The 230,686-nt window shown below is 69.6% G+C and carries 165 protein-coding genes and 1 tRNA gene (1 of these 166 cut by a window edge); 104 read left to right on the top strand and 62 right to left on the bottom strand.

Annotated elements, in window-relative coordinates; all coding sequences use genetic code 11:
* The 3 genes in view from ACIO52_RS07225 to ACIO52_RS07215 are tightly spaced (at most 6 nt apart) and all read left to right on the top strand, a layout consistent with a single transcriptional unit that may run on beyond the window.
* On the top strand, nucleotides 1–550 hold the 3' portion of the coding sequence (locus tag ACIO52_RS07225) for a helix-turn-helix domain-containing protein (protein WP_316573495.1). Its footprint begins 122 nt before the window's first position; the window shows 550 of its 672 coding nt (coding positions 123–672); the start codon falls outside the window, past its left edge; the stop codon is at nucleotides 548–550.
* Between the two features lie 6 nt (nucleotides 551–556).
* Complete coding sequence (locus tag ACIO52_RS07220) at nucleotides 557–1,558, top strand: SDR family NAD(P)-dependent oxidoreductase (protein WP_402642413.1); 1,002 nt, start codon at nucleotides 557–559, stop codon at nucleotides 1,556–1,558.
* Nucleotides 1,548–3,200 carry an AMP-binding protein gene (locus ACIO52_RS07215; RefSeq protein ID WP_402642410.1) on the top strand — a complete coding sequence of 551 codons (1,653 nt, stop codon included), beginning with the start codon at nucleotides 1,548–1,550 and terminating at the stop codon, nucleotides 3,198–3,200. Before ACIO52_RS07220 ends, ACIO52_RS07215 begins: the two co-directional genes overlap by 11 nt.
* A gap of 242 nt (nucleotides 3,201–3,442) precedes the next feature.
* On the opposite strand, the gene ACIO52_RS07210 is transcribed toward ACIO52_RS07215, so the two are convergent.
* Nucleotides 3,443–3,515, bottom strand: a tRNA-Arg gene (locus ACIO52_RS07210).
* A 342-nt stretch (nucleotides 3,516–3,857) separates the two neighbouring features.
* On the opposite strand from ACIO52_RS07210, the gene ACIO52_RS07205 reads away from it, so the two are divergent.
* Both ACIO52_RS07205 and ACIO52_RS07200 read left to right on the top strand, forming a co-directional pair.
* Nucleotides 3,858–4,487, top strand: a complete 630-nt coding sequence (locus ACIO52_RS07205; RefSeq protein ID WP_402642407.1) for a hypothetical protein — start codon at nucleotides 3,858–3,860, stop codon at nucleotides 4,485–4,487.
* A 60-nt stretch (nucleotides 4,488–4,547) separates the two neighbouring features.
* A complete protein-coding gene (locus ACIO52_RS07200; RefSeq protein ID WP_402642404.1) occupies nucleotides 4,548–5,672 on the top strand; it encodes a hypothetical protein in 1,125 nt (374 codons plus the stop codon).
* On the opposite strand, the gene ACIO52_RS07195 is transcribed toward ACIO52_RS07200, so the two are convergent.
* Nucleotides 5,586–6,371 carry a DUF1542 domain-containing protein gene (locus ACIO52_RS07195; RefSeq protein WP_255588411.1) on the bottom strand — a complete coding sequence of 262 codons (786 nt, stop codon included), beginning with the start codon at nucleotides 6,369–6,371 and terminating at the stop codon, nucleotides 5,586–5,588. The genes ACIO52_RS07200 and ACIO52_RS07195 overlap by 87 nt on opposite strands.
* A 99-nt stretch (nucleotides 6,372–6,470) precedes the next feature.
* Nucleotides 6,471–7,610, bottom strand: a complete 1,140-nt coding sequence (locus ACIO52_RS07190) for an acyl-CoA dehydrogenase family protein (RefSeq protein WP_218720754.1) — start codon at nucleotides 7,608–7,610, stop codon at nucleotides 6,471–6,473.
* A 72-nt stretch (nucleotides 7,611–7,682) separates the two neighbouring features.
* Between ACIO52_RS07190 and ACIO52_RS07185 the strand changes: the two genes are divergently transcribed.
* The 3 genes from ACIO52_RS07185 (at nucleotide 7,683) to ACIO52_RS07175 (ending at nucleotide 10,443) form a co-directional block, all read left to right on the top strand.
* Nucleotides 7,683–8,282, top strand: a complete 600-nt coding sequence (locus ACIO52_RS07185; protein WP_402642401.1) for a TetR/AcrR family transcriptional regulator — start codon at nucleotides 7,683–7,685, stop codon at nucleotides 8,280–8,282.
* Between the two features lie 23 nt (nucleotides 8,283–8,305).
* Entirely contained in the window at nucleotides 8,306–8,689 is a 384-nt protein-coding gene (locus ACIO52_RS07180; RefSeq protein WP_218720752.1) for a metalloregulator ArsR/SmtB family transcription factor, read from the top strand.
* Between the two features lie 119 nt (nucleotides 8,690–8,808).
* Nucleotides 8,809–10,443 carry a long-chain fatty acid--CoA ligase gene (locus tag ACIO52_RS07175; protein WP_218720751.1) on the top strand — a complete coding sequence of 545 codons (1,635 nt, stop codon included), beginning with the start codon at nucleotides 8,809–8,811 and terminating at the stop codon, nucleotides 10,441–10,443.
* A gap of 377 nt (nucleotides 10,444–10,820) precedes the next feature.
* Here the strand turns inward: ACIO52_RS07175 and ACIO52_RS07170 are convergent, their stop codons facing one another.
* Both ACIO52_RS07170 and ACIO52_RS07165 read right to left on the bottom strand, forming a co-directional pair.
* On the bottom strand, nucleotides 10,821–11,213 hold the full coding sequence (locus ACIO52_RS07170) for an SCO5389 family protein (protein ID WP_218720750.1): 393 nt from the start codon (nucleotides 11,211–11,213) through the stop codon (nucleotides 10,821–10,823).
* Nucleotides 11,214–11,298: 85 nt separating this feature from the next.
* The gene (locus ACIO52_RS07165; protein ID WP_402642395.1) at nucleotides 11,299–12,330 is read right to left on the bottom strand and encodes a nitronate monooxygenase; all 1,032 of its coding nucleotides are present in this window, start codon (nucleotides 12,328–12,330) and stop codon (nucleotides 11,299–11,301) included.
* A gap of 265 nt (nucleotides 12,331–12,595) precedes the next feature.
* On the opposite strand from ACIO52_RS07165, the gene ACIO52_RS07160 reads away from it, so the two are divergent.
* From ACIO52_RS07160 to ACIO52_RS07130, 7 genes are all read left to right on the top strand, one after another.
* A complete protein-coding gene (locus ACIO52_RS07160; protein ID WP_402642392.1) occupies nucleotides 12,596–13,462 on the top strand; it encodes a M23 family metallopeptidase in 867 nt (288 codons plus the stop codon).
* Between the two features lie 255 nt (nucleotides 13,463–13,717).
* Complete coding sequence (locus tag ACIO52_RS07155; RefSeq protein ID WP_402642389.1) at nucleotides 13,718–21,070, top strand: amino acid adenylation domain-containing protein; 7,353 nt, start codon at nucleotides 13,718–13,720, stop codon at nucleotides 21,068–21,070.
* An 83-nt stretch (nucleotides 21,071–21,153) separates the two neighbouring features.
* Nucleotides 21,154–27,207: an amino acid adenylation domain-containing protein gene (locus ACIO52_RS07150; RefSeq protein ID WP_402643528.1), complete on the top strand. Its 6,054-nt coding sequence runs from the start codon at nucleotides 21,154–21,156 to the stop codon at nucleotides 27,205–27,207.
* A gap of 140 nt (nucleotides 27,208–27,347) precedes the next feature.
* Nucleotides 27,348–34,742, top strand: coding sequence for an amino acid adenylation domain-containing protein (locus ACIO52_RS07145; protein WP_402642386.1), 7,395 nt, complete (start codon nucleotides 27,348–27,350; stop codon nucleotides 34,740–34,742).
* A gap of 50 nt (nucleotides 34,743–34,792) precedes the next feature.
* On the top strand, nucleotides 34,793–51,574 hold the full coding sequence (locus tag ACIO52_RS07140) for an amino acid adenylation domain-containing protein (RefSeq protein WP_402642383.1): 16,782 nt from the start codon (nucleotides 34,793–34,795) through the stop codon (nucleotides 51,572–51,574).
* Between the two features lie 172 nt (nucleotides 51,575–51,746).
* Complete coding sequence (locus ACIO52_RS07135; protein ID WP_218719445.1) at nucleotides 51,747–52,769, top strand: alpha/beta hydrolase family protein; 1,023 nt, start codon at nucleotides 51,747–51,749, stop codon at nucleotides 52,767–52,769.
* Nucleotides 52,770–52,940: 171 nt separating this feature from the next.
* Nucleotides 52,941–54,188, top strand: coding sequence for a TetR/AcrR family transcriptional regulator (locus ACIO52_RS07130; protein ID WP_218719388.1), 1,248 nt, complete (start codon nucleotides 52,941–52,943; stop codon nucleotides 54,186–54,188).
* On the opposite strand, the gene ACIO52_RS07125 is transcribed toward ACIO52_RS07130, so the two are convergent.
* Entirely contained in the window at nucleotides 54,185–55,699 is a 1,515-nt protein-coding gene (locus ACIO52_RS07125) for an aldehyde dehydrogenase family protein (RefSeq protein WP_402642379.1), read from the bottom strand. The two genes, ACIO52_RS07130 and ACIO52_RS07125, sit on opposite strands and share 4 nt — an antisense overlap.
* A gap of 296 nt (nucleotides 55,700–55,995) precedes the next feature.
* On the opposite strand from ACIO52_RS07125, the gene ACIO52_RS07120 reads away from it, so the two are divergent.
* From ACIO52_RS07120 to ACIO52_RS07110, 3 genes are read left to right on the top strand one after another with little or no spacing between them, the layout of a single operon-like run.
* Nucleotides 55,996–56,997 carry an ATP-binding cassette domain-containing protein gene (locus tag ACIO52_RS07120; RefSeq protein ID WP_218719390.1) on the top strand — a complete coding sequence of 334 codons (1,002 nt, stop codon included), beginning with the start codon at nucleotides 55,996–55,998 and terminating at the stop codon, nucleotides 56,995–56,997.
* Nucleotides 56,998–57,002: 5 nt separating this feature from the next.
* Entirely contained in the window at nucleotides 57,003–57,806 is an 804-nt protein-coding gene (locus ACIO52_RS07115; protein ID WP_218719391.1) for an ABC transporter permease, read from the top strand.
* 5 nt (nucleotides 57,807–57,811) lie between these two features.
* Nucleotides 57,812–58,669, top strand: coding sequence for an ABC transporter permease (locus ACIO52_RS07110; RefSeq protein WP_316573508.1), 858 nt, complete (start codon nucleotides 57,812–57,814; stop codon nucleotides 58,667–58,669).
* A 28-nt stretch (nucleotides 58,670–58,697) separates the two neighbouring features.
* Here ACIO52_RS07110 and ACIO52_RS07105 read toward each other — a convergent pair whose 3' ends face one another.
* From ACIO52_RS07105 to ACIO52_RS07090, 4 genes are all read right to left on the bottom strand, one after another.
* Nucleotides 58,698–59,882: a lycopene cyclase family protein gene (locus ACIO52_RS07105; protein ID WP_402642374.1), complete on the bottom strand. Its 1,185-nt coding sequence runs from the start codon at nucleotides 59,880–59,882 to the stop codon at nucleotides 58,698–58,700.
* Between the two features lie 51 nt (nucleotides 59,883–59,933).
* The gene (locus ACIO52_RS07100) at nucleotides 59,934–61,115 is read right to left on the bottom strand and encodes an ABC transporter permease (protein ID WP_402642371.1); all 1,182 of its coding nucleotides are present in this window, start codon (nucleotides 61,113–61,115) and stop codon (nucleotides 59,934–59,936) included.
* Nucleotides 61,112–61,990 (bottom strand): ABC transporter ATP-binding protein, encoded by an 879-nt coding sequence (locus tag ACIO52_RS07095; protein WP_218719394.1) that lies wholly within the window; start codon nucleotides 61,988–61,990, stop codon nucleotides 61,112–61,114. Before ACIO52_RS07095 ends, ACIO52_RS07100 begins: the two co-directional genes overlap by 4 nt.
* Nucleotides 61,991–62,061: 71 nt before the next feature.
* The gene (locus tag ACIO52_RS07090; protein ID WP_218719395.1) at nucleotides 62,062–62,538 is read right to left on the bottom strand and encodes a hotdog fold domain-containing protein; all 477 of its coding nucleotides are present in this window, start codon (nucleotides 62,536–62,538) and stop codon (nucleotides 62,062–62,064) included.
* 529 nt (nucleotides 62,539–63,067) lie between these two features.
* Between ACIO52_RS07090 and rpsJ the strand changes: the two genes are divergently transcribed.
* From rpsJ to ACIO52_RS07025, 13 genes are all read left to right on the top strand, one after another.
* Complete coding sequence (rpsJ, locus tag ACIO52_RS07085) at nucleotides 63,068–63,373, top strand: 30S ribosomal protein S10 (RefSeq protein ID WP_003938093.1); 306 nt, start codon at nucleotides 63,068–63,070, stop codon at nucleotides 63,371–63,373.
* Nucleotides 63,374–63,387: 14 nt separating this feature from the next.
* Nucleotides 63,388–64,053, top strand: coding sequence for a 50S ribosomal protein L3 (rplC, locus tag ACIO52_RS07080; RefSeq protein WP_019045016.1), 666 nt, complete (start codon nucleotides 63,388–63,390; stop codon nucleotides 64,051–64,053).
* On the top strand, nucleotides 64,050–64,724 hold the full coding sequence (gene rplD, locus ACIO52_RS07075) for a 50S ribosomal protein L4 (RefSeq protein ID WP_019045017.1): 675 nt from the start codon (nucleotides 64,050–64,052) through the stop codon (nucleotides 64,722–64,724). Before rplC ends, rplD begins: the two co-directional genes overlap by 4 nt.
* A complete protein-coding gene (rplW, locus tag ACIO52_RS07070; RefSeq protein ID WP_019045018.1) occupies nucleotides 64,721–65,026 on the top strand; it encodes a 50S ribosomal protein L23 in 306 nt (101 codons plus the stop codon). The genes rplD and rplW overlap by 4 nt, the downstream gene beginning before the upstream one ends.
* Before the next feature lie 33 nt (nucleotides 65,027–65,059).
* Nucleotides 65,060–65,896: a 50S ribosomal protein L2 gene (gene rplB / locus ACIO52_RS07065; RefSeq protein ID WP_019045019.1), complete on the top strand. Its 837-nt coding sequence runs from the start codon at nucleotides 65,060–65,062 to the stop codon at nucleotides 65,894–65,896.
* 14 nt (nucleotides 65,897–65,910) lie between these two features.
* Entirely contained in the window at nucleotides 65,911–66,192 is a 282-nt protein-coding gene (gene rpsS, locus ACIO52_RS07060; protein WP_019045020.1) for a 30S ribosomal protein S19, read from the top strand.
* Nucleotides 66,189–66,599 carry a 50S ribosomal protein L22 gene (gene rplV, locus ACIO52_RS07055; protein WP_189030373.1) on the top strand — a complete coding sequence of 137 codons (411 nt, stop codon included), beginning with the start codon at nucleotides 66,189–66,191 and terminating at the stop codon, nucleotides 66,597–66,599. The genes rpsS and rplV overlap by 4 nt, the downstream gene beginning before the upstream one ends.
* Nucleotides 66,600–67,394: a 30S ribosomal protein S3 gene (gene rpsC / locus ACIO52_RS07050; RefSeq protein ID WP_067982377.1), complete on the top strand. Its 795-nt coding sequence runs from the start codon at nucleotides 66,600–66,602 to the stop codon at nucleotides 67,392–67,394.
* A 3-nt stretch (nucleotides 67,395–67,397) separates the two neighbouring features.
* The gene (rplP, locus tag ACIO52_RS07045) at nucleotides 67,398–67,814 is read left to right on the top strand and encodes a 50S ribosomal protein L16 (protein WP_019045023.1); all 417 of its coding nucleotides are present in this window, start codon (nucleotides 67,398–67,400) and stop codon (nucleotides 67,812–67,814) included.
* The gene (gene rpmC / locus ACIO52_RS07040; RefSeq protein WP_019045024.1) at nucleotides 67,814–68,053 is read left to right on the top strand and encodes a 50S ribosomal protein L29; all 240 of its coding nucleotides are present in this window, start codon (nucleotides 67,814–67,816) and stop codon (nucleotides 68,051–68,053) included. The genes rplP and rpmC overlap by 1 nt, the downstream gene beginning before the upstream one ends.
* Entirely contained in the window at nucleotides 68,050–68,319 is a 270-nt protein-coding gene (gene rpsQ / locus ACIO52_RS07035) for a 30S ribosomal protein S17 (RefSeq protein ID WP_110037226.1), read from the top strand. The genes rpmC and rpsQ overlap by 4 nt, the downstream gene beginning before the upstream one ends.
* 118 nt (nucleotides 68,320–68,437) lie before the next feature.
* Entirely contained in the window at nucleotides 68,438–68,662 is a 225-nt protein-coding gene (locus ACIO52_RS07030; protein ID WP_218719396.1) for a ribbon-helix-helix domain-containing protein, read from the top strand.
* On the top strand, nucleotides 68,659–69,096 hold the full coding sequence (locus ACIO52_RS07025) for a type II toxin-antitoxin system VapC family toxin (RefSeq protein ID WP_218719397.1): 438 nt from the start codon (nucleotides 68,659–68,661) through the stop codon (nucleotides 69,094–69,096). Before ACIO52_RS07030 ends, ACIO52_RS07025 begins: the two co-directional genes overlap by 4 nt.
* A gap of 319 nt (nucleotides 69,097–69,415) precedes the next feature.
* On the opposite strand, the gene ACIO52_RS07020 is transcribed toward ACIO52_RS07025, so the two are convergent.
* Together ACIO52_RS07020 and ACIO52_RS07015 are read right to left on the bottom strand one after the other, a co-directional pair.
* Nucleotides 69,416–71,851, bottom strand: a complete 2,436-nt coding sequence (locus tag ACIO52_RS07020; protein WP_402642357.1) for a hypothetical protein — start codon at nucleotides 71,849–71,851, stop codon at nucleotides 69,416–69,418.
* Nucleotides 71,852–71,964: 113 nt separating this feature from the next.
* The gene (locus ACIO52_RS07015; RefSeq protein ID WP_218719399.1) at nucleotides 71,965–72,786 is read right to left on the bottom strand and encodes an SDR family oxidoreductase; all 822 of its coding nucleotides are present in this window, start codon (nucleotides 72,784–72,786) and stop codon (nucleotides 71,965–71,967) included.
* A gap of 102 nt (nucleotides 72,787–72,888) precedes the next feature.
* Between ACIO52_RS07015 and ACIO52_RS07010 the strand changes: the two genes are divergently transcribed.
* The gene (locus tag ACIO52_RS07010; protein WP_218719400.1) at nucleotides 72,889–73,545 is read left to right on the top strand and encodes a TetR/AcrR family transcriptional regulator; all 657 of its coding nucleotides are present in this window, start codon (nucleotides 72,889–72,891) and stop codon (nucleotides 73,543–73,545) included.
* Between the two features lies 1 nt (nucleotide 73,546).
* Here the strand turns inward: ACIO52_RS07010 and ACIO52_RS07005 are convergent, their stop codons facing one another.
* The 3 genes from ACIO52_RS07005 to ACIO52_RS06995 all read right to left on the bottom strand — a co-directional run bounded on the left by ACIO52_RS07005 (nucleotide 73,547) and on the right by ACIO52_RS06995 (nucleotide 75,938).
* Nucleotides 73,547–74,284, bottom strand: a complete 738-nt coding sequence (locus ACIO52_RS07005; RefSeq protein WP_316573513.1) for a CPBP family intramembrane glutamic endopeptidase — start codon at nucleotides 74,282–74,284, stop codon at nucleotides 73,547–73,549.
* Between the two features lie 137 nt (nucleotides 74,285–74,421).
* Entirely contained in the window at nucleotides 74,422–75,363 is a 942-nt protein-coding gene (locus ACIO52_RS07000) for an RluA family pseudouridine synthase (RefSeq protein WP_402642352.1), read from the bottom strand.
* A 20-nt stretch (nucleotides 75,364–75,383) separates the two neighbouring features.
* Nucleotides 75,384–75,938 carry a putative glycolipid-binding domain-containing protein gene (locus tag ACIO52_RS06995; protein WP_402642348.1) on the bottom strand — a complete coding sequence of 185 codons (555 nt, stop codon included), beginning with the start codon at nucleotides 75,936–75,938 and terminating at the stop codon, nucleotides 75,384–75,386.
* A gap of 429 nt (nucleotides 75,939–76,367) precedes the next feature.
* Here ACIO52_RS06995 and ACIO52_RS06990 point away from each other — a divergent pair, with 429 nt between their 5' ends.
* Both ACIO52_RS06990 and ACIO52_RS06985 read left to right on the top strand, forming a co-directional pair.
* Nucleotides 76,368–78,209 carry an ABC transporter ATP-binding protein gene (locus ACIO52_RS06990; RefSeq protein WP_402642345.1) on the top strand — a complete coding sequence of 614 codons (1,842 nt, stop codon included), beginning with the start codon at nucleotides 76,368–76,370 and terminating at the stop codon, nucleotides 78,207–78,209.
* Nucleotides 78,206–79,942 carry an ABC transporter ATP-binding protein gene (locus tag ACIO52_RS06985; RefSeq protein WP_402642343.1) on the top strand — a complete coding sequence of 579 codons (1,737 nt, stop codon included), beginning with the start codon at nucleotides 78,206–78,208 and terminating at the stop codon, nucleotides 79,940–79,942. The genes ACIO52_RS06990 and ACIO52_RS06985 overlap by 4 nt, the downstream gene beginning before the upstream one ends.
* 49 nt (nucleotides 79,943–79,991) lie before the next feature.
* On the opposite strand, the gene ACIO52_RS06980 is transcribed toward ACIO52_RS06985, so the two are convergent.
* The 3 genes from ACIO52_RS06980 to ACIO52_RS06970 all read right to left on the bottom strand — a co-directional run bounded on the left by ACIO52_RS06980 (nucleotide 79,992) and on the right by ACIO52_RS06970 (nucleotide 82,677).
* Complete coding sequence (locus ACIO52_RS06980; RefSeq protein ID WP_308248550.1) at nucleotides 79,992–80,411, bottom strand: TIGR03667 family PPOX class F420-dependent oxidoreductase; 420 nt, start codon at nucleotides 80,409–80,411, stop codon at nucleotides 79,992–79,994.
* A gap of 85 nt (nucleotides 80,412–80,496) precedes the next feature.
* Nucleotides 80,497–81,855 (bottom strand): alpha/beta hydrolase family protein, encoded by a 1,359-nt coding sequence (locus tag ACIO52_RS06975; RefSeq protein ID WP_402642338.1) that lies wholly within the window; start codon nucleotides 81,853–81,855, stop codon nucleotides 80,497–80,499.
* 114 nt (nucleotides 81,856–81,969) lie between these two features.
* Entirely contained in the window at nucleotides 81,970–82,677 is a 708-nt protein-coding gene (locus ACIO52_RS06970; RefSeq protein ID WP_218719407.1) for a siderophore-interacting protein, read from the bottom strand.
* Nucleotides 82,678–82,833: 156 nt separating this feature from the next.
* Here ACIO52_RS06970 and ACIO52_RS06965 point away from each other — a divergent pair, with 156 nt between their 5' ends.
* On the top strand, nucleotides 82,834–84,123 hold the full coding sequence (locus ACIO52_RS06965; RefSeq protein ID WP_402643525.1) for a SidA/IucD/PvdA family monooxygenase: 1,290 nt from the start codon (nucleotides 82,834–82,836) through the stop codon (nucleotides 84,121–84,123).
* A gap of 236 nt (nucleotides 84,124–84,359) precedes the next feature.
* Here ACIO52_RS06965 and ACIO52_RS06960 read toward each other — a convergent pair whose 3' ends face one another.
* Nucleotides 84,360–85,025 (bottom strand): GNAT family N-acetyltransferase, encoded by a 666-nt coding sequence (locus ACIO52_RS06960; RefSeq protein WP_402643523.1) that lies wholly within the window; start codon nucleotides 85,023–85,025, stop codon nucleotides 84,360–84,362.
* 255 nt (nucleotides 85,026–85,280) lie between these two features.
* On the opposite strand from ACIO52_RS06960, the gene ACIO52_RS06955 reads away from it, so the two are divergent.
* The 6 genes from ACIO52_RS06955 to ACIO52_RS06930 all read left to right on the top strand — a co-directional run bounded on the left by ACIO52_RS06955 (nucleotide 85,281) and on the right by ACIO52_RS06930 (nucleotide 100,747).
* On the top strand, nucleotides 85,281–86,033 hold the full coding sequence (locus ACIO52_RS06955) for an alpha/beta fold hydrolase (RefSeq protein WP_342800226.1): 753 nt from the start codon (nucleotides 85,281–85,283) through the stop codon (nucleotides 86,031–86,033).
* Nucleotides 86,030–87,355, top strand: a complete 1,326-nt coding sequence (locus tag ACIO52_RS06950) for a polyketide synthase (protein ID WP_402642334.1) — start codon at nucleotides 86,030–86,032, stop codon at nucleotides 87,353–87,355. Before ACIO52_RS06955 ends, ACIO52_RS06950 begins: the two co-directional genes overlap by 4 nt.
* Entirely contained in the window at nucleotides 87,348–90,500 is a 3,153-nt protein-coding gene (gene nbtC, locus ACIO52_RS06945) for a nocobactin polyketide synthase NbtC (RefSeq protein ID WP_402642332.1), read from the top strand. Before ACIO52_RS06950 ends, nbtC begins: the two co-directional genes overlap by 8 nt.
* A 14-nt stretch (nucleotides 90,501–90,514) precedes the next feature.
* The gene (locus ACIO52_RS06940) at nucleotides 90,515–95,569 is read left to right on the top strand and encodes an amino acid adenylation domain-containing protein (protein WP_402642329.1); all 5,055 of its coding nucleotides are present in this window, start codon (nucleotides 90,515–90,517) and stop codon (nucleotides 95,567–95,569) included.
* A 28-nt stretch (nucleotides 95,570–95,597) separates the two neighbouring features.
* Nucleotides 95,598–100,298: an amino acid adenylation domain-containing protein gene (locus ACIO52_RS06935; protein ID WP_402642326.1), complete on the top strand. Its 4,701-nt coding sequence runs from the start codon at nucleotides 95,598–95,600 to the stop codon at nucleotides 100,296–100,298.
* 116 nt (nucleotides 100,299–100,414) lie between these two features.
* Nucleotides 100,415–100,747, top strand: a complete 333-nt coding sequence (locus ACIO52_RS06930; protein WP_218719414.1) for a VOC family protein — start codon at nucleotides 100,415–100,417, stop codon at nucleotides 100,745–100,747.
* Nucleotides 100,748–100,844: 97 nt separating this feature from the next.
* Here ACIO52_RS06930 and ACIO52_RS06925 read toward each other — a convergent pair whose 3' ends face one another.
* From ACIO52_RS06925 to ACIO52_RS06855, 15 genes are all read right to left on the bottom strand, one after another.
* Nucleotides 100,845–101,078, bottom strand: coding sequence for a hypothetical protein (locus ACIO52_RS06925; RefSeq protein WP_402642321.1), 234 nt, complete (start codon nucleotides 101,076–101,078; stop codon nucleotides 100,845–100,847).
* Nucleotides 101,079–101,080: 2 nt separating this feature from the next.
* Nucleotides 101,081–101,896: an ESX secretion-associated protein EspG gene (locus ACIO52_RS06920; RefSeq protein ID WP_342800220.1), complete on the bottom strand. Its 816-nt coding sequence runs from the start codon at nucleotides 101,894–101,896 to the stop codon at nucleotides 101,081–101,083.
* Entirely contained in the window at nucleotides 101,893–103,242 is a 1,350-nt protein-coding gene (locus ACIO52_RS06915; protein ID WP_402642318.1) for a hypothetical protein, read from the bottom strand. Before ACIO52_RS06915 ends, ACIO52_RS06920 begins: the two co-directional genes overlap by 4 nt.
* Nucleotides 103,242–103,583, bottom strand: a complete 342-nt coding sequence (locus tag ACIO52_RS06910) for a hypothetical protein (RefSeq protein ID WP_316573528.1) — start codon at nucleotides 103,581–103,583, stop codon at nucleotides 103,242–103,244. Before ACIO52_RS06910 ends, ACIO52_RS06915 begins: the two co-directional genes overlap by 1 nt.
* A gap of 52 nt (nucleotides 103,584–103,635) precedes the next feature.
* Nucleotides 103,636–104,163, bottom strand: coding sequence for a DUF3558 domain-containing protein (locus tag ACIO52_RS06905; RefSeq protein ID WP_316573709.1), 528 nt, complete (start codon nucleotides 104,161–104,163; stop codon nucleotides 103,636–103,638).
* A 265-nt stretch (nucleotides 104,164–104,428) separates the two neighbouring features.
* A complete protein-coding gene (locus tag ACIO52_RS06900) occupies nucleotides 104,429–104,809 on the bottom strand; it encodes a hypothetical protein (RefSeq protein ID WP_402642315.1) in 381 nt (126 codons plus the stop codon).
* Nucleotides 104,810–105,044: 235 nt separating this feature from the next.
* Nucleotides 105,045–106,148, bottom strand: coding sequence for a hypothetical protein (locus tag ACIO52_RS06895; protein ID WP_402642312.1), 1,104 nt, complete (start codon nucleotides 106,146–106,148; stop codon nucleotides 105,045–105,047).
* A gap of 49 nt (nucleotides 106,149–106,197) precedes the next feature.
* Nucleotides 106,198–107,289, bottom strand: a complete 1,092-nt coding sequence (locus ACIO52_RS06890; protein WP_402642309.1) for a hypothetical protein — start codon at nucleotides 107,287–107,289, stop codon at nucleotides 106,198–106,200.
* 14 nt (nucleotides 107,290–107,303) lie between these two features.
* Nucleotides 107,304–112,919 carry a toxin glutamine deamidase domain-containing protein gene (locus ACIO52_RS06885; RefSeq protein WP_402642306.1) on the bottom strand — a complete coding sequence of 1,872 codons (5,616 nt, stop codon included), beginning with the start codon at nucleotides 112,917–112,919 and terminating at the stop codon, nucleotides 107,304–107,306.
* Nucleotides 112,920–113,237 (bottom strand): type VII secretion target, encoded by a 318-nt coding sequence (locus ACIO52_RS06880; RefSeq protein ID WP_402642303.1) that lies wholly within the window; start codon nucleotides 113,235–113,237, stop codon nucleotides 112,920–112,922.
* Complete coding sequence (locus tag ACIO52_RS06875) at nucleotides 113,234–113,740, bottom strand: YbaB/EbfC family nucleoid-associated protein (protein WP_342800214.1); 507 nt, start codon at nucleotides 113,738–113,740, stop codon at nucleotides 113,234–113,236. Before ACIO52_RS06875 ends, ACIO52_RS06880 begins: the two co-directional genes overlap by 4 nt.
* A 93-nt stretch (nucleotides 113,741–113,833) precedes the next feature.
* On the bottom strand, nucleotides 113,834–115,183 hold the full coding sequence (locus tag ACIO52_RS06870; RefSeq protein ID WP_402642299.1) for a SagB family peptide dehydrogenase: 1,350 nt from the start codon (nucleotides 115,181–115,183) through the stop codon (nucleotides 113,834–113,836).
* A 40-nt stretch (nucleotides 115,184–115,223) separates the two neighbouring features.
* Nucleotides 115,224–116,201 (bottom strand): ABC transporter substrate-binding protein, encoded by a 978-nt coding sequence (locus tag ACIO52_RS06865; RefSeq protein WP_316573533.1) that lies wholly within the window; start codon nucleotides 116,199–116,201, stop codon nucleotides 115,224–115,226.
* Between the two features lie 108 nt (nucleotides 116,202–116,309).
* Nucleotides 116,310–118,292: a M13 family metallopeptidase gene (locus ACIO52_RS06860; protein ID WP_316573710.1), complete on the bottom strand. Its 1,983-nt coding sequence runs from the start codon at nucleotides 118,290–118,292 to the stop codon at nucleotides 116,310–116,312.
* 186 nt (nucleotides 118,293–118,478) lie between these two features.
* Nucleotides 118,479–118,925: a hypothetical protein gene (locus tag ACIO52_RS06855; protein ID WP_316573534.1), complete on the bottom strand. Its 447-nt coding sequence runs from the start codon at nucleotides 118,923–118,925 to the stop codon at nucleotides 118,479–118,481.
* A 303-nt stretch (nucleotides 118,926–119,228) separates the two neighbouring features.
* On the opposite strand from ACIO52_RS06855, the gene rplN reads away from it, so the two are divergent.
* The 4 genes from rplN to ACIO52_RS06835 are packed head-to-tail and all read left to right on the top strand — an operon-like array spanning nucleotide 119,229 to nucleotide 120,672.
* Nucleotides 119,229–119,597 carry a 50S ribosomal protein L14 gene (gene rplN / locus ACIO52_RS06850; RefSeq protein ID WP_043647623.1) on the top strand — a complete coding sequence of 123 codons (369 nt, stop codon included), beginning with the start codon at nucleotides 119,229–119,231 and terminating at the stop codon, nucleotides 119,595–119,597.
* Nucleotides 119,598–119,599: 2 nt separating this feature from the next.
* Complete coding sequence (gene rplX / locus ACIO52_RS06845; protein WP_019045061.1) at nucleotides 119,600–119,917, top strand: 50S ribosomal protein L24; 318 nt, start codon at nucleotides 119,600–119,602, stop codon at nucleotides 119,915–119,917.
* Between the two features lies 1 nt (nucleotide 119,918).
* A complete protein-coding gene (gene rplE / locus ACIO52_RS06840) occupies nucleotides 119,919–120,482 on the top strand; it encodes a 50S ribosomal protein L5 (protein ID WP_019045062.1) in 564 nt (187 codons plus the stop codon).
* Between the two features lie 4 nt (nucleotides 120,483–120,486).
* Entirely contained in the window at nucleotides 120,487–120,672 is a 186-nt protein-coding gene (locus ACIO52_RS06835) for a type Z 30S ribosomal protein S14 (RefSeq protein WP_014981705.1), read from the top strand.
* Nucleotides 120,673–120,769: 97 nt separating this feature from the next.
* On the opposite strand, the gene ACIO52_RS06830 is transcribed toward ACIO52_RS06835, so the two are convergent.
* On the bottom strand, nucleotides 120,770–121,204 hold the full coding sequence (locus tag ACIO52_RS06830; protein WP_402642292.1) for a hypothetical protein: 435 nt from the start codon (nucleotides 121,202–121,204) through the stop codon (nucleotides 120,770–120,772).
* 141 nt (nucleotides 121,205–121,345) lie between these two features.
* Between ACIO52_RS06830 and ACIO52_RS06825 the strand changes: the two genes are divergently transcribed.
* On the top strand, nucleotides 121,346–121,600 hold the full coding sequence (locus ACIO52_RS06825; RefSeq protein WP_316573535.1) for a hypothetical protein: 255 nt from the start codon (nucleotides 121,346–121,348) through the stop codon (nucleotides 121,598–121,600).
* Between the two features lie 67 nt (nucleotides 121,601–121,667).
* Nucleotides 121,668–121,880, top strand: coding sequence for a hypothetical protein (locus ACIO52_RS06820; protein ID WP_218719429.1), 213 nt, complete (start codon nucleotides 121,668–121,670; stop codon nucleotides 121,878–121,880).
* An 18-nt stretch (nucleotides 121,881–121,898) separates the two neighbouring features.
* Here ACIO52_RS06820 and ACIO52_RS06815 read toward each other — a convergent pair whose 3' ends face one another.
* Nucleotides 121,899–123,473 (bottom strand): alpha/beta hydrolase, encoded by a 1,575-nt coding sequence (locus tag ACIO52_RS06815; RefSeq protein ID WP_402642289.1) that lies wholly within the window; start codon nucleotides 123,471–123,473, stop codon nucleotides 121,899–121,901.
* 401 nt (nucleotides 123,474–123,874) lie between these two features.
* Here ACIO52_RS06815 and ACIO52_RS06810 point away from each other — a divergent pair, with 401 nt between their 5' ends.
* The 10 genes from ACIO52_RS06810 (at nucleotide 123,875) to map (ending at nucleotide 130,309) form a co-directional block, all read left to right on the top strand.
* Nucleotides 123,875–124,522 (top strand): YoaK family protein, encoded by a 648-nt coding sequence (locus ACIO52_RS06810; RefSeq protein WP_374104883.1) that lies wholly within the window; start codon nucleotides 123,875–123,877, stop codon nucleotides 124,520–124,522.
* Between the two features lie 271 nt (nucleotides 124,523–124,793).
* Nucleotides 124,794–125,192, top strand: coding sequence for a 30S ribosomal protein S8 (rpsH, locus tag ACIO52_RS06805; protein WP_067491077.1), 399 nt, complete (start codon nucleotides 124,794–124,796; stop codon nucleotides 125,190–125,192).
* 15 nt (nucleotides 125,193–125,207) lie between these two features.
* Complete coding sequence (rplF, locus tag ACIO52_RS06800) at nucleotides 125,208–125,747, top strand: 50S ribosomal protein L6 (protein ID WP_019045067.1); 540 nt, start codon at nucleotides 125,208–125,210, stop codon at nucleotides 125,745–125,747.
* 2 nt (nucleotides 125,748–125,749) lie between these two features.
* Nucleotides 125,750–126,157 (top strand): 50S ribosomal protein L18, encoded by a 408-nt coding sequence (gene rplR, locus ACIO52_RS06795; RefSeq protein ID WP_218719431.1) that lies wholly within the window; start codon nucleotides 125,750–125,752, stop codon nucleotides 126,155–126,157.
* A gap of 31 nt (nucleotides 126,158–126,188) precedes the next feature.
* Nucleotides 126,189–126,839 carry a 30S ribosomal protein S5 gene (gene rpsE, locus ACIO52_RS06790; RefSeq protein ID WP_218719432.1) on the top strand — a complete coding sequence of 217 codons (651 nt, stop codon included), beginning with the start codon at nucleotides 126,189–126,191 and terminating at the stop codon, nucleotides 126,837–126,839.
* A 2-nt stretch (nucleotides 126,840–126,841) separates the two neighbouring features.
* Nucleotides 126,842–127,021, top strand: a complete 180-nt coding sequence (gene rpmD, locus ACIO52_RS06785; protein ID WP_019045070.1) for a 50S ribosomal protein L30 — start codon at nucleotides 126,842–126,844, stop codon at nucleotides 127,019–127,021.
* 1 nt (nucleotide 127,022) lies between these two features.
* Nucleotides 127,023–127,466, top strand: a complete 444-nt coding sequence (rplO, locus tag ACIO52_RS06780; RefSeq protein WP_019045071.1) for a 50S ribosomal protein L15 — start codon at nucleotides 127,023–127,025, stop codon at nucleotides 127,464–127,466.
* 155 nt (nucleotides 127,467–127,621) lie between these two features.
* Nucleotides 127,622–128,944, top strand: coding sequence for a preprotein translocase subunit SecY (gene secY / locus ACIO52_RS06775; RefSeq protein ID WP_218719433.1), 1,323 nt, complete (start codon nucleotides 127,622–127,624; stop codon nucleotides 128,942–128,944).
* Nucleotides 128,941–129,486: an adenylate kinase gene (locus tag ACIO52_RS06770; RefSeq protein WP_218719434.1), complete on the top strand. Its 546-nt coding sequence runs from the start codon at nucleotides 128,941–128,943 to the stop codon at nucleotides 129,484–129,486. The genes secY and ACIO52_RS06770 overlap by 4 nt, the downstream gene beginning before the upstream one ends.
* Nucleotides 129,487–129,511: 25 nt before the next feature.
* Nucleotides 129,512–130,309 (top strand): type I methionyl aminopeptidase, encoded by a 798-nt coding sequence (gene map / locus ACIO52_RS06765; RefSeq protein WP_218719435.1) that lies wholly within the window; start codon nucleotides 129,512–129,514, stop codon nucleotides 130,307–130,309.
* Between the two features lie 33 nt (nucleotides 130,310–130,342).
* Here map and dtd read toward each other — a convergent pair whose 3' ends face one another.
* Both dtd and ACIO52_RS06755 read right to left on the bottom strand, forming a co-directional pair.
* On the bottom strand, nucleotides 130,343–130,786 hold the full coding sequence (gene dtd / locus ACIO52_RS06760; RefSeq protein ID WP_218719452.1) for a D-aminoacyl-tRNA deacylase: 444 nt from the start codon (nucleotides 130,784–130,786) through the stop codon (nucleotides 130,343–130,345).
* A gap of 32 nt (nucleotides 130,787–130,818) precedes the next feature.
* On the bottom strand, nucleotides 130,819–132,318 hold the full coding sequence (locus ACIO52_RS06755; RefSeq protein WP_255588051.1) for a hypothetical protein: 1,500 nt from the start codon (nucleotides 132,316–132,318) through the stop codon (nucleotides 130,819–130,821).
* Between the two features lie 257 nt (nucleotides 132,319–132,575).
* Between ACIO52_RS06755 and ACIO52_RS06750 the strand changes: the two genes are divergently transcribed.
* The 3 genes from ACIO52_RS06750 (at nucleotide 132,576) to ACIO52_RS06740 (ending at nucleotide 135,793) form a co-directional block, all read left to right on the top strand.
* Nucleotides 132,576–134,570: a hypothetical protein gene (locus ACIO52_RS06750; RefSeq protein WP_402642278.1), complete on the top strand. Its 1,995-nt coding sequence runs from the start codon at nucleotides 132,576–132,578 to the stop codon at nucleotides 134,568–134,570.
* The gene (locus ACIO52_RS06745; protein ID WP_218719438.1) at nucleotides 134,567–135,361 is read left to right on the top strand and encodes an ESX secretion-associated protein EspG; all 795 of its coding nucleotides are present in this window, start codon (nucleotides 134,567–134,569) and stop codon (nucleotides 135,359–135,361) included. The genes ACIO52_RS06750 and ACIO52_RS06745 overlap by 4 nt, the downstream gene beginning before the upstream one ends.
* Before the next feature lie 114 nt (nucleotides 135,362–135,475).
* A complete protein-coding gene (locus ACIO52_RS06740) occupies nucleotides 135,476–135,793 on the top strand; it encodes a hypothetical protein (RefSeq protein WP_218719439.1) in 318 nt (105 codons plus the stop codon).
* Between the two features lie 30 nt (nucleotides 135,794–135,823).
* Here the strand turns inward: ACIO52_RS06740 and ACIO52_RS06735 are convergent, their stop codons facing one another.
* From ACIO52_RS06735 to ACIO52_RS06725, 3 genes are read right to left on the bottom strand one after another with little or no spacing between them, the layout of a single operon-like run.
* Nucleotides 135,824–136,276, bottom strand: coding sequence for a TY-Chap domain-containing protein (locus ACIO52_RS06735; protein ID WP_218719440.1), 453 nt, complete (start codon nucleotides 136,274–136,276; stop codon nucleotides 135,824–135,826).
* Entirely contained in the window at nucleotides 136,273–136,770 is a 498-nt protein-coding gene (locus ACIO52_RS06730; protein ID WP_402642274.1) for a DUF6301 family protein, read from the bottom strand. Before ACIO52_RS06730 ends, ACIO52_RS06735 begins: the two co-directional genes overlap by 4 nt.
* A gap of 41 nt (nucleotides 136,771–136,811) precedes the next feature.
* Nucleotides 136,812–137,195, bottom strand: a complete 384-nt coding sequence (locus ACIO52_RS06725; protein WP_316573542.1) for a hypothetical protein — start codon at nucleotides 137,193–137,195, stop codon at nucleotides 136,812–136,814.
* Nucleotides 137,196–137,533: 338 nt separating this feature from the next.
* Here ACIO52_RS06725 and ACIO52_RS06720 point away from each other — a divergent pair, with 338 nt between their 5' ends.
* The 15 genes from ACIO52_RS06720 to ACIO52_RS06650 all read left to right on the top strand — a co-directional run bounded on the left by ACIO52_RS06720 (nucleotide 137,534) and on the right by ACIO52_RS06650 (nucleotide 167,005).
* Nucleotides 137,534–156,460, top strand: coding sequence for a hypothetical protein (locus ACIO52_RS06720; RefSeq protein WP_402642271.1), 18,927 nt, complete (start codon nucleotides 137,534–137,536; stop codon nucleotides 156,458–156,460).
* 22 nt (nucleotides 156,461–156,482) lie between these two features.
* Nucleotides 156,483–157,232, top strand: coding sequence for a toxin-antitoxin system YwqK family antitoxin (locus ACIO52_RS06715; protein ID WP_218717545.1), 750 nt, complete (start codon nucleotides 156,483–156,485; stop codon nucleotides 157,230–157,232).
* Between the two features lie 15 nt (nucleotides 157,233–157,247).
* The gene (locus ACIO52_RS06710; RefSeq protein WP_218717546.1) at nucleotides 157,248–158,447 is read left to right on the top strand and encodes a hypothetical protein; all 1,200 of its coding nucleotides are present in this window, start codon (nucleotides 157,248–157,250) and stop codon (nucleotides 158,445–158,447) included.
* A 97-nt stretch (nucleotides 158,448–158,544) separates the two neighbouring features.
* The gene (locus ACIO52_RS06705; RefSeq protein WP_218717547.1) at nucleotides 158,545–159,021 is read left to right on the top strand and encodes a YbaB/EbfC family nucleoid-associated protein; all 477 of its coding nucleotides are present in this window, start codon (nucleotides 158,545–158,547) and stop codon (nucleotides 159,019–159,021) included.
* A 175-nt stretch (nucleotides 159,022–159,196) separates the two neighbouring features.
* Entirely contained in the window at nucleotides 159,197–160,945 is a 1,749-nt protein-coding gene (locus ACIO52_RS06700) for a hypothetical protein (protein ID WP_402642267.1), read from the top strand.
* Nucleotides 160,942–161,724, top strand: coding sequence for an ESX secretion-associated protein EspG (locus ACIO52_RS06695; protein WP_218717549.1), 783 nt, complete (start codon nucleotides 160,942–160,944; stop codon nucleotides 161,722–161,724). The genes ACIO52_RS06700 and ACIO52_RS06695 overlap by 4 nt, the downstream gene beginning before the upstream one ends.
* Before the next feature lie 20 nt (nucleotides 161,725–161,744).
* Complete coding sequence (locus tag ACIO52_RS06690) at nucleotides 161,745–162,077, top strand: hypothetical protein (protein ID WP_218717550.1); 333 nt, start codon at nucleotides 161,745–161,747, stop codon at nucleotides 162,075–162,077.
* A gap of 24 nt (nucleotides 162,078–162,101) precedes the next feature.
* Nucleotides 162,102–162,398 carry a YbaB/EbfC family nucleoid-associated protein gene (locus tag ACIO52_RS06685; protein WP_218717551.1) on the top strand — a complete coding sequence of 99 codons (297 nt, stop codon included), beginning with the start codon at nucleotides 162,102–162,104 and terminating at the stop codon, nucleotides 162,396–162,398.
* A gap of 100 nt (nucleotides 162,399–162,498) precedes the next feature.
* Entirely contained in the window at nucleotides 162,499–162,810 is a 312-nt protein-coding gene (locus tag ACIO52_RS06680; protein ID WP_218717552.1) for a type VII secretion target, read from the top strand.
* A 2-nt stretch (nucleotides 162,811–162,812) separates the two neighbouring features.
* Nucleotides 162,813–164,174 (top strand): hypothetical protein, encoded by a 1,362-nt coding sequence (locus tag ACIO52_RS06675; protein WP_316573546.1) that lies wholly within the window; start codon nucleotides 162,813–162,815, stop codon nucleotides 164,172–164,174.
* A 28-nt stretch (nucleotides 164,175–164,202) separates the two neighbouring features.
* A complete protein-coding gene (locus tag ACIO52_RS06670; RefSeq protein ID WP_218717554.1) occupies nucleotides 164,203–164,514 on the top strand; it encodes a PE family protein in 312 nt (103 codons plus the stop codon).
* 15 nt (nucleotides 164,515–164,529) lie between these two features.
* Nucleotides 164,530–165,519 carry a PPE domain-containing protein gene (locus ACIO52_RS06665; RefSeq protein WP_316573547.1) on the top strand — a complete coding sequence of 330 codons (990 nt, stop codon included), beginning with the start codon at nucleotides 164,530–164,532 and terminating at the stop codon, nucleotides 165,517–165,519.
* Nucleotides 165,516–166,307, top strand: a complete 792-nt coding sequence (locus ACIO52_RS06660; RefSeq protein WP_316573548.1) for an ESX secretion-associated protein EspG — start codon at nucleotides 165,516–165,518, stop codon at nucleotides 166,305–166,307. The genes ACIO52_RS06665 and ACIO52_RS06660 overlap by 4 nt, the downstream gene beginning before the upstream one ends.
* 42 nt (nucleotides 166,308–166,349) lie before the next feature.
* Nucleotides 166,350–166,679: a WXG100 family type VII secretion target gene (locus ACIO52_RS06655; protein WP_218717557.1), complete on the top strand. Its 330-nt coding sequence runs from the start codon at nucleotides 166,350–166,352 to the stop codon at nucleotides 166,677–166,679.
* Between the two features lie 32 nt (nucleotides 166,680–166,711).
* Nucleotides 166,712–167,005 (top strand): WXG100 family type VII secretion target, encoded by a 294-nt coding sequence (locus ACIO52_RS06650; RefSeq protein WP_255587458.1) that lies wholly within the window; start codon nucleotides 166,712–166,714, stop codon nucleotides 167,003–167,005.
* 103 nt (nucleotides 167,006–167,108) lie between these two features.
* Here the strand turns inward: ACIO52_RS06650 and eccE (ACIO52_RS06645) are convergent, their stop codons facing one another.
* Nucleotides 167,109–168,848 (bottom strand): type VII secretion protein EccE, encoded by a 1,740-nt coding sequence (gene eccE / locus ACIO52_RS06645; protein ID WP_402642258.1) that lies wholly within the window; start codon nucleotides 168,846–168,848, stop codon nucleotides 167,109–167,111.
* A 117-nt stretch (nucleotides 168,849–168,965) separates the two neighbouring features.
* On the opposite strand from eccE (ACIO52_RS06645), the gene eccB (ACIO52_RS06640) reads away from it, so the two are divergent.
* Nucleotides 168,966–170,474, top strand: coding sequence for a type VII secretion protein EccB (eccB, locus tag ACIO52_RS06640; RefSeq protein WP_316573550.1), 1,509 nt, complete (start codon nucleotides 168,966–168,968; stop codon nucleotides 170,472–170,474).
* 54 nt (nucleotides 170,475–170,528) lie between these two features.
* Here the strand turns inward: eccB (ACIO52_RS06640) and eccA are convergent, their stop codons facing one another.
* Nucleotides 170,529–172,370, bottom strand: coding sequence for a type VII secretion AAA-ATPase EccA (gene eccA, locus ACIO52_RS06635; RefSeq protein ID WP_218717560.1), 1,842 nt, complete (start codon nucleotides 172,368–172,370; stop codon nucleotides 170,529–170,531).
* Nucleotides 172,371–172,527: 157 nt separating this feature from the next.
* Here eccA and eccD (ACIO52_RS06630) point away from each other — a divergent pair, with 157 nt between their 5' ends.
* The 3 genes from eccD (ACIO52_RS06630) to eccCa (ACIO52_RS06620) are packed head-to-tail and all read left to right on the top strand — an operon-like array spanning nucleotide 172,528 to nucleotide 179,473.
* Nucleotides 172,528–173,988 (top strand): type VII secretion integral membrane protein EccD, encoded by a 1,461-nt coding sequence (gene eccD / locus ACIO52_RS06630; protein WP_308248426.1) that lies wholly within the window; start codon nucleotides 172,528–172,530, stop codon nucleotides 173,986–173,988.
* The gene (mycP, locus tag ACIO52_RS06625; protein ID WP_218717561.1) at nucleotides 173,985–175,391 is read left to right on the top strand and encodes a type VII secretion-associated serine protease mycosin; all 1,407 of its coding nucleotides are present in this window, start codon (nucleotides 173,985–173,987) and stop codon (nucleotides 175,389–175,391) included. The genes eccD (ACIO52_RS06630) and mycP (ACIO52_RS06625) overlap by 4 nt, the downstream gene beginning before the upstream one ends.
* Before the next feature lie 11 nt (nucleotides 175,392–175,402).
* Nucleotides 175,403–179,473, top strand: a complete 4,071-nt coding sequence (gene eccCa / locus ACIO52_RS06620; RefSeq protein WP_218717562.1) for a type VII secretion protein EccCa — start codon at nucleotides 175,403–175,405, stop codon at nucleotides 179,471–179,473.
* Between the two features lie 4 nt (nucleotides 179,474–179,477).
* Here the strand turns inward: eccCa (ACIO52_RS06620) and ACIO52_RS06615 are convergent, their stop codons facing one another.
* Together ACIO52_RS06615 and ACIO52_RS06610 are read right to left on the bottom strand one after the other, a co-directional pair.
* On the bottom strand, nucleotides 179,478–180,077 hold the full coding sequence (locus ACIO52_RS06615; RefSeq protein WP_402642252.1) for a GNAT family N-acetyltransferase: 600 nt from the start codon (nucleotides 180,075–180,077) through the stop codon (nucleotides 179,478–179,480).
* Complete coding sequence (locus ACIO52_RS06610) at nucleotides 180,074–180,883, bottom strand: GntR family transcriptional regulator (RefSeq protein WP_255587460.1); 810 nt, start codon at nucleotides 180,881–180,883, stop codon at nucleotides 180,074–180,076. Before ACIO52_RS06610 ends, ACIO52_RS06615 begins: the two co-directional genes overlap by 4 nt.
* Before the next feature lie 281 nt (nucleotides 180,884–181,164).
* Between ACIO52_RS06610 and ACIO52_RS06605 the strand changes: the two genes are divergently transcribed.
* Nucleotides 181,165–181,557 carry a DUF4254 domain-containing protein gene (locus ACIO52_RS06605; protein WP_218717565.1) on the top strand — a complete coding sequence of 131 codons (393 nt, stop codon included), beginning with the start codon at nucleotides 181,165–181,167 and terminating at the stop codon, nucleotides 181,555–181,557.
* Between the two features lie 21 nt (nucleotides 181,558–181,578).
* Here ACIO52_RS06605 and ACIO52_RS06600 read toward each other — a convergent pair whose 3' ends face one another.
* Nucleotides 181,579–183,066, bottom strand: a complete 1,488-nt coding sequence (locus tag ACIO52_RS06600) for an AAA family ATPase (protein WP_402643518.1) — start codon at nucleotides 183,064–183,066, stop codon at nucleotides 181,579–181,581.
* A gap of 2,063 nt (nucleotides 183,067–185,129) precedes the next feature.
* Between ACIO52_RS06600 and infA the strand changes: the two genes are divergently transcribed.
* The 16 genes from infA (at nucleotide 185,130) to ACIO52_RS06520 (ending at nucleotide 199,127) form a co-directional block, all read left to right on the top strand.
* On the top strand, nucleotides 185,130–185,351 hold the full coding sequence (infA, locus tag ACIO52_RS06595; RefSeq protein ID WP_003418601.1) for a translation initiation factor IF-1: 222 nt from the start codon (nucleotides 185,130–185,132) through the stop codon (nucleotides 185,349–185,351).
* 148 nt (nucleotides 185,352–185,499) lie between these two features.
* On the top strand, nucleotides 185,500–185,613 hold the full coding sequence (gene rpmJ / locus ACIO52_RS06590; RefSeq protein WP_011207363.1) for a 50S ribosomal protein L36: 114 nt from the start codon (nucleotides 185,500–185,502) through the stop codon (nucleotides 185,611–185,613).
* A gap of 179 nt (nucleotides 185,614–185,792) precedes the next feature.
* The gene (gene rpsM / locus ACIO52_RS06585) at nucleotides 185,793–186,164 is read left to right on the top strand and encodes a 30S ribosomal protein S13 (RefSeq protein WP_019045109.1); all 372 of its coding nucleotides are present in this window, start codon (nucleotides 185,793–185,795) and stop codon (nucleotides 186,162–186,164) included.
* 9 nt (nucleotides 186,165–186,173) lie between these two features.
* Entirely contained in the window at nucleotides 186,174–186,587 is a 414-nt protein-coding gene (gene rpsK, locus ACIO52_RS06580; RefSeq protein WP_019045110.1) for a 30S ribosomal protein S11, read from the top strand.
* Nucleotides 186,588–186,609: 22 nt separating this feature from the next.
* A complete protein-coding gene (gene rpsD / locus ACIO52_RS06575; RefSeq protein WP_218717566.1) occupies nucleotides 186,610–187,215 on the top strand; it encodes a 30S ribosomal protein S4 in 606 nt (201 codons plus the stop codon).
* A gap of 91 nt (nucleotides 187,216–187,306) precedes the next feature.
* Nucleotides 187,307–188,365 carry a DNA-directed RNA polymerase subunit alpha gene (locus ACIO52_RS06570; protein WP_022567324.1) on the top strand — a complete coding sequence of 353 codons (1,059 nt, stop codon included), beginning with the start codon at nucleotides 187,307–187,309 and terminating at the stop codon, nucleotides 188,363–188,365.
* A gap of 46 nt (nucleotides 188,366–188,411) precedes the next feature.
* Nucleotides 188,412–188,924 carry a 50S ribosomal protein L17 gene (gene rplQ / locus ACIO52_RS06565; protein WP_019045113.1) on the top strand — a complete coding sequence of 171 codons (513 nt, stop codon included), beginning with the start codon at nucleotides 188,412–188,414 and terminating at the stop codon, nucleotides 188,922–188,924.
* A gap of 82 nt (nucleotides 188,925–189,006) precedes the next feature.
* A complete protein-coding gene (gene truA / locus ACIO52_RS06560; protein WP_316573554.1) occupies nucleotides 189,007–189,846 on the top strand; it encodes a tRNA pseudouridine(38-40) synthase TruA in 840 nt (279 codons plus the stop codon).
* Between the two features lie 125 nt (nucleotides 189,847–189,971).
* The gene (locus ACIO52_RS06555) at nucleotides 189,972–191,138 is read left to right on the top strand and encodes a hypothetical protein (RefSeq protein ID WP_402642243.1); all 1,167 of its coding nucleotides are present in this window, start codon (nucleotides 189,972–189,974) and stop codon (nucleotides 191,136–191,138) included.
* A gap of 461 nt (nucleotides 191,139–191,599) precedes the next feature.
* Nucleotides 191,600–192,577 (top strand): helix-turn-helix domain-containing protein, encoded by a 978-nt coding sequence (locus ACIO52_RS06550; protein ID WP_316573556.1) that lies wholly within the window; start codon nucleotides 191,600–191,602, stop codon nucleotides 192,575–192,577.
* A gap of 301 nt (nucleotides 192,578–192,878) precedes the next feature.
* A complete protein-coding gene (locus tag ACIO52_RS06545; protein ID WP_218717570.1) occupies nucleotides 192,879–193,832 on the top strand; it encodes a helix-turn-helix domain-containing protein in 954 nt (317 codons plus the stop codon).
* 85 nt (nucleotides 193,833–193,917) lie between these two features.
* Complete coding sequence (locus ACIO52_RS06540) at nucleotides 193,918–194,883, top strand: helix-turn-helix domain-containing protein (protein WP_402642240.1); 966 nt, start codon at nucleotides 193,918–193,920, stop codon at nucleotides 194,881–194,883.
* 102 nt (nucleotides 194,884–194,985) lie between these two features.
* Nucleotides 194,986–195,990 (top strand): helix-turn-helix domain-containing protein, encoded by a 1,005-nt coding sequence (locus ACIO52_RS06535; RefSeq protein WP_402642237.1) that lies wholly within the window; start codon nucleotides 194,986–194,988, stop codon nucleotides 195,988–195,990.
* Between the two features lie 72 nt (nucleotides 195,991–196,062).
* Nucleotides 196,063–197,001: a nitrilase-related carbon-nitrogen hydrolase gene (locus ACIO52_RS06530; RefSeq protein WP_218717573.1), complete on the top strand. Its 939-nt coding sequence runs from the start codon at nucleotides 196,063–196,065 to the stop codon at nucleotides 196,999–197,001.
* An 80-nt stretch (nucleotides 197,002–197,081) separates the two neighbouring features.
* Nucleotides 197,082–198,047, top strand: a complete 966-nt coding sequence (locus tag ACIO52_RS06525) for a helix-turn-helix domain-containing protein (protein WP_316573559.1) — start codon at nucleotides 197,082–197,084, stop codon at nucleotides 198,045–198,047.
* Nucleotides 198,048–198,251: 204 nt separating this feature from the next.
* Nucleotides 198,252–199,127 (top strand): nitrilase-related carbon-nitrogen hydrolase, encoded by an 876-nt coding sequence (locus tag ACIO52_RS06520; RefSeq protein WP_402642232.1) that lies wholly within the window; start codon nucleotides 198,252–198,254, stop codon nucleotides 199,125–199,127.
* 6 nt (nucleotides 199,128–199,133) lie between these two features.
* Here the strand turns inward: ACIO52_RS06520 and ACIO52_RS06515 are convergent, their stop codons facing one another.
* Nucleotides 199,134–199,469, bottom strand: coding sequence for a metal-sensitive transcriptional regulator (locus ACIO52_RS06515; RefSeq protein ID WP_218717576.1), 336 nt, complete (start codon nucleotides 199,467–199,469; stop codon nucleotides 199,134–199,136).
* A 144-nt stretch (nucleotides 199,470–199,613) separates the two neighbouring features.
* On the opposite strand from ACIO52_RS06515, the gene ACIO52_RS06510 reads away from it, so the two are divergent.
* Nucleotides 199,614–200,423 (top strand): S-methyl-5'-thioadenosine phosphorylase, encoded by an 810-nt coding sequence (locus ACIO52_RS06510; RefSeq protein ID WP_218717577.1) that lies wholly within the window; start codon nucleotides 199,614–199,616, stop codon nucleotides 200,421–200,423.
* Here the strand turns inward: ACIO52_RS06510 and ACIO52_RS06505 are convergent, their stop codons facing one another.
* Entirely contained in the window at nucleotides 200,424–201,404 is a 981-nt protein-coding gene (locus ACIO52_RS06505; RefSeq protein WP_402642227.1) for a GAF domain-containing protein, read from the bottom strand.
* Nucleotides 201,405–201,520: 116 nt separating this feature from the next.
* Here ACIO52_RS06505 and ACIO52_RS06500 point away from each other — a divergent pair, with 116 nt between their 5' ends.
* Nucleotides 201,521–202,081: an NADPH-dependent FMN reductase gene (locus ACIO52_RS06500; RefSeq protein WP_218717579.1), complete on the top strand. Its 561-nt coding sequence runs from the start codon at nucleotides 201,521–201,523 to the stop codon at nucleotides 202,079–202,081.
* Between the two features lie 63 nt (nucleotides 202,082–202,144).
* On the opposite strand, the gene eccE (ACIO52_RS06495) is transcribed toward ACIO52_RS06500, so the two are convergent.
* A complete protein-coding gene (eccE, locus tag ACIO52_RS06495; protein ID WP_402642224.1) occupies nucleotides 202,145–203,788 on the bottom strand; it encodes a type VII secretion protein EccE in 1,644 nt (547 codons plus the stop codon).
* Nucleotides 203,789–203,871: 83 nt separating this feature from the next.
* Here eccE (ACIO52_RS06495) and eccB (ACIO52_RS06490) point away from each other — a divergent pair, with 83 nt between their 5' ends.
* Nucleotides 203,872–205,359: a type VII secretion protein EccB gene (gene eccB, locus ACIO52_RS06490; RefSeq protein WP_316573563.1), complete on the top strand. Its 1,488-nt coding sequence runs from the start codon at nucleotides 203,872–203,874 to the stop codon at nucleotides 205,357–205,359.
* On the opposite strand, the gene ACIO52_RS06485 is transcribed toward eccB (ACIO52_RS06490), so the two are convergent.
* From ACIO52_RS06485 to eccD (ACIO52_RS06475), 3 genes are all read right to left on the bottom strand, one after another.
* Nucleotides 205,360–206,127, bottom strand: coding sequence for a potassium channel family protein (locus ACIO52_RS06485; protein ID WP_316573564.1), 768 nt, complete (start codon nucleotides 206,125–206,127; stop codon nucleotides 205,360–205,362).
* 65 nt (nucleotides 206,128–206,192) lie between these two features.
* Complete coding sequence (mycP, locus tag ACIO52_RS06480; RefSeq protein ID WP_316573565.1) at nucleotides 206,193–207,593, bottom strand: type VII secretion-associated serine protease mycosin; 1,401 nt, start codon at nucleotides 207,591–207,593, stop codon at nucleotides 206,193–206,195.
* Entirely contained in the window at nucleotides 207,590–209,056 is a 1,467-nt protein-coding gene (gene eccD / locus ACIO52_RS06475) for a type VII secretion integral membrane protein EccD (protein ID WP_218717709.1), read from the bottom strand. Before eccD (ACIO52_RS06475) ends, mycP (ACIO52_RS06480) begins: the two co-directional genes overlap by 4 nt.
* 185 nt (nucleotides 209,057–209,241) lie before the next feature.
* Here eccD (ACIO52_RS06475) and eccCa (ACIO52_RS06470) point away from each other — a divergent pair, with 185 nt between their 5' ends.
* The 4 genes from eccCa (ACIO52_RS06470) (at nucleotide 209,242) to ACIO52_RS06455 (ending at nucleotide 215,531) form a co-directional block, all read left to right on the top strand.
* The gene (gene eccCa, locus ACIO52_RS06470; RefSeq protein ID WP_402642219.1) at nucleotides 209,242–213,276 is read left to right on the top strand and encodes a type VII secretion protein EccCa; all 4,035 of its coding nucleotides are present in this window, start codon (nucleotides 209,242–209,244) and stop codon (nucleotides 213,274–213,276) included.
* Nucleotides 213,258–214,721 (top strand): type VII secretion-associated protein, encoded by a 1,464-nt coding sequence (locus tag ACIO52_RS06465; RefSeq protein ID WP_316573566.1) that lies wholly within the window; start codon nucleotides 213,258–213,260, stop codon nucleotides 214,719–214,721. Before eccCa (ACIO52_RS06470) ends, ACIO52_RS06465 begins: the two co-directional genes overlap by 19 nt.
* 124 nt (nucleotides 214,722–214,845) lie before the next feature.
* Nucleotides 214,846–215,184 (top strand): WXG100 family type VII secretion target, encoded by a 339-nt coding sequence (locus ACIO52_RS06460; RefSeq protein WP_316573567.1) that lies wholly within the window; start codon nucleotides 214,846–214,848, stop codon nucleotides 215,182–215,184.
* A 41-nt stretch (nucleotides 215,185–215,225) separates the two neighbouring features.
* Nucleotides 215,226–215,531 (top strand): WXG100 family type VII secretion target, encoded by a 306-nt coding sequence (locus ACIO52_RS06455; protein ID WP_316573568.1) that lies wholly within the window; start codon nucleotides 215,226–215,228, stop codon nucleotides 215,529–215,531.
* A gap of 65 nt (nucleotides 215,532–215,596) precedes the next feature.
* Here ACIO52_RS06455 and ACIO52_RS06450 read toward each other — a convergent pair whose 3' ends face one another.
* The 10 genes from ACIO52_RS06450 to ACIO52_RS06405 form a co-directional block, all read right to left on the bottom strand.
* Complete coding sequence (locus ACIO52_RS06450; protein WP_316573569.1) at nucleotides 215,597–216,778, bottom strand: hypothetical protein; 1,182 nt, start codon at nucleotides 216,776–216,778, stop codon at nucleotides 215,597–215,599.
* Between the two features lie 4 nt (nucleotides 216,779–216,782).
* Nucleotides 216,783–218,015 carry a hypothetical protein gene (locus tag ACIO52_RS06445; protein ID WP_316573570.1) on the bottom strand — a complete coding sequence of 411 codons (1,233 nt, stop codon included), beginning with the start codon at nucleotides 218,013–218,015 and terminating at the stop codon, nucleotides 216,783–216,785.
* A 15-nt stretch (nucleotides 218,016–218,030) separates the two neighbouring features.
* On the bottom strand, nucleotides 218,031–219,623 hold the full coding sequence (locus ACIO52_RS06440) for a serine/threonine-protein kinase (RefSeq protein ID WP_316573571.1): 1,593 nt from the start codon (nucleotides 219,621–219,623) through the stop codon (nucleotides 218,031–218,033).
* A gap of 92 nt (nucleotides 219,624–219,715) precedes the next feature.
* Nucleotides 219,716–220,930: a hypothetical protein gene (locus ACIO52_RS06435; protein WP_402642212.1), complete on the bottom strand. Its 1,215-nt coding sequence runs from the start codon at nucleotides 220,928–220,930 to the stop codon at nucleotides 219,716–219,718.
* A gap of 3 nt (nucleotides 220,931–220,933) precedes the next feature.
* Nucleotides 220,934–222,157: a hypothetical protein gene (locus tag ACIO52_RS06430; RefSeq protein WP_402642209.1), complete on the bottom strand. Its 1,224-nt coding sequence runs from the start codon at nucleotides 222,155–222,157 to the stop codon at nucleotides 220,934–220,936.
* An 11-nt stretch (nucleotides 222,158–222,168) separates the two neighbouring features.
* Nucleotides 222,169–223,341, bottom strand: a complete 1,173-nt coding sequence (locus ACIO52_RS06425) for a hypothetical protein (protein ID WP_402642206.1) — start codon at nucleotides 223,339–223,341, stop codon at nucleotides 222,169–222,171.
* Nucleotides 223,342–223,567: 226 nt separating this feature from the next.
* Nucleotides 223,568–225,103: a serine/threonine-protein kinase gene (locus ACIO52_RS06420; RefSeq protein ID WP_342801084.1), complete on the bottom strand. Its 1,536-nt coding sequence runs from the start codon at nucleotides 225,101–225,103 to the stop codon at nucleotides 223,568–223,570.
* Nucleotides 225,104–225,185: 82 nt separating this feature from the next.
* A complete protein-coding gene (locus ACIO52_RS06415; protein ID WP_402642204.1) occupies nucleotides 225,186–226,427 on the bottom strand; it encodes a hypothetical protein in 1,242 nt (413 codons plus the stop codon).
* Nucleotides 226,424–227,638, bottom strand: a complete 1,215-nt coding sequence (locus tag ACIO52_RS06410) for a hypothetical protein (RefSeq protein ID WP_342801082.1) — start codon at nucleotides 227,636–227,638, stop codon at nucleotides 226,424–226,426. The genes ACIO52_RS06415 and ACIO52_RS06410 overlap by 4 nt, the downstream gene beginning before the upstream one ends.
* Nucleotides 227,639–227,716: 78 nt before the next feature.
* On the bottom strand, nucleotides 227,717–228,922 hold the full coding sequence (locus tag ACIO52_RS06405) for a hypothetical protein (RefSeq protein WP_218717723.1): 1,206 nt from the start codon (nucleotides 228,920–228,922) through the stop codon (nucleotides 227,717–227,719).
* Between the two features lie 166 nt (nucleotides 228,923–229,088).
* Here ACIO52_RS06405 and ACIO52_RS06400 point away from each other — a divergent pair, with 166 nt between their 5' ends.
* Complete coding sequence (locus ACIO52_RS06400; protein WP_342801080.1) at nucleotides 229,089–230,381, top strand: FHA domain-containing protein; 1,293 nt, start codon at nucleotides 229,089–229,091, stop codon at nucleotides 230,379–230,381.
* The last annotated feature ends 305 nt before the right edge of the window (nucleotides 230,382–230,686 follow it).

The raw sequence follows: 230,686 nt of genomic DNA, 5'->3' as shown, positions 1-230,686 counted from the left end.
CGCCGCCGGTTCGATCAGCTACCACTTCGGCGGAAAGCGGGGCTTCTACCTGGCCGTTCTCGAACAGGCCGCCGAGGAGTTCTGGGGTGACCTGCTGGCGATGCGCGGCCCCGCGCTGGACCGGCTGACCCGCGGCATCGACCGATTGCTCGACGAGGCCGAGCAACAGCCGCGAGCCTTCGAAGCGCTGTTCGCCGACGTGGCCGACGCTGAAGTGCGCCAGATTCGTGACCGCCACCAGATCCGCCTGACCGATGCGCTGGTCGTCGAGGTCACCGGGTCGGACTCCTCGCCGGTGTTGCGTGCCGCGATCAGCGGGTTCGTGTCGTTCATCGAGGGGCTGGTGCTGCATTGGACGCGCACCCGCGATATCAGCCGCGACCAGGTCAAAGACCTCGTCGTCGGCAACATGTTCGGCACGGTGCTGGCCGCGCTGCGCACCGACCCGAGCATCGAGCTGACTCAGCGGGCCATCGACGCCGCGCTCTCCGATCCCCAAGCCGTGGCCTTCCTGGGCCCCCTGTCCACCGTGTCGAAGTCGATGGAGTGATCACCCATGTCCGAAGTGCTGCCCACCGGTCCCTCGCGGATCGTCGAGACGCCGCTCGCGCGAGCGGTCGCATGGGTCATCGGTCCTCGCGGGTTACGCAGCCGAGCCGCCCTGCGTAGCGAGGTCGAGGGCAAGGTGGTCGTGATCACCGGGGCGTCGTTCGGTGTCGGTGCGGCGACCGCCCGGTGGTTCGCCGCTGCGGGTGCCCGGGTGGTTGTCGCGGCCCGGTCGATGGATCGGCTGCTCGAGGTGGCCGAGGATATCAACGCCGCCGGCGGCGAGGCCTATCCGTACCGCCTCGATCTCACCGACGAGCAGTCGATCGCGGAATTCGCCGCAGCGGTGCGCTACGACTTGGGCGAGGTCGACGTCCTCATCCACAATGCGGGCAAGTCGTTGCGCCGTTCGATTCACCTGTCCTATGACCGGCCCAAGGACATCGCCGCGACGTCCGGCGCCAACTACCTCGGACCGATGCGGCTCACGCTGGCCCTGCTGCCGGGCATGCGAGCCCGCGGCAGCGGCCACATCGTGAACGTCTCCACCGTCGGGATCATGTTCCCCAACGCCCCCAAATGGGGCTTCTACCTGTCGTCGAAGCTGGCCTTCGACTGGTGGATGCGCGCGGTCGGCGCTGAAGCCCGCGCTGACGGAGTCACCCTGACCACCTTCTACGGCGGCCTGCTGCATACCCGGATGAGCGCGCCGAGCCGCTGGATGCGCGTGCTGCCCGGTCAGACACCGCAGGACGCGGCGAAGGTCCTGGCCAAGGCCGTCGTGAAGAAGCCGCGAACGATGACCCCGCTCTACGGCTTTCCCTCCGCGGTGATCGCTACCGTGTTCCGGCTACCGCTGGAAGTGCTGATGGAACGGGTCTTCCGCAACCTCGGTGACACCGAGGCCTCGCTGTCGCGGCTGCGGCCGCCGACCCGGGGCGAGCCGGCCTTGTCGAATGTCACCGATTCCGCCGGTGGCGATCAGGAACAGGTGCGCACGAATGCCCGGTGAGCTGACCCAGAGCCTGCGTCAATGGGGTTCGGCGTTACCGGCGGTCGTTGCTTCGGGCATGCTCGCCCCGGTAGGCCCGCGCAAAGCCGTGGCGTTGGCGCGCGGCCTCTACCGGTTCGGGCCGACCCCGGCGATGTTGCTGGCGGCCAGCGCGATTCGTCACCCGGACAAGATCGCGATCATCGACGACGCCGGACAGCTGACCTATCGGCAGTTGCAGCAACGTGCCGAAGCGATCGCCGCGGCGCTGTACGCCGCGTGCGCGAGCCCGCCGATGTCGGTGGGCATCCTCTGCCGCAACCATCGCGGGTTCGCCGAAGCGATGGCCGCAGGTGCGCAGCTGGGTGCGGAGTTGATCTTCATCAACACCGAGCTGCCCGCCCCGCAGCTGCACGCCGTCCTGGCCCGGCACAACCCCGACGTGCTGATCTACGACGACGAGTACGCCGCCGCCGTCGCGAAGGCCGACTACCAGGGCATGCGGGTGCTGGCGTGGCGCGAACCGCACGCCGACGACGCCGGACTGACGACGCTGGGCGAGCTGGCTTCCCGCAGTCACCCGCGCCCGCCGCGCGTTCGCCACGCGGTCAAGATGACCCTGTTGACCTCGGGCACCACCGGGCTGGCCAAGGGTGTGCCGCGAGCGGTGAAGCCGACCGCGATCGTGGCGCTCACACTGACCGCGATGGCGATCCTGCGACTGCGGTCCACCGACCGGGTGCTGGTCGCGCCGCCGATGTTCCACGGCTTCGGATTGTTGTCGCTGCTCGGTCCGCTGGCCCTGGGAGCGACCGCGATCTGCCGCCGTCGCTTCGACGCCGCTACCGCGCTCGACGACATCACCCGTCATCGAGTCACCGTGGTGATGGCGGTGCCGGTCATGCTGCAACGGCTGCTCGCCGTGCCGGAACTTGCTGAAAATGCTTCGGCACGTTCGGCATTGCGGATCATGGTCACCGGCGCCGCGCCGATCTCACCGACCACCATCGCGAACCTGATCGACGCCTTCGGACCGATCCTGGTCAATGGGTACGGCTCGACCGAGGCGGGCCTGGTCACGATCGCCACTCCCGCCGACCTCGTCGCCGCGCCCGACACCATCGGCCGGGCCGCGCTCGGGGTGTCGGTCCGCGTTCTGCGCGGTGACCGCACCGAAGCCGCGCCGGGAGAGGTCGGTGAGATCTTCGTGCGCAGCGGTCTGGAATACGCCGGATACACCCCTGACCCCGCGGCGAAAGTCTCGGTCAAGGAGGTCGTCGACGGGCATGTCTGCACCGGCGACATGGGCCATTTCGATGCGCAGCGCAGGTTGTTCATCGACGGCCGTGCCGACGACATGATCGTCTCCGGCGGGGAGAACATCTTCCCCGGCGAGGTCGAGGACCGCCTCGCCACTCACTCCGGCATCACCGACGCGGTCGTGATCGGCGTTCCGGATCCCGAATTCGGGCAAGTCCTCAACGCCTTCATCGTGCTCGGACCCGAGGCGGTCGCGCCAGGAGAGGACGCGCTCAAACAGTTTGTGCGTGATGGGCTCGAGCGCTACAAGGTGCCCAAGCGATTCGTCGTGCTCGACGAGATCCCGCGAAACGCCAGCGGCAAGGTCCTGCGGGCGAAATTGCAGGCCCCGGCCGGGTCCTGAACCGCCGCTCCGCTCGAACGGGAAGATGTCCGACGCTCCCGCCTGCAACTCGATGGTGATGATCTGCCGTCCGCGCTGGTCCTGTTCGACGCGCAGCGGGTCGCAGCCGAGTCGCCACGGCATCGGATAGACCGCGTTGGCGGTCAGGAGGCCCTTGTCGTCGAGTATCGGGGCCTTCTCGGTGGGTACTGGGTGACGGCCTGTGCGGCCATCCAGAGTGACCTGACCTGCGGAAATTCTTGTGCCCTCGGCAGGATTCGAACCTGCGACACCCGCTTTAGGAGAGCGGTGCTCTATCCCCTGAGCTACGAAGGCGGGGTTGGTCGGGGTCGGGGTGGGGCCCGGTTCGACCGTGCCGAGTATAGCGTGCGGGGGCTGGGGGGTAGCAAAGCTGGGACGGGGTGCGCGGTGTCGGCGAACACGGCGACACGCTGATCTGAAACGGGTGTGGGCCCCTGAGGTGGGGTTTCGGTGTTCTAGCGTTCCCGGTGGCTTCCGCCCGGCCTGGTCGGGCATTCGTGCACGCACTGACTTTCTGTCTTCTCGCGAGGAGTACGTGGTCATGGTTGTGGGGTCCCGCTTACGGCGGCACGGCGCGTCGAGTCGCGCCGTGCCGCCGGGGTTGTCCGTGTCGATCGGATGGCTCGGCGTGCGCAGGTGGTGAGGGCGCGCGTGCTGGCCGCGGCGGTGTGTGTGGGGCTGGGCGGGTGCGCGGTCGACGGCGGGCTGGTCGATCCGGATTCGGCGTCGTCGCAGGTGGATCGGGCTGCTGCGGCGCGCGCCGAGGCGATCGAGGGCGCGAGCGCGGCGACGCAATCGACCATGCTCGCGTTCTATCGGTCCGTCTGTTCGCTGCAGACCCGATATCGGGCGGAGCTGAAAGCGGCCGAGCGCGAAGCCGGGGCGCTCACGCCGGCGCAGTATCGCGACACGGCGGCGATGATCCTCGGTGGCCGGGCCGCCGCGGCCGACGGTGCGCGCGATACCGCCGACCGGCTACCGATCCCGGACCTCTACCCCGACGAATGGCGCTCCGCGCGGGGGGAATTGGTCGGGCTCTTCGAGCGGCTCGGGCAGGCGGACCGCGCGCGGGCGGGCGAGATGGGCGGCGTGGATATCGCCGATACCGATCGGCTGCGCGGCGTCGCCAGGGATCTGCTCGCCGCCTCGGCACAGCAGATCGAGAACGAGAATCCGCGGATCAGGGTGGTCGCCCAGCGACTACCCGCGTCCAAGCAGGTTCGGCGGGACGCGGGGGAGTTGTCGGAGTGCCGCACGCCCAGCTGACGGGCGCGGCTTGTCGCCGACCGGAAGAACCAGTACTGACGAGACAGGAAGGAGTGGGTGATGCGCGCGGCCGGCTACGTCCGTGGTGTGTTGCTGACCGGCATGGTGTTCGCCGCGCTGTCGATCGCCGGCGTGGCCGCCGCCGAGGACACTCCGACCGCCCAGCACCTCCCGCTGGTCACGGCCGTCGGCCCGGACCTGTCGCCGCCGATCCTCGACGCTCTCCTGCCGGAGCTCGGACGATCCACCACGGAAGACGCGGCAGCAGGAGATGTTCCGTCATGGGAACTCGGACCGCCGTCGGCTGACCTGGGCCCCACGCTGGACCTGGTCCTCCCGAAGGGTTCATCGCCGGTCGAGCCGATCCTCTCGCTGCTCACCACGTTCGGGTTCGCGCTACCCGGCCAGGCCGAACCGACTCGGCCCACACCCGGTGCCGATCCCGTGGAGTCGGACCCCGCCGAGCCGTCCGTGGCGACCGGTCCTGCCGAGTCGGCAATCGGGGATGGTCCTGCGGACTCGGGCGATGCGGCCGAACGCGCGGTCGTCAACACGGGGGGCGTGGCGAGTGGCGGCCAGTCCTGCCCTGGGGAACTCTCGCCTGTGGACCCGGTGGGCGACGTACCCGGCGGCTCGGTCTGCCCCGCCGCGGTCGGCTACGGCCGGGCTGACCTCGATGCGGTCGCCACGATCCAGGTCGAGCCTCGGATGGTCCTGGCGGAGGTCGAGCCTCGGATGGTCCCGGCGAAAGTCGAGACCTGCATGGTCCCGATGCAGGCAGAGACCCGGAAGGTCCCGCCGCAGGTCCAGGTTCGGAAGTGTCCGGCGCAGGGCGGACTATCTGCGGCCGGTGTGCCCCCGCTCTGGGCGGACCGAGGCGATCCGATCGCCGCCGGCCGACTGTTACCCGGCATCCGGGTCGAGGCGGTGGTTACCGCGCGCAGTCGTGCCGACGGTCGGCACCGGCACGACGTGAGCTGCGACATGAGCCCAGACCCGCATGGCCGCAACATGATTCGTCGTGGCGTGGTGCCCCCGTCGCATCCCGGCCCCGGCTATCTCGGTGGCGCCAGGGCAGGTCCCGGCCCGCCGCCTGGTTCAGAACGCGTCGAATCCACCGCCGCTGTCGAACCCGCCGCTGTCGTATCCACCCTCGACACCATCGGAGCCGCCCCACCCCTCTGAATCCTGACCCGGGTCGTACCCCGGATCCTGGCCGACCTCGCCCTGGTCGAGTGCCGCTTCGCCGGTGCCGTCCTCGAAGGCCTGGGCGTCGTAGCCGACTCCGGACATCCCGGCGAACAATGTCGTGAACAGCAGTGCCGAACCGGCGCCCCAGGCGCCGGCGATCAGCGCGGGCTTCCACCACGGCTCCGAATACCACCCCGCGGGGACCGGCCGTCCGGCCACACGCCCGCCGGGGTAATAGTTCGGCGTGCCCTGGGAGGGGGTGGGGGAAGCGGCGATGCGGCGACCGTTGTGCTCGACGACCCGTTGCTGGTCGACCTGTCCCGCGATGTCCTGACCATCGAGGGCCGGTACCGGCGGGCCCGGGTCCATATTCATCGCCGTGCGCGCAGCCCGGATGTAATAGAGCCCTTCCACTGCCGTCTGCTTGGCCAGGCGGGCCTGGACGGGTGAGTTCGCCCTGTCCATCTGCCCGCCCGCGGCGTTGTAGCGTTCGGACGCGTCGGCCAGCGCCTGCCGGGCCGCTTCGTTGCGCGGCGACAGCTGGTACACCTGGCCGCCGAGCCGTTCGATCGTCACTCTGGCATCGGCCTGCGCTTCGTCGAGTTCGCGCGCGGTCCGCTTGTTCTGCTCGGCGCGCAGATACAGCAGCGCGACCACGCACACGACGACGATCACGATCAACCACCACAGCATCGCGCACCTCTTTCGCCCGAGGTCTCGAGACGCCGTCCAGTTTACTGGCCGGTTGCCGGAACGGGCTGAGGCTGTGTGATCAGCGCGTTGCGGGGTAGCTCACCCGGCGAGATGGCGTGCGATCACCAGGCGCTGGATCTGGTTGGTGCCCTCGAAGATCTGCATGACCTTGGCCTCGCGCATGTAGCGCTCCACCGGGAAGTCCTGGGTGTAGCCGTAGCCGCCGAAGACCTGGACCGCGTCGGTGGTCACCTTCATCGCGGCGTCGGTGGCGACCAGCTTGGCGACGCTGGCCTGCCGCGAGTACGGCAGTCCGGCGTCGCGGCGGCGCGCGGCGTCGAGGTAGGTGGCGCGGGCGGTGTCGACGGCGGCGGCCATGTCGGCGAGGACGAAGCCCAGACCCTGGTGGTCGATGATCTTGCGGCCGAACGCCTCCCGCTCCTTGGCGTAGGCCACGGCCTCGTCGAGCGCGCGCTGGGCGACACCGGTGGCCACGGCGGCGATGCCGAGGCGGCCCGCGTCGAGGGCGCTGAAGGCGATCGACAGGCCCTGGCCCTCGTCGCCGATGCGGCGTTCGGTGGGCAGGAAGGCGTCGTCGTAGGCGGCGGTGGTGGTGGGGATGCCGCGCAGGCCCATCTTCTCCTCGGGCTTGCCGAAGCTCAGGCCCGCGGTGTCGGCGGGGACCAGGAAGCAGGAGATGCCGCGCGAGCCCTCGCCGGTACGGGCGAACAGGGTGTAGAAGTCGGCGCGGCCGCCGTTGGTGATCCACGCCTTGGTGCCGGTGAGCCGGTAGCCGCCGTCGACCGGGGTGGCGCGACAGCGCAGGGCGGCGGCGTCGGAGCCCGCGTGTGCCTCGGACAGGCTGTAGGCGCCGATGGTCTCGCCGGAGAGCATGCTCGCCAGCCACTGCTGCTTCTGCTCGTCGGTGCCATAGGTGAACAGCGGATGGCAGGACAGGCCGTGCACGCTCACCGCGACCGCGACGGCGGCCCAGCGGCTCGCCAGTTCCTCGAGCACCTGCAGGTAGACCTCGTAGGGCTGCGCGCCGCCGCCGAATTCCTCCGGATACGGCAGGCTCAGCAGCCCGGCCGCGCCGAGAGCGGGGAAGACACCATCGGGGAAGACGCCGGTCTTCTCGCTCTCGGCGACGCGCGGTTCGAGCACCTTGTCGGCGATGTCGCGGGTCAGCTCGATCAGCTCGCGCGCTTCGTCGGTGGGCAGCATCCGGTCAACAGCCATGCTCGACACAGTACGTCCAGCACTGAATTGCGTGCAAGGCAGCATGGAATTTTCACCCTCTATACTGGGTCGATGCCCGAGCTGCCACCGAACAAGCATCAGGAGAAGAGTCTGCGAACGCGGACCCTGCTGCTCGATGCCGCGATCGAGAGCCTGGCCGAGGTCGGCTACGCGGGGGCCTCGATCGCCGACATCACCGCCAGGGCCGGGGTCACCCGGGGCGCGCAGCTGCACCAGTTCCACACCAGGAGCGAGCTGTTCGCGCAGACCATCGGACATCTCACCGAGCGGCAGCGAGAAGCCATGCAGCGCAAGGCCAAAGCCCTGCCGGGGGACAGCGCGGCGGGCGCGGTGCTGGTCGAACTGGTCACCGCGACGTTCGCCGGGCAGCTCGGCCGCGCCGCCGTCGAGCTCTACGTCGGCATCGCCAACGATCCGCCGCTGCGCCGGGAGATGCTGCGCGTCCAGCACGAGCTGACCGTCGAGTTGCTCGACCGCTGCGCCGGGCTGATCGACCCCGCGATCACCCGCGAGCGGCTGGAGAGCACCTTCTGGCTCACCATCAATCTGGTCCGCGGCGCCACTCTCGACGAGTTGGTCGGGCGCGACCGGGTCCGCCGCAAGCAGGTGCTGGCCGACTGGACCGCGCTGGCCGACCTCGCCTTGCGCTGACCGGCCGGGCCTATCATCTGCGCATGAACGCAGACGGCGACCCGGTCCGCGCACCACTGGCCGAGGACCAGGTGGGGCTGGTCGTCGAGGTCTTCCGGATGCTCGCCGATCCGACCCGGGTCCAGGTGCTGTGGGCGCTGGCCGACCGTGAATTGTCGGTGAACGAACTGGCGACCGAGGTCGGCAAGCCGGGGCCGTCGGTGTCGCAGCATCTGGCCAAATTGCGGATGGCGCGGCTGGTGCGCACCCGTCGGGAGGGCACCACGATCTATTACAGCCTGGAGAACGACCACGTCCGCAGGCTGGTGGTCGACGCGGTGCACAACGCCGAGCACGCGGGCCCCGGTGTGCCCGCGCATCATCGCGGCCCCGACGCGCAACCGCCGCACCGCACGCAAGAGGGCTGACGCTGAACACACCGTTCACCAGGAAAAGTTACGCTGGGAAACGGTTGCCGCCCGCGCTCCCTTCGGTAGCATCCGCTTGTGACGTGGCTCATGCCGCGGCGAGACCGAAGGAGTTTTCGATGCTGAGCACCATGCAGGACGACCAGCTGTCGCTGGCCAAACTGCTCAACTATGCCGCCACCTTCCAGGGCAATTCGACCGTGTCCACCTGGACCGGCGACGGTGTGCGCACCATGACCTACCGTGAGCTCGGCGCCGACGCCGCACGGCTGGCCAACGCGCTGCGCGGGCTCGGCATCGAAGAGGGCGACCGCGTCGGCACCTTCATGTGGAACAACAACGAGCACATGGTCGCCTACATCGCGGTGCCCGCGATGGGCTCGGTGCTGCACGCGCTCAACATCCGCCTGTTCCCGGAGCAGCTGGTGTTCGTCGCCAACCACGCCGAGGACAAGGTCGTGCTCGTCGACGGCACCCTGGTGCCGCTGTTCGCTCAGTACCTACCGAACCTGAAGACGGTCGAGCACGTGATCGTCGTCAACGGCGACGCCGCCGCACTGACCGCGCCCGAAGGTGTGCAGGTGCACTCCTACCGCGAGCTGCTCGACAGCCAGTCCGCCGAGTTCGACTTCCCGGTCGTGGACGAGCGCTCCGCCGCCGCCATGTGCTACACCTCCGGCACCACCGGCGACCCGAAGGGCGTCGTCTACTCGCACCGCTCCAACTGGCTGCACGCGATGCAGGTGAACTCGCCCAACGGCATGGGTTTCCACGGCGGGGACTACGTGCTCGCGATCGTGCCGCTGTTCCACGCCAACGCGTGGGGCCTGCCGTACGCGGCGCTGATGTCGGGCGCGAACATCCTGATGCCGGACCGCTTCCTGCAGCCCGGCCCGCTGCTGGAGATGATGGCCGCCGAGAAGCCGACCTTCGCCGCCGCCGTGCCGACCATCTGGGGCGGCGTGCTGGCGGGTCTGGCCGCGCAGCCGCAGGACATCTCGCACCTGCGCACCGCCGTCGTCGGTGGCTCCGCGGTGCCGCCCGCCATGATGCGCGCGTTCGAGGAGAAGCACGGCGTGCGCATCCTGCACGCGTGGGGCATGACCGAGACCTCCCCGCTGGGCAGCGTCGCGCACGCGCCCGCGGGCGTCGAGGGCGAGGAGGCCTGGGCCTACCGCTACACGCAGGGCCGTTTCCCGGCCAATGTCGAGGCCCGGCTCGTCGGCGACGACGGCAAGGTCGTCCCGAACGACGGTGAGTCGCTCGGTGAGCTCGAGGTCCGCGGCGCGTGGATCACCGGCTCCTACTACTCGCCGACCGGGGCCGAGATCGACCCGGACAAGTTCGACGACGGCTGGCTGCGCACCGGCGACGTCGGCAAGATCAGCCCCGACGGCTACCTCACCCTGGTCGACCGCTCCAAGGACGTCATCAAGTCCGGCGGCGAGTGGATCTCCTCGGTGGACCTGGAGAACGCGGTGATGGGCCACCCGGCCGTCGCCGAGGCCGCCGTGATCGGCGTGCCGGACGAGAAGTGGGACGAGCGCCCGCTGGTCGCGATCGTGCTGGCCGAGGGCGCCGCCGCCGACGCCGTCGAACTGCGTGACTTCCTGGCCGACAAGTTCGCCAAGTGGCAGCTGCCGGAGCGCTGGACCTTCATCGCCGAGGTGCCCAAGACCAGCGTGGGCAAGTTCGACAAGAAGCGGCTGCGCGCGCAGTACGCCGAGGGCGAGCTGGATGTGACGACGGTGTAATTGGCGGCTGGCGCCGCGGGTTTCGGCCTCGTGACCTCGCCGCCGAGGGGTGATACTGCGCCTTCGGCGGTACGTCTCACCCCTCGGCGGCGAGGCGGCCGAAACCGGGGTGGTACTGCGCCTTCGGCGGTATGTCTCACCCCTCGGCGGCGAGGTGGCCGAAACCGGGGTGGTACTGCGCCTTCGGCGGTATGTCTCACCCCTCGGCGGCGAGGCGGCCGAAACCGGGGTGTCGGCTGGTAGATGTGGCGGCGGGCGTGGAATCTCTTCCACGCCCGCCGTTCTCATTCAGTTGTTGTTCAGTTGTTTGTTCTGTTGTCGGATCCTGTTGTGCGATGCAGTTGTCGATATTCAGTTGTCGACAGAAACGCTAATGCTCAACAGTTCCGGAGTTCCGGGCTCTGGTTGAGGAGCTGGGCGCGCGGGCTGATGTAGCGGCTGTAGGTCTCGCCGCCGACCGCCGAGAGCGGGAAGGCCGCGACCCGATGGCAGTTCTGGAAGGCGAGTTTCACGCCGAAGTGCCGTTCCAGACCGCCGCGGATGGCGTCGGAGGCCAGGGCGCGCAGCAGCTGGCCGCGGGCGACCTCGTCCGGCGGCGGCACCACATTGTCGGCGAACTCCGCGTCGCCCGCCCGCAGGTCGCCGGCTACCCGGCTCACCACTTCCCAGGCGTACGGCAGTGACGTGCGGACGCATTCTACGAACTCGGCGTCGTCGATATCGCCCTGTTCGGCGCGCTCGAGCAGTGCTGCGGGAACATCGAGGGACATGGCGCTCTCCTCCTGCTTGGTGGTGGTCGGCGGGATGCGATGCCCCTTCGAGTCTAAACGAAATCGGTTGTCAACAACCCTGGATTCATTCTGAAAGTGCTTTCCGTAGTGCGCTTTTCGCGTCGGCGGCCAGGTCGGCGATCAGTTCGCCTGCCGATAGCTCGGTCGCCAGTGAATGCGCTTGCCCCGCCCACAGATTCACATCGTCGGTGTTGCCGGCGGCGCGGCCCGCGGCCCGCAACGGGGCGGTGGCGTAATGAATTTCGGGGTAGGCGGCGGGTGCGGTCGCGGTGTGCTCCCGAAGAAAACGGTTGCGGATTCCGCGCGCACGCCGTCCGGTGAAGGCCCGGGTGAGCATCGTCGGTTCCGCCGAGCCGATCGTGCCCCGGTGCGCGGCGTTGGTGCCCGCCTCCGGGCAGCGCAGCAGCGCGGTGCCGAGCTGCCCGGCGGCCGCGCCCGCGGCGAGCACCGCGGCCAGGCCGGCGCCGGTGGCGATGCCGCCCGCGGCGATGATCGGGCGGTCGGTGCTCGCGGTGAGCAGTTGGAGCAGGGTCAGCAGGCCGAGCGGGTCGACCGGGTCGTCGGCGGGATCGTCGAGGAAGCTCGCGCGGTGTCCACCCGCCTCGGCGCCCTGGGCGATCAGCGCGTCGGCGCCCGCGTCGAGCGCGATCGCCGCCTCGGCGGGGGAGGTGACCGTCACCCAGACCTCGGTGCCGACCGCGTGCAGCCGGTCCACCTCGACGGCGGTGGGGCAGCCGAAGGTCGTCGACACCACCGCGACCGGGTCGGCCACCAGCAGGTCGATCTTCTCCGCCCAGCCGTCGGTGTCGTGCTTGGGCGTGCCGAGCGGGAACTCCGCGCCCAGCTCGGCCAGATAGGCCGCGTAGGTCGCCGGCTCGGCGACCGGGCCGGGGGCGAACAGATTCATGCCGAAGGGGGCGGTGGTCGCGGCTCTGGTCGCCGCGATCTGGTCGGCCATCGCCGCAGGCGCGAGGTAGCCGGCGGCCAGCTGGCCGAACCCGCCCGCGTTCGAGACGGCGACCACCAACTCCGGGGTGGACGGGCCGCCTGCCATGGGCGCGGCGACGATGGGGACACGCAAGCTCTCGATCACCATGTCCCGAGTCTGTCCCGTCGGCGCCGGGTCAAGCGCCGGGACCGGCGCGTGTGACCGGCTCGGCAACGGGATCGTTACTGTGGGACAGGCCTCCCACCTGCGAGTTCGACAGAGAAGGTTGCGGAATGGTCACGACCGGGTAGAGTTCCCGTCACAACGGATGCCGAACCGTTACACGCGGGTCGGTAACGGGAACCGCCCAGGCGGATTCCGGGCCGGTCGTCACCGGTTTCGTTTCCTTGTTGTCGGACGCTAGGACGAGACTTTGTCGCAGCACCGTATGGGCCCCGAATCCATCTCCGTCAAGGCCCTGTTGGGTGACGGAGGCGCCGGGCGCCCGAGCCGGCACCGCGCCGAACCCTCTCGCACCGATCGGGTGCGGGTCGCCGCCAGCGCCGCGGTCGCCGCGGGCGCCATCGTCGGCACCGCCGCCTCGATCGCCCCGACCATCGCCTACGCGGCCCCGCTGCTGCCGACGCACAACGACGACGTCGAGGAATCCGTCGTCCCCGATTCCGCTCGCGAGGCCGCCGAGGTCAACCTCGTCGCCGCCAAGCAGGTCGCCGCGCCCGCCGAGGCGCCCACGCAGGTCGACGCCGTCGCCGCGCCGATCGCGTCGCCCGCCGCCGCGCCGTTCGGCATCGGCAACCTGCCGCCCGAGATCGCGGGCCCGCTGGCCCAGGTCGAGGACATCATCCAGGGCATCCAGCACCAGGTCGCGCCGCCGCAGGCCGCCCGCCCGGTCGCGGGCCCGATCAGCTCCGGCTTCGGTGCCCGCTGGGGCGCCATGCACTACGGCCTGGACTTCGCCGACTCGATCGGCGCCCCGATCCACTCCGTGTCCAGCGGCACCGTCATCGAGGCGGGCCCGGCCTCGGGCTTCGGCCTGTGGGTGCGGGTGCTGCAGGACGACGGCACCACCGCCGTCTACGGCCACGTCAACGAGATGCTGGTGACCCAGGGTCAGCGCGTCAACGGGGGCGACGTCATCGCGACCGTCGGCAACCGCGGCCAGTCCACCGGCCCGCACCTGCACCTGGAGATCTGGGATCAGGGCGGCGCCAAGATGGATCCCATTCCCTACCTCGCCTCCAAGGGTGTGCCGCTGGAGTGGGGCCCCTCCGCGCACTGAGCGTTTCCAGTCGCGGACTCTCCGCGAAAGCCGAGTGACGGTGGTTCAGTATGAGCCCCGTCACTTTGCTGTGTGATCCGGCAACACGCCTGGTCGGCGGGCCGATACTCCTCAGGGCCCGTGGAACCGGGGGCCCCGCAATCGGGGGCTGTCGGCACGACGTTCGGTCGGTCTGTGGTCGCTCGATATGATGGCTCGATCTGCACGGGGCGGCCGTCGGCGCGTCCATGCTCGATGAGAGGTGAATGAACCCGAATGGAAACTGCCCGTCGTTCTGCCCGCGGTAACCGCCGTCGCCGGTCGAGCAGTCCGACATTCGGTCAGTTGCTGACGGCCGCCGTGGAATCGGCCGCCGACACCACCGCCATCCGGTTCAACCCCACCGGCGACCCGGCCGACCAGCGCGAACTCACCTACCGCGCGCTGGACGAGGAGTCCTCCCGGCTCGCCAGGGAGCTGATCGCCCGTGGCATCGGCCCCGGTGACATCGTCGCCGTCGCGATCACCCGCTCGATCGAATCGGTGCTCAGTGTGTGGGCCGTGGCCAAGTCCGGCGCCGCCTACGTGCCGATCGACCCGGCCTACCCGGCCGAGCGCATCGCCCACATCGTCACCGATTCGCACGCCGTGCTCGGCGTCACCACCGCCGCGCACCGGCCCGCGCTCGGTACCTCCACCGAGTGGCTCGAGCTCGACGACCCCACCGTCGCGGCGCGGATCGCGGCCCAGCCCGCGCACGCCATCTCCTACAGCGACCGGGTGCGCACGCTCGACGAGCGGCATCCGGCCTATGTCATCTACACCTCGGGCTCCACCGGTCTGCCCAAGGGCGTCGTGGTGACCCAGGCGGGCCTGTCGACGATGGCCGCGGTGGGCAGGCAGTACCGCATCGACGCGGGCTCGCGGGTGACTCACCTGAGCTCGCCCAGCTTCGACTTCTCCCTGATGGAGATGCTGTTCACCTTCACCGCGGGCGCGACGCTGGTCGTGGTCCCGCCGACGGTGTTCGGTGGCGACGAACTCGCCGATCTCGTTCGCCGCGAACAGGTCTCGCACCTGCTGATCACCCCGGGCGCGCTCGAGTCGGTCGACTCCACCCGGGTCGACAGCGTGCGGGTGGTCGTCACCGGCGGCGACAAGCTCGGCCCCGAACTGGTGGATCGCTGGGCGGCGCAGGGCCGTTCGGTGTTCAACGCCTACGGCCCCACCGAGGCCACCGTCATGGTGACCACCGGCGAGATGACCGCGGGCGCGGCGGTGACGCTGGGTTCGGTGATCCCGGGTGTCGCGGCCTTCGTGCTGGACGCGCGCCTGCGCCCGGTACCCGCGGGCGTCGTCGGTGAGCTGTACCTGGCCGGTCCCGCGTTGGCCCAGGGCTACCTGGACCGTCCCGAGCTGACCGCCGAGCGCTTCGTCGCCAACCCGTTCGGCGCCGACGCGGGCGCGCCCGGCGGACGCCTGTACCGCACCGGTGACCTGGTGCGCCGCGACACCTCCGGTGAGTTCGAGTACCTCGGCCGCTCCGACTTCCAGGTCAAGATCCGCGGCCTGCGCATCGAGCTGGGCGAGATCGACAACGCGCTGACCACCCACCCCGACGTCGACTTCGCGGCCACCCTCGGCCGCACGCTGACCAACGGCGTGACCTCGCTGGTCGCCTACGTGCTGCCCCGCGCGGGCGCCGCGGTGACCCCGGCCGACCTGGCCCACCACCTGTCGGGCCTGCTGCCCGCGTACATGGTGCCTGCGGCGATCATGCTGCTCGACGAGATCCCGCTGACCCCGGTCGGCAAGCTCGATCGCAAGGCCCTGCCGGAGCCCACCTTCACCGCCCGCGAGTTCCGCGCGCCGAGCACGCCGATCGAGGAGATCATCGCGCAGGTGTTCGCGGCGCTGCTGGTGTCGGGAGACGACCAGGTCGGCGCGGACGACGACTTCTTCGAGCTCGGCGGCAACTCGCTGCTGGCCGCCCAGGCGGTGGCCCGGATCGGGACCGCGCTCGATGCCAGGGTGCCGGTCCAGCTGGTGTTCGAGGCCTCGACGGTGTCGGCGCTGGCCGCGCGCGTCGAGTCGCACGTCGGCGCGGGCACCGGCAACCCGCTGACCGCGCAGACCCGGCCCGAGCAGATCCCGCTGTCCTACGCGCAGCAGCGGATGTGGTTCCTCAACCGGTTCGATCCGGGCAGCGGCGCCAACAACATCCCGCTGCCGGTGCGGTTGTCCGGCGAGCTGGATGTGGCGGCCATGCGCGCCGCCGTCGCCGACCTGGTCGGCAGGCACGAAGTACTGCGCACGATCTACCCGGAGGTCGACGGTGACGCCGTGCAGCTGGTGCTGCCGGTGGGCGATCCCCGCGCGGTCCCGCAGGTCGAGCTGGTCGACGCGACCCCCGAGCAGCTGCCCGGTCTGATCGCCGAGCAGGCGGTGGCCGGTTTCGATGTCGCGGTCGCGCCGCCGGTGCGGGTGCGGCTGTTCCGCCTCGGCGCCGACGAGCACGTGCTGCTGTGCGTGGTGCACCACATCGCCGCCGACGGTTTCTCGATGGCGCCGCTGACCCGCGACCTGATCGCCGCCTACTCCGATCGGCTGCGCGGCAGCGCGCCGGCCTGGCATCAGCTGCCGGTGCAGTACGCCGACTTCACGCTGTGGCAGCGGGCGACGCTGGGCGCCGAGTCCGATCCGGATTCGCTGCTGGCTCAGCAGATCTCGTTCTGGCGCGACGAATTGGCCGGACTGCCCGAGCAATTGGACCTGCCCGCCGATCGCCCGCGCCCCGCGGCGATGACCAACCGGGGCGCGAGCTACGACTTCCGGATCGACGCCGACACCCACGCCGCGCTGGATCGGCTGTCCCGCGAACACAATTCGACGCTGTTCATGGTCGTGCACGCCGCGCTGGCCGTGCTGCTGGCGCGCCTGTCGGGCACCACCGACATCGCCGTCGGCACCCCGGTGGCCGGTCGCGGCGAAGCGGTGCTCGACGACGTGATCGGCATGTTCGTCAACACCCTGGTGCTGCGCACCGAGGTGGACCCGGCCCGCAGCTTCGACGAATTGCTCGGCAGCGTCCGCGGCACCGACGTGGCCGCCTTCGGGCACGCCGACGTGCCGTTCGAGCGGCTCGTCGAGCTGCTGGATCCGGCCAGGTCGATGGCCAGGCACCCGCTGTTCCAGGTGATGCTCACCTTCCAGAACCTCGCGGGCACCGAGCTGACGCTGCCCGGCCTCACGGTCGCCGGCGTCGATCTGGCCGTGCCGTTCGCGAAGTTCGACCTCGAACTCACCCTCGTCCCGCTGGAGACCGCCGGTGTCGCGAACGGGGTGTCGGCGGCGTTCACCTACGCCACCGACCTGTTCGACGAGGCCACCGTCGCCGGGTTCGCCGACCGGCTGGTGCGCCTGCTCACCGAGGTCGTCGCCGATCCGGCCCGTCCGGTGGGCGCGATCGAGCTGCTCGAATCGGACGAGCGCGAGCGAATCCTGCGGCGGTGGAACGACACCGGGCACGAGCTGGCGCCCGCGCTGCTGCTCGACGGTTACCGTGGTGAGGTCGCGGCGCATCCCGATGCGGTGGCGCTGTCCTATGAGGGCACCGAGCTGACCTATCGCGAGTTCGACGAGCGGGTGAACCGGCTGGCCCGGCTGCTGGTGCAGCGCGGGGTCGGCGCGGAATCGCTGGTCGGGCTGGCCGTGCGCCGGTCGCTGGATCTGGTCGTCGGCATGTACGCGATCGTCACCGCGGGCGGCGCGTACGTGCCGCTGGACCCGGATCACCCGGCCGAGCGGATCGCGCACATCCTCGACACCGCGCAGCCGGTGTGCGTGCTGACCACCACCGCCGACGCCGTCGAGGTGCCTGCGGCGACCCCGGTGATCACCATGGACACCGTTGCGCTGGAAGGCTTCTCGGGCGAGCCGTTGAGCCCGGCCGAGCTGGTCCGGCCGGTGCTGCCGCAGCACCCGGCCTACGTCATCTTCACCTCGGGTTCCACCGGCCGTCCGAAGGGCGTGGCGGTCTCGCACCAGGCGATCGACAACCAGATCGCGTGGATGCTCGCGGAGTACCCGCTGGCTCCGGGCGATGTCTACCTGCAGAAGACCGCGACCACCTTCGACGTGTCGCTGTGGGGCTACTTCATGCCGCTGCGCACCGGCGCGAAGCTGGTCGTCGCGACCCACGACGGCCACCGCGATCCCGCCTACATCGCCGAAACCATTGCCGCGCAGGGCGTCACGATGACCGACTTCGTGCCGTCGATGCTCACCGTCTTCGCCGCGCATACCGCGCCCGGCGCCATCCCCACGCTGCGCGACGTGTTCGCCATCGGTGAGGCACTGCCGCCGGAGACCGTCGAGGCGCTGCGCGCGGTCTCGACCGCGCAGGTGCACAACCTCTACGGCCCGACCGAGGCCGCGGTGTCGGTGACCTACTGGCCCGCGGGCGAAACCGATCGCGGGTCGGTGCCGATCGGCGTGCCGCAGTGGAACACCCAGGTCTACGTGCTGGATTCGCGGCTGCGGCCGGTGCCGGCGGGTGTCGTCGGCGAGCTGTACCTGGCTGGCGATCAGCTCGCCCGCGGGTACGTCGCCCGGCCAGACCTGACCTCGGATCGCTTCGTGGCCAACCCGTTCACGCCCGGCGCGCGGATGTACCGCACCGGTGACCTGGTGGTGTGGCGCACGCCCACCGCCGACGCCCCGGTCCTGGAATACCTGGGCCGCACCGACTTCCAGGTGAAGTTCCGGGGCCAGCGGATCGAGCTCGGCGAGATCGAGACCGCGCTGCTGGCGCAGCCGTCGGTCAGCCAGACCGTCGCCGTGGTGGCCGATTCGCCCGCCGGTGAGCAGCTGGTCGCCTACGTGGTGCCCAAGCCGGGGGAGCGGATCGAGCCGGCGGCGCTGCTCGCCGCGATCGGTGAATCGTTGCCCGCGTACATGATTCCGGCCGCCCTGGTCGCCCTGGACGCGTTCCCGCTGAACCCGAGCGGCAAGCTCGACCGCAAAGCGCTGCCCGCGCCCACCTTCACGGCGGGCGAGTTCCGCGCACCCGCGACGCCCACCGAGGAGATCGTGGCGGGCGTCTACGCCGAGCTGCTCGGCATGGCGCGGGTCGGCGCCGACGACGACTACTTCGCGCTCGGCGGCAACTCGCTGCTGGCTACCCGCGCGATCGCCCGGATCAACGAGGCCCTCGACGCCGAGGTCACCATTCGCGACCTGTTCGAGGCGCCGACCGTCGCCGCGCTGGCCGCGCGCGTCGGCGCGGTCGGCGGGGCCGCGGCCCGGCCCGCGCTGGTGGCCGCCGCACGGCCGGAACGCATTCCGCTGTCGCTGGCCCAGCAGCGCATGTGGGTGCTCAACCAGCTCGACCCGGCGTCGGGCTCGTACAACATCCCGTTCGCCATCCGGCTGACCGGCGCGCTCGACGTGGCCGCGCTCGACGCCGCGGTGACCGACGTGCTCACCCGGCACGAGTCGCTGCGCACCCGGTTCCCGGTGTGCAACGGCGCCGCGTCCGAGGGCCCTGCGTGGTCACCGTCGGCTACCTCCTCCGGGCCCGTCGATCGCGGCGCGCCGGTGGACGGCAGCCCGGTCCAGGAGATCCTGCCCGTCGCCGAGGTGCTGCCCGCCGGGCTCGAGGTGGAGACCACGACCGAGGTCCTGGCCCGCGCCGCCGCGCTGGCCGAGGCCGGGTTCGACGTCACCAGGGAAGTGCCCGTGCGGGCGCGACTGCTCACCGACGGATCGGCGGCCGACTGGCTGCTGGTGTTCGTGGTGCACCACATCTCCGCCGACGGCGCGTCGCTGGCCCCGCTGGCCCGCGACCTGATGACCGCCTATGTCGCGCGCGCCGCGCAGCAGGCTCCGGCCTGGACGCCGCTGCCGGTGCAGTACGCGGACTTCGCGCTCTGGCAGCGCGCGGTCGTGGGCGCCGACGACGACCCGGACTCGGTCGCCGCCGCCCAGCTCGACTACTGGCGGACCCAGCTCGCCGGGGTGCCGCCGCTGCTGGAGCTGCCGCAGGACCGTCCGCGTCCCGCGACGCCGACGCTGCGGGGCGCCACCACCGAGCTGCGGTTGCCCGCCGAGGTGCACGCGCGGCTGAACCACCTCGCGCGCGAACACAAGTCGTCGCTGTTCATGGTCGTGCACGCGGCCCTGGCGGTACTGTTGGCGCGGCTGTCGGGCACCACCGACATCGCCATCGGCACCGCCGTCGCCGGACGTGGTGAGCGCGCGCTCGACGAGCTGGTCGGCATGTTCGTCAACACGCTGACCCTGCGCACCGCGCTGGACCCGGCCGGGTCCTTCGACGAGGCGGTGGATCTGGCCCGCGAGACCGACCTGGGTGCCTTCGCCCACGCCGACCTGCCGTTCGAGCGGGTCGTCGAGGTGGTCGCGCCGGGCAAGGGCAGCGCGCACAATCCGCTGTTCCAGGTGGCGCTGACCTTCAGCAACAACGAAGCGGCCGCGCTCGAGCTGCCCGGCCTCAGCGTGACCGCGCTGGAGACCGCGGTGGCGGCCAAGTTCGACCTGCAGGTCGACGTCGAGCCCCGGTTCACCGCCGAAGGCGCGCCGGACGAGCTGGTCACCCTGTTCAACTACGCCACCGACCTGTTCGACGAGGCCACGGTGCGCACCATCGGCGAGCGCTTCGCCCGCATCCTGACCGCGGTGGCCGCCGACCCGCAGATCCGCGTCGGCGATATCGACATCCTCGACGAGCAGGAGCGGGCCCGGCTGCTCGCCGGAGCCGCGCAGGCGCCCGCGCCTGCCGCGCCGTCGGGCGGTACCACGCTGGCGCAGGCGTTCACCGCCGCGGCCGAGGACGACCCAGACGGTCCCGCGCTGGTCTGGGGTGACGATTCGCTGACCTACGAGCAGCTCGACACCCGGTCCTCGCGGTTGGCGCGGTTGCTGATCGGCCGTGGTTTCGGCCCGGGTGCCGGTGTGGCCGTTGATCTTCCGCGCGGCGTCGACTGGGCGGTCGCGGTGTGGGCCGTGCTCAAGGCCGGTGCGGCCGTGCTGCCCGCGCCGGGAGCCGGCGCGCTGCCCGCCGAACCGGCGGCCAAGATCGGCATCACCGCGGGCGTGACGCCGGACGGTGATTTCGAGTGGGTGGTCCTCGACGATCCGTCGATCCGTACCGAGCTGTCGACCCAGTCGGCCCGCCCGGTGACCTACGCCGACCGCACCAGGGCACTGCGCGGCGGTGACCCGGCCTTCGTCGGCGTCGACGGGGTCCGCAGCTACGACGAACTGGCCACGGCGGGTGCGCGGGTGCGCACCGACGCGGCGCTGACCTTCGAGTCGCGCACCTTCGGCACCGCCGCGGCCGACAGCTTCGCCGTCCTCGTCGAGCCGGTCGCCGCGGGTGTCGCCGGCGCGTCGATGGTGCTGGCGCAGACTGCCGGCGACGACTTGTCGGCCGCGCTGGCCGAGGAGTGGGTGAGCCATCTGTTCGGCGACCGGGCCGGTCTCGAGGCACTCGACACCGCCGGGCTCGACGACTTGCAGGCAGTGATCGCCGACGACGCCGCGCCGGGCAACCCCGGTCCGGCCGAGGTCGTGCTGGTGCTCGGGGACCCGCGTCCGTCGGTGGCCTGAGCCGTGACCGTGGTGACGGGGCGACGAGTTCCGGTGATGGGTGAGGTGGAATCGCGATGACACGACCGGTACGGACGCGCCCGGTGCGCACTCGCCGCGCCAGGGTGACCGCGCTGCCGCAGCTGCTGGCCACCGCCGTGGAGACCAATCCCGACGGTGTCGCGGTGGTGCTCGCCGACGCCACGCGCACGCTGGGCAGCCTGAGCTACGCCGAGATCGACGAGCGCTCGAGCCGGATCGCGCGGCTGCTGATCGAGCGCGGGATCGGCGCCGGTGATCTGGTGGCCATCGGCATCCCGCGCTCGATCGAGTCGGTGCTGGCGGTGTGGGCGGTCGCCAAGACCGGCGCCGGTTTCGTGCCGGTGGACCCGAACTATCCGCCGGATCGCGTGGCGCACATGGTGTCCGACTCCGGCGCGGTCTTCGGGCTGACCGTCGCGGCGGTCGCCGACCGGCTGCCGACCCGGGTGGACTGGCTCGTCATCGACGACGCGGGCATCGCCCCGCTGCTCGACGAGGTCGCCGGTGACCCGGTCACCAATGCCGACCGGCTGCGCCAGATCCGCGCCGAGGATCTGGCGTACGTCATCTACACCTCCGGCTCCACCGGCCTGCCCAAGGGTGTCGCGGTGAGCCAGGCCGGGCTGGCCGGGTTCTGCGCGGAACAGCGCCTGCACTACGGCATCGACATCGATTCGCGCACCTTGCATTTCGCCTCGCCCTCGTTCGACGCCTCGCTGCTGGAGCTGCTGCTCGCGGTCGGCGCCGGCGCGACGATGGTGATCGTCGACCCGAGTGTCTACGGTGGCGACGACCTGGCCGCGCTGCTGCGCCGGGAACGGGTGAGCCACGCGTTCATCACCCCCGCCGCGCTGGCCTCGATCGATCCCGATGGCCTCGACGATTTCCGGGTGGTGGCGGTCGGCGGCGAGGCGGTCCCGCCGGATCTGCTGCGGCGCTGGGCGATTCCGCTCGCCGACGGCACCCTGCGACAGTTCCATAATGTGTACGGGCCCACCGAGACCACGATCGTCGTCAACATCAGTGTGCCGCTGAAGCCGGGTGATCCGCTGACCATCGGTGGCCCGCTGCGCGGAGTCGCCGAATACGTGCTCGACGACCGGCTCGGCCCCGTCCCGCCCGGCGTCACCGGCGAGCTCTACATCACCGGTGCCCAGCTGACCCGCGGCTACCACGCGCGCCCCGGTCTCACCGCTTCGCGCTTCGTCTCCAATCCCTTCGACCCGGCCGGTTCCCGGCTCTACCGCACCGGTGACCTGGTCCGCTGGACCGCCGAGGGCGCGCTGGAATACGTGGGCCGCAACGACTTCCAAGTCAAGATCCGCGGCTTCCGGATCGAGCTCGGGGAGATCGACGCGGTGCTCTCCGCGCACGAGAGCATCGACTTCGCCGCCACCGTCGGGCACGAACTCGACAGTGGCGCAACGATTCTGGTGTCCTATGTGCACGCGGCGCCGGGCGCGACCGTCGACACCGCCGCGCTCACGGCCTTCGCCGAACGCAGCCTGCCCGCGCACATGGTGCCGACCGTGCTGATGGAACTCGACACCATCCCGCTGACCCCGGTCGGCAAGCTGGACCGGCGGGCCCTGCCCGCCCCGGTGCTCGAGCACGCCGCGTTCCGAGCCCCGACCACGCCGGTGGAACAGATCGTCGCCGGGACCTTCGCCCAGGTGCTCGATCTCGGCGAGGACACCCAGCTCGGCCTCGACGACGACTTCTTCGCCCTCGGCGGCAACTCGCTGCTGGCCACCCAGGTCGCCGCCCGGCTCGGCGCCGCGCTCGACACCGACTTCCCGGTCCGGCTGCTGTTCGAGGCGCCGACGGTGGAGGCGCTGGCCCAGCGGCTGGCCGAATCCGCGGGCGCAGGCGCGCGTCCCGCGCTGGTGGCCGCCGAACGGCCGGAACGGATTCCGCTGTCGCTGGCCCAGCAGCGGATGTGGTTCCTCAACCAGTTCGACCCGGAGTCGGTCGCCTACAACATCCCGATGGCGGTGCGGCTCGGCGGCGCGATCGATGTGGACGCGCTGCGGGCGGCTGTCGGCGATCTGGTCGCCCGGCACGAGACCCTGCGCACCGTCTACCCCGAGACCGACGACGGTCCGATCCAGCGGGTGCTGCCCGAGTCGGCGGCCACCCCACAGCTGGAGGTACACCGGATCCAACCCGCCGAGCTGGGCGCGGCGATGCACGCGCTCGGCTCGTCCGGCTTCGATGTGCGCAGCCAGGTGCCGCTGCGGGTCGCGCTGTTCGAGCTCGGCCCCGACGAGTCGGTGCTCGCCGTGGTGGTGCACCACATCGCCGGGGACGGTTCCTCGCTGACCCCGCTGACCCGGGATCTGATGCTCGCCTACGCCGCGCGCTCGGCGGGCGCGGCACCGGACTGGGCCCCGCTGGCCGTGCAGTACGCGGACTACGCGCTCTGGCAGCGCGCCCTGCTCGGCAGCGAGGACGACCCGCGGTCGCTGGCCTCGGCCCAGCTGGCCTACTGGCGCGACGCGCTGGCCGGTCTGCCCGATCAGCTCGACCTGCCCGCCGACCGGCCGCGTCCGGCCGTACAGTCCTTCGCCGGTGGCCGGGTGCCGATCGAGGTCGACGCCGCGACCCACCGCGCGCTGCTGGCGCTGGCGCACGAGCAGGGCGCGACCCTGTTCATGGTGGTGCACACCGCGCTCGCGGTGACACTGGCCCGGTTGGCGGGCACCGACGACCTCGCGATCGGCACACCCATCGCGGGCCGAGGCGAGGCTGCCCTCGACGACCTGATCGGCATGTTCGTCAACACCCTGGTCTTCCGCACCACGCTGCGGCCGGGGGAGCCGTTCACCGCGCTGCTCGCCCGCCAGCGCGACACCGACCTGCAGGTCTTCGCCAATGCCGACCTGCCGTTCGAGCGACTGGTCGAGGCGATCAACCCGGCCCGCTCGACCGCGCGGCACCCGCTGTTCCAGGTGGGCCTGTCCTTCCAGAACCTGACCAGGACCGGCCTCGAGCTCGGGGAGCTGGCGGTCGAGGGCGTCGACGTGGATCTGGCGGTATCGCAGTTCGACCTGCACGCGGTCGTCGCGGACACCTACGACGCCGACGGCGTCGCCCAGGGCATCAGCGGGGTGTTCACCTACGCCACCGACCTGTTCGACGAGGCGACCGCGCGCGGCTACGCCGATCGTTTCGCCCGGGTGCTCGCGGCGGTGGCGGCCGCGCCGCAGCGGCCCGCCGACGAGCTGGACCTGCTCTCCGACGCCGAGCGCGAGCGAATCCTGCACGGCTGGAACGCGACCGGACATCCCTGTCCGCCCGCTACCCTGGCCTCGCTGTTCGCCGAGACCGTCGCCGGAAACCCCGACGGCGTCGCGCTGATCGATCCCGACGGCGCGCCGCTGACCTACCGTGATTTCGCCGCGCGTGTCCATCGGCTGGCGCGACATCTGATCGCGCAGGGTGTCGGCGTGGAAGACCGTGTCGCGCTGGCGATCCCACGGTCCGTGGATCTCGTCGTCGCCATGTACGCGGTGACGGCCACCGGTGCCGCCTACGTGCCGGTCGACCCGTCGCAGCCGGCGGACCGGATCGGTCACGTGCTCGACACCGCCGCTCCCGTCTGCGTATTGACCACGGCGGAAACCGGATTCACCGCCATCGCCGACAAAGCGCCGGGTGCCGAATCGTCCGGCGCGACGAGCGCACCGGGCGGTGGATCGGCTGCTGCCGGTGACACGCTGCGTGGCGAATCGGCTGCTGCCGGTAGCGTGTTGGGCGGGTCTGCTGCCACCGGTGACACGCCGCGTGACGAACATTCCGCCGCTGGTGCAGGACTCGGCGCGGCCCCGGTGATCGTCGTCGACGCGCTGGACCTGTCCGCTGTCCCGGATCAGCCGATCGCGGCGAACGAGCGGCGCGGGGTACTGCGTCCGGCGAACACGGCGTATGTGATCTTCACGTCCGGTTCGACGGGCAAGCCGAAGGGCGTCGCCGTCTCGCACGGCGCGATCGTGAACCAGCTGCTGTGGAAGACCGCCGCGTTCGGACTCGGCCGCGACGATTCGGTCCTGCTGAAGACGGCCGCGACCTTCGACTTGTCGGTGTGGGAGTTCTGGTCGGCGGCGGTGTGCGGCGGCACGCTGGTGATCGCCGCGCCCGACGGGCACCGCGACCCCGCCTACCTGCTGGGCCTGCTCGCCGGTCGATCGGTGACGACGCTGCATGTCGTCCCGTCCATGCTCGACGCCCTGCTCACCGAAGCCGGGGGCGCGCTCCCGTCCGCGCTGCGCCGGGTACTCGCCATCGGCGAGGCCCTGCCCGCCGCGACCGCGCAACGCTTCGTGGCTACGAATTCGGCCGCGTTGCACAACCTGTACGGCCCGACCGAGGCCGCCGTCTCGATCACCGATCATCGCGTGACCACAGCCGATCGGACGACGGTGCCGATCGGCGCGCCCGCATGGAACAGCCGGGTCTACGTCCTGGACGCGCGGCTTCGCCCGGTGCCGGTGGGCGTCTCGGGTGAGCTGTACCTGGCGGGCCATCAGCTGGCCCGCGGCTACTTCGGCCGCCCCGACCTGACCGCCGACCGATTCGTCGCCGACCCGTTCGCCGTTTCCGGTCGGGTCGGCGAGCACCTCGGTGCGGTCGACAGCCAGGTCCGGTCCCGCTCCGCGCACGGCGCCAGGATGTACCGCACCGGTGACCTGGTGGCCTGGACCGCCGAGGGCGAACTCGAGTACCGGGGTCGCACCGACTTCCAGGTCAAGATCCGTGGCTTCCGCATCGAGCTGGGCGAGATCGAGGCGGCGCTGCTGGCCACACCGCAGGTGGCCCAGGCCGCCGTGCTCGCGCAGTCCGACGCGCAGCTCGGTGACCGGCTCGTCGCCTACGTGGTCCCCGCCCCGGACGCCGAGCTCACCGCGGCGGTAGCCAAAGCGGCGGTGGCCCAGGTGCTTCCGTCGTACATGGTGCCCGCCGCCTTCGTCGTCCTGGATCGGCTGCCGCTGAACGCGAACGGCAAGCTCGACCGCGCCGCGCTCCCCGCGCCGGTGCTCGAACCGCGTCGCTACCGGGAACCGGTGGGGGACAACGCGATCGCCGTGGCGGAGGTGTTCACCGAGGTGCTCGGTGTCGCCCGGCCCGGTCTCGACGACGACTTCTTCTCCCTCGGCGGCAACTCGCTGCTGGCCACCCGGGTGGTGCACCGGCTGCGGGAACGCACCGGCACCGAGCTGACCGTGGCCGCGTTCTTCGCCGATCCGACCGTCGCGGGGCTCGCCGACCGGCTCAGCGCGGGTCCGGCCGGTCTCGGCGGTGACCTCGACGCGGCACTGGCGACCACGCTGCCGCTGCGCCGCGGCGGCGACCGGGAACCGCTGTTCTGCCTGCACCCGGTCTCCGGCCTGGCCTGGGCCTACGCGGGCCTTGCCCCGCATCTGCCCGAGGATCGCCCGATCATCGGGCTCCAGTCGCCCGCCCTGAGCGACCCGGACTTCCGGCCCGCCACCGTGGACGCGCTGCTCGACCACTATCTCGCCGAGATCACGGCCGCCCAGCCGCACGGGCCGTACCATTTGCTCGGCTGGTCGCTGGGCGGGGTGCTCGCGCAGGCGGTCGCCACCCGGTTGCAGGCGGCGGGGGAGACGGTCGCCTCGCTGACCCTGCTCGACAGCGTGCCCGGCGCCGATCTGGCCGACTTCGGCGCCGAATTGCGGGAGGCCTTCCGCGAACTCGGCATCCCCGATCAGCAATTGCCCGCCGCCGACCGGATGGCCGGTCTCGGCGCGGACGCCCTCGCCGCGCTACACGGCGCGCTGGCCGGGTCGACACCGATCTCGCTGTCGCGCTTCGTCGGGATGTACCGGGGTGCGCTGCGCACTGTCGAACTGGTTACCCAACTGACGCCGGATCGATTCGTGGGTGATCTCACCTTCTTCACGGCCCTGCGCACGGCCGGAAAAGCGCCGGGTGGCGCCTCGCGCTGGCGCCCCTATTTCAGCGGGGTCATCACCGATCATCCGGTCGACGCCAGTCATCAACAGATGCTCGGCCCGGTGGCCACCACCACAGTCGGCCCGGTAACGGCGCAGGTCATCGCCATTTCCGGGCGGTCCATCGATAGCCCCACGTAACAGGCTCCGCGCAGATTACGATTCTGTTGCAGAGAGTTGGTGTGTCGTGGCGCACACCTCGGCGACGGTCGGCGGCAGCGATATAGGTGTGGCTATGCTGTGTCCGACTCGGCTGCCGGACGCGAGAGGTGTATTGGTCTGTGGAAACCCCCCGCCGCACTGGCCGTGCCGGTCGCCGCCGAACGACCGGCGCACCACTGTTCGGTCAACTGCTTACGGCCGCGGTCGAATCCGCGGCCGGGTCGATAGCTGTCCGCTACAACCCGACCGGAATGCCGGGCGGTGAACGGCAGCTCACCTACTCCGAGCTGGACGCGGAATCCTCGCGACTGGCACGTGAGCTCATCGATCGGGGCATCGGCGCGGGTGACGTGGTCGCGATCGCGATCGCGCGCTCCATCGAGTCCGTGCTCGCGGTCTGGGCCATCGCCAAGGCGGGGGCCGCCTACGTGCCGGTCGACCCGGCCTACCCGCGCGACCGGATCGCGCACATCGTCGCCGATTCCGGCGCGACGCTCGGCCTGACCACCGCGACCCATCGGGCCGCGCTCGGCACCGGGCTGTACTGGATCGAGCTCGACGATCCGGTGGTCGCGGAGCGGATCGCCGCGCGTCCAGGACACGCTGTCAGCTACGCCGACCGGGTCCGGCAGATCGACGATCGGCACCCGGCCTATGTCATCTATACCTCCGGCTCCACCGGCAAGCCCAAGGGCGTCGTGGTCACCCACGCCGGTCTCGGCGCGCTGGTCGCCGCCGAGCGCGAACACTTCGGTGTCGAACCGGATTCGCGTGTGCTGCATGTTTGCTCGCCGAACTTCGACGTGTCGGTGCTGGAGCTGTTGCTGACCTTCGCGAGCGGCGCGACCCTGGTGATCTCGCCGCCGCGGATCTTCGGTGGCTTCGAACTGTCGGATCTGCTGCGGCGCGAACGCATCACGCACCTGCTCATCACGCCGGGTGCGCTGGAGTCGGTCGATCCGGCCGGGCTGCCGGACCTGCGCACCGTGGTCGTCGCCGGTGACCGATTCGGTCCGGAACTGGTGGGCCGCTGGGCGACCAACGGCCGCGCCTTCCACAACGGCTACGGACCGACCGAGGCGACCATCCTCGCCACCAGCACCGCCCCGCTACATCCGCGCGCGCCGATCACGATCGGCACCGCGGTGCCCGGCATGGGCCTCTACGTCCTCGATGCCCGGTTGCGGCCGGTGCCCGCGGGCGTCGTCGGCGAGCTGTATCTGTCCGGTCCCGCGCTGGCCCAGGGGTATCTGGGCAGGCCGGGCCTGACCGCCGAGCGGTTCGTCGCCTCGCCGTTCGGGGCGGGCAGGCTCTACCGCACCGGTGACCTGGTGCGCAGGCTCGAACCCGACGGCACGCTGGAATACCTGGGCCGCAGCGACTTCCAGGTCAAAGTGCGCGGCTTCCGGATCGAGCTGGGCGAGATCGACAACGCCCTCACCGCTCACCCCGACCTCGACTACGCGGTCACCCTCGGCAAGACCATGCCCTCGGGCGCGACCGCGCTGGTGTCGTATGTGCTGCCCCGCGTCGGGCGCACGGTCGACACCGGGGCGCTGGCGGAATTCCTGTCCACCTCGCTGCCCGCGTACATGATTCCGGCCGTCATCATGGTGCTCGACGCGCTGCCGCTGACCTCGGTCGGCAAGCTCGACCGGGCCGCGCTGCCGACGCCGGTGTTCACCGCGCGCGGATTCCGCGCCCCGGCCACGCCCGCCGAACAGGTGGTCGCCGATGTGTTCGCCGCGCTGTTGCTGCGCGACGGCTCGGGCCGCGTGGGCGCCGACGACGACTTCTTCGAACTCGGTGGGGACTCGCTGCTCGCCGCGCAGGCCGTCGCCCGGATCGGTGCCGCCCTGGATGTGCGGGTGCCGGTGCAGGCCGTCTTCGAGGCGCCGACCGTCGCCGCGCTGGCGAACAAGGCCGAGCAGCACCGGGTCTCGGCGCACGCGCTGCCGCTGACCCGTCAGCAGCGTCCCGCGCTGATCCCGCTGTCCTACGCCCAGCAGCGGATGTGGTTCCTCAACCGCTTCGATCCGGCCTCGGCCGTCGACAACATCCCGGTCGCGGTGCGGCTGTCCGGCCGCCTGGACCTGCCCGCCCTGCGCGCGGCCGTCGCCGACCTGGTCACCCGGCACGAGGTGCTGCGCACGGTGTACCCGGTGTCGGACGGTTCGGCCGCCGATTCGGTGGTGCTCGACGGTGAGGGCCATCAGGTGGTGCTCGCCCCCGGCGATCCGGCGGCGGCGCCGGAGTTCGAGGTCATCGAGATCACCGAGGACCAGCTGAGCGACGCCATCGCCGCGGCCGCGCTGACCGGCTTCGACGTCACCGCGGCGCCGCCGGTGCGGGTGCGGGTGCTCGCGCTGACCGAGCCGCGTCCGGCCGGGCCGGAGGCGATAGCGGAGTACGACCCGGATGCGGCTCCCGCGAGTTCGGTCAGTGAGCACGTCGTGGTCTGCGTGGTGCACCACATCGCCGCCGACGGGTTCTCCTTCGCGCCGCTGACCAGGGACCTGCTGACCGCCTACGCCGAGCGCCGCGGCGGTGGCGCGCCGCACTGGCCGCCGCTGCCGGTGCAGTACGTCGACTACACGCTGTGGCAGCGCGCGCTGCTCGGCGTCGAGACCGATCCGTCGTCGCTGCTGGCCGCGCAGGTCGCGTTCTGGCGCCGGACCCTGGCCGGCCTGCCCGAACAGCTGGAGCTGCCCACCGACCGGCCGCGTCCCGCCGTCGCCAGCCGGGCGGGCGGCACGCTGAGCGTCCAGGTGCCCGCCTCCGTGCACGCCGGCCTGGCCGCGCTGGCCCGCGACCACAACGCCACGCTGTTCATGGTGGTGCACACCGCGCTGGCGCTGCTGCTGGCCCGGCTCTCCGGCACCCGTGACATCGCCATCGGGACCCCGGTCGCCGGTCGCGGTGAGCAGGCTCTCGACGAGCTGATCGGCATGTTCGTCAACACCCTGGTGCTGCGCACCCAGGTCGATCCGGCGGCCAGTTTCGCCGCGCTGCTCGCCGAGGTCAGGGCCGACGACCTGGCGGCCTTCGGCCACGCCGATGTGCCGTTCGAGCGCCTGGTGGAGCTGCTGGAGCCGGTGCGCTCGACCGCGCGCCACCCGCTGTTCCAGGTGATGCTGACCTTCCAGAACCTGGCCCGCTCCGAGCTGGCGCTGCCCGGCCTGGCCGTCTCGGCCGCCGACTTCACGGTGCCGCTGGCGAAGTTCGATCTCCAGGTGGAACTGGCCGAGCGGATCGGCGCCGACGGCGCGCCGCAGGGCATGACCGCCTCGTTCGTCTACGCCACCGATCTGTTCGACCACGCCACCGTCGCCGATTTCGCCGACCGCTGGTCGCGGGTGCTGGCCGCGGTGGTGGCCGATCCGTCGGTGCCGGTGGGCGACATCGATGTGCTCGCCCCGGGTGAGCGCGAACTCGTGCTGCGCGAAGGGGATTCGCCGGGCATCGCGGTCCCCGAGGTGACCCTGGCCGATCTGATCTGCGTGCAGGCGCAGCAGCAGCCGGACGCGATCGCGGTGCGGGCGGGGGAGTACTCGCTGACCTTCGCCGATCTGCTCGGCCGCGCCTCGGCGCTGGCACGGGCGCTGATCGCCGAGGGCGCGGGCCCGGAAACCCTGGTAGCCGTGGCGGTTCCGCGTACCGAGGAGCTGCCGATCGCGCTGCTCGCGGTGCTGCTGGCCGGTGCGGGCTACCTGCCGATCGATTCCGGGTATCCCGCGCAGCGACTGGAATACGTGCTCGCCGACGCGAAACCCACTGTGCTGCTGACGACATCGGCCGAGCGCGCGCTGGTGCCCGCCGATCTCCCGGTGGTGCTGGTGGACGAACAGCTCGGCTATTCGACCGCGCCGCTGCGCCCGGCCGAGCGACGCGCGCCGCTGCGGCCCGACCACCTCGCCTACGTCATCTACACCTCCGGCTCCACCGGCCTGCCCAAGGGCGTCGGCGTCAGCCATCGCAATGTGCTGGAGCTGTTCGCCAATACCCAGCAGTTGTTCGAGTTCGACGCCGACGACGTGTGGACGGTGTTCCACTCCTTCGCCTTCGACTTCTCGATCTGGGAACTGTGGTGCGCGCTCGCCGGCGGCGCGTCGGTGGTCGTGGTCGATCACTTCACCTCGCGCTCGCCGATCGAGTTCCGCGAGCTGCTGGCCCGCGAGCGGGTGACGGTGCTGAGCCAGACGCCCACCGCGTTCGCCCAGCTCGACGAGGCCGACCGGGCCGCCCAGGCCGCCGGTGCCGCGCCGCTGCCGCTGCGCTACGTCGTCTTCGGCGGCGAGGCGCTCGACCCGCGCAAGCTCAACCGCTGGTACGCCCGCTACGGAACCGGGCCCGGCGCACCGCGATTGGTGAACATGTACGGCATCACCGAGACCACGGTGCATGTCTCGCATCTGACCATGGACACCGGGGCGACGGAGCTGCCGAGCAGCCTGATCGGCCGGGCGCTGCCCGGTCTGTCGGTGGCCGTGCTCGATGATCGGTTGCGTCCGGTGCCGTTCGGCGTCGCCGGTGAGCTCTACATCGCCGGCGGACAGGTCTCGCGCGGTTACCTCGGCAAGCCCGGGCTCACCGCGACCCGGTTCGTCGCCGATCCGTTCGGACCGCCCGGTGCGCGCCGCTACCGCTCCGGCGACCTCGGCCGCTGGATCGGTTTCCGCGGCACGCCCGCACTGGAATACGGCGGTCGTGGCGATCAGCAGGTGCAGCTGCGCGGGTTCCGGATCGAGCCGGGCGAGATCGAGGCCGCGCTGCTCGGGGTGCCCGGCGTCGGCCAGGCCACGGTCGTGGTGCGCGTCGACGAACACGCGGGCGATCGGCTGATCGGCTACGTCGTGCCCGCCGACGGCGCCGCCCTCGACCCGGTCGCGGTGCGCGCCGCGGTCGCCGAATTCCTCACCGGCTACATGGTTCCCGACGCGGTTGTGGTGCTGGCCGCGCTACCGCTGACCGCCAACGGCAAGCTCGACCGGGCCGCGCTGCCCGCGCCCGAGTTCACCGCGGCCGCCGCCTTCCGCGCACCGACCACGCCGATCGAACTGAGCGTCGCGGAAGTGTTCGCCACCCTGCTCGGGGTCCCCGAGGTCGGCCTGGACGACGACTTCTTCGATCGCGGCGGCAACTCGCTGCTGGCCACCAGGGCCATCGCCCGCATCGATCAGGCGCTCGGCACCGACCTGGTGGTCCGCGACCTGTTCGAGGCGCCGACGGTGGCCGCGCTGGCCGCCCGGGTGCGCCCCGGCGAGGTGGCCGAGCCGCGTCCGCCGCTGGTCCCGGCGCAGGACCGGGGCGTCATCCCGCTCTCGCCCGCGCAGCAGCGGATGTGGCTGCTCAACCGGATCGACCCGGACTCCCCGGCCTACAACATCCCGCTGGTGTTGCGGCTGCGCGGCGCGCTGGACACCTCGGCGCTGCGCTACGCGGTCGCCGATGTGCTGGAGCGGCACGAGGCGCTGCGCACCCGGTTCCCCGCCGACGCGAACGGCGCGCCCTACCAGGAGATCATGCCGGTCAGCGCGGTGCTGCCGACCGGGTTGCCGATCGAGGAGTGCGCCGACCCGCGCGATCGCGTGATGTGGCTGCTCGCAGGCGGATTCGACGTCGCCGAGCGAGTCCCGTTGCGGGCCGGGCTGTTCACCATCCCGGACACCGATCCGCTGGCCGAGGAAGAGCACGTGCTCGCCGTGGTGGTGCAGCACATCATCGCCGACGGCGCCTCGCTTGCGCCGCTGGCCCGCGATCTGGTGATCGCCTACCGGGCCCGGGTCGAGGGTCGTTCGCCCAGCTGGGCGCCGCTGCCGGTGCAGTACGCCGACTACGCGCTGTGGCAGCGCGCGGTCCTGGGCGAGGAGTCCGACGAGACCTCTACCGCCGCACGCCAACTCGACTTCTGGCGGCGCACGCTGGCAGGCCAGGTCGGCACCGTGGACCTGCCGCACGATCATCCGCGACCGCCGCACGCCTCGCTGCGTGGCGCCGATGTGACCACCAGCCTGCCCGCCGACGTGCACGCGCGGCTGGCCGAGATCGCCCGCGCGCACAACGCGTCGCTGTTCATGGTCGTGCACGCGGCGCTGGCCGTGCTGCTGGCGCGCATCTCCGGCAGCACCGACATCGCGATCGGCACCCCGATCGCGGGGCGCGGTGAGCCGGAGCTCGACGACCTGGTCGGCATGTTCGTCAATACGCTGACCCTGCGCACCGAGGTCTCGCCGCTGCGTGGCTTCGACGAGCTGGTCACCCTGGCCCGCGAGGTCGATCTGGCCGCGTTCGCCCACGCCGACCTGCCGTTCGAGCGGATCGTCGACGAGGTCGCGCCCAGCGGCGCGGTCTCGCACAATCCGCTGTTCCAGGTGGTGCTCTCGTTCCACAACACCGAGACGCCGGTGCTGCGGCTGCCCGGGCTCATCATCGAGGCGATGGACCTGGCGGCCCGCTCGGCCAAGGTCGACTTGCAGGTCAATGTGGAGCCCCGCCACACCGCGACCGGCGACCCGGACGAGCTCGGCGTCGTGTTCACCTACGCCACCGACCTTTTCGACGAGCACACCGTCGCGACCTTCGCGCGCGGGTTCACCGAGATCATCACGGCGGTGGCGGCCGACCCGAAGGTCCGCGTCGGCGACATCGACCTGCGCGACGCCAGAGAGCGCGAACGCGAGCTCACCGCCGCGGACTACGCGCCCGTGCCCTCGGCCAACGGCGCCGCGCTGGCCCAGGAGCTGGCCGCCGCCGTCGAGGAGGATCCGGACGCACCCGCGCTCGACCTGGGCGGCGGCGAGCTGACCTACCACGAGTTCGACGCGCGCTCTTCGCAGTTGGCGCGGTCACTGATCGCGCGCGGCGCCGGTCCGGGCACCGGGGTGGCGCTGCGGCTCGATCGCGGGGTGAACGCGGCGATCGCGACCTGGGCGGTGCTCAAGGCCGGTGCCGCGGTGGTGCCGCTGGCGACCATCGACGGGCTGGTGACCGACCGGCTCGAGGTGAAGCTGGGCCTGACCATCGATATCGTCGACGCCCCCGAGGGCCTGGACTGGTACGACCTGGCCGACCCGGCGCTGATCGCCGAGCTGGCCGCGGAGTCGCCGCGCCCGATCGGCTACGCCCATCGCACCCGCGCCCTGCGCGGTGACGATGTGGCCTTCGTCGGCGGTGGCCGGTCGCTGAGCTACGACGAGCTGGCCGGTGCCGCCGAGCGGGTGGCCCAGCGGACCGGGCTGACCTTCGAGTCGCGCACGCGGGCGGCGGGCCGGCCGGATTCCGTGGCCGGCCTGTTGGAGATCGTCGCGGCCGGGATCGCCGGCGCGACGTTGGTGATGGCGCCCGACGACGGCGCCGACGAGGTGAGCCACGTGTTCACCGAGTCGGCGGTGGCTGTCGCGGCGCCGGGGGATGGCGCCGGCGCGACGATAGTCGCGCTGAGTGAGATGATCGGCAACGCCGGACAGCCGCAGCAGCGACGGGCGGCCGTCGGGATGGATGGGATAGGTGGATAGTGCATGACCGGGCAGCGGCTAGTCGGCTCCGTCGAACGGAGGGGACTGTTGTGACCCGGACGTCTCGGGTGTCCGCCCGTGCCGCGCAGCGCGGGAAGTCGCTGCCGCAACTGGTGTCGGTGGCGGTGGAGTCGAATCCGGGCGGCATCGCGCTGTCCTGGTCCGACGGTGTGTCCGCGCCCGTGCGATTGACCTATGCCGAACTCGACGAGCGCGCCAACCGGCTGGCCCGGTTGCTGATCGCGCGGGGCGTCGGCCCCGAGGACATCGTCGCCATCGGCATCCCGCGTTCGGCCGAGTCGGTGCTCGCGCTGTGGGCGGTCACCAAGACCGGTGCCGCGTTCCTGCCCGTCGACCCGAACTATCCGCCCGCCCGGCTCACCCACATGCTCGGTGACGCGGGCGCGGTCCTCGGTGTCGCGGTCGGCGCGGCGATGGATCGGCTGCCCGACACCATCGAGTGGCTGTGCCTCGACGACGAGGCCGTGCGCCGGGCGACCGAGGAGCAGTCCAGCGACCCGGTGACCCGCGACGACCGGGTCCGCCCGCTGCGCCTGCACCACCCCGCCTACGTCGTCTACACCTCCGGCTCCACGGGTCTGCCCCGTGGCGTGGTGGTGACCCACACCGGCCTGGCCAACGTCCACGAGTACCAGCGCGAGCACTACCGGCTCGGCCCCGATTCGCGGGTGCTGCAGCTCGCGTCGCCGTCCTTCGACGCCTCGGTGTTCGAGGTGCTGATGGCGCTGACCGGTGCTTCGACCCTGGTCGTCGTCCCGCCGACCGTCTACGGCGGCGACGATCTGGCGCAGCTGCTGCGTCGGGAGCGGGTCACCCATGCGTTCATCACCCCCACCGCCCTGGCCTCGGTGGACCCGCAGGGTCTCGACGACTTCCGGGTCATCGTGGCGGGCGGCGAGGCCTGTCCACCGGAACTGGTGCGGCGCTGGGTACTGCCGCTGGCCGGCGGTGGCGAGCGCGAGATGTACAACGGTTACGGCCCGACCGAGGCCACCATGGGCACCAACTTCAGCGCGCCGATGGTGCCGGGGCAGGTCGTCACCATCGGTCCGCCGATCCGCAACGTCACCGAGTACGTGCTCGACGAGCGGCTGGTACGGGTGCCCGACGGCATCATCGGCGAGCTCTACATCGCGGGCAACGCGCTGGCCCGGGCCTACCACCGCCGCCCGGCGCTGACCGCGGCGCGGTTCGTCACCGATCCGTTCGACCCGGCGGGCGGGCGCATGTACCGCACCGGCGATCTCGTGCGCAGGCGCGCCGACGGTTCGGTCGAGTTCGTGGGACGCAACGACTTCCAGGTGAAGGTGCGCGGCTTCCGGATCGAGCTCGGCGAGATCGACGCCGTGCTCACCGAACCCGACAGCGTCGACTTCGCGGTCACCGTCGGCCACGAACTCGACAACGGCACCACCATTCTCGCCGCCTACGTGCACGCCGCGCCGGGCGCGCGGATCGACCTGGACGAGCTGCTCGCGCACGCCAAGGCCGGACTGCCCGCGCACATGGTGCCGACCGCGCTGACCGTGCTCGACACCATCCCGCTGACCCCGGTCGGCAAGCTCGACCGCGCCGCGCTGCCCGCCCCGACGCTGCGCGCGCAGGAGTTCCGCGCGCCCTCGGGCGCGGTGGAGAAGCTGATCGCGCACATCTTCACCGAGCTGCTGCGCCCGGAGAACCCGATCGGCGCCGACGACGACTTCTTCGCCCTCGGCGGCAACTCGCTGCTGGCCACCCAGGCCGCGGCCCGGATCGGCGCCGAACTGTCGGCGCGGGTACCCGCCGGGCATGTCTTCGAGCGGCCCACGGTCGCCGGCCTGGCCGAGCTACTCGAGCCGCTCCAGGGCGGGGGCGGCCCGGTGGCCCCGACGCGCCGGGAGCGGCCTGACCTGATCCCGCTCTCACCCGCGCAGCAGCGGATGTGGTTCCTCAACCAATTCGACCCGGCCTCCCTCGCCGAGACCATCCCGTTCGCACTGCGGCTGACCGGCCCGTTCGACCCGCGCGCCCTGCACTCCGCGCTGACCGACCTGGTGCAGCGGCACGAATCGCTGCGCACCTACTACCCGGCGGTCGACGGCGTCGGCCACCAGGTGGTGCTGCCGATGGCCGAGGCCGTGCCCGATGTGCTCGTCGACGAGCTCACCGAGGACGAACTGCCGCTGTGGCTGGGCGAATTCGCCACCACCGGCTTCGACGTCGCCCAGGGCGTCCCGCTGCGGGTGGCGCTGGCCGAACTCGGTCCGCGTGAGCATGTGCTCGCGGTGGCGCTGCACCACATCACCGCCGACGGCGCGTCGGTCGCGCCGCTGCTGCGCGATCTGCTCGGGGCCTACCTCGCGCGGCGCAACCGCTCGCGTCCGAGCTGGCAGCCGCTGCCGGTGCAGTACGCCGACTACACCCTGTGGCACCGCGAACTGCTCGGCGCCGAGGACGATCCCGATTCGGTCGCCGCCGCCCAGATCGCCTTCTGGCGCGACACCCTGGCGGGGCTGCCCGACCGGCTCGACCTGCCCACCGATCGTCCGCGCCCGCCGGTGTTCACCGGCCGTGGCGCCGAGTTCGGCTTCCAGATCCCGGCCGAGGTGCACACCGCCGTCGCCGCGCTGGCCCAGCGCAGCGGGGCCTCGGAGTTCATGGTCGTGCACGCCGCCTTCGCGGTGCTGCTGAGCAGGCTCGCGCACACCGACGACATCGCCATCGGCACCCCGGTGGCCGGCCGCGGCGCCCGCGAACTCGACGACCTGATCGGCATGTTCGTCAACACCCTGGTGCTGCGCTCGCGCATCGACGAGCACGCGAGCTTCGCCGATCTGCTGCGCGAGACCAAGCGCGCCGACATCGCCGCCTTCGCCCAGGCCGACCTACCGTTCGAGCGCCTGGTCGAGCTGCTCGACCCGGTCCGCTCGCAGGCGCATCACCCGCTGTTCCAGGTCGCGCTGTTCTTCCAGAACCTGGATCTGCCGAACCTGCGGCTGCCCGGCCTGGATGCGACGCCGGTCGAATTCGGCGGCGCTGTGGCCCGTTTCGACCTCCAGCTGACCATCGTGCCGGGCACCGACCCGGCCGAGCCGATGGCCGCGTCGTTCAACTACGCCACCGATCTGTTCGACGCCGACTCGATCGAGACGATGGCGGCGCGCTTCACCCACCTGCTCGCGGCGGTCGCCGCCGACGCCTCGGTGAGGATCGCCGAGATCGACCTGCTCACCGCCGCCGAGCGCGAACTGACGCTCACCGCGTGGAACGGCACCAGCCATCCGGTGACGCCCGAGCTGATGCTCGACGCGTATCGCCGTGCGGTGCAGGCGCATCCGGACGCCACCGCGCTCGTCTACGAGGGCACCGAGCTGACCTACCGGCAGTTCGACGAGCGGGTCAACGCGCTCGCCCGGCTGCTGATCCAGGCCGGGGTCGGCCCGGAAGGCCTTGTCGGCCTGGCGATCCGGCGTTCCCCGGAACTCGTCGTCGCCATGTACGCGGTGCTCACCGCCGGCGGCGCCTACGTGCCGCTGGACCCGGACCATCCGGCCGAGCGCATCGCCTACATCCTCGACACCGCGCGCCCGGCCGCCGTGCTGAGCGCCGAGGCGATGCCGGTCCCGGAGGGCACCGAACTGCTCCGGCTCGACGAACTCGATACGCGGGGCGTACCGGTCGATCCGGTGCGCCCGGCCGAACTGCGCGCGCCGCTGCGCGCCGACCACCCGGCCTACGTCATCTTCACCTCCGGTTCCACCGGAAAGCCCAAGGGCGTGGCGATCTCGCACGCCGCCATCCACAACCAGCTGGTGTGGATGCTCGCGAAATACCCACTGGCCCTGGGCGATGTCTATCTACAGAAGACCGCGACCACCTTCGACGTGTCGCTGTGGGGCTACTTCATGCCGCTGCGGGTCGGCGCGACGCTGGTGCTCGCCACCCCGGACGGCCACCGCGATCCGGCCTATCTGATCGACCTGATCGCCCGGCACCACGTCACCGTCACCGACTTCGTCCCGTCGATGCTCACCGTCTTCGCCGCGCAGGCGGCATCCGACGGCGGGCCCGCCGGCGGCGGCTCGGCACCCGCCGCGCTGGCGTCGCTGCGCGAGGTGTTCGTCATCGGTGAGGCGCTGCCGCCGGAGACGGTCGACGCGATGGCCGAGGTCAGCTCGGCCCGCCTGCACAACCTCTACGGCCCCACCGAGGCCGCGGTCTCGGTGACCTACTGGCCCGCCCGCCCGGGCGAGCGGACGGTGCCGATCGGCCTGCCGCAGTGGAACACCCGTGTCTACGTGCTGGATTCGCGGCTGCGACCGGTGCCACCCGGGATCGCGGGTGAGCTCTATCTGGCGGGCGATCAGCTCGCGCGCGGCTACGTCGCCCGGCCGGGCCTGACCGCCGACCGCTTCGTCGCCGACCCGTTCGACGCGGGCGAGCGCATGTACCGTACCGGCGACCTCGTGGTGTGGCGCCGCCCCACCACGACCGCGCCGCACCGGCTGGATTACCTGGGCCGCATCGACTTCCAGGTGAAGTTCCGTGGTCAGCGCATCGAACTCGGTGAGATCGAGACCGCGCTGCTCGCGCACGAAACCGTCAGCCAGGCGGTGGCGCTGGTCGCGCCCACCGAGCTCGGCGACCAGCTCGTCGCCTATGTCGTGCCCGCGCCCGGCCAGGCGGCCGATCCCGACCGGCTGCGGACCGTCGCGTCGAAGACCCTGCCCGCGTACATGGTTCCCGCGTCGGTCACCGTGCTCGACGCGCTGCCGCTCAATGCCAGCGGCAAACTCGACCGCAAAGCGCTGCCCGCCCCGCACTTCTCGGCCCGCGCCTTCCGGGCGCCGAGCACCGAGCAGGAGAAGCTCGTGGCCGGACTGTTCGGGGAAGTGCTCGGCCGCACCGACATCGGTGCCGACGACGACTTCTTCGCCCTCGGCGGCAATTCGCTCATCGCCACCCGGCTGGTCGCCCGCCTCGGCGCGGCCACCGGCGGCCGGGTCGCCGTGCGCGCGCTGTTCGAGACCCCGACCGTCGCCGGTCTGGCCGCGACACTGGGCACCGAGACCGAGACGACCGCGACCAGTGGCCTCGGTACCGTCGCCCGGCCCGACGAGCTACCGCTGTCGCCCGCACAGCGGCGCATGTGGTTCCTCAACCGATTCGACCAGGGGGCGGCCGCCGGTGACGGCGCCGCCGCCTACAACCTGCCCTTCGCACTGCGCCTGACCGGCAGCCTCGACGTGACCGCGCTCGGCGCGGCCCTGCGCGATGTGCTGGCCCGGCACGAAGTGCTGCGCACGATCTACCCCGACACCGGCGACGGCCCGATCCAGCGGGTGCTGCCGGTCGAGCAGGTGGACCTCGATGTCGCCGTGCGCCGCGTCGACCCGGCCGCGCTGATCGACCACGTCGGCGCGCTCGCCGCGACCGCTTTCGACGTGACGGCCGAGGTCCCGCTGCGGGTCCAACTGCTCGACATCACCGGCGACGGCCCCGACGCGCCGACCGAGTACGTGCTCGCCGTCGTCGTGCACCACATCGCCGCCGACGCGTCCTCGATGGCGCCGCTGGTGCGCGATGTGACCACGGCCTACCTGGCCCGTACGGCGGGCCACGCCCCCGGCTGGCCCGCGCTGCCGGTGCAGTACGCCGACTACGCGCTGTGGCAGCTGGATCGCCTCGGTGACGAGAACGACGCGGAATCCGTCGCCGCCGCCCAGCTCTCGTTCTGGCGCGCGGAGCTGTCCGGGCTGCCGGACCTGATCGAACTGCCCGCCGATCGCCCCCGGCCCGCCGTCGCCTCGCTCGCGGGCAGCCGGGTGCCGGTGCGGATCGACGCCGACACCCACGCCGGGCTGGCCCGGATCGCCCAAGACAGCGGCGCCACCGTGTTCATGGTGCTGCACACCGCCTTCGCGGTACTGCTGGCCCGCATGGCGAGCGCCGCCGACGTGGCGGTCGGCACCCCGTTCGCCGGTCGCGGCGAGCGCGAGCTCGACGACCTGATCGGCATGTTCGTCAACACCGTCGTGCTGCGCACGCACTACGACGGCGGCGCGTCGTTCACCGAACTGCTCGCCGCGCAGCGCACCCGCGACCTGGCCGCCTTCGCCGCCGCCGACATCCCGTTCGAGCGGCTCGTCGAGGTGCTCGACCCGCCGCGCTCGACCGCCCGGCATCCGCTGTTCCAGGTGGGTCTGTCGTTCCAGAACGTCGACCGCGCCGCGCTGGAGCTGCCCGGTCTGCGGATCGCGCCGGTGTCGGCGGAACTGGCGGTATCCCAGTTCGATCTGCATCTGATCGTCGGTGACGGCTACGCCGCCGACGGCACGCCGACCGGCATCGAGGGCTTCTTCACCTACGCCACCGATCTGTTCGACGCCGAGACGGTGCGGGCCTTCGCCGACCGGCTCGCCCTGCTGCTCGACGCGATCGTGCGGGAGCCGGGCGTGGCCGTCGGCGATGTCGACCTGCGCACCTCCGTCGAGCGCGCGACCGAGATCACCGCGGGCGCCGCGGATCTCGCGATCCCGGGTGGCACGCTGGCCGACCTGCCGTCGCTGGCCCGGCCCGAAACCGTCGCGCTGGTCGCCGATCTGCCCGAGGGCAGACTGGAGCTGACCTACGCCGAGTTCGAGGCCAGAGTCAATCGCCTCGCCCGGCACCTGATCTCGCTGGGCGTCGGACCCGAGTCGCTGGTGGCGCTCGCGCTGCCACGCTCGATCGATCTGGTCGTGGCCATGTTCGCGGTGGCCCGCTCCGGTGGCGCCTATGTGCCGATCGATCCCGACCAGCCCGCCGACCGCACCGATTACATCCTCGGCACCGCGGCGCCGATCTGTGTGCTCAGCAACGGTTTCCGGACCGACGCGGCGCCGGTGGTGCGGGTCGACCATCCGGTGATCGCGTCGGCCGATCCGTCGCCGATCACCGACGCCGACCGGCGCGCGCCGCTGCGCCCGGAGAACACGGCCTACGTCATCTTCACCTCCGGCTCCACCGGGCGGCCCAAGGGCGTCGCGGTGCCGCACGCTGCCGTGGTCAACCAGTTGCAGTGGCTGCGAGGCGAATTCGGCACCGACGCCCACGATGTGTTCCTGCTGAAGACCCCCGCCACCTTCGACCTGTCGGTGTGGGAGTTCTGGTCCGCCGCGGTGTGCGGCGGCAAGCTGGTGATCGCCGCGCCCGACGGGCATCGCGATCCCGCGTATCTGGACGCGCTCATCACCGACGCCGGAGTGACCACGCTGACGGCGGTGCCCTCGCTGCTCGACGCGCTGGCCGGGTACTGGGAGGCGCGGCCGCAGCCGCTCACCCGCATCCTCGCCATCGGCGAGGCGCTGCCCGCCCCGCTGGCCCAGCGCCTGCTGACCGCGCTGCCGGACACCAGGCTCGACAACCTGTACGGCCCCACCGAGGCCGCGGTGTCGATCACCGATCACCGGGTGACCTCGGCCGATGTGGTGAGTGTGCCGATCGGCACCCCCGAGTGGAACTCCCGGGTCTACGTCCTGGACGAGCGCCTGCGCCCCGTCGCGCCGGGCGTCCGGGGTGAGCTCTACCTGGCGGGCGCGCAGCTGGCCCGCGGCTATCTGCGCAAGGCCGCGCTGAGCGCCGAACGTTTCGTCGCCGACCCGTTCGAGGCGGGCGCCCGGATGTACCGGACCGGCGATCTCGTCGCCCGCGACCGCAGCGGTGCGCTGAACTACCTGGGCCGCACGGACTTCCAGGTGAAGATCCGTGGCTTCCGGGTCGAGCCCGGCGAGGTCGAGGCCGTGCTGCTCGGACTGCCGGGGATCAGCCAGGCCGCGGTGCTGGCCCGGACCGATCCGCGCTTCGGTGACCGGTTGGTCGCCTATGTGGTCGGCACGGATATCGAGGCGGCACAGCTGAAGTCGGCCCTGCGTGACAAGCTGCCCGCGTACCTGGTGCCGGAGGCGTTCGTCGTGCTCGACTCGCTGCCGCGCACCGTCAACGGCAAGCTGGATCGGGCCGCGCTGCCCGCGCCGGTGTTCGAGGCCGCCGCCTTCCGTGCACCCGCGACGCCCACCGAACAGCTGGTCGCCGGCGTCTACGCCGAGATCCTCGGGGTCGACGCGGTCGGCGCCGACGACGACTTCTTCGCCCTCGGTGGCAACTCGCTGCTCGCCACCAGGGCCGCCGCCCGGATCAGCGCCGCGCTGGACCGCGCGGTCGGGGTCCGCCTGCTGTTCGAGGCGCCGGCCGTCACCGACCTCGCGCTGCGGGTACACCGCTCCGACGAGCTCGCGGCGCTGCCGCTGGTGGCCGGACCGCGACCGGACCGGCTACCGCTGTCGCTGGCCCAGCAGCGGATGTGGCTGCTCAACCGGCTCGATCCCGACGCCACCGTCTACAACATCCCCGCCGCCATCCGCCTGACCGGCGCGCTCGACCTCGCGGCGCTGGCCGTGGCCGTGGGCGACCTGTTCGCCCGGCACGAGGTGCTGCGGACCCGCTACCCCGAGCACGGCGACGGCCCGGTCCAGGAAGTCCTCGCGCCCGGCGCGGTGCGGGTCGACCTGACGCCCATGCTGGTCACCGCCGACGACCTCGCCGACGAGGTGCGCCGGACCGTGGCCGAGGGCTTCGACGTCACCGCCGCGCCGCCGGTGCGGCTGCGACTGCTGCGTCTGGGCGCCGATGATCACGTGCTGGTGTTCGTCGCCCACCACATCGCCGCCGACGGCTTCTCCATGGGCCCGCTCACCCGCGATCTCGTGCTGGCCTACACCGCGCGCACCGAGGGCGCCGCGCCCGCCTGGTCGCCGCTGCCGTTGCAGTACGCGGATTACGCGGTGTGGCAACGGGAATCGCTCGGCGACGAAGCCGACCCCGCCTCCACTGCCGCCGCGCAGCTGACCTACTGGACCGATGAACTGGCCGGGCTGCCCGAGGAGATCGCGCTGCCCGCCGACCGGCCGCGGCCGTCGGTGCAGTCCTTCGCCGGTGCCCTGAGCACCGTCGAGATCGACGCGCGGTTGCACGCCGGGTTGGCCGGGCTGGCCCGGGCCGAGGGCGTCACGGTGTTCATGGTGGTGCAGGCCGCTCTCGCGGTGCTGCTGGCCCGCACCAGCGGCACCGACGACGTCGCCATCGGCACCCCGATCGCCGGTCGCGGCGCCCGCGAACTCGACGATCTCGTCGGCATGTTCGTCAACACCCTGGTGCTGCGCAGCCGGGTCACCGAAGCCGAACCGTTCACCGCGCTGCTGCGGCAGACCCGCGACACCGACCTGCGGGCCTTCGCGCACGCCGACATCCCGTTCGAGCGGGTCGTCGAGGCGGTGCAGCCGGTACGGTCGGCGGGCAGGCATCCGCTGTTCCAGGTGGCGCTGTCGTTCGAGAACCTCGCCCCGGTCGCGTTCGAACTGCCCGGCATCACGGTCGGCGCGCTCGACGCCCGCACCGCCGAGGCCAAGTTCGACCTGCTGCTCACGCTGCGCGAACTGCCCGACCACGGCGGCATGCACGCCGAATTCACCTACGCCACCGATCTGTTCGACGAGTCGACGATCCAGGCGTTCGGCGCCCGGTTCGCCCGGCTGCTCGCCGAGCTCGTCGCCGATCCCGGGGTGGCGGTCGGTGACGTCGCACTGCTCGACGAGGCCGAGTTCATCGCGCAGACCACCTTCACCGGCCCGCCCGCCGAGCCGGCCCGCACGCTGTCGCAGCTGATGGACGCCGCCGTGCTGGCCAACCCGTCGGGCGTGGCCGTGCGCGGCGACGGTCGCGGCTTCACCTACGCCGACCTCGACGCCGCGGCCAATCAGCTCGCCCGTGGTCTCATCGCCCGGGGGGCCGGGCCGGAAGTCGCTGTCGCCGTGGCGATCCGGCGTTCGGTCGAATCGGTGCTCGCGGTCTGGGCGATCGCGCGCACCGGCGCGATGATCGTGCCGATCGACCCCGGCTACCCGGCCGAGCGGATCACCCACATGGCCGCCGATTCCGGCGCGGTCTTCGGTGTCACCCTGGCCGCCGAGCTGACCGGGCTGCCCACCCTGCCCGGCGACGCGGGCTGGGTCGCGCTCGACGACCGTGAATTCACCGCCGAGGTCGCCGGATACGCCTCGGTGGCCCTGCGCGAGATCGAGCTGCGGGCTCAGCCCAGCACGGGCAACGGCGCGTACATGATCTACACCTCGGGCTCGACGGGGCTGCCCAAGGGCGTCGTCGTGACCCACGCGGGCCTTGCCAACTTCTGTGCCGAGCAGCAGCAGCGCTACCAGCTCGATTCCGGCTCGCGCGCACTGGCTTTCGCCTCGCCGTCGTTCGACGCCTCGATGCTGGAACTGCTGCTCGCCCTCGGCGGCGCGGGCACGCTGGTGGTGGCGCCCGCCGGATCCGTCGGCGGCACCGAGCTGGCCGAGCTGATCCGCACCGAGGGCGTCACCCACGCCTTCCTCACCCCCACGGTCCTGGCGACCCTGGACCCGGCAGGCGTGCCGGGGCTGCGGCACCTGGTCGTCGGCGGCGAGCAGGTGCCCGCCGAGCTGGTCGCGCGCTGGAACACGCTGGCGCAGCGCAAGTTCCACAACGGCTACGGGCCCACCGAGACCACCATCATGGCCGCCATCAGCGATCCGCTGACCCCCGGCGACGACACCCACATGGGCGGTCCGATCCGGGGCACCACCGCGCTGGTCCTCGACGGCAGGCTGCGTCCGGTGCCCGAGGGAGTCACCGGTGAGCTGTACCTGGGCGGCATCCAGCTCGCCCGCGGCTACCATCGGCGCGTCGGTCTGACCGCGGCACGTTTCGTCGCCGATCCGTACGGGGCGCCGGGCACCCGGCTCTACCGCACCGGCGACCTCGTGCGCCGCCGGGGCGACGTGCTGGAGTTCGTTGGCCGCAACGACTTCCAGGTGAAGATCCGCGGCCTGCGGATCGAGCTCGGCGAGATCGACGCGGTGCTGGCCGCCGCGCCCGGCGTCTCCTGGGTGACGACCATGGGCCGCGACAACGGCGCCGGGGCCACCATGCTGGTGTCCTACGTGCTGGCCGAACCGGGGGAGCGGCTCGATCCGGCCGAACTCACCGCGCTGGCAGGCCGGGTACTGCCCGACTACATGGTGCCCGCCGCGATCGTCGTCCTCGACGAGCTGCCGCTCACGCCGGTCGGCAAGCTGGACCGGCGCGCGCTGCCCGATCCGGTCACTGTGCGCCGGGACCACCGGCCGCCGCGCACCGCGGCCGAACGGGCGCTGGCGCGGGTGATCGGCGAGGTCCTCGGACACGACCGGGTCGGCCTCGACGACGACTTCTTCGCCCTCGGCGGCGACAGCATCACCGCCATCCAGGTGGTCTCACGGGCCGCCGCGGCCGGGGTGGTGCTGCGTCCCCGCGACCTGTTCGACGCGCGGACCGTCGGCGCGCTCGCCGGGCGCGCCGAGGTCACCCTCGACGCGGGCTCGCGCCCCGCCGCCCTGCCGCTGACCGCCACCGCGGCCCAGCTGATGGAGGCGGGCGACACCGCGGTCGAACCGCGCGCCGTGCTGCTCGACGTGCCCGTCGACTGCTCCGACGACGCGGTCGCCGAGGTTGTCCACGCCGTGATGAACCAGCATCCGATGCTGTGGGCGGTGCTCGACCGCAGCGGCAGCGAACCGGTGCTGGTGATCCCGTCGCAGGACGAGCGCACCGGCGACGCCTTCCGCAGGCTCGACGCCACCGACGGCGAGTCCTCGCTACCGGTCGACGACATCGTCGCCGCGGCCGCCGCCGCGCTCGACCCGGACGAGGGCCGCAATATCCACTTCGTGCTCACCGGCGACGGCGAACACAACTCCACCCTGGTCGTGGTCGCGAACAGTCTCGTCCTCGACGAGCCGTCCTGGCGCTCGGTCGTCGACCAGCTGACCACGGCGTGGAGCCGCGGCCGCCACGCCGCGCCCGCCGCGCCCGACGCAGGCCTCGGCGACCTGGTGCGCAGGCTCGCCGAATACCCGTCCTCGGCCCGCGCCCGAGCCGAACGCGAGTACTGGCATCGCGCGATCCGGTCCCGGGCAGGCGAAACCGCCGATCTGCGCCAGCGCCACCGGGTCTCGCTGAGCATCACCGGCGAGGGCACCGCCGCCGTCACCACCGTCGCCGACGCCTACCGCGCGACCGTGGACGAGGTGTTGCTCACCGCCGCCGCGCTCGCGCTGCACACCGCCGCCGACACCGCCGTCGCGCGGGTCATCGGCAGCGTGGTCCGCCTGCGCGCTGACCAGCGCGTGCTCGGCAGGCCCGACGCCGAGAGCGTGGTGGGTGGTTTCACCACCGACTACCCGCTGGTGTTGCGCCTGGACGGGGTCGACATCGCCGATGCGCTGGTGGGCGGGCCCGCCGCCGGAGCCGCGCTGGCCCAGATCAAGGAACTGCGCCGCAGCGTGCCCGCGCACGGTGCGGGTTTCGGCCTGCTGCGCTACCTCGACGTCGAGACCGCCGACAGCGTGCGCTCGCTCGACCGCGGCCGGTTCGCGGTGCGCTTCCGGGACCTGCGCCCGGCCCGGGTGCACACCGACCTCGCCGCCGACGATCTGGCGCTGGTGCTCACCGTCGACGCCACCGACGACGGCATGGTCGCCCGCTTCGACTACGCCGGCGCGCTGCTCACCGCCGACGCGGTCAAAACCTTCGCCGAGCACTGGATCCGCGCGCTCGGCGGCCTCGCCGAGCACGGATTACGGCCCGGCGCCGGCGGATTCACGCCGTCGGACTTCCCGCTGGTGCGCCTGGGCCAGACCGAACTCGGCCGGCTGGTGCGGCGCTACCCGCTGCTCAGCGATATCTGGCCGGTGACCCCGCTCCAGTCGGGCATGCTGTTCCACGCGCTGCTCGCGGAGAACTCGGTCGACCCCTACATCACCCAGTTCGTGCTCGACCTGGACCCGGCCGTGGACGACGAGCGGCTGCACCAGGCCGCCCAGACCGTGCTCGACCGCCACGACAACCTGCGCGTCGCCTTCGCCACCGACGCCGCGGGCACCCCGCTGCAGGTGGTGCTCGACGACATCGACGTGCCGTGGCAGGTCATCGACACCGTGCCCCACGGCGTCGACCCCGAGGGCACTGCGTGGTCACGCTCCGCTACCGCCGCCGGGCCCGCCGGTCTCGACGCGGCGGCCGCCGCCTATCAGCGGATCAAGGCCGCCGACCTGAGTGCCCACTTCGACATGGCGGTCGCGCCGCTGCTGCGCTTCACGCTGGTGCGTACCCCCGAGGGCGCGCACCTGCTGGTCACCAGCCACCACATCCTGATCGACGGCTGGTCGACGCCGCTGCTGCTGCAGGAACTGCTCACGGCCTACGCGGTCGGTGGGCGGTCCCGCCGCCTGCCGAAGGTCGCGCCCTATCGCGACTACCTGGCCTGGCTGGCCGAACAGGATCTCGACGCCGCGCGCCAGGCCTGGCGCACCGCGCTGACCGGCCTGGCCGAGCCGACGCCACTGGCGCCGGTCGACCAGGGCCGCGAGATCGCCACCGGGACCGGCGAAACCGGCTTCGAGCTGTCGCCGGCCGACACCGTCGCGCTGAGCACCCTCGCCGCCGGGCTCGGCGTCACGGTGAACACCGTGGTCCAAGCCGCGTGGGGCTTGCTCATCGCGCGCCTGGTCGACCGCGACGACGTGGTGTTCGGCGCCACCGTCTCCGGCAGGCCCGCCACCCTCGACGGCGTGGAACGCATGGTCGGCCTGTTCCTCAACGCCATCCCGGTGCGGGTACGGCTGCGGCCCGGCGACACCGTCGCCGAACTGCTGCGCAGGCTGCAGGACGACCAGGCGGCTCTGCTCGATCACCACTACCTCGGCCTCGGCGAGATCCAGGAGATCGCGGGCATCGACGCGCTGTTCGACACGCTGGTCGTGTTCGAGTCGTTCCCGGTCGACCGGGAGGCCCTGGCGCAGGCCGCGTCCGGCTCCGCCGCGGTCACCGGGATGGACGCCGCCAACGGCACCCACTACCCGCTGACCGTGCAGGTCGTCGCCGACAGTCAGCTCCGGGTGTCGGTCAAGTACCTGCGCGACGTGTTCGGCGAGGCCACCGCGACCGCACTGGCACAACGACTCTCGATGCTGCTGGCCCGGTTCACCGCCGCGCCGGAGAGCCGGATCGCCGAGATCGACGTGCTGCTGGCCGAGGAGCGTGCCGTCCTGTCGGCCGCCAACGCCACCGACGCGCCGGAACTGCTCGACGAGGCGACGCTGCTGTCGCTGTTCGACGCGCAGGTCGCGAAGACGCCGGACGCCGTCGCCTTCGTCGACGGCGAAACCTCGCTCACCTATGCCGAATTCGACGCGAAGGCGCGGGCGCTCGCCGCCGCGCTGGACGCCCAGGGCGCCGGTCCCGACGCGCTGGTCGCCGTCGCCATGCGCCGTGGCATCGACCTGGTGACCGCGATCTACGCGGTACTGCGCACCGGCGCCGCCTACGTGCCGGTCGACCCGGATCACCCGGCCGAGCGCACCGACCGGGTGCTGGCCGCGGCCGCTCCGGTCTGCGTGCTCACCACCACCGAGACCGGATTCGGCACGGCCGCCGAGGTTTCCGTCGTCACCGTCGACACGCTGGCAGCGACGTCGGCGCCGGTGCCGCGCGCCACGGTGCGGCCGGACAACCTGGCCTACGTCATCCACACCTCCGGCTCCACCGGAACGCCCAAGGGCGTCATGCTCACCCACCGGCAGCTGGTCGCCCAGTTCCGCTGGGCGCAGCGCGCCTACCCGCACGGCCCCGGCGACGTGGTCCTGCACAAGACGCCGGTCACCTTCGACATCTCGACCTGGGAACTGTTGTGGCCGTTGCAGACCGGCGCGACCGTGGTGATCGCGGCCCCGGACGGGCACCGCGACCCGGCCTATCTGGCCGGCGTGCTCGCCGAGCATGCCGTCACCACGGTGCATTTCGTGCCGTCGATGCTCGACGCGTTCCTCGCCGACCGCGCCGACGGCGGCTTCCCGGCCCTGCGCCGGGTGTTCGCCGCCGGTGAGGCGCTGTCGGGCGCGACCGCCCGGCGCTTCGCGCAGGCGCTGCCCGGCGTCGACCTGATCAACTGGTACGGCCCGGCCGAGGCGACCGTCGTCACCGCCGCGCGGGCCGATGCCGGTGCCGCCGTGAGCATTCCGATCGGCACGCCGGTGGCCAACACCCGGGTGCACGTGCTGGACCGGCAGCTGCGGCCGGTGCCGCCCGGCACCGCGGGCGAGCTGTACCTGGAGGGCGTGCAGCTGGCGCGCGGCTACCTCGGTGCCGCGGCGCTGACCGCCGAACGGTTCGTCGCCCAGGCGGGCGGCGGCAGGCTCTACCGCACCGGCGACGTGGTCCGCTGGACCGCGGAGCACGAGCTGGAATACCTGGGGCGCAGTGACTTCCAGGTGAAGCTGCGCGGCCAGCGGATCGAGCTCGGTGAGGTCGAGGCCGTGCTGCTGGATCACCCCGAGGTCAGGCACGCCGCCGTCGCGCTGGTGCACGGCCCGACCGGTGATCGGCTGGTCGGTTACGTCGTCCCGGTCGAGACGGCCGAGCAGCCGTCGGCCGCGACAACGCCGCCCGCGGCCGGATACTCCATCGAGAGCGGCGCGGGCACCACCGGACTCGACGAGGCGGCGCTGCTCGCCCACGCCAGAACCGCGCTGCCCTCGTACATGGTCCCCTCGACCCTGGTGACCTTGAAGTCGTTGCCGCTCAACGCCAGCGGCAAGCTCGACCGCAACGCGCTGCCGGTACCGGCCTTCACCACTCGGCCCTACCGGCCGCCGACGACCCCGCTACAGCGCGCGGTCGCCGAGGTGTACGCGGAGGTGCTCGGCGCGGGCAAGGTCGGCCTCGACGACGACTTCTTCGAACTCGGCGGCAACTCGCTGGTCGCCACCAAGGCGATCAGCAGGCTGCGCACCCGGGTCGGCGCCGAGGTGCGGGTGCAGTGGTTCTTCACCGACGCCACGGTCGCCGCGCTGGCCGCGCGCATCGACGCCACCCAGTCCGACACCGGCGACTACGACGTCGACTCCGACGACGCGCTCGGCGTGCTGCTGCCCATCCGCAACCGGGTGCCGCACGGCACCGAGGCGAGCGGGCCGCTGTTCTGCATCCACCCGATGTACGGCCTGGCCTGGTGCTACGCGGGCCTGACGCAGTACATCCCGGCGCGGCGGCCGATCTTCGGTCTGCAGTCGCCGGCGCTGAGCCAGGCGGGCTACCTGCCCGGCACGCTCACCGAGATGGCCCGCCGCTACGTCGCCGAGATCAAGGCGCAGCAGCCGCACGGTCCGTACCGGCTGATGGGCTGGTCGCTGGGCGGTGTGCTCGCCCACGACGTGGCCACCCAGTTGCAGGCGGCGGGGGAGCAGGTGTCGCTGCTGGTGATGCTCGATTCGCACCCCGATATCGACGTCCCCGATTTCCACACCGCGGTCCGGGACGCGCTCGCCGAACTCGGCGTCGACCTGAGCGCGGCGCTGCCCGCCTCGGGCGTGCGTGAGCTCAGCGAGGACGGCCTGGCCGCCCTGCACGCGATCGTGCCCGCCAACATGGCCGTGCTGACCCCCGAGCGGTTGCGCCGGATCTACCGCAGCGCGGTGCGCTCGGCCGAGCTGATCGCCGAGCACCAACCCGCGGTCTTCCGGGGCAGGCTGGAGTACTTCAGCGCGCTCGGACACGAGACGGCGTCGCGGAATTGGGCGCCGTATGTCGAGGGCGAGGTCCGCGATCGGCCGGTCGCGGTGGTGCATGATCAGATGACCTCACCGGAGGCGCTCGCCGAAATCGGCCCGCGCCTGGCGGAGTTGCTGGATGTCTGCGACCGGGAGTCCGGGGCACGATGACATCGGTGATGCCGGTGAGGCATGATGTGACCGCGCTGTTGTAACGATTCCTACTGTTGTATCGCCTGGGTAACCCGTAGGGTTCTGGCGTGGTGCAACCCATTCGAAACGAAGCGAAGGTGCGAAATTGATTCGTCGGCACACCCGGCGTCGTGGCTCCCGCGCCGCGGCGATGATCGCGGCGACCGCAGTGGCCGCCGGACTGCTGTCCGGCATCGGCGCGAGCCCGGCCTCGGCTGACCCGATCATCGATTCCAAGAGCCTGCTCGCCAACCCCGTTTCCGAGGACGGCTCCAAGATCGTCAAGGCCGAGGTGAAGGACTCGCGCAGCCTGCGGCTGCACGTGTACTCCGCGGCGATGGACACCAACATCATCGTCGACGTCCAGCGCCCCGCCGACGCCTCCGTGCCGCGTCCCACCCTGTACCTGCTCAACGGTGCCGGTGGCGGCGAGGACTCCGCGTCCTGGGTCGCCAAGACCGACGCGCTGGAGTTCCTCGGCGACAAGAACGTCAACGTGATCCAGCCGATCGGTGGCGCCTGGAGCTACTACACCGACTGGATCGCCGACGACCCGGTGGTCGGCCGCAACAAGTGGAAGACCTTCTTCACCGAGGAGTTGCCCCCACTGATCGACGGCGCGCTGGGCACCAACGGCGTGAACGCCATCGCGGGTCTGTCCACCTCGGGCACCACCGTGCTCGCGCTGCCGATCGCCAAGCCGGGCCTGTACAAGGCGGCCGCGGCCTACTCCGGGTGCGCGCAGACCTCCGACCCGGTCGGCTCGGAGTTCGTCAAGCTCACGGTCGAGACCTGGGGCGGCGGCGACACCATGAACATGTGGGGCCCGCAGGGCTCGGCGGAGTGGGTCGCCAACGATCCCTACGTGCACGCCGAGGGGCTGCGCGGGCTGGATCTCTACATCTCCACCGGCAACGGCCTGCCCGGCCCGTACGACACCCTCGACGGTCCGTACGCGCTGCCCGGCGCCTACGGTCTGGCCAACCAGATCGTCATCGGCGGCGTCATCGAGGCGGGCACCAACTTCTGCACGCACAACCTGGCCAACCGGCTCAACGAGCTGGGTATCCCGGCGACCTTCAACTTCCGTCCCAACGGCACCCACTCGTGGGGCTACTGGAAGGACGAGCTGAAGCTGTCGTGGCCGGTCCTGGCCCGCGGTCTCGGCCTGTAGGGTCGACACGTTCGACGAAGGCCGCCCCGGTATCGCCGGGGCGGTTTTCGTTTCCCGGACCGGCTCTCGACGTTTGCGAATTGTGGTTAACTTAGGTTGACTGGTCCGGCGTCGCCCGGTGGGCACGCAGCCAGTTGTCAGTACCCGGTTCGCGGAACGGAAAGTGAGTGCATGGTCGCCGATCGCAGTGAGGCCGAACGCGCCTGCGAGCCGACCACCGCACCGGCGCGGGTCGTGCGCCGCAGGCCCAAGGACCGCAAGATCCAGATCATGCGGGCCGCCGCGCGCGCGTTCAGCGCCCGCGGCTACTACCCGGTCGGCGTGGACGAGATCGCCGCCGAGGTCGGCATCTCCGGGCCCGCGCTGTACCGGCACTTCGCCAACAAATACGCCCTGCTGGTCGCCGCCGCGGAGGAGGGCGCCCGGGGACTGCGCGATTGCGCGGCGGCCGCCGACGATCCCGCGTTGCCCCCGCGGGCCCGGCTCGACGCGCTGCTCACCGCCGTCGCCGAGCAGAACATCGACTTCCGGCGCGAGGCCGGTCTCTACCGCTGGGAACGCCGCTACCTCGAGCGCGAGGACCGCGTGCGCATCCGCGCGTTCTATCGCGAACTCGAGGCCATGGTCGCGGCGCCGATCGCCGACCTGCACCCCGGGGAGAGCCCCGACAATGTCACCCTGCGGGCGGTCGGCGCGCTGAGTTCGCTGGCCAGCATCGCCGCGCACCGCACCACGCTCTCGCACTCGCGCATCCTCGCGCTGCAACTCGACATGGCCTGGGCGATCGTGCGGGCCGAGCTGCCGCCGGCGCCCGCCGCCGCCGAGCCGGACAAGCAGAATCGCGGCCTGCCGGTGACGTCGAAACGCGAACAGCTGCTCACCGAGGCGATCAAGATCTTCGGCCGTAACGGCTACCACGAGTCGGGCATCGAGGAGATCGGCGCCGCCGTCGGCATCAACGCCTCCAGCGTCTACCGGCACTTCGACAGCAAGGCCGACCTGCTCGCCGCCGCCTTCCACCGCACCGGCGACCGGCTCGCCGTGGCCATCGGCGAGGCGCTGGCCGAGTCCGAGAGCCGCGCCGACGCCGCACGCCTCATCGCCGACCGCTACGCCCGGCTCACCTTCGCCACGCCGGAGATCATGCCGGTCTACTACGCGGAGTTCAGCAACCTTCCGCAGGCCGAACAGCACCGGCTGCGCGCCATCCAGCGCCAGAACGTCCTGGAATGGGCAAACCTGCTCGACGGCGACCCGATCGAGGCCAGGTTCCGCGTGCACGCCGCGATCGGTCAGATCATCGATGTCGGCCGGCTGTTGCGCTTCGACTCGCGCCCCGAGCAGCTGGCCCGGCTCGGCGCGCTCACCGGCGCGGTCCTGCTCGGTGACAAGGGCGACCGGGACGACGCCGCGACCTAGCCGCGGCCGTGCCGCAGCCGGAACAGGGCGCGCGCCGTATGCAGATGCCCGGGGTGACGATCGAAGGTCGATAGTCGGATCGGGGCCCGGTAGCGCCTGCGTGCGATCGACATCGTGCGGCTGAACTCGCGCAGACCCTGCTGGCCGTGGCTGTGGCCCTGCCCGTACTCGCCGACGCCGCCGAACGGCAGCGCCGGGATGCCGGTGAAGGCGGTCGAGGAATTGACCGTCACCACGCCGACCCTGAGCTGCTCGGCGATGAACTCCGCGCTGGGGATATCGCGGGTGAAGACGGTGACGGCGATGCCGTTGCCCGCCGCGTTCACCCTGGTCACCGCGTCGGCCAGGTCGGCGACGCGGTTCACCACCAGCACCGGGCCGGTGCCCTCGCCGGTGATCGCGATGCTCTCCTCCGGCACCTCGGACAGCACGATCGGTTCCACATAGGGGTCGCGGAAGGAATCGAGTCCGCCCAGGACCGCGTGCCCGCCGCGCGCGATGGCGTCGCGAACCTGCCTGCGCACCACGTCGACCTGGGCGGCGTTGATCATCGGGCCGTAGGCGGCGCGGTTGTCGGCGCCGGGGCGCAGCTTCGCCGCGCGCTCGGCCACCCTGGCCAGGAAGTCGTCGAAGACCGAGTCGGCGACATAACAGCGCTGGATCCCCGACGCGTTCTGCCCGGCGTTGGCCATCGCGCCGAACACCGCGGCCTCGGCCGCCGCGTCGAGCACGGCGTCGACGTGCACGATCATGCTGCCCTTGCCGCTGTGCTCGAGCACGACCGGTGTCAGCGTCTGCGCGCACAGCGCGATCACCTCGCGCCCGGCCGCCTCCGGTCCGGCGTAGGCGATCTTGTCGACGCCGGACTTGCACAGCGCGGTCGCGGTGCGCCCGTCACCGGTGACGGCCTGCAGCACCGGCTGATCGGGCGACACCGCGGCCCAGCTCGCGGCCAGCCAGGTGCCGACGCCGGTGGTCAGCTCGTGCGGGTGGAACACCACCGCGTTGCCCGCGGCCATGGCGTAGGCGATCGACCCCATCGGCGTGAACACCGGGTTGTTCCAGGCGCCGAGCACCCCGACCACCCCGAGGGGCAGATACCCGACCGAGGCGTGCTGATTGCGCGTGAACCAGCCGGTGGCCAGGCGCTTTCGGCCCAGCGTCCGCTCGGCGTTGCGGGCGGCCCAGTCCAGGTTCTCCACCGCGAGCATCACCTCGAGCGCGGCGTCGGCCTCCGGCTTGCCCGTCTCGGCACGCAGGATCTCCACCAATTCGCCGGTGTGCCTGGCGATATGCGCGCGCCAGTCCAGCAGCAGGCGCCTGCGGGCCGCGAATCCCAGTTCGCCCCACCAGTTCTGGGTGGCGCGGGCGGTGCGCACCGCGCGGGTGACCTCGGCCGGGCCGTGCACGGGATACCGCGCGAGCTCTTCGCCGGTGCGCGGGTCGAACGACGTCAGCGCGTCGGATCGGCCCGTCGGCGCGGCGGCGCCTGCCGGTGCTGAGTCGCCCATTGTCACCTCTCACGAGATCGAACACGCCCGCGCGCGGGCCGGTGAGACGAGTGTTTCCCCGCCGCCAGCGTATGGGCGGCCGAGCGTGCCGACAAGGTCAGCGCACTGCCCTTCCACTGCCCTGGTGAGCAAGACCACTCCCGGCGCGCGAAACCGGCCGGGTCCACGCAGTCCCGACCCGGAAAAGCGCCGGACCGGTAACATCGCGCCGAACGGTATGGATCACCTACCGGGAAGCAAATTCCGCGTGCGCTCGTCCGGTCAGGGCGCCGCACCCGGCCGATGGTGGAGAGTTGATGCCGAGTTCGATCTCAGTGGATTCGCCCGCAGGTGGCGTCGCGTCGCGCGGCGGTGAGCCCGCGGTGCTGGTGTCCGATGTGCGCAAGTCCTTCGGCGATGTGCACGCGTTGCAGGGCATCAGTTTCCAGGCCGAGAAGGCCAGCGTCCTGGGCATCCTCGGACCCAACGGCGCGGGGAAGACGACCACGGTCAAGATCCTGTCGACGCTGCTGCGCCCCGACTCCGGCACCGCCGTCGTCGCCGGGCACGACGTGCTCACCGACAGCGCGGGCGTGCGCCGCTCGATCATGATGACCGGCCAGTACGCCGCCCTCGACGAGAACCTCTCCGGCCGGGAGAACCTCGAGCTGTTCGGCAGGCTGATGGGCCTGGCCAAGTCGGCCGCCCGCAAACGCGCGGACACCCTGCTCGAGGAATTCGACCTGGTGAGCGCGGGCAAGCGCGCCGTGCGCAACTACTCCGGCGGTATGCGCCGCCGCGTCGACATCGCCTGCGGGCTGGTCGTGCGGCCCGAGGTGGTATTCCTCGACGAGCCGACCACCGGCCTGGACCCGCGCAGCAGGCAGGGCGTGTGGGACCTGGTCACCGCGCTCAAGAACCAGGGCATCACGGTCCTGCTGACCACGCAGTACCTCGAAGAGGCCGACGTGCTCAGCGACAACATCATCGTGATCGACAAGGGCACCGTCATCGCCGAGGGCACCGCCGATCAGCTCAAGGCCCGCACCGGCGGCAGCTTCTGCGAGATCGTCCCGCTCGACGTGAGCCGGATCCCGGCGACCGTGCAGGCCCTCGGTGACCTGGTCCCGGCCGCCGTCGCCGCCGAGATCGACGGCGCCGACAAGCTGTCCATCCCGGCCCCCGAAGGCGCGGCCACCCTCGCCGAGGCGCTGCGCAGGCTCGACAACGCCGGCATCGACCTGGCCGACATCGCGCTGCGCAGGCCCTCGCTCGACGACGTGTTCCTGTCGATCACCGGCCATTCGGGCGGCCACTAGTGAGTGTGTCCGCTCCCGCGGCGAGCACACTGTTCGCCGAGCTACCCGAGGTGCGACCGAGCAGCTTCGCGCAGTGGCGCGCGCTGACCGGGCGCATCGTTCGCACCATGGCCACCAAGGGCGAGCTGGTCGTCGCCGTGCTCACCCCGCTGGTCGTCACCGTCGCCTTCTATCTGCCGCTGCGGTACGTGATGAAGGTGCAGGGCATCGACTACGCGCAGTACGTCATGCCCATCGTGGTGCTGCAGACCATGGCGATGACGATGATGTCGAACGCGCAGCTGGCGGCGTTCGAGGCGCTCACCGGTCTGAGCACACGATTGCAGACCATGCCGATCGGCTCGCTGGTTCCGCTGATGTCGCGGATCTGCGCCGGTCTGGTGCGGTCGGTGGTGTCGCTGATCGCGACCGTCGGCTACGGCTACCTGATCGGCTTCCGGTTCACCGGCGGCTGGCTGCAGGCGCTGGCCTTCTGCGGGTTCGCGCTGGCCGTTGGCATCGTGCTCACGCTCGGCGCCGACGCGCTGGGCAGCCTCACCAAGAACCCCGAGGCGCTCAGCCAGGCGCTCACCCTGCCGATCCTGATCTTCGGCATGATGTCGACCGGGTTCGTGCCCGAGGCCAGCTTCCCGGCCTGGGTGCGGCCGTTCGCGCGCAACCAGCCGATCTCGCAGTTCGCGCACACCCTCAGCGATATGGCCGCCGGTCACCTGAGCTGGGCAGGCACCTGGGTGTCGCTGGTGTGGCTGGGCGGACTGGCGATCCTGTTCCTCCCACTGGCGGTGTGGGCGAGTGTGAGGCGATCATGACAACAATGGATACGACCGAACGGATCCAACCGCCCGAGTCCGTGGCGGCCACCGCCGCCGAGCTGCCCGTGGTGCACGCCAAGCCGGAAGGCTCGGTCTCGGTGTGGTTCACCCACAGCCTGATCCAGTGCAAACGGCTGCTGATGGTGTGGCTGCGCGACCCGTCGACCACCATCCAGACCATCGCCTATCCGGCGGTGACGCTGCTGATGTTCCGCATCGTGCTCGGTGATTCGATCACCGCGGCCACCGGCATCCCGAGCATCTACGGCCAGGCCGCGCTGCTGACCCTGGTCGCGGCCATGACCGGCGCGGTGGTGAGCGCGCTCGGCTTCAAACGCGAGAAGGCGGCGGGCCTGCTCAGCCGCTTCTACACGATGCCGCTGAACAAGGCCTCGCTGCTGACCGGCAGGCTGCTGGCCGAGGCGTTGCGCATCCTGATCACCACGATCATCGTGCTGCTCGTCGCGGTGCCGCTGGGCTTCCTGTTCATGGAGGACCCGCTCACCAATATCGCGCTGATCTTCGTGCCGGTGCTGTTCGGCCTCGGTTTCGCGGTGATGGTGACGGCCCTGGCCACGATCACCGAGGGCGTGATGCTGATCAGCCTGATCGGCATCCTCAACACCCTGCTGATGTTCTTCAACACCGGCTTCGTCCCGGTCTTCGCCTACCCGACCTGGTTGCAGGACGTGGTCGCCAACCAGCCGATGAGCTGCGCGATCGACGCGATGAAGGGGCTGTCCTACGGCGGCCCGGTCGCCGAGCCGCTGCTGAAGACGGTGGCGTGGACCGTGGGCATGATCGCGGTCTTCGCCTACCCGGCGATCGTGGGCTACAAGAAGGCCGCCGAGACCTCGTAGGTCCTTCCGGCAGCGAGCGGCACGTGGGTCAGCCCACGTGCCGTTCTTCGTTCGCGGGGGCGAACGGGTAGTCGAGCCAGCGATCGCGGTTGGTCCAGCCGACCAGGTCGTAGCGCCAGCGGAACGGCCAGGTGTGGGCGACGGTGTTGAACAGCACGGCGCCGAGCGCGGTGTAGTCGGCGTGGGCCGAGAGCAGGGCCCGCTGACCGCGTTCGGATTCGGTGAAGAACGCCTCGAACATGGCGATCGACTGGTCGGTGGTGAGCCGGCCCAGACCCCACAATCCGCGCATCCGCATCCAGTACACCGCCCGTGCCTGCCACGGCCACAGCGCGGCGATGGGGTCGCGGCCCTGCTGAACGGCATCGATCGCGGTGTCGATGAGGGCGAGCGAGTCGGCCACCGAATAGCCGGTGCACGGGTGCATCATTCCGCCGCGCGAACCGAACGGCACGGCGACCGCGGTGCCCTTCTTCGGCGGCGCCTGGTCCAGCGGATAGTGCGCGGCCTCGTGCGGCTCGTCGCCGGTGAGCCGGATGCCGTGCGTCGCGAGCCTGCGCAGCGTTCGCTTGCGGAGCTCGTGCTGCGGCATCCCGCCGCGTAAGCCCAGGCTGGTCTCCTCGAAGATCACCGTCCCGTCGCCCAGCGGCACCGCGTAGAGGAACGACGGCGGCTCGTCGGGACCGGCACCGTTCTCGGGCCGCCAGTCCAGCAGCAGCCCCTCGCCGTCGGCCACCATCGGCGCCGCGGTTTCCGCGTCGACGAAGATCCCGTGTGCCGACGCCGCCCGGCGCCGCCCCAGCACGGGCAACCCGCGGGTATCGAACACGACCGCCGCGGAGAGCACCGTCCCGTCCGCGAGTTCGACTTCGTGCTGGTCGACGCGGCGCGCCCGATCCGCGAACACGGTGGCGTCATCGAGGGCCAGGGCCGCGTGCAACCCGGCCTTGGACAGCACACAGTAGGGCCGCTGGATCCGATGCTCGGTCTTGGTCCATACCGTGGGCGCCTCGATCCGCTGCGCGATCACACTCGCGGGCAGCCACGTCGGCAGCTCGTCGATCCAGCACGAGAACGTCGGCGGAAACAACCGCTCCGGCCGGGGATCCACCGCCGCCACCCGCAGCCCCGCCACCGCGGCGCGATGCGCCAACCCCCGCCCGGTCGGACCCAGCCCGACCACGCAGATATCGAATTCCCGCACAACGCTCACGCCCGCATTCAAACCGCACCGGACCGCACGGCGCAAGCACCGCTGCTCGGCTCAGTCCTCCAGGGCCAGGGCCTGGCGGACGGTGAGTCGGCCCTGCGTCTGCATCAGCGAGCGGCGGTAGATGCGTTCGGCCACGACCACGATGCCGTAGGTGGCCACCGCCATCAGGGCCAGCGAGAGGAACGGTTCCCACCAGGCGGCGGTGCCGTCGGCGAGGCGGCCCGGCATGGCGACGATGGACATGATCGGGACGTAGGAGGCGATCACCCGGGCCGTGCCGCTGAGGAAGATCCCCGCGAACAGCACGATCATGATCAGCATCGACAGGGGAGTGGCGGTGGACTGGAGGTCCTCGCTGCGGGTCGCCAGCGAGCCCGCGACCGCCCAGAGGCTGGCCAGGGCGAGGAAGCCGACCAGGAAGAAGACGATGAACCACCCTGCCGCACCGGCGATCCGGCCCAGCTGATCGGCCTGCCCGGTGGCGGCCAAGCCGATCAGTCCCGCGCCGACGAACAGGCTGAGCTGCGCGAACGCCAGTACCGCGTTGCCCGCCACCTTGCCGATCAGCAACTGCCGCAACGGCATCGCGCTGGCCAGGATCTCGACGATCCGATTCTGCTTCTCCTCCACCACACTCTGCGCGATGGACATGCCGAACAGCACCGACGCCAGATAGAACAGGAACGCGAACACGAACGCCACGATCTTGGCGAGCCCGGGATCGACCCCACCCTGTTCCAGCAGCGCGTAGGTCACCCCGGCTCCGCGCGCCAGCTCTTCGAGCGACACTCCGGCGGCCTCGGCATTGCGCTGCAACGCGAGCTGCGCGGCGGCGGCGGTGATGTAGGTGGTGGCGTCGTCGTTCTCGGCGGTCTTACCGATGAGCTGCCAGCCGCCGTCCACCGGCACCAGCCCGACTTCGACGGTCTCGTCGCGCACCTGCTGCTCGACGGCGGCCCGATCCGGGAGCGGATAAGCGGTGAAGGTGATGTCGGTGTCGGCCGCGGCGGCCAGGCCACCGGCCGCCTGGACCACCGCCGCCGTCTCCGGCCCGGTGACGGCGACCTCGATCTTGTCGGGTCTGCTGCTGACGAACCCGCTCACGGCCAGCGACGCCACGATGGCCACGATGGTGATCACCGTCGAGATGACGAAGTTGCGATCACGCAGCTTCACCACGATCTCCCTGGCGGCGACGATCCGCCACACGCCCCGCGACGCGGAGGTACTCACGCCGTCACCTCCCGGTAGATCTCGGCCACCGTCGGCCGCAGTTCGGCGAATTCGCGCACCGACCCCCGCGCCAGCGCCTCGGCGAGCACCGCGTCGGTACTCGCCCCGGCCAGCTCGATGACCGCCGCCGATCCGTTCGTCTCGACCACCCGCACCCCCGCGAACTCCCGCAACCACCCCGGGTCACCATCGGTGACCAGCCGATATCGCGCCGCGCTCGTCGCCCGCAGCGCCGCCACCGTGCCCTGCCCGACGACCCGCCCGGCGGCGAGGATCACCAGCTGATCGCACAACCGCTCGACCAGATCCAGCTGATGCGAGGAGAACAGCACCGGCACCCCCTGCTGGGCGTACTCGCGCAGCAGTTCGGCCATGGAATCGACGGCGACCGGATCGAGCCCGGAGAACGGCTCGTCCAGGATCAGGGCGGTCGGCTGCGCGATCACCGCCGCCGCGATCTGCACCCGCTGCTGGTTGCCCAGCGACAGCGACTCGAGCTTGTCCTTGCTCCTGGCCCCGAGGCCGAAGCGTTCCAGCAGTTCGGTGGCCCGCGCCTTCGCCTCGGCCGCGCTCAGTCCGCGCAGCCTGGCCAGGTAGACGAGCTGATCGAACACCGGCTGTTTCGGGTACAGCCCGCGCTCCTCCGGCATGTATCCGAACGAGCGGCGATCGAGCGCGGTCACCGCCCGCCCGTCCCATCTGACCTCGCCGCCGTGCACGGCCAGCACCCCCATGATCATCCGCATGGTGGTGGTCTTGCCCGCCCCGTTCCCCCCGACGAAGCCGGTCAGCGCCCCCGGCGGCACGGCGAAGGACACCTCGTCGACCGCCACGTTGTCGCCGAAGCGCCGGACCAGTCGCGCGACTTCCAACATCGAACTCCCCGTCTGTTGTCGTCTCGCCACAACCGTACCGATCCAACGCTTTTCAGGGCCCGATGTTCAGCTCAGCGCGGCGTGACCCAGGTGGTGATGTCGGCGTGCACGACTTCGATGCCGTCCTTGTCGTAGATCGACACGGGGACGGTGAGTTCGGTGCCCTCGGTGATCGCGTCGAAGTCGGGAATCTCGGTCAGCCGGGCGACCGCGCGCAGTCCGGACTCGGCCTTGGCCAGGTACTGCACGTTCATCGACTTGGGAATCCAGCGATGAGTGGTGGGCACGGTGGCCTCGCTGAGCATGCCCATCGCGACCTCGGCGAGGTTGCAGGCCGCGATCGCGTGGAAGGTGCCCAGGTGGTTGTGGATGCCGAACCATTTGGGCGAGGTCACCTCGCAGACGCCGGGCTCGAGCCGCACGACCTGGGGCAGCACCGTGCCGAAGTAGGGCACCCGAGCGACCATGCCGAGCGAGAACAGCGTGTGCCCGAGTCGGTTGTCGGGCAGTTTCTTCCAGCCGCGGTACGTCGCGGTTTCCTGTGCCATGCCCGTATCTTACTCAAAAGTAAGGTAGCGCGGAACCCTCCGCCGACCAGCGGTAGCGTCGTGCCAGCTACCATGGGTCGGTACAGCCCAGTCGGCGGTGCGGTCCAGGTAGATGGCCCTGTTGGGGCGTGATCGATACCTCAGGACCCCCGATTTGAAGAGCGTCGTCGGCATGGTGCATACTGTTCGGGTTGCCTTGCACAGGATCATGTCTTCTCCATGGAGAAGACGGGTCGAGCGAGGCGAGCAGTAGTTTGTATCTCTCCGGCTAGCCGGTGTGGATACGTCCGGGACCACGTTCCAGGCCAAGGGTGAGCAAGTGACCAGGGCTGAAGAATGAGCGAGAAGGCGACACGCCCGACCGCGTGGGCCGGAGAACCATGACAGATGAACAGCGGCGAGGACTGGGCGGTGCCCGGTTGCGGTCTCCAAACTGAGACGTCTTCGTGTGTTCGGGCTGTGCAAATGAGGGTGGTGCAGGAGCCAGCTCCTGTGACCACGAAGGAAAGCGGAGAAAAGGACACTTAGCGTGGCGGGACAAAAGATCCGCATCAGGCTCAAGGCCTATGACCACGAGGCGATCGACGCGTCTGCGCGCAAGATCGTGGAGACGGTGACCCGCACTGGCGCCCGTGTGGTCGGGCCTGTGCCGTTGCCCACCGAGAAGAACGTGTACTGCGTCATCCGTTCGCCGCACAAGTACAAGGACTCGCGCGAACACTTCGAGATGCGTACGCACAAGCGCCTCATCGACATCCTCGACCCGACGCCGAAGACGGTCGACGCGCTCATGCGCATCGACCTGCCGGCCAGCGTCGACGTCAACATTCAGTGACGGGGACTCGAGATATGACTGACAACAAGAACCGGCCCGCAGCCGGCATCCTGGGCACCAAGCTCGGCATGACCCAGGTCTTCGACGAGAAGAACCGCGTCGTCCCGGTCACCGTCATCAAGGCGGGCCCGAACGTGGTCACCCAGATCCGCACCGTGGAGCGCGACGGCTACTCGGCCGTCCAGATCGCTTTCGGCGCCATCGACCCGCGCAAGGTGAACAAGCCGACTTCCGGCCAGTTCGCCAAGGCCGGAGTCACCCCGCGCCGCCACGTCACCGAGATCCGCGTCGCGGATGCCTCCACCTTCGAGGTCGGCCAGGAGCTCTCCGCCGATGTCTTCGAAGAGGGCACCTACGTCGACGTGACCGGTATCAGCAAGGGCAAGGGCTTCGCCGGCACCATGAAGCGCCACGGCTTCAAGGGCCAGGGCGCCTCGCACGGTGCGCAGGCTGTGCACCGTCGCCCGGGCTCGATCGGTGGCTGCGCCACTCCCGGCCGCGTGTTCAAGGGCATGCGTATGTCGGGCCGTATGGGTAACGACCGCGTCACCACGCAGAACCTCTCGGTTCACAAGGTCGACGCCGAGAACGGCCTGCTCCTGGTCAAGGGTGCCATCCCGGGCCGCAAGGGCAACGTCGTGATCGTCAAGAGCGCCGTGAAGGGTGGTGCGCACGCATGACCAGCCTCGACAAGAAGGCCAACCTGACGCTGACCGTGAAGGCCGCAGGCGGCAAGACCGAAGGCACCGTCGAACTCCCCGCGGAGATCTTCGACGTGACCGCCAACGTCGCGCTGATGCACCAGGTCGTCATCGCGCAGCTGGCCGCCGCTCGCCAGGGCACCCACGCCACGAAGACTCGTGGTCAGGTCTCCGGTGGTGGCAAGAAGCCGTACCGCCAGAAGGGCACCGGCCGCGCCCGCCAGGGTTCGACCCGTGCGCCGCAGTTCGCCGGCGGTGGCACCGTCCACGGCCCGCAGCCGCGTGACTACAGCCAGCGGACCCCCAAGAAGATGAAGGCCGCCGCCCTGCGTGGCGCCCTGTCCGACCGGGCCCGCAACGAGCGCATCCACGTGATCACCGAGCTGGTCGCGGGTCAGACCCCGTCGACCAAGGCCGCCAAGAGCTTCCTGTCCGAGCTGTCGGACCGCAAGAAGTTCCTGGTCGTCGTCGGTCGCGAGGACGTCGCCGCGTGGAAGAGCGTGGCGAACCTGCAGAACGTGCTGCCGATCGCCCCGGATCAGCTCAACACCTACGACGTCCTCAACAGCGACGAACTGGTGTTCAGCGTCGAGGCCCTGAACGCGTTCGTTCACGGTCCCGCCGAGGCGGCCCAGGAGGAGAGCAAGTGAGCACCATCGCCGACCCCCGCGACATCCTGCTCGCACCGGTCATCTCGGAGAAGTCCTACGGACTGATCGAGGAAGGCACCTACACCTTCCTGGTGCACCCGGATTCGAACAAGACGCAGATCAAGATTGCCGTCGAGAAGGTTTTCGGCGTCAAGGTCACCAGCGTCAACACCGCCAACCGTCAGGGCAAGCGCAAGCGGACCCGCTTCGGTTACGGCAAGCGCAAGGACACCAAGCGCGCGCTCGTGACCATCTCGGCCGACAGCAAGCCCATCGAGATCTTCGGAGGCCCGGTCGCGTAAGCGGCTGGTCATCCAGAAAGTAGAGAAGAACTCATGGCAATCCGTAAGTACAAGCCGACAACGCCGGGCCGTCGTGGCTCCAGCGTCTCGGACTTCGCCGAGATCACCCGGTCGACGCCGGAGAAGTCGCTGCTGCGCCCGCTCACCAAGTCCGGTGGTCGTAACGCGCACGGTCGCATCACCACGCGTCACCGCGGTGGCGGTCACAAGCGTGCCTACCGTGTCATCGACTTCCGTCGCCTGGACAAGGACGGCATCCCGGCCAAGGTCGCTCACATCGAGTACGACCCCAACCGCACCGCCAACATCGCACTGCTGCACTTCGCCGACGGCGAGAAGCGCTACATCATCGCGCCGAAGGGCATCCAGCAGGGCAGCCCGATCGAGTCCGGCCCCACGGCCGACATCAAGCCGGGCAACAACCTGCCGCTGCGCAACATCCCGACCGGTACCACGATCCACAACGTGGAGCTGCGTCCGGGCGGCGGCGCCAAGATGGCCCGTGCCGCAGGCATGAGCATTCAGCTGCTGGGCAAGGAGGGGCCGTACGCGACCCTGCGTATGCCCTCCGGTGAAATCCGCCGTGTCGACGTGCGCTGCCGCGCCACCGTCGGCGAGGTCGGCAACGCCGAGCAGTCGAACATCAACTGGGGCAAGGCCGGCCGTATGCGCTGGAAGGGCCGCCGTCCTACCGTCCGTGGTGTCGTCATGAACCCGGTCGACCACCCGCACGGTGGTGGTGAGGGTAAGACCTCCGGTGGTCGCCACCCGGTCTCCCCGTGGGGTCAGCCTGAGGGCCGCACCCGTAAGCCCAACCGTCCGAGCGACAAGCTCATCGTTCGCCGCCGCAAGACCGGCAAGAAGCGCTAAGGAGGAGGTAAGAAATGCCACGCAGCCTCAAGAAGGGCCCGTTCGTCGACGACCACCTCCTCGCGAAGGTGGACGTGCAGAACGAGAAGGGCACGAAGCAGGTCATCAAGACCTGGTCGCGTCGCTCGACCATCATCCCCGATTTCATCGGCCACACTTTCGCCGTCCACGACGGTCGCAAGCATGTCCCGGTGTTCGTGTCGGACAACATGGTCGGCCACAAGCTCGGTGAGTTCGCGCCGACCAGGACGTTCAAGAGCCACGTCAAGGACGACCGGAAGAGCAAGCGGCGATGACTGAAACCAACACCGAAACGGTTCAGAACCCGACTGCCCGCGCTACCGCTAAGCACGTGCGGGTCACCCCGATGAAGGCGCGTCGCGTCGTGGACCTGGTCCGCGGCAAGCGTGTCGAGGATGCCCTGGCGATCCTGAAGTTCGCGCCGCAGGCCGCGAGCGAGCCGGTCGCCAAGGTCGTGGCCAGTGCCGCGGCGAACGCCGAGAACAACCTCGGCCTCAACCCGGCCACCCTGGTCATCTCGACGGCTTTCGTCGACGAGGGTGCCACCATGAAGCGTTTCCAGCCGCGGGCCCAGGGCCGCGCGTTCCGGATTCGCAAGCGCACGAGCCACATCACCATCGAGGTCGAGAGCGTGCCCACCGCCGGCGCCACTCGTAGCCGCCGGAAGGGAGGGGCAAAGTAAATGGGACAGAAAATCAACCCCCATGGCTTCCGCCTCGGTATCACCACCGACTGGAAGTCGCGTTGGTACGCGGACAAGCAGTACGCGGAATACGTGAAGGAAGACGTTCAGATCCGCAAGCTCCTCGCCACCGGCATGGAGCGGGCAGGCATCTCGAAGGTCGAGATCGAGCGCACCCGTGATCGCGTCCGTGTGGATATCCACACCGCGCGTCCCGGCATCGTGATCGGTCGTCGTGGCGCGGAGGCCGACCGCATCCGCGCCGAGCTGGAGAAGCTCACCAAGAAGCAGGTTCAGCTGAACATCCTCGAGGTCAAGAACCCCGAGTCGGATGCGCAGCTGGTTGCTCAGGGTGTGGCCGAGCAGCTGTCCAACCGTGTGGCGTTCCGTCGCGCGATGCGTAAGGCCATCCAGTCGGCCATGCGTTCGCCGAACGTCAAGGGCATCCGCGTGCAGTGCTCGGGCCGCCTCGGTGGCGCCGAAATGTCGCGCTCGGAGTTCTACCGTGAGGGTCGGGTCCCGCTGCACACGCTGCGCGCGGACATCGACTACGGCCTCTACGAGGCCAAGACCACCTTCGGTCGCATCGGCGTGAAGGTCTGGATCTACAAGGGTGACATCGTCGGTGGTCGTCGTGAGCTGACCGCTGCCGCTGCTGCTCCGGAGCGCCCGCGTCGCGAGCGTCCGAGCCGCCCCCGTCGGTCCGGCGCCACCGGCACCACCGCGACCAGCACCGAGGTCGGGCGTGCCGCCACTGCAGTGGCGGAGGCTCCGGCAGAGAGTCAGGAGGGCTGACGCATGCTGATGCCCCGTAGGGTCAAGCACCGCAAGCAGCACCACCCGAGTCGCTCCGGCATGTCCAAGGGCGGCACCGCGGTGGCGTTCGGTGAGTACGGCATCCAGGCTCTCGAGCCCGCCTACGTCACCAACCGTCAGATCGAGTCGGCGCGTATCGCGATGACCCGCCACATCAAGCGTGGCGGCAAGATCTGGATCAACATCTACCCCGACCGCCCGCTCACCAAGAAGCCTGCCGAGACCCGCATGGGTTCCGGTAAGGGTTCGCCGGAGTGGTGGGTCGCGAACGTGAAGCCCGGTCGGGTCATGTTCGAGATGTCTTACCCGAACGAGGAGATCGCTCGTGAGGCCCTGCGCCGCGCGATGCACAAGCTCCCGATGAAGTGCAGGATCGTGACCAGGGAGGAGCAGTTCTGATGGCTACCGGAACACCGGCCGCAGAGCTCCGCGAGCTCAACGAAGAAGAGCTCGTGGCCAAACTGCGCGAGAGCAAGGAAGAGCTCTTCAACCTGCGCTTCCAGATGGCGACGGGTCAGCTCGACAACAACCGACGTCTGCGCGTCGTCCGTCATGAGATCGCGCGGATCTACACGGTCATGCGTGAGCGCGAGCTCGGCCTGGCCACGGCACCCGCTGGCAAGGGAGATGCGGCATGAGCGAGAACAAGGAAGAGCGCAACAGCCGCAAGGTACGCAGCGGCTACGTCGTCTCGGACAAGATGAACAAGACGATCGTCGTCGAGCTGGAAGACCGTCACCGGCACAAGCTCTACGGCAAGATCATTCGCACCACCTCCAAGGTGAAGGCGCATGACGAGAACGAGATCGCCGGCGTCGGCGACCGCGTTCAGCTGATGGAGACCCGCCCGCTGTCGGCCACCAAGCGCTGGCGTCTGGTCGAGGTCCTGGAGAAGGCCAAGTAAGGTCCCTCCTCGATCCATCGAGATCGTTGCAGCGAAGGCCCGTTTCCCCCTGGGAAGCGGGCCTTCGTCGTTCCTCGGGTCATACCGCTGTGGTTTCATCGTTGATACCATGGGTTTCATGGCGTGGACAATGCGGCTCACCGATGACGAAGAGGCGGCGCTCGCTGCTCAAGCAGACGGCGAGGGTCGGTCCAAGAACGAGATCATGCGCGATGCGCTGCGTGCCTACCTTTTGCGCAATCGACAGTGGGAGACGCCGTTACTCGCAGACGATGAAACCTTCGACCTCGGTGGCCCGATCGGCAAGGACGATATTCGTGACGCGATGAATCGGTCCGCATGATCGTTGTCGCTGACACTTCTGGACTGCTCGCGATGTTCAATCGCTCGGACCCGGAGCACTTCGCGGTTCGGCGCGCGGCGGATTCGGCTAGTGCGCTCGTGGTCAGCCCGTTGGCGTTGACCGAGGTTCATCATGTGGCGAGTGTCCGGGCCGGGCGAAAGGTGGCCGACCGGATTCTCGGCTTGTTGGCAGAGCGCATCGCGTCCACTCGTGTCGTCCTCGCTCAGGTCGATGCCACTCAGCTGGCCACCGCGATCTCGGTGCGTGGGACCTACGACGGTCTGGATCTGGATCTGGTCGATGCGGTCTGTGTGGCGTTGGCGGCGGAATACGACACCGACGCTATCCTCACGCTTGATCGCCGCGACTTCCGCGTCCTTCGGCCACTGAACGGTTACCCCGCATTCCGGCTGTTTCCCGACGACTGTGAATGACTGGTGCCGCTGACGAATCCCCGGCGTACCTGACCGCTGCCGGGCGTCTGGCGACGACCTCGACATGCTGGCTAGATCCCCCGGGAAATCGGTGGCGGGGTGGGTGCTGTCACGCATCTGTCGATGCGGGCCTATCGGGACGTGCTGTCGATCGGGGCGGTGCGCAATACCGTGTTGCTCGGGGCGTTGGTGCGGGTGCCGCACGTCGCCGCTCGGTCCTGCTGGTCGGCCTGCGGACCACGACGAAGGCGGTCACCGGTCCGTCGCGGGTGAAGCGTCCCCGGCCCCGTAGGAGCCGGGGCCGGGGCGCGGTCGGTGGTCAGCCGGTGAAGGCGTACGGCTGACGGATCTTGCGGGCGAACTCGACGATATTGGTGACCGTGCTGCCGGAGACGCCGACTTCGGCCCCGATGCTGCGCGCGGACCACGACTGATCGGTGAGCTCGAGGATCTCCTCGATCTGATCGAGCGTCAGGCGCAGCGGGCTGCGGTGCGCGATCTGGCGGGCCAGGGCGCGGACCTCGGTGTCGTTGTCGAAGTCGTACTCGTCGATGAGGTCGTCCTCGTCGTGGAGATCGGGCTCGACCGGTTCGGAAAACTGCTCGCTCGCGGGAGCCGCGACCACCGCCGCGACCTTTGTCGGTCGCCTCGTCGAGAGGGCATTCGTCTCGCCCCGCGAAGGTGACTCCGCTTCGGGAGTCACGGCTTCCGGCTCAGCGAGCTGCTGCGCATTGTGCGCCGCGGACTCCGTAGCCTGCTGCTGCGCATCGCGCGCCGCGGACTCCGTGTCGTGCTGCTGTGCGACGCGTGTCGTGGACTCCGTGGCCTGCGGCTGTTCAATGCTCGCCGCTGTCGACTTCGTCACCGGCGCGGTCGTGGACGATCGCTGATCGGCAGAAGGCTGCTCGGCGACGGACGCCGAGTCGAGCTGTGGCGAGACGGTGGTGGCCGCTGTCAGCTGCGGCTCGGGCCCAGGAGCCGCCGCAGGCTTGGTGGACTGCTGTTTCGGTGCGGGCTCGCGCACCGTGCGCCGCTGCGCCGGGCCGGTGTTCGGCAGTTGCTCGGACGTGGGCGAGAGGTCCGGCGTCAGGGTGAGCTGTTCCGGCACGTCGACCGGTGCCTGTGGATCGTTGTGCACCACTACCGATTCGGTGGGTGCCGCGGTGTCGCCGTTGCGGTCACGGGCGACGGAGCCGGCGTGCGCCGTCGCCTCGGGAACCGGGTCGGTACCGGTGGCCTCGCCCGCAGTGGGCTGCGCGGCGGCGGTGACCGGTATTCGCCGCAGCGTGGGCACCGCACCGTTGACGCGGGCGTGGTCGCCGTTGCGCCGGTACTCGGCGGCAGCCTTGTGGATCAGCTCGAGGGTGCCGGGCGCGGTCACCTTGTCGGCAGACGGCCGCCGGAGACCATGAGTGAGCTGACCGCGACCAGCAAGGGTCTCGACGGAAGCCGAGTCGACCTGCGCGGCGGTAAGTTCCGGTGCGGCATCCCGCAACGTCGAAGCTTCGGAGTCGGCGTAGTCCATCGCAGTCGTCACCGGTGCGACTACCTGCGCTACGGAAGTCTCCTGCGGTTCGAGCGCACTCGTCTGCGCGGCACCCGCGAGCATCGCGGCCCGCTCCTTGTCGGCGGCAACCCCCGACTGCCCCGTCGCCGACGTCCCCGCGACATCGTTCGCGAACGAGACGGTTCCGTGCCCGACCGCGCCACTGTGTGCGACCGTCACCGTCTCGCGCTCGACCGCGCCATTATGTGCGGCCGCGCCGGTTCCGTGGGCAGCCGCGAGGGCCTCGGCCTCGACTGCAATATCGTGTGCGACCGCAACGGATTCGTTTGTGGCCGCGACGGTGTCGTGCCCGACCGCGCGAGGCATCGAACCATCCTGCACCGCAATACGTTCCGGCGCGCTCGCCGCACCCGAGCTGACTCCCGCCATCGACATCACTCGCTCGGCAGCGGAGTACCCGGCCTCCCCGGGCAATTCGACCGAAGCCCCTTCGATCAGCAACGCGTATCGCGCCGACACCCACGCGTGCAACCAGATCACCACACCCACCATCACCGGCGCGATGGCGTATTCGGCGGCGCGGCCGAAGGATCCGGAGGCCAGGTGGGGTCCGGCGTTGAGGGCGACGGTGGTGCCGAGCAGGGCCAGTTCGAACAGCAGGACCTTGCCGCGTTCGAGCTCGCGGCCCCAGCGGGCGGCGGTGGTGGCGGCGACCATGATGGTGATGATCGGGATCGAGATCATCGCCTCGATACCGAAGCTGAGCCAGTACAGCGGGTCGCTCATGTCCCCGCTGGGCACGAGATTGTGCTGGACGTTCACGCCCGCCCAGACCATGCCGAGGATGACGACCCCGATCAGTGCGCGCGAGGACCACTCCGCCCGCCGGTACAGCTGGGCCAGGCGCGCGTCGGCGCTGGAGACCCGGCGCCGGGCGGCCAGGGCCTTGCGGTGCCAGCGGGCGTCGGCCTCGTCGGCGCGGCGGATGAGCGCCCCGGTGCGCCGGTCGCGCTGTTCGGCGGCCAGTTCGTCGGCGACGGCGTGGCGGCGCTGTTTGCGGCGCTGGGCGCGGATCCATTCGGCCAGTTCGCGTTCGGCCCGGATCTCGGCGTCGGAGAGTGCGTCGTAGAGCGCCGTGTCGTGTTGCAGCGGGAGCTTGCCGCGCGCGGTCGCGACCTGCTGTGCGAGTGCCGTGATCTCGGTGTTCGGCGAGCTGACGGCATCCTCCATCGACCGATCGTCGGACATCTGGCGCCTTCCGGTCACTCGAACATATGGACTATCGAACATATGTGTGATTGCCAGAGAGCGTAAACGCCGTCCGCGTCGTGGTCAACGACAACCGGGCGATCGGGGTGGATCTAGGAGAGGGTGCGCTTCTCGTATTTCCCGCGTGCGGACGACCCGGCGACCGCCGCCACCTGGTCGGGTACCGCGCGGCGCAGCACGATATCGCGAAGCCGCTGCGGCAGCAGTCCGGCGAGATGGGTCAGGGGGCCGATATAGCCGGGCAGGGAGACTTCGAAGCGCGGTCGCTCGACCACGGCGAGCACCGCCCGCGCGACATCGGCGGGTTGCAGGAGTTCGGCTGCGCCCGTGGCCGTTCCGGCCGCCAATTCGGTGTCGACGACACCCGGCATGATCACCGAGATGTGCACACCCGAGCCCCGGAGTTCTTCCCGCACACCGGTCAGATAGCCGAGCACCCCGTGTTTGGTCGCGGCATAGGTGGATTCGCCAGGAGGGGATAGTCGGGACGCGGCGGAGGCGATGGTGACGATGTGTCCGCGGCGGCGCGTGCGCATCGCGGGCGCGACCAGGCGCACGCCGCGGATGACGCCGTGCAGATTCACCGCGATCATCCGGGTGGTGGCGGTGTCGGGTTCGGTGTCGAACGCGCCGACCCACATCACGCCCGCGTTGTTGACGAGCACGTCGACCGGTCCGAGCAGTGCCTCGGTGGTGGCGAGGAAATCGTGGAACGAGCGCTCGTCGGTGACGTCGAGTTCGCACCCGTGCACCGTTCCCGGCAACTCGCGGGCCGTGGTGCGGGCGGCCGTGCCGGAGAGATCGCCGATGCAGACGCGCGCGCCCGCGACAGCGAACTGTCGCGCGATCTCGCGGCCGATGCCTGCGGCGCCGCCGGTCACCGCGACGACCGAGCCGGCGTGGGTGCGTTTCATCGGCGAAGCCTTTCGATCCAGCGGAAACAGTCTTCTGACATGTCGTCTTGTCAGAAATTGTGGCCTAGTATTCCACGCAGTCGCACAGAAGGACAGACTTCGATGACAGACCAGTCCGCCGATCGCCCGGCGGGTCGGCGGTACTCGGGACGGACCTCTGCGGAGCGAGTCCAGCAGCGCCGAACCGCACTGCTGGATGCCGCGCTCGAACTCTTCGGCACCCAGGGCTACGCGGTGGGCACGGTCAAGCAGCTGTGTGGGATCGCCGGTCTCACCGAGCGCTACTTCTACGAGTCGTTCCGCGACCGCGAGTCCTGCCTGGCCACGCTCTACGACGAGACGACCGCCCAGCTCCGCGAGCGCACGGTGGCGGCACTGTCGAGTGCCGGGCCCCGCCTCGACGATGTGATCACGGCGGGGTTGGCCGCCTTCATCGGGTATCTCACCGAGGACCCGCGCCGCGCCAGGGTGGTGCTGATCGAGGTCGTCGGCGTCTCCGCGCGGATGGAAGAACGCAGGCACGGCGTGCTGCGCGACTACGCCGAACTGGTCGCCGGGTTGTGGGCTTCGGCACGGGCCCAGCCGCTCCCCGAACGCAGCAGACTGACCTGTGTCACCGTGGTCGGCGGCGTGAACCACCTGCTGGTCGACTGGCTGATGGACGGCCGCACCACCCACCCCGACGACCTCGTGACGGTCTGCGCGAATGTCTTCGCCGCCGTTCGCACCACCGACCCGGCCCTGGCCGACGAGCGCTGACTCAGCGCAGCGCGGTGTGCCAGACGACGGCGGCGGCGAGCGCGCCCGCGCCGTTGAGCGACCAGTGCAGGGCGATCGGGGCGAGCAGGCTGCCGCTGCGCCTGCGCAGCCAGGTGAACACCACACCCGCGGCCGCGGTGGCCGCGACGGCGAGGGCGATGCCGATGATCTGGCCGACGAGTCCGCCGCCGACGATCCCGGACAGGCCCTTGTTGCCGCTGGTCAGGCCCAGCGAGGAGGCGATGTGCCAGAAGCCGAACAGCAGCGAGCCCGCCGCGAACAGTCCGCGGACGCCGAGCACCCGGTCGAGGGTGCCGTGCAGGACACCGCGGAAGGCGAGTTCCTCCGGGATCACCGTCTGCAACGGGATGACGATCATCGAGGCGATGAGCGCGCCGGAGATGGTGGCGTACCGGTCGGCGAGGAAGAACGGCCGGGTGATCGGCAGGATCGCGCCGATCGCGACGGCGGTGAGCACGATCCCGACCGCGCCGAGCGCGTAGATCGTGCCGCGACGCCAGTGCCTGGGGGACAGGCCGAGTTCGGCCCAGCCGAGCCCGCGCTTGCGCATCAGCGCCAGCAGCGCGAAGGCCGCGACCGGCACGGTGACGATATTGGCCCACGCGGTGGTGAAATGCGCGATCAGATTGGTGCAGGCCAGCACGACGACGACCACGCCGATATCGAGATAGGCGTGCAGCTTCGGCCGGGGATCGGCGACGGTGGCGGGTACGGGCACCCGACCGAGTGTACGGAAATATCACGGAATGGAAACGGTGCGATGAACGCAGGTCAGCGCGCGATTCCTGGGCGAAACCGGGACCGACCGGCGCTGCGTGTGGTCATCAAGATCGACAACCGGCCCCGGCCTGTGAGCTACTCGACAGCGGTCGCGGACCATCCGGGCAGGTCGGACCAGGCCTGGAGGGTGCGCCTGGTCTCGAACCGCCGTGGCTGTCCGCTGATCGGATCGGTGAATTCGAGCGAGGCGGCCAGCAATTGCAGCGGCCGGGTGTAGTCGTCGACGGATTTGTCGGTGACCACCGGATAGAAGTCGTCACCGAGAATCGGCACGCCGAGGCTGTTCATATGCAACCGCAGCTGATGAGTCCGGCCGGTGTGTGGCCGCAGCCGGTAGCGGCCGAGCCCGTCGCGGTGCTCGACCAGTTCCACCTCGGTCTCGGCATTGGGCTCGCCGGGCACCTCCTGCGCGGCGAGCACCTGCTTCTCCTTGATGATCCGGCTGCGCACGGTCCTGGGCAGTTCCAGTGCCGGATCGTAGGGCGCGATGGCCTCGTATTCCTTGCGCACGGTGCGGCGGTGGAACATCGTCTGATAGGCGCCGCGCGCCGCCGGGTTCACCACGAACAGGATCAGGCCCGCGGTGACCCGGTCGAGCCGGTGCGCCGGAATCAGATCGGGCAGGTCCAGGTCGCGGCGCAGGCGGACCAGGGCGGTCTGGAGGATGTGCTGGCCACGCGGGATGGTCGCCAGGAAGTGCGGTTTGTCGACGACCAGGATGTCGTCGTCGCGGTGGACGATCCCGATCTCGAACGGCACGTCGGTCTCGACCGGCAGATCGCGGTGGAACCACACCGCCCCGCCCGGCACGAACGGCGCGTCCGGCGGCAGCGGCCCCGTCAGGTCGACGATCTCGCCGGCCCGCAGCATCTCGTCGATTCGCGCCGGATCGACGCGCGGCAGCCGCTCGACCAGGTGGTCGCGCACGGTCGCCCACTGCCCGTCCTCCGGGAGCCGGAGCCGGGCGGGATCGAGGCCGTGCCGCTTGGGCAGCGGCGGCTGCTGCCTGCGTCGCATACCGCCAGTCTCGTCGGCCCTCAGGCGTGGCGGCGCGCCAGCCCCGGATAGTCGACGATCAGACCGGCCTCGTCGTAGTCCAGCGTCGCCCGGTAGTCGACGCTCGGCGCCTGGTAGTCGTAGCGCCGACCTGCGCCGTCGGTGATCCGCCGATAGTGCTGGGGGAGCCGGCCGACCGCGAGGTCGGCGGCGCGCACGTACACCGCGGGCGCGTCGGCCGCGTCCCCGACCGCGAGCCCGAGCCGGTGCACCGGCAGCGCGTTCGTGCACGCCGACGCCTCGAGGTCGACGTCGAGACAGCCGTCGAGTTCGGGCGCGGGCGCTCCGTCGACCTGCCAGCGCCCGAGCCCGTCGGAACGGAGCGTGAGCGAGCGCCGGGTGTCGGGGTAGCGGCCGGTGATCTGCGCCGACCGGGTGTGCCAGCTGCCGTCGACCCGCAGGCGATAGTCGATCGCCCAGGCGAGACCGTCCTCGACCGCGGTCGCGCATCCTTCGATGAGAACGCCGCGTTCGCCGTCGCGGAAATAGGTCACTTCGAACCCGGTGCGCGCCTGGTGATGCACCCAGGCGGCCACGGATGGCAGAGGAGTGAACACCAGAAATGATTTCCCGGAATTCTGTCGGCCAATCGTCAACCGGCGCGCTGGTCGAGGACCATCAATTTCGCTTCGACGAGGGTGTGCCGGGCGCGCCTGCGCACCCGGCACAGATCGACGCTGCATTCGAGATGAATCTGCATGGCCCGATGCGCTTGGTCGGGCGTCAGAAGACCGGGATCGATATGGCAGTCCGCAATCGCCGAAATTATTGACGTGACAAACATTTTCGCTCTCCCGCCGTGCGAAAGGATTCGGAGGTAGAGAGGAAATTACGCCCGGAATGTCGAATTGCCGAGGGGGTTGACCGCCAGTTCACACAACCTTCCCCGGTCGGCCACAACCACTCAACTTAGGCTAACCTACCCTTGGCACACTGCTGTGGACAGGTCGAGAGGGCGAGAAGTTATGACGGTGCAGGTAGCGCCGCCGCCGGGGGTGGAGTCGGGGAACCGGCTGCCCAAGGCGGCCGCGAAAGCGCAGAAGCAACAGCAAGCGCGGGCGCGCAAGGAGATCCTGGCGCCGGTGTCGGGAATGCTGACGTCGGCGAGCCTGCTCGTCGCGGTCGCCTCGGTCTGCACCGTCGTGCCGTTCCTGCTGATCGTGCAGGCCTGCCGGGAACTGCTCGAGAGCCCGGTCGACACCGATCGGGTGTGGTGGCTGTTCGGCGCGGCCGTGGTCGCCCTGATCGTGCGCGCGCTGCTGCAAGCCGTCGCGCTGACCTGGTCGCACGCGGTCGACGCCGGGTACCAGCTCACCCTGCGCCGGGCCCTGGCCGACAAGCTCACCCGGGTGCCGCTCGGTTGGTTCGGCGAACGCAGCTCCGGCGAGGTCAAGACCTATCTGCGCGACGACGTGGAGGCGCTGCACTACCTCGTGGCGCACGCCCGGCTGGAGTTCGTCGGCGCGCTGGTGGTTCCGCTGGTCACCCTCGGCTACCTGTTCACCGTCGACTGGCGGCTCACTCTGGTCCTGCTGATTCCGCTGATCGCCTACTTCTTCCTGTTCGGCAAGATCATGGACCGCGACGGCCGCGACCGTCTCGCGGTCTACACCCGCTGGGAGCGCCGCACCGCCGAGGCCACGATCGAATTCGTCGACGGCATCCAGGTGGTGCGGGCGTTCGGCCAGGCGGGCAAGGCGCACACCGAGTTCCAGCACGCGGTCGACGGTCAGGTGCAGGCGGCGCACCGGATGAAGATGCCGATCCTGCGCGTGCAGTCGGCCTCCGACATCGTGGTCATGCCGGTCTTCGTCATGCTGATCGTGGTCCTCGGCGGGCTGGCCTTCGTCGGCCTCGACTGGGTGAATCCGCTCGACCTGCTGCCGTTCCTGCTGGTCGGCTTGGGTATCGGCAGTTCGCTGCTCGGTCTCGGCTACGGCTCGCAGGCACTGCGGGCCGGTGGCGCCGCGGCGCTGCGCCTGCACGAACTGCAGCAGACTCCCGAGCTCGACATCGTCGCGGCGACCACCGCGCCCGGCACGGGCCAGGACGGCGTCGTCCGCTTCGAAGGGGTCGAATTCGCCTACCGCACCGGCCATGACGTGCTGCGCGGCCTCGATCTCGAACTGACCCCGGGCACCATCACCGCGCTGGTCGGCCCGAGCGGCTCCGGCAAATCGACGCTGGCCAAACTCCTGCCCCGCTTCTACGACGTCGGCGCGGGCCGGATCACCATCGACGGCCGTGATATTCGCGAGTTCACCAGCGAAGAGCTGTACCGCACCGTCGGATTCGTGTTCCAGGACGTGCGCCTGATCCGCGGCTCGATCCGCGAGAACCTGCTGATCGCGCGTCCCGACGCCGACGACGCGGCGATCGAGCGGGCGAGCCGGGCCGCGCAGATCCACGACCGGATCACGGCGCTGCCGCGCGGCTACGACTCCGAGATCGGCGTCGACGCGACCCTGTCCGGCGGTGAGGCCCAGCGCCTCTCGATCGCCCGCGCGCTGCTGGCCGACACCCCGGTACTGGTCCTCGACGAGGCCACCGCCTTCGCCGATCCCGAATCCGAGGCCGCGGTGCAGGACGCGCTGGCCGCGCTCGTGGCCGGCCGCACTGTGCTGGTGATCGCGCACCGCCTGCACACCATCACCGGCGTCGACCGAATCCTGGTGCTGGAGAACGGAACCCTCGTCGAGCAGGGCACCCATGCCGAGCTGCGCGCCGCGGGCGGGCTGTATCAGCGGCTGTGGGAGATCAACGAGGCCGCGCTCGGCACGCTCGCCCTGGTGGAGGAAACACGATGATTCGCAAGGTTTTCCGCCTCGTCCCCGACGAGTTCGCCCCGCTGATCCCGCGCCTGCTCGCCGCCATCGTGCTCCAGGCGCTGTGCCAGGCCATCGCCTACCTGCTGTTGGTCCCGGTGCTGGAAGCGATCTTCGGTGACGATCTGGGTGGCGCCTGGCTGTGGGCGCTCGGCATGGCCGCGGCCGTGGCCGGTGTGGTCGTCTTCGGTTACCTACAGGCTGTACTCGGCCTGCGGATCGGCCTCGGCATGCAGCGTGGCCTGCAGACCCGGCTCGGCGATCAGCTCAACGCGCTGCCGCTGGGCTGGTTCGCCGACCGCGACGCCGGCCCGCTCTCGCGGGTGATGGTCGAGCAGGTCCGCGAGATGCAGGGCCTGATCGCCTACCTGCTCGCCAAGGTGCTCACCGGCATCATCGTGCCGCTGGTGGTCGCGCTCGGCATGCTGTTCATCGATTGGCGGATCGGGCTGGCCATGCTGCTCGCCGCGCCCGTGCTGTACCTGGTCAACAACCTGGCCAACCGCGCCTACACCGGCGCCGACGCCCGTCTGCACACCGCCGCGGCCGAAGCCGATTCCCGGGTGGTGGAATTCGCCCAGGCCCAGCCGGTGCTGCGCGCGTTCGGCGCGGTCGGCGCGGGCAACAAGGCGCTCGACGCCGCGCTGGTCGGTCAGCGCTCGGCGGTGCGCAAGATGATGGTCGCGACCGTGCCCGGGCTGATCGTCTTCGCGCTGTTCGTGCAGGCGGTGTTCCTGGTGCTGGCCTACCTCGCGGTGGTGCGGGTGACCGACGGCGCGATCTCGGCGGCCGCGGCGATCGCGCTGATCGCGGTGAGCTCGCGCTTCATCGAGCCGGTGAACCAGGCCGCCCAGCTGGGCGCGGCCCTGCGGTCGGCCGCCGCGGCCGCCGACCGGATCACCGAGCTGCTGGCCGAGCCGACGTTGCCCGCGCCCAGCGAGCCGGTGACGCCGGGTGCGCCCGCCGTGGTGTTCGACGAGGTGAGCTTCGGCTACCGGCCCGGTGAGCCCGTCCTGTCGGAGCTGAACTTCACCGTGCCCGCCGGGACCACCACGGCGATCGTCGGCCCCAGCGGCGCGGGCAAGACCACGCTGCTGCGGCTGGCCGCCCGCTTCTACGACGTGAGCTCCGGCGCGGTCTCGGTCGGCGAACACGATGTGCGCGAACAGCCGTCGGAGACGCTGCTCGATCAGCTGTCGCTGGTCTTCCAGAACGTCTACCTGTTCAACCGCTCGGTGGCCGACAACATCCGCATCGGCAAGCCTGCGGCCACCGACGCCGAACTCGAGCGCGCCGCCGTCGCGGCCAGGGTCGACGAGATCGTCGAGCGGCTGCCCGACGGTTTCGACACCCTGGTCGGCGAGGGCGGCGCGTCGCTGTCCGGTGGTGAACGCCAGCGCGTGTCGATCGCCAGGGCCCTGCTCAAGGATGCCCCGATCGTCCTGCTCGACGAGGCGACCAGTGCGCTCGACCCGCACAGCGAGGCCGTGGTGGTCCGTGGCATCCACGAACTGACCAGGGACAAGACCGTTCTCGTCGTGGCCCACCGGCTCTCGACGATCGCGCACGCCGACCAGATCCTGTTCCTCGACGGCGGCCGCATCGCCGAACGCGGCACCCACCAGGAACTGCTCGCGCTCGACGGCCGCTACGCCGCGTTCTGGAACGAGCGGGAACGCGCCACCGGCTGGCGGCTCGAGCCAGTCTCGGTCTGACCCGCCACGACGAGGGCCGTCTCGCTCGACGAGACGGCCCTCGTGTGTGTCAGAAGCCTCGCAGATGGTCCGGGGTGATGTGGATCGGGACCGAGTAGGTGTCGAAGAACTCGGCCTCGGTCATCTTGATGTCGACGAAGCCCTGGGTGTACTTGCGGCTGTAGTCGGCGATCGTGGCGTCCGACACCGCCTCGCCGACGCGTGCCGTCCCGGTGAACACGACCACCTCGCCGCCGGAGGCGGAGCTGTTGAAATTCAGCGCGACCCGCGGATTGCGGGCGAGATGATGCAGCCGCTTGGCCTCGGGCATGGTGTAGATCAGGAACGTCTCGTCCTGCCACAGGAACCACACCGGGTTCGGCTGCGGGGTGCCGTCGGCGCCGATGGTGGTCAGCCAGAGGACGTGCTCGTCGGCCAGGCGCTGGGCGACCGTGGCGCCGAAGGGTGTGCTGTCGTCGAGAACGGACACGGCGTACTCCTCGCGGGTGTGGGTTCCGTACTGCGTTCCGCTGTCCACCTTCGCCGAAATCGCCCGCCCCCGCCACCACGTCTGGTCAGCGCGGCACCGGACCGCCCGTGACCCCGGCATGACCGGCGGCGGCGCCGACCTCGGCGTGTCGGCCCAGCAGGAACGGGGTGAGGATGTCGTTGGCGGTGCGCTGGGTGTCGGCCGGGGTACGTGATCCGCCGACGATCCTGGTCGCCACGAAACGCACCGGGGCGGCCAGGAATTGGGGCACGTCGGTGAAGCTGTAGTGGTCGGCGTCGCCGAATTCGAAGCGGAAGCCGGGGGTGCGAAGCCGTTCCAGCACCGCGCGATTGCCGTCGAGATAGCGCTGGGAATGCCCGGTCACGGCGTGGTCGCTCTCCAGCAGCAGCACCGGGCGATCGAGGGCGCGCTCGGGCAGATCGCCGTAGAGGGTGCCGTCGAGATTGGCCGCGGCGGTGAGCCGTGAGTCGGCGGCCACGGCCGACAGCGCGGCGGCACCGCCGAGGGAATGTCCGATGGCGGTGAGGTTTCCGAGGTCGACATGGCCTTCCAGCGGGCCGAGGACCTCGGGCCGGGCGAGCTGGTCGAGCACGAATCGCAGGTCGGCCGTGCGGGTTTCGAGACGCTCGGTCATGTAGCGGAGGGCATCGGGGTCGTCGGCGGCGATGTTCTCGACCGTGGTGGCCACCGTGCCGTCGGCGAGTTCGGTCACCGCCGACTCGTAGGGATGATCGATCGCCAGCACTAGGAAGCCGCGACTGGCCAGGTCGGCGACCAGTCCGGAGTAGAAGGCGCGCGGCGCGCCGTAGCCGGGGGAGAACAGCACCACCGGCCAGCGGTCCCGGTCCGGCGACACGGCGACGTCGGCGGTCGCGTGGGTGTCGATCCGGGTGTCCGCCAGCAGGAATCCCGGAATACCCGACACCTTCGACGGCAACCGGTCCTGCCCGTCGAGATACACCCACTGGCGACCGGACGAGACCTCGGTCGGATACCACGCCTGGACGACCACATTGCGCCGGTCTTCCTCGGCGGCGGTCGCCGGCTCGGGCCGCCGCTCGTCGACCCAGCGGAAGATCTCCGACCCGACGGCGTACGGTCCGGTGGGTTCGGGCAGTTCCGGCGCGGGCGGCACCGCCCACGGCAGGATCGCGAGCACGGCCAGCGCGCCGATTCCCGCGCGGAACCACGCCCGCCGCCGCGCTCCGGCGACATCGGTCAGCACGAACGCGAGCATCAGCGCGATCAGCAGGTAGAGCGGCCACCAGTGCCAGGAGCTCGCGAGCACCCACAGCAGCAGCGCGCCCAGGATCAGCACCGGCAGCGCGAACGGCGCCACGCGCCTGCCGAGCCGTGGCGACGCGACCAGCGTGATCGCGAGTGCCACGGTGGCGACCAGCAAGACAGCATCGATGACGGACACGGCGCTCGTTTCGATCCGGACGGCTCGGGCGTTCCCGACTTGTCCGATCAGCTTGCCGCAGCGCCTACTCCGGCCGCATCAGCACCGAGACCGACCGCTGGTCGTCCTCGGGGGCTACTTCCAGTACGCCTGCGACTTGATCGCGGTCTTGGGCAGCGCGTGCTGACCCTTGAGGGTCTTCACGATCGAGCGGGTGGTCTGTCCACAGCAGGCCACCCACGCGAACGCGTCCGCGGCGCAGCTGATCTCCAGCGCGGCTTCGCGCATGAGGCGGCCGTCGTCGACCCGCTGCAGCCAGGTGAGCTGGTGATGCGGCTTGTTGCGCACCGGGATGGTCTGGTCGGACTCGTACTGCCACTCCAGCCAGACCCGCGCCGGGGTGTCGCCGATCGCGTCGAGCAGTGAGTTGATGGCGGGCAGCGAGGCGGTGTCGCCGAAGATGACGTACTCGCTCGGGGTCTGCTCCGGCAGCTGGAAGTCCGAGCCGAGGACGGTCGCGTCGAGCGGGTCGCCCGGCTCGGCGCGCCGGGCCCAGTCGGCGGCGGGGCCGTTGTGCAGCGCGAAGTCGATGTAGGCGGTGTCGGTTTCCGGGTTCGGGTCGACGAGGGTGTAGCCGCGGTGGTGCAGCTTGTCGCTCTCGGCATCCGGAATCCACAGGCGGATCCACTGGGTCGGGTGTACCGGGTGGTCGGCGAGCAACCCGCCGAGGTCGACGCCGATCCGCACGAACTTGTCGGTGATCTGCTCGGTGGATGTCACCGTCAGCTTGTAGTCGGCGCCGCCCCAGGCCTTGGTGATCAGGCCGTTCAATCCCTTACCCATGCCGTTAGGTTAGCCTAAGGTCACTAATTTGTCTGCATGGGCAGGGCTGCGCTGGCCAGATAAGGTAAGCCTATGCAAATATGGGGATCGTGTCCGGGCGATCGCCCTGTGGACGATCCCGGCGCGGATATGCGTGAGAGAGTGGAGAACGAACCGGTGGAGACCCTCCTGGTAGTCGGCGCGGGGCCGAAAGCCCTTGCGGTGGCGGCGAAATCGCACGTCCTGCGCACCCTCGGCCTGCCCGCCCCGCGCGTGGTCGTCGTCGAATCGCACGCGGTCGGCGGCAACTGGCTGCCCAGCGGCGGCTGGACCGACGGTCAGCACCGGCTCGGCACCAGCCCCGAGAAGGACATCGGTTTCCCCTACCACTCCACCTGGGCGCGCGGCCGCAATCGCGACATCGACCAGGCGATGGCCGCGTTCAGCTGGACCTCGTTCCTGATCGAGCACGGCACCTACGCCGAATGGATCGACCGCGGCAGGCCGAGCCCGCAGCACCACGTCTGGGCCAAGTACCTGCAGTGGGTCGCCAAGTCCATCGACCTCGAGCTCGTGCTCGGCCGGGTCGAGCAGATCCGCCACGGCGGCAACGGCATCGGCGACCAGTGGCAGGTCGGCGTCGTCGACGCCGACGGCCATCGCACCGAACTCGCCGCCGACGGCCTGATGATCACCGGCCCCGGCCGCAGCAGTCGCGCGCTGGCCGACCACCCGCGCGTGCTCAGCATCGCCGAGTTCTGGGACCTCGCGGGTAAGCGCGGCCTGCCCGCCGCCTCCCGCGCCGCGGTGATCGGCGGCGGCGAGACCGCGGGCTCGGCCCTGGACGAGCTGGTCCGGCACGAGATGCTCACCATCTCGGTGATCTCGCCGATGGCCACCCTCTACACCCGTGGCGAGAGCTTCTTCGAGAACTCGCTGTTCAGCGATCCGGTGAAGTGGAACGCGCTGAGCATCCAGGAACGCCGCGACGTCATCCGGCGCACCGACCGCGGCGTGTTCTCGGTGCGGGTGCAGGAGAGCCTGCTCGGCGACAGCCGCGTGCACCACCTGCAGGGCCGGGTCACCAAGATCGTGCCGCAGGGCGAGGTGCTGGCCCTCACCCTCACCAACGAGCTGCGGGCCGATCAGGTGCACAACTTCGACCTGGTCGTCGACGCCACCGGTGGTCAGCCGCTGTGGTTCCTGGACATGTTCGACCAGCAGACCGCCGACCTGCTCGAGCTCGCCGTCGGCGGCCCGCTGACCCAGCAGCGGATCGAGTCCTCGATCGGCTACGACCTGGCCGTCACCGGCCTGGCGGGCAAGCTGTACCTGCCGAACATGGCCGCCATGGCACAGGGCCCCGGCTTCCCCAATCTCAGCTGCCTGGGCGAACTCTCGGACCGCGTGCTGCGCACCGAACCCGCCCGGGCCCGTGCCGGCGCGGGCCACCTCGCCGCGCGCTGAGTTGTTGGAGCGCCGGCGCGCTCGAGTCGGCGGCCCCTTGTGTCCCGCCGGTCAGGCGCCGCGGCTTGCTCCTTCGTCGCGTACGCCCCGGCGCCTGACCGGCGGGACGGCCGCCGACGGCCGACTGCGTCGGCCTGCCCTCCCCAGGGGTCGGGCGTGGTGGCTGGGTTTGTTGGAGCGCTGGTGTGCCGCTTTTCTCGGCCTGTCCCTGTCGAGGGCCGGGCGTGGGGGCCCGGTCAGGCGACGGGGACCGGGAGGTCGGTCGGGGTGCGCGGGGTCGCGTAGAGCGCGATACGGCGGGTGGGGCGGACGTCGAATTCGCCGACGCGGTGCCAGCCGATCTTGTCGAAGCTGCGGCGGATGGCCTGGTTGCGGTGATCCGGGTCGCCGAGCATGCGTCGGCAGTCGGGGTTGGCGGCGAAGACGGCGGCGGCCATGGTCGAGATCCAGGCGGACATGATGCCCTTGCCGATCACGCGGGTGTCGGCGGTGGCGATATGGAAGCCGATGTCGCCGGGCTGCGCGTCGTAGAGCCGGCCGATCTCGTCCTTGGCCGCGCGGTAGAACTCGAGGTAGGCGATGTCGCGCACACCGAGCTCCGGCTCGCCGAGCACGGCGAAGTCGAGGCTGAGAACGCAGGGGCGCGAGTAGGTTCCGGCCAGCTGGGCCCGGAAATCCTCGCGGCGGCGGTCGGCGTCCCAGTCCTGCTCCCACGATTCGAGCAGGTGCGGTCGGGCCATCCACTCGGCCAGCAGCTCGGGATCGGCGCCGTCCGGGTCGGCTACGCGCAGGGCGAAGGGCGCGGCGAAGACCGGCAGTGTCGGCGCCGGTGCGGCGGCCACCTCGGCGGGCAGGTCGGTCTGCTCGCGGGGTAGCACGTAGGGGGTCCCGGCGGGGTTCATCTGCTGGGTGCTCCGTTCGATCGTTACCTTGGTCACCTCGGTTGGTAAGGCTAGCCTATACTAATGCCCGGGTGTTACTGTTGCCCGACCGATCGCCCGGTGGTTGCCGGGCACGACCGAACCGGGTCGGCTTCGGGCGCAACAGGATTCGCCCCGGTCCCGGACGACTGCGCCGGGCGGGCCCGTGCGTCGGCACGGCGTTGGACAGTGCGAAACGGCCGCGCAGCGTGTGCGCGACCGGTGAGGGAGAACGACATGGCAAGAGAACTCGGCTGGATCCGGCAATTCCAGGCCCCCCGGACCGACTCCCTACCGCCGCTGATCGTCTTCCCGCACGCGGGCGCCGGCGCCTCGGCCTACCGGGTGTTCGCCAAGCGTACGGCCCATGACTTCGACACCGTGGTGATGCAGTACCCCGGTCGGCAGGACCGCGTGCGCGAAGCCGCCGCCGAGACCCTGCCCGAGCTCGCCGCAGGCGCCTTCGAGGCCTTCCGTGGCTCCGCCCACGACACCGGCGCCCCGCTGACCGTCTTCGGTCACAGCATGGGTTCCATCGTCGCGTTCGAGTTCGTCCGGCTGGCCGAAGCCGCCGGGTTGCCCGTGCGTTTGCTGGTGACCTCCGCGGCGGCCGCACCGCACCGGATCGCCGAGCTTCCCGGACATCCCACCGAGGACGAGGAATTGCTCGACCACATGGCCGCGCTCAACGGCACCGGCGCCGACGTGATGGCCAGCCGTGAGGTCATGCGGATGGCGCTGCCGGTGCTCAAGGCCGACTACCGCGCCTTCGACGCCTACTCCTGCGGCCCGGACGTCCAGGTCGCCGCGCCCCTGCTGGTGCTCGGCGGCGACGACGATCCGTTCGTCGGCCCCCGCGATCTCTACGCCTGGGAGACCAGCACCAGCGCCGAGGCCGAGGTGAATCTGTTCGCCGGTGGCCACTTCTACATCGACGAGAACATCGACGGCATCGCCGAGGTACTGGCCGGTCAGGCGCTCGCCCGATGAGCGAGTCCACCCCCGACCCCATCGTCATCGTCGGCATGGGCGTCGAAGCGCCCGGCGGCGTCGACACCCTGCCTGCGTTCTGGTCGGCGCTGGCCCAGGGCCGCGAACTGATCGGCCCGTTCCCGCGCGACCGCGAGTGGCCGCTCGACGAGCTGTTCGCCCTCGGCAGGCTCGACGGCTGGGCTCCCGTGCGCGACGCGGGCGGCTTCCTCGACGGCGCCACCGAGTTCGACGCCCAGTACTTCGGCATCACCCCGCGCGAGGCCGTCGCCATGGACCCGCAGCAGCGGGTGGCCATGCGAGTGGCCTGGCGCGCGCTCGAGCACGCCGGCATCAATCCCGGTGCGCTCGACGGTGATCCGGCCGGTGTCTGGATGGGCGTCTCGACGGTCGAGTACGGGCCGCGGGTGGCCGGTGTCAACGAGTACAGCGGCTACCGGGCCACCGGCACCGCCCTCGGCGCGGTCGCCGGACGTATCTCGCACGGGCTCGGCCTGGTCGGCCCGTCCATCAGCGTGGACACCGCCTGCGCCTCGTCGCTGACCGCGGTGCATCAGGCCGCCTCGGCCATTCGCGCGGGCGAATGCGACTGGGCGCTGGCCGGTGGCGTCTGCGTGATGGGCTCGCCCGGCGCGTTCTACGAGTTCTCCAAGAACAATGCGCTGGCCACCGACGGCCACTGCCGTTCCTACGCCGCCGACCCGACCGGGACGCTGTGGGGCGAGGGCGCGGGCGTGGTCGTGCTGGAACGGCAGTCGCGGGCCGAGGCGCTCGGACACCGGGTCTACGGGCAGCTGCTCGGCTCGCGGGTCAACCACAACGGCGCGGGCGCGCCGATCGCTGTGCCCAGCGCGCAGGCGCAACAGCGGCTCATCGAGGCCACCGTCGCCGCCGCCGGGATCAGCACGCACGACATCGGGCTGATCGAGGGCCACGGCACCGGCACCGCGGTCGGCGATCCGCTCGAATTGACCGCACTGGCCGCTACCTACGGCGATCCGGAGCGCGGCACGGACGGACCGCTGCTCGGCTCGGTGAAGTCCAACGCGGGCCACGCCCAGGCCGCCTCGGGGATGCTCGGCCTGATCAAGGTGCTGCTGTGCGGCGCGCACGGCGCGATCGCGCCGAGCCTGTGGGCCGACGCCCCGACCACCGACCTCGACTGGGACGCGACGAGTCTGCGGCTCGCCGCCGAACTCACCGACTGGGCGCCGCGCGCGGACGGCATGCGCTACGGCGCGGTGTCCTCGTTCGGTGTCGCGGGAACCAACGCGCACGCCATCGTCGGCCTGCCTGTGCTGGAGGAGACCAACCATGGCTGAGTACCGTCTGCCCGACGGCACCGTGCCCGTCCTGCTGTCCTCCGACAGCGTCGACGGACTGCGCGCCGAGGCCGCCGCCCTGCGCGACTACGTCCAGACCCATGCCGAGGCGACACCGGAACGCCTGGCGGACATGCTGTTCCGCACCCGCGTCGCCCGTCGTCGCCGCGCGCTGGTGCTGGCTCCGCCGTCGACGACCGACGCCGCCCGGACCGACCTGACGGCCGCGCTCGACGCGATCGCCACCGACACCGACCACCCGGCGGTGATCCGGGCCGACACCGCCGCCGGCGCGCGCCGGGTCGGCTTCGTCTTCCCCGGCCAGGGCAGTCAGCGCCCCGGCATGGGCGCGGTGTTCTACGCGCTGTCCGACGCCTACCGCGCCGTTGTCGACGAGTGCGCCGCCATCCACGCCGAACGCTTCGGGCACTCCAAGCCGCTGCACTATCTGCTGGGCCACGAGGGTCGCTACGACGACACGGTGTGGGAAGTCCAGCCCGCGTTGATGTTCCACATGACCGGCCTGGCCGCGGCGTGGCAGGCGGCGGGCGTGCGACCGCACGCGACCATCGGCCACAGCCAGGGCGAGCTCGCCGCTGGCGCGGTCTCCGGCGTGATGACGCTGCGTGATTCGGTGCTCGCGGTGACCCATCGGGCCCTGCTCGCGGACCGGCTGTCCCCGCGCGGCTATTCGATGGCGGTCTTCGGGATGGACCGCGAGAGCGTGGAAGCGCTGATGGCGCGCAACTCGGGCTGGGCCGAGCTGGCGGTGGTCAACTCGCCGCACATCATCGCCATCTCCGGCGAACGCGGCGCCGTCGTCGAGCTGGTAGCCGCGGCCACCGAGCGCGGCCAGTTCGCCAGGGAGATCCGGGTCGCCTTCCCCGCGCACACCTCCATCGTCGCCGAGGTGCGGGCCGATTTCGAAGGCTTCCTCGGCGACGAGATGAGTGCCCCGAACTTCGCCGCCTCCGAGATCCCCTGCTACGGAGCGACGCTGGGTGAGGTGATCACGCCCGACCTCAAGCAGGAGGAGTACTGGTACTGGAACCTGCGCAACCGCGTCCGGTTCGACCGCGCCGTGATCAGCGCGGGCAGTGACGGCGTCGACCTGATGATCGAGGTCGCCGAGCATCCGGTGCTGCAACTGGCGCTCCAGGAGAACTTGAGTCTGGTCCCGAACCGTCCCGGCTTGCCCCCGCGCGACTTCCGCGTGCTCGGCACCTCGCTGCGCACCGCGGACGGCCTGTCGGAGTTCGCCCGGAATGTGGCCCAGGTCGCCGTCCTCGACGCCGACTATCGGTGGGACGCACTGCGGGTCGACGACACCGTCACCCTGCCGCTGCGCGATTTCCCGCACACCGTCACCGCGCCCAAGCGGCTGTGGGCACCGCTGGGGGCACACGAGACCCCGGCCGAGCTGGTCGTCACCACGCCGAAACCGCAACGGCTGGTGGAACAGTGGAGCCCGCTGCAGCGCCGCTCGCTCACCGCGCCACGCACCCTGCTGCTCGTCGACCACACCGGCGAGTGCGCCGACCTTGCCACCGCGCTGCTCGCGGCGGCCGACCGCCACGGTGCCGGCGCGCGCGTGCTCGGCCCGGCCGACCTCGCCTCCGGCGCCGCCTTCACCCTGAGTGACGGTGCGGCCGCCGACACCGTGGTCGTGTTGCTCCCCGAGACCACGGACGACGACACCGCCGCCGCCGTCGACGCGCTGACCGGCTTCTACGCCGACCGCGCCTGGGCGGGCGCGCTGTCCGCGCTGCGCCCCGGCGGCGAGTGCTGGCTGCTGACCGTCGGCGGTGAGACCGTCCTCGGCGGCGATCCGATTCCCGCGCTGTTCCAGTCGGGCGTCACCGCCGGATTCCGCAGTGTCGGCATCGAACACCCCGGCATCCTGTTCCGCCATCTCGATCTCGCCGCGTCCGAACCCGCGGCCGCGCAAGCCGCCAAGATCGTCGCCGCCGTGCACTCCACGGGGGAGGCCGAGCTGGCGTTGCGCGCGGGCAAGATGTTCGTGAAGCGGCTGGTGCTCGACACCGCCACCGAGACCGGTGCGCTCGGTACCGATCTCGATCACGTGGTGATCGTCGGCGGCACCGGTCAGCTCGGGCTGCGGTTCACCGACCATCTGGCGCGCACCGGCGCCGGTCGCGTCACGCTGCTCAGCCGCAGCGGCGAAACCGAGACGCTGGCAGGCGAGCTGGCACGGCTGCGCGCGCTGGGCAGTACGGAGATCGTGGTGCGCGCCTGCGATGTCGGCGATGTCGCGGCGGTGGCCGCCTTCGGCGCCGAGATCGCCGATCGGCCGGTCGATCTGGTGATCCACGCCGCGGTGAACTATGTCGACGCCGAGCTCGGCGAGATCACCGCCGAGGACGTGCGCACCGCCGCGGGCGCCAAGCTGCGTGGCCTGGACAACCTGATCGAGGCCGCCCCGCTGGCGGCCGACGCGCGGGTACTGCTGTGCTCGTCCATGGCGGCGACCCTGGGCGGACGTGGACAGATCCTCTACGCGGTGACCAACCGGATGCTCGATGTGGCCGCTCGCCGGCTGCGGGCCCGCGGCATCGACGCGGCCAGCCTGCAGTGGGGTCTGTGGAGCGTCGCCGGTCCGCTCGACGACGCCGGTTTCGCCCGCGTCGAAGAGGCGGGGGTGTTCCCGATGGCGCCCGCCGACGCGATCGAGGCCGGGCTCGCACTGCCCGCCCGCGACGGCATGATCATCGCCGCCGACTGGGACTTCCTGCGGGAAGTGCTCGGCGCGTTCGGGCAGGCCAGTGTGCTCACCGGGCTCGAGTCCAGTGCGCCGGTGGCGCGGGCGGAGTCGTCGGCGCCCGGGTCCGCCGACCCGGCCCAGGCGCCCGCACCCGCCGTGAACGATGCGCCCGCGGCCGACAGCACCCCGCTGGATCTGCGCATGCGCACCGAACTGCTCAAGGTCATCGGCGGCGACAGCGCCGACTCGATCGACGCCACCATGCCGCTGGTCGCGCTCGGCCTCGACTCGTTGCAGGCCTTGGACTTCCGCAAGCGGGTCAAGGCGGAGCTGGATCGCGATCTGCCGGTCGCGGCGATTCTCGGCGGCGCGTCGCTCGACGACGTCGTGCTGCTGATGGCACAGAACACCAACCAGGGCTGAGGGGCCGAACGAACATGTCTGACACCGAAGCCACCCTGTCCGTCGCCGAGCGCCGCAAGCTACTGCTCCAGCAGAAGCTGCGCGCGAGCGGCATGGCCGCCGCCACTCCCGAACCCGTGACCGTGCCGCGCATCGCGGCGGGGGAGCGCCGTCCGCTCACTCCCGGCCAGCGCCGCATGTGGTTCCTGCAGACCCGCGACGCCGACGACACCGCCCTGTCCATCTGCGTCGCCTACCGGCTCACCGGCCCGCTCGACGGCGAGCGCCTGCACGCCGCGTTCGACACCGTGGTGGCCCGCCACGACATCCTGCGCACCACCTACGGCGCGGACGCCGAGGGCGAGCCGTACCAGGTGTTCACCGACGACGCCCGCGCGCAGTGGCAGACCCACGACCTGACCGACCTCGCCGAATCCGGGCGTGACCTGCGGGTGGAGGTGCTGGCCCGGCGCGAGTTCGGCCGTCCCTTCGCCCTGGGCACCGAACTGCCGGTGCGCGCCACCCTGATCCGCACCGGCGCCGACGAGCACGTCGTGCTGTTCGCCATCCACCACATCTGCTGGGACGACGACTCCTGGTCGGTGTTCTTCGCCGAGCTCAACGCCGCCTACCGCGCCGGGTCCGGCGCGGGCGCCACCGTCCAGTTCGCCGCGATCGCGTCCACCGACGAGCCCGCCGACGCCGACATCGACTACTGGCGCCAGGCCCTGCGCCCGCTGCCCGAGCCGCTGGAACTGCCCGGTTCGCCTGCCGCGACGCCCGGCAGGCAGGCCCAGCGCCGCACCCACCGCCTCCCGGCCGACCTCGTCACCCGCACCGAGCAGTTCGCGCGCGAGCACGCCGCGACCCCGTTCATGGTGCTGCTGGCCGGTTTCGACGCGCTCGTGCACCGCTACACCGCCGCCGACGACTTCCTCGTCTCCATCCCGGTGACCGATCGCCCGGCAGGCACCGAACAGCTCGTCGGCTACTTCGGCAACACCCTGCTGCTGCGCGCCACCTTCGGCGCCGACGACGACTTCGCCCAGCTCGTCGCCGCCGTGCGCGACACCTGCGCCGGCGCGTTCGCCCGGCGCGGCGTCGGCATCGATCGGGTGGTCCGCGAAGCGAACCCGGATCGCGTCGCCGGCCGCGACGGCATGGACCAGCTGGTCCGCCTCGGCTTCAGCGTGCGCAAGAGCGCCGACGGCTTCGCCATCGACGGCGTGCGCTCCACCCAGCTGGAACTGGGCGCGGTGAGCGCGCAGGTTCCGCTGGCCCTGGCGATCGTGCTCGAGGACGACGGCACCGCCGTGGTCGAGGCCGAGTACCAGACCGACGTGCTCGCCGAATCGCTCGTCGACCAGCTGCTCGCGCACTTCGGCCGACTGCTCGACGCCGCGCTGCGCGACCCGCGCCGCAGGCTCGCCGATCTCGACATGCTCGGCGCCGACGACCGCGCCGCGCTGCTGGAGCGCTCGCACGGCGTGCTCGTCGACCAGCCCGCGACCACCCTCGTCGCGCTGTTCGAGGCCGCCGCTGCCGCCACCCCCGACGCCCCCGCGCTCGCCTCCGACGACCTCGAGCTCAGCTACGGCGCGCTGCACGCGCGCGCGAACCGCCTGGCGCACTGGCTGATCGGGCAGGGCATCGGCACCGAGGACATCGTCGGCCTGCGCCTGGGCACCTCGGTGGAATTCATCGTCGCCGTGCTGGCCGTGCTGAAGGCCGGTGGCGCGTACCTGCCGATCGACCCGGCCTACCCGCAGGACCGGATCGAGTATCTGGTCGAGGACGCCCGCCCCCGGCTGCTGCTCGGTGCGGCGGAATTGGCGGCCGCGGAGTCCACGGCGGCCGAGTTGCCCGCGACCGCGCCGACCGACGCGGACCGGCTGCGCCCACTGCTGCCCGCCAACCTCTCCTACGTCATCTACACCTCCGGCTCGACCGGCAAGCCCAAGGGCGTTCCGGTGCCGCACGCCGCGATCGCCGAGCACATCGTGTGTTTCACCGCCGACTGGAGCATGACCGCGCGGGACCGGCTGATGCAGTCGTCGTCGGTGAGCTTCGACGCCTCGCTGGTCGATATCGCCATCACGCTCACGGTCGGCGCGCAGCTGATCGTGCCCAAGCCCAACGCCTTCCGCGACATCCGCTACGTCGCCGATCTGATCACCCGCCGCCAGGTCACCGTGCTGCACATGGTGCCCTCGATGCTGAGCACCTTCCTGCTGCTGCCGGAGGTGAGCGAATGGCAGTCGCTGCGTCAGGTCCCGGTCGGCGGTGAGGCGCTGCCCGGTGAGGTCGCCGACCGCTTCGCCAACACTCTCGACGCCGAACTGCGCAATCACTACGGCCCGACCGAGGCCGTGGTCTGCTCGACCCACATGCCGGTCGCGGGCCCGCAGGGCACCGGCGTCGTGCCGATCGGCATCCCCAACCGCAACGTCTACACCTACGTCCTCGACGAGGCGCTGCACCTGGTGCCCGACGGCGTCGTCGGCGAGCTCTACCTCGGCGGCGACCAGCTGGCCCGCGGCTACCTGGACCGTCCCGCGCTGAGCGCGCAGCGCTTCGTCGCCGACCCGTTCACCTCCGGCGCACGGCTCTACCGCTCCGGTGACTTGGTGCGCCGCAACAGCTTCGGTGAGCTCGAGTTCGTCGGCCGCGCCGACGAGCAGGTGAAGGTGCGTGGTTTCCGCATCGAACTCGGCGAGGTCGAGGCCGCGATCGCCGCGCATCCCGCCGTCGCGCACTGCGTCGTCATCGTCACCGAAGACCCCGCCGTCGGCGCCATGCTGGCCGCCTACGTGGTGCCCGCCGAGGAGTCGATCGACCTCGAACAGGTGCACGCCTTCGCCTCGACGGGGCTGCCGGAGTACATGGTGCCCAGCGCCTTCGCGGTGATCCCGGAAATCCCGCTGACCGTCAACGGCAAGCTCGACAAGCGCGCGCTGCCCGCCGCGACCCCCGCCGTGGCGCGCACCCATCGCGCGCCCGCCACCGCCACCGAGCGCAAGATGTGTGCCCTGTTCGGCACGCTGTTCGGGCTCGACCAGGTCGGCGCGGAGGATTCGTTCTTCGAGCTGGGCGGGCATTCGCTGCTCGCCGCCCGGCTCGTCGCCCAGGTGCGTGCGGAGTTCGGCGTCGAGCTCGACGTCCGCGTCGTCTTCGACAGCCCGACCCCGGCCGCGCTGGCCGCGAATCTGGTGGCCCGCTTCCTGGCCGAGTTCGACATCGACCTCGACGCCGTCGACTCCGACGAGGAGACCGTCGAGGAGCCGGTCGAAAGCGCTGCACCGCAGGCGAATCCGGGCCGTCCGGCGATCGGTGGCCGGCCGCGCGGCGAGCGCGTCCCGCTGTCGTACTCGCAGCTGGCCATGTGGTTCCAGTACCGCATGGAGGGCGCGGGCTCGGTCGGCAACCTGCCGCTGGCCCTGCGCTTCGACGGCGCGCTCGACATCGCGGCGCTGCGTTCGGCGCTCGACGACGTCGTCGCCCGGCACGAGTCGCTGCGCACCACCTTCCCCGAACACGACGGCGTCCCCTACCAGGTGGTGCATCCCGCCACCGCCGTGCCGCTGCCGATCCGCGAGATCGCGCCCGCCGACCTCACCGCGGAACTCGCGGCCATCGCCGGCTACGCGTTCACCCTCGACGGTGAACCGCTGCTCCGCGCCGAACTGCTGGTGCTCGACGCGAACACCCATGTGCTCTCGCTGCTGGTGCACCACATCGTCGCCGACCACGCCTCCTTCGGCGTGCTGCTCGCCGACCTGACCACCGCCTACCGGGCCCGCGGCGAGCAGGGCGGCGCCCCCGGCTGGGCGCCGCTGCCGATCCAGTTCGCCGACTACGCCCTGTGGCAGCGCGAGCTGTTCGACCAGGCCGCGCCCAGCGAGTTCGCGCTGGCCCAGATCGACTACTGGAAGACCGCGCTGGCCGGCGTGCCCGAGGAGATCTCGGTCGCCCACGACCGGCAGCGTCCGCCGGTACTCGGCAAGCGCGGCGAGGTGGTCACCTTCGCGCTGCCCGCGAGCGTGCGCTCCGGGCTCGAGGCGCTGGCGATGCGCAGCGGCGCCACCGAGTTCATGGTGTGTCAGGCCGCGGTCGCCACGCTGCTGCACACCCTCGGCGGCGGCACCGACATCACCCTCGGCACCCCGGTCGCCGCGCGCACCGATCCGGCGACGACCGGCCTGATCGGCCTGTTCGCCAACATGGTGGTGCTGCGCAACGACCTCTCGGGCGCGCCCACCCTGCGCGACACCGTGAGCGCGGCCCGCGATGTCGTCCTCGACGCCAACGCGCATCAGGAGCTGCCGATCGAGCGGCTCGTGGAGGCGCTCAACCCGCGCCGCTCGCGCTCGCGGAACCCGTTGTTCCAGAGCATGATCCACTTCCGGGGTGCGGACTGGGCGCCGACCACGCTGCCGTTCGCGTCCTCGGGCGCCTCGACGGTCACCGTGCTGCCCGCCGACTTCGACGTCTCGTTCCTGGATCTGAACCTGAGCCTGAACGTGACCGCCGACGGCGGCATGGACGTGCGCGTCGTCGTCAACGCCGACCTCTACGACCCCGCCACGGCCGCGCTGATCGCCGACGCGCTGGCCGCCACCCTGCGCGCCTTCGCCGAGACGCCGGACCTGCCGGTCGCCGAGCTGCGGGTGCTGCCGCAGGCCGACCTGGACCGGCTGCTCGCCGCACCGGCGCCGATCGCCGCGGCCACCACCGCGGGTGCGGGCGCGGCGGACTCCGACACCGAGCGTCAGCTCATCGCGCTGATCGAGGAACTGCTCGAGATCGACGACGTCACCGGCGAGGACGGCTTCTTCGCCCTGGGCGGCGACAGCGTCATCTCGATCCAGTGGTCGGCTCGTGCCGCGGCGCTGGGCCTGCCGCTGACTCCGCAGATGGTGTTCGAGTACTTCACGATCACCGAACTGGCCGCCGCCGTCGACGCGGCCGCCGCCGCGGAGCAGCCGAACGCCGAGGAGCCCGAACAGGTCTCGCACGCCCCGATGAGCGCCTCCGGCCTGGAGGCCGACGCGCTGTCGGCGCTGACGGCGGCCTGGCAGGCGCAGGGCTAGTGAACACGCAGGGACGGAAGGACATCGCATGAGTGCCCCGCAGATCGAGGACGTGCTGGCGCTGAGCCCGCTGCAGGAGGGGCTCTTCTCGCTGTCGCGGTTGGCGGGCACCGAGATCGACCTGTACACGATGCAATTCGTGGTCGACATCGATGGCCCGCTCGACGCCGAGCTGCTGCGCCGCAGCGCGCAGGCCATGCTCGACCGGCATCCGAACCTGCGTGCCGCGTTCTGGGACACCGATGTGCCCAAGCCGGTGCAGATCATCCCGTCCCGCGCCGAGCTGCCCTGGACCGAGCGCGACGCGCGCACCACGGAGTTCGACGCGATCGCCGAATCCGAGCGGCGCGTGCCGTTCGCGCTCAACCGGGGCCCGGCGCTGCGGGTGCTGCTGCTCGACGTCACCGACGCGCCCGAGCCGCGCAAGCGGATGATCCTCACCGCGCACCACATTCTGATGGACGGCTGGGCGGTCGCGGTGTTCTTCACCGAACTGCTCGCCGTCTACCAGGCAGGCGGCAGCCTCGACGGGCTGCCCGCCCCGCGTCCCTACCGCGACTACATCGGCTGGCTCGGCGCCCAGGATCACGACGCCGCCGCCCGCCGGTGGGCCGAGTACTTGTCGCGGGTCAGCGCACCGCTGGTGCTCGCCGACGGCACCGGCGAGCGCGGTTCCGCCGTGCCGCAGACCACGCGACTCCGCTTGTCCGCCACCGAGACCGAGCGGTTGCAGCGCTGGGCCCGCGCCAACGGCATGACGCTCAATACCGCCGTCCAGTTCGCCTGGACGCTGCTGCTCGGCCGGATCACCGATCGTCGCGATGTCGTCTACGGCACCACCATCTCCGGCCGCCCCGAGAAGCTCGCGGGTGTGGAGGGCATGGTCGGGCTGTTCATCAACACCGTCCCGGTCGTGCACCGCCTCGAGCCCGCCGAGCCGGTTGTCGCGCAATGCGCTCGCCTGCAACGGGAGTCGGCCGCCATGCGCGACATCGGCTACCTGAGCCTGTCGACGTTGCAGCGCGCGGCCGGGCACGGATCGCTGTTCGACACCCTGTTCGTCTTCGAGAACGCCCCGATCGACGACGCCATCCAGACCGTCACCGCGCCCGACGGCGCGCGGTTCCGGCCGATCGAGATGGAGAGCCTGGCCCATTACCCGCTCACCGTCGTCTCGCACCTGAGCGAGGGCGATCTGCTGGTCCTCGTCGAGGCGATCCCGGCCCTGCTCGGCCACCTCGACCCGGCCGATCTCGGTGCTCGCCTGGTCGCGGTGCTGCGCGCGCTGCCCGGGCTCGACGCCGAGGCCACGCTCGACGCGATCGACCTGCTCACCGTCGAGGAACACGCCGAACTACGCTCGGCGGCAACCGATATCGCGCCCCCGCCGACCGCCACGCCGTGGGAACTGTTCGCGCGCCAGGCCGCAGCGACACCCGACGCGACCGCGCTCACCACCACCTCGGGTGAGGTCTTCACCTATCGCGAGCTGCACGATCAGGCCTGCCGGCTGGCGGGGGAGTTCGCCGCTCACGGAGTGGGACCGGAAACCGTTGTCGCCCTGATGCTCCCGCGCGGCACCGCGTCGATCGTCGCCATCCTTGCGACCTTCGCCGCCGGGGCCGCCTATGTGCCGGTCGATATCTCGCTGCCGGTCGGCCGCATCGAATCCATTCTGCGTCAGGCGAACCCGGTGCTCGCCATCGCCTTCGGCAAGGATCGTGCGCTGCTCGACGGTATCGCCCTCGGTTCGGCGGGAGACCGTCACCGACTCGGCGGATCGGAAGCGATCGATGCCGGGTCGCCCCGCGCCGGGAACGATTCGGCGCGGGTCGATCAGCGATCGATGGAAATCTTGCTGCTCGACGACCCCGCCGTCGTCGACCACGTCGCCGCCCGCCCCGCGCAGGCCCCCGCGGTGCGCCGCGAGCTCGAGCACAGCGCCTACATTATCTTCACCTCCGGCTCGACCGGCGAGCCCAAGGGCGTCGTCGGCACCAATGCCGCCCTGGCCGGGTACTTCGCCGATCACCTGGAGCGCTTCTACCGCCCCGCGATGGCGAAGCTCGGCCGCCCGCTGCGGATCGCGCACGCCTGGTCGCTCGGGTTCGACGCGTCCTGGCAGCCGATGGTCGGTTTCTTCGCCGGTCAGGCGCTGCACCTGTTCGACGCCGAGGAAATGCGCGACGCGCACCGGATCGTCTCCGGCATGGCCGAATTCGGCATCGACATGATCGACACCACCCCGTCCATGCTGGCGCAGCTGGCGGCGGCGGGCCTGCTCGACCGGGAGCTGCCGGTGCTCGCACTCGGCGGCGAGGCGATCGACACCGCCCTGTGGGCTCGCCTGCGCGCGCTGCCCGGCACGGCCGTCTACAACTGCTACGGCCCCACCGAGACCACCGTCGAAGCGGTCGTCGCCCCGGTCGCCACTTCGGAGATCCCGACCATCGGCACCGCCAACGGCGGCATGGCCGGATACGTCCTGGACTCGCGGCTGCGCCCGGTGCCGCCCGGCATCGTCGGCGAGCTCTACCTCTCGGGCGTGCAGCTGGCCCGCGGCTACCTGGGCAAGCCCGCCATCACCGCCGACCGCTTCTGCGCCGACCCGCACCGGCCCGGTCAGCGGATGTACCGCACCGGCGACCTCGTGCGCAGGCTGCCGGGCGGCCGCTTCGGCTACCTGGGCCGCGCCGACGCGCAGGTCAAGGTGCGCGGCTACCGCATCGAGGTCGGCGAGATCGAGACCGCCCTGCGCCGCTCCGCCGACATCGACACCGCCGCGGTGACCGTGGTGCGGCGCGCCGGTGGCGCCTCGCTGGTCGGCTTCGTCGTCGGCAAGGCGGGACGCGCGGTGGTCGTCAGCCGGGTGCGCGCCGACCTGGCCCAGCGCCTGCCCGCGTACATGATTCCCGCGCGGATCGTCGTCCTCGAGCAGCTGCCGGTGAACGTCAACGGCAAGCTCGACGGGCACGCCCTGCACGAACTCGCCGAGCGGACCCTCTCGGCCGCCGACGGCAACGCCGCCGCCGAGACCCCCACCGAGATCGCGCTCAGCGAGGTCTTCGCCGAACTGTTCGACGGCCGCGCCCCCGGCGTCGACGCCGACTTCTACGAGCTCGGCGTCGACAGCATCGTCGCGATCTCGCTGGTCAACAAGGCCCGGCGCCGCGGCATCGCGCTCAATCCCCGAATGGTGCTGGCCTGCCCCACCATTCGCGAACTCGCCGCCGCGGCCGACGACGGCCCGGCCGTGGCCGCCCAGTCCGGCGCCGACGCCTACGGGGTGGTTCCGCCGCTGCCGGTGGTGTCGTGGCTGTACGAGTACGGCAACTACCGCCGCTTCACCCAGAGCGCCCTGCTGCGCCTGCCCGCCGAAATCGACCGCGCCGGACTGGAAGCCACGCTGCAAGCCCTGCTCGACGCGCACGACACCCTGCGCGCCGTGCTCACCGACACTCCCGACGGACCACGCATGGTCACCAGGGCGCCCGGTGCGGTGCGGGCCGCCGATGTCGTCATCGAGGCGCCGCGCGGCCTCACCGGTACCGAACTCGACTCGGCCATCACCGAATTCGCGCGCACCGCCAACGACGCCATCGACCCGCGCGCGGGCGACATGGTCCGGGCGGTGTGGTTCGCGGGGACGAGGAGCGCCGCGGATGCCGCCGGTGCGGATGCCGCGGCGGCGGTCGGCGGCACTACCTCGGGTGTGGCCGGGACCGACGGTGACGTCCTGCTACTGGCGATCCATCACCTCGCCGTGGACGTCGTCTCCTGGCACATCATGATCGACGGCCTGGCCGCCGCGTGGCAGCAGGTCCAGTCCGGCGTGACGCCGAAGATGCTGCCCGAGTTCACCTCCTACCGGCAGTGGTCCGAAGCCCTGTGGCAGCGCGCCGCCGAACCGGAAGTGCTGGCCCAGCGCGACTATTGGGCCGCCCAGGTCGCCGCGCCCGACGCCGCGCTGGGCGCGCGAGTGCCCGCCCCGGCCACCGACACCTGGTCCACTCTGCGCGTCAGCACGGTCGCAACCCCGGTCGCCCTGACCGAACGTCTGCTGGCCCGCGCGGGCAAGGACGAGGGTGTCCGTGAGCTGCTGCTCACCGCCCTCACCATGACCATGGCATCGGTGCACGCCGACAACGGAAACGACCCCGCCGCAGGCGCTTTGATCGCGCTGGAGGGTCACGGTCGCGCCGACGCCGAACTCGGCACCGACACCGCCAACACCCTCGGCTGGTTCACCAGCGTGTTCCCCGTGCGCCTCGGTGTCGGCGAGCACGCGGTGGATGTCGCCCGCGCGCAAGCGGATCCGGCCGCCACCCGCGCTCTGCTGGACAGCGTCGCGACACATCTGCGCGAGATCCCCCACCAGGGCCTCGATTACGGCCTGCTCCGCTATGTCGACCGCGTTCCCGACCTCCGCGGCGCGGCCGAACCCCAGGTCGAGTTCAACTACCTGGGCCGCATCGACCTCTCCGGCACCGAGGGCAACCCCTGGTCGCTGCTGGTCGGCGCCCACGACGCGGCCCTGCCGCTCGACCCCGAACCCGACCTGCCGCTGCGGTACGCGGTCGACGTCATCGCCGGCATCGGCACCACCCCTGACGGCCCCGCCCTGACCACCAACTTCCGCTGGAGCACGGCCCTGTTCACCGAAGCCCAGGCGGCACGCTTCGCCGACCTCTGGACCGAGGCGATCGCCGCTCTGGCCGACGCCATCTGACGCGAGACACCGGCGAAAGCGGGCAGCCCCGGCTGCCCGCTTTCGCCATTTCCGGTGGTTAGGCTGGCGGACGGAGCATCACGTTCTTCACCGACACCCTTCGGAAGGAAGCCAAGATGAGCCCCACCATCGGCGCCGTAGTCATCCCCGTCACCGACCTGGAATCGGCCAAGAAGGTCTACACCGCCCTCTACGGCACTCCCCACACCGACGAGCCCTACTACGTGGGCTACAACGTCGACGGCTTCGAAATCAGCCTCAACCCCCAGGGCGACGCAGGCGCGGGCCCCATCGCCTTCACCGACGTCGAGAACGTCGACGCCACCCGCACCGCCCTGCTCGCCACGGGCGCCACCGAACACTCCGCGCCCCGGGAAGTAGCCCCCGGCCTGCGCGTCTGCGTGCTCACCGATCCCGACGGCAACCCCTTCGGCCTGCGCGGGAAGTAGACATCCCGGCCGGGCGTCCCCCTCCGGGGCCGGGCCGCGATGGCGTCGATCAGGTCGGAGGTATCAGCGATGACAATGCAGTGGCGCTTGTCTCGAACTACGACTGCTGCGAGCCGACCTTCAGCCATGTTCCGGAGGTCCGGTGCTCGTGGATCGCCGTTCCGGCGACGCGCGCGGCCGGCCCGCCCCTCTCGCCGTCCGGCGTGCTGACGGCGTAGTCGGCGGTTCTGATCACGACCGTCCGGTCGAACACGTGGTCCACCCCGGCGTATTCGTAGACCACGTGGTCGTCCGCCTCCGAACGCAGCCGGAAGACCAGGTAGATCGCCATCGTCAGCGCCGACCGGACCGTCGGTCGGCGCAGATCGCGATCTGCCGGGCGAGCCGGTGGGTCAGTTCGGCGGGTGGGCCGGGGATGACGGTGAACTCGTCGGGGCCCTGGTGCTGCAGCAGGTATCGGCCGTCGTCGGGGTAGTCCAGCCAGAGGAAAGCCTTGCCGTCGCCGGTGGGTCGAGCGTCGACCTGGTAGCCCGGGTAGACGGTGATCTCGCCGGTCCCGATCCGGGCCCGGCGGAAGAAGCGCTGCGTCTGCTCGACGGTGGACAGGCGGGTCGGATGCCTGGCGTAGGTGGCCGCGTCGAGATCGCTGCGGCGCCCCTCGAAGCGGGGCGTGGTCCCGCCCGGCACGCGCGGCAGCGCCGCGACGATCTCGGCGGCCAGGTCGGCCAGCGGCACGATGCTCAGCGTGAGATCGCCACCTTCGTCCCGGGTCGGCCCGTGCGCCTGGACCGCCAAGGCCGCGTGATCCTCGATGATCCCCGCGTAGACCCGCACGACCTCGGTCTGACCGGGCCCGCACAGGCCCTCGATCTCGACCCGCACCTCCGGCTCGAGCAGCGCGCCGAACACCTTGTGCAGCCGCTGGTCGTAGACCTGCTGCAGCCGCAGCCCGGCCGCCCGACGCCGCTCGGCATGGATCTCGATCGTCTCCGCGAACTCGGGGCGAAAGGTCAGCGGATACGGCAGCCGGTCCCGCCCGTGCCCCTCGACGCCGATGGCGAACGCGTGCGCGTCGAGCCGCCAGCGGCCCAGCGGCACCTGCTCGCCCCGTGTCGGTTCCCTGTCCTCCAAGGCTTGCTCCCAGCTCACGCGCCGATCACTCCACCCGGCGGCAGAGTCGGCGGCAACTGGCCGATGAGCTCGCTCTCCCGATCCTGAATGAGGTAATCGGGGCTGGTGTGCTCGTTCTCGTCGTCCTTGCCGTTGCCACCACGCCCGCCGCCCATCATGCCGGGCATGCCGCTCATACCCCGCGCACCGGCGGTACCCGCCGTCGCCGCGCGAGCGCCGGAGGCCGCGCCACCTGGCGTGCCCGACACACTGCGCCCCGCACCGGGCACGCCCGCGCCGGTGGACACACCGGACCCGGGCGATCCTCCGCCGGGCGAGCCGCCGGTCTTGGTGTCACCGGGGGTCGTCGGCTGCCCGGTTCCCGGCGTCGTCGTGGCGGGCGTGGTCGCCGACGGATCGGTGCTGCTGGGCGAGGTCGAGTCGTCGTCACTGCTGTCGTCGGTGCCGTCGTCGTTCTGATCGTCACCGGTATCGGTCGTCTGCGGCGAGGTCGTCCCGGGATTCTCCTGCGTCCCAGCGGGATCGGTTCCCGGCGTGGTGCCGTTGTTGTTGGTGGTCCCGTTGGTGGTCCCGTCGTTGCCGTTGCGGGTCCTGGGATCGCCGTCGCCGGGATTCTCGGTGTTGTTGACTGGCAGTGGCAGGACCGGAGTCTGCTTGTCGACAACGATCGAACCCGGCTGGTAGGTACCAATCATGAAGAGCCGGGCGTCTTCCTCTGCTTCGGTGGCCCGGTGCTTCGCGGCCTTGACCACACCGTTGCCGGGGATGTGGCTGATGAACTCGTCGAAGCTGGATATGTTCTCCGGCTTAGGAATCGCGATTTTCGCCTGCCCGAGGAGACCTTCCATGTGGTCGATGCCGTTGGCGACCATCTGAAACGCCGTATGCAGCTTCGCTGCGTCAGTGGTGTAGCTCTTGACCGCGTCGATTGCCGCGTTTCCCGATTGCCCCGACCACTTTTCGGACAGCACTCGCTCGAAGTTGGTCCGATAGGTATTGACCGCGGTCTCGGTCCCTGTCGTGAGCCGCCGCCAGCCATCCGCACCGGCGTTGACCTCCGTCGCATCGACACCGGCCGCGCCGTCCTTGCCGTTGAGCGCTTCCCATATCTTCAGGTGCGACCAGGTACTGAACTGCTCCGGGTCGGTCACCGATGCCTTGTCCATTGTCAGTCCGGAATCGGCGCTCAGCCGCGCCCACTCGCTGCTGATGATGGTCCGATCGCCCTCCCATTTTTCCCGGCCATCCTGATCGAGCCTGCTGAACTCGTCTGCCCGGTCATAGTTGTCTGCGACTTTGAAAATGCCGAATGTGCCGGCGTGGAAGAAGAACTCACCGATGGTGCCGTCGGTCCAGAACGACATCAGATGCCAGCTCCCGTCGCTCCGAGTTCGCCTGCGGTCTGCTGGTCGACGGCTTGTAGTTTGCCGATGGCTGCGAGAAAGGTATCGCGTTGATCGCGGGCGATGGCGATGTGCTGTTCCAAGCGCTGTACCGCGGATTCGTCGGCGGTGGCTTTGGCCTCGAGCTTCTTCTGGATCGCCATTGCAGAGGGAAGACCGCCCCATCCCGTCATGCGGTCGAGCTTGCTCGCGACGAGCTTCTGCGCTTCGAGGTCGATCACATACTGGTTTGCGACGTCGGCGATCGCCTGGCCGAGGCCTTCGTCGATCTCGAGCTCGCCGTCGACGGCCTGTTGCTTCATGTTCCGCCAGTATGCGGCGTGATCCTGAGTCATTTCCATACCCTCCCCGTATCTACTTCGGCAGGTGTGGCTCTAGCGCTGCCGCATACTTCCCCGCCATGTCACAGAGATCGCCGACTCGAGGCCCCTCAGTACTCAGCCAGGCTGCCGTCACTTCGAACATGCCTTGTTCAGCCTCGAATGACACGTAGCAGATGTCGGGAGTGCTGTTCTCCTTCGAGACCAGTCCGGGGCGGGAGTTGACCGTGGTCTCCCGGATGACGGTGACGCCGTCCTTCTCCCTGGCTTGGTCGAGCGTGTGGCTGGTCGAGCCGACACCGACCATACGGCGGCCCGAACCGTATCGATCATCGGTCGGTGCCCAGTCGCAGATTCGCCATGCGGACACTCCACTCGGTGGATCAGTCGTGACCAGCTTCGTCGTCGGGTCCAATCCAACGCTCCGCAGCACCTCGTCCGACAGCGCCCCCCGACACGGGTTGAACACCTCGGTCGCCCCCGCCTTCGTAGGCGCGCCGGCCCCCTGCTCGGTATCCCCACACCCAGCAAGCACCGCCACACCGGCCAGCCCACAGACCATGGCCCGTATCACCACAACGCCTCGCACAGCTCTCCTACCTGGTCAGATGCGACAGTTCCCCGCCACTACATCCTTAGACGCACCCAACCCCCGACCGGTTCCATCCCCGCCTGCGGCCGTCCGCCATCCCCGACGACCTTACGGATACCCACCCGACCCGAACACAACCTCCTCGGTCTCCGAGGCACGCCGGATCACCGGGGAGATCCCCACGGTGGACCTTCGTCCTCGCGCCTCGCCGACCACAGTTACCTGCGGTATGTGCTCAGATGTCGAATGTTGTTGCCACCGACCATGGCTCGCCGTCGGAGAGCGAGTGCCGGACCTTCGTCACCGCTTGGATCAGGACAGGGGGCGCCGGGATCATGCCGTAGTCGATCTTCCTGGTCACTTTGTCGATGCTGACCCGCTGGTCGATCGGTGGCTGAGGCGGGTCGGATCGGGAGATGCATCGAGCTCGGACCGTCAGTACTCGCCCGGTATCCCGGAGTAGTTCGATCCGTACCTGCCAGGGCTCCGGGTGGATCAGTCCCACTCGGAAGTAGGCCTTGTCCCAGTTCGCGCGGTCGAGCAGGTGGACGGGGTGATCCGGTGGGTTCTGGCCGATGAGATGAATATGCGCGTTCTTCTTCTCGATCCCGTACACCTTGTAACCACCACCTGGGTCCGGGGTGGCATCGTTGTGTCGCCCTGCTGTGCCGGCCGCTCATTCGCCGGATGAGGCTTCTCCTGGCAAACCCATATCGTCGGAGTTTCCCAGACGAGGAAATCTCCGGGAGTGTTCAGCGCCCTTCGCAGGTAACCGATGACCTGTTCCTCGGTAGCGAGGCGCCTGCTCTCGGGCACACTGCCTCCTTCGGCGTCGGGCTGACACGGACCGTTCACGACGTCCGGTCCGGCGGCGAGTGGTATTCGACCTGGAGGTCATCGACCCGAACACCCTGTCGGGCAAGGCTGTCGACAACTTGCTCGGTGAAGCGTCGAGCCGGTCGGTAGTGGCTGCTCTGATCGCTGATCAGTCGAACGTGGCCCTGCCTGACATCGATCTCACCGGCGCCGGCCGCCGGTTCGCCCGCGAGGAAACTCGAGTGATGAAATTCGCCGAGGATGTGGTGCGGTGAAGAGTAGAGCGCGCCACTTCCATCCATCACGAAAATCGCGCGCCCGCCGTTGGGGGACCACAGCGTGCGGGCATCGCTCGTGTCCAGCAGTCGTCCGTGAGCGTCGTAGAGCAAACCGTCGCGGATGGTAATCCGATACGATTCCCGTTCGCTGGGCGTCAAATACGCGACTTGTTTGTTGCCCCACACGGGATTTCCGAGGAGGCTCTCGCCCCGAAAGCTGTCTTGAATCGGAGTGGTCGCGTAGTCTTCGGTGAATTGCTCCAGGTCGTCGGCGGTCAAACGGGTAACCCGACTGGGATCGATGCGCGTGACGGAGAGCAATTCATCGATGACAGCATTCGGTTCGGGGTCGTGTGTCGCATCGACGAGAACGATGTCGTCGCTGTCGTCCCAGAACGGGGTGAACATGCCGATAATTCTCCCCGACGCCATCCTCAGTGGCAGGAAGATTCCGTATTCTGTGCCCCAATAGAATCCGCGAGATAGCCGGGCTTGGATGTCGTCGACGCTGGACGATATGCGTGCGATCGGCGTGGCATTTTTGAAGGACGACACGCTGTCTTCGGGCAAGACGGCATAGGGTAACGCCGGCCACGGGCGCATGGAATCCATACGCCCAACTACTCGGCCCAGGAATTCCCGCAGTTCCGTCGGTCCTTGGCGCATTTGTACGAGTGTCGGTATCGGCTCCGCCGCGGTGAGGCCGTCGGCGAGTGCTCGATACTCCTCCTCCGGGGTGAGGGTGGCAAGCGGCTCTGTCAAGAGCGCGTGCGTGATTCGGTCGAGGACATGCTCGTCAAGATTCTTCTCGAACTGTACCGAGTACAGGATCGCATTGACGAGGGGCCGCCAGTAGTTCACGTCACTCACTTTGTTCGGCTGAAATCATCTCTTCCTGTGCGCCCGATCCTTAATCAGCGGAATGGTACTCGATCTGATTGTCGCTGACGTTTATGCCTTGCCGTCGGAGGCTGTCCAGCACCTGGTGGGTGTACTTTCGGGCCGGCCGGTAGTGGCTACTCTGATCGCTGACGAGGACAACTTGCCCGGACGCTGCCTGAATTTCTCCGGCTCCCGCAACCGGAGCTCCTGCCGACAAGCTTGAATGATGAAACTCGCCCAGAATATGAAATGGCGCGGAGTAGAAGTAGCCATCATGATCCATGACGAAAATTGCCCGGCCGCCCTGCGGAGTCCAGAGGGTCTGTGCTTTCGCGGTGTCGAACAACTCGCCCTTGTGGTCGTGTAGGAGGCCGTCGTAGCTGTGCAGGCGGAAATTTTGCCGCTCTGTATCGTCTAGGTATTTTACCTGCTTACCATCCCATACGGGGTTTTCGGCAAGGTGCTCCCCATGGAATGTGGCAAGTACTGGTGTCGTCTCATATCGAGTTGCATCCGGCTGGATTCCGATGTCGTCGAGCCGAAAAATCCGGCCCGGTTCCACTCTTCCTGTTTCGATCAGCTCGCGGATGGGCTCGTCCGGGTTATTAGCGGGTCCTGCGGCATAGACGATGACGTCCTGGCTTCCATTCCAATACGGAGAGAAGAATCCTACGATCGTTCCGGAACGCATTCTCAGCAACAGGAAGGGGCCATCCTCGCTGTCGTGATTGAATGCGCGAGCGAGGCGGCCCTCCACCTCGTTGACCGTGAGCGCGAGCCTGGCTATCGGTCGGGCATCCCGGAACTCGTTCAGGTAGTCGGCACTCAACGCTGTGTAGGGAGGCGTCGGCCATGGGCGCATCGAGTCCATGTTCTCGACGACTTGCGCCAGGAATCGTCGTAGCTCCGACTCGGTCTGGCGCATACGGACGACAGTCGGCAGCGGTGCCCGGCGACGGATGCCGTCGGCGAGCGATCGATATTCTTCCGCCGCGGTTAGGTCCTCGATCGGTTCGACCAAGAGCGCGTTGGCGATCCTAGCCGCCTGTTCCGGGCCCAACTCTGGTTCGAACTGGATGTGGTAGAAGATTCGTTGAACGATCCCGGTCCAGTAGTCCATCCTCAGTCCCTTCCTCATCGCGGCGCTTCGAACTCGACCTGGGCCGCGCTGAGCGGGATCCCGAGCCTACGTAGATGGTCGATGGCCTGCAAAGTGTGGCCTCGTTCAGGTCGATAGTGCCCACTGGAGTCGGTGAGTAGCTGCAGCACTCCGTCGATGACTACGAGTTCTCCGGCGGCGGCGACAGGAGCCCCTGCCAGGAAGCTCGAGTGATGAAATCGGCCAGCCGAGTGGCCGAGTGAGGCATAGAGGTTACCGTGCTGGTCCATGACGAATATCGCCCGCCCACCGCCGCTCCACACCGTCTGGCCTCCGCGCGTGTCGAACAGCTGTCCATTCGCGGTGTACAGGAGTCCGTTTCGTATTTCGAGCCGAAGCGCTCGACGCCTGTTCATGTCGAGGTAGTCGACGTGAGAGGGCGGTGTTTGCCACACCTGGTTGCCCGGGATGTGCTCGCCATCATATTGCTGGCCCATGTTCTGGGTTTGGAATGGAGGGCCTGGGCGATAGGCCCTTGCGCCGAATTCGTCCACCACCGGCTGGGGACCCGGAGACGCGATCTGTGGCCGGAACTCGGCTGCCTGGGGTGTTGAAGGTGGTGGGACGGTGCTCGGCGTCGACGGCGGGACCGTGGCGGTCGCTGCGGGGTCGCGCGGGGGGAGGCCGAGAATTCTCCGCCACAACGGGCGTCGGCCACCGGTGCGCGATGGGTGGTTGGGATTCGGGGCGCCCCACGAATGAGGGTCGTGTGTGTGCGGATCCGAATGCGGCGCGGTGCTGTCGACCGGTCGCGGTGCCTGACTCGTCGGTGCGGATGTCGGGAGTGTAGGCCGCGCTGGCGGGTTGGATTCCGGTGCGCGGAAATCGCGGGGCGGAGGCGGGACCTGTCGGCGGTTGTCGGGTACCGCGTGCGCAGTCTGGTGCCGGGTGTTCGGCGGCGGAGTCGGCGTGGTCGGTCGGGGCGGCTCGGAAGTGGGGTTGCCGGCAGGTGGGTTGTCGAGCCACGGTGGTGGTGGCGGGGTGAATCTGGCGCGATCTACGGCAGCGCTGAGCTGGTCGAGATCAGCAGGGGATACGTGGCCGCCGTTCGGGTCCAAGCCGAGTTGGTCGCGCAGCCGGGCGGTCAGTCCCGGCAGGTCGACGTTCGGATGAGTCGTGCCGGGCATTCCAGAGCTGTCGATCGGCATGTGCATGTCGGCGTCGGCAGGGTTGGTCACCGGGACGAGATCGACCATCATCCAATCCCCGTTGGGGAGCTGGAAACCGCCGTTGAAGTGCAGGTCGACGGCGAACTGGGCGCGTTGCAGCAGGGCGGCGACCGCGGCGGGGTCGAGATTCGCCGCGCCGGTGAGGTGGATGCCGATCCGCATGACAGAGACGGGCGAGCCGAGAGCGGTCGTGTAGCGGCCCCAGGTGAAGCGTCGGCGACCGCTTGGATCGGTGACCGGCTGCACGCCGCCGTCCGGCTGACGGGCACGGAGGTTGTCGCGGGCGGCACGTGATCGATTCGCGTTCTGTACCTGCTGGGGGGTGGGCACGGCGGAAGCAAGCGGGGGCTGGGTCGCGTTGCTCTCGGCCGAATGCGGCGTGGCTCCGGGGATGATCGGCGACCCGGTGGACGGTACGGGTTGGGGTGGCGCTGTCGGCGCGCCTGTGGAAGTAGCTGTGGTGTAGGGAGTTTCGTCCGACGGTGGAGCTACTGCTCGAAGCTGCCCTCCGTCGGCCAGGCTCCCGTCGCTCGGGAGCGGGCTTCCGCCCATGACGCCGCCGAGGCCGCCAGACTGTCGGTCGGGCGAAAGTTGTACGGGTTCTTGGTGATCGTCAGGGTCTGAGTTGTCGTCGGGGCGTCCGTCTGTTCGAGCGCGGTCACCTGCATCTCGTACTGGACCGTGCTCTGATCCTCCGAGATCTGCCGGAGGCTGATCCGGTGAAGCGGGGGGTACACCTGGCCGCCCTGTATCGGGCGACCCGTCTCGATCGCCTGGTCGAACTCCTCGCCGATCATCTTCGGTGGCAGGCTCCGATGTGCTGTGATCACTCCGGTCTGCTTGTTCAGCACGTAGTTCCCCAGGCCCAATCCCAGCCCCTGCTCGACTTCCCTGTCCGTCAATATCGCTCGTCCGACCCAGCCGTGTCTGGTCTCCATTATCAGGAACTCCCGATTCGGGCCGAACAACCGAGCCAGCGACTGTCGGGCCTGATCCTCCGTGAGAATTGGTTCCGCCATGCGGGTTTCCTCCGTTGGGATTGATGGGAGTGAATTCGAGGGTCACCGACGCATCGACCATCCAGGACGGGGGGACGTCGGAGGTCAACCCCGATTGTGGGTCCCACCATACGGGGCCGGCGGCGCCGGGTGGATAGACGATCACAGTCGCGTGGGATCCGTCGATTTCCGGGGATCCGTCGGCGTTGTATTTGAAGTTGCCGTACTTGTCCTGCGCATGCCAGCTGTTGACAACCAACGCGGATGAACCGGGCCCGAGAGCCGCGATGTGATCATGCAGTGCCTGGTATTGCTGGCTGATCGACACACCGCCGAAGTGGAGGAGACCTCCACCGAGCCATTGCGCAGCCCGCCCGAGACCCGATGCTTCACCACTTTCGGTGTCGGGAGTGCCATCCGGCTTCTTGTCGGAGCTACGGGGGGCTGCTACTTGTGGCAGGCCGTAGAAGGATGACAGGGCGGACAGTGAACAGTCCAGGCAATTGTTGCGGCGCCCTGGTTGTGTCGGGCCACCATCGTTGATGGCTCCACCGTACGGATTGGTGCGCGGGTCGGCGCCGATCGTGAATTCGTTACCGTTGCGGAGGTAGTCCTCGACGTCGGTCTGGAATTTCGCTTGTTCGACCGGCGCCAGCTCGTTCGGCGCGAACGTGCGGAGGTCGGACGGGTTCGAGAACGGCGCAGGCGTATTCGCTCTGGCGATGTCGTTGCTGATAGCGCGGAGATCGTCGTCGGTGAGTGGCTGTTCGGGTTTGCCAGGCGGCAGACCCATGTGGTCGCGCAGGTCGTTGGCGAGGTCGAACCGGTGCTGCTGGGTGTTCAGGCGAAGGTCGGTGGCGTTGGGATTCGTCGAGAATTCGACGTCGACGAGGAATCTGTCGCCGCCGGGGAGCTCCTGATTGTGGTTGAAAGTGGCGTCGATCGCAGCGTGTGCGTACTCCATTTCCTGGTGCAGCTCGGCCGGGGTCATCAGATGCGCGTTGGGGACGTAGGCCCGGATGGTAGCCACCGTGACCCATCGACCGCCCACTTGGAATCGTCGGATCCGATAGGCGGGCGGTCGTGATTGGGACGGGTCCCGATTGGTGTCGACCGTGGTGGTCCGGCCGTCCTGCGATGGCAGGTTCCGCAACGAATCGCGCAGTGCACGAGCATCCGGGCTGTGGCCGGGTTCGATCTGCTGATCCGATGGGGTCGGCGATGGGGTGGGTGTCGGCGGCACATTCTGCGTGGCTGTGGGCTGTGCAGTCACGACGGACGACGCTGGGAGCGTAGAGGTATTCGTGTCCGGGCTTGCTGTCGCCGGCGTATCGGTAGCGGTCGGTGGGTTGGTGCTCGCCGGAGGCACGGGCCGGGCAGCGGCCGGTGTGGACTGCTGGGTTCCGGTGGTCGGTGTCGCCGGGGGTGGCGTGGTCGACCTGGGGGACGATGCCGGCGTAGTCGAGATGGGGCCCTGGGCGAATGTGGTCGAGGTCGACGCCGGCGTTGTGGTGGGTGTCGTTGTGGGCGTGGGGGTTCCGGTTTGGGGGGCCGGGGCGGTCGTGGTCGCGGCGGTCGATGTGTCGGTGGAGGTCGGCTGGGTTTGTGGGTTTGCCGTTGTTGTCGTGTCCGGTTGGGTCGGGTTGTTCGGCGTCAGTGTGATCGGGACCTGTTGTGCGGGTGGGTTGTTCGCTGGGTCCGGATCGGTGGGGAGGTCTGGGATGGAGTCGGTGGGTGTTATCGAGGGGGCGGTGTCGCCAGGGGAAGGGAGGGTTGGTACTTCCGGGTTGTCCTGGCCATCGGTGGTGGTGTCGACGGAGGTCGGTGGCTGGACGGGGCCGTTGGCGTTCGGATCGGACGGCGTGGTGTCGGCGGTGGTGGGTGCCTCGGCTTCGGCGGGGACGGTGTTCGGGTTCGATGGTGGGGCGTCGTCGGTGTTCGCAGGCGCGTTGTCCGGGATCGACGACGGAACGGTCTCTGCGGGGTTCGGGGCTGTGCCGGGGCCGTTTTCGTCTCGGGTGGATGGCGCCGAATCGTCTGTCGTGGCGGGGACGGAGTGGTTCGGATCGGACGGCGCGGAGTCGTCAGGGATGGGAGCGCCGTCGCTCGGATCCGACGGGGACAGCTCGGTCGCCGGAGTGTCGGGGGCGTTGTTCGGCGGGGTGAGTGAATCGGGGTCGCCAGTCGTCGCGCCCTCGGTATCGCCGGCGGGTGAATTCGCGCCGCCGTCATCGGTTCCGGCAGGTGTGGTGGCATCGGGCTCGGTGTCGGTGCCCGCGGGGGTCGTGGTGCCGGGGTTGGTATCGGCTCCTGCGGGTGTGGTGGTGCCGGGCTCGGTCTCGGCGTCCGCGGGGGTCGTGGTGCCGGGGTCGGTGTCGGTACCGGCAGGTGTGGTGGTGCCGGGGTCGTTCGGTGCGGAGTCGTCGCCTGCGGGCGTGGTGGCGTCGGGGGCCTCGGTGTCGAGTTCGGGGACTGTCGGGGCCTCGGCGGGGCCGCCGTGGCCGCCGGATTCGATGGTGCTCTGGACGCCGCCCGCGCCGGCGCTGGTGAAGGTTTCTAGGCCGATGTCGAGTTTGAATTCCTGGCCGAGGAGTGCGGCGCCGACGCCGGCGGCGGCGACCTGGGCCGAGACGTCGGCGCCGAGTTCGGTGACGGTACCGCCGACCACCTTGCCCGCCAGCTTGCCGGTGGCGGAGGAGGTGAGGTCGCCTAGAGCGCCGGTGCCGCCGCCGAGGAGGCCGCCGACCGCGCCGCCGACGGCACCGCCGAAGGTGGCCAGGCCCAGATCGGTCAGGCCGAACTTCGACAGCGAGCGGTCGCCGTTGGAGAGCTGGATGAGGCGGGCGGACAGGTCGGTGCCGCCCTCCTCCAGGGCTTCGAAGGCGGCGCCACGCAAGGCGAGCCGGGCGGCGGCTTTGGCGGCGCCGCGGGTCAGCATGCGCGCGATCAACTGTCTGATCGCGACCCGGACCGCGATCTGACCGGCGACCCTGGCCGCGGCGCCCGCCACCGCGCCGACCCCGGTCCACGCGGTGAATCCGGCCACCACCAGTTCGGCCGCGGTGATGATCATGGTGCCGATGATCACCAGCTTGGTGTGCTCGATGTCGTTGGCGCCGTCGTCGAGCAGTTCGGCCTGCTTCTCGCACCATTTCCGGACTGCGGCGAACGTCGCCGCGTCACCGTTGAGCAGTTTGTCGCGGAAGGCGGCGACGGTGGTGTGGGTTTCGCCTTCGGCCAGCGCCGTCAGCGCCGCGTTCAGCGCGACCGCGGCGTTGTCGTCGACGGTGTCGAGCGTCCGCGCCATGCTCGTCCAGGCGTCGGCGACGCGGCGCATCGCGGTCTCGTCGCCCTCGGGCCAATCACCGGCGCCGAGAATCCATTTCGCCACCCATTGCAGTTCATCGGGGATCTCGATGCCCATTCAGGCGGTTCCGGTGGTTCGGCCGAGCGCGCCCGCGGTGCCGGCGTCCTGGGCTTCGAGCGTGGTGGCGATGGTGACCAGGTTCGCGCCGAGTTGGGTCATCACCGTGGCCAATCCGGTCACGGCCTGCTGCCCGGAATCGACGCCAGGGGTGTAGTTCTTGGCGAACGCCTGGCCGATCTCGTCGTTGCCCCAGCATTCGCCTTCGTCGGCGATCACGCGCGCCAGCGCGGCCGCCGCGGTGGTGATCGTGTCGGCGACCGAGGTGAACGACGGTTGGGTGGCGCGCAGGGCCTGCGGGTCGACTTCCAGTGTCACCGCAGGTAGCTCCGGTTGCGGAAGTAGTCGCCCTCGTCGTCGTCGGAGTCCTCGACGAGGCGGCGTGGGGGTTCGGGGTCTTCGGTGGCCGGTGGCGAAGTCAGTTGGGCGATCAGGTCTTTCACGCTGACGGCGCCGGGGACCAAGTCTGGGAGGTCGGGGAACTGTCCGGCCAGATCCGTGATGGGTGCCATCGCCTGTTCCTGGATCTGCCGCACCTCGATGGTCATGGCGGTGATGGCCTCGGTGATCGAGCGGCCCAGCGAATCCGGTGTCGAGCGCTTGAAGGCGTCGGGCTCGATGTGCACTTCGCTGACACCGGCGATGGTGCCGGTGACCCGGACCAGGTTATCGGCCGACCACGCGCTGACCGCTTCGGTCGCCCGCGCCTGGGCGTCGAGCAGTGCGGACTTGTCGGCCGTGAACGAGTCGAGCATCGCGTCGATCTGCGCGCGCAACGCGTCGTTCGCCGCACGGGTCGGCGCCGACCAGTCCTCGTTCATGAACCCCTCGATCCGATAGGAAGCACGTCGAAAGGTTGGACGCGCCGGACCCGCCGACGGTTCCCCGGAGGTGAGATGGATCTCGTGGGAGTTTCAGGCGGTGCGCGAGCCCACGATGATGCTGCCGACGTTGCATTCCTCGAGTTCGTCGAGGCCGGTGGCGGTGGCGAAGGCGGCGGTGTCGCTGAAGCCCTGGGCGACGACGCCGAGGTTCATGGCGGTGGCGGCCAGGTAGACGGTCTGCATGAGGACGCCGACGTGCTTGAGGATATTGGCGTAGGCGACCTGCTCGTAGCTCCACATGACGCGGCCCGCGCGGGCCGAGACCAGCAGCAGGACCTGGGGTTCGGCGCCGCCGGCGAGGGTGGCCGAGGTGGACTTCAGCAGCTTCTGGACGGCGGGGGAGTCGGCGGGGGCGACCGGGCGCAGGACGTGGTCGGCCGAGTCGTAGTGGTACATCCCGTTGTCCAGGCCTGCGACATTGCGGATCACCGGGTAGATCTCGAGCTCGTAGGCGCCGCCGCCGGAGGGGTAGGGGCGGGAGCCGTCGGCGCGGGTGCGGGCGCTGCGGAACAGCAGCTCGCCCAGCTGGTCGGCGGTGATGGGGGCCGCGTCGTCGAAGGCGCGGGTCGACACGCGATCCTCGAGGGCGGCGGTCAGGCTGGGGTCGGCGGCGCGCAGGCCGTCCAGGTCCGGGCGGGCCAGGGCGATCGGCTCGCCGGCGAACGGCGCACGGCGGGCGGGCAATTCGGGGAAGCGGCCGTCGGCCCAGCGGGTCGGGCCGAACTCGTCCCAGGTCACCGTGCGGGCGCCGAGGGTGCTGCGGCGGTGGAACCACAGGTCGGGGGCGCTCCAGGAGCGGGTGCGGAACTCGTGCTCCTCCTCGTCGCCGTCGACGAGGAAACCGCACCACTGCAGATCCGCCATGAACTGCGACTTCACCGCGGCCGGCACCGGCGAATCGGCGGCCATCGGACCGTCGAGCAGCGCCAGCAGCCGCGGGTCGTGCACGCGCAGATCGCACCACGCGCGCGGGTGCTCGAGCACGAAACCCTGGGCGTCGCGGTGCAGGACGGCGAACTTCGACAGCGTCGCCGACCAGGTCGGCAGGGGCACCTCGGGACGCGGCGCCGGCTCGGCGAACGGGCGGATGCTGTAGAGGTCGCGGCCGCCGTCGCGCACCGTGACGGCCAGCCAGCCGCCGTCGGTGAGTTTGCGCATCAGCCCGGTGATGTCGTCACCGGCGGCGGCGGTCGACATCTCGGCCGCCGTGGCCGGGCCCTGGTTCAGCGTCTTCAACGCCTGCAGCGCGCCCGCGCCCAGCCCGGTCAGCTTCACGTTGCGCGGCGGATTCAGCAGCACCGCCCCGGCCGGGGTGGTGAGGCAGGTGACTCCGGCGCGCAGCGAGAATCGGGTCTGGGCGGGGTACGTGGAGGCGAGCACAGCGCAGTCCTTGCTGGGGTCGAACGTGGTGGGAGAGGTGCTACTTCGCCGCGGCGGCGAAGGCGGGGCCCAGCTTGTCGAGGATGTAGGGCACCGACAGCGCCGAGGGCTGGTTGATGGCGCTGATCTCCTGCGTGGTCAAGAAGACGACCGAGCCCTTCCGCACCGACGGCAGCTCGCCGTAACCGGGCAGCTGGCGGTACTTCTCGTCCAGGCCGGGGGAGTAGCCGGCCAGCAGCAGGTCGGCCGACAGCTCGTCGACGCGCTCCGGCGAGAGCGCCAGGCGGCCCTGGTTGGACGGCTGCGCGGTGAGGTCGGCCGGGATGCCCATGCCCAGCTGGGTGAACACCTTGGCCGAGCCGTCGTTCGGGTCGGTCAGCACCATCAGCTGCGCGGGGCTCGCCAGCCAGGTGCTGGCGAAGGTCTTGCCCTTCAGACCCGGGTTGGCGGCGCTGATCGCGGCGATCTTGTCGTCGACCTTCTTGATCACCGCGGTCGCATCGGATTCCTTGTGCAGCACCTTGCCCAGCGCGGTGACCTGTTCCTGCCACGGGGTGACGGCGTCCTTGGTCAGCGCGGGCAGCGTCGGCGCGATCTTGGACAGCTCGTCGTAGGTCTTCTGATCGGCGATGAACGGATCGGCCAGGATCAGGTCCGGCTCCAGCGCGGCGACCTGCTCGGCGATGCTGCCGGTGGTGTTGAGGGCCTTGGCCGACTTCAGGCTCTCCGGCTCCCACGGCGGGGTGCTCTTGGAGACCGCGGAGACGTTGTCGATGTAGCCGACGGGGACGACGCCGAGCGCCAGCGAGGTGTCGAGCCACTGGTTGCCCAGGGCGACGATCTTCGTCGGCGTCCCGGTGACGGTGGTCTCGCCCTTGGCGTGGGTGATGGAGACCGGCTCACCCGAGCCCGCGGCATCGTCGCTGGAACCGCAGGCGGCGACGCCGAAGGCGAGCGCACCGGCGAGTGCGGCCACGGCCACGCGCCGCCAGCCGCGCGAAGTCCGAACAGACGTCATCGTTGCATCCTCCTTCATCGAGGAAGGTTCCTCGATCGGCTCGTCGAGCCGGTTCCAGCGTAGGTCAGCCTAGGCTAACCTACGTCGGTTTCGGAGGGGGAATCGTCCCTACAGTGTCACCCGCTGGTCCTGCGGCATGAACAGCTTGTCGCCGTCCTTCACCTCGAACGTGGTGTAGAACTCGCCGATATTGCGGACGACCTGGTTGCAGCGGAACTCGTTGGGCGAGTGGGTGTCCTGCAGGGACTGCAGGGTCGCCTCCTCGGTCTGCTTGTCGCGCCACTGCCGCGCCCAGGAGAAGAACATGGTGCGGAAGTCGGGCTGCTCGCCGGTGCGCTGGGCGAGCTTCTGATACGCCGCCAGCGCGATCTGCAGGCCGCGCAGGTCGGCCAGGTTCTCGCCGACGGTCAGCGCGCCGTTGACGTGCTGTCCCTCGGGCGCGCCCTCGGGGACCAGCACGTCGTACTGCTCGATGAGCTGCTGGGTCTTGGCGTCGAAGGCGGCGCGATCCTCCGGCGTCCACCAGTCGCGGCGGTTGCCGTCACCGTCGTACTTGGAGCCCTGGTCATCGAAGCCGTGTCCGATCTCGTGCCCGATCGTCGAGCCGACGGCGCCGTAGTTGACCGCGTCCTGGGCGTCCTTGTCGAAGAACGGCGGCTGCAGGTAGGCCGCGGGGAAGACGATCTGGTTGGTGGTCGGGCTGTAGTAGGCGTTCACCGTCTGCGGCGACATGCTCCACTCCGACTTGTCCACCTCGGTGCCGAGCCGGGCGAACGCGCGCTTGGACTCGAAAGCGTTGATGGCGATGAGAGATTCGATCAGCTTGCCGCGGGTCACCTGCACCGAGGAGTAGTCGACCCACTTGTCGGGGTAGCCGATCTGGGCGACGATCTTGTCCAGCTTGGCGATCGAGGCCTCGCGGGTGGGCTGCGACATCCACGTCGAGTTGGTGAAGTTGTCGCGGTAGGCGGCGCGCAGGTCGTCGACCATCTCCATGGCGCGTTCCTTGGCCGCGGGCGGGAAGTGCTTGTCCACGTACAGCTTTCCCAGCGGTTCGCCGAGATTGTCGTCGACGACGCCCACCGCGGAGCGCCACATCTCCGGCTTCTCCTCCAGGCCGCTGAGCACCCGGCCGACGAAGTCGAAGCGCGCGTCGGCGATCGCCTTGGGCAGAAAGCGCGCGTAGGTGTTGGCGATGTGCAGCTTGAGGTAGTCGCGCCACTGGGCGAGGTCGACCTCGCTCCACAGCTGCGCCGCCGCGGTGATGAACGACGGCTGGCCGACGACCATCTTGTCGAACAGCGACTTGGGCCGGTCGGTCATGCCCGCCAGCCACGGATCCCAGTCGAACTGCGGGCCGAGCGCGGTCAGCTCCTGCCAGCTCATCAGGTTGTAGGTGGCGTCGGTGTTGCGCAGGCGCACGCTGTCCCAGTGGTTCGCGGCGATCCGCTTCTCCAGGTCGACGGTTCGCTGCGCCACCCCGGCCGGGTCGGCCATGCCGAGGCCCTTGGCCAGCTGCTCGAGGTAGGTCTGATAGCCGGCCAGCTGCGTCGCGAACTCGGGCTTGCGGTAGTACTGCTCGCCCAGGGTGAGCCCGGCCTGGCTGACGCTGGGAATGTAGGCCCTGGAGTTCTTGCGGTCGATGCCGATGCCCATCCCGATCAGCCCGGAGATCGGCGCCTCGGCCATAACCTTGGCCAGCTCGGGCTTGCCCGCGGCCTTGTCGAGCGCGCCGAACAAGCCGTTGAGCGGCGTGATACCGAGGCGCTCGATCTCGTCGAGGTCGAGGCGGGCGTCGTAGAGGTCCTTGATCTGCTGGGCCTCCGACCCCGGCTTCGGGTCCTTGATGCCCTCGATGATCGCGCGCAGCTGCTCGAGCGTGCGGTCGTTGGCGTCGGTGATGGCGCCGACCGAGGACTTGTCCGGCGGCAGCTGGTAGTCGCGCAGCCAGGCGCCGTTGACGTGGCGGTACAGGTCGTCCTGCGGGCGGATCGCCGGATCGCCGCCGCCCATGTCCACGCCGGTGAGCTTCACTTCGGGGGAATCGGACGTGCAGGAGGCCAGCGCGGCCGCGACGGGCACCAGGCCCATGGCGATCAGGAATGCGCGCCGATCCACGACCGACGGACGACCGGACGATGTCACTAGGTTCCTTCCCCGATGCGGCAGCCGCACCCCTGCTCGTTGCGATCCAGCCCGCCCAGGCTACCGGCGGGCGGGCCGATCGGTGGAGGTAGCGGTGAGCCCGGCCCGTTCTGCGGGCCGGATCGGGGACGGCTAGTCCGAGGAGATGCCCGCGCTGCCGGTCGCCATGTCGCAGGCCAGTCCGCTGCCCGCGTTCAGGATCTTCGCGACGGTGGGCACGCGCTTGGTGACCAGTGGTGCTCCGGTGGCGTGCAGCAGCAGCGACAGCTGCACCTCGACCTCGGTCTCGACGTGGTAGTAGGCGGTAGCCTTGGCCACGGTGACGCCGCCGACGTTCACCTCCAGGTCGACGGTGTCGCTGGCGAAGAACTTGCCGTTGGCGACGAAGTCGACCTGCGCGCCGACGTAGTCGTCGAGGCCGACGACATCGATCTTGGAGGTGCAGCCGACGGTGAGGGTGTCGGTGAGCATGTCGATGATCGGCCCCGCGGTGGCGTGCGGGGCGGCCAGGGCGAGCACGGCGGCGAAGGCGCTCGCGGTGGTCGCGATCCGGCGGGTGGTCGGCAGGGTGATGTGCATGTGCGACTCCTCATCAGCTCGTACCTCGACGAGCAGGGCGACCGTAGCAACGGCGTGACCGCGCCCACAGAGATTTGAAACATATCTGCTTCAGATTTGTGGGAACGACCCCCGATTTGGGTCGACCTGGGGATTCACCTACACTAGACCGGTTGCCTGCGGGAGCTCTGCGCCCGCAATCCGGCAGTGAACCCCCAGTGGTAGGTATTTCCGCTGGCAGGCGCGCGTCCGGAGGGTGACTGACCATGTGCGTCGGGTCGGCAATCCGGCGTACGTATACATCCAGGTCCAGGAGGTGCTGAAGTGATTCAGCAGGAGTCGCGACTGCGCGTCGCCGACAACACCGGGGCGAAGGAAATCCTTTGCATCCGCGTGCTCGGTGGCTCGTCGCGTCGCTATGCCGGTATCGGTGACATCATCGTCGCCACCGTGAAGGACGCCATCCCCGGCGCGAACGTCAAGAAGGGCGACGTCGTCAAGGCTGTCGTCGTGCGCACCGTCAAGGAGCGCCGCCGTCCGGACGGTTCCTACATCAAGTTCGACGAGAACGCGGCCGTGCTGATCAAGCCGGACAACGATCCTCGCGGCACCCGCATCTTCGGCCCGGTCGGCCGTGAGCTGCGTGACAAGCGCTTCATGAAGATCGTTTCGCTGGCCCCGGAGGTGCTCTGACCATGAAGGTGCACAAGGGTGACACCGTCCTCGTCATCTCGGGCAAGGACAAGGGCGCCAAGGGCAAGGTCATCCAGGCCTACCCGGCGACCGGCAAGGTTCTCGTCGAAGGCGTGAACCGGATCAAGAAGCACGTCGCGGATTCCGCGAACCAGCGTGGCGCCTCCTCGGGTGGCATCGTGACCCAGGAAGCCCCCATCCAGGTTTCCAACGTGATGGTCGTCGACTCCGACGGTAACCCGACTCGCGTCGGCTACCGCACCGACGAAGAGACCGGCAAGCGGGTTCGGATCTCCCGTAAGAACGGGAAGGACATCTGACATGACCACCTCTGAGCAGACTCAGCCCCGGCTGAAGGCGCGCTACCGCGCCGAGATCAAGGACGCGCTGAACAGCGAGTTCGAGTACGCCAACGTGATGCAGATCCCGGGCGTCGTCAAGGTCGTCGTGAACATGGGTGTCGGCGACGCCGCCCGTGACGCGAAGCTGATCAACGGTGCCATCAAGGACCTCGAGCTGATCACCGGTCAGAAGCCGGAGGTCCGCAAGGCCACCAAGTCGATCGCGCAGTTCAAGCTCCGTGAGGGCATGCCGATCGGTGCCAAGGTCACCCTCCGTGGCGACCGCATGTGGGAGTTCCTGGATCGTCTGGTCTCCATCGCGCTGCCGCGTATCCGCGACTTCCGCGGTCTGTCGCCGAAGCAGTTCGACGGCAACGGCAACTACACGTTCGGCCTCAGCGAGCAGTCGATGTTCCACGAGATCGACGTGGATTCCATCGACCGCCCGCGCGGTATGGACATCACCGTGGTGACCACTGCGACCAACAACGAAGAAGGCCGTGCGCTGCTCAAGCACCTCGGCTTCCCGTTCAAGGAGAACTGAGCACATGGCCAAGAAAGCACTGGTCAACAAGGCCAACGCCAAGCCGAAGTTCGCGGTCCGCGCCTACACCCGCTGCCAGCGTTGCGGCCGCCCCCACGCGGTGTACCGCAAGTTCGGCCTGTGCCGCGTGTGCCTGCGCGAGATGGCCCACCGTGGCGAGCTCCCGGGCGTGCACAAGAGCTCCTGGTGACCCCGCGCTCCTCGTGAGCGCAGCCACCTAGGCGAATAACGAACGAAGGCACGGACTTCCGAGTGGAGTCCGTGCCTTCGTGTGTTCGCGGCACGGGTCAGCCGAGGTGCTGCCATTCCGCCCACGCCTCGTCGAGCAGTGGCGTGACGGCGTCGTAGATCTCCCACGTGTCCGGGACGTGATAGGTGGTCTCGTAGCGCGCGACCTCGGGGACGCGGTCGTAGGCGCGCAGGTATTGCCGGTAGACGGCCGCCGCGAAGGCCTGGCCGCGGGCGTTGAGGTGGCCCTCGTTCAGCTCACCGCAGCAGTGGTCGAGCAGGTAGCGGCCGGGGGTTTTCGCGCGCTCGCGCAGGGCCGCCAGCTCCGGCCGTGGCCGGGGCTCCGGTTCGCCCCAGACGAGCGCGGTCGGCGAATGCAGGTCGTGCGCGACGGCCCAGGCGTACAACATGCCGATGTGGGTCGCTCCCGCCTCGCTGTCCAGGCCCAGCTCGGAGGTCGTGTCCGAGTGCCAGCCGCAGTCGTCGTAGGTCATGGTTTCCCCCTGTGGTCGATGGAGCCTCAGGATCGCAGTACGCACCGACAATTCGGCCGGTCGCCGCCCGCGCTTCCGGAAGATGGGTGAAATATTCGGATTTCACTCTTGTGGAATGCTCGCGTCGTGTTCCCTTGGCGCATGAAGAAGTTCGTCACTGTCGCCGCTCTGTCCTGTGCCCTGCTGTCGGCCCCCGCCGTCGCCACCGCCGCCCCCGTCACGCCCGCGCCGGTCGCCGACTCCGGTTCGGCGCAGGGCGGCACCGGTTCCTCGCAGGGTGGCTCGGGGTCCTCGGAGACCGCGCTGATCTGCTCGCCGATCGCGCAGGTGCTGTTTGCCACGGGCAGCGTAGAGAAGCCGCCGCTGTACGACCTGATGTGCATGATCGTCGGATAGCCCTCGAAGCTGTTGCCCCGGCAACTCGGGGCGTGCGCACAGCGGGGGCGGACGGCACGGTAGGCGCATGAAGAAGTTTGCCGTGTCCTCCGCTCTTGCCCTGTTCCTCCTCGCCCCGGTCGTCACCGCGACCGCCGCCCAGGCCGAGGCGCCGGTCGCGGACAGTGGGTCGTCGAGTCTGGATGTGCTCTGCAGTCCGGTCGGTGGGCTGCTCGTTCTCGCGGGGAGTGCGGAGAATCCGTACGGCCCGCTGCTCAGCATGGTGTGTGTGACCCGCTGACGGGCATGTCCCGGTAGGTCAGCGGAAGGGGGACCGGTCGATGCCGCAGCGGAGGTCGGCCGGGGGGAGTTGGCCGGTGAACAGGTAGTCGCGCTTGACGTGTTCGGCGCAGGTGCTGGGCACGTACATGCTGCTGTGGCCCGCGCCTTCGATCACGACCACGCGGGCGTGGGCCAGCTGCGCGGCGCCGGCGACGGCGCCGCGCAGGGGCGTCGCCGGGTCGTACCGGCTGTTGAGGACCAGGATCGGGGCGGCGGTGTCGCGATTCCAGGGACCGGTGTAGCGGTCGACGTCGCGAGCAGGCCAGAAGGCGCAGGGCAGGGCGTTGAAGACGGCGGTGCGGCCGAAATACGGGACGCGCAGGTCTTCGAGGGCGCCGGCCCGGCGGTAGACGGCGGGGTCGGTCGGGACGGCGCTGTCGGCGCACTGGATCGAATAGAACGCCTCGACGCGATTGCCCGGCTGCTCTTTCGCGAAGACCGCGTCGTGCGTCACGGCCGGAACCAGCGCGGTGCCCGCGTCGAAGAGTTGCTGCAACAGCAGCGCCAGGTCGGGATAGGTTTCCGGGCGCGCGAGGCTGCCCGCGGCCGCGACGAGCTGCCCGTACGTCCACGGGGTGCCGTCGACGACGATGGGCGCCAGGCGCGCGCGTTCGGCGAGCGCGATCCATTTGAGTTTCGGCTCGCCCGCCGAGAACGCGCAGTCCGGGCCCGCGGCCGAGCAGGCGCGCAGGAACGCGTCGAAGGTCTCGGCGACGGCGTCGGCCACGCCCTGCCTGGTGTCCAGCGGCAGGGTCGCGCCGTCGGTGCCGTGTCCGTTCGCATTGCCCTCGAAGTCCAGCGACCCGTCCAGTGCCATCGCCCGCACCCGGCCCGGGAACATGTTGGCGTAGACCGCGCCGACCTGGGTGCCGTAGGAGATGCCGTGATAGCTCAGCGCGGCATCGCCGACCGCGCGGCGCAGCAACTCCAGGTCGCGGGCGGTGTTCGCGGTCGAGGCGTGCGCCAGGATCGGGCCCGCGGACTCCGCGCAGCGGCCCGCGATATCGGCGGAGCGGTCGAAGAACTCCGGCTCCTCGGCGGGGTTCGACGGTGTGCCAGGGAAGGTCGCGAAGTAGGCCTGCTGCTCGTCGGACGAGGGAAAACAGCTGGTCGGGGCGCTGCGTGCGACCGAGCGCGGGTCCCACGACACCAGATCGAAGCGGGCGCGCAGCTCCTCGGAGAACAACCACGGCCACCGCGCCCGCTCCCGCAGCCGATCGACACCGGACGGTCCGGGCCCGCCGAAGTTCACGAACAGGGTGCCGATGCGCCGGTCGGGATCGGTCGCGGGCAGCTTGATCACCGCCAGGTCGATCTGCTCGCCCTGCGGACTGCGGTAGTCCAGCGGCACCTGCGCCCAGGCGCAGGAGAAGCCGTCCTCGCAATCCGACCACCGCAGGTCGGGAGTGCCGGCGGCCTCGGCGAGCGGGTCGACGTACGGATCGGCGGCGCGGGCGGGCGCGGGGATGGTGAGGGCGCCGAGACCGAGCAGAACAGCGAGAACGCGAGTCCAGCTACGGCGAGTTCCACGGCGCCCAGAGCGCGAATACAACTGCCGAGCCTCCTGCACAGATCGGGCGAACCTCGCGAAGCTATCACATGCTTTCCTCAGGAAACTAGTTGGCGGCGAACGGAATTCGCCGAGCGCACCCCCGTCCGGCCTGGTCCGGACCGCCCGCGCGGGAATTTGTTTCGAATTGTTCGGTGAACGTGAGGTTAAATATCCCGAGGTCAATTCTGTGTTTTTCCCGATAATCGTGAAATCGCGGTGGCCGACCCTCTGATCCATCGCTAGGGTCGGGATGGTCGCGCGGAAATGTGGCGCGACCGGGTGTCAAAGACGATCCCTAATTCCAGGACAACCGGAGGAGTGGGATGGTGACGACAACCACAGAGAAAACCGGGCGTGACCTGGCCCACCGGGCGCCGCTACGCGGGATTCCCGCGGGCGCGATGCCGATGGTCGCCTTTCTTTCGATATTGGCCGGATTCATCGGCGCGGCCGCCTATACGCATTCCGCCGGATATTTCGTGACATTCATGACCGGAAATACCGAGCGGGCCGTTCTCGGCTGGTTCGACAATGATCAGCTGCTGGCCGTCGGTGCCATCACGCTGCTCTTCTCGTTCGGGCTCGGCGTGTTCGTCGCCTCGCTGCTGCGCAGGCGGTGGTGGCGCGACAGCCGCCACGGCGCCGCGGTGGTGACCACCGCGGCGCTGGTGGTGGCCGCGGTCGTCGACTTCGCCCTCGACCGCACCGGCGGTCAGGAGGTGGGGTTCATCCCCATCGCGTTCGTCGCCTTCGCGGTCGGCGCGCTCAACACCGCGTTCGTGAAGAACGGCGAGACCAGCGTCCCGCTGAGCTATGCCACCGGGACCGTCGTGAAGCTGAGCCAGGGGATCGAAAGCCATGTCAGCGGCGGTAGCGCTCGCGACTGGCTCGGCTACGGCGGGCAGTACGCGGCCTTCGCGGTCGGCGCCTTCCTCGGCGGAGTGATGAGCCTGGTCGTCGGTGGCGAGCTGATGCTCATCGTGGCCGCCGCCGTCTCGGCCGCCGCGGCGATGCTCACCGCCAAGGCGGCGCGCGCGGTCGCGGCCTGACGCATCCGGCCGCGCGAACCGACCCCGATTTGGTCCTGACCACGGCGTTGCCTACACTAGAGCGGTTGCCTGGGCACCTCTGTGTCCGCTGGCGCCTCGCTGATGTGTGTAAGCGGGCGGACGGTCCAGGCGCCGAGAGCTCGTTAAGAGAACTCATCCGGTCGGTAAGTGCCGTCCGGACCAGCCGAATTGTTGTAGGCCCACGGTCGGCGTGTGTGAGCGCGCCGATGCTGCATGGGAACCGCAGCGAGAAAGGTGTCGAGGTCTAACCATGACCATGACTGATCCGATCGCAGACTTCTTGACGCGTCTGCGCAACGCCAACTCGGCGTACCACGATCAGGTGAAGGCGCCCCACTCCAAGCTCAAGGCGAACATCGCCGAGATCTTGAAGCGTGAGGGCTACATCGCCGATTACCGCACCGAAGACGCGCCGGTGGGCAAGGCCCTCGTCGTCGATCTGAAGTACGGCCCCAGCCGTGAGCGCAGCCTGCAGGGCCTGCGTCGCGTCTCGAAGCCGGGTCTGCGTGTGTACGCGAAGTCCACCAACCTGCCCAAGGTCCTCGGCGGCCTCGGCGTGGCGATCATTTCCACGTCGACCGGTCTGCTCACCGACCGTCAGGCGGCCAAGCAGGGCGTGGGCGGCGAAGTCCTCGCCTACGTCTGGTAAGGGAGGTCAGGACTAATGTCGCGTATTGGTAAGAAGCCCATCGAGATTCCGGCCGGCGTCGACGTCACCATCGACGGCCAGGTCGTCACGGTGAAGGGGCCCAAGGGCACCCTGTCGCACACCGTGGCCGAGCCGATCACCGTCACCAAGGGTGAAGGTAACGAGCTGGAGGTGGCCCGTCCCAACGACGAGCGCGCCAACCGTTCGCTGCACGGCCTGTCCCGCACCCTGATCGCCAACATGATCGAGGGTGTCACCAAGGGCTACGAGAAGAAGATGGAAATCTTCGGTGTCGGTTACCGTGTGGCCGCCAAGGGCTCGAACCTCGAGTTCGCCCTGGGCTACAGCCACCCGGTGCCGATCGAGGCCCCGGAGGGCATCACCTTCGCGGTGGAATCGCCCACCAAGTTCTCTGTGTCCGGCATCGACAAGCAGAAGGTCGGCCAGATCTCCGCTGTCATCCACGGACTGCGTAAGCCCGACCCGTACAAGGGCAAGGGCATCCGCTACGCCGGCGAGGTCGTTCGCCGCAAGGTCGGAAAGACGGGTAAGTGATCATGGCGCAAACTGCTAACCAGAAGGCCAAGCGGATTCCGCTGGGCAAGGACAACTCGACCAAGCGTCGGCTGTCCAAGACCCGCCGTCACTTCCGTCTGCGCAAGAAGGTCGTCGGCACCACCGAGCGTCCGCGCCTGGTGGTCAACCGCTCCTCGCGGCACCTGCACGCTCAGCTCGTCGACGACTCGGTGGGCAAGACCATTGCCGCCGCGTCCTCGATCGAGGCCGATGTGCGCGCGCTGGAGGGCGACAAGTCCGCCAAGGGCGCCAAGGTCGGTCAGCTGATCGCCGAGCGCGCCAAGGCTGCCGGTATCGAGTCGGTCGTGTTCGACCGTGGTGGTCACGACTACCACGGCCGCATCGCGGCGCTGGCCGATGCCGCTCGTGAAGGCGGGTTGAAGTTCTGATGACTGTTATTTCGAACGGAAGGAACGTCTGATGCCGGGACGTCAGCGGCGTGACGGCGGCAACGGACCCGCCGGACAGAACAGCAATGCCCCCGAGGGCAACCGTGGCGACCGCCGCGGTGGTGGCGATCGTCGCGGTGGCGGCGACCGCCGCGACAACGCTGCCGAGAAGAACCAGCTCGAGCGCGTAGTCGCGATCAACCGTGTCTCCAAGGTCGTGAAGGGTGGTCGTCGCTTCAGCTTCACCGCCCTCGTGATCGTCGGTGACGGCAACGGTCTGGTCGGCGTCGGCTACGGCAAGGCCAAGGAAGTTCCCGCGGCCATCCAGAAGGGTGTCGAGGAGGCTCGTAAGGGCTTCTTCCGCGTCCCGATGATCGGCTCGACCATCACCCACCCGGTTCAGGGTGAGGCGGCGGCCGGCGTCGTCATGCTGCGTCCGGCTTCGCCCGGTACCGGTGTGATCGCCGGTGGCGCGGCGCGTGCCGTGCTCGAATGCGCCGGCATTCACGACATTCTGGCCAAGTCGCTCGGTAGCGACAATGCGATCAACGTCGTTCACGCGACGGTTGCCGCGCTCAAGATGCTCCAGCGTCCCGAAGAGGTTGCCGCGCGTCGCGGTCTGCCGATCGAGGATGTCGCTCCGGCGGGCATGCTGCGTGCGCGTGCGGGACAGGGAGCCTGACCATGGCTGATCTCAAGGTGACCCAGATCAAGAGCACCATCGGCGCCAAGGCGAATCAGAAGGACTCCCTGCGTACGCTGGGCCTTCGCAAGATCCGTCAGAGTGTTGTCCGCGAGGACAACGCTCAGAACCGCGGTCTGATCAACGTCGTGCGCCACCTCGTAACTGTTGAGGAGGTCTGACATGACCATCAAATTGCACCACCTGCGTCCTGCGCCGGGTTCCAAGACCGAGAAGACCCGTGTGGGTCGCGGTGAGGGTTCCAAGGGCAAGACCGCCGGTCGCGGTACCAAGGGCACCAAGGCCCGCAAGAACGTCTCCCCGGCGTTCGAGGGTGGCCAGATGCCGCTGCACATGCGCCTGCCGAAGCTGAAGGGCTTCACCAACCGCTTCCGCGTGGAGTACCAGGTTGTGAACGTGGGCCGCATCGCGGAGCTGTTCCCCGAGGGCGGCACGGTCGGTAAGGCCGAGCTCGTCGCGGCCGGCGCCGTTCGCAAGAACGAGCTGGTCAAGGTTCTCGGCGACGGTGAGATCGGCGTGGCGGTCCAGGTGACCGCCGACAAGGTGACCGGCTCCGCCAAGGAGAAGATCGCCGCAGCCGGTGGCACTGTCACCGAACTGGCCTGACGGTACTGTTAGTCAGCAGTGGACACCGGACGAGTCGCGAGCTCGTCCGGTGTCACTGTTAGAGTTCAAGTGTTGTCTGCCAAGCTCGTCATCGGCTGACGTTTCCGTAGAACCGAAGTCGCATGGCATGACCATGTCGTTCGCCAGGAGGATCTGTGCTTTCCGCCTTCGTATCGGCCTTCCGGACTCCGGACTTACGGCGGAAGATTCTCTTCACGCTGGGGTTGATCGCGCTGTACCGGTTGGGTGCCGCGCTGCCGTCCCCCGGCGTCGACTACCGCGCGGTCCAGGACTGCGTGAAGCTGGTCTCCGGCGGTGATTCCGCCGGTATCTACCAGCTCATCAATCTCTTCTCCGGTGGTGCGCTACTGCAGCTGTCGGTGTTCGCGATCGGCATCATGCCGTACATCACCGCGAGCATCATCATCCAGCTGCTGACCGTCGTCATCCCGCGGTTCGAGGAACTGCGCAAGGAAGGCCAAGCAGGCCAGACCAAGATGACGCAGTACACCCGGTACCTGTCGATCGCGCTGGCGATCCTGCAGGCCACGGGTCTCGTCGCGCTCGCCGCGCGCGGTCAGCTGCTGCAGGGCTGCACCGAGCCCATCCTCGCCGACACCAGCATCTTCGGCATGATCATCATCGTCCTGGTGATGACCGCCGGTGCCGCGCTGGTCATGTGGTTCGGTGAGCAGATCACCGAGCGCGGTGTCGGTAACGGCATGTCGCTGCTCATCTTCGCCGGTATCGCCGCCCGCCTGCCGATCGACGGCAAGCGGATCCTCGACTCCGACGGTGGCCTGATCTTCGGCCTCGTGTGTGCCGCCGTCCTGGTGATCCTGGTGGCCGTGATCTTCGTCGAGCAGGGCCAGCGCCGGATTCCGGTGCAGTACGCCAAGCGCGTCGTCGGTCGCAAGATGTACGGCGGTTCCTCGACCTACCTGCCCTTGAAGGTCAACCAGGCCGGCGTCATCCCGGTGATCTTCGCGTCCTCGCTGCTCTACCTGCCGAACCTGATCGCGCAGCTGACCGGGTCCAGCACGGCGACGGAGCCGAGCTGGTGGCAGGAGATCATCCAGAAGTACCTGGTGAACCCGGGCAACCCGGTCTACATCGCGATCTACTTCGGTCTGATCGTGTTCTTCACCTACTTCTACGTCGCGATCACCTTCAACCCGGAGGAGCGCGCGGATGAGATGAAGAAGTTCGGCGGCTTCATTCCCGGTTACCGTCCGGGCAAGCCGACCGCCGACTATCTCAACTACGTTCTGAGCCGCATCACCCTGCCTGGCTCGATCTACCTCGGTCTGGTCGCCGTCCTCCCGAACCTGTTCCTGGACATGGGCTCGACCGGTGGAGCGGCGAACCTGCCGTTCGGCGGTACTGCGGTCCTCATCATGGTCAGCGTGGGTCTCGACACGGTCAAACAGATCGAGAGCCAGCTGATGAATCGAAATTACGAAGGGTTCCTCAAGTGAGAGTTGTTCTGCTCGGTCCGCCGGGTGCCGGCAAGGGTACTCAGGCCGTCCTGCTGTCGGAAAAGCTGGGCGTTCCGCACATCTCCACCGGAGACCTCTTCCGCGCGAACATCAGCCAGCAGACCGCCCTCGGTCGCGAAGCGCAGAAGTACATGGACGCGGGTGACCTCGTCCCGAGCGACGTCACCAACCGCATGGTCGAGGCCCGCGTCGGTGAGCCGGACGCGGCGAACGGCTTCGTCCTCGACGGGTACCCGCGCACGACCGACCAGGCCGATGCGCTGAAGAAGATCCTCGAGCACAACGGCACCGCGCTCGACGCCGTGCTGTGCTTCGTGGTCGCCGAGGACACCGTGGTCGAGCGCATGCTCGCCCGTGGGCGCGCCGACGACACCGAGGACGTCATCCGCAACCGGCTGCGGGTCTACCGTGAGGAGACCGAGCCGCTGCTCGAGTACTACGACGGTCTGGTCGTGACCGTCGACGGTATCGGCGAGGTCGACGAAGTCAACGCACGGGCGCTGAAGGCGCTCGGTCAGTAACCACCGATCGGAGTACTGAGGCCGGATGGTCTTCAACCGTAAGAAGAAGGTCGTGCCGTTCCGTTCGGCGGGCGAGCTGGATGCCATGGCGGCAGCCGGCGCGATCGTCGGGCGGGCGCTCGTCGCCGTCCGCGCCGCGGCCAAGCCCGGCGTCTCGACGCTGGAGCTGGACGAGGTCGCCGAGCAGGTGATCCGTGACGCGGGCGCCGTGCCGTCGTTCAAGGGCTACCACGGCTTCCCCGGCTCGATCTGTTCTTCGGTCAATGACCGTGTGGTCCATGGGATCCCCTCGGCGAAGGAAATCCTCACCGAGGGCGATCTCGTCTCCATCGACTGCGGTGCCATCCTCGACGGCTGGCACGGTGACTCGGCGTGGACGTTCGGCGTCGGCAACATCATCGAGGCCGACGCGCTGCTGAGCGAGGCGACCAAGTTGTCGATGGAAGCGGGCATCGCCGCGATGCTGCCGGACAATCGCCTCACCGACGTCTCGCATGCCATCGAGCTCGGCACCCGCGCCGCCGAGCGCGAGCACGGCCGGGCCTACGGCATCGTCGACGGCTACGGCGGTCACGCCATCGGCCGCGAGATGCACATGGACCCGTTCCTGCCGAACGAGGGCGCCCCCGGCAAGGGCCCGCGCCTGGTCGTCGGTTCGGTCCTGGCGATCGAGCCGATGCTCACCCTGGGCACCACCGAGACCAAGACCCTCGACGACGAGTGGACCGTGGTCACCACCGACGGCACCCGTGCCGCGCACTGGGAGCACAGTGTCGCCGTCACCGAGGACGGTCCGCGCATTCTCACCCTGCGCCCGGAGTAGTCGGCGCGCAGCAGGTTTCGAACGACGGCCCGGTCAGCCTTCCAGCAGGATGGTGACCGGGCCGTCGTTCGTCAGCTCGATGCGCATGTGCGCGCCGAAGTGCCCGGTGGCCACGGTCGCGCCGAGTTCGCGCAGGGTATCGGCGAAGGTGTCGACGAGAGGTTCGGCATGTTCCCCCGGGGCGGCCGCGTTCCAGGACGGTCGCCTGCCCTTGGCGGTATTGGCGTAGAGGGTGAACTGGCTGACCACCAGGATGGGCGCGTTCAGGTCCGCGGCGGAGCGCTCACCGTCGAGAATCCGCAGCCGCCACGCCTTGTCCGCCAGGGCTTTCGCGGTCGCCTCGGTATCGGTATGGGTGGCCCCGACCAGGGCGAGCAGCCCGTGCGGCACCCCCGCGCCGGCCGGGTCGATCCGGCCGACCACCTCGTCGTCGACGCTCACCTGGGCACTGGTCACCCGCTGCAGCAGTACTCGCACAAGCACCGATCATGCCAGGCGCCGACGACGGGTCAGGGCTTGCCGAAGAACAGGATGTCGGTGCCGTACTCGGTGAGCGGGCGACTCTCCGCGGCCTGCCGGATGCCGCTGCCGGGCAGCTCGGTGACCTTGGCGAACATCGGCGCGTTGCCGAAGGCCGCGCGGACCTGCGTTTCGGAGGCGTAGTCGGCGCCGTAGTCGGCCAGGGTCGCGAAGTCCAGGGGCGCCAGTGGCGCGTCGAGCGGGGCCTGTCCGGCGGGCCTGCCGAGCGCGGCGTACTGGGTGGCGACGCCGTTGTCGTAGAGGCACAGCTCGTAGGAGATGTTCTCGATGGTGGCGACGGTCAGGACCGGCCACTTCTCCGAGAGCCGCACGGCGAGCGGATGCTTGCCGAGCGCACCGATCTCCCAGTTCAGGCTCTTCACCGAAATCCAGCTGCCGGAGGACTTCTCGACCAGCACCACATCGGCGGACAGCTCTACGGCCGGGTTGGTGACGGGTTCCTTGACCCCCCAGTGCTTTTCGTGCACCCCGGCGAATCGTCCCGCGTCCACCGGCTCGACACCGTCGCGCGCGAAGGCCGCCACGATCGCCGCCCGCACCTGCTCGAGCGCGTCCGGCGCCGAGCAGCGCACCGCGAGCGCGCCGTAGGTCGCCGAGATCTCCACCGGCCGCGACGGCGGTTCCGGCATCGCGCCCGCCGCGAGGGGCTTGAGCCCGACCAGCGCCAGCCGCCAGTTGATCTCGTCGATGGTGGCCAGGTCGCCACCCGACTGGTAGAGGATCTGCTGCTGGGTGAGCCGCCCGGCCCGCTCCAGCGTCGGCGCGCCCAGCTTGATCAGCGCCTGGGTGGTCTTGACGGTGAGATCGAGTTCTTCGACCCGGGTCTCGCGCAATCGCGCGGTGCTCGCCGCGGAGGTGACCTCGGAATACAGCGTGCGATAGCTCGCGATGGCCTGCTTGCGTGAGCGGCCGACCATCATCGTGCGCAGCAGTGTGCTCAGGCTGGCCAGATACTTGCCGGGCTGTTCGCAGGTGCGCGCGTACATCGCGGCGCGGATCCGCACCGCGTCCTCGGTGGCCGCCACCGCGGCGTCGTGATCGAGCCGCATCAACCACACGCCGCACTTGGACAGCCCGTCGGCGCACATCGGCTGTACATCCGGATAGTCCTGCGCGACCTGGCGATACGCCTGGCACGCGCTGCGAATGGTATTGGTGGCCAGCTGTCGATGTCCGACCAGCCGCGTCGCCTGCTCGAACAGCCGCAGCGAATCCTGCAGCGCACCGGCGTATTCGTAGCTGACGTAGCCGCCGACCAGCCAGTGCAGCCGGATGGCGACCGCCTCCTGGGCCGGTTCCAGCGCCTCGGCGGTGCGATCGCGACCCGACGGATCATCCCGGGTGGCGAGTAGGCCCTGGGCCAGCTCGGCGAGGGAGCCGGCCAGCCGCAGGTAGTCGGCGGGGGCCTGGCTCCTGGTCGCGGTACGGTCGGCCGCTACGCGCCGTTCGAGGCCGCTCACATCGGTCATGAGCAATTCCATCGCGACGTCAATCCTGGCCTCATCCATCGTTCGAGCACGGCCACTGGGCGGCCGTTCAGTGTGTCGTCCGAGTTTGGCACAGATCGGCGGTGGCTGCCGGACCGTCCGGCGAACCCGGATGTTCATCCACGAGGGAGTCCGGTGTTTCCCTGTGGCTGTGCATATTTCGCATTGCTTACTAGAATGCATGCGATCGAGCCGACTGCGCGAGGGTCGTCGGTGGGGCGCTGCGAGGAGCGGTTGGCGTGGGAGATTCTCCCTACGAGGGGTTGGCGGGCAAGGCCAAGATCAAGGTGGAGACGGGCGCCGCGCTCGAAGCCGCCAAGGCGTGTAGCTCGGCGATCGAGATATTCAAGGGCTGTCAGAACCTGATTCGCGACCACGATCTCAACAACTACGACGAGTCGAAGCTCGGCGGCAGCCAGGTCGACGCGGGTCCACCACTGCGGACCAAGTTCATCACCGAGGCCACCCAGGCCAAGGACCTCATCGGGCGCTACATCGATTCGCTCGAGGACCTGGTGACCATGTTCAAGGCCGCGGGCGAGTCCTACACCGAGACCGACAAGGGCTCGGGCGACAATATCGCCGCGCTCAAGGGGCAGCTGAAGGACGTGAATTCCGCGCCCGGAGCCAAGGACCTGAAGGGCGAGGTCACCGAGGCCGGTGGCTACAAGCCGGCGCACTGGGAAGTCGATGTCAAGGTGCGACAGGGCACCGGCATGGAAATCAAGATGGAGAAGCACAACTACGACATCGAGACCGCCAACGTGCCCAAGCACGCGGGTACCGCGACCGCGGAGTCGGTGGGGGTGCGGATTCCGGTGCGGGCGGCGGACAACATGTCCTGGCGCGATATGTACGACCTCGGTCAGCGCATCTCCTGGCAGGAAGTGGCCAACGACGCCCCGATCTGGGAGGCGATGGCCAACGCTGTGCACGGCGCCGCCTACGACCTCGACCAGAAGCTCGCCTCGATCACCGCCGATCGGTGGCAGAGCCAGGGCGGCGACACCGCGCGGGCGGCGATCGCCACTTTCGGCCAATCCGCGATGGTGGCCAGCGATTCCTTCAGGATGATGCAGTCGAACCTCGAGTACACCGCGAACTGGCTGTACGCGACCAAGGTCTGCATGCCGATCGAGACCGAGGACAAGTGCGACGACGATCTGCAGGAGAACCGCGATCGGTACGAGCGTCACTACGTCAACGGGGTGATGAACACCGAGAAGTTGTTCCCGGCGGCGGCCGAACCCGCGGCGCCCAAGGGCCCGGTGACGACGCCGAACAACAATAACAACAACAACGGCAACAACAACAACGGCGGCAACAACAACGCCGGCAACAACAACGGCGGCGGCAACAACGGCGGCGGCAACAACGGCGGCGGCAACAACTCCGGTGGCGGAAGCAACAACTCCGGTGGCGGTTCCCAGCAGACGGCTGCCAGCCAGGCCGCCCAGCAGGCGGCGTTGCAGGCCGCCCAGCAGGCGCAGTCCGCGTTGCAGCAGAACGGGACCAAGGGCACCCAGAGTGGCACCGGGCAGACCGGGTCGACCGGTCAGACCGGCTCGACCGGCTCGGTCGCGGGGTCGGGCGGGTCGACCGGCTCGAGCAGTGGTTCGGGCTCGGGCGATATGTCGAGCATCCTGTCCTCGGTGATGTCGGCGGTCACCTCCGCCGTCAGTTCCCTGACGCAGGCGCTGCCCTCGCTGGCCACTGCGCTGCAACAGATCTCGGCCGACACGACCGGCTCGACCACCGCGTCGGGCCTACCCGACTTCAGCCAGCTCGGCAACCTCCTCGGTCAGTTCCCCGACCTGAAGGAGATCCTCGCGCAGTCGCCCGAGCTCACCGGGCTGATCGCGGGCAACCCCGCGCTGTCGCCGCTGGCCGAACTGCTCGGCGTCGAAACCGCGACCTCCGATCCCGACGGCGCCGGCGTGCCCGGGGAGACGACGGAAACCGCCACGGCTTCGCGGGCGTCGCTGCCCGACTTCTCCAACCTGCTGTCCGGCCTGGACGAGATCGTCGCCCCCATCACCGGCCTGGTCGCGGAGTCGCTGTCGACCGAGGCGCCCGCCCAGGTGGTCGAGGGCGCCGAAGCGTCGGTCCCGGTGCTCGAGCTGCCCGACCAGGCGTTCTCGATGCCCGACCAGGAGTTCCACGCGCCGATTGCACCACTCGACGACACTGATCCCGGAACGATCACCCGTGCGCGTCCGGAGGTCGGCGCGTGAGCCAGCGCTGGGAACTCACCGACATCGAATTCCGGGTGCTGTGGCAGCGCTTCGTCGGCACCGATCTGCCACGCCCACTGACCTTCCAGTCCACGACGCGTCTGCACGAGGACTACGAGGCCGAGAAGTACCAGGTCTGGCAGCGGCTACAGCACACCGCCGATCCGGCGCTGCGCACGGTCTTCGACGTGCTCGAACGGCCGGAAGCGTATGTGCGCCTGCGCGGTTGGAAGGACGACGCGCGCAGCAACGCCGAGTACTGGCTCAAGGCGCGCGCCGCCCGGGCCGGTGCCAGCGGGTATCTGATCTACCAGCTTCCGGGTGAAACCCCCACCCACAGTGGCGGTTACGTCGTCGTCGACATCGGGCCGTACGGGCTCGCCGACGCGATCGTCGACCTCATGCCCGCCACCGGCGCGGGGCGCGGGGGCATCATCCCGCTGGTCACCGGCACCGGCCGCGACGACGACCAGCAGCGACAGACCTCGATGTTCTTCGAGGAAGCCGACACCTCGATCGTCGATCGCAGTGCCGAATTCCTGAATCGGCCCGCCGAGCGCACCGGCACGATCAACATCCTGCAGAACCAGTCGATGTTCGGCTCCCGTGGCATGCACCGCGACATCCTGGTCTGGCGCGACCTGCCCGACGACGGCCGCTACGTCATCGGCCTGCCGAACGAGAACCCGCTCGCCACACCGATGTCCAGATCCGATCTGGTCGACGCGGTCAACAGCTCGATCGAGCGAATGATGTCGCGGGTGGAGTCCCATTGGGAGGCGAACGCCTAGGTACCGGACGTTCACGGCGGCGTCACGCGAGGTTCGCTCCGCCGTGTGAGACTGTTGCGCAGGCGAAGGACTTGTGGTGTGCTCGGTGCTACCACTCGTGGAGGGATGAGGGCGATGACGTTCGAATACGACGCCGACAACTTCCGGACCGCGGCGGGCAAGTCGCGCAATGTCGGAACCCAGCTCACCAACATCATCAACACCCTGAACAGCTCGCTGAACGGGCGCGGAAACGTCTGGGGCAACGACAAACTCGGCCAGAGCTTCAACGACGGCCCCGGCGGCAACGACGGCTACGACTCCTCCTGGACCAACACCAGCGACAACGTCAAGACCATGGCGAAGTCCATGGGCGACTTCGCGGACGGCCAGACCGAGAGCGCCGACTACATCGACAAGATGGAACAGGGCAACCGCAACGGGTTGACGTAGGAGGCGGACTCGACTCGGTCGGTCCGGCCGCTACTGCATCGACTGACGGCTCAGGCCCAGCGTGGGCAGGTCGAGATCGGGGTGGCCGGCGCGGTCCGTCCAGGCGTCGTAGACGAGCCCGGCGGGGCTGGTGATGCCGTACCCGTCGCGGAGTCCGGCGACGGCGAGCTCGGCGGCGCGGCGACGGTCGTCGCCCGTGATCGGCGCGTCGAAGTCGACCCACCACAGATGGGCGTTGTCCACGTCGGGCTGGTTCCAGCCGGCGTCGGTGATCGCCCGGTACCCGGCAGGGTCGGGCCGTCGGCTCTCGTCGAGGAACCGGTCACCGATCAGCTGAGCCGACAGCACGTCTTCGTCGCGAGCGAACTGGACGAAGCGGCGGATGCGGGCCGGTTCGGGTTCGAAGACGATCACCCGTGCGCCGAGCGGAAGGGCTTCGAGCTCGGCGGCCAGATGTTCGGCGAACGCGGTCCAATCGGTCACAGCTGCCCCTGTCGGGAGAGCTCGACGCCTTCGTCGAAGAGTTCCAGCCATTCGTTGGACGCCAGGGTGAGGGTGATCGAGCGGGGGAGCGCCGCGAGGATCAGTGTCGAGGCGGAGCCGGTCCAGCGCAGCTGGGGACTACCGTCGGTGATCCGGGCGCTCGGCGCGCCCAGCGTCGCCTCGAGTCGCGTGGCCATCGCGGTGTAGGCCTGCTGAACGAGGGTGTGGGTCTGGTCGGTGTCGGGGCCGATGGTGCTGGCGCTGACCTGGATCTGTTCGACGTCGCCGTCGTCGGCGAAGACCTTTCCGCTGGCCGAGCCGAGGCCGGTATCGAGCATGGCCCAGTCGTCGTCTTCCGAAGTGGCGACGACGCGCCAGCCGAATCGTTCGGCGATCTGGGGTATTTCGGCGAGCTGCCAGGACCAGTCGAGTGCGCGCAGTCGACCGCCCAGCTCGGCGACCTCGTCGGGGGTCCGGGTTCGGAAGTCGGTCAACGGTTTCTCCTCTTGGCTCGCGACAGGCAAGGACGGCACGGTCAGAAGTACGACAGGAACGCCGCGTCGAAATCGGGGTCGCGGGTGTCGAAGTTCTGCGGGGTGTAGTCGAGGGCGCGGACATGGTCGACGAACTCGGCCGGGAGGACGAGGGGCTGGTCGGCGAGGTACTTCAGGGAGTCCTCGCGCCAGATCCAGACGCCGTCGGAGTAGAGGGAGGGGCCGCCCTCGATGTCGGTGCCGGGGGTGAACAGGTCGGGTGCTTCGCCCATGACATCGAAGATCGCGCGGACCTTGCGCATGTAGTTCAGGATTCGCTCGCGGTCGGCTTCGACGGCGCCGGTGGGCGCGTCGTGTACCGAGGGCAGCTCGTCGTGCGCGCCCTCATACATCTCGCGGTACATGGCCACGGGCTTCAATTCCATTGCGTGCGTCCTGCTCTCGGTGTTCTGGAGTTCGTGCCCGGCTCTCGTGCTCGTCGGTCCGTGCTGGTCGGTCGAGCCCGCGCTTCGGCGAGCCGCCGACCTCGATCCTTCGCGTGCGCAACCGGGTCGTCAAGTTCATCCGTACCGACCGGTGGATGGCGGCGCCGGGGGCACGTTCCGGCCGCCTCTCGTTCATTCCGTCGTCACCGGTGATTCGCCGGTGCCTGCGACTCTGTTGCGCAGGCGAACGACTTGTGGTGTGCTCGACTCGGCACCACTGCGGAGGGATGAGGGGCGATGGCGACGTTCACGGACTCGAGCTGGTGACGTAGCCCTCCATGATCGATCTGCCGTCCGGGCTGCACTGGCTCTCGATCCTCGCTGGCATGGAATGGCCAGAAGGCAACGAAGACGAGATGTGGGCCATGGCCGAGGACTGGCGCACGGCCGCCGACAGTCTTCGTGGTCTCGTCGACGACATCGATGCCGCCAAAGACGCTGCGTTCAAGGCGTATCCGCAGGGTGAGGGCGTCGATGAGATGCTCAAGGCCTTCGAGGGAATGGCACGCGGCGACCAATCGGTGACCAAGCTCGCCGAATTGTTCGACATTCTCGGCGATTCGGTCTATCAGACCGGTACCGAGATCGAATACACGAAGATCATGTTCCTGTCGTCGCTCGGACTGCTGGCGCTGGAAATCGCTGCGGCGTGGATCTTTCCGCCGACCGCGCCCGCGGTGGAGGCGGCCGCGATCGCGGCGACCCGGGTCGTGGCGCGCACCATCTTCGGCCGGGTGCTGGCCGCGATCCTGCGCCACGGCGCGAAGGCCGTGATCACCCGGGTGCTGAAGTTCGCCGCCCAGCACGTGGCGATCGACACCGCGCTCGGCACCCTGCAGGAACTCGGTGTCCAGCAGTGGCAGGTGGATCAGGGCCACCGCAAGGAGATCGACTGGAACCAGGTGAAGGCCGCGGCGGTCAGCTCCGCCGCGGGTGGTCTGGCGGCCGGTCCGTTCGGCAACTTCCTCGGCAAGCGGCTCGGCGACGGAATGTCGCCGTGGCTCAAGGGCGCGATCACCGGCACCGGCGCCGGTCTGGTCGGCGCGGGCGGCGGCATGCTCGGCCAGTTCGCCTACGACGGCTTCACCCAGGGCTGGGACAAGGCCTGGGACAACCTCAAGACCGCGGCCGCCGATCCGCTCATGTGGAGCGCGGGCGCGACCAACGGCGGTATCTCCGGCCTGAACAAGGCAGGCGCCAACGCCGCGTGGTCCAAGATGAACCCCGGCCTGTTCGAGCGCCCGAGCTTCAGTTCCCGGATCCGCGAGGCCATGGGGCCCGGCTACGACCTCGGGACCTTCGGGCAGGACAGCAACACCGCCGGTGGTGACGGTTCGACCAACCGCCCCGGTGCAGACGGTGAGAATCGGGCGGGCGCCGACGACGGTGCGACCGGTGTGGGCGGCGACGACGGCGTGCGCGCCGGTGCGGGCGACGACACCATGGGCGACGAAGGCTCGGGTGAGGCGCGGGCAGGCGCGGGCGACGACAGCCAGTCCATGCGCCCCGCCGGCGGGACCACGCCGGAAGCCGAGGGTGACGGCCCGACGAATACCGGTGCGGGACAGGCGAATCAGGATTCCGGAGACGACGGGCAGACGGCGTCCGATGGCGGCGGTGCCGGGAGCGGACGCCAGGAGTCCAAGCCGGAGGTGCAGACCGGGGACACACAGGTCGGCGACGGTGGGCGTCAGGACGGTGGCAGTCAGGACAGCGGCGCCCGTGCCGAGGGTGAAGGCCCTGTGGCACAGTCCGATTCGGGGCCCGATACCTCGCGCGCCGGGGAAGCCGAGGCGGACGCCGGCGGTGTGGGCGTCAACGACGGGACCCGCACCGACGCGCAGTCCGGCGGTCAGCCGGTCACCCAGGCCAACGACACCCAGATGGCCAACCGGGACGCCACCGCCCAGGTCGGTGCGGCGCCGGCGACCGGGATGGTCGGTGCAGGCCCGGTGGCCACCGGCGGGCCGACCCCGGGGGCGACCGGCCAGGCGCCCGTCACGGGCCAAGCGGCGACCCCCGCTGCTGGTCAGCCTGCGGCCACCCCGGCGCAAACACCTTCCAGCCCAGCTCAATCCACACCGGGGCAGCAGGCGACGCCCGGTCAGCAGACCTCGCAGGGGCAGGGCGGACAGCCGTCGACCCGCCCCGGCGCGCCGGAGGTTCGGACCGGACTGCCCGACGGAACCCCGTCGACTCCGGAAAGTCGTTCCGCCACACCGGAAGTCCTCGGAGACGGCGGCACCGGCGAGTCGCGAGCCGACACCGACGGTGCGGGCGACACCCGCGCCGACGGCGAAAGCCGGGCGGGCGCCGCCGAACCGCGCGGCGGGGCCGGTCTCGCGGACACGCCGCTGCAGGGCCTGCACGCCGCGCCCGGTGAAGCGCCGCCGGTTCGATCGGACGCGGAGGTCACCGCCGACCCGGTCCGCGCCGGGGAATCCGAGGTACGGGCGGATCCGCTCGCCGATGTCGCGCCGGTCGTGCCGATTGTCGGCACCGACGCGGGAGCGAGCCCGGCCCGGCCGGGTCCGGACGCGGCCCGCCCCGGACGCGCGGGCTCCGACGACACCACCGCGCGCGATCGGGCCGACAGCGGCGACGACCGCAGGCAGCCGCAGCCGGACGACAACGACAGCGGACCCGTCTACGACGCCAGGCTGCCCAATGGGCAGGGCGTCGTCCACCACCCCGATGGGACCGCGATCGGCGAGGACGCGCGCACGCACCGCGTGAGCCACAACGTCCGCAACGACGGCGCCCACGACGTGGTGGTGCACGGACGCCGCGACGGCTCGGTCACCCCGAGCAACGGCGACGCGGTCCACCCGCAGGACATCGTCGACGCGATCCGCGCCAACCCGAACTACGTGCCGGGCACCCCCATTCGACTGCTCTCCTGCCACGCGGGCAACGGCAACGGCTGGGCCCAGTACATCGCCGACCAGCTCGGCGTCGATGTCACCGCGCCCACCGATCGGGTCGGTGTGCGGAACGAGCCCGACTCCGTTCCGGCGATCGATCGCGGCGGCAAGTGGCGCACCTTCAGCCCGGATTCGGCCACCGCGCCCGACGACATCTCCTCGCTGCGCCCGGATTCCGACCCGAGCGATCCGAGCGACCTCGACACGTTCGACGGTGACGGGCCACCGCTGGATCGCGACCTGGTCGACTTCATGAGCGACGATGACCCGTCGACCCGTCCCTCCGCCATGTCGTTCCTGACTCCCGACGTCGGGACCGTCAACGCGCCGTTCAGCCGGACACCCGGCGTGGACGCGCATCTGCTCGGTGTGCTGGACATGACCGACCCGGTGGTGCAGACCGCGGGCGATCCGCCCCGGATCACCCATGTCGATGGGGAACCGATCGACGAGTTCTCCCACCGGCTCAGCGCCGAGCGGGGCCAGGCGTTCGTCGACGCGTCCACGCCGGACGCGGGCCTGGTCGCCGACTACGAGCAGCACAAGGCCCAGCAGAAGGCACTGGAGACCGCGAAGTCCGAGAAGGGCCGGGCGGTGCGTGACGCCGCGATCGCACTCAGGGAGGCCCAGGCGGCGCACACCCGTGCCGTCGAGGACGCCACAGCGGCCCGAAACCGCGGCGCCGAGGACGCCGACGCGCTCGACCGCGCCGCCCGGGACGCCGCGGACGGGGTGCAGCGTGCGGCCGACGGTGTCGCGGACGCCAAGCGGGAGGCCGCGGCGGCCAAGGATGCCCTCGAGAACTTCCTCGCCGCCGACGCGGCCGAAGCCGAGGCGGGCAATTCGCCTGCCAAACGGCTGGAGAAGGCCGAAGCGGAGCGGCTGCCGGCGAAGCGGCGTGGCCACGTCACCTCGATCACCATCGACCGTCTCACCGGTCGCGTCTACGAGGCGGCCAACGGCACCTCCGACCAGCGCATCCACCCCTCCGACCTGCACCAGACGCTGCACGACAACGTCGCCAGGTACCAGGACCCCATCGACGCCTACACCAACGGACGCGACCCGGCCCACTTCCCACACGCGGACAACCCGCTCGGCCACGCCGAGGTGCGCGGCACCAACGCCGCCCTGCACGACCGGGAACTGCTCAACCGGGATCGCGGGCCGAACGACCAGCTGCCGACCGATTTCGACGGCCTGGCCTCCATCCTCAATTCGCCCTATGTCCCCAGTCGCGGCGTCGAAGCTCCCTGCTGTGCCAACTGCACCAGGGTCGTCCAGGGCACCGAGAGCACCGCGGGCCACATCATCGACGAAGGCAGACCCCGGGTCGACCCGCTGCGCCACGCCGACCTCGAGCAGGCCGCCCGCGACGGCAACCCCGCCGAACCGCGGCTGGTCTCCCCGGAATATCCCGACACCGATTTCATGGGCGACGACGATGCCGCGAGCCCGACTCCCGGCGCTGGTGACCCGGTGCCCCCCGGGATGGTCCGCGGGGATGACGGGCTGCTGCACCGGCCGGGGGACCGGACGGACAGCTACCGCGAACCGGACGGCACCTGGCACCACGTCGATGATCCAGCAGATACCTTCCGGGACAAGCGCTTCCGGCTACAGAACGACACCGGTGGCTTCTACCGAGGCGACGACGACCCGCTCGCCGGAGCCGACTACGAGTACAAGGTGCAGAAGGGCGACACCGATTCGCACACCATGCAGGATCCCGGCCGCGCCGACGAGCTGAAGGAGGCCTCGGACAAGCGGCTCGAGCTGCAGACGCGGCGCGACAAGCAGCGGGTGAAGCTCGACCGTCTCATGGCCGAATTCGGCGTCACCGCCCGTAACGATCTGGCGCCGGACAAGGTGGCGAGCAAGATCGCCGAGCTGTCCGACGCGGTCGACAACGATGCGACGCTGTCCCAGGCCGAGAAGGAGGCCAAGGCGGCGAAGCTGATGGCCCTGGAGTCGACGGCGAACAAGTACTTCACGATGGGCGTGAAGATGGTCGCCCTGTCCAAGCTGCTCGGCGAGACCGCCGGACTCGACTACGCGCTGAGCAGGCCGGGCGCGATCCTGCTCACTCCGTTCGTCGGCGCCTTCGACGGGGCAGGCGTCGTCGACATCGCCTCGATCGTGCCGCCGACCCGTCCCGGTGATCCGCCAACTCTGCTCGTGGTGGAGGCCAAGGGTGTCGGCGCCACCCTCGGTGGCTCGAAACTAGCTCGGGCGGAACAGGGTTCGCCGGAGTACCTGCGGCGAACGCTCGAGATGGATCAGAATCTGCAGCGGATTCTCAACGAGACGCCCGAACAGATGCGCGCGCGGGGGATCGACCCCGACACCGCCGAGGGCCGGGCATTCCGCCGAGCCGTGGCGGAGCTGCTCGCGGCCCGCGAGAACGGCACCCTGAAGGTCGAGTACAAACTGGTGCACGCCTCGGCGAAGGGCGAGGTGAGCGTCACCGACCTACGGCTCGTCCGGGACGGCACCGATGTGCTGGCTGACGTGCCCTTGCCCGTCGACCCGGATACCCTCGACCGCCTGGCCGACGACGACTCGATCGACTACATGGGCGACGAGAACGGCGAGACACGCAACCACAGACCCGATTTCGCCGAACCCGAACCGCCGCGGCGGGAGGTGCGCGTCGAGCTCGGGGACAACGGGGAAGTCGTCGCGCTGCACGTCCAGCTGGACGACGGGCAGTGGGTGGTCGCGCGCACCGACGGCGACGAGAGTACGCAGCACCCACCGGCGCGACGCGACGACATTCCGGCCGTGGATACCCGGAATACGCTGCGGCGCTTGGTCGATCAGCTCAATGCCGGGTACGACGGGCTGAATCTGAAGTACCCGTCGGGGTCGGGGCTCGACGGCCGGGGCCAGACCGCGGTTCGAGACGGTGTGGCCGGTGGCGTACACATGGTGACCGATCCGCCCGCGCCGACCCCGGCCCCCGCGCCGCCGCCGGTCGACGGTCCGGTGGTCAGCGCGCCGCCGCCGGGAGCGGGTGATCCGGCGCTGAATGTGGCGCGGATCGGCCGGGAGGGGCTCACCTGGTACCACAACCGCGAGCACATCCCGATCTTCGGTCCGGTGCTGGGCAGGCAGGCGGATGTGGCGGGCGACTACCGGCCCGTGTACTTCCCCGACGGCACCGAGTACCGGCCGTGGATCAGCGACGCCGACCCCGACGCCGTGCGCGAGACCGTCGTCAGCGAGCTGCGCGCGAACCGGATGGAGCCCGACGAGGTCCGCGATGTCCTGAAGGAACTCTTCGATGCCGCGCGGGACCCGCGGCTGCGCCAGGACCTGATCGACGATCTGGAGTTCAACGGCCTCATCGATGCCGACGAAGCTCGTGTCATGGAGGAGACGCCGCCGAACCCGCCCGATCCGGCGCCGGAACAGCAGGGCCCGCCGCCCGAGGGCGAGACGCTCGCGGAGATGGCCGCGCGGCTCGGCATCGAACTCGATGGCGAGGGGCCGGAGGATGTGCGCCGGGCGATCGACCGGCAGAGCCATCGGCTGCTGCGCGAGATCGGTGCGATCGAGGGACTGGCCGACGCGGCCCGGCGGGCCGACGAGGAGCAGAGCCGCCCGTATCGGCGGGCCGATCATCCCGCCGACCCGGCGCCCGCGCCCGACGGCCGTTCGGTCTCCGGTCCGGATCGACTGCGCGAGGTGGAATCGGACGGATCCCGCGACGACACCGCGGACTACGACGACACCGCCGACTTCGACGCCGCGCCGGCACCGGAGCGCAACCACTGGGGCGACACCAGCGCCCCGCGTCCGGTCCCGTTCTCCCGGGAGGTCAGCTTCCTCGACAAGGATCCGCTCGGCCGGTTCTTGCGCGACCTGATCGTCGCCTTCGAAGGTGTCACCGCGCTGCGTGACTACGACCGGGTCGGCAACGGCGCGGACAGGCTGCCCGAATGGGCCAGCTTCTCCGACGACCGGGAGCCGGGCCGCGACGAGGCGCGGGCTCGCGAGTTCTTCGAGCACGCGCTGCGCCGCGACCAGCTGCGCGACGAATTGTCCAGCTGGGCAGCGATGTTCGGCCGCGACCTGAGCGAGCTGTCCGGCGACCGGATGGATTCGACGCTCAACGAGCTGCGCGACTCCGCGCGTGAACGGGCGCGCAACCTCGCGGACTTCATCGCCGCCGCACAGCCGATCCTGCAGGGTGACGGCGCGGAACCGGTCGGCAGGTCGTACGGCGACCAGGTCGCCCGGGTGCCCGACGCCGACGGTGGACCCGACCGGCTGCTCGTGGTCGACGGTGCGCTCGACCGCGAGGAGGCGCTGGCCCGAGCACTGCGGGACAACCCGGAGCTGGCCGCCGACATCGACAACGGGCGGCTGAAGCCGGACTTCCGGGCGGTGCACGCCGACGGGGCGGGCAGGCAGATCCTCGACCCGGTGGCCACCCCCGAGGTGCAGCACATCCGGCGCACCGTGGACGGCGCCGAACTGCAGGTGACGATGATGCGCGGGGAGGACGGGCAGTGGCGGCCGGTGCAGCCCGCGCCCGAACCGCCGCCCGCCCCGCAAGACCGCGCGGACATGGTGCGCGAGATCGTCGACCTGGCCAGGCAACTGAACCTCGGCCCGGCCGCGCTGCACCCGGACAACATCGACGCCACCATCCGCGCGTTGCATCTGGACAACGCCGTGCGGGCCGGGCAAACCGAGGCGCTGGCCGACTACGCCCGCACGATGGCCGATATCGAGACGTTCCACCTGATCGGTGACGCGCGCGGCCAGCTGGCCACCCGACTCGGGATCCCGGAGGGCGAGCTCACGCCGCGCCGGATCGCCGAAGCGCTGACCAATCCGAAGCAGCGCCGCGGTCTCCGCCAGCAGCGGTTCGAGGACCTGCTCGACGGGCAGCAGCGCGACCCGAGCAAGACCGCCGGCTACTCCCAGCAGCTGCGCAATGTCGACGCGGCCGCGGTGAAGGCGGCGCAGGACGCGCTGATCCGGGCGCTGAGCCCGGACAACCCGGACCGGTTGCGGCCGGTTGTCGCCACGATCGACCGCTTCGGCAGGCCGACGTACGGGCCCGCCGACAGCGGGATCGATCCGGCCAAGCTCCGCAAGCTCGTCACGCGACTGAACCGGCTGGGGGCGGGTGACTTCGCGCGGGACGCGCTCGCCGCGTACGCCGACGCGCTGCTGCGAGTCGATCCGTACACCGACCATCCGGCGGGCACCCTGGCCCGCGATCCGCGCACCACCGGTGACCCGCACATCTACGATCTCGACGCGATCCATGGCCTGCGCGCGGCCGCCGACGCTGCCGAACCCGGCGGTGGCCCGGTCGATTTCGCCGCACAGGTCGCCGACAATGTCGCGCGCTCCTATGGCGCCGACGAGCCGGTCGGCCCGAACGATCCACGCCCGCAGCCGAATCGGGATTGGGCCCGCTTGGTCGGCGTGGATGTGTCCACTGCCGACGACGCGAAGTTCGTCGAGATCTACGAGGCCTATCGCGACGGCAAGATCGAGAAGCACGAGGGTCTCAGCCCGGAGAAGCTGGCTGCCGAGATCGCCGCTATCCGCGAGGAGATCCGCCTCCGGACCGAGCAGCTCGAGCGGCTGAAGGCCCTGACCGACGAGTTCTACCGGCCGGTCGCCGATCTGCCGGCCGCCGATTCCACCTCGGCCAGGCCGCACGGCGGCGCCGACCCCGACGCGCTGCCGGGTCGGCCGCGTGAGCTGCCCACCGGCCAACCGCCCGCGGATGGTTCGCGGCCGCCTGGGCGGCAACCGGATTCGAGCACCGATCCCGAGGCCGGATTGCCGCCGGAGCGCGGCACCGACCTCGACGACCGGGCCGACGCGAAGCTCGACCAGACCCTGCGCAAGCTCGACGAGGTCGCCGACGAACTGGCCGAACCGATCGCCTCGCTGGACGATCTGGTCGGGCCCGGCCGACCCGTCGACCCGCTGGCACGCATCGACGAGGCCGTCGAGCGTCAGAACCGGCTCGCCGACCAGGCCGATCAGCGTCGGGCCGACCAGGCCGACGCCGCGCTGGACGACTCGCTGCGCGAGCTCGACGCCGTCGACGCCGACCTGGCCGCGCTGCAGTCGTATTTGCGCGCCCAGCGGGAGTTCGATGCCGCGCAGGCCGAGATCGCGGCCCGGTTCGAGGAACTGGCGGCGCAGGACGCCCAGGTCGCCGCGCGGCGTGGCGCCGACACCGACCCCGACTTCGCGGTGCGTGCCGCCGATCTGGCCGCGCTGGAGTCCTACCTCGCGGCCCAGCAGAAGTTCGACGCGTTGCGTGCCGAACTCGCCGAGGCGGCGCAGGTCCGGCCGGAGGACCTCGACGCCGAAGTCCTGGCCGATCGGCAGGCGCTGGAGTCGTATCTGCGGGCGCAGCAGGAATTCGACGCCGCCCGTGCGGAAATGGCGGCCAGGTTCGCGGCCGCGGTGGAGCGGCAGGGTGCGCCGGAGCCGGTCGGGGACGGATCGGTCGGCGACGACGGCGCGCGCCGGGGGACTTCCGACGACGACACCGGCTCGCGTGACGACGACGGTGACGGCGATCCGCCCGCACCGCCGACCGCGCCCGCCGGTCCGCCGTCCAAACCGCCGTCGCGTCCGCCGACGGCCCCGAGCCCGGAACCCGAGGAGCCGTCGCGTCCGCCGATGGCACCGGAAACCCCAGAGCCGTCGAGGAGTTCGTCGCGATTCGACTTCGGCGTCCCGAAACCGCCGGCCGAACTGGCCGTGCCCGGCGAGTCCGCGCCCGTCCGGGCCGACGCCGACCCGGCCGCTCCCGGCGACCAGGCGAACCGCGTCCAGCAGCGCAGCGACTTCCTCGACGATGTGCATCAGTTCCTGCAGGAGCTGAGCGATCTGCCGCCGTCGGCGCACGCGGACGCGCCGCCGCTGACTGCGGAGCGGGTCGAGCAGGTGCGTCGGCTCGCCGAGGCGCTCGGCCTGGGTGAGGCGCTGACCGGTCAGCGTGATCCGCTCGGGGCGTTGGCCGAGATCGCCGATATGGCCAGGGCGCGTGGATTCCTCGACAGTGCGTTGGATCCCGATGCCGAACTCGGGCGTCCCATGCGCTACCCCGACGACTACGAGCCGCTCGACACCGACGAGCTCCAGGACGGTGTCGACCAGTGGCGGGTCGAGGGCGATCCCGCCGACCGCACCGCGATCGCGGACGACCTGCGCCGGGCCGGGCTGGCCGACGACTCCCGGCCCTCGCTGGGCACCGAGCCGGAGCCGGACGCGCCGGCGCAACCGCTGCGGCCGTCCGCGATCCTGCCGCCCGAGGACGGCGCGCAACGACCCGGTGGCCCCCGGCTCGAGCCCGCCCAGCAGGCGTTGGACCGGCTGGCGGCCAGGTTCGGGGTCGACCCCACCGATTCCGGTTCCCTCGACGCCGCGCGGTACCGGCAGCTGCTGCGCGCGGGCGCGGTCGAGGCGTTCGCCTCGGCGGTGCGCCACGCCGAAGCGGCGACCGATCCGCAGCAGCGGGCACAGCGGGAGGCCGTCGCCCGACGCTGGGCCGCCCGTCTCGGGCTGCCCGCCGATCCGGGGTTCGCCCGGGCAGCCGACGACATCAACCGGCTGCGCGCCGGGGTGACCCGCGATGCGGGCGATCTCGCCCATCTGGACCACCTGTTGCAGGCCGAACTCGGCGACCGGGTGCTCTCGCTCGACATCGACGGCGAGAAGACACTGGTGCGGCTCGTGGTCGACGGACCGGACAGCTGGCATCTGGAACCCATCGCGCATCCCGAGCCCGCACCGCGCACCCGGACCACCGAGCAGGCGGTCGAGGTGCCGCCGAAGAAGAACTGGCTGCGCAAGCTGTGGGATCGGCTGGTCAATCGTGGCTACTACGGCGAGAATCCGAAGTACCCGTCCGGCTCCAGCCAGGACAGCGCGGGCCAGTCGCTGCTGGGCCACGATGCCGGCCTGCCGCTGACCACGGTGAAGGACGCGACGCCGGACGCGCCCGGTGGCGAGTACGACCAGCTCCAGATCAAATTCAACCCCGTACGCATTCTCAAAGAGGGCGTGTACATGTGGCAGAACCGTGAGCTGGTGCCGATTCTCAAGCACCTGTCCTCGCGGATCGCCGACCAGGCGGGCGAGTTCCTGCCGTTGCGCAATCTCGACGGCACCGAGTACAAGCCGTGGATCTCCGACGCCGATCCGGAGCTGCGCCGTCAGATCGAACAGGATCTGCGCGATGCCGGGCTCGAGCATCTGCTGGAACCGGAAAGCCTGACGCCCGCCGAACTGGCCGCGCGGGAGACCAAGGCGCTGCCGGAATCCGATGAGCCGGTCCAGATCTCGCGGGACGGCGAGGAAGTGCCCGCGGTCGCCGAGCCGCTGCCGCCGTGGTTGCGCGAGGTGGTCGACGCCGTCAACGGCCGTATCTCCGACGCGACCGTCCTGGAGGCACTGGCGCACGAACTCGGTGTGCGGATCACCGATTTCAGCGAGGAAGGTCTGCGCAAGGCGCTCGCCGAGGCCGAGTACCGGCTGTTGCGCCGCGACGGTGTGATCCAGGCGCTGGAAGCGGCCGCCCGGTTCTTCAACCAGGAGAACACGGATATTCCGTTCCGGCCCGCCAACTTCCACAGCAAGGACCCGCTGGGCGCCTATCTGAAGGAAGTCGTCGCGGCCAGGGGCGACCAGTTCGATTTCACCATGCTGAACTGGCGCGGGGTGAACAACGGCGGCGAGTGGGTCAACCCGTGGGGTGACCTCAGCGACGACGGCGACGGACCGACCGTCCACGCCGAGGACGCGCGCAAGATCTTCGACGACGCGCTGCGCAGGGCCGGGTTGCGAGACGAGCGGTCGACATGGGCGCATCTGGCCGGTGCCGATCTGGACGCGCTGGTGCGCGACCTCGACGGCGAGATCGCGAAGCTGCGCGGGCACCTCGACGACAACATCGCAAGGCTGGGTGAATTCACCCGGCGGGTAGCCGATTTCACCGCCGCGGACGCCGGCGACCGACTGGTCGTCGACGCCGAGAACGGCAAGATCGCCATCGTCGATACCGGCGCCGGGCACGAGGCGGCGCTGGCCCGGGCCTTGGCCGAGGCCGACGGGGACTTCATCGACCGGCTCAACCGCGGCGAGGTCGAGATCGAGATCCGCGCGGTCGGGATCGACGAGCACGGCCGCGTGCACCTGCTCGAGATCGACGCACCCGAAGTGCGGCACCTGCGCACCGAGGTGGACGGGCACACCGTCGACGCGACCATGCTGCGCGACGGGGCCGGCCCGTGGCGGATGGTCGATGCCGCGCCACGCGGTGTCGAGGCCGAAGCGAACCTGGCGGTCGTGCCGGAGGAACCGAATCAGCCGGTCCGGGAACCGCGTTCGCAGGCCGAGGTGCGAGCCGACATCGCCGAGGTCGCCGGACGGCTCGGGATCGACGACCCTTCGAACTTGCCGGGGGAGCGGCTGAACAGCCTGCTCGCCGAGCTGGACCGGGCCAATCAGGTGCGGGCCAGGCAGGTGGAGGGCCTGGTCGACTACGCGCGCAGCGCCGACGCGATCGACAACTTCAACGCTCTGCACAACGCGCGTAGCGCGCTCGCACTGCGCTTCGGCGTGCCCCCCGAGGCGCTCACGCCGGAGGTGATCGCCGACGGGCTCGCCGATCCCGGCACCCGGGTGGAACTGCACCGCCAGCGCGCCAAGGACCTCACCGAGTACGCGAAACTGCTGCGCGCGTTCGACCCGGCCGCGGTCGATGCCGCGCGGGACGCGCTCGCTCCGCATCTCGGGCTGGCGCGCGGTGGTCTGCCGTTGGACGCGGCCGCGCTCGCCGAGGCGCTGTCCAACCGCGCCGCGCGCGGCGACCTCGACGATCTGACCGGCCCGCTCGCCGACTACGTGCGCGCGCTGGCGAAGATCGATCCGTACGCCGACGACCTGGTCTACAACCCGGAGACCGATCCGCGTGCCGTCGGCGACGATCCGCCGGTGCACGACCGCGACGCCCTGGACTTCCTGCGGGAAGTCGGCGCCGATGTTCTCACCGACCGGTCGCCGCTGCCGCCCGCCCCCGAGGACGCGGTTCCCGGTCCCAGCCGCGATCACGCCCGGCTGCTCGGTGTCGATCTGACCGGCGCCGACGACGACCGTGTGGCGCAGGTCTACGAGTGGTTCCGCGACGGTCGCATCGACAAGCACGAACGGCTCACCCTCGAACAGCTCGCGCAGGTACACGCGGAGATCCGCGACGAGATCCGGCAGCGGGCGGCCGATATCACCCGGTTGCGGGAGCTGCTCACCGAGCCGTTCGTCACCGATCCCGAGCTCGGTGGCGCGGACAAGCGCGCGCTGGACGGGCCCTCCGAGGCGCGCCCGGCGGGGCCACCGACGCCCGGCCTGCCTGCTCCCGCCACCCCGGCCGTGCCCGGATCGTCCGTGCGACCAGGACTGCCCACAGGCTCGGAAGCCGACGGTCACAGTGGCATTCCGCCTGCGGACGACGGTGGCCGGGATTCGCGGGGTGACGACGATCCGGGCGAGCCGCCCGCGCCGCGGCCCGCGCCCGGCGGCCCGCCGTCGAAGCCGCCCGCGCATCCGCCGACCGCGCCGAGCCCGGAACCCGAGGAGCCGGCGAAGAATTCGTCGCCGTTCGACCGGGGCATCCCGACCGCACCCGCGGAACTCGCGGTGCCCGATGCCGCCGGGCTGGATCAGCCGGGTGCCGAAGCACCGGCCGATCCGTCGAGCCGTGCCGAGCAGCGCGACGTCCGGATCGACGATGTGCGCCAGTTCCTGCGCGACCTCGGTGATCTGCCGCCGTCGACCCACGCGGACGCGCCGCCGCTGACTCCGGAGCGGGTCGAGCAGGTGCGTCGGCTTGCCGAGGCGCTCGGCCTGGGTGAGGCGCTGACCGGTCAGCGTGATCCGCTCGGGGCGTTGGCCGAGATCGCCGATATGGCCAGGGCGCGTGGATTCCTCGACAGTGCGTTGGATCCCGATGCCGAGCTCGGTGCGCCGATGCGCTACCCGGACGACTACGCGCCACTGAACCTGGATCAGCTCCAGGACGGTGTCGACCAGTGGCGGGTCGAGGGCGATCCCGAGGTCCGCGCCGAGGTCGCCGACGACCTGCGCCGGGCCGGGCTCGACGATGGCTCCCGGCCGTCGCTCGGTACCGAGCCGGAACCGAACCCGCAGGCTCAGCCGCTGCATCCCACCGCGATCCTGCCGCCCGCCGACGGCACCCAGCAGCCGGGCGGACCCCGGATGGAGCCCGCGCAGCAGGCACTGGACCGGCTGGCCGCGAGGTTCGGGGTCGACCTCACCGACCCCGGTTCGCTCGACGGGGCTCGATATCGGCAGCTGCTGCGCGCGGGCGCGGTCGAGGCGTTCGCCTCGGCGGTGCGCCACGCCGAGACGGCGACCGATCCGCAGCAGCGGGCACAGCGGGAGGCCGTCGCGCGTCGCTGGGCGGCCCGGCTCGGGCTGGCGGCCGATCCCGGTCTCGTGCGCGCCGCCGACGACATCACCCGATTGCGCGCCGGCGTCACCCGGGACGCCGCCGATCTCGCGCATCTGGATCGGCTGGCGCGTACCACACTCGACGACCGGATGCTGTCCGTCGATGTCGACGGCGACCAGACACTGGTCCGGCGGGTCGAGGACGGACCGGACGCCTGGCGCCTCGAACCCGTCGCGCGGCCTGAGCCGACGCCGCGGGTGCGGCCCGCCGAGACAGCTGTCGAGACACCCAAGAAGCGCTGGCTGCGCAGGCTGTGGGACAGGATCGTCAACCGTGGGTTCTACGGCGAGAACCCGAAGTACCCGTCCGGGTCGACCCAGGACAGCGCCGCCCTCTCGATGCTGGGCCACAGTGCCGGGCTGCCGCTGACCACGGTGAAGGACGCGACCCCGGACGCGCCTGGCGGCGAATACGACCAGCTCCAGCTCAAGTTCAATCCGGTGCGCATCCTCAAAGAGAGCATCGAGATGTGGCGCAAGCGCGAGCTGGTGCCGATCCTCAAGCATCTGTCCGCGCGCATCGCGAACCAGGCGGGTGAATTCCTGCCGTTGCGCAATCTCGACGGCACCGAGTACAAGCCGTGGATCTCCGACGCCGATCCGGAGCTGCGCCGTCGGATCGAACAGGATCTGCGCGATGCCGGGCTCGAGCATCTGCTGGAACCGGAAAGCCTGACACCGGCGGAACAGGCCGCCCGGGAAGCGCCGGAGCGCACCGAAACCGCTGAGCCGCGGCAGTCGACGGGCGAACCCGAGCAGTCGCCCGCGGTCGCCGAGCCGTTGCCGCCGTGGTTGCGGGACGTGGTCGACGCGGTCGACCAGCGCATCGCCGACGCCACCGTGCTCGATGCGCTCGCCCGCGAACTCGGCGTGCGGATCACCGATTTCAGCGAGGAAGGTCTGCGTAAGGCGCTCGCCGAGGCCGAGTACCGGTTGTTGCGTCGCGACGGTGTGATCCAGGCGCTGGAGGCCGCCGCGCGGTTGTTCAACCAGGAGCACGCCGACATCCCGTTCCGGCCCGCCAACTTCTTCAGCAAGGACCCGCTGGGCGCCTATCTGAAGGAAGTCGTGGCGGCCAGGGGTGACCGCTTCGGCTTCGACATGCTGAACTGGCGCGGGGTGAACAACGGCGGCGAATGGGTCGACATCTGGCCCGATCTGAGCGACGACGGTGGTTCGGGGACCGTGCACGCCGAGGACGCGCGCAAGATCTTCGACGACGCGCTGCGCCGTGCGGGCCTGCGGGACGAGCGGTCGACGTGGGCCCATCTGGCGGGCGCCGACCTGGAAGCGCTGGTCCGCAACCTCGACGCCGAGGTCGCCAGGCTGCGTGGGCAACTCGACGACAATGTCGGTGTACTGGGCGAATTCACCCAGCGGGTGGCCGATTTCGCTGCCGGGGATACCGGTGACCGGTTGGTCGTCGATGCCGAGAACGGCACGATCGCGATCGTCGATACCGGCGCCGGACACGAACGTGCGCTGGCTCGGGCCTTGGCCGAGGCCGACGGGGATCTCCTCGATCGGCTCAATCGCGGCGAGGTCGAGATCCAGGTCAGGATCGTCGGGGTCGACGACCAGGGGCGCGTGCGCGTCCTGGAGGTCGACGCGCCGGAGGTCCGGCACCTGCGGGGCGAAGTCGACGGCCGCACCGTCGACGCGACCATGGTGCGGGACGGGTCGGGTCCGTGGCGGATGATCGAGACACCGCCGCGGCACACCGCGCCGGAGACGAACCTGCCGGTCGTCGCCGATGAGGTGAATCAGCCGGTCCGGGAACCACGTTCGCTGGCCCAGGTGCGCGCGGAGCTCGCCGAGGTGGCGGGCAGGCTGGGCATCGACGATCCCTCGAACCTGTCGCGTGAGCGACTGACCGATCTGCTCACCGAGCTGGAACGGGCCAATCAGGTGCGGGCCAGGCAGCTCGAGGCGGCCGTCGACTACGCGATCAGCGTCGACGCGGTCGACAACTTCAACGCGCTGCACAACGCGCGCAGCGCACTGGCACTGCGGTTCGGCGTCGACGCGGGCGATCTCGGACCGGAACTGGTCGCCCAACGGCTCGCCGATCCCGGCACCCGGGTGGAACTGCACCGCCAGCGCGCCAAGGACCTCACCGAGTACGCGAAACTGCTGCGCGCGTTCGACCCGGCCGCGATCGACGCCGCGCGGGACGCGCTCGCTCCGCATCTCGGGTTGCCGCGCGGTGGTCTGCCGCTGGACGCCGCCGCGTTGGCCGAGGCAGTGTCGAACCGCGCGGCGCGGGGTGCGACGGACGATCTCACCGGTCCGCTCGCCGACTACGTCCGGGCGCTGGCGAAGATCGATCCGTACGCCGACGACCTGGTCTACAACCCGGAGACCGATCCGCGTGCCGTCGGCGACGATCCGCCGGTGCACGAGCGCGACGCCCTGGACTTCTTGCGGGAGGTGGGCGCCGCCGATCTCGGCAACCGGTCGCCACTGCCACCCGTGCCCGGCGACGCCGTCCCCGGCCCGAGCCGCGACCACGCCCGCCTGCTCGGCGCCGACCTCACCGACGCCGACGACGCGAAGGTGGCGAAGGTCTACGAGTGGTTCCGGGACGGTCGCATCGACAAGCACGAGCGACTGACCCTGGACAAGCTCGCCGAGGTGCACGAGCAGATCCGCGACGAGATCCGCAGGGCCGCAGCCGATATCGCCCGGTTGCGGGAGCTGCTCACCGAACCGTTCGTCACCGACCCCGAGCTCGGCGGGGCGGACCGGCCCGGGCCGCCCGCGCCCGCCGAGGACGCCGCCGGGCCGACTCCCGCTGGATCGCCTGCGCCCGGCCTCACCGCCTCTGGTCCGGCCGTCAACGGCGCGCCGGTGCGTCCAGGACTGTCCGCGGGCCGGGAGAGCGGGCCGCCCGCGGAGAACGCCGATGCCGGGCTGCCGAGCGACGCCGACCCGCGCGAGCCCCGTCGGTCCACCGATCCGGATGATCTCGTGGCCGAGAATGATCCGGCCCGGCCGCCGGTGTCGCGGCCGGTGACCGATCCGGGTGATCCGGGCATCGCGACGGATCACCCTGCGGCTGAGGGTGTTCGCCGTCCGGTGGGCGCTGATTCCGATGAGCCCGGTGCGGATGCCGATCGCGGCGCCGCCGTGCCGGAGCCTGGTGACGGTTCGCGCCGTCGGTCGCCCATCGATCCGGAAGGTGTCGTGGGCGAGGCTGATACCTCTCGGCCGCCGGTGTCGCGGCCGGTGACCGATCCGGGTGATCCTGGCCTTCCGGCTGATCATCAGGCGAGTCAGGGTGTTCGTCGGCCTGCGGTCGGTGAGGCGGACGAATCCGCGGTGGACGCAGGCCGTGGGCCTTCCGCGCCCGGTGACGGTTCGCGTCCTCGGCCGGTGGGCGGTGATCCGGACGCCGATGGTGGCGGTCGGAACAGGTCCGATGATCCGGATGCCGATCGGGACGGTGGGCAGGAGCCGGACAAGGGTTTCGATCCGGGTGGGCAGGCGCCGCCGCGCACTCCGGACGGGGATCGACCGGGGATGGGGCGGCAGCTGCCGGGGTCGGCCTATCGGTCGCACATTCCGCATCCGCCGCACGAGTACGAGGTAGAGCTCGAGGTGCCGCGGTTCGACGCAGTCGCCTGGCCGGTACCCCCACTGGCATCGACACCGGAGCCGCCACGTACGCCGGAGCCGCCACGTACGCCGGAGCCGCCGCGTTCGCCGGAGCCGCCGAGTCCACCGGTGCCGCCGAGTCCACCGGGTCAGGTGGATCCGCCGTGCCCGCCGGAGATTCCCGCGCCGCCGTGCCCGCCGGTGCCGCCGCAGCAGCAGGTGCCGGCTCCGCACGAACCGACGGTCCCGTCCTTCCCGATTCCGCCGACCCCGCCGGTCGGTGGTCCCACCATGCCACCGTTGCCGCCGTGGGGTACCCAACCGCCGGGGCCGGTTCAGCCGTACCCGCCTGGGAGCGGTGAGCCGTATCCGCCGGGTAGTGGTCCGTCGTATCCGCCGGGTGGCAGTCCGTCGTATCCGCCGGGTGGCGGTCCGTCGTATCCGCCGGGTGGCGGTCCGTCGTATCCGCCCGGTGGCGGTCAGCCGTATCCGCCCGGTGGCGGTCCGTCGTACCCGCCCGGTGGCGGTCAGCCATACCCGCCCGGTGGCGGTCCGTCGTATCCGCCGGGCAATGGGCAGCTGTATCCGCCGGGCAATGACCAGCCGTCCGCACCGGGAAATGGTCGCGGCAACGGGCAATCCGGTGGGCAGCAGCCGGGCTCCGGCTATCCCTCGGGTGGTGCTCCCGGGTATCCGCCGCCGGCGATGCCGCCGAGCGCAGGGCAGAGCGGTCAGCGCAGGCCGTATCGGCCGGAGTACCAGGCTCCGGTCGAACGGGTCAGGCTGGTCGTGCGCCCGTACGCCAGCGGTGTGCTCGCCGAGTTCGATCCGCAGTCGGGGGCGTTGCGGCCCGCCGCGCCGGGGCAGATCGGCGCGGACGGCCTGTACGCCGACCTCGGTGGGGTGACGGTGATCTTCTACCGGCTCGCCGACCGGCTGATGGTGCAGGTCGGCACCCAGGCGATCGATCTCAGCGGCGCCGCGCAGGTGGGCTGGGAACGGTCGGCGCAGCGGATGACGCGATTCACCGTCGCGGTGGGTGGCAGGCCGATGGGTGAGCTGATCTACCGGGCACTCCCACCGGAACTGGACCTCGGACTGCTGATCCGTAACGTAGTTGCCGATCCCGCCAGCCGGATGACAATGTTCAGCGACAGAGCCTGACCGATCGGAGAGGTTTCCCCAGGTGAGTGACGATCCGATCGAATGGAACGATCCGGACGTGGAGATCGATGCGGCGACCGGCAGGTTGTCGTATCGCGGTGAGCCGTACACCGGCGCGGTGACCCACACCCGCCCCGACGGCACCTGGCGCGAGTACTGGAGCTACGACCAGGGCGAGCGCGACGGCGACTGGTCGGGCTGGTACCCCGACGGCACGATGCGCTACAACGGCGAGTTCTACCGCAATCGGCCGGTCGGCACCTGGCAGGAGTGGTACCCCGGCGGCGCCCGCCGCCTCGAAGACGTCTACGACATCGAAGGCGTCCTGCAGACCCACTCGGTCTGGGACGAGGCGGGCGCGCTCATCGAATTCGCCGACGAGCGCACCCGCAAGGGCATCGCCGCCGACGCGGTGTCGTCCGACGACCCCGAATTGCGCTGGGACGAGACGGAAAACCGGATGTACTACGGCGGCGTGCCGTTCACCGGCCAGGAATTCCGCCGCCCGGCGCCGAGCGCCCCCATCACCGATCTGGCCACCTACGCCGACGGCTACCGCGACGGGCCGACTCGCGGCTGGTACCTCGACGGCACCCCCCGCTACACCAGCGAATACGCCGATCGGCACGAGGTGGGCCACTGGGTCGAATGGTTCCCCACCGGAGACCGCAAGGAAGAGACCGTCTTCGACGACGACGGCGCGCTGCTCACCCGCACCCGTTGGGACGAGGCGGGTGCGGTGATCGCGCGGTACGGCGAAGACCGGGACTAGACGAAGGAGTGCGCAGTGGCTGACGAGCTGGCCGGTGATCCCGATGTCGGATTCACCCTCACCACGGTGGTGACCGACGACGGCGGGATTCCGGAGCGCGCCGCCGCACTGAGTCATCGGATCGCGAAAACCGTGGCGGCGCTGGGACCGCCGGGCTGGACCACGGTCGAGGCGTCGTTCGCGATGACGGCGGCGGCCGAGGTGTCGATGATCGTCTTCCACGACGAGCAGGGGCGCTTCGCCCGGGTCTTCCCGAGTCCGGAACTGCTGGAGTCGTTGCGCGAGCACCGGCACATCTCCGCCTCGATGGGCGACGGTCCGTGGTGGCGCTACCTGCTCACCCTCACCAACGCCGGCCGGATGGAGGTCGACTACGACTACGGCGACGAGCCGTTCCCGGACGATCAGCTGTTCCCGCCGACGGTGTACCGCACCGACATCGAGATCTATCCGCGCGATCGCCTGCCGATCTGGCTGGCCGCCTACATCCACCATGGCAATCGGCAGGTGCGCGGCCCGGTGGCCGCGGCCGAGCAGGCGCGCGCGGATATCGCGGCGGGCCGGGGCGCGGCAGGCTCGGCGCCGGACGTGGAGTTCCCCGCGCTCGAGCCGATGGCACGCCGATGGGCGCTGATCGCCGCGGCTTTCGTCGCGGTCGGCTCCAAGTGGGGGCCGCGGGTGACACCGGCGTTCCATGTCTTCGAGGGTTCCAAGTTCAGCGGTTCCACCCTGTGCCTGCTGCCCGGCGACCGCGCCGTGCTCTCCGGCGGGGTGTGGAACGCACCGGAACTCGACGCCGTCTACAACAAAGACCTGCCGATGCCGGACTTCTACCTGGGTGCCCCCGACTGGGTCGCGGCGCCGGTGATCAACCGGCGGGCCGAGAACGGCCTGCTCACCTTCTGCTACTGGTGGGAGGGGGGCCGCTGGTACCGGGGTGCCTCCGCGGGGGCCGACGCGCTCGCCGCCGCGGTGCCGGGGATGTGGGATACCAGAACCGTTGTCGAGGTGCTGACCGGACTGCTCGGCGAGAAGGCGTCGCAGGCGCAGAAGGATGCCGTGCTCGGTCTGGTCGAGTCCGCCGAGCGGGCGGCCGTGGCCAGGGAGTCCTTCACACGGGTTTTTCCCGCCGACGCCTATCACGTCGACGCCGCCTGGTTCGAGCTGAATCTCGCCGGTTTGCTCGGCACGCATTCCGTGGGCCTGGCGCGGTGAGCTGAGCGCTGGTGCTGTTGCGCGGGCGTGGTGGGTGTGGTGTGCTCGCTCACCGAAGAGCCGCTCGGGACGGCTCGGAAGTCGGAGGGAATCGAGTATGACCAACGAACACGCCAAGGCGCAGATGGCGGACATCCTCGAGACGGTGCAGAAGCAGATGCAGGCGATCGCGCAGGTGCAGCAGGACCGCGCGAAGATCATCGCCAGCGCCACCGTGCGCAAGCGGGTGACCGTCACGGTCAACGCCGACTACAAGGTGATCGAAACGAAGTTCACCCCCGACATCGACGATCTCACCTACACCGAGATCGCCAAGGCCGTCACCGAGGCCGCCCAGCAGGCCGCGACCGAGGTCGCGCGCAAGACCCAGGAGATGATGGCGCCGATTCAGCGGGAACGCGCTCGGCTCCCGAAGATCACCGAATTGGTCGACGACATGGATGGATTCGCCATCCCGCAGCCCGTGGAGGCGTCGCTGGAACCGCCCAACTCGCCTGAGCGGGAACGGCTCTCAGCTGACGAGCCGGACGGCGCGCGGGATCGCTCGCGGACCGCCACCGACGCGAGCTGGTGAGATCGGCGGCGGCGGATGGTCGAGCCATCGCCACCAGCGGGATCGGCGCTGTACATGCGGAATTCACCTGTCGGACCGTAGAATCGTTAGCAAGCCGTGCGAATCGGCGGTGTCGTGGTAGCGGTGCCAGGCGGGGCGCGAGGCGGCACCGGTACGGACAGGGAGGGTCGACTTCATGACGGGACCATCGGCGCAGGATCAGTGGGCGGGGCTGCGTTCGGCAGCCTCGGACGGATCGCTGATGCTCGAGCCGTCGGCGCTGCCGAACCTGGTCGAAGCCGCCAACAACGCGCGGTACTGGGTCAATTCCGTCAAATCCGCCGCGGACGGTGTCGCGAACCTGCCCGATTTCTCCTCGCTGGAGTCGGGTAAGCAACTGTCGAAGCAGTTCGAGGGCAAGGCCGGTCAGCTGAAGACCGTGCTCGGCAAACACGAGACCGTTCTCGACAATGTCGCCAACACCTTCCTCGACGCGGCCCGGCACTACAAGGGCGCCGAGGACGGAAGCAAAGTCGATCTGGAATCGCTGCGCACCAAGATCGAACAGGGCCGCAGCGCCAGTACGAAATTGGTGCTGCCGCCCACCGTCGTCCAATATCCGGCGGTCGCGACGGCGGTGAACCTGCCGAAGATCCTGGCCGACGGCAAGACGTTCGATCCGGCGGGCATGAAGGCCGAGACCCCCAACTACAACTACAACGAACTGCAGGCGATCATGTCGTCGCTGTCGACGGTGCCCGGCAGTCTGGCCCACACCGCGTTGTTCTGGGGTGATCTGGCGGATCTGCTCAAAACAGGTTTCGACGATCTGAACGCCAAAGTCGAAGCGAGCAAGAAGAGCTGGACCAGTCCGGGCGGCGCCACCCGCGCCATGGCGGCGATGTCGGCCTATCACGAGGCCAACGGCTTGCTGGTCGAGCAGACCAAACAGGTGGCCGCGGCGCTCGACTACACCGTCGGCTGGATCAACGCCACCTCCAAGGGGCTGGCGACGGCGCTCATGCTGCCCCGCTGCTACTCCGACCCGAACGGTACCCAGGCCCAGGCGGACAAGGAGACCTGCGCCAAGAACGGCCGTCAGGTCATGTGGAACACCTATGTCCCCGGGCTCAACAGCACGACCAGCCATATCCCCACGCTGCCCGAGCCGACCGCGCCGACCACGGGCGACGGGACCGGGAACGGCAATGGGAACGGCAACGGCAGCGGAAGTGGAAGTGGAAGCGGGTCCGGCTCGGGTTCGGGCTCCGGCTCGGGTTCCAGCTCGAAATCCGGGGAATCCCTGGCGGCCTTCGATCGGGCGCTCGCCGAGTTGCAGGGACAGAAGTCGGGCAGCGACACCGGTGGCAAGGACAGCACGGGGGGTCAGAACGGGTCCGGCGGCCAGAACGGTGGCAGCGGATCGAGTGGTTCGTCCGGTGCCGATCAGCTGACCTCGGCGCTGCAGTCCGGTCTCGAGCAAGCGAGCTCGGCCGCGCAATCCGCGCTGGAACAGGCGTCCTCGGCCGCCGAACAGAGTTCCCTGGCGGGGATTCCGGGCTCCGCGGCGCTCAGTTCGCTACAGGATCAGGCCAAGAAGGCGCTCAGCGCCGCGAGTAAGGGCGGGGGCGGCGGCGGTGGTTCGGGCGCCGGCGGCGGTGGCGCGGGAGCCGCACCGCTGTCGCCGAGCTTGGACAGCGCGTCCAAGCTGTTCCCACGCGCCTCGGCCGTCACGGGGGCCGAGGGCTTCCGCGCGGGCGTGGCGTCCTCGGCCGCCGGTTCGCCGATGGGCGGCATGCCCATGGCGCCGATGGGTGGCGCCGGCGCGGGCGGCCAGGGCCAGCAGAAGGAACACAAGCGGGCCGACTACCTCGACTCGACGGACCACTTGGACGAGGCCATCGGTGACGCGCCGATCGTGGCGAGGCCGGTGGTGGAACAGTGACGCCCACCTGGGAATTCACCGGTGACGAGTTCGACGCGCTGTGGACGGGCATCGAAGAGGAGTACATGCCCGACCCGTTCATCCACACCGGCGCACCGGGCGACGCGGACGAGGCCGAATTCGTGCGCAAGGACGCGTGGGCGCGAATCAGGCGGCGGTGGGGACACGAGCTCGACGAGATCATCGATGTGCTCACGCACCCCGACATCCGGATCGCGGTGCGTGGCTACGGCGGTGGCGAGAAGCTGATCGATCCCGCCTATTCGGTGCGCATGCTCGCGGTGCGCAAGGGCGAACTGGGCTACCTGGTCCGGCAGCGGCCCGGCGAAACCCTCTACCACGCCGAGGGATTCGTCGTCACGCGGCACAGCGCCCTGTCGCTGGGCGAGGTGATCGCCGATCACCTGCCCGAGGCCGAGGCGGGCCGTGGCCGCGACATCCGCCTCGACGAACCGGGCGATGATCAATTCGACCGCACCTATGGTCGCTCGCTGGTGCAGCACTACGACGACGACTCCGCGGTGCAGACACAGACCTTTCAGCAGGCGCCGCTGGATCGTGACGGCTTCATCGACATCGAGCAGGGCTGGTCGCGATTCGGTCCGCGCGGGATACTCCGATTGCGGCTGGGCTGGCGCGATCTGACCGACGACGGTCGCTATGTGATCGTCCCCGGCACGCCGCCGGTGGCCGTCGGTGCCGATCGCCGACGGGTGGTCTCGCTGATCAACAGCCAGATCGCCGAAGTTGTCAGAGCCATCAGGGATGATCGGGCCTAGTGCAGATGGGAGGGGCATCGATGGACGAGTTTCCGACCGAGTTCAGCGCGTCGTCGCTGACGGGGGCGATCACGGTACGGACCACCGAGCAGGGGCTGCCGGTGGGAATCACCGTCGACGCGGATCAGCTGCGCCGCGATCCCGCCGACCTGGCGGCCGAGATCCTGCGGTTGTGCCAGAAGTCGGCCAAGCGGGCCGGACTGGCACGGCGTAATCAGCTGGCGGAGGCCGGGTTCGATCCGGTGCTGCTGGCCGCGACGGGATTGCCGACCGAGGCCGAGGTCGCGGCGGCGGAGATCGTCGAGGAACAGGAGTACGACACCGAGCCGGACAGCTGGCTACGGTCGGTCTAGCGAGCGAGAGGGGAGGACACGGCGATGGTCGAAACCATGGATGAGCTGATCGCGAAGGTGCAGGGCCAGCTCTATCGGCTGCAGGACCTGACCGAGGCGACCAATGGCATCAGGGCGCAGGAAACCTCGCCCGACGGGGCGGTGACGGTGACCGTCGACGGCAGCGGCGCGCTGGTCGGGCTGGAACTCTCCGCGGCGGTCGGCCGATTGTCACCGGCCGATTTCGAGCAGGTCCTGGTGCGGACCGCGCAGGCCGCCGCACACCGTGCGTTCGGTGAGCGCGCCGAGCTGGTGACCGCGTACAACCAAACGGGCATGTGAGATTCAACTGGCTTTAACCGCCGATTTGTGTGGCGCGGGTTTCCGACGGGTAGATAAGGTAACGAAACACCATGGGCTGTTTCGAGATTGGACGATAGCCATGAATCACGTTGCGGTAGTTCCCGATGCAGTTCGTGCGTACGCGGGTGCCTCGGCCACCATGGCGGCGGGGGTCGCCCAGGCGGGCGCGGTCGACCAGGCCGCCACGATGGCCGCCGCGGTGCCCGTGTTCGGCCTGATCGGCCAGGAATTCCTGCTGTCCTTCGCCTACGCGCAGGCCAACCATCTGACCTCGGTGGCGCAGCTCGCCGCGGTGCACGCGGGTACCGCGCTGACCGCCGCGCAGGCTGCTGCGACCTATGAGGGCGCCGACGGTGCGGCCAAGCTGGGCATCGCAGCGGTCGATCAGTAGCCATGACCTATCCCGGGGGAAGCACGGCCGATGCGGCGGCATCGGTCGACCCGACCGTGCTCGAGCTGCTGCGCGGTAGTTCCCTGGCCCCGATGCTGGACCAGCCGGTGAGCCAGGTGCTCAGCTCGATGGGTCTGCCGCAGTTGCCACAGTTGCCGGAGTTCATCCAGCTGCCGGAAATGCCTGCGCTGCCGACGATCGACCTGTCCGCGCTGATGCGGCCGCTCACCGATCTGGCCTCCGCTTTCGGCACCGGCGCGCTCGGCGGCACGAACTCCACGTCCGGCACATCGTCGAATCCCACCGACGCGCTGTCGAATATCACCTCGGTGCTCGAGACAGCGATGTCACTGGGGTCGACCGCGTTGCAGACGGTGATGCAGCTGTGGCAGAGCGCCGCGGCGACCGAGGCGACGAACAAGGCGACCGCGGCGCAGTCCGACGGTGCCAACCTCGCGACGCAGAGCGTGCAGGAGAAGGCGGTGCTCACCCACGCGGCGGGCAACGTCGCCGTGGGTGGTGCCAAGCTGGCCGCGGTGATCGCACGCTATTCGGCCACTGTGGCCCTCGCCCCGCTCTACGCGGCGACGCCGGGCGGGCAGGCGGTGCTGATCGCGGCCACCATGGAGGCCATGGCCGAGGGTCTGGCCATCACGGCCGAGACCAAGGCCGAGATGGTGGCGCGGAGCGGCGAGATGGCGCAGGCGGGCGAGAAGGTCCCGGTGACCAATGCGCCGTCCGGTGTCGACGCGAGCAGCGAGTCGCTGAGTCAGCTGATGAGCCTGATCAGCCCGTTGATCAGCACGGCGAGCACCGCGGTGTCGTCGCTGGGTTCGCTGGCCGAGCAGGTGAGTTCGCTGTCGACGAGCACCACCGGCACGACCGAAGACGCGGCGACCACCGGCGCCGAGATCGCCGATGCCGACACCGAGACGGCCGAGGGCCTGTCCGGCGCCGGCGGCGGAGGCGGCGCGATCGGTGGCATCGGCGCGGTCGGAGGCGCGGCGGCGGCATCGTCGCCGTTGAGTCCCTGGCAGGGCGGTCGCGGTGGCGGGCTGTCCACTGTGGGCGCCACCGGTGCGATCGGCGGCACGGGCGCGGGCTCCGGTGGCGCGAGCACGACCACCGCATCGGCGAGCGGCTCGGCACCGGGCTATATGCCGATGGGCGCCGGCGCGGGCGCGGGCATGCCGATGGCACGCGCGATCGATGGTGGCGGCAACGAGGCCGTGCACTCGCAGCTGGTGACCGGCAATCACGGCGACGAAGTCGTCGGCCAGATCGCGGGGGTGGCGACCCCGGTGGTCGGTGCCGCCGAACCGGTGACCACCGAAGCGCCGCCGGACAAAGAACTCTCACTGTGACGCGGCACGACCACGACAGGAGTGGCAGATGAGTAACACCTTCGAATTCGATTCGGCCGCGGCGAGCAAAGCCGCGGCAGCACTGGACGGCATCGCCGACCGGCTCACCACCGAGCTGTCCGCGGTCGCCCCGACCCTGCGGGTGGTGCCCGCGGGCGCGGACGAGGTGTCCACGCGCGCCGCGACCACCGCCAGCGGTGTCGCCGACGACTACCTGACCGGTGCCGAGGCCGGCGCGCACGAGATGAACAAGCTCGCCGCCACCCTGCGGGCCCAGGTCTCCGAGTTCGATCAGATGGAAACCGACAACACCACCGGCTTCAACGGGCCTGCGGCGTAAAGGCATCCATCACCGATGATCGAACCACCGCAGCCCGGCTTCACCGGAGTGGTGTGGGAGGCGCGTGAGCCGCACAAGCTCGCCACCGACCTCACCACCGGTGCCGGACCGATGCCGATGGCCGACGCGGCCGCCGCCTGGACGCGGCTGGCCGCGGCCTTCGGCGCGGCCGTGCTCGACTACGAGCAGGTGCTGCAGACCCTGCGTGGCTCCTGGAAGTCGGGGAGCAGCGAGCAGGTGTGGGAACGGATCTCGACTCTGCGGGAGTGGCTGATCGACACCGCGGCCGCCGCGACCGCCAATGCCGCACGGCTGCAAGCTCAGGTCCTCGCCTACGAGGTGGCCGCGCTGGCGATGCCGAACACCGCCGACATCGCGGCCATCACCGCGATGCAGCAGGCGCTGGAACAGGTCGGCACCGCGCTGGGCGCGCCGATCAAGGCCATCGCGGCCCAGACCGACACCGAGGCGGACGTGGCGAAAGCCGTCGCCTCCCGGGTGATGCGCAGCTACGAGGCGGCCAGCGAACCGCTGGCGACGCCCTGGTTGCACGCGCCGCCGCCGCCGATCGCACCGGAATCCGCACTGGCGGGCGAACAGTCGGCGAAGGCGGGAACTCCCGGGGCGCCGGGCGCCGCGGCGGTGCCGGGGCTCGGCGCACTCGGCCTCGGTGCCTTGCCGCCGATGCCCGCTCCGGTGCAAACCGCTTATCGCGCACCAGTTTTCGTGCAGTCCGCCGCGGCGGCTACCACCACCCCCCAGCCGACGCCGGTCGCCACTCCGACCGGACAGGCCGCGCCGGTTGTGCCCGGCGCGATGGGCGCGGGCGCGGGTGGACAGGACTCGGCGTCCCGCTTCCCGCGCGCCGGCCTCGCGTACGAGGAATCGGACCAGCTGGTCGCCGAAGGCGAAATCCAGGCTGCCCCCGCTGTGCTCGGCGTCGCCGAACGCCCCGCGCCCCCGACCGGGAGCGCGTCCACGGCGACCACGGAGGGACGGCCATGACCACCCTCACCAATGATTCGTTGCTGGCCGTCGCCGATCGGCTCGGTGTCCAGACCCTGCCTCTCGTCCTGGCGGTCGGTCCGCAGCAGGACAGCTTCGACGCCTGGCGCGCCGCCAGGGATGCCGCGGTCGCCGAGCTCACGGCTACCGGTGTCTTCGACGGCTACGGTGACGTCGAGCCCGACCTGGCGGACGCGCTGCACACCCTCGCCCAGCCCGATGCCGAACTCGTGGCCCGCAGCTACGGCGACGGCGACCGGCGCCGAATCTGCTTGGCCCGCCGTGGCGCGAGCCACGCCAGCGCGGTCCGGGTCGGCGCCGGTTTCGAGATCGGCACCTGTGCGATCGACGGTTCCGACCGCGAACTGGCCCGCCTGCTGCTCGCCGCGCTACCGCAGTGCGCGCCCGCGGAGGTGGCAGGCGTGAGCGTCGCGGCCGATGATCTGGCGGCGCGCTTGGACGCCGCGGAGACAACTTCCCAGTACGTGGACGCGATGTACGCGCTCGGCATCGACGCGCACCAGGCGACCGTCCTCGGCGCGGCCTTCGGCACCTGCCATGGCTACACCGAGATCGTCGCCGCCGTCCACCATGACGGGCTGACCACCCGAGCCCCTGGCGCGGTCGCGGTGTACGACACCGCGCGCGGCCGGATCGTCGTCGCGCCGATGACGGCGCCCGACGGGCAGGTGTGGTCGACCATAACGCCGGGCACCGACCATCGCCTCACCCAGGCCGTCGGTGCGCTCCTCGAGGGGCTTCCCGGTGGGGGGTGGCGGCCCGACTAAGCCATCTCTCGTTTCAACCATCAAGTAGGAAAGGTTCGGCACATGCCCCCTCAGGGACCAGTAGGTGTAGAAGCCGGCGGCGTAGACGGCGTCGTCTCCAAGCTCGAAGGCACGATCAACAACCTGCGTACGTCGGTCGGTCAGATCGACGACGCGGCCCAGGCCGTGCTCCGCGGCTGGAAGGGTGACGCCTCCGACGAGTTCGTGAAGGTCGCCCAGGCCTGGCACGACGAGGCCGATGCTCTGAACAAGAAGTTCGACCGGCTCACCGAGGCCGTCAACACCGGTAAGTCCACCCTCGTGAACATGGACGGCGCAGGCCTGTCCGGCGGTGGTTCCACCAGCGGTGGCGGCAGCTACACCAACCTCTGACCGCGAATCAGAAACGAACAGGAACTGAGCTCATGACCATTCTTTACGATCCCGCGGCGATGAACGAGCTGTTCAGCGACCTGCAGACCTACGGCGGGAAGATGAAGGGCGAGATCGACGAACTCGAGGGCGCCGCGACGGACTTCCGGGCGAACCTCCAGGGTGACAACGCGATCTCGAACTTCGACACCGCGCACAAGAACGTCACCACCGAGCTGACCGACACCCTCGACAAGCTCGACAAGCTCGCCGCCCAGGTCGAGTCCGCGCTCAACCGCGCGCTCGAGGCCGACGGCAAGGTCGGCGACGGTTTCGCCGACTTCTGAGCTGGTGGAGCGCTTGCGCGCTCCGGCGCGGTCCCCTGAGGACCCGACGACAAACGGGGCGTGACTCTGCCCGAAGGCACGAGTCACGCCCCGTTCTGCCGATTCAGCGGGCTGCCAGGGATTCTCCGATGTAGTGCATCTCGTCGGGGGTGGTGACCATCGAGACCGTGGCGCTTCCGGTGCTTGTCCGCACGGTGATCCGGTTCGGAGCGTAGGGATCCTGGACGAGAGTGACGTCGGGGGCGATCGCCTCCGGATCCCGCTCGGTGGTGCGGATCTCGACGATGGTGGCGCCACCGAGGTGGCTGGTCGGGGCGATGCCGTCGAAGACCAGCACCGTGGTGGTCGGGTAGGGAGCCGCGGGAACCGGCGGCGGCCCGGGCGGCGTCTGCGGCGTCGCGCCCGCCGCGCGCGGGGCGATCGAGAGCAGCTGTGGGGTCGCGAGGTTGGCGACCATCGACTGCCACGCCTGCGGCCGAGCGGTGTGCACGACGGCATGGGCGCCGAGCGCGGTGGCACGCAGGATGACCTGCTGGGCCAGATCCAGGTTTCCGATCACGTCGACGTGGCGGGTACCCGCGCCGATCAACGGGACCGCGATGCCCTGACCGCGTTCGTCGGCACCGATCAACTGGCCACAGCCGGTGGTCGGCACGGAGATGTCGGTGAGCGCGGTGAGAGTGCCGCGGTAGCCGTCGCGACCACCGAAGTCCTCGGCCGCGCCGATGGGCAACGTGTCCAGCAGGATTCGGCGCTGACTGCCCGGCAGCTCGCGCAGTCCGGCGACCGGCGCCTGCTCGTAAGGGGCCACCGAATCGAACCGGACCACGGCGTTGAGGACGACGGTCCCGGCCTTGTCGTACGCGCGTCCGATGCGCCGGGCGCCGGGATGCAGACGCAGCGTCACCGTGGTCGACAGCGAGGGCAGCGACCAGATCTCGGCCAGCCCGTTGGTGCCGATCATCGGCGCGGTGAGCTGGTAGTGGGTCAGGTGCCTGCCGAATTCGGATTCGAGGCCGTGCGCCGACTCGGTCAGGTGCAGCGGGTCGAAACCGTGGGTCAGCTCGCGTACCGCGCTGTTCATCTCGGTGGCGGTGAGGACCGCGGCGTCGATACCGTGGGTGGCGAGACGATTGGCGACCCGGCGAGTAGCGATGATCATGGTGCGCAGCGCACCGGTCGCGCCCCCGCCACGCTTGTCGACCGCCGCCGCGTTGGCCACCGGGTCCAGCCGCAGCACGAGCCAGCAGGTGCGGTGCGCGATCGCGGGCAGCGGGCCGAGGATCCGGTCGTACAGGTGCGCGGCCGCGCCGGTGCCCGCGGTGCGCGCGCCGGTGGCGATCACGTCGATGCTCACCAGCTCCACGTCGAATTGGTCCAGGCAGCGCGCGACCTCGGTCAGCGGCAGCAGCTGGTCGGCGCTGAGGGTGCCGCGCTGGAGCAGGGTGAGCGAGTCCGGCGGCGGATCGATCCGGAGCATGGTCAGCAGCAGATCGCCGTCCCAGCGCACGCCACAGCCGCCGCCCTCGGGCAGCGGCACATCGAACGCGGGTGCCCGGTCCAGGGTGTCGGTGCGGCCGCGCGCACGGCGCGCGAGCCAGCCGCCGAACCGCACCGCGAGCGTGCGCCGGCGGATCGGGACGAGCCCGATCAGCAGCACGGCCACCGCCCCTCCGATCGCCCCGTAGCCCGAATTCGACGTCGCGAGGACCACCCAGGCCACGATCGCCGCCAGCACCGCGACCGATACACACGCGCGCAGCGGATACATCCGGAACAGCCAGAATTCCGGGTCACGCAGTGTGTCGTAGGCATTGTCGCCGGCGGTTTGCCCGGCGTTCATACTGTTGTTCAAAATCGTTGTCCCTGCTTGGCATCCGTCGAATCATGGTGAAGGACAATTCCGGATTTACGGTACCGTGTCCGACGAGATGGTGATCAACGCAGCAATGGAGTCCCTGTGCCGGCACAGCTGACAACCAAGGCCCAGGTCAACGGTTATCGTTTCCTGCTGCGCAGGCTCGACCACGCGCTGGTCCGCCGCGACGTGCGCATGCTGCACGATCCGATGCGGTCGCAGAGCCGGTCGATGATGGTCGGCGCGGTTCTCGGACTGATCATCGTGGCAGGCGCGGCCATTCTCGGCTTTCTCAAACCGCAGGGCGCGATCGGTGACGCGCTGATCGTCAGCGGTAAGCAGAGCGGCGCCATGTATGTGGTCGTCGAGGCCAAGGAGGGCGAGAAGACGCTCCATCCGGTGCTCAATCTCGCCTCGGCCCGGCTGATCGCCGGCGACGCCCAGACGCCGAAGTCGGTGAAGGACGACAAGCTCGGTTCGATGCCACGCGGTCCGCTGCTCGGCATCCCGGGTGCCCCGGCCGCCATGCCGGGATCCAAGCAGGGCGACAGCTCGAACTGGACGTTGTGCGAGACCACTCAGCTCTCGGCATCCGGGAGCGCGTCCGGTGCCACCGGCGGGCTCACCACCGCCATCGTCGGCAAGCCGGAAACCGGTGACCGGATCGGCGCCGCCGGCGCCGACGACGCGCTGCTGATGCGCCGCGACGACAAGACCTACCTGGTGTACCAGGGCACCAGGGCCGAACTCGACCCGAACAACTCGGTGATCGCGCGCACCCTCGGGCTCACCGGCAAGCAGGTCCGCCCGATCGGCAGCGCGGTCCTCGGCGCGACCACCCAGGCGCCCCCGCTGGCTGTGCCGACCATCGAGCGCGCGGGCGAGCCGGGCCCGGGCAAACTGTCGAATGTGCCGATCGGCGGCATCATCTCGGTGACCGGGGTGCAGGCCGCCGGTCAGGAAACGATGTACGTGGTGCTGGCGGACGGGGTACAGCGGGTCTCGGAATTCACCGCGGACCTGCTGCGCAACGCCGATTCGCGGGGCATGCGGGAGATCGCCGAGCTGGCACCGGACGTGCTCGACCGGATGCCGGTGCTGCACACCCTGCCGGTCGACGGTTTCCCCGAGCGCAAGCCGCGCATCCTGGCGGCCGAGGACGCTCCGGTCGCTTGCGTGCACTGGGCCAAGAACCCGGGCATCGCGACCGCGCAGGGCACCTCGGTGGACGGTCCGGCCGAACGCGCCACGGTGACTCTGCTCGCCGGAACGAAGCTGCCGCTGGCCGCTTCGGCCAAGCCCGTGACCCTCGCGACCGCCGACGGCTCGGGGGACCGGATGGACGCGGTCTACCTGCCGCCGAGCACCGGCGAATTCGTGCAGGTCACCGGGACAGAGCCAGGGAGCCTGCGCCGGGAATCGCTGTTCTACGTGGCCGACAACGGAATTCGCTACGGCATTCCCGACGCGGCCACCGCCGCGGTGCTCGGGCTCGGCGACAAGCCGCGACTCGCGCCGTGGTCGATCATCGGTCAGCTGGTCCCCGGCCCGACGCTATCCGCGAAAGACGCTCTGACCAGCTACGATTCCTTGCCTTCCGCGAGCAAGTAGCGAAGACGGCGGGGGCCCGGTGCGCAGTGCACCGGGCCCCCGCCGTATTCGGGCTCAGCTCAGATTCGGCACCTGACCCACATTGAGCGTGGCGACGATCCCCTTCAACGCGGTGCGCATGTCGGTCTCCTCGATCCGCATGAGCACGTCGTCGTCGACCTCGGCCAGGTCGAGGCCGTCGGTGTTGGCCAGCCGGAACTCGCGTTCCTCCTCGGCCGCCTCGATCACGTTGCGGATGAAGCGGCCGTTGCCCGCCAGGTCGACACCGCGGCGCGGCTGCCCGCTCTGGTCGGTGCTCTCCAGGTCGTAGAGGAACCGGCAGGTCTCGATCAGGGTTTCCAGTGCTTCCGGCGCCAGCTGTGAATCGCGTCCGCTCGCGACGATTTCACCGATCTGGCCCAGTTCTTCGGCTGTGTACGAGGGGAATTGGAGGCGCTTGGCGAATCGCGACGCCAGACCGTCGTTGGCGGCCAGTAGCCGGTCGATCTCGCCGTCGTAGCCCGCGATGATCACCACGAGCCGATCGCGGTCGTTCTCCATGCGCGCCAGCAGCGTGTCCACGGCCTCGCGTCCGAACGCGTCACCGCCGGAAAGACCGGTCTGGATCAGCGTGTACGCCTCGTCGATGAACAGCACGCCGTCCATGGCGCTGTCGATCAGCTTCTCGGACTTGATGGCCGTGCCACCGAGGTTCTGGCTCACGAAGTCGACGCGCTTGGCCTCGACCACCTTGTCGGTCTTCAGCAGTCCGACACCGCAGTAGATCTTGGCGACCACACGCGCGATGGTGGTCTTGCCGGTGCCGGGCGGACCGGTGAAGGCCAGATGCTGGCCACGGGACTGGCTCGACAGACCCTTGCCCGCGCGGATCTTGGCGAGCTGCGCGGACGACTGCAGCTTGGCGACCTGGTTCTTCACCGACGCCAAACCGACCTGCTTGTCCAACTGCGCACGCGCCTCGGCGAGTACGGTTTTCGCGCGGTCCTCGGCAGCGGCTTCGTTCATCGCGGCCAGCGAGAGGGCCGAGGTGGGATCCCACTTGTCGGTGCGGGCGTCGATCACCTCGCGGCTGGTGACCACGATCCGGAAGGTGCGATCGCGCATGGCGTTGGTGTTGGCGGCGAAGTCGGGCAGCTGCGAATAGACCTGCTCGAACAGCTTCTGGGCCTCGGCCTCGTTGCCCGATTCCCGCAGGCACAGGCCCCGGTTGTACATCGCGGTGAACTTGGCCGACGGGATCGGGCCCGCCTCGGCCTGTTCCATCCGCCGGATGGCCTCGCCGAAGAGACCGAGCTGCGCGCACGCCGTACCGACCATCACGTTGGCGCCGGTGGCCAAGTACGGGTCCTTCCAGTCCGCCGAGCCGGCGAGCACGGTCATCACATCGGGCCAGCGCTGGGTGTTGTAGTGCAGGATGCCGCGGATGTAGGCGCTGATCCGGTCGTCGATCTGCTTGTCCGGATCGTCGGCACGGGTGGCGCGCAACTCGGCCAGCTTGTCGAGCACCTGCTCGGCCTGGTCGTAGTCCTTGTCGGCGATCAGCTGGGCCGCCCACGCGAGCCAGATCTCGGTGAGCCCGGCCAGCGGGTAGTCGATGTAGAGGCCGGGGAGGAACCGGCCCGCCATCGCCCGCGGCGCGAGGCCGAGCCTGCGCTGCTCGCGCCCGAGCGAATCGAGGCTGGTGCGATGCAGATTGAACAGCACCTCCTTGGTCACTTCGCCTGCGGCGGCGCGGCCGAGCCACGCGTCGCACATCGACGAATCCCATTCCGTCGCGCGCTGGAAGGCCAGCTTCGCGTACTCTTCGTCGCGCGCGGACTCCTGACCGTCGATGGACAGACCGAGCGAGAGGACGCCCGCGTCGAAGGCGCGCTGAGCCTGGCGAATGTCTGGCATGTGGTGTCGGACCCCGAAATCTTCGTCTGGTGGACAGCTGCTGTTCAATCCGGCGGCGGGACTTCGATCGCGCCGGTTTGCCCTGTCCGTTAGATTAGGTAACGCTGCCGTGTGGTCGCAACGGAAGTAGTCAGCTACGACTGAGAGTTCATCACTGGTGTCGACGTTGTTAGGCAATGAGCCCGAACTATGCCGAGTTTCAGTGATCGGGGGTGATACGCAGCTCGACATCGGCCTACCCGCCACGGTTCCGATCGCCGGATTCATCGGCGACCTGGTGGCCCTGATCCGTTCACGTGATCCCCGCCTGCCGGACGGGGACGAGGACTCCGCCCCGGTCCGCGCCCAGCACTGGACATTGGCCCGGCTCGGGCAGGACCCCCTCGCGCCGAGTCGCACCCTGACCGAGGCCGAGGTCTACGACGGCGAGCTGCTGGTACTGAGCCCGGTGACCCGCAAGGAGTCGCCCGCGCTCTTCGACGACGTGATCGACGCCGTATCCCGGCTCACCGCAGGCGAGTTCCGCGGCTGGTCCGGCACGGCGGCACGGTGGGCCGGACTGGTGATCGCGACGATCGCGATCGTCGCCGCGCTCGTGCTGCTCGCGGTCTCGCGCGCCGACAGCGATCCGCTCGTTCCGGCGTTCGCACTGCTCGGCACCGGCATCGCCGCGTCGGCGGCCGCCGGTATCGCCGCCCGCAAGTTCGCGGATTCGCTGACCGGCAACTGGCTTTCGCTCGACGCCCTGCTATTGCTGTTCGGCGGTGGCGCGCTGATCGTGCCCGGTCAGCTCGGCGCGGGGCAGGTGCTGCTCGGCAGCGTCGTGCTGCTGGTCGCGGCCATCGCGGGCTACCGGATCACCGGAATCGGCGCCGGGTTGTTCGCCGCCGCGATCACCCTGAGTGTGTTCGGCGCGGTGGCGGGCACCGTCTACCTGCTGTGGCATCCGGGGTTGGCCAAGCTGTTCGCGGGGGTGTTGGTCGCGGCGGTGATCCTGCTGTCGTCGGTGCCGCGGCTGGCCGCGGTGACAGCCCGGTTGCCGATTCCGCCGGTGCCGACAGCCGGTGGGGCGATCGACCCCGCCGACCACGAACAGCGGCCGACGATCGAGGGTGTCGGCGCCGTCGGCGCGATCGCGCTGCCCTCGGCGGCGGGTCTCGGTGAACGTGCCCGTGTCGCCAATCAGATCCAGACCGGGCTGGTCATCGCCTGCGCGGTCGCCGCGCTGGTCGGCGCCGTCGGTGCGGCCGATCCGCTCGGGCCGTTCCACTCCGGTGGCGTCGCGCTCGCCGCGGTCGCCGCGGTCGTGCTCTGCCTGCGTGGGCGCTCCTACGCCGACCTGGTGCAGGCGGCCACCTTGATCACCGCGGGCGCGCTCATCATGATCGCGCTGCTGACCGGTCTCGGACTCGGGCACGATTCGCTGGAATTCGTCGCGGTCGCACTGCTGTTGCTGACCGCGGGCAGTGTGATCGGGTTCGGCGTGATCGGCCCGCATCTCGAGGTGACCCCGGTGACCAGGCGGATGATCGAAATCTTCGAGTATCTGCTGATCATCACGATGGTCCCGCTCGCGCTGTGGGTCATGGACGTGTACTCGACCGCTCGCAACATATGACCCGCGCACCCTTGCGGCGCGCGGTGCTCCGGCTGACCTGCGCGGCGACCGTGCTCGGCGCCGTGGCGGGTTTCCCGGCGCCCGCAGGCGCGATCGCCCCGCCCCGGATCGACCAGGGCGCGCTCGACGCGGCGCTCGCGCTCAGCGGCAGGCCGGCCCCGCTCGAGCCGACCGAACAGCGCGAACTGTGCGCCGAACCCGTGCTGCGCGGGAGCGCGCCGAGTGAGCCACCGATGGCGCAGCGGGTGCTCGACCTGCCCTCGGCCTGGCAGTTCAGCCGCGGCGCCGGTCAGAAGGTCGCGGTGATCGACACCGGCGTCAACCGGCATCCGCGGCTACCCGCGCTGCAGGCGGGCGGTGACTACGTGAGCGATTCCGACGGCACTGTCGACTGCGACGGGCACGGCACGCTGGTGGCGGGCATCATCGCCGCGCGGCCCGCACCCGAGGACGCGTTCGTCGGGGTCGCTCCCGAGGCGGAGATCCTCACCATCCGCCAGCTCAGCCTCGCCTACGAAGCCAAGGATCGCGGCGCGGACAAGTCGCAGGGGTCGTTGCGCAGCGACGGATACGGCAGCGTGCTCACCCTTGCCGGCGCCGTCGTCCGCGCGGTCGACATGGGCGCGACCGTGATCAACATTTCCGAAGTAGCGTGCACCGCGGCCGGTTCCAACACCGCCGACGGCGCGCTCGGCGCTGCCGTGAAGTACGCCTACGACCGCAATGTGGTGGTCGTCGCGGCCGCGGGCAATGTGGAGCAGGGCGGACCGTGTCAGAACCAGAACGAAGGTTCGGGCTGGAGTTCGGTGACCACCGTCGCCTCGCCGGCCTGGTTCGCCCCGTACGTGCTCGCGGTCGGCTCGGTCGACGCCGACGGCAAACCCTCGGCGCTGTCGCTGCGTGGTCCGTGGATCGGGGCCGCCGCGATCGGGCGCAACATCGTGTCGCTGGACAGCAAACCGGGCGGCGCGGGCCTGGTCGACGGAGTCCAGACGATGGACGGCGTGCAGCCGGTCGACGGAACCAGTTTCGCCGCACCGTATGTCGCCGGGCTGGCCGCGCTGATCCGGTCGCGCTATCCGGAACTGTCCGCGCAGCAGGTGATCGAACGGATCACTCGCACCGCGCACGCGCCGGGCCGCGGGCGCGACGACGCCATCGGGGCCGGCCTGATCGATCCGCTGGCCGCGCTCACCGCGCCGCTGGCCACCGAGCCACCGAGCGAGGGCGCCGATGTCGGGCACGCGATCGCGGCGCCCTACGTGGCGCCCGAGCCGGATCCGCGACCGCGCCGGGTCGCGATCATCGGTTCGCTGACCCTGTTGGCCGCGTTGGGAATCGGCGCCGCGTTCGGCTTTCCGTTCCGCAGGCGCGGTGCCGACCTCAACCAGGAATTCGAGTAGTAGAGGGATCGATGGCTACCGAAGGTTTCGTTCGTCGCCCCCGGATCGCGCCGCCGCGCGCACCGGGCGGTGAAGTCGCGCTCACCCCGCCGCCGGAGATCCAGCGCGCCATCCCGTCGCCGCTGATGATGAAGCTGATGCCGGTCATCATGGTGGTCGCGGTCGTCGGCATGATCGCGATGATGGTCTCGATGGGCCGCAATCTGCTGGCCAATCCGATGATGATGATGTTCCCGATGATGATGCTCATGTCGATGGTCGGCATGATGGCCGGCATGCGCGGGGGCGGCCCCAAGCGCGCCGTCGAGCTCAACGAGGAACGCAAGGACTACTTCCGGTACCTCGATCAGGTGCGCAAGGACGTGCGCACCACCGGCAGCAAACAGCTGGAGACGCTCGGCTGGAGTCATCCCGAACCGGCCGACCTGCCCGCACTGATCGGCAGCAGGCGGATGTGGGAGCGCCGCCCCAACGACCCGGATTTCGGGCACGTGCGGGTCGGCGTCGGCAGCCATCGCCTCGCCACCAAGCTGGCGCGTCCGGAGACCGGTCCGCTGGAAGACCTCGAGCCGGTCTCGACCGTGGCGCTGCGCCGGTTCGTGCGCACCCATTCGGTCGTGCACGAGTTGCCGACCGCGGTGTCGATGCGCGCGTTCCCCGCCATCAATATCGGTGGCGACCTCGACGAAGGCCGTGAACTGGTGCGCGCCATGCTGATGGAGCTGACCACCTTCCACGGACCGGACAACCTCGTCGTCGCGATCGTCTGCGCCGACCCGGACGGGCACTGGGCCTGGGCGAAATGGCTGCCACACGTGCAGCATCCGTCGGTGCGCGACGGACTCGGCTCCGCCCGGATGATCTACACCTCGCTCGGCGAGCTCGAATCCGCGTTGCAGACCGAACTGATGGAACGCGGCCGGTTCATGCGCAACCCGCAGCCGACCCAGGGCCGGCTGCACGTGGTCGTGGTGATCGATGACGGCTACATCAGCGGAAACGAGCGCATCATCAGCGAATCCGGGCTCGACTCGGTGACCGTGCTCGACCTGACCGCACCCGAGAACGGTCTCGCGGCGCGGCGTGGTCTGCAGCTGGTCGTCGGCGACGGTGCGGTGTCGGCGCGCAGCGCCGCAGGCGTGGAGCGCTTCGCCACCGCCGACGAGGTCAGCGTGGCCGAGGCCGCGGCATTCGCCCGCGCCCTGGCGCGGTACCGGGTGGCGACAGCCGCGCAGATCGTCAGCCTGGGCGAGGGGACCACCAGCGACCCCGGCCTGATGGCGTTGCTGCGCATTCCCGATGCGGCCCAGATCGATCCGGCCAGGGTGTGGCGGCCACGCACCGCGCGCGAGCGGCTGCGGGTGCCGATCGGCATCACACCGGACGGCACGCCGGTCGAGATCGACATCAAGGAATCCGCGGAGAACGGCATGGGCCCGCACGGGCTGTGCATCGGCGCGACCGGCTCCGGCAAGTCGGAATTCCTGCGCACGCTGGTGCTCTCACTGGTCACCACGCATTCGCCGGACGCGCTCAACCTGGTGCTCGTCGACTTCAAGGGCGGCGCGACCTTCCTCGGGCTCGACTCGTTGCCGCACGTCGCGGCCGTGATCACCAACCTGGAAGACGAACTCTCCCTGGTCGACCGCATGAAGGACGCGCTCGCCGGTGAGATGAACCGCCGCCAGGAGCTGCTGCGCTCGGCGGGCAACTACGCCAACGTCAACGACTACGAGAAGGCCAGGGCGGCGGGCGTTCCGCTCGATCCGCTACCCGCGCTGTTCGTGGTCGTCGACGAGTTCTCCGAATTGCTCTCGCAGAAGCCGGACTTCGCCGAGCTGTTCGTCATGATCGGCCGGCTCGGGCGCTCGCTGCACGTCCATCTGCTGCTGGCCTCGCAGCGCCTGGAGGAGAACAAGCTGCGCGGCCTGGAGTCGCATCTGTCCTACCGGATCGGTTTGCGTACCTTCTCGGCCAACGAGTCGCGCGCGGTGCTCGGCATCACCGACGCCTATCACCTGCCCAGTGTGCCCGGCGCCGGCTATCTGAAAAGCGATGCGTCCGAGCCGCTCCGATTCAACGCGAGCTATGTCTCGGGTCCGTATGTGGCGCCCGTCGGCACCGTCGTCGACGACGACGGCGCGCCGATGGGCGGCCAGCGACCGGTGGTGTTCACCGCCGCGCCGGTCGAGGTCACCGATGCCACGCCGGAGCCGATCGAGACCGACGACGATCCGATCCTGCGCGGCAGGCTGGAACTGCCGCCGCCACCGCCGAGCGTTCCGGTCGCCGAGGAGGGGATTCCGGACTCGCTGCTCGACGTCGTCGTCAAGCGGCTGACCGGCCACGGCCGCCCGGCCCACGAGGTCTGGCTGCCGCCGCTGGAGGAATCGCCGACCGCGGACATGCTGCTGCCCGACCCGGATTGGCGCTCGCCGGTGAACCGGCACGGTCAGCTGTGGATGCCGATCGGCGTGATCGACAAGCCCTACGAACAGCGGCGCGACGTGCTGACCATCAATCTGGCCGGCGCGCAGGGCAATGTCGCCGTGGTCGGTGGCCCGCAGTCGGGCAAGTCGACGACGCTGCGCACCATCATCATGGCCGCGGCCGCCACCCACACGCCCGAACAGGTGCAGTTCTACTGCCTGGACTTCGGTGGCGGCAGTATGGCCGGCCTGGTCGGCGTCCCGCACGTCGGTTCGGTGGCGGGCCGGCTCGACGGTGACCGGGTGCGGCGCACCATCGCCGAGCTCACCACCCTGATGCGGCAGCGCGAGGAACGGTTCGCCGAACTGGGCATCGAGTCGATGACCGAGTTCCGCAGGCGCAAGTTCTCGGCGCTGGAAGCCAGACAGATCAACGGCACCACCGCGCCACCCGGGGACCCGATGTCCGCCGACCAGTTCGGCGACGTCTTCCTGGTGATCGACGGATGGGGCGCCATCCGTGAGGAATTCGATCTGCTGGAACCGCAGATCAACGCCATCGCCACCCAGGGTCTCTCGTTCGGCGTCCACCTGATGATCGGCGCGTCCCGCTGGGCGGAGATCCGCCCGGTGGTCAAGGACCAGATCGGCACCCGGCTCGAGCTGCGCCTCGGTGACCCGGGTGATTCCGAGATGAATCGCCGCACCGCGCACCAGGTTCCGGTCGGCAGGCCGGGCCGCGGTCTCACCGCCGAACAACTGCACATGCTGATCGCGTTGCCCCGCTTGGATTCCGACTCCGATCCCGCGAGCATCGCCGACGGCGTCACCAGGGCACGCGAGGAGCTGATCGCGCTCTACCCCGGCCGGCGCGCGCCCGAAGTGCGCATGCTGCCGCTGAGCTTCCCGCGCGAGCAGGTCATCGCCGCCGCCAGGGACCAGGGCGTCGTACTGGATCGCACCAAGGTCGTCGTCGGTCTCGGCGAGTCCGAATTGCAGCCACTGGTACTCGATTTCGGGGTCGAGCCCCACTTCATGGCCTTCGCCGACGTGGAATGCGGCAAGACCACGTTGCTGCGCAACATCGTGATGAGCATCGCCGAACAGTCCACCGCCGCCGAGGCGAGGGTGATCCTGATCGACTACCGGCGCACGATGCTCGGCGTGCTCGAGGGTGACCAGCTGGCAGGCTATTCGACCTCGTCGCAGACCTGTGGGCCGATGATCCAGGAGGTCGCCGCCTACCTGGCCAAGCGGATCCCCGGCTCCGACATCACCCAGCAGCAGCTGCGCGAACGCAGCTGGTGGTCGGGCCCGGAGATCTATGTCGTCGTCGACGACTACGACATGGTGGTCACCGGTTCGGGCAATCCGTTCGCGCCGCTGCTCGAGTACCTGCCCCAGGCCCGTGACATCGGCCTGCATCTCGTCGTCACCCGCCGGATCGGTGGCGCCTCGCGTGCGCTCTACGACCCGGTGCTCGGTGCGATGAAGAACCTGTCGGTCCAGACCCTGATCATGAGCGGGTCAAGGGACGAGGGAAAGCTGGTCGGTGACGTGCGCCCGAGCAAGATGCCGCCCGGTCGCGGCACGCTGGTCTCGCGCAGTCAGGGCATCGAGTTGGTCCACATCGCCGACCTGCCGCCGGTGTAGCGGGTCAGCCGGGCAGTCGGCCGATCGGCAGCGCCTGGGTACCGGCCCGGTGGTGGGCCTGCCGGGAGATCGGCGGGCCGCACCAGCTGTCGGTCCGTCGCTCGAACAGGGCGCAGGACGGGCCGTCCGCGCGCGGCCCCGCGATGCGCGCCAGCGTGAAGCCTGCCCGGCGGTAGTACTCGTGGAGTTGGTGGTTGGACGTCCAGGCGTCGAGCCGGACCCAGTCGCGGTGCTTCTGATCGGCCAGCCGGGCGGCGTGCGCGAGCATCCGATGCCCGACCTGTCTGCCCGCGAACCGCAGGTCCACGATCATGAAATGCACGATCACCGCCTCGGCCAGCTCCCACGGCGACCACAGGCCCGGATCGGCCCGCTGGTTGACGGTGATCGTGCCCGCCGGTTCCCCGTCGACCTCGGCGATCCACGTCTCGCCCGCGTCCAGCGCCCGGCCGACCGCGCCGGCGAAGATCTCGATGGGACGGCCCCGGCCCGCGACCGTCCACTGGTCGGAACCGCGCGCGGTGAGCCAGGCGGTGCGTTGCACCCGCAGGCGGCAGATCAGCGGCAGGTCGCCCAGGGCGGCCGGGCGCATCCCCACGGTCATGGCAATGCGACGGCAGGTCCGGGTGCGATGCCGAGGGTGTGGGCGATGACGGCGGTGCCCGCCGCGTCGCCGAGTTGGTAGGCCAGCCGGTTGCGGCCCGCCAGGGAACGATGCCGGGTCGCCCGGGTGACCCGTTCGTGGTTGGCGCCGATGCGCAGGTGGTCGAGCAGGACGGTGCCGGTGGCGACGCCGAGCACGGCCGCCTCCTCGGCGGTGGCGGGCCGGGCGGCGAGGGTGTCGCGGTGGGCGGTCTCGCCGTAACCACGGTCGGCCAGCCGACGGGTGGTGCCCTCGGGAATGTCGTGGGGGGAATCGATGCCGGCGGCTTCGGCGAGATCGCGTGGGTAGAAACTCACCTCCCACGACCACGGTTCGTTGTCGAGGTATTGCACCACTGTGCGGGCCAGCACCCAGGAGTCGACGGCGACTCCGAGCCATTGCGCGACCTGGTCGTCGGCGGGCTCCATCCTGGTGCTGAACTCCTTGGCGGGCTCGCGGTTGGCGGCGCGCGCGATCTCTTCGAAGATGTCGTGCGCCGAGCGCGGCCGGTCCGGGCGGATGTGGTCGGTGACCACCGATTCCAGTACTTCCTGGTTTCGGACGATGGTGCCGCGGGAAGTAGCTGTGTAGACAAGGTTTTCGGCGACGAGCACTTGGATCGCGTTGCGCGAGGTGGTGATCGAGACCTGCATCTGCTCGGCCAGTTCGGCATGACTGGGCAGTCGATCGCCCGGCTTCCACGTGCCCGCGCGGATCTCCTCGCGGAGGAGGTCTGCGATCCGGAGGTAGGTCGGACCGTCCGCCATCATGCTCCTCGGTAGGTCGTGCAGGTAACGAAGTGTACTCGTCTGCGTTACCTACGGCCGAGTAATGCTTGACAGGAAGCTTGCGAGGTTTATTGTAATGAACGTCCTGATCCGGTGCTGTGCGGCGACGACGGCGAGGCAACGTGGCTGGTTCGGAGAGTTCTACGGTCGTAATGGCTTTCCCCGACACCTTGCGGTGTGTCGATCCCGCCGGGCCGCCGGCGACTACCGGCCTCCTGCCGCTCTCCGACCTTCTCGTCCGGGCGTGTCGCGGACATCGGGTGGTGGGGGGACCACTGCTGTGGTTCGCGCGTGATCTCGCGGTCCTGCACGAGAAGCGCATCGTCGGGCGCGGCGGATTCGTCGACACCGATCCGGTGGTCCTGCGTGAGATCGATTGCCGCCGAGCCGAACTGGTCCTCGCGATCGACGACTGGGTGCATCGCGGCGTCCCGCAGCACCGCCTGGGCGCGACCCTGCACACCGAGACGATCGGCGCGGTCATCGACCGGCTGGCCGAGTCCTCGGTGCGGGCGCATCACGCCCTGATGACCATGCCCGCCAACGACGAGATGCTGCACTGCGCGTGGCACCACCTGGCCGAACTGGCCGACGCCTACGACGACCTGGTCCGCGACGTGATCGCCGGTCGCCGCAGGCTGCCGGAGTGGTGACCGGTCGGCCCGCGGCGTCTCTCAGCCGAAGCGGTGGTGGTCTACCCCGAACTCGTCGGCGACGGTCGCCGCCAGTTCCACGTACGCCCGCTTGGTCGTCTTGTGCAGCCGGTGCAGATCGATCTCGGCGCCCTCCGACAGGTGCTCGTCGAACGGGATGATGTGCACGGCCCGGCAGCGCGAGAGGAAGTACTCGCGCAATTGCTGGACACCGACATTCGGTGAACCCTCACGCGGCAGGTTGATCACCACGACCGCGTTGCGGACCAGGTGGTCGTGCCCGTGCAGCGACAGCCAGTCCAGCGTCGCCGCGGCACTGCGCGCGCCGTCGATCGCCGCCGACGAGATCAGCACCAGTGAGTGCGCCAGATCGAGCACGCCGCTCATCGCCGAGTGCATCAGGCCGGTGCCGCAGTCGGTGAGAATGATGTTGTAGAACCGCTGCAGGATCCGGGCCACGGCCCGGTACTCCTCGTCGTTGAACGACTCCGACGCGGCCGGATCCCGTTCGCTGGCAAGCACTTCCAGCCTGCTCGAACTCTGCGAGGTGTGGCGGCGGACATCGGAGTAGCGCTCGATCGACGGATCGAGCAGCAGGTCGCGCACGGTCGAGCGGGTCTGCAAGGCCACGCGCTGCGACAGGGTGCCGAAGTCGGGGTTGGCGTCGACCGCGATCACCCGGTCGCCGCGGATCGAGGCGAAGATCGAACCGAGGCCGGTGGTGGTCGTCGTCTTGCCGACACCGCCCTTGAGCGAGAGCACCGCGATCCGGTAGTCACCGCGCACCGGCTGCCGGATGCGGGCGACCAGTTCCTGCAGGCGCCGCTCCTCGGCGGACATCCCCGGATTGATCGCACCACCCGAAACATGGTGCACCGCTTTACGCCAGCCACTGCCCGGCGCCTTCTTGACCCGCTTGACCGGCACGTTGTCGAGCGACGGCGGCTGGTAGCCGTGCTGGGCGTGCGCGCCCCAGCCGGGCTGCTGGTACTGGCCGGGTTGCTGGTACTGGCCCGGTGCCTGCTGGTACGGCGGCACGGTCGGGCCGCCCTGGAACTGCTGGGGCGCGACGTCACCCGGCTGCTGGTACGGCTGGACTCCGTCGGGGCGCTGGAACTGCGGCGCGGGGGTGCCATCGGGCAGGTACTGCGGCGCGGGGGAACCGTCGGGCAGGTACTGCGGTGCCGGGGAACCATCGGGCAGCAATTGCGGTGCCGCGCCGTCCGGCCGCTGGTACGGCGGGACCTGGGCCGCATCGGGCTGCGGTACGGGCGCGCCGTCCGGACGGTGATACGACTCGGGCAGGTGGTGCGCGGGATCGCTCGGCTGGTACCGGCCAGGGGCCTGCTGATAGGGCGAGACCGGGTTCGGTGGCTGCGCGAATTCGCCGGAGCGGAAACCGGTTTGCGGTGCCTGCGGCTGCTGTCCGGCCTGCCAGGTGGGCGGCGCGTAGTCGCCGGGGGCTTGATTCCGAGCGGCCTGAATCCGCGGGTCGTCGCCGCGGAACATCTCGGTCTGCGCGTCCGGCGTCGACGGGGTACCTGTGCCGTGCGACGGATCGCCGGGAATCGCCTTGTACTGCGACGAATGGTAGGTCGGCGTCTGCGAGACGTAGTGCGACTGTTCGGGGCCCGGCGCCTGCGGCGGAGCGATCGACTCGCCGGGACGATACGGGGACCCCGCGCCGCTGGGCGGCGTGGATTCGCCTGCGCTGTAAGCGGACCGGGACTCGGGGGCACTCGACGGCCTACCGCCGGTGAGATCACCCGGCAGGCTCATGCGAGTGGTGGCGTCGGCCGGCGCGGCTGTGGTGGGCGCGGCATCGTCAGGTGACGGTGCAGTGCGCGGGGTGGCCTCCGCCGATGTCGCTGGACGCGTCGGTGTGTCGGAGGTCGACGGGTTGTCCAGGCGCGCAGGCGGTTCCGGCAGAGGTGGCGGAATCCGTGAGGCGTCAGGTGACAGTGCGTCGGTGGGGTACGTGGTACCCGTGGCGGATCGGTCGTCCAGGTGCGCGGGCGGTTCCGGCAGGCGCGGGGGAGTCCGCGTGGCATCCGGTGCCGCCGATGCCGTGTCACCGCTCGTCGCGGCTGCGGACTCCGGCTGATCGAGGCTGTGCCGACCGCGGGTGCTGCCTGCCTGTTCGCTGGACTCGGACGGGGCGAGTTCGCCCGACTTCGCCGGTGCGGCATCGGCCGGGTCCGGCAGTGGTCGGGCAACGGGCGCAGATGCCTGGTCGGGCGTGCGCGCGAGGTGCGCTTCCGGCGACGGCGGGCGCACGTCGGCGACCGCGTCATCGGGCGTCGGCCACCCGCCCACCGAGGCGGCACCGGTCGACGGAGCACCGGTAGCGGCATTCGTCACCGGGCCGAGCAGCGGGTCAGCGCTACCGGTCGACGGCGCGGGCGATTCGACGGCGGACGTCGGCATCGGGGCGAGGAGCGGGTCGGACGGGGCAGAGGTGGAGGGCTCGCCCGGTGCGGTCAGGCGCGGTGGCGCTTCGGTCGGCCGGGTGCGCGTGGGCGGATCCGGCAGCGGCGGGGGCGGCGGCAGGTCGGGGAGCTGGCGCTGTTGCTGGCCGGGGCCCAGGGGGGTGAACCCGTTCGACGGTGGCGCGGGCGTGCGTGTGGGCAGGGCAGGGCCGGAATGGTCGTCCGCCGATGCGGTCGGGTCGGCGTAGGAGGTGGCGGAGTGATGGGGCGGACCGGTGGGGGACACCGGGTCGGCGTAGGAGGCGGCGGAGCTCTCGTGCGGGCCGGTCGGGCCGACCTGCGGCGCGGCGGCCGGGCCACCGTGCGACGGCGGGCTCTGCGGAAAGGAGGTGCCCGTGGGCATCGACGGGTCGCCGGTGGGCGCGGGTGCGGGCGGTGCCACCGGGGCGCTGTCGTTGTACGGTGCCCGCTCCTGCGGCCACGGCGGCGGCGAACCAGCGCCGACGGTCGGTCCACCCGGCCATCCGGCGCTCGGCTGATCGCCGGGAATCAGTGGGTTGGCGGTCTCGGCGGTCCACTCCGACTGCCGCCTGGGCGGCTGTTCGGCGGGTGGCCGCTGCGTGATGGGCTCGGGGGCGGGATCGGGCCGGTGCTGCTCGGGCTGCTGGTCCTCGCCCTTGCGCCGGCGGCCGCGCTTGTCCTTCTTGGCATCGTCGTTCCCGCCACGGCCCATGAAGCGGCGGCGTTTGGGTGCCTCGTCGATCAGGTCGTCCTGGGGGAGGTTCTCGACCGGAGCCTCGTAGCCGACCTGGGTGACTTCGCTCTCCGACAGCCACGGCGGCAACATGGGGAGGCTGTCGTTGTTACGACTCACCGGCGCGTTCCGCTCACCAGGGTCCCCCGATCTGCTCGACCCACATCTCCGACGCCGGTGAGTTTACGCGACAACCCCGGCGCGGTGGTGGGCGGTCCGGGCGGCCGACCCCGCCGGACCGGCGGCCGGTTCGGGGCGTTTTTGCCTCTGGAGTGCAGTACCGGTAAGCTTGAGCGGCGGTGCACCTATGCGCCGACTGTTCGCATGCCAGCGAGCAGCTACGAGGCAATCCAACTCAGGTTAGAAGCATAACCGGGATCGCGGAGGATATGGCGAAGAAAGACGGGGCCATCGAGGTCGAGGGTCGAGTTGTCGAGCCGCTGCCCAATGCGATGTTCCGGATCGAGCTCGAGAACGGTCACAAGGTTCTCGCGCACATCAGCGGAAAGATGCGGCAGCACTACATTCGTATCCTTCCGGAAGACCGTGTGGTCGTCGAGCTGTCGCCGTACGACCTCTCTCGCGGCCGGATTGTCTACCGCTACAAGTGAGACCCGCTCGACGCCGCGAGCCTGACGGCACGCGGCGTCGCATGGTGTTCCGGCCCTGGTCGGAGCGCGCTACAAGACTTCCCCAGTCGTCGGCTGGGGAAAAACTGTGTTCACAGACCCTTGTGGACCAAGAAAAGATTGGACGGACGTGAAGGTTCAGCCGAGCGTCAAGAAGATCTGCGAGAAGTGCAAGGTGATCCGCCGCCACGGCCGGGTCATGGTGATCTGCGACAACCTGCGCCACAAGCAGCGTCAGGGCTGATCCAGCCTCACCGCCGGGCACCGATCGTCTGATCGGACTGACCGAAAAGAAGAACTCCCAGCTCCAGCACGCACGCAGGCTGTGCGCGCCAACCACCGGTACGGAGGCCGGTGCCCCCACCTGAAAGACGGGGGGACGGACAGGGAGCAGACCTCCGCAACCATTAAGGAACCTGCCACATGGCACGTCTGATGGGCGTCGATCTCCCGCGCGAAAAGCGCATGGAGATCGCGTTGACCTACATTTTCGGAATCGGGCGCACCCGCGCCACCGAGATCCTGGCTCAGACCGGCGTCAGCCCGGACCTGCGCTCGAAGGATCTCAGCGACGACGACCTGACCAAGCTCCGCGACTACATCGAGGCGTCGGAGTTCAAGGTCGAAGGTGACCTGCGCCGCGAGGTCCAGGCCGATATTCGCCGCAAGATCGAGATCGGCTGCTACCAGGGCATCCGCCACCGTCGTGGCCTGCCCGTTCGTGGTCAGCGCACCAAGACCAACGCGCGTACGCGCAAGGGTCCGAAGAAGACCGTCGCCGGCAAGAAGAAGTAGGGATAGCGTATGCCTCCGAAGAGCCGGGCCGCTGGCCCGAAGAAGACTCAGAAGTCGCGTCGCCGGGATAAGAAGAACATCCCGCACGGCCACGCGCACATCAAGAGCACGTTCAACAACACCATCGTCTCGATCACCGACCCCGAGGGCAATGTCATCTCGTGGGCGTCGTCGGGCCACGTCGGCTTCAAGGGTTCGCGTAAGAGCACCCCGTTCGCCGCGCAGCTCGCCGCCGAGAACGCTGCCCGCAAGGCGCAGGAGAACGGTGTCAAGAAGGTCGACGTGTTCGTGAAGGGCCCGGGTTCGGGCCGCGAGACCGCGATCCGTTCGCTCCAGGCCGCAGGCCTCGAGGTCGGCTCGATCTCCGACGTCACCCCCCAGCCCCACAACGGCTGCCGGCCGCCCAAGCGTCGTCGCGTCTAGCGGGAAAGGAAACAGCTAAAAAATGGCACGTTATACAGGCCCCATCACCCGCAAGTCGCGTCGTCTGCGCGTCGACCTCGTCGGAGGCGACCAGGCGTTCGAGCGTCGTCCTTACCCGCCCGGCCAGCACGGCCGCGCGCGGATCAAGGAATCCGAGTACCTCATGCAGCTGCAGGAGAAGCAGAAGGCTCGCTTCTCCTACGGCGTCATGGAGAAGCAGTTCCGTCGCTACTACGAAGAGGCCAACCGCCTCAAGGGCAAGACCGGCGACAACCTGCTGCGTCTGCTCGAGTCGCGTCTGGACAACGTCGTGTACCGCGCCGGTCTGGCGCGCACCCGTCGTCAGGCTCGTCAGCTCGTCAGCCACGGCCACTTCGTGGTCAACGGCGTCAAGGTGAACGTCCCGAGCTACCAGGTCTCCCAGTACGACATCATCGATGTCAAGGAGAAGTCGCTGCCGACCCTGCCGTTCCAGGTCGCGCGTGAGACCGTCGGCGAGCGTCCGGTTCCCGGTTGGCTGCAGGTCGTCCCCGGCCGCCTGCGCATCCTGGTGCACCAGCTGCCCGAGCGCGCGCAGATCGATGTGCCGCTGCAGGAACAGCTCATCGTCGAGTACTACTCGAAGTAAGCGCTTTTGGTGGGGGTCGCGCACACGGCGACCCCCGCACTCACTGACGAGGCATCAAATAGCGGATGCCCTGAACAGGAAGTAGATCCTCATGCTGATTTCCCAGCGTCCGACACTGACCGAAGAGGTTGTGGCGGAGAACCGCTCGAAGTTCACCATCGAACCCCTCGAGCCGGGCTTCGGTTACACCCTCGGCAACTCGCTGCGTCGTACCCTGCTGTCCTCCATCCCGGGGGCCGCGGTCACGAGCATCCGCATCGACGGTGTCCTGCACGAGTTCACCACCGTTCCCGGTGTGAAGGAAGACGTCACCGACATCATCCTGAACCTCAAGGGTCTGGTCGTGTCCTCCGAAGAGGACGAGCCGGTCACCATGTACGTGCGTAAGCAGGGCCCCGGCACCGTCACCGCTGGTGACATCGTGCCGCCCGCCGGCGTCGTCGTGCACAACCCGGACATGCACATCGCCACCCTGAACGACAAGGGCAAGCTCGAGATCGAGCTCGTCGTCGAGCGGGGTCGCGGTTACGTGCCCGCCGTGCAGAACAAGGCGACCGGTGCGGAAATCGGCCGGATCCCGGTGGATTCGATCTACTCCCCGGTGCTCAAGGTGACCTACAAGGTCGAGGCCACCCGTGTCGAGCAGCGCACCGACTTCGACCGTCTCATCCTCGACGTGGAGACCAAGAACTCCATCACGGCGCGGGACGCGCTGGCTTCGGCCGGCAAGACCCTGGTCGAGCTCTTCGGCCTGGCCCGTGAGCTCAACGTCGAAGCCGAGGGCATCGAGATCGGCCCCAGCCCGGCCGAGGCGGATCACATCGCCTCGTTCGGTCTGCCGATCGAGGACCTGGACCTCACCGTCCGGTCCTACAACTGCCTCAAGCGCGAGGGTGTGCACACCGTGGGCGAGCTCGTCGCCCGCACCGAGTCGGATCTGCTCGACATCCGTAACTTCGGCCAGAAGTCCATCGACGAGGTGAAGGTCAAGCTCCACGCGCTGGGCCTCTCGCTCAAGGACAGCCCGGCGTCGTTCGACCCGTCCTCCGTGGTGGGTTACGACGCGAGCACCGGAACGTGGAGCGACAGCGGCACGTTCAGTGACACCGACGGCGGCGAGCAGGACTACGCCGAGACCGAACAGCTCTAGGTCGCCAGGGGGGCACCCCCGGTGAACCTTTCCCAAGGAGAATCCAATGCCTAAGCCCAAGAAGGGTGCTCGCTTCGGCGGGTCGGCGTCGCACCAGAAGGCGATCTTCGCCAACCTGGCCACGGCGCTTTTCGAGCACGGTCGTATCACGACCACCGAGTCGAAGGCCAAGGCGGTTCGCCCCTACGCCGAGAAGCTCATCACCAAGGCGAAGGGCGGCACTCTCGCCGACCGTCGCGAGGTCATGAAGGTCATCCGCAACAAGGACATCGTGCACGCGCTGTTCGCGGAGATCGGCCCCTCGTTCGAGGGTCGCGAGGGTGGCTACACCCGCATCACCAAGGCGCTGCCGCGCAAGGGTGACAACGCGCCGATGGCCGTCATCGAGCTGGTCCGCGAGAAGACCGTGACCAACGAGGCCGATCGGGCTCGTCGCGTCGCCGCTTCGCAGAAGGCCGAGGCCGCCCCGGCCGCCGAGGCCGAGGAGACCGTCGTCGAGGAGACCGTGGCCGACGCCCCGGCCGCCGACGAGGCCACCGAGGACAAGAAGGACGCCTGATTCTCTTCGAGTCCGGCCGAGCCCGTCACCCTTCGTGGGTGACGGGCTCGTTCTTTTGCCAAAGACAGGTGCGGAGGAAGCGATGGACGACACCGAGCGGGAAGCGATCCGGGTGCGGCTCGGGATCAGCTACGACGGCACCGATTTCACCGGCTGGGCGCGTCAGCCGGGACTGCGCACGGTGCAGGGCACGCTCGAGGAGTCGCTGTCGAAGGTGTTCCGCGAACCGATTCAGCTCACCGTCGCCGGGCGCACCGACGCCGGGGTGCACGCCGAGGGCCAGGTCGCGCATTTCGACACCACCGGCGAACTCGACGCCGACAAACTGCTGTACCGGATGGCGCGGTTCCTGCCCAAGGACGTGCGCATCACCGAGGTCTCGCCCGCGCCGCCGCACTTCGACGCCCGCTTCTCCGCGACCCGTCGCCACTACGTCTACCGGTTGACCACCGCCCGCTACGGCGCCGAGCCGTTGCAGGCCCGCAGCGTTGTCGCCGCCAAGCCCGGTCTCGACCTCGACGCCATGCGCGCGGCGTCCCGGCAGCTGCTCGGGCTGCACGACTTCGCCGCCTTCTGCCGCCGCCGCGAGGGCGCGACGACGGTGCGTGAGCTGCAGCGGTTCGACTGGGAGCGCGACGGCGAGCTGCTGAACGCGCGGGTCAGCGCGGATGCCTTCTGCTGGTCGATGGTGCGCAGCCTGGTCGGCGCCGTGCTGGCCGTCGGCGAGGGCCGCCGCACGCCCGAGTGGGTGGCGAGCCTGCTGACCGAGACGGAGCGATCGAGCTCGGTGACCGTCGCGCCCGCGCACGGCCTGAGCCTGGTGCGCGTCGACTACCCGGCCGATGCCGACCTCGCCGCGCGCAACGCCCAGACCAGGGAAACCAGGACGCTGCCCGCCGCGGGCGGGTGCTGCGGGGAGTAGCCGCCGCGCGGTTGCTGTCGCCACCGGGCGCACGGCGATACGATGGCAGACTCGACGTCAGCGAGAAAGCCGGGCAGATGGCAGACGATTCTGGTGGACGTGCCCGTACGGTCAGGCGGATTGCCGTGGCCTTGCTGGTCTGCGCGACCGGCGGGCTCACCCTCGTGACGGTGCTCGCCGGCTACGCGCGCGCCGAGCTCCTCGATACCGATCACTACGTCGAGACCATGGCCCCGCTGGCCCACGATCCGGTGATCCAGGACGCCGTCGCCGGTGCGCTGACCCAGGCGGTCATGACACGCGTCGATGTGCGCGGTGCCGCCACCGAACTGGTCGACGCGCTCGACGACCGTCGTGACCTCAGACCGCGCGTCGAGGCGGCGCTGCGCAGTGTGCCGACCCTGCTGGCCACGCAGTCCGAGGCGCTGGTGCGCGACGCGGCGGACACGCTGGTGCGCAGCGACTCCTTCGCCCGCCTGTGGGAGTCGGCGAACCGGCAGGCCCATCGCGCTCTCGTCGCGTCGCTCACCGGGGTGGACGACGGTGTGCTGCGGGTGAGTACCGACGGCGTCGTCTCGCTGTCGCTGGAACCGATGCTGCGCGAGGTGGAGACGCGGCTCGCGGATCGTGGCTTCGACCTGGCCCGCCTCGATGTCGATCCGCAGGGCGAGTTCGTCCTGATCGAATCCGCCGACCTGGCGAAAGCCCAACGGGCCGTGCGGCTGCTCGACCGGGGCGCGATCGTGCTCGGCGTCGCCGCGCTGGGCTGCGCGATCGGCGCGGTGCTGGTGGCGGGCAGCGGTTCTCGGCGACGGGCGCTGCTCGCGGTGGCCCTGAGCATGCTGGTGTCGATGGTGGTGCTCAGCGCCGCCCTGCTGATCATGCGCACGGTCTATCTCGACCACGTACACAACGTCTCGCAGGAGGTGGCGAGGACGGTCTACGACACCCTCGCCCAGCCGCTGCGGGTGACCACGCGGGTGGTCGCGCTGGTCGCCGCGTTCACGGCGCTCGGCGCCTTCCTGGCCGGGCCGTCGACCCTCGCCACCAAGATGCGCGACACCCTCGACGGCGCGATCGCGCGGACGCGGCGCGGGGAGGGCGGCCGGGCCTCCCGCTTCGCCGCCGCGTATCTCGGCCCACTGCGGGCCGCGGTGTTGGTCGTCGCCGCGACGGTGTTCGTCCTCTGGGACTACCCGACACCGTGGGTGACCGCGCTCATCGCCCTGGCGGCGGTGGTGGCCTTGCTGGTGCTGCAGATCCTCGCCCGCCCCCACCGTCGTGTGGCGTGAGCGGCGGTGGGACAACCACCGATTCCGGATAGCGTGCACCACCCCGGGTGACAACCGTTCGGGCGGAGGTGTCGAGGCAACGGCCGGCAGGCCACCGAGCCGGCTGGGCACGGCGTGCCGCTGGTCGCCTCGGCGCCGGTGACGGCGGCAGGGTCGACTGCCCGGCCCGGCCGGGGCCAAAGCGATGGTGCGGCAACGGGTTCTGGCGCCGTTGTCTACGATGCGGATGGAGCGTGCCAAGACGTTGCTGCGGATGGAGCCGGCGGGCCCGCTCGTTGCGGTGGCGGCCGCGGCGGGTTCGCCGCGGAGCGGCGGTTCTGCCGGGCGTTCCGGGCGGCAACCGTGGTGACTTCGGCGGAGTTCCGGGCGAAGCCGCAGGCCGCGCACTTCGTTAGCTAGTCGAACGGTGATGTTCGTCAAATTTCCTGACAGCGGGTCGGCGCCGGTGGAACGATCGGGCGATGCAGGGGTTCGAGGGTTTTCCCGAAGTCTGCTCGACCGAGCCGACGGCGACGCCGGACGCGTTCGGATTCTGGGCGGACCTGGTCGGGAGTGCGCTCACCGAGGTCTCGATCGCGCCCACGGTCGACGGCGAGTTCGCGGGCCGGATCCGCTCGGCGGACTTCGGTGACGTGGCCGTGGGGACAGTGCGGGTGCAGGGGCACGAGCTGCGCCGCACCCGGCGGCACATCGCCAGGGCCGGCGAATTCCATGTCATCGGCAGCGTCGTGCTCGGCGGCCGGGCGGAGGTGGAGCACGCGGGACATCGCGTCGTGCTGACGCCGGGGTCGATGATCTTCTACGACACCTCCCGTCCGATCCGGTGGCGGTCGGACGCCCCGATCGAGGATCTGACGATCCGGGTGCCCCGCCAGCGGGTCGTCGACTTCCTGGGGATCAGAGCCGAGGCGCTGCCCGCCGGGATGATGCTGGGCGCCGGTGGGGTCGGCGCGACGCTCGCCCGGTTCTTCCAGCGGGTGGCCGAACTGCACTATTCCGATCCGGCCGCCGCCGGGATGCTGGCCGCCAGCGGGATCGATCTCGTCGGGGCGGCCGCGGTGATCGCCGCGGGTGGGCGCCCCGGTCACGCGCAGGCGGAGGCGATGAGCAGTCAGCGCGTGCTGGACTACGTGCGCGCCAACTTCACCGATCCCGGCCTGACGGTCGATCGGATCGCCGATGCCTGCCGGGTGTCGCGCCGCACGCTGTATCGCATCGTGGCGGAGTTCGAGGGTGGGCTCGGCGCGGTGCTGCGCGGGCTGCGGGTGGAGCGGGCCCGAAAGTTGCTGGAGGCCGGGGACATCGGCTCGATCGCGACGGTCGCCGCGGCCTCCGGCTTCGCCACCGAACGGCAGTTCTACCGAGTGTTCCGGGAGGTCACAGGAATGACACCGGGCGAATACCGGATGGTTGCCCGGGCGCGAGTGGCGTTGCGCTGAGCGTGACCCGGCGACGCGCGGGGGTCGGTGATCAGCATCACAAGGTGGCGGCGGTCATGCGGCGGAGCGGGCCAAATCTCCTGTAAAGGCCGGGGTCGGTTGAAGATTTGAGTTTAGTTGATATTTCCATTTCGAATCACTCGTTGGCAACGACCCGCTGAATCTGGCAGGCTCGGACACCGGGCGACGGGTGATTCGTTGTTGCGCCCACGGTTTGCTGGTCGGTTCGCAGGAAAGCGAGGTGGTTGGCGTGGAGTCGTCTGAGCCTCTCGTCGAACTGAGACTGGACGACAGTCCGGAGATGGCCGCGGGTGAGGCCTTCGCGGAGTGGGAATCCCTGCTGTCGGAGAGCTATGTGCCACTGGCGGTGGATCCCGAACGCGACGAGGTGTTCCACGGCCGCATTGTGCGCGGCAGCCTGCCCGGCTTCGAATTGTCGACCGTCGGCGCCAGTGGCCAGCGTATTCGGCGTACCAAGAGCGGTATCGCGCGCACCGACGGGGAGTTCCTGTTCGTCAGCATCCTCACCGAGGGATTCGGCAGGCTGCACCAGGACGGGCGGATCGCGGTGCTGCGTCCGGGCGACATGGTCTTCTACGACACCACCCGCCCCTATCACTGGGACATCGACGGCTCCTGGTCGCAGGTGGTGGCCCGCGTCCCGCTGTCGGTCCTCGGCGAACACATCCCCACCGGGCGCGACGCGCTGCCCACGGCGACGACGGTGCACGCCGAGAGTCCGGCAGGCGTCGTCGCCGGGTTCTTCCGCGATCTGGCCCGCATCCAGCAGAGCGCGCCCGAGCAGGCGGTCGTCCTGGCGGACAACGGGGTCAAGCTGCTGGCGTCGGCGGTCACGCTCGCCGGTGGCGCGCTGCCGACCGGGCAGTCGGCCCAGGCGCTGTCGCGGGAGCAGGTGCTGTCGTTCATGCGGTCCAGGTGCACCGATCCGGCCCTGACCGTCGACGAGATCGCGCGCGCGTGCCTGGTGTCGCGGCGCAGCCTGTACCGCCTCTTCGACGAGACCGGCGACGGCCTGAGCACGGTGCTGCGGCGCATGCGGGTCGAGTGCGCGCAGGTGCTGCTGCTGCGCGATGCCGGCCGGTCGACATCCTCGATCGCGCTCGCCTCCGGCTTCGCCTCCGAGCGGCACTTCTTCCGCGCGTTCCGGGTGGAGACCGGGATGACGCCGGGGGAGTATCGCCTGGTCACCGGGCAGGTGCCCGCGAGCGGCGAGCCTCGCCGCCACACCGCGTGACCCCGCGTTTTCTGGGCGTTATGTCCGTATTCCCGTGGCATACTGTGCGCACGCAGGGCCGAGTGACGGAGGGGGCTGAGCGGTCATGAGCCAACGAACGACGGTGACCGTCCGGGCCGGCGACGAGCTGCCCCAGCGCGCGGTGGTCGAGCGGTGGGAATCGCTGATGAGCCAGACCTACATTCCGCTCGCCGTCGCGCCGCACCGTACGGAGGGTTTTCGGGGCCGGATCGCGGCGACGGCGTACGACGATCTGCTGGTCACCTCGGTGCAGGCCGGCGCGCAGACCGTGCGCCGGACGCCGCGGCAGGTCGAGGCCGCCGCCGACCGCCACATCCTGGCCAGCATCTACCTGGGCGGACGTGGGGTGCTGCACCAGGACGGCCGGTCTGCCCACGTCGACGCGGGCAGCATGGTCATCTACGACAGCGCCCGGCCCTATCGCTGGGAGGTCGACGAGGACTTCGACAAGGTTGTCGTCCAGGTGCCGATCGACGCGCTGGCCGCGGTCGGCGCACCCCTGGCCACCATCCCGTCGGCCATCGCGCTCGGGCCCGAACATCCCGCCGCCGCGGTCGGCGCGTACTTCCGCGGGCTGGCGGGCATGCAGCACGGCGACCCGGTGGTGGCCGCCGAGCTCGCGCGCCATGGCGTCGGACTGCTGGCCTCGGCGCTGCAACTCGCGGCGGGGTCGCTGCCGCGGGGCCCGTCGGCCGCCGAATCGACCCGGGCCGGAATCCTCGCTTTCATGCGGCGCCGGTTCGCCGACGCCGATCTCACCGTCGATACCGTCGCGCAGCGATTCGCGATCTCGCGCCGCACCCTGTACCGGCTGTTCGAAGGCGACGAAAGCCCGGCCCGACGATTGCTCCGACTGCGCCTCGAACACGCGTGCGAATTATTGCGCGACGGGCACATGCGGCCGATCGAAGAGGTGGCCGCGGCCGCCGGATTCGCCGCCGAGCGTCACTTCTACCGGGTGTTCCACGCGGAATTCGGAATGGCGCCGGGGGAATACCGTGCGGGATATGCGATGTGTGCCGGGCTGTAATCGAAAAGAATTCTTTTCCATCGGTGATATCCTCTTCCCAGTCGAGGGGGGTACTCGACGAGTCTCTACGTCGTGTGAATGCGAATACGACGAGGTGTCCCGATGACAGTCGATGTTCCGGCAGCAGTTGATCAGTCGCGTCTTCCCGGGGTGCTCGCGGTCGGCACCGGCGGGGCCGACGAGCAGTTCCAGCAGTGGGAAGCCATGCTGACGCAGACCTACGTGCCACTGGCCGCCCGCCCGGCGGGCGCGGAATCGTTCCACGGCCGCATCGCCCACCATGCCTATCCGGACTTCGGTCTGTCCCGGCTGGCCTCGACTCGTCAGCAGGTCACCAGGACGCGGTCGCTGATCGCGCGGGCCGTCGAGGAGTACCTGCTGATCAGCATCCACACCCGGGGTTCGGCCGTGCTGAGTCAGCACGGCCGCAGCACCAGGGTCGGGGTGGGGGAGATGGTGTTCTACGAGTCGAACGCGCCGTACGAATGGCGGGTCGGCGAGGACATCGAGCAGGTCATCGTGCAGATCCCGATGGAAGCCGTGCGCCTGCGTCCGGGGATGTCGGCGGTGCGGGTCCCGGCCGCGCGCACCATTCCCGCCGACGGACCGGTCGCGATCGTCAGTGGGTTCCTGACCGACCTGGCGCGGTTGCAGGATCGCGATACCGCCCAGGCCGCCGCGCTCACCGAAACCGCCATCGACCTGATCGCCTCGGCGGCAGCGCTGGTGGCGGGTCAGCCGCTGGCCGGTCCCGGCGAGAGTTCGCTGACCCGCGAGGGCGTGCTGGCCTATGTGCGGGCCAACTACACCGATCCGACGTTGTCGATCGATGCCCTCGCGGCGGCGTGTTTCGTTTCCCGGCGATCGGTGTACCGCGTGTTCGAGGAGCAGGGTGAATCACCCACCGATCTGTTGCGGCGGCTTCGCGTGCGCCATGCGTGTGGAATGCTGGTCTCCAGACCAGACCTGACGTTCGCTGCCATCGGCGCGGCATCGGGCTTCGCCACGGAACGGCAGTTCTACCGGGCCTTTCGTCGGGAAACAGGCCGAACTCCCGGGGAGTACCGCCGGTTTGGCACGGACGGTCAGTCGAGTGGCACGGTATGACAGTTTATGTCCGCGCTATCTGCGAGAGAGTGAATCGAACACCTTTCAAGGATTGAGCGACAAGGGGTCACGATGTTTGGTCGGGTACGCGTTGCTGCGGTGCAAGCCGAGCCGAAGTGGTTGAACCTGTCCGCCGGGGTCGAGCAGGCCATCGGACTGATCGAAGAAGCCGCCGACGGTGGTGCTCGGCTGGTCGCGTTTCCCGAGACATTCCTGCCCGGATTCCCGTGGTGGATGTGGCTCAACTCGGTCGATTGGGGCGAGGAGTTCCTCGCCCGCTATCTCGCCAATTCCTTGACCGCCGACGGCCCCGAGTTGCGAGCCATCGCCTATGCCGCGCGCCGCAAGGGTATTCACGTGTCGATCGGGTTCGCCGAGCGCGCGGGCCGCGAGGTGTTCATGTCGCAGGCGCTCATCGATGTGCAGGGCGAGATCGCCCTCGCCCGCAAGGGGGAACCGACCGGCCTCGAGCGCACGGTCTTCAGCGCGGCCGACGACGAGGTGCTGGTGCGCGACACCGAGCACGGCCGGATCGGCGTGCTCGGCGGCGCCGACCACATGCGCGCCGCGCTGCGCGCCCGTATGCACGAAGAGCGCGAACAGATCCACATCGCGTCGTGGTCGGGCTTCACCGTGTACTACGGCGAGGGCAAGGAGTGGGGCCCGGAGCTCAACACCGCGGCCAGCGTGCGCTACGCGATGGACGGCGCGGCCTACGTGATCGCTCCCGTCGCCGTGGTGCCGGTCGCCGGCTGGGAGGTCGTCGACGCGCGCCTCCCCGACCGTCGGCTGCTACGCGGTGGTGGCGGCGTCTCCCGCATCTTCGGCCCCGGCGGCCTGGAGCTGGCCACCCCGCTGGCCGAGGGCGCTGAGGGCCTCCTCTACGCCGACCTCGACCTCACCCGCAGCCTCCGCTCCGCCCCGGCCGCCTGCGGCGAGCGCGAGAACTTCCGGGTGCCCAGTGGCCGGATCCGCCGGGAACCGGTTCAAGTCGAGCTGGCGGGCACCTGAGCGCCTGACGGGACTGTCCACGCCGGATACCGTAGGGACGATTACGCCTGACGTCGTGTGTCCCGGAGGGTTGGCTGCCCATGGCCATCGAACCGACAATGCTCGAGTTCTCCTCGCCGACGCCGCGGAGTGCGGCGCGCGACGAGTGGGAAGCGCTGATGTCGCGGACCTATGTGCCGCTCGCCGTCGACACCCATCCCGACCAGCCCTTCTACGGCCGGGTCAGCACCGGATCGCTGGCAGGCAGGGGGGATTTCAGTCTCACGACGGTCGCGGGGAGTAGTCAGGAGTTCCGTCGGACAGCGAGTCACATCGCCCGCTCCGACGACGAGTACCTGCTCGCCAGCATCCATACCGTCGGCCTGGCGTGCCTGAACCAGGACGGCAGGTCGGCGGTCGTCGGTCCCGGCGACATGGTCTTCTACGACACGTCCAGGCCGTACTTCTGGTCCAACGGAACCGATTTCGAGCAGGTCGTGGTGCAGGTGCCGATCCGGCTGCTCCGCGAGCAACCCGGTCTCGGCCAGCTGGACCTGCCGACCGCGGTCACCGTGCCCGCGGCCAGCGCGCCCGGGGTCGTGGCGAGCTTCTTCCGCGGTCTGGTCAGGGTCCGGCGGGAGGCGCCCGCCCAAGCGGAGGTGCTGGCGGGCAACGCGCTCGATCTGTTCGGATCCGCGGTGGTGCTGACCGCCGGATTGCGACCGGTCGAGGCCGCGGCCGACGCGCTCAATCGCGAACAGGTCCTGGTCTTCCTGCGCGAGCATTGCACCGACCCGGACCTGACCGTCGATGAGGTGGCGCATGCGTGCCATATCTCCCGCCGAACCCTGTTCCGGATGTTCGACGGCGCCGGTGACAGTCTCGCCGCGACCTTGCGCAAGATGCGCGTGCAGCGGGCGAAAAGGCTACTGGCGCGGCATCGTTCGCATCCGCCGTGCACCGTGGCCTTCGACTCCGGCTTCGCCTCCGAACGGCAGTTCTACCGCGCCTTCCAGCAGGAAACCGGCATGACGCCCGGCGAATACCGTCGATCACACATCGGCTGACCCCTTCCGTTCCCGGCGAGCGTCGATGGTGAACGAACCGGCCGCGCCGGATGCGCACTGGTATCGGGTCTTCGGCACGCCCGGCTCGGTCGAGCCGCCGGCTGGCACTGATTGTCAGTGGGATGGCACGGCTGGTCTGTGGATCGGCGTACTCGCTGCCCGACACTGGATTCCAGTGCTGGGTGAGAACAGGGAGCGGGCACAATGGCGATTCGGGTTCGCGCCGCGGCCGTACAGGCAGAGCCGACGTGGTTACATCTGCCCGACGGGGTCGCGCAGACGATCGGATTCATCGAGGACGCGGCGGCGGGTGGCGCGCGGTTGGTCGCGTTTCCCGAGGCCTTCCTGCCGGGCTATCCGTGGTGGCTGTGGCTGAACTCGGTCGACTGGGGCGCGGAGTTCCGGGCGCGGTATCTGGCCAACGCGATGACCAGGGACGGCGCCGAGATGCGGGCCATCGCCGACGCGGCGCGGTGGGCGGGAGTGCACGTGGTGCTCGGCTTCGCCGAGCGCGCGGGCGAGGACCTCTATCTGGCGCAGGCCATGATCAGCCCCGACGGCCGGGTCCGGGTGTCGCACAAGCCGTCGCCGAGATCGCTGGAGCGGGAGGTGTTCGCCGACGGCATCGCGCCGCCGATGGTCCACCACACCGAGCTGGGCCGGATCGGGGTTCTCGGCGGCACCGATCACCTGTGCCCGGACCGGCGCGTCGCCCTGTGGCGGGAGCAGATCCACGTCGCCGCGTTCTCCGGGTTCACCGTGTGTCACGACGTCGACGACGACCTCGCCGTCGCGGTGAACAGCACGGTCGGCGAACAGTACGCCCGCGACAGCCGGACCGTGGTGATCGCGCCGACCGCGCTCGTCCCGATGACCGGCTGGGCCGCCGTCGACGCGCGCCCGCCGGGGCATCCGATGCTCAGCGGTGGCGGTGGGGTCGCCCGGATTCTCGGACCGGACGGCCGCGACCTGGTGCCGCCGCTGCCGCCCGGCAAGCCCGGGGTGCTGTTCGCCGACTTCGTCGTCGACGAGTCGGCGAATCCGTGGACGGACGGCCAGGGCTACCCGCGGGCCTGCTGAGGCCGGTCAGGACCGGACCAGACGCGCGATCGCGTCGGTCGCCTCCTTGATCTTGGCCTCGGCCTCGGGCCCGCCGGCCACCGCCGCGTCGACGACACAATGCGAGATGTGGTCCTCGAGCAGGCCCATCGCGACGGCCTGCAGCGCCTTGGTCATCGCCGAGACCTGGGTCAGGATGTCGATGCAGTACTTCTCCTCCTCGACCATCCGCTGCAGGCCACGCGACTGGCCCTCGATCCGGCGCAGGCGCTTGAGATAGTCCTCTTTGGCGGTGATGTAGCCGTGGCCCTGGTGGCCCGTGTGCTCGCCGCCGGTCGTGGTGTCGGGGGTGGGTGCGGTCACCGGAGGTCTCCTCGCCTGACGGGGTGCCCGGATTACCGAGCTGATACCCCCCTAGGGTACAGTTTCCGGCCGGAAATGTCAGATGCGGCCGCCGGCGCGGTCCCGGTGATGCGCCGGACCTGGCCGGACGGGAGAATCACCGGTATGAGTTCGCTTCCCCGGCCCGCACTCGCCGTCATCGGCGGCAGCGGTTTCTATGACTTCTTCGACAACGACGCGGTGCACGTCGAGGTCGACACACCGTACGGCGCGCCGAGCGCGCCCGTCGCCATCGGCGAGGTCGACGGGCGCGCCGTCGCGTTCCTGCCGCGTCACGGCAAGCAGCACGAGTTCGCCCCGCACACCCTGCCCTACCAGGCCAACATGTGGGCGTTGCGTTCGCTCGGCGTGCGCCGGGTGTTCGCGCCGTGCGCCGTCGGCAGCCTGCGCGCCGACTGGGGCCCGGGCACCGTCGCGGTGCCCGACCAACTCGTCGACCGGACGGCGGGCCGCCCGCAGACCTTCTTCGACGGCGGCGGCGTCCACGTCTCCTTCGCCGACCCCTACTGCGACGACCTGCGCACGGCCGCGGTCAAATCCGCGGGCGACGAACTGCGCGTCGAGGACTCCGGCACGATGGTCGTCGTGCAGGGCCCGCGCTTCTCCACCAGGGCCGAGAGCCGCTGGTTCGCCGGACAGGGCTGGGACCTGGTCAACATGACCGGTCACCCCGAAGCCGTGCTCGCCCGCGAACTCGAGATGTGCTACGCCGCGGTCGCTCTCATCACCGACCTGGACGCCGGCCTCGAGGAGGGCGACGGCGTGCACGCGGTCGACGTCTTCGCCGAGTTCAAGAAGAACCTGGGCCCGTTCAAGGAGCTGATGCGCCGCGCGGTCGCCGCGGTCGACGGCGAGGACACCTGCGAGCGCTGCCGCGTGCACGCCGGGGTCTCGCTGCCCTTCGAACTGCCCTGATCACCGCGCGGGCGCGGTGACCTGCAGCTGAGCCAGCACGAACGCGGGCGCCGTACCGTCGGCGCCCGCGGGCAGCGGCGACACCTCGACGTCGGCGACCAGCCAGCCGCCCGCCTCGGCCGCGAGCCGCACCCCGGTCATCCCCGCGCGGGCCGCGCCCGCCAGGATCTCCGCCCGCGCCGCGACGATCCGGGCGCGGTCGTCGGGGTGCGGGATCAGCCGCTCGTCGATTCCGCGCCAGCGCAACCCGGGCACCGGCTCGGTGACCCATCGCACCTGCCGGACCTGCGCGGTGTCGAGGATGCACAGGTACAGGCCCGGTTGCGTGTCGCGCAGGAGCGCGAGTGTCGCGGCCTCGAACGACTTGGCCTGCGGGGCGATGCTGTCGGTGACGTCCACTGTGAGGCCGCGCCACGAGAACCGCTGTGCCGCGGTCCCGTTGCGGGCCGCGACCAGCAATGACCGGGGTCCGGTCGTCGAGTGCACGGTGGCGATGCCCGACCAGCGGCTGTCCGGGTCCGAACGGGTCAGCGCGGCGACGATATCCAGCGCACGATCGAAGCGCTCGATCCGCTGGAAGGCCTCGGCGCCGGTGAATTCGCCCGGCGTGGAACCGAGATGGGAGCCGAGACCGTCGGGGCGGGTGCGCACCACCCTGGCCTGCGCGTCGATCTGGAACATGCCGACACCGAGATCGTCGGCGGGCGCCCGCTCGCCCACCCAGACCTTCACCGCGTACGTCCCGGCGTCGGGCCAGACCACCGGCTCGGCCCGCAACCGCAACTCCGACCAGGGCTGTCGCGACTTGGGCAGCACCCGATCGACCGGTGTGCCGGAATCGTGAGCGGTGGCGATCATCGGTTGCAGCGCGACGGGGATCGCGCGCTGATACGACGCCCACTCCCGCGGCGTCGACCCCGTGGTCAGCATCGACCACCTCGCGCCGAGCGTCTCCACCAGCTGCCATTGCCCGATGATCACCTGTTCTGCCCCCTTCGGTTACTCCCCACCTGCGGATATCGAACGAAATCGCCTGCGCCCATCGTGCCCGATCCGCCGGCCGCCGCGGGGCGGGGGTCCGTCGATAAGCTCGCGGTATGGACACACCGTTGCGGTTGGAGGTCATCGTCGCCAGTACCCGCCCGGAGCGGTTCGCGCCCGTGGTGGCCGACTGGTTCCTCGGTGTGCTCGGCGAGCGGCCGGAGTTCGCGGTCGGGGTGCTCGATCTGCGCGATATCGCCCTGCCCGTCGACCTCACCGAGACGCCCGAAGCCGACGCGTTCCGGGCCAGGCTCGCCGCGGCCGACGCCTTCGCCGTCGTCACCTCCGAGTACAACCACGGATATCCCGCGTCCTTGAAGACGGCGCTGGACAGTGCCAAACGGGAGTGGCGGGCCAAGCCGATCGGCTTCGTCTCCTACGGCGGTCTCTCGGGCGGCCTGCGCGCCGTCGAGCAATTGCGGCAGGTGGTCGCCGAACTGCACATGGTCTCGGTGCGCGAATCGGTGAGCTTCGCCCAGGCCAAGCGGCGCTTCGATGCCCAGGGCGCCACCGACGATCACGCCGCGATCGACGCGAGCGCGCGGATGCTCGGCCAATTGGCTTGGTGGGGAAGAACATTGCGGGCCGCCCGCGCCGCCGACCCCTACCCGGGCTGACCCGATCAAGCCGGTCCTCGTAGCATGCCCGGGCGGCCTGCGGCTACCGCCTCCGCTGACCGGTCAGGCAGGTGCCATCGAGCGTTGCCCGCGCGGCTGGCCGATGTAGGTCGCCTCGCGCGGGATCGACACCAGGGTGAGGTTCACCCTGGTGGTGCCGGTGCGCAGCACCACCCGGTTGCCGATCGCGCCCGGCTGGAAGATCTCCAGATCGGGGCGGGACGCGGGCCAGCCGTTCGGATCGCCGGTCAGGTAGATGGTGGTGACACCGGCGTGCGGCGCGGGGGCGAGCACACCGTCGACGACGGTGGCGGTGAAACCCGCGTCGGACTGGTGTGTTTCGACCGCGATGGTCAGCCGCTCCGGATTGCCGACGGTGTTGACCAGGTGCTCCCAGGCGTGCGCGCGATCGGTCCGCACGAGCACCCGCTCGCCGACGGCCAGCGCGCGGAACACCAACTGCTGGGCCAGATACAGCTCGCCGGCCACGTAGACCGAGGAGATACCGGCGCCGATGATCCTGGTGGCGACGCCGTTGCCCTCGTCGTCGGAGCCGAGCAGCTGGCCGCAGCCCGCCGACGGCAGGTGCAGCGCGCCGATGACATCGATCGGGTATTCGGTGGTCGGCACGGTGTCGTCCACCCCGGGCACCGCGATCGGCAGGTGCGCGAGCAGTGCGTCGCGGTGGCGGCCGTTCATCGAGATCATGCCCTTGGACGCGGTCTTCTCCGGCAGCTCCCGCGCGGTCAATCGCCATGCGGCACCGACACTCACCGACTCGGCGTCGCTGCCGGGGCGCAGCCGCACCGCGACAGTCGTGCCCCGCGAGGGCGCGACCCACAGCTGGGCGAGCAGATCCGAGCCGAGCTGCTTGGGGTCCACCGCGCTGCCGATATTGACGGTGTTGCCGATCTCGGCGAACTTCCACCGCTGGGTGAGCGTGCGCGGGTCGAGGCCCGCGGTGATCTGCTGGACGGCCTTGCGGATCTCGGGCGCGGTGAGGATACGCGCGCTGCAATCGGCGTCCTCGAGCGTGCGCATGATCCGCTGGGTGGCGATGGTGACCGCGCGCGAGGCGCCGTCGGTACCGCCGCCGCGCCGGGCCGTCGCGTCGGGGCACTGCACCGAGTCGTAGCTGATCGCGAGCCAGACCGTGCGGTGCGCGGTCGCGGGCAGCGGGCCGAGCAGAGACTCGTAGATCGCGCCCGCGGGCGTGCCGGAGCGGCTGCGGTGGCCGTGGCTGATGATGTCGATGCCGCTGAGCAGGATGTCGTGCTGGTGCAGACAGGCGGCCAGCTCGGGCAGGGGGAGCAGGTGGGAGGCGTGCACCGCGGTGCGGGCGATCCTGGTCAACCCGCCCTTCGGGGGCAGCACCTCGACCACGGTGACCACCCGGCTGCCATCCCAATACAGACCGAGCGAGCGGCCGTCGGTGTCACGGAAGTCGACGGTGTCGCCGAGGGTGTACTCGCGCTTGCCGAGATAGCGGCGGATCGTGCCGATCCAGTCGAGGATCGTGCGCTTGCCGATCGGGATCAGCGGCACGATCGCGACGACGATCGCGATGCCGAGAGCGGGGAAGGGGCCGAGGCCGCAGACCAGAGCCAGGAGCCCCACGGTCAGGCCGAGCACCTGCGCGATGAGCAGCTGCGGCAACGTGATGCGACCGAACAGTGGACGTGGACCAGCACCGGTGTACTCGGCCATTGGTTCCTCCCCCGAATGTGAACAAGTGCTGCCGGGAACTGTACTGTGTTGCCCGGACGAGAGCACTGTTCGGGGGAGGAACCATGCCTTCAAAACCCACCACACGCTGGCAGGTCAGCGGCTACCGCTTCCTGGTGCGGCGGATGGAGCACGCCCTGGTGCGCCGGGATGTGCGCATGCTGCACGATCCGATGCGCGCCCAGTCCCGTGCCTACGCGGTGGGTTTGGTGCTCGGCCTGGTGGTGCTGGCGGGCTGCGGCATCCTCGCGCTGCTGCGCCCGCAGGACAAGATCGGCGACAACAAGATTCTGATCGGCAAGGAATCCGGTGGCGTCTATGTCGTCATCGACAACGTCGTGCACCCCGCGCTCAACCTGGCCTCCGCCCGGCTCGCCGCCGGTGAGGCGGCCAAGGCGGTCATCGTCAAGGAGTCCGAGCTCGGCAAGAAGCCGCGCGGTCAGCTGATCGGCATTCCGGGCGCGCCCTCGTCGCTGCTGTACGACAAGGACGGCAAGGGCAGGCAGTGGTCGGTGTGCGACCAGCTCAAGTCCGACGGCACCGCCGATCTGACCACCTCGGTGCTGGCCGGTTCGCTCGATCTCGGCGACAAGGCCTCGGCGATGCCGACGAACAAGGCGCTGCTGGTCAAGGCCAAGGACGACGTCTTCCTCGTGTTCGACGGCAAACGCGCCAAGGTCAACATGAACGACCCGGCCGTCACGCTCGCGCTCGGGATCTCCGGTGTCACCCCGCGCACCATCAGCGAGGGCGTGCTCAACGCGATTCCCGAGGTCCTGCCGATCATCGCACCGGTCATCGACAACCCCGGTGGCGTGCCGTCCTACAACGTCAGTGGTCACAAGATCGGCGATGTCGTCCAGGTGTTCAACGCGCCCAACCAGGACTACGTGGTGCTGCAGGACGGTCTGCAGCCCGTCTCGGCGCTGACCGCCCAGATCATCCGCAACTCGGTCAACTCGACCATGCCGGGCACCACGATCCAGAACACCGAGCGCACCTACGCCAAGGAGTCGCGGGCGCTGAAGGTGGACAACTACCCGAAGGAACGGCCGGTCCTGATCACCGCCAAGGATCAACCGGTCAGCTGCCTGTCCTGGAAGCCGATCCCCGGCGCCATCGACAACAACGACGCCACCGCGCGCGCCGAACTGACCGTGCTCACCGGTATCGACCTGCCCATCCCGGACAAGGCCAAGCTGGTCAGCCTCGCCCAGGCCGACGGCTCCGGCCCGAAGGCCGACTCGGTCTACATCCCGCCCGCCTCGGGCGCCTACGTCCAGACCACCGGCATCGAACCGGACAGCCGCCGCAAGGACAGCCTGTTCTACATCGCCGACACCGGAGTTCGCTTCGGTATCAAGAACTCCGACGCGGTGAAGGCACTCGGGCTGGAGAACGTGAAGGCCGAGCCCGCGCCGTGGCCGATCGTCGGGCTGCTCGCGGGCGGCCCGAGCCTGGGCCGGGAGGACGCGATGGTCGCGCACGACGGCGTCGCCCCTGACTCGTCCCCGGCCAAGCAGCCGGTGGCCACCGTCGCCAACAGCAAGTAGTCAGCCGACCGGCGGCGATTGCGACCGGGCGGCGCGCAATTCGGCGACCTCCGAACGCAACTCGCGCACCTCGTCGACGAGTTCGGCCAGCGTGCGTTCGGCGCGGTCGGTCGCGTCGTCGACGGTCTTGAGCTGCTCGACGACCCAGCTGGTCATGGTGCCGATGGCGAAGGAGATCAGGCCGATGCCCAGCGTCATCAGGACCAGTGACACCAGCCTGCCCTCGCTGGTCACCGGGTAGACGTCGCCGTAGCCGACCGTCGTCACCGAGACCGCCGACCACCACAGCGCGTCGCCGAAGGTCTCGATCTTGCTCTCGGGCGCACCGAACTCGGCGTCGAAGAAGGCCAGACTCGACAGCAGCAGGATCAGCAGCGAGCTGGTGCCGACGAAGGTGACCAGGCGCGTTCGCGGGTGCGTCGCGCGATTGAGCGTGTCGAGCAGCAGCAGCGCGGCGCGCACCAGACGCAGCGGACGAAACGGCGGCACCAGCACGACGAGCAGGTCGAGCGGATGCTTGCGGACGAATCGGCGCCGATCGGTGGACAACCGCAGCCGGACCGCGAAGTCCACCGCGAAGACCGCCCAGATCCCGACATCGGCCCACACCAGGCAGGCGTCCAGGGTCGGCGAAGCGTCGGTGTCGAGCACCCGCCACGCGTACAGCAGCAGGAACAGCACGGCCAGCACCATCATCGGCAGGTTGGTCGCCTGCTCCCACCGCTGCCGACGGGTCTGCGGGCGCTGCTCTGTGGTCAACGGATCCATACTGCTACCTGGGTCGACGGGCTGCGCGGAGTGCGCTCGACCAGGACGGTACCGCGTCCGCTCCCTCAGGTGTCCTCGCGTACTCCGAATCGACGCCGGATCGGGAACGAGGCGAGCATGCCGAGCACGAACAGCAGCCCGACCACGCCCGCGCCGATCAACCCGACGTTCCTGGCCGTGTTGTCCGGCACCGGGGCAGGCGCGGGAACCGCGAGCTGCACCTGCTTGGCCGGCGACGGCCGCTTGGGTGGCAGCGCCCCGGTGACCTCGGCGGTGAGCGCCGCGATCGGATCGACGCTGCCGTACCCGATGTACTGGTTCCAGCCCTCGGCGGGCGCGTGCGCGGTCGCCTGGATCCGCTTCATCACCTCTTTGGCACTGAGCTCGGGGAACCGCGCGCGCACCAGCGCCACCACCCCGGACACCAGCGGTGTCGCGAAGCTGGTGCCGCTGATCGGGCTGGTCTGGCCCTGCTGGTTCACCGTTCCGGTCGCGGTGCCGGGCCCGCGCGGGTTCAGCGAGGTCATGTTCTCGCCGGGCGCGGCGACGCTGAGCCACGGCCCGGCGACGGTGAACTTCGACGGTGCGCCGTTCGCGTCGATCGAACCGACGGCCAGCACGTACTCGTCCCAGCGCGCCGGGCTGACGTTCATCGCCGTCTTGGTCCACGGGTCGGCGTTGGGCTCCAGCGGATCGACCACCGTGTTCGCCGTCTTGCAGGTATCCGAATTACCCGCCGCCACCACAGGAACCGCGTTCTTGACCTCGACCGCGTACTGCAGGGCCGCGCCGATCGCCCGGTCGTTGACGTCCTTGTTGGTGCCACACCAGACTTCGGAGACGTTGATGACGCCCGCGCCCATGTCGGCGGCGCGCCGGATGGCCGAGGCCATCGTGTTCAGGTTGCCGTAGCCATCGGGCAGGTCCTCGGGCGCCTTGTTCCGGTTGGCGCCCTCCTTCTGATACATCTTGCTGGTCTGCCGGATCGTGAGGATGCGAGCCTCCGGCGCCACTCCCGCGAATCCCTGGCCGGGCACCTGGGTCGCCGCGATCAAACCGGCCACGAAGGTGCCGTGCGCGTCGCAGTCCTCGGCACCGTCACCGGAATTGGCGACGAAGTCGCCGGCCGCGATCATGTCGGGCAGGCGGTCGTGCCTGCTCACGCCGGTGTCGATCACCGCGATCAATTGGCCTGCGCCGCGCGAGAATTCCCATGCCCGAGCCAGATCGAGGGACCGTTGCGCGTCCGGGATGGCTGGCCCGTCGCCACCGGTGGCCACCGTGGTGCACACCGCGTTCGAGCCGACTTCGGTCTTCTCCGGCGGCGCGGCCGGATCGCCCGCGGGCAGATTGGCGGGATCGGCGGCGGGCGGCCGGTCGGCCGAGGCGGGCGCCGCGCCCAACCCGAACGACGCGCCCACACCGAGCGCCACGGCCGCCGCCGCGACGCGCAGGCTCGCGTTCACAGCCCGCGAACGAGGGAGTAGAGCTCGGCGACCCAGAACACCAGCGGCAGCACCGCGGCGACGAACGCGTACTCGAGCAGTTCGACCGCCCGGCGCATCGGCGGCGTCGCCGACTGGTTCGGCACGATCAGGCCGATCACCAGCGCGGCGATCAGGATCGCCAGCGCGGCGCCGAAAACCACCAGCGGCTGGCGCATTTCGAGCGCGACGCCGATCAGCATGATCAGCACGATCGACGCGCCACCGGCGATCAACACGATCGCCTGCTCGGCGCCGGCATAGGTGCGGCTGCGGAACATCAACACCGCGGCGCACACCAGCGCGAGCGCGATGCCGGGCCAGTACGGGTCGTCGGCGGTCGCGTCGATCGCCAGCAGCGCGCCGACGACGGTGACCAGCGTGGTCGCGGTGACCAGACCGGCGAGGTAGTTGCGGGCCCGCTCCGACCGGGCGCGCAACGCGTCCAGAGTGGGCAGCGCGCGATGGTCGTCCGGGTCGTCCTCGGTCGGATCGATCGGGGTGCCGGGGGAGGGGACCGGCGGCAGCGGCAGCTTCGCCAGCAGCATCGACACCCGCGGCGACAGCGAGAGCCCGAGGAGTCCGACCGCGGCGACGACCGCGCCGATGGCCTTGACCGGCTGGTCGGTGAGCAGCCCGACCAGCGCCGCCGGGATGACGAACACCGAGATCGCGGCCGCGCCGATGAACAGCGCGAGGCCGACCCCGGTGACGCGCCAGGCCAGCACGGCGGTCGCGCCGAACAGGGTGGCGCCGAGCAGCAGATGCGCCCAACCGTAGTGATCGGGCACCACCAGCATTCCGCCGGTGAACGCGGTCGGCAGCGCGCAGCCGCCCAGGACCAGCGCGGCCGAGGTGTCGCCGTACATGCGGCTGAGCACCGTGCCCGCGACCACGCACAGGATCGCGACCAGCAGCGCGAGCGAGCCGGTCACCCAGAACGGCAGCGCGTCCGGGGCGGCCAGCAAACCGAAGCAGCCAACCAGCATGGTGACCGCGGCGAGCACCGAACCGGTGATCCGCGCCGTCTTCGGGGTCCAGCTGCGGTAGTGGTCGGCGTCGGCGATCGCGACGTTGTACATGATGTCGTCGAACAGCGGCGTCGGCGCGGTGTGCGAGGCGCTCTCCAGCATGAGGAGCTCGCCGTCGCGCACCCCGTGCTCGCCGAGACTGAGCGAATTCGAGAACGGCGGATGACCGATGCGCGCGAGCACCCATTCGGCAGGCTCGTAGCGCTCACCGTCGTTGTCGAAATCGTTGGAACGGCTGTGCTGGGCGACCATGTCGACCACGCTCGGGATGACGAGCGCGACCGGTACGTCGACCGGAATCGCCATATCGACCTGCGTGTGCTTGGCCAGAATCGTCACCCGGGCCAGATCCGGTGCGCGAACAATGCCGCGCGCGGAATCCTCCTCGAGATGATCGAGTCGCGCGTGCGTCAAAACTCCCCCAACTCCGTCTCTACCTCGTGTTTCCGCTCGACCCCTCGGGCGATCGACAGTTTGCGGAACTCACCGTTCGGACAGCAGAATGCCTGACGAACCATACGACATGTCGGCCGCGACCTCTACACTGAGCCCGTCGCGAGGGAAGACAGCGAATAGTCAAGCAGGGGGAGTCTTCGACCATGAGCACAGTACGGTTCCAGCGCCGTGCCCGGCGCGAGATGCCGCGCACGCCGGGCGGCGAGGTCACCCTGCAGCCACCGCCCGAGATCCCCCGGATCACGCCGGGAAACCTGCTGATGAAGATGATGCCCGTCGTCATGGTCGTGGGCATGGTCGGCATGATGGCGCTGATGTTCACCCAGGGCAGCGGCATGCTGTCCAACCCGATGTCGATGATGTTCCCGCTGATGATGATCATGTCGATGGTCACCATGTTCGGCCAGGGCAGCGGCAAGGGCGCCAAGGCCGCCGAGGCCAACGAAGATCGCAAGGACTACCTGCGCTACCTCGACCAGGTCCGCAAGGACGTCGACGAGACCGCCAAGCAGCAGCGCGCCGCCGTCGAGTGGAGCCACCCCGAGCCCGGCCTGATCTGGATGCTCGCCGGCACCAGCCGCATGTGGGAGCGCCGCTCCGGCGACAAGGACTTCTGCCACGCCCGCATCGGCCTGGGCGGTCAGCGCCTGGCCACCCGCCTGGTCGCCCCGGAGACCGGCCCGGTCGAGGAGCTCGAACCGATCGCCGCGGTGTCCCTGCGCCGCTTCGTCCGCGCCCACTCCACCGTCCCCGACCTGCCCACCGCGATCGCGGTGAAGGGTTTCGGCACCATCGCCCTCGACGGTGACCGCGCCCAGGCCCGCGACATGACTCGCGCGATGTTGTTGCAGCTGTGCATGTTCCAGGCTCCCGACCAGGTGCTCGTCGCCGTGGTCTGCGGTCCTGACACCGCGCGCGAGTGGGAGTGGACCAAATGGCTCCCGCACACCCAGCACCCCGAGGTCTCCGACGGCATCGGCACCCAGCGCATGTTCTACGGCTCCATCCGCGAAGCCCTCAGCAGCCTGCACCCGCTGCTCGGCAACCGTGTGCGTTACTCGCGTAACCAGCCGAACAACCCGAACCTGGTGCACGTGGTGATCGTCGTCGACGGCGGCCTGCTCGAGGCCGAGGACGACCAGCTGCGCGAATCCGGCTTCGAGGGCGTCACCATCATCGACCTGTGCAATTACGCACCCCGCCTTGCCGTTTCGCGCGGCATCAAGATGGTCGTCGAAGACGGCGAATGCCTCGGCCGCGGCGCCACCGGCAACCAGGAACGCTTCGCCACCATCGACCGGGTCAGCGCCGAACAGGCCCAGCAGGCCGCCCGCCGCCTGGCTCCTTACCGCGCCGCCACCCAGCGCAGCAGCGACGTCGAGACCGACGAGTCCGAGACCATCTCGACCTGGTCGCAGCTGATGAACCTGGGCGACATCGGCAACTTCAACCCGGCCAGCGCCTGGCGCCCGCGGTACGGACGTGAGCGTCTGCGCGTGCCGTTCGGCCTCGGCGCCGACGGTGCTCCGGTCGAGCTCGACATCAAGGAAGCCGCCGAGAACGGCATGGGCCCGCACGGCCTGTGCATCGGCGCCACCGGTTCCGGTAAGTCCGAGTTCCTGCGCACCCTGGTGCTCAGCCTGCTCGCCACCCACTCGCCCGACCAGCTCAACCTGGTCCTGGTCGACTTCAAGGGTGGCGCCACCTTCCTCGGCCTCGACGGCGTCCCGCACGTCGCCGCCGTCATCACCAACCTCGAAGACGAGGCCGACCTCGTCGACCGGATGAAGGACGCCCTGGCGGGCGAGATGAACCGCCGCCAGGAGGTCCTGCGCCAGGCGGGCAACTTCGCCAACGTCTCCGAATACGAGAAGGCCCGCGCCGCCGGCGCCGACCTCGACCCGCTGCCCGCCCTGTTCGTCGTGCTCGACGAGTTCTCCGAACTCCTCACTCAGCACCCCGATTTCGCCGAGCTGTTCGTGATGATCGGCCGCCTCGGCCGCTCGCTGCACGTGCACCTCCTGCTCGCCTCGCAGCGACTGGAAGAGGGCAAGCTCAAGGGCCTCGAGTCCCACCTGTCCTACCGCATCGGCCTGAAGACGTTCTCCGCCAACGAGTCCCGCCAGGTCCTCGGTGTCCCCGACGCCTACAACCTGCCCAACTCGCCCGGTGGCGGCTACCTCAAGGCCGACTCCGGCGAGATCCAGCGCTTCCAGGCCTCCTACGTCTCCGGTCCCTACGTCGGCGGCGGCTCACAGCGCGAGGTCACCAGCGCGGGCATCGTCGGCGGCGAAATCGACGTCAACGCACGCCCGTTCAGCGCCAACCACGTCGCCTTCCGCACCTCCGACCGCGTGCCGGTGGCCCCGGAGTCGACCTTCGAGCCCGAGCCCACCGGCGACGACGGCGATCAGATGTCGAACCTGAACATGCTGGTCTCCCGCATCACCGGCCACGGCCGCCCCGCCCATGAGATCTGGCTGCCGCCGCTGGACGAGGCGCCGACCCTGGATCAGCTGAACCCGCGCTCGATCATCACCGGCGAGTACTCGCCGATCGCCACCCTGCGCGCCGCCATCGGCATCGTCGACCGTCCGTACGACCAGCGTCGCGACCCGATGATGCTGGATCTGTCGGGCGCCCGCGGCCACGTGGCCATCGTCGGTGGCCCGCAGTCGGGTAAGTCGACGGCCCTGCGTTCGCTGGTCATGTCGATGTCGATGACCCACACCGCCGAGCAGGTGCAGTTCTACTGCCTCGACTTCGGTGGTGGCACGCTGTCCAGCCTCGAGGGACTCCCGCACGTCGGCTCCGTGGCCAACCGCCTGGACCCGGACAAGGTGCGCCGCACCGTCGCCGAGATGAGCACCCTGGTCCGGCAGCGCGAGCAGCGCTTCCACCAGCTGGGCATCGAGTCCATGGTCGAGTACCGCCGCCTGCGCGCGATGGACCCCAACAGCAGCCCCGCCGCGGCCGGCGCACACGCCGACCCCTACGGTGACGCGTTCCTGGTCATCGACGGCTTCGGCACGATCCGCCAGGATTACGAGGCCCTCGAACAGCAGATCACCAACCTCGCCCTGCAAGGACTCTCCTACGGCGTGCACGTCGTCATCGGCCTGTCCCGGTGGATGGAAGCGCGACCGGCCCTCAAGGACCAGATCGCCACCCGCATCGAGCTGCGCCTGGGTGACCCGATGGACTCCGACATCGGCCGCAAGTTCGCCTCGCTCGTGCCGCAGGGTCGTCCGGGCCGCGGTATCACCCCGGACGCACTGCACATGCTGATGGCCCTGCCCCGCGTCGACGGCAGCTCCGACCCGCTCGACCTGAGCGCCGGCGTCGCCCACGCGGTCGAACTGATCGCCCAGCGCACCCCCGGCCGCCCGGCCCCCGGCACGCGCACGCTGCCGGACCTGCTGGACCGGTCCGAACTGCTGCGCGGCATGCGCAACTGGCCCGCGGAAGTCGACCGGTCGCGTCCGAACATGCTGGTGCCGATCGGTGTCAACGAGTCCGAACTGGCGCCGGTCATGCTGAATCTGGCCGATACGCCGCACTTCCTGGTCTTCGGTGACAGTGAATGCGGTAAGACCGCGTTGCTGCGGGGAATCGTCCAGGGTCTCGTCGAGTCGAACGAACCGTCGCAGGCCAAGATCATCCTCGGCGACTACCGGCGCACCCTGCTGGGCACCATCGAGACCAATCACCTGGCCGGCTACGCGCCCTCGGCGGAGGTGCTCACGCCGTTCGTCCAGCAGGTCGTCGGGATTCTCAAGTCCCGGATGCCGGGTGCCAACATCACCCAGCAGGAGCTGCGAGCGCGATCGTGGTGGACAGGTCCCGAGCTCTACCTGATCATCGACGACTACGACCTGGTCGTCACCCCGTCGGGTAACCCGCTCTCGCCCCTGGTCGAATTCATCCCGCACGCCAAGGACATCGGCTTCCACCTGATCATCGCCCGCCGCTCCGGTGGCGCGTCGCGCGCGCTGTACGAGCCCGTGGTGTCGCGCATGCGCGACGTCGGTTGCATCGGCCTCGTGATGAGCGGCAGCCGGGACGAAGGCCAGCTCTTCGGCACCGTGCGCGCCAGCGCGATGCCTCCGGGGCGAGGAACCCTCGTGACCAGGAACGCGATCGATCTGGTGCAGTTGGCATGGGCACCGGCCTTGTGACCGACATCGACGTCGTGGTCGGTGATGCGCGCGTCCTGGCGCGCACCTCGGCCCGGCACGTGGATGTCGTTCCGACGGTGATGCCGGTGCCGAACGGCATCCTGGTCGGCGCGCCGACCGGCCCGTCGCAACCGGCGGTCTCGGCGCTGTCGCTGGCCGACTCGGCCTGGATCGGCTATGAGCCGCACCCGCTTTCGATCACCGCGGCCACCGACGCGGTGGTCGACGATGTCCTCGCGGGGGTGGCGCCGACTCCGCCCGGCGCGAGTATCGGTGTCGCACACCCCAGTTCATGGTCGACGGCGCGCCGCTCGATCCTGGCCCGCTCATTCGCCAGGTACTCGGGTGCGGTCACGTTGGAACCGATCGCCGCCCGCGTCGCCCGGCTGCGCCAGACACTGGCGACCACCGAGTTCGTCGTTGTCGTCGAAATCGACCCGCTGGCCGTCACGGTGAGCGCGGTCGACCGTTCCCGGGACCAGATCTCGGTCGCGGCCTGCGAGCACGAACCCACCCTGGGCGCGGGTGACTGGAACGACGACGACATCGATCGCCTGGCGGCCATGATCCGCGAGGTCTCCGACGGCTCCCGCCCGACATCGGTACTGGTCGTCGGCCCGGCCGACGACCACCTGCTGGAGCGCTTGCGCGAGTTCGCCGCCGAAACCTGGACCACCCAACCGACCCCGCTGGTCCAGCCGCTGGCCTTCACCGCGCTGCTGCTGCCGCAATCCGGACTCACCGACGACCGGGCGCGTCCGATCCCGGCACAGAACGCCGAATGGGTCGGCACCCTCCGCGAACGCGCCGCCGCCGCAGCACCCGAACCGCGCCTCGGCACCGCCAAAATCCTTGCGGCAGCAGCGGTATCGCTGGTGGTCGTCACCGCGGGCATCGTCGCGGTCGTGGCCACCCGCAGCACCGATGCCGACGCCGCGGAGGCCACCGTCGCCCAGACCACCTCAACCCCGACACCGGCGCCCCTGTCGCCGAAGCCGTCGACCACCCAGCCGACCGCTGCCCCTACCCAGCACGCGCTGGGCCGCGTCAGCTTCACCGTCCCGGCCGGCTGGCGCCTGGCCACCGGCTCACCAGCAGACCGCGCCGCGCTCGTTCCGCAGACAGCCGCCCCCGGCCGAATTACTGTGACGTACAACACTGTCGCGGACCAGGCTGGATATGATGAAGTGCTTAGGGACATCACCGCGCGGATCTCGCGCGCCGAGCCCGGGCGGTTCGGTACGCCGGAACGCGATGTGGTGTTCGCCGGGCGCCGGGGGATCGGCTACCAAGAGCTTCCTGGCGACGGTTCCGTCGTCAGGTGGTACGTCCTTCTCGACCATGGCGTCCAGACCAACGTCGGCTGCCAGCACGGCTCGGGAGGATGGGGGACTGTCAGTACTGCGTGCGAGGAAGTGATGCGATCAGTGTCGATCTCGCCGTAGGTTTCGGAAATTTCTCCGAAAGATGATGGAACCGAACGCACCGTCGGTGCGTCGAACCTAAGTAGAAGGGCTCAGATCGCCAGCAGGGGGGTCTGGTCCACCTTGACCACGAAGGAGCCAGAAGATGGGTTTCAACGCAACTCCTGACCAGATCAGGACGTTCTCCGACAAGATGAACCAGAAGCACGCCGACATCCAGGGGATGATCACGCGCGCCGAGGGGCATGCCAACGACGTCAACAACCCCTCCTTCCAGGGTGAGGCCGGCCGGGCGTTCCAGACGTCGATGCAGGAGTACCTCAGCAACGCCAAGCGTCTGAACGACGCGCTGGATCAGGCTGCTGACACCGTTGGGCAGATCGCGGGGAAGATCACCGACGCGGAAGTCGACAACGCTGCGCAGATCATGAAGAACAGCGAGTCCTCCGTCCCCCAGCTGAACATGACCACCACCACCACCTAACTCCGCAGCTAACTCCGCGACGACTTTCGAAAGGATTCACCATGGCTGACATCGGTTCAATCAGGTACGACTTCAACGCGATCAACGACGCCGGCGCAGGTCTGCAGTCTCAGGCGCAGAACATCACCACTGCTCTGCAGGACTACGAGAACGAGTTCCAGCGCTTCATCGAGGAGCACTGGTCCGAGGGTGAAGGCTCGACCGCCTTCGCGATCATGCAGACCAAGTGGCAGCAGCAGTCGATGGACCTGAACACGAGCCTCCAGAAGATCGGTGCCACGACTCTGTCGGGTTCCGAGAACATGAAGGCGACTGACGTCGCGCTCGCAAGGATGCTCGAGGGCTGACCGCGGGATTGAAGGCGGGGCGGGTTCAGGCTAGCGCCTGAACCCGCCTTCTTCGTACTCCAAACTTATTCAGTATTCGCGAGAAGCTTATATTGGGCCGCGGTTCGCTGATAGGTATCTTGCAGGTTGGTGCCGACTACTCTCGCTACATATCTGCCCACGACAATCCTGCACTGTGGTCGCAAGTTGCTGTATGTTTCATCTTCGATATCGACGGCGTAGCAGGCTGACGTCGGAATATTCGGGTGTGGAGTCGGTGGCATGAGGCCTGTCAGATCGTGGGCGCCGCCACCGAAAGCGGCTGAAAGTCTATCGGCTGCTTTGGCATCTCTAGCACGGTAGACGATGGCACCTCTGGCATCCGAAACATAATCTACACCGGCGTCCTCGAACGCTCTCGATATATCTAACGGACGTTTGGTGGACGATACAACTGCGCGTGCAGGGTATACCTGTGGAACATTGGCATTCTGTTCACTCGGAATGGTGCGACTGAGCATGCCATCGATGTCGAAGGGGAGTGTGGGTATATCGTGCAGCGGGGTTCTGTGATAATTTGGCAGCAGGCCTATCTGCTTATCATAGAATTTCTTGACTATATTTGAGTAGTCTGAGAAGTCTGGCGGTCGACTTACGGGATCGTCGATCTGCATATAGATCAGTATGTCGTCGTGCACAAGCCAAGAGCGCATCTTGGCGCCACCGAACGGATCCTGGCCCAAGATCTTGGTTAGCGCCGCCGGATGTCCGGGGATTGGGTAGGTATCGCCAGGAGTGCGGTCGACAAGCTTTTGTGCCGCGTTGCGGGCACTGTCGGAAGTCTCGAATCGGAGTGTGTAGGTCTCCAGGTTTCGACCAAGGGTTGGCCACTGGCGGCGTTGTCCGAATGTGCGCCATCCGGCTACCAGTCCGGGGACTTCGTTGGCGAAATCCCTTTCCTTTATTCCAGTAAACTCGAAATACGGTGGCTCGTCGGCTGTCACGCGTTGCCGGTACCCAAATATCGAGCCGTACGCGAATCGGTCATCGTATTCGAAGGGGATGGGCGTATGGTCGGCAATGTTCAATGCTTCACGGATTGCGCCAGACTGTGGAGTTCTGACGGAGGTGATGTCTATTGGCGAAGTCGGATAATTGCCGGAATCCAGCTTTGTGATGTCGATCGTGGTGGTGGAATCCTGCGAGTCGCCGCAGGCACTACTGAAGATGGCGGCAATCGCCAGTGTGACCGCCAGGGCGTTGCGCATTTCGTCACTCGCATTTCTTTAGAATTGCGTACTGTGCGGCTGTCCGTTCCTGCAATGAATGATCGACTTGAGCGGTCGAGTAGAACGAGGTCTGTGCGACGACGGCGACGTACCGATCGTAGACCACGGCGCACATGAGATCGTAATTCCGGCTAGGGTCAGGAGTATCCAGTCGCAAACATTGTGCGTCGGCGATGCCCGGTGGTGGCTCCAGGGCTACATCATTCTTACCTCGCCTGGACAGAAAAGTCTGCAATTGGAATGAAGATGCGAGATCTTTGGTTCGATAAACGGTGCTCCCGCGCCGTGCGATCAGATCAACGCCGGTTTCTTCGAATTTCTTGCGGGCTTCGGCTGGATTTCGTTCGAAATGTAGCATTCCGGCAGGTTGGAAATAGCCGTAATCCTCATCCGATTGAGACGAGTCGCGCTTTTGGTCTCGGACCATGGTTCGACGTACGAGGTTCTCTGGATCGAGTGGCTGGTCGAGGACGTCGTCCAGGGGAATCGGATTCTGTTGATCCAGCGATCGAACTTGCATCCCGAGGGTGTCCTCGACCGATATTGCGAGCTTTTCGGTGCCGGGCGTGGAGGTCCTAACTTCGGTCATCACGATGTAGGGGCCATGCGCAAGCCATGTGACGATCGTTTTGTCGTCGCTTGTGGACGACTTCGCGGTTGGATATCTGGGAGTATCGACTCGGCGCGGATTCGACGCCATCGTAATTCGGTCGAGTTCTTCGGTTGTCCGCGCGCTCACAGTGTCGGACGCGAATCGGAGAACCGCGATGGAGATCGATTTCGGACTGCGCACACTGCCGTTGGACTGGCTAGTTGAAACGCCCGTGACAAACTCGACGCTGTCCTTGAAAACGCGCAGATGCTCGTCGTGTATTCCACCCACGGTGGGGACGGCGTTCTGATCGCCGAAAATGCGGGTACGCCCGGGCACCTTGAGGTCTGGGTCGATGTCTATCGGATGTGCGAGAAAGTTGAGGAGACGCCGCCCCTCGACGAGCCGAACCTGCTCCGGACCTCTTGCTCCAGATTCGATTTCGAACGCGATGGGCTCCGTTTGAAAAGGGCCGGTTCGCAAAAAGTTGGAGTCCACACCGGTGGCGCCCGGAACTGGATTTCCTGTGATCTCTGATCCGCATCCTGTGCTTGCGGTGGTAACGATCCCAACGACCAGTGCTGCGCGCAGGCCGACCTTCAACCAAGACGATTCGGTGGTCATTGTGAGCACAACTTTCTATTTCATCGCCTTTGCGATGGCAGGAACGACCTTTTCGATGAGAATCTGCTGGGATTGGTCACTCCAGACCTGGAAAGCCTGAACGGCTGACGGGTCGTCGATGACCACGACATCGCCTCTTCCGCTGGTCAAGGAGTAGGGGAGTCCGCGGAACCCTCCATTGCCTGCCTGGCTGTCGGTCCGAAAGACAATGACCACATCAGTGTCATTCTTGACGCTGTAGTCTCCAACGGACAGCGGGCGGGGAGATTTCTCGTCGCCAACGGCCTTGTATTGCGAGTTGTAGTCGAAATCCAAGTCGCGCAGGAACTTCCACTGATCGCTCGGATTGAGCACCACGGAGAGTGACGAGTTGCCGAAGTTGTAGGCGGTGACGGTTTTTCCGCTGAACTCAGGGTGCTGGGTCCGGACTTGCGCCATCGGGTCACCGCCGCCGCCACTGGGTGAACTTCCGGATTTGGCCATGATGAGGATGCCCGTTCCGACCAATGCCGCGACGACCAGTGTGATGATCCCGGGCACCAGCAGCTTTCGGCCCCGCTTCGGCCGATGGGGCTTCGGATTCCGGGCAGTGAGTATGTCGTTTTCGGAGACGCCGCCCGTCGGGGGTGCGTAGCCGACGACAGCGCGGCTGGGATCGGTGCCCCATTGCGGGGATACGACATCGGTGGCGGCGGTGACCGGGCCGTTGATCGGCATGCGTGGGGCAGTGTTGAACCCCTGGGACGCCGGCGCCTGCATCGGCGCGCCGAACAGGGCGTTGTGCGCGTCTTGGATGAATTCGCGGCAGGTGTTGTAGCGGTGAGCTGGGTCCTTGGCCATGACCTTGGCGATGACGTGGTCGATCGCGGGTGGGAGGTCGGGGCGGACGGCGGTGACTCGGGGTGGGGGCTCGTGGAGGTGGCCCATCATGACCATGGCCGGGACCGTGGCGGGGTAGGGGTTCTGGCCGGTGAGCAGTTTGTAGAGGGAGCAGCCGAGGCTGTAGATGTCGGCGCGGTGGTCGAGCTTGGTGCCCATCAGCTGCTCGGGGGGAGCGTAGGCGACGGTGGCCATGAAATTGCCGGTGGCGGTGAGGTCCTGGCCGTCGTCGGCGGATTTGGCGACGCCGAAGTCGGTGAGCAGGACGCGTTCCTCGTCGCCGTCCTCGGCCGCGGCGATCATGAAGTTGGCGGGCTTGATGTCGCGGTGCAGGAGGCCGCGGCGGTGCGCGTAGTCGAGGCCCTTGCCGACCTCGCCGATGATGCGCAGCGCTCGGTGCGGGGGCATCGCGCTCGGGCCCTTGGCCACCTCGGCGGAGGCATCGGTGCCGTCGACGTACTGCATGGCGATCCACAGCTGGCCGTCCTCGTCGCCGCGGTTGTAGACGGCGACGATGTTCGGATGGTCCAGGCCTGCGGCGAGATTGGCTTCCCGTTCGAACCGGCCCCGGAATTCGGGGTCGGTGGACAGGTCGCCGCTGAGGACCTTGAGGGCGTCGCGGCGGGGGAGGCTGGGGTTCTGGGCGAGGTAGACGGTGCCCATGCCTCCGGCGCCGAGGACCTTGATCACTCGGTAGCCACCCACAATTGCGCCGGGCCGCAAGGCCATTCGCGTCTCCTCAATCCTTCGCGCGCCCCGCAGTGCACGTTCCAACAGGGCAATCTAGCAGGTGCTGTCGCACCCCACAGTGCTCGTGCGTGTCAGCTGAATCCGACCAGCAGCTTGTACTGTGCGGCGGCCCGCTGGTAAACATCCTGCAGGTTGGTGCCGGATACGCCGAACACATATCGACCGATCACACCGTGACACGTCGGGGGTGCGTCGGACGCGTACTTCACTTCGGGTTTCGCATTGAAGCAATGGACGACCGGAAGATTCGGCGGCCCGTCGACCTTCATGTAATCGGTATCGCTGGTCGTTTCGTTGTCCAGCGCCGCGCGGAAGCGGCCTGCCGCAGCCTCGTCGCGCGTGCGGTACACAGATCCGGTGTCGAATGCCACGAGGTCGACCCCGGCGTCGGTGTAGGCGGGCACCATGATCGCGGGATGCTCCTCGAGATGCAGAACAGCCTGGAGCGGATAGGCCGCGGAGCTGCTGGTTCCCTTCTTCGGGCGCTTCGCCGCCTCGGTCGGCAGCACATGACCCAAAAGGCCCTCGGTGTCGAGCGGCAGCTTATCGATCTCGTTCAGCGGCGTCGGGGTGTACGTGCGGAGCAGCTCGAGCTGTTTGTCGAAATATTTGCGCACGACTTCGGCGTCCGCGGCCGGGTCGTAGGGGAGACCGATCGGATCGGTGACGTCGATGGACAGCAGCATGTCGCCGCGGACCAGCCAGGCGCGCAGGTGCTGCAGCCGCAGCGGGTCGGTTTTGACCTCCAACTTGGCCAGGCTGTCGGGGTAGCTCGGAATCTGATAGGCCGAGCTCGGCGTGCGGTTCGACAGTTCGGTCGCCGCGAATTTCGCCTGATCCGGCGTCGAGAAGCGCAGGGTGATCGTCGAGACTTCACGGCCGGCGTAGAGCTGGTCCCGCCGATTCGCGGAACTGTCCCATCCGGCGACGACACCCGGAACGACGGTATTGAAATCGGTGGATTCGATTCCCGAGCCGCTGAAGTACGGCGGGTCGACCGCGGTGATGTGCCGACCGCCGCTGAATCCGGTCGCGAAGATGAAGCGCGGATCGAATTGGGAGGCGATCGGAGTCGCGGCGCCGATGCGGATCGCCTCGCGCAGGGCACCCGAGGTCGGTACCCGGCTGGGCTCCAGGTCGACCGCTGTCGTCGGGTAGTTGCCGGAATCCAGCTTGGTGACGTCGACGGCCGGTGCCGACGGTGTGGCGGCGTCGGAGCCGCCGCACGCGGCCAGTGCGAATCCCAGGGTCAGCAATGCGCTGCTCAGGCGAAGTTTTCGCGTCATCGTCTACTCGCTCTTCTTCAGGATCGCGTACTGCGCGGCGGTCCGTTCCTGCAGTGTCGCGTCGACCTGCAGTGCCGCACGTGACGATGTCGCCAGTGACATGACCACGGCGACGTAGCGTCCGTAGACGACGACACAGATCCCGTTGTAGCCACGGTTCGGGTCCGCTTCCTCCAGCCGGAGGCATTGGGCGTCGGCGATACCGGGCGGTGGATCGAGCGCACTGTCGCTCTTGCCCGGCTTGGCGAGGACGGTCTGGAGTGCGAACGCGGCCTCGACATCGCGGGTCCGGTACACGGTGCTGAAACGCCGACCGACCAGGTCGACGCCGGCCTTCTCGAATGCCGCGCGGGCTTCGGCCGGGTTTCGTTCGAAGTGCAGGATCCCCGACGGCTCGAAGGTGCCGAAGTCCTCTTCGTGGTAGCTCATGCCGTACGGGTCGCCCGCCGGTGACTTGCCGGTCGCCCGGCGCATGATGCCGTCGGGATCCAGCGGCAGGTCGAGCAGATCGTCGGGGGCGATCACCCGGTACTTGTCGAGGGCGGGAATCTGCAGGTCGAGGGCCTTCTTGATCTTGGTGGCCAAGCCGGCCGGATCGGAGGTCTCCTGCGACATGCTGACGGCGATCACGAACGGACCGTGCGCCTGGAAAGCGCTGACCGCGCTGCCGTCCTTGCTCGATGCGTTCGCCTCGGCGTAGCCGGGGATCGTCATCGGCTGGCGGGGATTTTCGCCGGTGGTGCTCACCTGGTACATCGCGGCGGCGGCGTTCTTGCTGTCCTGCGCGGTGGCGAAGTGCAGCACGCTCAGGTGCATTCCCTTGGAATCGCGCACGCTGCCGTTCGTGCGTGCCCCGGTGACGCCGGCGATGAAGTTGTTGTCGGTCACCGCGGCCTTGAACTGTTCGGGCAGGCCGTCGTCTTTCGACATGTCCGTGCCGTCGGCGAACACTCTGGTCGTGTCCCGCTTGGTCAGTTCTGGGTCGACATCGATCGGCTGGATCAGAACGTTGAGCAGTCGTCGCCCCTCGATCAACCGGACCGATTTCGCCGTGTCGGAGTACTTCAGCTCGAAGGTGGTCGGCTCGGTGACGGTCGCGCCGGTCTTGAGCGTCGCCAGGTCGACCGGTGTCATGCCGGGCTTGGCCTGGCCGGAAATCGGTGCCGCGCATCCTGATCCGACGACCAGGATGGTGAGCAGCCCGGCCAGCCGCAAGGTGTTGTTCATCTCGGGCATCCTCATCGGCGGGTGAGCAGAACGTATTGGGCGGCGACCTGCTGATGGAGGTCCTGCAGGTTCCCGTCGCGGATCTGCGCGGCGTAGCGGTCGACCTGCAGGTAGCAGATGTAGTCGGAGGTCTTCACCTCACCCTGGGACTCGTAGGTGTTGGCCCGGCACGCGACCGCGTCGGCCAGCTTGTCCGGCGCCGAAGCCTCCTTCGAGTCCGCTTCCGGCTTCTTCCACTCGTCGACGAGGGCCTTCGCGCCCGCCGTCGTGGTGGACCGGAAGACGACCGAGTCGCCGAAGGTGATCAAGTCGACGCCGTTCTTGGTGAAAGTGTTCAGCAGATCGGCGTCCGGATCGGCGAACAGGCTCAGTGCCCCACGGCCGGTGAAGTAGCCGTCGGGCTGCGCGCGGACCGGTGCCGACGGATCCGAGGGCAAGGTCCGCCCGAGCAGCCCGGTCGGGTCGAGCGGGACGCGTTCGAGCTGGTCCGACGGGGTCGGCACGAATTTGTCCAGGAGTGGGATCTGCACCGCGAGCGCTCGTTCGACCTGTGCGGTCAGCGAGGCCAGATCGGGTGCCTTGGTCTCGTCATCGATCTTCATGAAGATCACGTAGCGGTCGTGGACCGTCCAGGAACCGATCGAGGAGACCGACGGCCGCCAGTGCGCGTAGGTCTTCGGGTACTTGGTGATCGACACAGATTCGTTGTCGGCGTTGAAGGTGAAGTCGTCGTGCTCGAGGGTCGGACCGACGGTCTCCGCGGTCTTGGCATCGGGGAAGATCAGGACCGAGAGGTTGAGGCTGCGCCGCGGCTCGCCCCCGCTGGGACCGGTCGCCCAGGTGTTCAGCCAGCCGGCGACCAGATCCTCGGCGACCTCGTCGAAGGTGTCGTTGATGATGAGCTTGCCCAGGCCCTTGCGATTCAGCACGATCTGCGTGGGATGGACCAGCGATTCCCGGCGATTGTCGTAGACATAGGCGGGGTCGATCTCGAAGGGGACGGCCACGTAGTCCGCGAGCCGCTGCGCCTCCCACGCCCGCCCCTGGTTCAGGCTCTTGGCGTTGCCGACCGTGCGCGGCTGGGTCTGGTAATTGCCGAAATTCAGGTTCGACGAGTCCGGCTCGGTGCGCGTCGCGCTTCCCGATACCTGCGAGCCGCAACCGATCACGGCGACGGAAACCACGACGGCGACTGCCGCCTGAACCGCTACGCGCGCCATCGTTGCACCACGGTTGAGCAGCACGCTCTCCCCCTCCAACTGACTAACTGATCCGATCGTGGGCCGACTCGGTCCGAGTCACAGGCCCACCCTTCCCCGGTGATCTGGCTCGCGGGCATAGTAGCGCACCCGCTTGCTCCGAGCTCGCGCTCCAGCAGCGGAGGGCGCCGACGCCGACCGGTCGGGCGGGCTACTTGATCCGGCTCTCGAGGATCGGGACCAGTCGCGACAGCAGGGTCTGTTCCGAGCTCGACGTCCAGGAGCGCATCGCGGTGACGCTGATCGGGTCGTCGATCGGGATGACGGTGGCGCGGGAGCCGGTGATCTGGAAGGGCAGGCCGAGGAGGCCGCCGCCGCCGGCCTTCGCGTCGCTGCGGACGGCGAGGATGTAGCTGTCCTCGGGGACGTCGAGGCGGTCGAAGGAGTTGGCGACCGGGCGGGGCGAGGGCTCCTCGCCGGTCTTGGTGTAGTTGAAGTTGTAGACGAAACCGAGGTCTTCGAGGAATTTGGTCTGCAGGGTGCCGCCCAGATAGGTGGCGACCTTGTTGTCGGCGTCGACGTCGACCATCAGGACGGTCTTGCCGGTGAAGGCCGGATTGTCCTTGCGGGCCTGCTCGATCGGGCTCAGCGCGGCGGTCGAGACGGCGGTGGTGCCCGACCCGCCGGTAGCCGGGGTGTCACCGGCCGACGCCCAGATGCCGATGCCCGCGGCCACCGCGACGACAGCGACCAGGGCGCCGAGGGCGAGGACCAGGCGGTTCTTCGAATTCTTCGGTGGGTCAGCGTGATTCGTCGCGCCGATCGCGGTCACGGCGGTGGGGGACCACTGGGTGTGGGTCTGGATCGGGTGCGTCGCCGACGTGTGGTGGCCGGGGGGAGTCGAGCCGGGGACGAGGGCGGCGGTCGCGGCGGTGGTGAAGTCGCGGCAGGTCGAGAACCGTTCGTTCGGGTTCTTGGCCATGGCGCGCGCGAAGACGTGGTCGATCGCGGGCGGCAGGCCGGGGCGCACGGCGGTCGCGCGGGGCGGCGGTTCGTGCAGGTGGCCCATCATCACCAGCGCGGGCTGGGTCGCGGGATACGGGTTCTGGCCGGTGAGGAGTTTGAAGAAGGCGCAGGCCAGGCTGTAGACGTCGGCGCGGTGATCGAGGTGACCGCCCGACAGCTGTTCCGGCGGGGCGTAGGCGATGGTGGCCAGGAAGCTGCCGGTCTGGGTGAGCTCGGAGGCGTCGTCGGTCGACTTGGCCACGCCGAAGTCGGTGAGCAGCACTCGCTCGTCGTCGCCGTAGGTGTCCGAGAGCAGGAAGTTCGCGGGTTTGACGTCGCGATGCAGCAGGCCGCGGTGGTGTGCGAAATCGAGGCCCTTGCCGACCTCGGTGGTGATGCGCAGGGCGCGCAGCGGGGTCATCGCGTGCGGGTCGCGGGCGAGTTCGGCGGCGGCGTCGGTGCCGTCGACGTACTGCATGGCGATCCACAGTTGGCCGTTCTCCTCGCCGCGGTTGTAGACCGAGACGATATTCGGGTGGTCCAGGCCGGCGGCGAGATTGGCTTCGCGTTCGAAGCGGGCGCGGAACTCGGGGTCGCGGCTGAGTTCGGGGCTGAGGATCTTGAGCGCGTCGGTGCGCGGCAGGCTCGGATGCGCGGCCAGATAGACCGAACCCATGCCGCCCGCGCCCAGCTTGCGGATGATGCGGTAGCCACCGACGATGGTGCCCGGGCTCATCGTCATCTCTTTCGGTCTCCTGACTCGTTCCGTGTGCCGCGCTCCGGCGGGAGCATACTGGCCACCCCGTCGACCCGCAGTGCGCAGATCACCGGCTGTTGGCGAAGACGGCGTATTGCGCGGCAGCGCGTTGCTGAGCGTCGAGGAGTTGCTCGCTGCTGACGATCCCGACGTACTGCTTGTAGGCGAGCAGGCAGCTGAAACGCTTCTTCGCGGCCAGCTGCTTGTTCTCCACACAGGTCGCGTCGGTGAGGTTGGGCGGCGGGGCGACATCGGTCGCGGTGGGCCAGAGGAACAGCTTCTCCGACACCGCGCGGCGCGCTGTCTCGGCGTCGGGCGTGCGGATGCCGATCGAGCCCCACGACAGAGCGACCTGCTGGGCGTTCATCTTCGTCAGCTGCTGCTCGATGTACTGGCGGTGATCCGGGAGTGGTCCGCCGGAGTAATGCAGAATGCCGTGCGCGCCGGTGACCAGGAAGGACGAGCTCTCGGGGCTGGTCAGTTCGTCGGGGTTGAGGGTGCGCATCAGGAGATGATCGGGGTCCCAGGGCAGGGTCATGAGCTGTTCGTCGGTCAGCGGCGTGGTCTGGGCCAGCGACTCGATCTGCTTGGTGAGCGCCGACTCGGCGAGGGCGGTGAGCGCGGGCAGGTCGGGCGTCGCCACCGAGAGCAGGAAGGCGATCACATACGGACCCTGCGGCAGCACGACCCGCACGAACGGCGCGTCGGGGCGCCACTGCGCATGGGCGGCAGGGTATTTCGGCAGTGACACCGGCTGGTTGCGCCCCTCCTGCGCGGCGAAATCGGCGTCGTGGAATTCCTTGGCCGCCGCGGTGGCCCGCTCGCCGTCGGGGAACTGCAGGATCATCGTGGTCGCGGTAAGGCGGTTGCTGTCCTTCTTGGTCGGCCAGATGTCGCTGGTACTGACGCTGAGATCTTTCGACGCGCCGCTGGAATGGAAGCCGTAGAGCATCTTGTGCTTCTGCGCGATGGCCGACATCGCGGTCTGGTTGCCGAGTTCGGCCGGCAGCAACCGGGCGTTGTCGGCGTCGGCCCGGTTGCCGTAGATCATCTGCGGGTCGATGTCGTAGGCGGTGATCGCGTAGTCGGCGATCCGCATGGCCGCCAGCTTGTACATCTCGTAGAAGGCCGGGATGGGATCGTCGTCGTGGGCGTTGGGCGGTTCGACCGGGTACGCGCCGACATCGAGAGTGCGGACATCGATCTCGCCCGGCACGCCGGTGCCGGACACGGTGGCACCGCAGGCGGTGAGGACGGCGGTCAGCAGGGCGGCGATCAGCACCGCGGCGGTGCGCTTGCGGACGGTCATCGGGCGTTCACCAGCAGGGCGTACTGGGCGGAGATGCGCTGCTGGGCATCGAGGAGCTGGTTCGACCAGACGTAGGCGGCATAGCGGTCGTAGGACACCGCGCAGTAGAAACGGACGGCGAGCTTCTCCCGGCCGATGTATTCCTTGCACTTGGCGCTCGGCAGATTCTTGGGTGGGTCCGCGGCGGTGAACTTGCGGGTCAGGCCGCCGAGTTCGTCGCGCACCGCCTGCGCGCCGGCGATGTCACGCGCGCGGTAGACGTCGGAGCCGTCGTTGGCGAACAGGTCGACGCCGTTGTCGGCGATCATCTTCGTCGTACTCTCCGGGTCGGAGGAGAAGTGCCGCGCGGTGCGGCCCGCGTACACCCCTGGCGGGTTGATCCACGAATCCTCGCGCGGCCGTGGGGCGGTGCGGCCGAGCATGTTCTCGCGGTCACGCGGCAGCGTCATCAGTTTGTCGACGGGGGTGGGGGTGAATTTCGCGACCGAGGGCACGATGGTGTCGAGGCTCTTGCGGGTCAGGTCGAGCAGAGCCTGTTTGTCCACCTTTTCCAGATAGATCTTCAGGTAGTCGTAGAACCAGGTGTAGATCACGAGATGGCCGGTGGCGAACCAGGATCCGATCGATTGCTGGTCGGGCTGCCAATGCGCTTTCGCGGCGGGATAGCCGGGAATCTCGAGCGGCTGGTTGTTCGGCGCGTAGCCGAAATCGAGCCGTTCCAGGGCGGTCGCCGCGGCGGCGGCTTTCTGCTCGTCGGGGAAGATCATCACGGCATTGACCATGTCGATGCCTTTGTTGTCGGGCGCGGTCTGCGCCGAACTCACGAAACCGCCGATGAAATCCGGCGCGATCTCGCCGAATCGATCGACCGCCATGATCTTGCCGAGCGAGGCCTCGGCGTCGATGAACACCGTGGCGATCGACGGATTGGTGTGGATGAAGCGCGCGTCGACGTCGGCGGGCGTGGGAACGTGGTCGCCGAGCCGCTCGGCTTCGATGAATCGCGCCTGGTCCTGGTTCGCGACCGTGCCGACCTGGCGTGGCTGCGTCGCGTAGGCGCCGACATCGAGGGTGGCGATATCCACCGGACTATCGCTCGCGCCGGACGGTTCGTCGCCGGTGCCACACGCCACGACGACACCTGCCAGCACGGTCGCCGCCAGCGCGGCGCACGCGGTCCTGGCTGATCTCGTGGCTCGCAACTCGATCATTCCTCCCCGAAACGATGGTCGGCGGAATACTACGTCACCGAATTCGGGGATGGGTGGGGCCGTGGTGCGGCTACGGACTCACAAACTATTCGCGAGCAGGGCGTACTGGGCGGAGATCTTCTGGCGGACGTCGGGTTCCTGGTCGGAACTGACGATGCCGAGATAGCGCTTGTACGGGACGTAGCAGCGGTATTTGTACTCTTCCTCGGCGTCGCCCTGGTTGTTGAGTTGCAGGCATTTGGCGCCGGGGATGTCGGTAGGGGCGGGCAGGGTGTCGTAGTGGCCCGCGCTGTCGATGAGGCCGGTCATCAGGGCCTTGGCGGCGGCCAGGTCGCGCACGCGGGTGATGGAGCCGCCGTCGACCAGGGCGACGGCCTCGGCGCCGGTGGACTCGACCAGGCGCTGGCGGGTGGTCTGGTCGTCGGCGTTGTTGACCAGGTGGGCAGGGTTGTAGACGGCGAAGGAGTGTTGGTCGGGGTGCTCGCCGGACCGGTCCTCGACCACGGCGCGGGCCAGGAGGCGCTCCGGGTCGATCGGCAGATCGCCGAGTTTGTCGAAGGGGGTGGGGGTGAAGGTGGCGAGCTGGGTGAGTTCGGCGGCGAGAGTCTTGTCGACCCAGGCGGTGAGGTCGGCGGCGTCGGCGCGCGGGCGCTGGATGAACAGCGAGATCACGAACTCCTTGTGCGCCAGGAACGCGCCGATGGTCGGCACGTTCGGGCGCCAATGAACGTAGGCCTCGGGGTATTTGGTCGAGGGGAGCTTGCGGTTGTCCGGTGACACCGCCAGGTCGACGTCCTCGAGTTCGCGGGCGGCGAGGGTCGCCGCGGTGGCATCCGGGAAACGGAAGACAGCGGTGGTCACAGCGGTCGCGTCGGCCGCGGGGCGCTTCTGGCCCGACGGATCGGGCTTGTCGGAGCCCAGCGCGGCATAGCCGGTGACGAATTTACGGTTCTCCAGAACAGGTTTGGAGACATTGGCGACGAAGTCGAGCGCGCGCTCCACATCGGGGACCACGGTGCCGCCGCGGCCGTGGGACAGCGACGGATCGATCCGCACGGCGGGGATGACGGCCGCCGACATGCGGGTGCCCTCGACGAGCGCGCCCCGGCTGCCCGCGGTGTCGTCGTAGCTGTGGTGATCGGTGGCGTAGGTGCCCGTCTCCAGGCCGCGCACATCGGGTTCGGCGGCGACCGGGGTTCCGGTGACCGCGCAGCCGGTGAGGGCGGCGGCGATCATGGCACCACAGAGTGCGGACGCGATACGGATCTTCGTCGAATAGATCATCGGTGCCCCTTGATGTTCCTCCCGCGGTCCCTTGAAGTTACCGGACCAACGGCGCCCAGGGGGACCTATGTGGGCGGGTTTGCCATAGTCTGGAGGACATGGCGACGACCCTGCTGCGCAGTTCCGGTAGAGGCCGATACCTGTGAGGGATCGGCAGGTCGAAGTCGTGCTCGGAAGTCATGCGGTCGCGCGCGTCGCGGGCGCGGTGATCGTGGTCGCCCATCGCGGGCACGGCAGGCTCACTCCCGACGACACCGCGGCGGTCGCGCTGGAATCGCTGGCCGAGCTCGTGCGCGCCGCCGCCGAGGAAGCGCCGGGCGGACCGGGGTCGGTGGTCGCGCGGGAGGCGACGCGCTGGCTGATGAAGTACGCCGAGCAGATCTCGCCGGGCACGCCGATCGATTTCGGGGTGCTCTCGAGCGCCGACAACGGCGGGGTCGCGATCTTCCTGCACGGCGCGGTGACGGCGGTGCTCGCCGGGGACGGCACCGCGGAGTACTACCGGGGCAGCGACGCCGCGTTCACCGTCGACCGGGTGGCCTCCGAGCCGGCCACCGCGGTCGCGCTGTTCGTCGACGACGCCAAGGGCCGCATTCCCGATCTGCCGCCGGAGCGCGGTGTCGGGTGGCTGGTGGAGGGGATCGCGCAGGCGGGCGGCGCCGTGGTGTGGTCCAACGGGACCCGCTCCCGGGTCCGCACCGCCGAACCGGCGGCGGGCACGCGCAGGCCACCGCCGCCCACCGCCCGCATCGATCGGGAACCACGTCCGGCGCAGGCGGATTCGCGTCCGGCCGAGCCGCCCGCCACCGGGATGCAGCCGGCGACGTCGCTGATGGACGCGGCCACCGGTGCCACCGGACCGGCGCACGCGGCCGTCGACCCGCACAACGCCGAGACCAGGAACGCGGGCACCAACCCCGCGCCTGAACCCGACCCCGACCTGCAGCGCCGCCTCGAGGCGACGGCCAGGTCGACGGTGCTCACGGTCAAGGTGATGGGATTCAAGTGCGCGCGTGCGCATCCCAGTGATCCGCGCTCGGCGTTCTGCACGGTCTGCGGCATGCCGGTCGACCAGACCCAGGCGCTCAGCGAGGTGGTGCGTCCGCCGCTGGGCATGCTCGTCCTCGACGACGGCATGACCTACCTGCTCGCCGCCGACGCGGTGATCGGCCGCGACCCGGAGAACTCCGAAGCCGCCCAGCGCGGGCTCATCCCGCTGCGCGTCGACGACACCTCCGGCGGGATGTCCCGCGCGCACGCCGAAGTGCACCTGGTGAGTTGGGACGTCCAGCTCGTCGACCGCGGTTCGACCAACGGCACCCGTACCCGCCTGCCCGGCTACCGCGACTGGATCCGGCTCACCCCGAACCAGCCGATGGTGCTGATCCCGGGCACCGAGGTGATGATCGGCAACCGTGTCCTGCGCTTCGAGCCGGCCGCACCACCCCCGTTCGGCTGACAGAGCCGCACACCACCACGCCCGACCCCACGGAGGGGCGGGTCAGCCGGCGCCCCGAACCCAGCCACCAGGCCGGACCTCTAGGGAGGGACGGGTCAGCCGGCGCCCTGAACCCAGCCACCAGGCCCGACCTCTAGGGAGGGGCGGGTCAGCCGTTGAACCCAGCCACCGCGCCCGACCTCTAGGGAGGGCAGGCAGGCGAAGCCTGCCGTCGCGGCCGTGCCCGGGGGGGGGGGGGGGGGGGGGGGGGCCGCGCGGGGGCCCCCCCCCCCCCCCCCCCCCCGGCGGGGGGGGGGGGGCCCCCC

The sequence above is a fragment of the Nocardia sp. NPDC087230 genome, assembly GCF_044744725.1.
GTDB classification, from domain to species: Bacteria; Actinomycetota; Actinomycetes; order Mycobacteriales; family Mycobacteriaceae; genus Nocardia; species Nocardia canadensis.
This window is presented reverse-complemented; position numbering and strand designations above follow the sequence as displayed.

What these genes read in the sequence shown, in the direction of transcription:
- ACIO52_RS07220 (WP_402642413.1), top strand. Translation starts at nt 557, where the DNA reads ATGTCCGAAGTGCTGCCCACCGGTCCCTCGCGGATCGTCGAGACGCCG.
- ACIO52_RS07215 (WP_402642410.1), top strand. Translation starts at nt 1,548, where the DNA reads ATGCCCGGTGAGCTGACCCAGAGCCTGCGTCAATGGGGTTCGGCGTTA.
- ACIO52_RS07200 (WP_402642404.1), top strand. Translation starts at nt 4,548, where the DNA reads ATGCGCGCGGCCGGCTACGTCCGTGGTGTGTTGCTGACCGGCATGGTG.
- ACIO52_RS07195 (WP_255588411.1), bottom strand. Translation starts at nt 6,371, where the DNA reads ATGCTGTGGTGGTTGATCGTGATCGTCGTCGTGTGCGTGGTCGCGCTG.
- ACIO52_RS07190 (WP_218720754.1), bottom strand. Translation starts at nt 7,610, where the DNA reads ATGGCTGTTGACCGGATGCTGCCCACCGACGAAGCGCGCGAGCTGATC.
- ACIO52_RS07185 (WP_402642401.1), top strand. Translation starts at nt 7,683, where the DNA reads ATGCCCGAGCTGCCACCGAACAAGCATCAGGAGAAGAGTCTGCGAACG.
- ACIO52_RS07180 (WP_218720752.1), top strand. Translation starts at nt 8,306, where the DNA reads ATGAACGCAGACGGCGACCCGGTCCGCGCACCACTGGCCGAGGACCAG.
- ACIO52_RS07175 (WP_218720751.1), top strand. Translation starts at nt 8,809, where the DNA reads ATGCTGAGCACCATGCAGGACGACCAGCTGTCGCTGGCCAAACTGCTC.
- ACIO52_RS07170 (WP_218720750.1), bottom strand. Translation starts at nt 11,213, where the DNA reads ATGTCCCTCGATGTTCCCGCAGCACTGCTCGAGCGCGCCGAACAGGGC.
- ACIO52_RS07165 (WP_402642395.1), bottom strand. Translation starts at nt 12,330, where the DNA reads ATGGTGATCGAGAGCTTGCGTGTCCCCATCGTCGCCGCGCCCATGGCA.
- ACIO52_RS07155 (WP_402642389.1), top strand. Translation starts at nt 13,718, where the DNA reads ATGGAAACTGCCCGTCGTTCTGCCCGCGGTAACCGCCGTCGCCGGTCG.
- ACIO52_RS07135 (WP_218719445.1), top strand. Translation starts at nt 51,747, where the DNA reads ATGATCGCGGCGACCGCAGTGGCCGCCGGACTGCTGTCCGGCATCGGC.
- ACIO52_RS07130 (WP_218719388.1), top strand. Translation starts at nt 52,941, where the DNA reads ATGGTCGCCGATCGCAGTGAGGCCGAACGCGCCTGCGAGCCGACCACC.
- ACIO52_RS07125 (WP_402642379.1), bottom strand. Translation starts at nt 55,699, where the DNA reads ATGGGCGACTCAGCACCGGCAGGCGCCGCCGCGCCGACGGGCCGATCC.
- ACIO52_RS07120 (WP_218719390.1), top strand. Translation starts at nt 55,996, where the DNA reads ATGCCGAGTTCGATCTCAGTGGATTCGCCCGCAGGTGGCGTCGCGTCG.
- ACIO52_RS07110 (WP_316573508.1), top strand. Translation starts at nt 57,812, where the DNA reads ATGGATACGACCGAACGGATCCAACCGCCCGAGTCCGTGGCGGCCACC.
- ACIO52_RS07095 (WP_218719394.1), bottom strand. Translation starts at nt 61,990, where the DNA reads ATGTTGGAAGTCGCGCGACTGGTCCGGCGCTTCGGCGACAACGTGGCG.
- ACIO52_RS07090 (WP_218719395.1), bottom strand. Translation starts at nt 62,538, where the DNA reads ATGGCACAGGAAACCGCGACGTACCGCGGCTGGAAGAAACTGCCCGAC.
- rplC (WP_019045016.1), top strand. Translation starts at nt 63,388, where the DNA reads ATGACTGACAACAAGAACCGGCCCGCAGCCGGCATCCTGGGCACCAAG.
- rplD (WP_019045017.1), top strand. Translation starts at nt 64,050, where the DNA reads ATGACCAGCCTCGACAAGAAGGCCAACCTGACGCTGACCGTGAAGGCC.
- rplB (WP_019045019.1), top strand. Translation starts at nt 65,060, where the DNA reads ATGGCAATCCGTAAGTACAAGCCGACAACGCCGGGCCGTCGTGGCTCC.
- rpsS (WP_019045020.1), top strand. Translation starts at nt 65,911, where the DNA reads ATGCCACGCAGCCTCAAGAAGGGCCCGTTCGTCGACGACCACCTCCTC.
- rplV (WP_189030373.1), top strand. Translation starts at nt 66,189, where the DNA reads ATGACTGAAACCAACACCGAAACGGTTCAGAACCCGACTGCCCGCGCT.
- rpsC (WP_067982377.1), top strand. Translation starts at nt 66,600, where the DNA reads ATGGGACAGAAAATCAACCCCCATGGCTTCCGCCTCGGTATCACCACC.
- rplP (WP_019045023.1), top strand. Translation starts at nt 67,398, where the DNA reads ATGCTGATGCCCCGTAGGGTCAAGCACCGCAAGCAGCACCACCCGAGT.
- rpmC (WP_019045024.1), top strand. Translation starts at nt 67,814, where the DNA reads ATGGCTACCGGAACACCGGCCGCAGAGCTCCGCGAGCTCAACGAAGAA.
- rpsQ (WP_110037226.1), top strand. Translation starts at nt 68,050, where the DNA reads ATGAGCGAGAACAAGGAAGAGCGCAACAGCCGCAAGGTACGCAGCGGC.
- ACIO52_RS07030 (WP_218719396.1), top strand. Translation starts at nt 68,438, where the DNA reads ATGGCGTGGACAATGCGGCTCACCGATGACGAAGAGGCGGCGCTCGCT.
- ACIO52_RS07025 (WP_218719397.1), top strand. Translation starts at nt 68,659, where the DNA reads ATGATCGTTGTCGCTGACACTTCTGGACTGCTCGCGATGTTCAATCGC.
- ACIO52_RS07020 (WP_402642357.1), bottom strand. Translation starts at nt 71,851, where the DNA reads ATGTCCGACGATCGGTCGATGGAGGATGCCGTCAGCTCGCCGAACACC.
- ACIO52_RS07015 (WP_218719399.1), bottom strand. Translation starts at nt 72,786, where the DNA reads ATGAAACGCACCCACGCCGGCTCGGTCGTCGCGGTGACCGGCGGCGCC.
- ACIO52_RS07010 (WP_218719400.1), top strand. Translation starts at nt 72,889, where the DNA reads ATGACAGACCAGTCCGCCGATCGCCCGGCGGGTCGGCGGTACTCGGGA.
- ACIO52_RS07000 (WP_402642352.1), bottom strand. Translation starts at nt 75,363, where the DNA reads ATGCGACGCAGGCAGCAGCCGCCGCTGCCCAAGCGGCACGGCCTCGAT.
- ACIO52_RS06990 (WP_402642345.1), top strand. Translation starts at nt 76,368, where the DNA reads ATGACGGTGCAGGTAGCGCCGCCGCCGGGGGTGGAGTCGGGGAACCGG.
- ACIO52_RS06985 (WP_402642343.1), top strand. Translation starts at nt 78,206, where the DNA reads ATGATTCGCAAGGTTTTCCGCCTCGTCCCCGACGAGTTCGCCCCGCTG.
- ACIO52_RS06970 (WP_218719407.1), bottom strand. Translation starts at nt 82,677, where the DNA reads ATGGGTAAGGGATTGAACGGCCTGATCACCAAGGCCTGGGGCGGCGCC.
- ACIO52_RS06960 (WP_402643523.1), bottom strand. Translation starts at nt 85,025, where the DNA reads ATGAACCCCGCCGGGACCCCCTACGTGCTACCCCGCGAGCAGACCGAC.
- ACIO52_RS06955 (WP_342800226.1), top strand. Translation starts at nt 85,281, where the DNA reads ATGGCAAGAGAACTCGGCTGGATCCGGCAATTCCAGGCCCCCCGGACC.
- ACIO52_RS06950 (WP_402642334.1), top strand. Translation starts at nt 86,030, where the DNA reads ATGAGCGAGTCCACCCCCGACCCCATCGTCATCGTCGGCATGGGCGTC.
- nbtC (WP_402642332.1), top strand. Translation starts at nt 87,348, where the DNA reads ATGGCTGAGTACCGTCTGCCCGACGGCACCGTGCCCGTCCTGCTGTCC.
- ACIO52_RS06940 (WP_402642329.1), top strand. Translation starts at nt 90,515, where the DNA reads ATGTCTGACACCGAAGCCACCCTGTCCGTCGCCGAGCGCCGCAAGCTA.
- ACIO52_RS06935 (WP_402642326.1), top strand. Translation starts at nt 95,598, where the DNA reads ATGAGTGCCCCGCAGATCGAGGACGTGCTGGCGCTGAGCCCGCTGCAG.
- ACIO52_RS06930 (WP_218719414.1), top strand. Translation starts at nt 100,415, where the DNA reads ATGAGCCCCACCATCGGCGCCGTAGTCATCCCCGTCACCGACCTGGAA.
- ACIO52_RS06925 (WP_402642321.1), bottom strand. Translation starts at nt 101,078, where the DNA reads ATGGCGATCTACCTGGTCTTCCGGCTGCGTTCGGAGGCGGACGACCAC.
- ACIO52_RS06915 (WP_402642318.1), bottom strand. Translation starts at nt 103,242, where the DNA reads ATGTCGTTCTGGACCGACGGCACCATCGGTGAGTTCTTCTTCCACGCC.
- ACIO52_RS06910 (WP_316573528.1), bottom strand. Translation starts at nt 103,583, where the DNA reads ATGAAGCAACAGGCCGTCGACGGCGAGCTCGAGATCGACGAAGGCCTC.
- ACIO52_RS06905 (WP_316573709.1), bottom strand. Translation starts at nt 104,163, where the DNA reads ATGGTCTGTGGGCTGGCCGGTGTGGCGGTGCTTGCTGGGTGTGGGGAT.
- ACIO52_RS06890 (WP_402642309.1), bottom strand. Translation starts at nt 107,289, where the DNA reads ATGGACTACTGGACCGGGATCGTTCAACGAATCTTCTACCACATCCAG.
- ACIO52_RS06885 (WP_402642306.1), bottom strand. Translation starts at nt 112,919, where the DNA reads ATGGGCATCGAGATCCCCGATGAACTGCAATGGGTGGCGAAATGGATT.
- ACIO52_RS06875 (WP_342800214.1), bottom strand. Translation starts at nt 113,740, where the DNA reads ATGAACGAGGACTGGTCGGCGCCGACCCGTGCGGCGAACGACGCGTTG.
- ACIO52_RS06865 (WP_316573533.1), bottom strand. Translation starts at nt 116,201, where the DNA reads ATGACGTCTGTTCGGACTTCGCGCGGCTGGCGGCGCGTGGCCGTGGCC.
- ACIO52_RS06860 (WP_316573710.1), bottom strand. Translation starts at nt 118,292, where the DNA reads ATGGGCCTGGTGCCCGTCGCGGCCGCGCTGGCCTCCTGCACGTCCGAT.
- ACIO52_RS06855 (WP_316573534.1), bottom strand. Translation starts at nt 118,925, where the DNA reads ATGCACATCACCCTGCCGACCACCCGCCGGATCGCGACCACCGCGAGC.
- rplX (WP_019045061.1), top strand. Translation starts at nt 119,600, where the DNA reads ATGAAGGTGCACAAGGGTGACACCGTCCTCGTCATCTCGGGCAAGGAC.
- rplE (WP_019045062.1), top strand. Translation starts at nt 119,919, where the DNA reads ATGACCACCTCTGAGCAGACTCAGCCCCGGCTGAAGGCGCGCTACCGC.
- ACIO52_RS06835 (WP_014981705.1), top strand. Translation starts at nt 120,487, where the DNA reads ATGGCCAAGAAAGCACTGGTCAACAAGGCCAACGCCAAGCCGAAGTTC.
- ACIO52_RS06830 (WP_402642292.1), bottom strand. Translation starts at nt 121,204, where the DNA reads ATGACCTACGACGACTGCGGCTGGCACTCGGACACGACCTCCGAGCTG.
- ACIO52_RS06825 (WP_316573535.1), top strand. Translation starts at nt 121,346, where the DNA reads ATGAAGAAGTTCGTCACTGTCGCCGCTCTGTCCTGTGCCCTGCTGTCG.
- ACIO52_RS06820 (WP_218719429.1), top strand. Translation starts at nt 121,668, where the DNA reads ATGAAGAAGTTTGCCGTGTCCTCCGCTCTTGCCCTGTTCCTCCTCGCC.
- ACIO52_RS06810 (WP_374104883.1), top strand. Translation starts at nt 123,875, where the DNA reads ATGCCGATGGTCGCCTTTCTTTCGATATTGGCCGGATTCATCGGCGCG.
- rpsH (WP_067491077.1), top strand. Translation starts at nt 124,794, where the DNA reads ATGACCATGACTGATCCGATCGCAGACTTCTTGACGCGTCTGCGCAAC.
- rplF (WP_019045067.1), top strand. Translation starts at nt 125,208, where the DNA reads ATGTCGCGTATTGGTAAGAAGCCCATCGAGATTCCGGCCGGCGTCGAC.
- rplR (WP_218719431.1), top strand. Translation starts at nt 125,750, where the DNA reads ATGGCGCAAACTGCTAACCAGAAGGCCAAGCGGATTCCGCTGGGCAAG.
- rpsE (WP_218719432.1), top strand. Translation starts at nt 126,189, where the DNA reads ATGCCGGGACGTCAGCGGCGTGACGGCGGCAACGGACCCGCCGGACAG.
- rpmD (WP_019045070.1), top strand. Translation starts at nt 126,842, where the DNA reads ATGGCTGATCTCAAGGTGACCCAGATCAAGAGCACCATCGGCGCCAAG.
- rplO (WP_019045071.1), top strand. Translation starts at nt 127,023, where the DNA reads ATGACCATCAAATTGCACCACCTGCGTCCTGCGCCGGGTTCCAAGACC.
- map (WP_218719435.1), top strand. Translation starts at nt 129,512, where the DNA reads ATGGTCTTCAACCGTAAGAAGAAGGTCGTGCCGTTCCGTTCGGCGGGC.
- ACIO52_RS06755 (WP_255588051.1), bottom strand. Translation starts at nt 132,318, where the DNA reads ATGACCGATGTGAGCGGCCTCGAACGGCGCGTAGCGGCCGACCGTACC.
- ACIO52_RS06740 (WP_218719439.1), top strand. Translation starts at nt 135,476, where the DNA reads ATGACGTTCGAATACGACGCCGACAACTTCCGGACCGCGGCGGGCAAG.
- ACIO52_RS06725 (WP_316573542.1), bottom strand. Translation starts at nt 137,195, where the DNA reads ATGGAATTGAAGCCCGTGGCCATGTACCGCGAGATGTATGAGGGCGCG.
- ACIO52_RS06720 (WP_402642271.1), top strand. Translation starts at nt 137,534, where the DNA reads ATGATCGATCTGCCGTCCGGGCTGCACTGGCTCTCGATCCTCGCTGGC.
- ACIO52_RS06705 (WP_218717547.1), top strand. Translation starts at nt 158,545, where the DNA reads ATGACCAACGAACACGCCAAGGCGCAGATGGCGGACATCCTCGAGACG.
- ACIO52_RS06700 (WP_402642267.1), top strand. Translation starts at nt 159,197, where the DNA reads ATGACGGGACCATCGGCGCAGGATCAGTGGGCGGGGCTGCGTTCGGCA.
- ACIO52_RS06690 (WP_218717550.1), top strand. Translation starts at nt 161,745, where the DNA reads ATGGACGAGTTTCCGACCGAGTTCAGCGCGTCGTCGCTGACGGGGGCG.
- ACIO52_RS06685 (WP_218717551.1), top strand. Translation starts at nt 162,102, where the DNA reads ATGGTCGAAACCATGGATGAGCTGATCGCGAAGGTGCAGGGCCAGCTC.
- ACIO52_RS06680 (WP_218717552.1), top strand. Translation starts at nt 162,499, where the DNA reads ATGAATCACGTTGCGGTAGTTCCCGATGCAGTTCGTGCGTACGCGGGT.
- ACIO52_RS06675 (WP_316573546.1), top strand. Translation starts at nt 162,813, where the DNA reads ATGACCTATCCCGGGGGAAGCACGGCCGATGCGGCGGCATCGGTCGAC.
- ACIO52_RS06670 (WP_218717554.1), top strand. Translation starts at nt 164,203, where the DNA reads ATGAGTAACACCTTCGAATTCGATTCGGCCGCGGCGAGCAAAGCCGCG.
- ACIO52_RS06665 (WP_316573547.1), top strand. Translation starts at nt 164,530, where the DNA reads ATGATCGAACCACCGCAGCCCGGCTTCACCGGAGTGGTGTGGGAGGCG.
- ACIO52_RS06660 (WP_316573548.1), top strand. Translation starts at nt 165,516, where the DNA reads ATGACCACCCTCACCAATGATTCGTTGCTGGCCGTCGCCGATCGGCTC.
- ACIO52_RS06655 (WP_218717557.1), top strand. Translation starts at nt 166,350, where the DNA reads ATGCCCCCTCAGGGACCAGTAGGTGTAGAAGCCGGCGGCGTAGACGGC.
- ACIO52_RS06650 (WP_255587458.1), top strand. Translation starts at nt 166,712, where the DNA reads ATGACCATTCTTTACGATCCCGCGGCGATGAACGAGCTGTTCAGCGAC.
- eccE (WP_402642258.1), bottom strand. Translation starts at nt 168,848, where the DNA reads ATGAACGCCGGGCAAACCGCCGGCGACAATGCCTACGACACACTGCGT.
- eccA (WP_218717560.1), bottom strand. Translation starts at nt 172,370, where the DNA reads ATGCCAGACATTCGCCAGGCTCAGCGCGCCTTCGACGCGGGCGTCCTC.
- mycP (WP_218717561.1), top strand. Translation starts at nt 173,985, where the DNA reads ATGACCCGCGCACCCTTGCGGCGCGCGGTGCTCCGGCTGACCTGCGCG.
- eccCa (WP_218717562.1), top strand. Translation starts at nt 175,403, where the DNA reads ATGGCTACCGAAGGTTTCGTTCGTCGCCCCCGGATCGCGCCGCCGCGC.
- ACIO52_RS06615 (WP_402642252.1), bottom strand. Translation starts at nt 180,077, where the DNA reads ATGACCGTGGGGATGCGCCCGGCCGCCCTGGGCGACCTGCCGCTGATC.
- ACIO52_RS06610 (WP_255587460.1), bottom strand. Translation starts at nt 180,883, where the DNA reads ATGGCGGACGGTCCGACCTACCTCCGGATCGCAGACCTCCTCCGCGAG.
- ACIO52_RS06600 (WP_402643518.1), bottom strand. Translation starts at nt 183,066, where the DNA reads ATGTTCCGCGGCGACGACCCGCGGATTCAGGCCGCTCGGAATCAAGCC.
- infA (WP_003418601.1), top strand. Translation starts at nt 185,130, where the DNA reads ATGGCGAAGAAAGACGGGGCCATCGAGGTCGAGGGTCGAGTTGTCGAG.
- rpsM (WP_019045109.1), top strand. Translation starts at nt 185,793, where the DNA reads ATGGCACGTCTGATGGGCGTCGATCTCCCGCGCGAAAAGCGCATGGAG.
- rpsK (WP_019045110.1), top strand. Translation starts at nt 186,174, where the DNA reads ATGCCTCCGAAGAGCCGGGCCGCTGGCCCGAAGAAGACTCAGAAGTCG.
- rpsD (WP_218717566.1), top strand. Translation starts at nt 186,610, where the DNA reads ATGGCACGTTATACAGGCCCCATCACCCGCAAGTCGCGTCGTCTGCGC.
- ACIO52_RS06570 (WP_022567324.1), top strand. Translation starts at nt 187,307, where the DNA reads ATGCTGATTTCCCAGCGTCCGACACTGACCGAAGAGGTTGTGGCGGAG.
- rplQ (WP_019045113.1), top strand. Translation starts at nt 188,412, where the DNA reads ATGCCTAAGCCCAAGAAGGGTGCTCGCTTCGGCGGGTCGGCGTCGCAC.
- truA (WP_316573554.1), top strand. Translation starts at nt 189,007, where the DNA reads ATGGACGACACCGAGCGGGAAGCGATCCGGGTGCGGCTCGGGATCAGC.
- ACIO52_RS06550 (WP_316573556.1), top strand. Translation starts at nt 191,600, where the DNA reads ATGCAGGGGTTCGAGGGTTTTCCCGAAGTCTGCTCGACCGAGCCGACG.
- ACIO52_RS06545 (WP_218717570.1), top strand. Translation starts at nt 192,879, where the DNA reads ATGGCCGCGGGTGAGGCCTTCGCGGAGTGGGAATCCCTGCTGTCGGAG.
- ACIO52_RS06540 (WP_402642240.1), top strand. Translation starts at nt 193,918, where the DNA reads ATGAGCCAACGAACGACGGTGACCGTCCGGGCCGGCGACGAGCTGCCC.
- ACIO52_RS06535 (WP_402642237.1), top strand. Translation starts at nt 194,986, where the DNA reads ATGACAGTCGATGTTCCGGCAGCAGTTGATCAGTCGCGTCTTCCCGGG.
- ACIO52_RS06530 (WP_218717573.1), top strand. Translation starts at nt 196,063, where the DNA reads ATGTTTGGTCGGGTACGCGTTGCTGCGGTGCAAGCCGAGCCGAAGTGG.
- ACIO52_RS06525 (WP_316573559.1), top strand. Translation starts at nt 197,082, where the DNA reads ATGGCCATCGAACCGACAATGCTCGAGTTCTCCTCGCCGACGCCGCGG.
- ACIO52_RS06520 (WP_402642232.1), top strand. Translation starts at nt 198,252, where the DNA reads ATGGCGATTCGGGTTCGCGCCGCGGCCGTACAGGCAGAGCCGACGTGG.
- ACIO52_RS06510 (WP_218717577.1), top strand. Translation starts at nt 199,614, where the DNA reads ATGAGTTCGCTTCCCCGGCCCGCACTCGCCGTCATCGGCGGCAGCGGT.
- ACIO52_RS06500 (WP_218717579.1), top strand. Translation starts at nt 201,521, where the DNA reads ATGGACACACCGTTGCGGTTGGAGGTCATCGTCGCCAGTACCCGCCCG.
- eccE (WP_402642224.1), bottom strand. Translation starts at nt 203,788, where the DNA reads ATGGCCGAGTACACCGGTGCTGGTCCACGTCCACTGTTCGGTCGCATC.
- eccB (WP_316573563.1), top strand. Translation starts at nt 203,872, where the DNA reads ATGCCTTCAAAACCCACCACACGCTGGCAGGTCAGCGGCTACCGCTTC.
- ACIO52_RS06485 (WP_316573564.1), bottom strand. Translation starts at nt 206,127, where the DNA reads ATGGATCCGTTGACCACAGAGCAGCGCCCGCAGACCCGTCGGCAGCGG.
- eccCa (WP_402642219.1), top strand. Translation starts at nt 209,242, where the DNA reads ATGAGCACAGTACGGTTCCAGCGCCGTGCCCGGCGCGAGATGCCGCGC.
- ACIO52_RS06465 (WP_316573566.1), top strand. Translation starts at nt 213,258, where the DNA reads ATGGGCACCGGCCTTGTGACCGACATCGACGTCGTGGTCGGTGATGCG.
- ACIO52_RS06460 (WP_316573567.1), top strand. Translation starts at nt 214,846, where the DNA reads ATGGGTTTCAACGCAACTCCTGACCAGATCAGGACGTTCTCCGACAAG.
- ACIO52_RS06455 (WP_316573568.1), top strand. Translation starts at nt 215,226, where the DNA reads ATGGCTGACATCGGTTCAATCAGGTACGACTTCAACGCGATCAACGAC.
- ACIO52_RS06450 (WP_316573569.1), bottom strand. Translation starts at nt 216,778, where the DNA reads ATGCGCAACGCCCTGGCGGTCACACTGGCGATTGCCGCCATCTTCAGT.
- ACIO52_RS06445 (WP_316573570.1), bottom strand. Translation starts at nt 218,015, where the DNA reads ATGACCACCGAATCGTCTTGGTTGAAGGTCGGCCTGCGCGCAGCACTG.
- ACIO52_RS06440 (WP_316573571.1), bottom strand. Translation starts at nt 219,623, where the DNA reads ATGGCCTTGCGGCCCGGCGCAATTGTGGGTGGCTACCGAGTGATCAAG.
- ACIO52_RS06435 (WP_402642212.1), bottom strand. Translation starts at nt 220,930, where the DNA reads ATGACGCGAAAACTTCGCCTGAGCAGCGCATTGCTGACCCTGGGATTC.
- ACIO52_RS06430 (WP_402642209.1), bottom strand. Translation starts at nt 222,157, where the DNA reads ATGAACAACACCTTGCGGCTGGCCGGGCTGCTCACCATCCTGGTCGTC.
- ACIO52_RS06420 (WP_342801084.1), bottom strand. Translation starts at nt 225,103, where the DNA reads ATGACGATGAGCCCGGGCACCATCGTCGGTGGCTACCGCATCATCCGC.
- ACIO52_RS06415 (WP_402642204.1), bottom strand. Translation starts at nt 226,427, where the DNA reads ATGACCGTCCGCAAGCGCACCGCCGCGGTGCTGATCGCCGCCCTGCTG.
- ACIO52_RS06410 (WP_342801082.1), bottom strand. Translation starts at nt 227,638, where the DNA reads ATGATCGAGTTGCGAGCCACGAGATCAGCCAGGACCGCGTGCGCCGCG.
- ACIO52_RS06405 (WP_218717723.1), bottom strand. Translation starts at nt 228,922, where the DNA reads ATGATCTATTCGACGAAGATCCGTATCGCGTCCGCACTCTGTGGTGCC.